At 66.8% G+C, this 209839-nt stretch carries 196 protein-coding genes and 1 tRNA gene (1 of these 197 cut by a window edge); 92 read left to right on the forward strand and 105 right to left on the reverse strand.

Annotated elements, in window-relative coordinates:
• A protein-coding gene (gene chrA, locus KTJ87_RS07890) for a chromate efflux transporter (protein WP_267138548.1) crosses the window boundary here: on the forward strand, positions 1-28 show its final stretch. It extends 1220 nt beyond the left edge of the window; only the last 28 of its 1248 coding nucleotides appear in the window; its start codon lies beyond the left edge, outside the window; it ends in the stop codon at positions 26-28.
• 97 nt (positions 29-125) lie between these two features.
• Positions 126-578 (forward strand): SspB family protein, encoded by a 453-nt coding sequence (locus tag KTJ87_RS07895; protein WP_267138549.1) that lies wholly within the window; start codon positions 126-128, stop codon positions 576-578.
• A 4-nt stretch (positions 579-582) separates the two neighbouring features.
• Here KTJ87_RS07895 and KTJ87_RS07900 read toward each other — a convergent pair whose 3' ends face one another.
• Complete coding sequence (locus tag KTJ87_RS07900) at positions 583-759, reverse strand: hypothetical protein (RefSeq protein WP_267138550.1); 177 nt, start codon at positions 757-759, stop codon at positions 583-585.
• Between the two features lie 282 nt (positions 760-1041).
• Between KTJ87_RS07900 and fumC the strand changes: the two genes are divergently transcribed.
• The 3 genes from fumC (at position 1042) to KTJ87_RS07915 (ending at position 2944) form a co-directional block, all read left to right on the forward strand.
• Positions 1042-2436, forward strand: coding sequence for a class II fumarate hydratase (gene fumC, locus KTJ87_RS07905; protein WP_267138551.1), 1395 nt, complete (start codon positions 1042-1044; stop codon positions 2434-2436).
• A 68-nt stretch (positions 2437-2504) separates the two neighbouring features.
• Positions 2505-2696 carry a DUF4169 family protein gene (locus KTJ87_RS07910; protein WP_267138552.1) on the forward strand — a complete coding sequence of 64 codons (192 nt, stop codon included), beginning with the start codon at positions 2505-2507 and terminating at the stop codon, positions 2694-2696.
• On the forward strand, positions 2693-2944 hold the full coding sequence (locus tag KTJ87_RS07915) for a ribbon-helix-helix domain-containing protein (RefSeq protein WP_267138553.1): 252 nt from the start codon (positions 2693-2695) through the stop codon (positions 2942-2944). Before KTJ87_RS07910 ends, KTJ87_RS07915 begins: the two co-directional genes overlap by 4 nt.
• Here KTJ87_RS07915 and KTJ87_RS07920 read toward each other — a convergent pair.
• Positions 2910-4832 (reverse strand): 3-hydroxyacyl-CoA dehydrogenase family protein, encoded by a 1923-nt coding sequence (locus tag KTJ87_RS07920; protein ID WP_267138554.1) that lies wholly within the window; start codon positions 4830-4832, stop codon positions 2910-2912. The genes KTJ87_RS07915 and KTJ87_RS07920 overlap by 35 nt on opposite strands.
• A 251-nt stretch (positions 4833-5083) precedes the next feature.
• Here KTJ87_RS07920 and KTJ87_RS07925 point away from each other — a divergent pair, with 251 nt between their 5' ends.
• The 3 genes from KTJ87_RS07925 (at position 5084) to KTJ87_RS07935 (ending at position 6436) form a co-directional block, all read left to right on the forward strand.
• Complete coding sequence (locus KTJ87_RS07925) at positions 5084-5509, forward strand: YeeE/YedE family protein (protein WP_267138555.1); 426 nt, start codon at positions 5084-5086, stop codon at positions 5507-5509.
• Positions 5510-5514: 5 nt separating this feature from the next.
• Entirely contained in the window at positions 5515-5946 is a 432-nt protein-coding gene (locus KTJ87_RS07930) for a DUF6691 family protein (protein ID WP_267138757.1), read from the forward strand.
• 64 nt (positions 5947-6010) lie between these two features.
• A complete protein-coding gene (locus KTJ87_RS07935; protein ID WP_267138556.1) occupies positions 6011-6436 on the forward strand; it encodes a TIGR01244 family sulfur transferase in 426 nt (141 codons plus the stop codon).
• Here KTJ87_RS07935 and KTJ87_RS07940 read toward each other — a convergent pair.
• The 5 genes from KTJ87_RS07940 to KTJ87_RS07960 all read right to left on the reverse strand — a co-directional run bounded on the left by KTJ87_RS07940 (position 6433) and on the right by KTJ87_RS07960 (position 12086).
• Positions 6433-7335 (reverse strand): FliM/FliN family flagellar motor switch protein, encoded by a 903-nt coding sequence (locus tag KTJ87_RS07940; protein ID WP_267138557.1) that lies wholly within the window; start codon positions 7333-7335, stop codon positions 6433-6435. The two genes, KTJ87_RS07935 and KTJ87_RS07940, sit on opposite strands and share 4 nt — an antisense overlap.
• Positions 7336-7394: 59 nt before the next feature.
• The gene (locus tag KTJ87_RS07945; protein WP_267138558.1) at positions 7395-10073 is read right to left on the reverse strand and encodes a sensor histidine kinase; all 2679 of its coding nucleotides are present in this window, start codon (positions 10071-10073) and stop codon (positions 7395-7397) included.
• Positions 10070-10369, reverse strand: coding sequence for a hypothetical protein (locus KTJ87_RS07950; RefSeq protein ID WP_267138559.1), 300 nt, complete (start codon positions 10367-10369; stop codon positions 10070-10072). The genes KTJ87_RS07945 and KTJ87_RS07950 overlap by 4 nt, the downstream gene beginning before the upstream one ends.
• Positions 10366-10737 (reverse strand): response regulator transcription factor, encoded by a 372-nt coding sequence (locus KTJ87_RS07955; protein ID WP_267138560.1) that lies wholly within the window; start codon positions 10735-10737, stop codon positions 10366-10368. Before KTJ87_RS07955 ends, KTJ87_RS07950 begins: the two co-directional genes overlap by 4 nt.
• A gap of 74 nt (positions 10738-10811) precedes the next feature.
• Entirely contained in the window at positions 10812-12086 is a 1275-nt protein-coding gene (locus KTJ87_RS07960; RefSeq protein ID WP_267138561.1) for a helix-turn-helix domain-containing protein, read from the reverse strand.
• Positions 12087-12324: 238 nt separating this feature from the next.
• Here KTJ87_RS07960 and KTJ87_RS07965 point away from each other — a divergent pair, with 238 nt between their 5' ends.
• From KTJ87_RS07965 to acs, 6 genes are all read left to right on the forward strand, one after another.
• The gene (locus tag KTJ87_RS07965) at positions 12325-13671 is read left to right on the forward strand and encodes a substrate-binding protein (protein ID WP_267138562.1); all 1347 of its coding nucleotides are present in this window, start codon (positions 12325-12327) and stop codon (positions 13669-13671) included.
• A 106-nt stretch (positions 13672-13777) separates the two neighbouring features.
• Entirely contained in the window at positions 13778-14809 is a 1032-nt protein-coding gene (locus tag KTJ87_RS07970) for a branched-chain amino acid ABC transporter permease (protein WP_267138563.1), read from the forward strand.
• Between the two features lie 3 nt (positions 14810-14812).
• Complete coding sequence (locus KTJ87_RS07975) at positions 14813-16024, forward strand: branched-chain amino acid ABC transporter permease (RefSeq protein ID WP_267138564.1); 1212 nt, start codon at positions 14813-14815, stop codon at positions 16022-16024.
• Between the two features lie 12 nt (positions 16025-16036).
• Complete coding sequence (locus KTJ87_RS07980) at positions 16037-16795, forward strand: ABC transporter ATP-binding protein (protein ID WP_267138565.1); 759 nt, start codon at positions 16037-16039, stop codon at positions 16793-16795.
• Positions 16795-17568 carry an ABC transporter ATP-binding protein gene (locus KTJ87_RS07985; protein ID WP_267138566.1) on the forward strand — a complete coding sequence of 258 codons (774 nt, stop codon included), beginning with the start codon at positions 16795-16797 and terminating at the stop codon, positions 17566-17568. The genes KTJ87_RS07980 and KTJ87_RS07985 overlap by 1 nt, the downstream gene beginning before the upstream one ends.
• A gap of 91 nt (positions 17569-17659) precedes the next feature.
• Entirely contained in the window at positions 17660-19618 is a 1959-nt protein-coding gene (acs, locus tag KTJ87_RS07990) for an acetate--CoA ligase (RefSeq protein WP_267138567.1), read from the forward strand.
• Positions 19619-20017: 399 nt separating this feature from the next.
• Here acs and KTJ87_RS07995 read toward each other — a convergent pair whose 3' ends face one another.
• The 9 genes from KTJ87_RS07995 to KTJ87_RS08035 all read right to left on the reverse strand — a co-directional run bounded on the left by KTJ87_RS07995 (position 20018) and on the right by KTJ87_RS08035 (position 28549).
• Positions 20018-21013, reverse strand: coding sequence for an ABC transporter substrate-binding protein (locus KTJ87_RS07995; protein WP_267138568.1), 996 nt, complete (start codon positions 21011-21013; stop codon positions 20018-20020).
• 30 nt (positions 21014-21043) lie between these two features.
• Positions 21044-21892: an ABC transporter permease gene (locus tag KTJ87_RS08000; RefSeq protein WP_267138569.1), complete on the reverse strand. Its 849-nt coding sequence runs from the start codon at positions 21890-21892 to the stop codon at positions 21044-21046.
• Positions 21889-22821: an ABC transporter permease gene (locus KTJ87_RS08005; protein WP_267138570.1), complete on the reverse strand. Its 933-nt coding sequence runs from the start codon at positions 22819-22821 to the stop codon at positions 21889-21891. The genes KTJ87_RS08000 and KTJ87_RS08005 overlap by 4 nt, the downstream gene beginning before the upstream one ends.
• Positions 22814-23152: an EamA family transporter gene (locus KTJ87_RS08010; RefSeq protein ID WP_267138571.1), complete on the reverse strand. Its 339-nt coding sequence runs from the start codon at positions 23150-23152 to the stop codon at positions 22814-22816. The genes KTJ87_RS08005 and KTJ87_RS08010 overlap by 8 nt, the downstream gene beginning before the upstream one ends.
• Positions 23153-23164: 12 nt before the next feature.
• Positions 23165-23950, reverse strand: coding sequence for an ABC transporter ATP-binding protein (locus KTJ87_RS08015; RefSeq protein ID WP_267138572.1), 786 nt, complete (start codon positions 23948-23950; stop codon positions 23165-23167).
• Complete coding sequence (locus tag KTJ87_RS08020; protein ID WP_267138573.1) at positions 23947-24369, reverse strand: VOC family protein; 423 nt, start codon at positions 24367-24369, stop codon at positions 23947-23949. Before KTJ87_RS08020 ends, KTJ87_RS08015 begins: the two co-directional genes overlap by 4 nt.
• A complete protein-coding gene (gene hydA, locus KTJ87_RS08025) occupies positions 24369-25823 on the reverse strand; it encodes a dihydropyrimidinase (protein WP_267138574.1) in 1455 nt (484 codons plus the stop codon). The genes KTJ87_RS08020 and hydA overlap by 1 nt, the downstream gene beginning before the upstream one ends.
• A gap of 97 nt (positions 25824-25920) precedes the next feature.
• Positions 25921-27171, reverse strand: coding sequence for a Zn-dependent hydrolase (locus KTJ87_RS08030; RefSeq protein ID WP_267138575.1), 1251 nt, complete (start codon positions 27169-27171; stop codon positions 25921-25923).
• Between the two features lie 49 nt (positions 27172-27220).
• A complete protein-coding gene (locus tag KTJ87_RS08035) occupies positions 27221-28549 on the reverse strand; it encodes an aspartate aminotransferase family protein (RefSeq protein WP_267138576.1) in 1329 nt (442 codons plus the stop codon).
• A gap of 182 nt (positions 28550-28731) precedes the next feature.
• Here KTJ87_RS08035 and KTJ87_RS08040 point away from each other — a divergent pair, with 182 nt between their 5' ends.
• The 3 genes from KTJ87_RS08040 to KTJ87_RS08050 all read left to right on the forward strand — a co-directional run bounded on the left by KTJ87_RS08040 (position 28732) and on the right by KTJ87_RS08050 (position 30444).
• On the forward strand, positions 28732-29361 hold the full coding sequence (locus KTJ87_RS08040) for a TetR family transcriptional regulator C-terminal domain-containing protein (RefSeq protein WP_267138577.1): 630 nt from the start codon (positions 28732-28734) through the stop codon (positions 29359-29361).
• Positions 29362-29492: 131 nt separating this feature from the next.
• Positions 29493-29819 carry a hypothetical protein gene (locus tag KTJ87_RS08045; RefSeq protein WP_267138578.1) on the forward strand — a complete coding sequence of 109 codons (327 nt, stop codon included), beginning with the start codon at positions 29493-29495 and terminating at the stop codon, positions 29817-29819.
• A 10-nt stretch (positions 29820-29829) separates the two neighbouring features.
• Positions 29830-30444 (forward strand): zeta toxin family protein, encoded by a 615-nt coding sequence (locus KTJ87_RS08050; RefSeq protein ID WP_267138579.1) that lies wholly within the window; start codon positions 29830-29832, stop codon positions 30442-30444.
• Between the two features lie 80 nt (positions 30445-30524).
• On the opposite strand, the gene preA is transcribed toward KTJ87_RS08050, so the two are convergent.
• Together preA and KTJ87_RS08060 are read right to left on the reverse strand one after the other, a co-directional pair.
• Entirely contained in the window at positions 30525-31832 is a 1308-nt protein-coding gene (preA, locus tag KTJ87_RS08055) for an NAD-dependent dihydropyrimidine dehydrogenase subunit PreA (protein ID WP_267138580.1), read from the reverse strand.
• 11 nt (positions 31833-31843) lie between these two features.
• The gene (locus KTJ87_RS08060; protein WP_267138581.1) at positions 31844-33160 is read right to left on the reverse strand and encodes an NAD(P)-dependent oxidoreductase; all 1317 of its coding nucleotides are present in this window, start codon (positions 33158-33160) and stop codon (positions 31844-31846) included.
• A gap of 222 nt (positions 33161-33382) precedes the next feature.
• Here KTJ87_RS08060 and accB point away from each other — a divergent pair, with 222 nt between their 5' ends.
• The 3 genes from accB to aat are packed head-to-tail and all read left to right on the forward strand — an operon-like array spanning position 33383 to position 35905.
• Entirely contained in the window at positions 33383-33883 is a 501-nt protein-coding gene (gene accB, locus KTJ87_RS08065; protein ID WP_267138582.1) for an acetyl-CoA carboxylase biotin carboxyl carrier protein, read from the forward strand.
• Between the two features lie 10 nt (positions 33884-33893).
• A complete protein-coding gene (gene accC, locus KTJ87_RS08070) occupies positions 33894-35240 on the forward strand; it encodes an acetyl-CoA carboxylase biotin carboxylase subunit (RefSeq protein ID WP_267138583.1) in 1347 nt (448 codons plus the stop codon).
• Positions 35241-35278: 38 nt separating this feature from the next.
• The gene (gene aat / locus KTJ87_RS08075) at positions 35279-35905 is read left to right on the forward strand and encodes a leucyl/phenylalanyl-tRNA--protein transferase (RefSeq protein ID WP_267138758.1); all 627 of its coding nucleotides are present in this window, start codon (positions 35279-35281) and stop codon (positions 35903-35905) included.
• Here aat and KTJ87_RS08080 read toward each other — a convergent pair.
• The 6 genes from KTJ87_RS08080 to KTJ87_RS08105 all read right to left on the reverse strand — a co-directional run bounded on the left by KTJ87_RS08080 (position 35824) and on the right by KTJ87_RS08105 (position 39838).
• Entirely contained in the window at positions 35824-36441 is a 618-nt protein-coding gene (locus KTJ87_RS08080; protein WP_267138584.1) for a DUF2155 domain-containing protein, read from the reverse strand. The genes aat and KTJ87_RS08080 overlap by 82 nt on opposite strands.
• On the reverse strand, positions 36438-36893 hold the full coding sequence (gene mlaD, locus KTJ87_RS08085; RefSeq protein ID WP_267138585.1) for an outer membrane lipid asymmetry maintenance protein MlaD: 456 nt from the start codon (positions 36891-36893) through the stop codon (positions 36438-36440). The genes KTJ87_RS08080 and mlaD overlap by 4 nt, the downstream gene beginning before the upstream one ends.
• A complete protein-coding gene (locus KTJ87_RS08090) occupies positions 36893-37276 on the reverse strand; it encodes an NADH:ubiquinone oxidoreductase subunit NDUFA12 (protein WP_267138586.1) in 384 nt (127 codons plus the stop codon). Before KTJ87_RS08090 ends, mlaD begins: the two co-directional genes overlap by 1 nt.
• A 90-nt stretch (positions 37277-37366) precedes the next feature.
• The gene (locus KTJ87_RS08095) at positions 37367-37729 is read right to left on the reverse strand and encodes a RidA family protein (RefSeq protein WP_267138587.1); all 363 of its coding nucleotides are present in this window, start codon (positions 37727-37729) and stop codon (positions 37367-37369) included.
• Positions 37730-37796: 67 nt separating this feature from the next.
• Positions 37797-39062, reverse strand: coding sequence for an ATP-dependent Clp protease ATP-binding subunit ClpX (gene clpX / locus KTJ87_RS08100; protein ID WP_267138588.1), 1266 nt, complete (start codon positions 39060-39062; stop codon positions 37797-37799).
• Between the two features lie 149 nt (positions 39063-39211).
• On the reverse strand, positions 39212-39838 hold the full coding sequence (locus KTJ87_RS08105) for an ATP-dependent Clp protease proteolytic subunit (protein WP_267138589.1): 627 nt from the start codon (positions 39836-39838) through the stop codon (positions 39212-39214).
• 171 nt (positions 39839-40009) lie between these two features.
• On the opposite strand from KTJ87_RS08105, the gene KTJ87_RS08110 reads away from it, so the two are divergent.
• On the forward strand, positions 40010-41260 hold the full coding sequence (locus tag KTJ87_RS08110) for an FAD-binding domain-containing protein (RefSeq protein WP_267138590.1): 1251 nt from the start codon (positions 40010-40012) through the stop codon (positions 41258-41260).
• Positions 41261-41267: 7 nt separating this feature from the next.
• Here the strand turns inward: KTJ87_RS08110 and KTJ87_RS08115 are convergent, their stop codons facing one another.
• The 7 genes from KTJ87_RS08115 to KTJ87_RS08145 all read right to left on the reverse strand — a co-directional run bounded on the left by KTJ87_RS08115 (position 41268) and on the right by KTJ87_RS08145 (position 48924).
• Positions 41268-42842, reverse strand: coding sequence for an ABC transporter ATP-binding protein (locus KTJ87_RS08115; protein WP_267138591.1), 1575 nt, complete (start codon positions 42840-42842; stop codon positions 41268-41270).
• A complete protein-coding gene (locus KTJ87_RS08120; protein WP_267138592.1) occupies positions 42839-43657 on the reverse strand; it encodes an ABC transporter permease in 819 nt (272 codons plus the stop codon). Before KTJ87_RS08120 ends, KTJ87_RS08115 begins: the two co-directional genes overlap by 4 nt.
• Positions 43654-44598 carry an ABC transporter permease gene (locus KTJ87_RS08125; protein ID WP_267138593.1) on the reverse strand — a complete coding sequence of 315 codons (945 nt, stop codon included), beginning with the start codon at positions 44596-44598 and terminating at the stop codon, positions 43654-43656. Before KTJ87_RS08125 ends, KTJ87_RS08120 begins: the two co-directional genes overlap by 4 nt.
• 27 nt (positions 44599-44625) lie before the next feature.
• Positions 44626-45153 (reverse strand): cytochrome b, encoded by a 528-nt coding sequence (locus tag KTJ87_RS08130; RefSeq protein ID WP_267138594.1) that lies wholly within the window; start codon positions 45151-45153, stop codon positions 44626-44628.
• Positions 45154-45403: 250 nt separating this feature from the next.
• Positions 45404-46876 (reverse strand): ABC transporter substrate-binding protein, encoded by a 1473-nt coding sequence (locus KTJ87_RS08135; RefSeq protein WP_267138595.1) that lies wholly within the window; start codon positions 46874-46876, stop codon positions 45404-45406.
• A gap of 79 nt (positions 46877-46955) precedes the next feature.
• Entirely contained in the window at positions 46956-47573 is a 618-nt protein-coding gene (locus KTJ87_RS08140; RefSeq protein ID WP_267138596.1) for a hypothetical protein, read from the reverse strand.
• Positions 47574-47628: 55 nt separating this feature from the next.
• Positions 47629-48924 carry an acetylornithine deacetylase/succinyl-diaminopimelate desuccinylase family protein gene (locus tag KTJ87_RS08145; RefSeq protein WP_267138597.1) on the reverse strand — a complete coding sequence of 432 codons (1296 nt, stop codon included), beginning with the start codon at positions 48922-48924 and terminating at the stop codon, positions 47629-47631.
• A 108-nt stretch (positions 48925-49032) separates the two neighbouring features.
• Between KTJ87_RS08145 and KTJ87_RS08150 the strand changes: the two genes are divergently transcribed.
• A complete protein-coding gene (locus KTJ87_RS08150) occupies positions 49033-49506 on the forward strand; it encodes an RrF2 family transcriptional regulator (RefSeq protein WP_267138598.1) in 474 nt (157 codons plus the stop codon).
• A gap of 158 nt (positions 49507-49664) precedes the next feature.
• Positions 49665-50930, forward strand: coding sequence for an SAM-dependent methyltransferase (locus KTJ87_RS08155; RefSeq protein ID WP_267138599.1), 1266 nt, complete (start codon positions 49665-49667; stop codon positions 50928-50930).
• 10 nt (positions 50931-50940) lie between these two features.
• On the opposite strand, the gene KTJ87_RS08160 is transcribed toward KTJ87_RS08155, so the two are convergent.
• The 7 genes from KTJ87_RS08160 to KTJ87_RS08190 all read right to left on the reverse strand — a co-directional run bounded on the left by KTJ87_RS08160 (position 50941) and on the right by KTJ87_RS08190 (position 58134).
• Positions 50941-52152, reverse strand: coding sequence for a glycosyltransferase family protein (locus KTJ87_RS08160; RefSeq protein WP_267138600.1), 1212 nt, complete (start codon positions 52150-52152; stop codon positions 50941-50943).
• 2 nt (positions 52153-52154) lie between these two features.
• On the reverse strand, positions 52155-52898 hold the full coding sequence (locus KTJ87_RS08165; RefSeq protein WP_267138601.1) for a hypothetical protein: 744 nt from the start codon (positions 52896-52898) through the stop codon (positions 52155-52157).
• Positions 52888-53871: a glycosyltransferase gene (locus KTJ87_RS08170; protein WP_267138602.1), complete on the reverse strand. Its 984-nt coding sequence runs from the start codon at positions 53869-53871 to the stop codon at positions 52888-52890. The genes KTJ87_RS08165 and KTJ87_RS08170 overlap by 11 nt, the downstream gene beginning before the upstream one ends.
• Positions 53868-55031 (reverse strand): lipid-A-disaccharide synthase-related protein, encoded by a 1164-nt coding sequence (locus KTJ87_RS08175; protein ID WP_267138603.1) that lies wholly within the window; start codon positions 55029-55031, stop codon positions 53868-53870. The genes KTJ87_RS08170 and KTJ87_RS08175 overlap by 4 nt, the downstream gene beginning before the upstream one ends.
• Positions 55028-55810 (reverse strand): DUF2334 domain-containing protein, encoded by a 783-nt coding sequence (locus KTJ87_RS08180; protein WP_267138604.1) that lies wholly within the window; start codon positions 55808-55810, stop codon positions 55028-55030. The genes KTJ87_RS08175 and KTJ87_RS08180 overlap by 4 nt, the downstream gene beginning before the upstream one ends.
• A gap of 63 nt (positions 55811-55873) precedes the next feature.
• On the reverse strand, positions 55874-57022 hold the full coding sequence (locus tag KTJ87_RS08185; RefSeq protein WP_267138605.1) for an LptF/LptG family permease: 1149 nt from the start codon (positions 57020-57022) through the stop codon (positions 55874-55876).
• Positions 57019-58134, reverse strand: coding sequence for an LptF/LptG family permease (locus KTJ87_RS08190; RefSeq protein WP_267138606.1), 1116 nt, complete (start codon positions 58132-58134; stop codon positions 57019-57021). Before KTJ87_RS08190 ends, KTJ87_RS08185 begins: the two co-directional genes overlap by 4 nt.
• A gap of 251 nt (positions 58135-58385) precedes the next feature.
• On the opposite strand from KTJ87_RS08190, the gene KTJ87_RS08195 reads away from it, so the two are divergent.
• The 3 genes from KTJ87_RS08195 (at position 58386) to KTJ87_RS08205 (ending at position 61495) form a co-directional block, all read left to right on the forward strand.
• Complete coding sequence (locus KTJ87_RS08195; RefSeq protein ID WP_267138607.1) at positions 58386-59411, forward strand: Gfo/Idh/MocA family protein; 1026 nt, start codon at positions 58386-58388, stop codon at positions 59409-59411.
• A 90-nt stretch (positions 59412-59501) separates the two neighbouring features.
• Positions 59502-60617, forward strand: a complete 1116-nt coding sequence (locus tag KTJ87_RS08200) for a DegT/DnrJ/EryC1/StrS family aminotransferase (protein WP_267138608.1) — start codon at positions 59502-59504, stop codon at positions 60615-60617.
• Positions 60617-61495, forward strand: a complete 879-nt coding sequence (locus tag KTJ87_RS08205; RefSeq protein ID WP_267138609.1) for a glycosyltransferase family 2 protein — start codon at positions 60617-60619, stop codon at positions 61493-61495. The genes KTJ87_RS08200 and KTJ87_RS08205 overlap by 1 nt, the downstream gene beginning before the upstream one ends.
• Before the next feature lie 79 nt (positions 61496-61574).
• Here the strand turns inward: KTJ87_RS08205 and KTJ87_RS08210 are convergent, their stop codons facing one another.
• The 4 genes from KTJ87_RS08210 to KTJ87_RS08225 all read right to left on the reverse strand — a co-directional run bounded on the left by KTJ87_RS08210 (position 61575) and on the right by KTJ87_RS08225 (position 65897).
• The gene (locus tag KTJ87_RS08210; RefSeq protein ID WP_267138610.1) at positions 61575-62525 is read right to left on the reverse strand and encodes an NAD-dependent epimerase/dehydratase family protein; all 951 of its coding nucleotides are present in this window, start codon (positions 62523-62525) and stop codon (positions 61575-61577) included.
• Positions 62526-62529: 4 nt separating this feature from the next.
• Positions 62530-63588, reverse strand: coding sequence for a UDP-3-O-(3-hydroxymyristoyl)glucosamine N-acyltransferase (gene lpxD / locus KTJ87_RS08215; protein ID WP_267138611.1), 1059 nt, complete (start codon positions 63586-63588; stop codon positions 62530-62532).
• Positions 63589-63592: 4 nt separating this feature from the next.
• Positions 63593-64405: an acyl-ACP--UDP-N-acetylglucosamine O-acyltransferase gene (gene lpxA / locus KTJ87_RS08220; RefSeq protein ID WP_267138612.1), complete on the reverse strand. Its 813-nt coding sequence runs from the start codon at positions 64403-64405 to the stop codon at positions 63593-63595.
• A 211-nt stretch (positions 64406-64616) separates the two neighbouring features.
• Entirely contained in the window at positions 64617-65897 is a 1281-nt protein-coding gene (locus KTJ87_RS08225; RefSeq protein ID WP_267138613.1) for a hypothetical protein, read from the reverse strand.
• A 142-nt stretch (positions 65898-66039) separates the two neighbouring features.
• On the opposite strand from KTJ87_RS08225, the gene KTJ87_RS08230 reads away from it, so the two are divergent.
• The 3 genes from KTJ87_RS08230 to KTJ87_RS08240 are packed head-to-tail and all read left to right on the forward strand — an operon-like array spanning position 66040 to position 70796.
• Positions 66040-67836, forward strand: coding sequence for an aminopeptidase P family protein (locus KTJ87_RS08230; RefSeq protein ID WP_267138614.1), 1797 nt, complete (start codon positions 66040-66042; stop codon positions 67834-67836).
• 54 nt (positions 67837-67890) lie between these two features.
• Complete coding sequence (locus KTJ87_RS08235; RefSeq protein ID WP_267138615.1) at positions 67891-69573, forward strand: type I secretion system permease/ATPase; 1683 nt, start codon at positions 67891-67893, stop codon at positions 69571-69573.
• A complete protein-coding gene (locus tag KTJ87_RS08240; protein WP_267138616.1) occupies positions 69570-70796 on the forward strand; it encodes an HlyD family secretion protein in 1227 nt (408 codons plus the stop codon). The genes KTJ87_RS08235 and KTJ87_RS08240 overlap by 4 nt, the downstream gene beginning before the upstream one ends.
• On the opposite strand, the gene KTJ87_RS08245 is transcribed toward KTJ87_RS08240, so the two are convergent.
• The 6 genes from KTJ87_RS08245 to KTJ87_RS08270 are packed head-to-tail and all read right to left on the reverse strand — an operon-like array spanning position 70793 to position 76222.
• Entirely contained in the window at positions 70793-71563 is a 771-nt protein-coding gene (locus tag KTJ87_RS08245; protein WP_267138617.1) for a LamB/YcsF family protein, read from the reverse strand. The two genes, KTJ87_RS08240 and KTJ87_RS08245, sit on opposite strands and share 4 nt — an antisense overlap.
• Entirely contained in the window at positions 71560-72579 is a 1020-nt protein-coding gene (locus KTJ87_RS08250; RefSeq protein ID WP_267138618.1) for a 5-oxoprolinase subunit C family protein, read from the reverse strand. Before KTJ87_RS08250 ends, KTJ87_RS08245 begins: the two co-directional genes overlap by 4 nt.
• On the reverse strand, positions 72576-73310 hold the full coding sequence (locus KTJ87_RS08255) for a 5-oxoprolinase subunit B family protein (RefSeq protein WP_267138619.1): 735 nt from the start codon (positions 73308-73310) through the stop codon (positions 72576-72578). The genes KTJ87_RS08250 and KTJ87_RS08255 overlap by 4 nt, the downstream gene beginning before the upstream one ends.
• A 37-nt stretch (positions 73311-73347) precedes the next feature.
• Positions 73348-74205 (reverse strand): NAD-dependent epimerase/dehydratase family protein, encoded by an 858-nt coding sequence (locus tag KTJ87_RS08260; protein ID WP_267138620.1) that lies wholly within the window; start codon positions 74203-74205, stop codon positions 73348-73350.
• Positions 74202-75008 carry a glycosyltransferase gene (locus KTJ87_RS08265; protein ID WP_267138621.1) on the reverse strand — a complete coding sequence of 269 codons (807 nt, stop codon included), beginning with the start codon at positions 75006-75008 and terminating at the stop codon, positions 74202-74204. The genes KTJ87_RS08260 and KTJ87_RS08265 overlap by 4 nt, the downstream gene beginning before the upstream one ends.
• Positions 75005-76222, reverse strand: a complete 1218-nt coding sequence (locus KTJ87_RS08270) for an NAD-dependent epimerase/dehydratase family protein (protein ID WP_267138622.1) — start codon at positions 76220-76222, stop codon at positions 75005-75007. Before KTJ87_RS08270 ends, KTJ87_RS08265 begins: the two co-directional genes overlap by 4 nt.
• 298 nt (positions 76223-76520) lie before the next feature.
• Here KTJ87_RS08270 and KTJ87_RS08275 point away from each other — a divergent pair, with 298 nt between their 5' ends.
• A complete protein-coding gene (locus tag KTJ87_RS08275; protein WP_267138623.1) occupies positions 76521-78140 on the forward strand; it encodes an alpha-glucosidase family protein in 1620 nt (539 codons plus the stop codon).
• Here the strand turns inward: KTJ87_RS08275 and KTJ87_RS08280 are convergent.
• Positions 78137-79150 (reverse strand): phosphotransferase family protein, encoded by a 1014-nt coding sequence (locus KTJ87_RS08280; protein ID WP_407650477.1) that lies wholly within the window; start codon positions 79148-79150, stop codon positions 78137-78139. The two genes, KTJ87_RS08275 and KTJ87_RS08280, sit on opposite strands and share 4 nt — an antisense overlap.
• A gap of 124 nt (positions 79151-79274) precedes the next feature.
• Positions 79275-80519: a lytic murein transglycosylase gene (locus KTJ87_RS08285; protein ID WP_267138625.1), complete on the reverse strand. Its 1245-nt coding sequence runs from the start codon at positions 80517-80519 to the stop codon at positions 79275-79277.
• Between the two features lie 117 nt (positions 80520-80636).
• On the opposite strand from KTJ87_RS08285, the gene KTJ87_RS08290 reads away from it, so the two are divergent.
• Positions 80637-80870 carry a sulfurtransferase TusA family protein gene (locus KTJ87_RS08290; protein WP_267138626.1) on the forward strand — a complete coding sequence of 78 codons (234 nt, stop codon included), beginning with the start codon at positions 80637-80639 and terminating at the stop codon, positions 80868-80870.
• On the opposite strand, the gene mobA is transcribed toward KTJ87_RS08290, so the two are convergent.
• Positions 80867-81436 (reverse strand): molybdenum cofactor guanylyltransferase MobA, encoded by a 570-nt coding sequence (gene mobA, locus KTJ87_RS08295; protein ID WP_267138627.1) that lies wholly within the window; start codon positions 81434-81436, stop codon positions 80867-80869. The two genes, KTJ87_RS08290 and mobA, sit on opposite strands and share 4 nt — an antisense overlap.
• A gap of 74 nt (positions 81437-81510) precedes the next feature.
• On the opposite strand from mobA, the gene KTJ87_RS08300 reads away from it, so the two are divergent.
• Both KTJ87_RS08300 and KTJ87_RS08305 read left to right on the forward strand, forming a co-directional pair.
• On the forward strand, positions 81511-82020 hold the full coding sequence (locus KTJ87_RS08300; protein WP_267138628.1) for a DUF2478 domain-containing protein: 510 nt from the start codon (positions 81511-81513) through the stop codon (positions 82018-82020).
• Between the two features lie 60 nt (positions 82021-82080).
• Positions 82081-83148, forward strand: coding sequence for an Mrp/NBP35 family ATP-binding protein (locus KTJ87_RS08305; protein WP_267138629.1), 1068 nt, complete (start codon positions 82081-82083; stop codon positions 83146-83148).
• Between the two features lie 111 nt (positions 83149-83259).
• Here KTJ87_RS08305 and KTJ87_RS08310 read toward each other — a convergent pair whose 3' ends face one another.
• The 3 genes from KTJ87_RS08310 to KTJ87_RS08320 form a co-directional block, all read right to left on the reverse strand.
• Positions 83260-85683, reverse strand: a complete 2424-nt coding sequence (locus tag KTJ87_RS08310) for a GcvT family protein (protein ID WP_267138630.1) — start codon at positions 85681-85683, stop codon at positions 83260-83262.
• A gap of 152 nt (positions 85684-85835) precedes the next feature.
• Positions 85836-86927, reverse strand: a complete 1092-nt coding sequence (locus tag KTJ87_RS08315) for a Gfo/Idh/MocA family protein (protein WP_267138631.1) — start codon at positions 86925-86927, stop codon at positions 85836-85838.
• A gap of 14 nt (positions 86928-86941) precedes the next feature.
• Positions 86942-87640 carry a GntR family transcriptional regulator gene (locus tag KTJ87_RS08320; protein ID WP_267138632.1) on the reverse strand — a complete coding sequence of 233 codons (699 nt, stop codon included), beginning with the start codon at positions 87638-87640 and terminating at the stop codon, positions 86942-86944.
• A 90-nt stretch (positions 87641-87730) separates the two neighbouring features.
• Between KTJ87_RS08320 and KTJ87_RS08325 the strand changes: the two genes are divergently transcribed.
• The 10 genes from KTJ87_RS08325 to selD all read left to right on the forward strand — a co-directional run bounded on the left by KTJ87_RS08325 (position 87731) and on the right by selD (position 98884).
• The gene (locus KTJ87_RS08325; RefSeq protein WP_267138633.1) at positions 87731-88888 is read left to right on the forward strand and encodes an LLM class flavin-dependent oxidoreductase; all 1158 of its coding nucleotides are present in this window, start codon (positions 87731-87733) and stop codon (positions 88886-88888) included.
• Positions 88888-89787, forward strand: coding sequence for an aldo/keto reductase (locus tag KTJ87_RS08330; RefSeq protein WP_267138634.1), 900 nt, complete (start codon positions 88888-88890; stop codon positions 89785-89787). Before KTJ87_RS08325 ends, KTJ87_RS08330 begins: the two co-directional genes overlap by 1 nt.
• Entirely contained in the window at positions 89784-90308 is a 525-nt protein-coding gene (locus KTJ87_RS08335) for a flavin reductase family protein (protein ID WP_267138635.1), read from the forward strand. The genes KTJ87_RS08330 and KTJ87_RS08335 overlap by 4 nt, the downstream gene beginning before the upstream one ends.
• Positions 90309-90401: 93 nt before the next feature.
• Positions 90402-91754, forward strand: a complete 1353-nt coding sequence (locus tag KTJ87_RS08340) for a cytochrome-c peroxidase (RefSeq protein ID WP_267138636.1) — start codon at positions 90402-90404, stop codon at positions 91752-91754.
• An 82-nt stretch (positions 91755-91836) separates the two neighbouring features.
• Entirely contained in the window at positions 91837-92493 is a 657-nt protein-coding gene (locus KTJ87_RS08345) for an ABC transporter ATP-binding protein (RefSeq protein ID WP_267138637.1), read from the forward strand.
• On the forward strand, positions 92490-94886 hold the full coding sequence (locus KTJ87_RS08350) for an ABC transporter permease (RefSeq protein WP_267138638.1): 2397 nt from the start codon (positions 92490-92492) through the stop codon (positions 94884-94886). The genes KTJ87_RS08345 and KTJ87_RS08350 overlap by 4 nt, the downstream gene beginning before the upstream one ends.
• A complete protein-coding gene (locus KTJ87_RS08355) occupies positions 94876-95919 on the forward strand; it encodes a lipocalin-like domain-containing protein (protein WP_267138639.1) in 1044 nt (347 codons plus the stop codon). Before KTJ87_RS08350 ends, KTJ87_RS08355 begins: the two co-directional genes overlap by 11 nt.
• Entirely contained in the window at positions 95912-96472 is a 561-nt protein-coding gene (locus KTJ87_RS08360; protein ID WP_267138640.1) for a pyridoxamine 5'-phosphate oxidase family protein, read from the forward strand. The genes KTJ87_RS08355 and KTJ87_RS08360 overlap by 8 nt, the downstream gene beginning before the upstream one ends.
• Before the next feature lie 32 nt (positions 96473-96504).
• Positions 96505-96714 carry a hypothetical protein gene (locus KTJ87_RS08365; protein ID WP_267138641.1) on the forward strand — a complete coding sequence of 70 codons (210 nt, stop codon included), beginning with the start codon at positions 96505-96507 and terminating at the stop codon, positions 96712-96714.
• Positions 96707-98884: a selenide, water dikinase SelD gene (gene selD / locus KTJ87_RS08370; protein ID WP_267138642.1), complete on the forward strand. Its 2178-nt coding sequence runs from the start codon at positions 96707-96709 to the stop codon at positions 98882-98884. Before KTJ87_RS08365 ends, selD begins: the two co-directional genes overlap by 8 nt.
• Before the next feature lie 3 nt (positions 98885-98887).
• Here the strand turns inward: selD and mnmH are convergent, their stop codons facing one another.
• Together mnmH and KTJ87_RS08380 are read right to left on the reverse strand one after the other, a co-directional pair.
• Positions 98888-99955 carry a tRNA 2-selenouridine(34) synthase MnmH gene (gene mnmH / locus KTJ87_RS08375; protein ID WP_267138643.1) on the reverse strand — a complete coding sequence of 356 codons (1068 nt, stop codon included), beginning with the start codon at positions 99953-99955 and terminating at the stop codon, positions 98888-98890.
• A 9-nt stretch (positions 99956-99964) separates the two neighbouring features.
• On the reverse strand, positions 99965-100897 hold the full coding sequence (locus KTJ87_RS08380; RefSeq protein ID WP_267138644.1) for an NAD(P)/FAD-dependent oxidoreductase: 933 nt from the start codon (positions 100895-100897) through the stop codon (positions 99965-99967).
• A gap of 371 nt (positions 100898-101268) precedes the next feature.
• Between KTJ87_RS08380 and KTJ87_RS08385 the strand changes: the two genes are divergently transcribed.
• Entirely contained in the window at positions 101269-102057 is a 789-nt protein-coding gene (locus tag KTJ87_RS08385; RefSeq protein WP_267138645.1) for an HAD-IIB family hydrolase, read from the forward strand.
• Between the two features lies 1 nt (position 102058).
• Positions 102059-103279, forward strand: a complete 1221-nt coding sequence (locus KTJ87_RS08390; RefSeq protein WP_267138646.1) for a glycosyltransferase family protein — start codon at positions 102059-102061, stop codon at positions 103277-103279.
• 232 nt (positions 103280-103511) lie between these two features.
• On the opposite strand, the gene KTJ87_RS08395 is transcribed toward KTJ87_RS08390, so the two are convergent.
• The 4 genes from KTJ87_RS08395 to choX all read right to left on the reverse strand — a co-directional run bounded on the left by KTJ87_RS08395 (position 103512) and on the right by choX (position 108268).
• Complete coding sequence (locus tag KTJ87_RS08395) at positions 103512-105230, reverse strand: sugar phosphorylase (protein ID WP_267138759.1); 1719 nt, start codon at positions 105228-105230, stop codon at positions 103512-103514.
• A 176-nt stretch (positions 105231-105406) separates the two neighbouring features.
• Positions 105407-106432: a choline ABC transporter ATP-binding protein gene (choV, locus tag KTJ87_RS08400; protein ID WP_267138647.1), complete on the reverse strand. Its 1026-nt coding sequence runs from the start codon at positions 106430-106432 to the stop codon at positions 105407-105409.
• Entirely contained in the window at positions 106429-107265 is an 837-nt protein-coding gene (gene choW, locus KTJ87_RS08405) for a choline ABC transporter permease subunit (protein ID WP_267138648.1), read from the reverse strand. Before choW ends, choV begins: the two co-directional genes overlap by 4 nt.
• A gap of 79 nt (positions 107266-107344) precedes the next feature.
• On the reverse strand, positions 107345-108268 hold the full coding sequence (gene choX, locus KTJ87_RS08410) for a choline ABC transporter substrate-binding protein (protein WP_267138649.1): 924 nt from the start codon (positions 108266-108268) through the stop codon (positions 107345-107347).
• Between the two features lie 113 nt (positions 108269-108381).
• Here choX and betI point away from each other — a divergent pair, with 113 nt between their 5' ends.
• Genes betI through betA form a run of 4 tightly spaced genes read left to right on the forward strand, consistent with a single transcriptional unit; the run spans position 108382 to position 113589 of the window.
• On the forward strand, positions 108382-108954 hold the full coding sequence (gene betI / locus KTJ87_RS08415) for a choline-binding transcriptional repressor BetI (protein WP_267138650.1): 573 nt from the start codon (positions 108382-108384) through the stop codon (positions 108952-108954).
• Entirely contained in the window at positions 108951-110459 is a 1509-nt protein-coding gene (gene betC / locus KTJ87_RS08420) for a choline-sulfatase (RefSeq protein WP_267138651.1), read from the forward strand. The genes betI and betC overlap by 4 nt, the downstream gene beginning before the upstream one ends.
• 14 nt (positions 110460-110473) lie before the next feature.
• A complete protein-coding gene (gene betB, locus KTJ87_RS08425; RefSeq protein WP_267138652.1) occupies positions 110474-111931 on the forward strand; it encodes a betaine-aldehyde dehydrogenase in 1458 nt (485 codons plus the stop codon).
• Positions 111931-113589 (forward strand): choline dehydrogenase, encoded by a 1659-nt coding sequence (gene betA / locus KTJ87_RS08430; protein WP_267138653.1) that lies wholly within the window; start codon positions 111931-111933, stop codon positions 113587-113589. Before betB ends, betA begins: the two co-directional genes overlap by 1 nt.
• Here betA and KTJ87_RS08435 read toward each other — a convergent pair.
• Together KTJ87_RS08435 and KTJ87_RS08440 are read right to left on the reverse strand one after the other, a co-directional pair.
• Positions 113586-114809, reverse strand: a complete 1224-nt coding sequence (locus KTJ87_RS08435; protein WP_267138654.1) for a permease — start codon at positions 114807-114809, stop codon at positions 113586-113588. The two genes, betA and KTJ87_RS08435, sit on opposite strands and share 4 nt — an antisense overlap.
• Before the next feature lie 80 nt (positions 114810-114889).
• A complete protein-coding gene (locus KTJ87_RS08440; RefSeq protein ID WP_267138655.1) occupies positions 114890-115543 on the reverse strand; it encodes a GntR family transcriptional regulator in 654 nt (217 codons plus the stop codon).
• Positions 115544-115685: 142 nt separating this feature from the next.
• Here KTJ87_RS08440 and dctP point away from each other — a divergent pair, with 142 nt between their 5' ends.
• The 5 genes from dctP to KTJ87_RS08465 all read left to right on the forward strand — a co-directional run bounded on the left by dctP (position 115686) and on the right by KTJ87_RS08465 (position 121378).
• Positions 115686-116666 carry a TRAP transporter substrate-binding protein DctP gene (gene dctP, locus KTJ87_RS08445; protein ID WP_267138656.1) on the forward strand — a complete coding sequence of 327 codons (981 nt, stop codon included), beginning with the start codon at positions 115686-115688 and terminating at the stop codon, positions 116664-116666.
• Between the two features lie 93 nt (positions 116667-116759).
• Positions 116760-117281 carry a TRAP transporter small permease gene (locus tag KTJ87_RS08450; protein WP_267138760.1) on the forward strand — a complete coding sequence of 174 codons (522 nt, stop codon included), beginning with the start codon at positions 116760-116762 and terminating at the stop codon, positions 117279-117281.
• Positions 117281-118600: a TRAP transporter large permease gene (locus KTJ87_RS08455; RefSeq protein ID WP_267138657.1), complete on the forward strand. Its 1320-nt coding sequence runs from the start codon at positions 117281-117283 to the stop codon at positions 118598-118600. The genes KTJ87_RS08450 and KTJ87_RS08455 overlap by 1 nt, the downstream gene beginning before the upstream one ends.
• Positions 118597-119844, forward strand: a complete 1248-nt coding sequence (locus KTJ87_RS08460; protein ID WP_267138658.1) for a malonyl-CoA decarboxylase domain-containing protein — start codon at positions 118597-118599, stop codon at positions 119842-119844. Before KTJ87_RS08455 ends, KTJ87_RS08460 begins: the two co-directional genes overlap by 4 nt.
• Positions 119845-119860: 16 nt before the next feature.
• Complete coding sequence (locus KTJ87_RS08465; RefSeq protein ID WP_267138659.1) at positions 119861-121378, forward strand: malonate--CoA ligase; 1518 nt, start codon at positions 119861-119863, stop codon at positions 121376-121378.
• Here KTJ87_RS08465 and KTJ87_RS08470 read toward each other — a convergent pair.
• From KTJ87_RS08470 to KTJ87_RS08490, 5 genes are all read right to left on the reverse strand, one after another.
• Entirely contained in the window at positions 121365-121652 is a 288-nt protein-coding gene (locus KTJ87_RS08470; RefSeq protein WP_267138660.1) for a hypothetical protein, read from the reverse strand. The two genes, KTJ87_RS08465 and KTJ87_RS08470, sit on opposite strands and share 14 nt — an antisense overlap.
• Before the next feature lie 97 nt (positions 121653-121749).
• A complete protein-coding gene (locus tag KTJ87_RS08475; protein ID WP_267138661.1) occupies positions 121750-123024 on the reverse strand; it encodes a DUF5996 family protein in 1275 nt (424 codons plus the stop codon).
• Positions 123025-123044: 20 nt separating this feature from the next.
• Positions 123045-123980, reverse strand: coding sequence for a pirin family protein (locus tag KTJ87_RS08480; RefSeq protein WP_267138662.1), 936 nt, complete (start codon positions 123978-123980; stop codon positions 123045-123047).
• Positions 123981-124241: 261 nt separating this feature from the next.
• On the reverse strand, positions 124242-125135 hold the full coding sequence (locus KTJ87_RS08485; protein WP_267138663.1) for a LysR family transcriptional regulator: 894 nt from the start codon (positions 125133-125135) through the stop codon (positions 124242-124244).
• A gap of 80 nt (positions 125136-125215) precedes the next feature.
• The gene (locus tag KTJ87_RS08490; protein WP_267138664.1) at positions 125216-126118 is read right to left on the reverse strand and encodes a LysR family transcriptional regulator; all 903 of its coding nucleotides are present in this window, start codon (positions 126116-126118) and stop codon (positions 125216-125218) included.
• Positions 126119-126244: 126 nt separating this feature from the next.
• Here KTJ87_RS08490 and KTJ87_RS08495 point away from each other — a divergent pair, with 126 nt between their 5' ends.
• The 5 genes from KTJ87_RS08495 to atzF are packed head-to-tail and all read left to right on the forward strand — an operon-like array spanning position 126245 to position 133269.
• Positions 126245-127852: an ABC transporter substrate-binding protein gene (locus tag KTJ87_RS08495; RefSeq protein ID WP_267138665.1), complete on the forward strand. Its 1608-nt coding sequence runs from the start codon at positions 126245-126247 to the stop codon at positions 127850-127852.
• A 3-nt stretch (positions 127853-127855) separates the two neighbouring features.
• A complete protein-coding gene (locus KTJ87_RS08500) occupies positions 127856-128881 on the forward strand; it encodes an ABC transporter permease (protein ID WP_267138666.1) in 1026 nt (341 codons plus the stop codon).
• On the forward strand, positions 128878-129756 hold the full coding sequence (locus KTJ87_RS08505) for an ABC transporter permease (protein ID WP_267138667.1): 879 nt from the start codon (positions 128878-128880) through the stop codon (positions 129754-129756). The genes KTJ87_RS08500 and KTJ87_RS08505 overlap by 4 nt, the downstream gene beginning before the upstream one ends.
• A 3-nt stretch (positions 129757-129759) precedes the next feature.
• The gene (locus tag KTJ87_RS08510; protein ID WP_267138668.1) at positions 129760-131421 is read left to right on the forward strand and encodes a dipeptide ABC transporter ATP-binding protein; all 1662 of its coding nucleotides are present in this window, start codon (positions 129760-129762) and stop codon (positions 131419-131421) included.
• A gap of 12 nt (positions 131422-131433) precedes the next feature.
• Positions 131434-133269, forward strand: a complete 1836-nt coding sequence (gene atzF / locus KTJ87_RS08515) for an allophanate hydrolase (protein WP_267138669.1) — start codon at positions 131434-131436, stop codon at positions 133267-133269.
• Positions 133270-133534: 265 nt separating this feature from the next.
• Here the strand turns inward: atzF and KTJ87_RS08520 are convergent, their stop codons facing one another.
• Positions 133535-134425 (reverse strand): AraC family transcriptional regulator, encoded by an 891-nt coding sequence (locus KTJ87_RS08520; RefSeq protein WP_267138670.1) that lies wholly within the window; start codon positions 134423-134425, stop codon positions 133535-133537.
• Between the two features lie 156 nt (positions 134426-134581).
• Between KTJ87_RS08520 and KTJ87_RS08525 the strand changes: the two genes are divergently transcribed.
• Together KTJ87_RS08525 and KTJ87_RS08530 are read left to right on the forward strand one after the other, a co-directional pair.
• A complete protein-coding gene (locus KTJ87_RS08525; RefSeq protein WP_267138671.1) occupies positions 134582-135451 on the forward strand; it encodes an SDR family oxidoreductase in 870 nt (289 codons plus the stop codon).
• A gap of 11 nt (positions 135452-135462) precedes the next feature.
• Positions 135463-136275: an SDR family oxidoreductase gene (locus KTJ87_RS08530; protein WP_267138672.1), complete on the forward strand. Its 813-nt coding sequence runs from the start codon at positions 135463-135465 to the stop codon at positions 136273-136275.
• A 45-nt stretch (positions 136276-136320) separates the two neighbouring features.
• Here the strand turns inward: KTJ87_RS08530 and KTJ87_RS08535 are convergent, their stop codons facing one another.
• Together KTJ87_RS08535 and KTJ87_RS08540 are read right to left on the reverse strand one after the other, a co-directional pair.
• Positions 136321-137343: a BamA/TamA family outer membrane protein gene (locus KTJ87_RS08535; protein WP_267138673.1), complete on the reverse strand. Its 1023-nt coding sequence runs from the start codon at positions 137341-137343 to the stop codon at positions 136321-136323.
• Positions 137303-137392 (reverse strand) — tRNA-Ser (locus KTJ87_RS08540). The genes KTJ87_RS08535 and KTJ87_RS08540 overlap by 41 nt, the downstream gene beginning before the upstream one ends.
• Positions 137393-137583: 191 nt before the next feature.
• Between KTJ87_RS08540 and KTJ87_RS08545 the strand changes: the two genes are divergently transcribed.
• From KTJ87_RS08545 to KTJ87_RS08575, 7 genes are read left to right on the forward strand one after another with little or no spacing between them, the layout of a single operon-like run.
• The gene (locus KTJ87_RS08545; protein WP_267138674.1) at positions 137584-138492 is read left to right on the forward strand and encodes an SPOR domain-containing protein; all 909 of its coding nucleotides are present in this window, start codon (positions 137584-137586) and stop codon (positions 138490-138492) included.
• Between the two features lie 28 nt (positions 138493-138520).
• Complete coding sequence (locus KTJ87_RS08550; RefSeq protein ID WP_267138675.1) at positions 138521-139684, forward strand: D-alanyl-D-alanine carboxypeptidase family protein; 1164 nt, start codon at positions 138521-138523, stop codon at positions 139682-139684.
• Positions 139681-140328, forward strand: coding sequence for a dTMP kinase (tmk, locus tag KTJ87_RS08555; RefSeq protein ID WP_267138676.1), 648 nt, complete (start codon positions 139681-139683; stop codon positions 140326-140328). The genes KTJ87_RS08550 and tmk overlap by 4 nt, the downstream gene beginning before the upstream one ends.
• On the forward strand, positions 140325-141455 hold the full coding sequence (locus KTJ87_RS08560; protein WP_267138677.1) for a DNA polymerase III subunit delta': 1131 nt from the start codon (positions 140325-140327) through the stop codon (positions 141453-141455). Before tmk ends, KTJ87_RS08560 begins: the two co-directional genes overlap by 4 nt.
• An 8-nt stretch (positions 141456-141463) precedes the next feature.
• The gene (locus KTJ87_RS08565) at positions 141464-142270 is read left to right on the forward strand and encodes a TatD family hydrolase (RefSeq protein ID WP_267138678.1); all 807 of its coding nucleotides are present in this window, start codon (positions 141464-141466) and stop codon (positions 142268-142270) included.
• The gene (locus KTJ87_RS08570) at positions 142270-143070 is read left to right on the forward strand and encodes an MBL fold metallo-hydrolase (protein WP_267138679.1); all 801 of its coding nucleotides are present in this window, start codon (positions 142270-142272) and stop codon (positions 143068-143070) included. Before KTJ87_RS08565 ends, KTJ87_RS08570 begins: the two co-directional genes overlap by 1 nt.
• Before the next feature lie 39 nt (positions 143071-143109).
• Positions 143110-144039: an AEC family transporter gene (locus KTJ87_RS08575; RefSeq protein WP_267138680.1), complete on the forward strand. Its 930-nt coding sequence runs from the start codon at positions 143110-143112 to the stop codon at positions 144037-144039.
• A gap of 9 nt (positions 144040-144048) precedes the next feature.
• Here KTJ87_RS08575 and KTJ87_RS08580 read toward each other — a convergent pair whose 3' ends face one another.
• From KTJ87_RS08580 to KTJ87_RS08615, 8 genes are all read right to left on the reverse strand, one after another.
• Complete coding sequence (locus tag KTJ87_RS08580) at positions 144049-145065, reverse strand: Hint domain-containing protein (protein ID WP_267138681.1); 1017 nt, start codon at positions 145063-145065, stop codon at positions 144049-144051.
• Positions 145066-145164: 99 nt separating this feature from the next.
• Positions 145165-146361, reverse strand: a complete 1197-nt coding sequence (locus KTJ87_RS08585; protein WP_267138682.1) for an ABC transporter permease — start codon at positions 146359-146361, stop codon at positions 145165-145167.
• 6 nt (positions 146362-146367) lie between these two features.
• Positions 146368-148083 (reverse strand): ABC transporter permease, encoded by a 1716-nt coding sequence (locus KTJ87_RS08590; RefSeq protein ID WP_267138683.1) that lies wholly within the window; start codon positions 148081-148083, stop codon positions 146368-146370.
• Positions 148084-148086: 3 nt separating this feature from the next.
• On the reverse strand, positions 148087-148374 hold the full coding sequence (locus KTJ87_RS08595; RefSeq protein WP_267138684.1) for a DUF1330 domain-containing protein: 288 nt from the start codon (positions 148372-148374) through the stop codon (positions 148087-148089).
• A 90-nt stretch (positions 148375-148464) separates the two neighbouring features.
• Positions 148465-149583, reverse strand: coding sequence for an extracellular solute-binding protein (locus tag KTJ87_RS08600; protein ID WP_267138685.1), 1119 nt, complete (start codon positions 149581-149583; stop codon positions 148465-148467).
• A gap of 82 nt (positions 149584-149665) precedes the next feature.
• Positions 149666-150766 carry an ABC transporter ATP-binding protein gene (locus KTJ87_RS08605; RefSeq protein WP_267138686.1) on the reverse strand — a complete coding sequence of 367 codons (1101 nt, stop codon included), beginning with the start codon at positions 150764-150766 and terminating at the stop codon, positions 149666-149668.
• A gap of 220 nt (positions 150767-150986) precedes the next feature.
• Positions 150987-154745: a translocation/assembly module TamB domain-containing protein gene (locus KTJ87_RS08610; protein ID WP_267138687.1), complete on the reverse strand. Its 3759-nt coding sequence runs from the start codon at positions 154743-154745 to the stop codon at positions 150987-150989.
• Positions 154745-156547, reverse strand: a complete 1803-nt coding sequence (locus tag KTJ87_RS08615; protein ID WP_267138688.1) for an autotransporter assembly complex protein TamA — start codon at positions 156545-156547, stop codon at positions 154745-154747. Before KTJ87_RS08615 ends, KTJ87_RS08610 begins: the two co-directional genes overlap by 1 nt.
• 249 nt (positions 156548-156796) lie before the next feature.
• Here KTJ87_RS08615 and KTJ87_RS08620 point away from each other — a divergent pair, with 249 nt between their 5' ends.
• Positions 156797-158500, forward strand: a complete 1704-nt coding sequence (locus tag KTJ87_RS08620) for an asparagine synthase-related protein (RefSeq protein WP_267138689.1) — start codon at positions 156797-156799, stop codon at positions 158498-158500.
• Here KTJ87_RS08620 and KTJ87_RS08625 read toward each other — a convergent pair.
• The 5 genes from KTJ87_RS08625 to KTJ87_RS08645 are packed head-to-tail and all read right to left on the reverse strand — an operon-like array spanning position 158497 to position 164825.
• Positions 158497-160074 (reverse strand): FAD-dependent monooxygenase, encoded by a 1578-nt coding sequence (locus tag KTJ87_RS08625; protein WP_267138690.1) that lies wholly within the window; start codon positions 160072-160074, stop codon positions 158497-158499. The genes KTJ87_RS08620 and KTJ87_RS08625 overlap by 4 nt on opposite strands.
• A gap of 26 nt (positions 160075-160100) precedes the next feature.
• Complete coding sequence (locus tag KTJ87_RS08630) at positions 160101-161117, reverse strand: amidohydrolase family protein (RefSeq protein ID WP_267138691.1); 1017 nt, start codon at positions 161115-161117, stop codon at positions 160101-160103.
• A 24-nt stretch (positions 161118-161141) separates the two neighbouring features.
• Positions 161142-161927, reverse strand: a complete 786-nt coding sequence (locus KTJ87_RS08635) for an IclR family transcriptional regulator (protein ID WP_267138692.1) — start codon at positions 161925-161927, stop codon at positions 161142-161144.
• On the reverse strand, positions 161924-163852 hold the full coding sequence (locus tag KTJ87_RS08640; RefSeq protein WP_267138693.1) for a TRAP transporter permease: 1929 nt from the start codon (positions 163850-163852) through the stop codon (positions 161924-161926). The genes KTJ87_RS08635 and KTJ87_RS08640 overlap by 4 nt, the downstream gene beginning before the upstream one ends.
• Positions 163853-163871: 19 nt before the next feature.
• Positions 163872-164825 (reverse strand): TAXI family TRAP transporter solute-binding subunit, encoded by a 954-nt coding sequence (locus KTJ87_RS08645; protein WP_267138694.1) that lies wholly within the window; start codon positions 164823-164825, stop codon positions 163872-163874.
• A 148-nt stretch (positions 164826-164973) separates the two neighbouring features.
• Here KTJ87_RS08645 and KTJ87_RS08650 point away from each other — a divergent pair, with 148 nt between their 5' ends.
• Positions 164974-166683 (forward strand): thiamine pyrophosphate-requiring protein, encoded by a 1710-nt coding sequence (locus KTJ87_RS08650; RefSeq protein WP_267138695.1) that lies wholly within the window; start codon positions 164974-164976, stop codon positions 166681-166683.
• Complete coding sequence (locus KTJ87_RS08655) at positions 166683-167435, forward strand: sulfite exporter TauE/SafE family protein (RefSeq protein ID WP_267138696.1); 753 nt, start codon at positions 166683-166685, stop codon at positions 167433-167435. The genes KTJ87_RS08650 and KTJ87_RS08655 overlap by 1 nt, the downstream gene beginning before the upstream one ends.
• Positions 167436-167441: 6 nt before the next feature.
• Here KTJ87_RS08655 and KTJ87_RS08660 read toward each other — a convergent pair whose 3' ends face one another.
• From KTJ87_RS08660 to KTJ87_RS08680, 5 genes are all read right to left on the reverse strand, one after another.
• Positions 167442-168407 carry an amidohydrolase family protein gene (locus KTJ87_RS08660; protein WP_267138697.1) on the reverse strand — a complete coding sequence of 322 codons (966 nt, stop codon included), beginning with the start codon at positions 168405-168407 and terminating at the stop codon, positions 167442-167444.
• Positions 168404-170053: an FAD-dependent oxidoreductase gene (locus KTJ87_RS08665; protein ID WP_267138698.1), complete on the reverse strand. Its 1650-nt coding sequence runs from the start codon at positions 170051-170053 to the stop codon at positions 168404-168406. The genes KTJ87_RS08660 and KTJ87_RS08665 overlap by 4 nt, the downstream gene beginning before the upstream one ends.
• Positions 170050-171096 (reverse strand): amidohydrolase family protein, encoded by a 1047-nt coding sequence (locus KTJ87_RS08670; protein ID WP_267138699.1) that lies wholly within the window; start codon positions 171094-171096, stop codon positions 170050-170052. Before KTJ87_RS08670 ends, KTJ87_RS08665 begins: the two co-directional genes overlap by 4 nt.
• On the reverse strand, positions 171083-172990 hold the full coding sequence (locus KTJ87_RS08675) for a TRAP transporter permease (protein ID WP_267138700.1): 1908 nt from the start codon (positions 172988-172990) through the stop codon (positions 171083-171085). The genes KTJ87_RS08670 and KTJ87_RS08675 overlap by 14 nt, the downstream gene beginning before the upstream one ends.
• A gap of 134 nt (positions 172991-173124) precedes the next feature.
• Positions 173125-174132, reverse strand: a complete 1008-nt coding sequence (locus tag KTJ87_RS08680) for a TAXI family TRAP transporter solute-binding subunit (protein ID WP_267138701.1) — start codon at positions 174130-174132, stop codon at positions 173125-173127.
• Positions 174133-174249: 117 nt separating this feature from the next.
• On the opposite strand from KTJ87_RS08680, the gene KTJ87_RS08685 reads away from it, so the two are divergent.
• Positions 174250-175161, forward strand: coding sequence for a LysR family transcriptional regulator (locus KTJ87_RS08685; RefSeq protein WP_267138702.1), 912 nt, complete (start codon positions 174250-174252; stop codon positions 175159-175161).
• Positions 175162-175176: 15 nt separating this feature from the next.
• Here the strand turns inward: KTJ87_RS08685 and KTJ87_RS08690 are convergent, their stop codons facing one another.
• The 10 genes from KTJ87_RS08690 to KTJ87_RS08735 all read right to left on the reverse strand — a co-directional run bounded on the left by KTJ87_RS08690 (position 175177) and on the right by KTJ87_RS08735 (position 185278).
• Entirely contained in the window at positions 175177-176058 is an 882-nt protein-coding gene (locus KTJ87_RS08690) for an intradiol ring-cleavage dioxygenase (protein WP_267138703.1), read from the reverse strand.
• A 10-nt stretch (positions 176059-176068) separates the two neighbouring features.
• Positions 176069-177856 carry an FAD-dependent oxidoreductase gene (locus KTJ87_RS08695; protein ID WP_267138704.1) on the reverse strand — a complete coding sequence of 596 codons (1788 nt, stop codon included), beginning with the start codon at positions 177854-177856 and terminating at the stop codon, positions 176069-176071.
• Between the two features lie 13 nt (positions 177857-177869).
• Positions 177870-178940, reverse strand: coding sequence for a branched-chain amino acid ABC transporter permease (locus KTJ87_RS08700; RefSeq protein WP_267138705.1), 1071 nt, complete (start codon positions 178938-178940; stop codon positions 177870-177872).
• On the reverse strand, positions 178940-179803 hold the full coding sequence (locus KTJ87_RS08705) for a branched-chain amino acid ABC transporter permease (protein WP_267138706.1): 864 nt from the start codon (positions 179801-179803) through the stop codon (positions 178940-178942). Before KTJ87_RS08705 ends, KTJ87_RS08700 begins: the two co-directional genes overlap by 1 nt.
• Positions 179800-180507: an ABC transporter ATP-binding protein gene (locus KTJ87_RS08710; RefSeq protein WP_267138707.1), complete on the reverse strand. Its 708-nt coding sequence runs from the start codon at positions 180505-180507 to the stop codon at positions 179800-179802. The genes KTJ87_RS08705 and KTJ87_RS08710 overlap by 4 nt, the downstream gene beginning before the upstream one ends.
• Entirely contained in the window at positions 180507-181229 is a 723-nt protein-coding gene (locus KTJ87_RS08715; RefSeq protein WP_267138708.1) for an ABC transporter ATP-binding protein, read from the reverse strand. Before KTJ87_RS08715 ends, KTJ87_RS08710 begins: the two co-directional genes overlap by 1 nt.
• Before the next feature lie 61 nt (positions 181230-181290).
• The gene (locus KTJ87_RS08720) at positions 181291-182571 is read right to left on the reverse strand and encodes an ABC transporter substrate-binding protein (protein WP_267138709.1); all 1281 of its coding nucleotides are present in this window, start codon (positions 182569-182571) and stop codon (positions 181291-181293) included.
• Between the two features lie 28 nt (positions 182572-182599).
• Positions 182600-183667 (reverse strand): maleylacetate reductase, encoded by a 1068-nt coding sequence (locus tag KTJ87_RS08725; protein ID WP_267138710.1) that lies wholly within the window; start codon positions 183665-183667, stop codon positions 182600-182602.
• A complete protein-coding gene (locus KTJ87_RS08730) occupies positions 183664-184320 on the reverse strand; it encodes an alpha/beta hydrolase (RefSeq protein ID WP_267138711.1) in 657 nt (218 codons plus the stop codon). Before KTJ87_RS08730 ends, KTJ87_RS08725 begins: the two co-directional genes overlap by 4 nt.
• On the reverse strand, positions 184313-185278 hold the full coding sequence (locus KTJ87_RS08735) for a VOC family protein (protein WP_267138712.1): 966 nt from the start codon (positions 185276-185278) through the stop codon (positions 184313-184315). The genes KTJ87_RS08730 and KTJ87_RS08735 overlap by 8 nt, the downstream gene beginning before the upstream one ends.
• A gap of 151 nt (positions 185279-185429) precedes the next feature.
• On the opposite strand from KTJ87_RS08735, the gene KTJ87_RS08740 reads away from it, so the two are divergent.
• The gene (locus KTJ87_RS08740) at positions 185430-186380 is read left to right on the forward strand and encodes a LysR family transcriptional regulator (RefSeq protein ID WP_267138713.1); all 951 of its coding nucleotides are present in this window, start codon (positions 185430-185432) and stop codon (positions 186378-186380) included.
• Positions 186381-186407: 27 nt separating this feature from the next.
• On the opposite strand, the gene KTJ87_RS08745 is transcribed toward KTJ87_RS08740, so the two are convergent.
• Entirely contained in the window at positions 186408-188453 is a 2046-nt protein-coding gene (locus tag KTJ87_RS08745) for a TonB-dependent receptor domain-containing protein (protein ID WP_267138714.1), read from the reverse strand.
• Between the two features lie 212 nt (positions 188454-188665).
• On the opposite strand from KTJ87_RS08745, the gene KTJ87_RS08750 reads away from it, so the two are divergent.
• The 13 genes from KTJ87_RS08750 (at position 188666) to KTJ87_RS08810 (ending at position 198945) form a co-directional block, all read left to right on the forward strand.
• Complete coding sequence (locus KTJ87_RS08750) at positions 188666-189718, forward strand: hemin-degrading factor (protein WP_267138715.1); 1053 nt, start codon at positions 188666-188668, stop codon at positions 189716-189718.
• Positions 189718-190614: a heme/hemin ABC transporter substrate-binding protein gene (locus KTJ87_RS08755; RefSeq protein ID WP_267138716.1), complete on the forward strand. Its 897-nt coding sequence runs from the start codon at positions 189718-189720 to the stop codon at positions 190612-190614. Before KTJ87_RS08750 ends, KTJ87_RS08755 begins: the two co-directional genes overlap by 1 nt.
• 4 nt (positions 190615-190618) lie before the next feature.
• Positions 190619-191698: a FecCD family ABC transporter permease gene (locus tag KTJ87_RS08760; protein WP_407650478.1), complete on the forward strand. Its 1080-nt coding sequence runs from the start codon at positions 190619-190621 to the stop codon at positions 191696-191698.
• Between the two features lies 1 nt (position 191699).
• Positions 191700-192506, forward strand: a complete 807-nt coding sequence (locus KTJ87_RS08765) for a heme ABC transporter ATP-binding protein (RefSeq protein WP_267138717.1) — start codon at positions 191700-191702, stop codon at positions 192504-192506.
• Positions 192507-192553: 47 nt separating this feature from the next.
• Positions 192554-192994 carry a hypothetical protein gene (locus KTJ87_RS08770; RefSeq protein ID WP_267138718.1) on the forward strand — a complete coding sequence of 147 codons (441 nt, stop codon included), beginning with the start codon at positions 192554-192556 and terminating at the stop codon, positions 192992-192994.
• Positions 192991-193647, forward strand: a complete 657-nt coding sequence (locus KTJ87_RS08775) for a MotA/TolQ/ExbB proton channel family protein (RefSeq protein ID WP_267138719.1) — start codon at positions 192991-192993, stop codon at positions 193645-193647. Before KTJ87_RS08770 ends, KTJ87_RS08775 begins: the two co-directional genes overlap by 4 nt.
• Entirely contained in the window at positions 193634-194011 is a 378-nt protein-coding gene (locus tag KTJ87_RS08780; RefSeq protein WP_407650479.1) for a biopolymer transporter ExbD, read from the forward strand. The genes KTJ87_RS08775 and KTJ87_RS08780 overlap by 14 nt, the downstream gene beginning before the upstream one ends.
• Complete coding sequence (locus KTJ87_RS08785; protein WP_267138720.1) at positions 194008-194394, forward strand: ExbD/TolR family protein; 387 nt, start codon at positions 194008-194010, stop codon at positions 194392-194394. The genes KTJ87_RS08780 and KTJ87_RS08785 overlap by 4 nt, the downstream gene beginning before the upstream one ends.
• Positions 194391-195395, forward strand: a complete 1005-nt coding sequence (locus KTJ87_RS08790) for a TonB family protein (RefSeq protein WP_267138721.1) — start codon at positions 194391-194393, stop codon at positions 195393-195395. The genes KTJ87_RS08785 and KTJ87_RS08790 overlap by 4 nt, the downstream gene beginning before the upstream one ends.
• Positions 195396-195550: 155 nt before the next feature.
• Positions 195551-195733: a hemin uptake protein HemP gene (gene hemP, locus KTJ87_RS08795; protein ID WP_267138722.1), complete on the forward strand. Its 183-nt coding sequence runs from the start codon at positions 195551-195553 to the stop codon at positions 195731-195733.
• 164 nt (positions 195734-195897) lie between these two features.
• Entirely contained in the window at positions 195898-197586 is a 1689-nt protein-coding gene (gene ctaD / locus KTJ87_RS08800; protein WP_267138723.1) for a cytochrome c oxidase subunit I, read from the forward strand.
• A 154-nt stretch (positions 197587-197740) separates the two neighbouring features.
• Positions 197741-198229, forward strand: a complete 489-nt coding sequence (locus tag KTJ87_RS08805; protein WP_267138724.1) for a GNAT family N-acetyltransferase — start codon at positions 197741-197743, stop codon at positions 198227-198229.
• 212 nt (positions 198230-198441) lie between these two features.
• Complete coding sequence (locus tag KTJ87_RS08810) at positions 198442-198945, forward strand: DUF2244 domain-containing protein (RefSeq protein WP_267138725.1); 504 nt, start codon at positions 198442-198444, stop codon at positions 198943-198945.
• Between the two features lie 28 nt (positions 198946-198973).
• Here the strand turns inward: KTJ87_RS08810 and KTJ87_RS08815 are convergent, their stop codons facing one another.
• Positions 198974-199435 carry a GatB/YqeY domain-containing protein gene (locus KTJ87_RS08815; protein ID WP_267138726.1) on the reverse strand — a complete coding sequence of 154 codons (462 nt, stop codon included), beginning with the start codon at positions 199433-199435 and terminating at the stop codon, positions 198974-198976.
• Between the two features lie 157 nt (positions 199436-199592).
• Here KTJ87_RS08815 and carA point away from each other — a divergent pair, with 157 nt between their 5' ends.
• The gene (carA, locus tag KTJ87_RS08820) at positions 199593-200765 is read left to right on the forward strand and encodes a glutamine-hydrolyzing carbamoyl-phosphate synthase small subunit (protein ID WP_267138727.1); all 1173 of its coding nucleotides are present in this window, start codon (positions 199593-199595) and stop codon (positions 200763-200765) included.
• 62 nt (positions 200766-200827) lie between these two features.
• Positions 200828-202477, forward strand: coding sequence for a glycosyltransferase family 2 protein (locus KTJ87_RS08825; RefSeq protein ID WP_267138728.1), 1650 nt, complete (start codon positions 200828-200830; stop codon positions 202475-202477).
• 3 nt (positions 202478-202480) lie between these two features.
• Here KTJ87_RS08825 and KTJ87_RS08830 read toward each other — a convergent pair whose 3' ends face one another.
• Positions 202481-203134, reverse strand: coding sequence for a GntR family transcriptional regulator (locus KTJ87_RS08830; RefSeq protein ID WP_267138729.1), 654 nt, complete (start codon positions 203132-203134; stop codon positions 202481-202483).
• A gap of 100 nt (positions 203135-203234) precedes the next feature.
• On the opposite strand from KTJ87_RS08830, the gene KTJ87_RS08835 reads away from it, so the two are divergent.
• Both KTJ87_RS08835 and KTJ87_RS08840 read left to right on the forward strand, forming a co-directional pair.
• Entirely contained in the window at positions 203235-203915 is a 681-nt protein-coding gene (locus tag KTJ87_RS08835) for a pyrimidine 5'-nucleotidase (RefSeq protein WP_267138730.1), read from the forward strand.
• A gap of 5 nt (positions 203916-203920) precedes the next feature.
• Positions 203921-205114, forward strand: a complete 1194-nt coding sequence (locus KTJ87_RS08840) for an FAD-dependent monooxygenase (protein ID WP_267138731.1) — start codon at positions 203921-203923, stop codon at positions 205112-205114.
• Here KTJ87_RS08840 and KTJ87_RS08845 read toward each other — a convergent pair.
• From KTJ87_RS08845 to KTJ87_RS08855, 3 genes are all read right to left on the reverse strand, one after another.
• On the reverse strand, positions 205111-206238 hold the full coding sequence (locus KTJ87_RS08845) for an aminotransferase class V-fold PLP-dependent enzyme (RefSeq protein WP_267138732.1): 1128 nt from the start codon (positions 206236-206238) through the stop codon (positions 205111-205113). The two genes, KTJ87_RS08840 and KTJ87_RS08845, sit on opposite strands and share 4 nt — an antisense overlap.
• 76 nt (positions 206239-206314) lie before the next feature.
• Complete coding sequence (locus tag KTJ87_RS08850) at positions 206315-206773, reverse strand: Lrp/AsnC family transcriptional regulator (protein ID WP_267138733.1); 459 nt, start codon at positions 206771-206773, stop codon at positions 206315-206317.
• Positions 206770-207225 carry an Lrp/AsnC family transcriptional regulator gene (locus tag KTJ87_RS08855; protein WP_267138734.1) on the reverse strand — a complete coding sequence of 152 codons (456 nt, stop codon included), beginning with the start codon at positions 207223-207225 and terminating at the stop codon, positions 206770-206772. Before KTJ87_RS08855 ends, KTJ87_RS08850 begins: the two co-directional genes overlap by 4 nt.
• 134 nt (positions 207226-207359) lie before the next feature.
• Here KTJ87_RS08855 and ilvC point away from each other — a divergent pair, with 134 nt between their 5' ends.
• Positions 207360-208382, forward strand: coding sequence for a ketol-acid reductoisomerase (ilvC, locus tag KTJ87_RS08860; protein ID WP_267138735.1), 1023 nt, complete (start codon positions 207360-207362; stop codon positions 208380-208382).
• 48 nt (positions 208383-208430) lie between these two features.
• On the opposite strand, the gene KTJ87_RS08865 is transcribed toward ilvC, so the two are convergent.
• Positions 208431-208586, reverse strand: coding sequence for a hypothetical protein (locus KTJ87_RS08865; protein ID WP_267138736.1), 156 nt, complete (start codon positions 208584-208586; stop codon positions 208431-208433).
• 102 nt (positions 208587-208688) lie between these two features.
• On the opposite strand from KTJ87_RS08865, the gene KTJ87_RS08870 reads away from it, so the two are divergent.
• Entirely contained in the window at positions 208689-209600 is a 912-nt protein-coding gene (locus KTJ87_RS08870) for a DMT family transporter (RefSeq protein ID WP_267138737.1), read from the forward strand.
• Positions 209601-209839: the final 239 nt, after the last annotated feature.

A 209839-nucleotide genomic window follows, 5' to 3' on the forward strand; every position in this document is an offset into this window, starting at 1 on the left:
TGCGGGCGTCCTTGTCGCCCAGATTTGAGGCATTTCCCCGGCCCCGCCACCACATCCTGAGGCCCCCTTTCCTTCGGGCGCGAATCTCGTATGGTGAGGGCCATTCGGAACCAGAAGGACGGCCCATGTCGCGCGACATCGACTACGGAAACCTCATGCACCGGGCCATGCGCGGCCTGATCCGCGAGGTTCTGGAGACGGTCGCAAGGATCGGCCTGCCGGGCGATCACCACTTCTTCATCACCTTCGACACGCTGCACCCGGACGTCGAGATGGCCGACTGGCTGTCAGACCGGTACCCCGAGGACATGACGGTCGTGATGCAGCACTGGTTCGACAATCTCGATGTCGGCGAAGAAGGCTTCGCGATCACGCTGAACTTCGGCGACGCGCCCGAGCCGCTGTATATTCCCTATGACGCGATCCGCACCTTCGTGGACCCGTCTGTCGAGTTCGGCCTGCGTTTCGAGACGCAGGAAACCGAGGCGGCGGACACAGACGAGGACGACGAGGAACAGGACGACGACGCGCCGCGCAAGGACGCCGACGTGGTCAGCCTCGACAGCTTTCGCAAGTAGCGCCCTAAAGCCGCGCCGCGGCCTCGTCCTGGGGCGCTTTGGTGCACCACAGGTCTTCCTGTTTTTCCCAGACGGCGGTGCCTTCGGTCGCGTGAACCAGCACCTGTCCGGGGCGGGTCTCGATGATCTCGGGCGACAAGAGGTTCAGGAACAGCGCGAGGGCTTCGGCGGTGATGCACATGGTGTGTCTCCTTTTGCGATCAGCTCAAGGCGCCTCCCCCCACCTTTGATGGCGTGACGCAAGTGTAGCACGGCAGCGCAGGACGCGGCGGCGCGGATGCCGCCCCCGCCCGCCCGGAACCCGCCGATGCGCCCAAGGACCGGGCAAGTTGGACAAGCCTGCCTCAAGACGCGGCACCCGCAAAGCCCGAACAGCCGCGATCCGTTTGCGATAGCAGAATTGTCATCGGCCGTGCGCGGGCCTATCAGGGCGTCGATACCGCTACCCCCCGGAGGATTGCCGATGACCGCCACCCGCACCGAAACCGACAGCTTTGGCCCGCTCGAGGTGCCCGCCGACAAGTATTGGGGCGCACAGACCCAACGCTCGATCATCAACTTCCCCATCGGGTGGGAGCGTCAGCCGGTTCCGATCATCCGCGCGCTTGGCGTCGTCAAGAAAGCCTGCGCGCAGGCAAACCTGACGCTGGGAACGATCGACAGGACGATCGGCGACGCCATCGTCGCGGCAGCAGGCGAAGTGATCGACGGCAAGTTCGACGACAACTTTCCGCTGGTGGTCTGGCAGACCGGATCGGGCACGCAGTCGAACATGAACGCGAACGAGGTGATCTCGAACCGCGCCATCGAGATGCTGGGCGGCGAGATGGGGTCGAAAAAGCCCGTTCACCCCAATGACCACTGCAACATGGGCCAGTCGTCGAACGACACCTTCCCCACGGCGATGCATGTGGGCATCGCGATGCATGCCCGCGACGTGCTGCTCCCGGGGCTGGAAAAGCTGGCCGCCGCGCTGGAGGCCAAACGCGACGCCTTTGCGCATATCATCAAGATCGGCCGCACCCACACCCAGGACGCAACGCCGCTGACGCTGGGCCAGGAATTTTCGGGCTACGCGCACCAGGTCCGCAAGGGGATCGAGCGGGTCAACGCCTGCCTGCCCGACATCTACGAGCTGGCGCAGGGCGGCACCGCCGTGGGCACCGGGCTGAACACGAAAAAGGGCTGGGCCGAGATGGTCGCCGCCAACATGGCCGAGATCACCGGCCTGCCCTTCGTCACCGCTCCCAACAAGTTCGAGGCGCTGGCGGCGCACGACGCGATGGTGATGTTCTCGGGCGCGCTGAAGACCGTGGCGGCGTCGCTGTTCAAGATCGCCAACGACATCCGGCTTCTGGGCTCTGGCCCGCGCTCTGGCCTTGGCGAGCTGATCCTGCCCGAGAACGAGCCCGGCTCGTCGATCATGCCCGGCAAGGTGAACCCGACGCAGGCAGAGGCGCTGACGATGGTCTGCGCGCATGTCATGGGCAACGATGCCGCCGTCGGCTTTGCCGGATCGCAGGGCCATTTCGAGCTGAACGTCTACAACCCGATGATGTCGTACAACGTGCTGCAATCCATGCAGCTTCTGGGCGATGCCGCGTCGGCCTTCACCGACAACATGGTCGTCGGGATCGAGGCGAACGAGGCGCGGATCGAGAAGCTGATGAAGGAATCGCTGATGCTGGTCACGGCGCTGGCGCCCACGATCGGCTATGACAACGCCACCAAGGTCGCCAAGACCGCGCACAAGAACGGCACCACGCTTCGCGAGGAAGCGGTGGCGCTGGGCTTCGTGGACGCGGAGACCTTTGACCGCGTGGTGCGGCCCGAGGACATGATCGGGCCGAAGGACTGACGGCAAGGCTGGGGGGACGCTGTCCCCCCAGACCCCCCTGGAGGTATTTGGAGACCAAAGATGACGGGGTGCGGGCAGTGACGGAAAAGGTGATCCGTCTTGGCAAGATCCGGAAAGCGCGGGCGCGGCAGACGGACAGGCGCACGGCTGACGCCAACGCGGTCGCCTTCGGGCGGACCAAGGCTGAAAAGGCGCGGGACAAGGCCGAGACCGGGCGCGCCGCGCGGGACCTTGACGGCAAGCGGCGGAACGAGCCGTGAGCGGCCGCCCCGTAAAGCGCTCGCTCACCTTGCGGGGGCACCGCACCAGCGTGTCGCTAGAGGACGCGTTCTGGGACGGGTTCCGCGAGATGGCGGCGGCACGCGGCATCGGATTGAACGCGCTGGCGACCGAGATCGACGCGGCGCGGGGCCTGGAGACCGGGCTGGCTTCGGCGATCCGGGTGCAGGTGCTTGACCATTACCGCACGGCGGTCAGGAGCGGCGGCAAAAGCGGCGACCATACTTGATCGCGTCCGACCACAGCGGATGCGGCGCCCAGAGGCGCGGCACCGTCTGGGCAAGGGGCGCGAGGGCGCGGCGCAGCGGGATCAGACCGCGCGCATCGGCGGCCATGAGTGGACCGCCGCCCGGCGCGGGCGCACCGGCGGCGCGCACGGCGACAAGGTCAGCGGTGGCAGGGCTATAGCCCTCGGCCACTAGCTCGAGGGCGGCGTTCACCAGCGCACCGTGCAACGCGTCGAGGATCTCGGCCTCGTTCAGCGCGCGCGGTGCGATACCCCGCTTGTCCCTGATCTGCGCCAGAACATGATCGAGCGCCGGGTCGGCCTCGGGGCCGTCCGGGCCGTGCAGGTAATAGCCGTGCCCTGCCGCCTGCCCGTTTCGCCCGGCGGCGCGCAGGATGGCGGGCAGTGCCGCGCCGCGCGCGTCGCGGCCGGGGCCGAGTTGTTCGTGCAGAAGACTGCGCGGGGCGTCCAGGCCGTCGGCGTCCAGCGTCTCGAACACCGGACGGGCATAGCGCGCCGCCCGCATCGCGGCATCCACCTGTGCGACCTGCGCGCCCTCTTCCAGAAGCGCCTGCGCCGCCCAGCGAAGCCGCGCGATCAGCCTTTCGCCGACAGGACCGTCCGTTCGCCGCAACACCGGCACGATCCCGGCCTGCCGCATCAGCGCGGCAATGGCGGCGCGGTCGGGCGCGGGCCCAGCACCAAGTTCGGCGATGGACGTGCCCGCCGCGATCTGCACGGGAACGCCACGCGGAAATGCCCTTAGCGCCTCGCGGCTGGCGGGCAGCGGCAGGTCAGACACCAGCGCCGCGGGCAGATCGACCGGGCCAGTCTCGGCCAGCCTGCGCAGCGGTTCAGGGCCAAGTGGCAGCGGAACGATCACCGCCTCTGCCCGGCGAAGAGCCGCGGGGTCGACACCTGCCGAGATTCGGTCAATCACCGCATCGCCGCAGCGCGCGACCAGATCGTCGGCAGCCGCGTCGGCGGCGTCCAGGGTCGGGCCGATCAGCGCCACCCGTCCCCCGGCGTTCAGAACGGCGGCCGCGGCGTCGAGGCAGACGCTGTCAAGCCCGGCGCAGGCGAGATTGTCGGGCGCTTGCGTGCCACGCGATTCGCACTCGGCTGAAGCCAGATGGAGGCGCGCCTGCGCAGCGGGGTGGCGGCGGGTTTCCGTGGCCAGCACCTCGGACACCTCGGCGGCGGCGCTTGCAGGCAGCAAAAGCGTCGCCTCGAGCACCTCGCCAAGCGCGGGCGCCCGCTGGCGCAGGCCAGTGAGGGCGCCAAGTTGCGCCGCCGCTCCGGCAAGGCCGCGCTCTTCGGTGCAGGTTGGGCGCGGGCCGAGGCCGCGTTCCAGCAACGCGCGCGCGAACACCTGCGCCGCAGGGACCACCGGGCCGGACGTCGTCTTGTCGAGAAGGCGCAGACCGCAGGCCGCGTCGGCAGGCACAGCCTCGCCCTCGGCAAGGATCGCGATTGCGGCGGCGAGACCTGAGAGCCGCATGAGGCGAGGCGCCGCTGCGCCCGCAGGCACAAGTCCCAGTGATGCCTCGGGCGAAAGAAGGATCGCCCCCGCGGCGGCGACGCGGTAATGCGCGGCCAGCGCAAGCGCGAGGCATGGCCCCGACACCCTGCCCGACAGCGCCGCGATGACCGGGGCGGGAAAACGCTCGATCCGGTGCGCAAGCTCGGACAGGGAGGGCGCGGCGAAAGGGTCGTCGAAAATCGCCGCATCGGCCGCCGTGAGATCAAGAACGATGGCCCGGGCGTCCTTGTGCGCCGCAAGGACATCGCACTGGTCTTGCCGGGCAGCCGCACCGCAGGCCGAGACGACAAGCGTCCGGATGCCGTGCTGGCCAAGTGTCGTGCGATCCTCGGGTCGTCGGTCCAACATGGGTCTGCACGCGCTACATGCGCCCGATCTGGCGCTTGGCCGCAGAATAGGCCGTATATGTAGCCAGTCCAAACCAAATATCGTGGAGCGCCCCGGATTTCTTGCCATATTCAGAGGGAAATGATGAGGTACCTGCCCCAATTCGGGGGCATCGAAGCCCTTGCAAGTTATATTCAACATATCATATATGTTTACAGCAACACAGGTTCGAACGCGTGCCCTTGCCCGCGCACCGCACAGGAGACGATGACATGCCGCTAGACTGGATCATGGGATTGATCGGGGGGCTGATGATCGGCTCGGCCGCCGCGATGTTCCTGCTTATCAACGGCCGCATCATGGGCGCCTCGGGCATCCTTGGCGGGCTTGTCGACGGAACCGGCCGGTCCAACCGCAGCGAGCGGCTGTTCTTCGTGGCCGGCCTGTTCCTCGTGCCGCTGGCTGTCGTGCAGGTCTACGAGCGAGTCGATACCAACCTGACGGGCAACCTGGCGGTGGTGGTCGCGGCGGGCCTGCTGGTCGGCATCGGCACGCGGATCGCCAATGGCTGCACCTCGGGGCACGGGGTGTGCGGGATCTCGCGCCTGTCGCTGCGCGGGATGGTGGCGACGGTGTTCTACATTCTTGCGGGCGGCGTGACCGTCGTGGTGTTCAAACACCTTCTGGGGATCATCTGATGAACATGCGCAACATTTTCGCCTTGCTGTCTGGCGGGCTTTTCGGCGCGGGGCTGACCGTCTCGGGCATGGTCGACACCGCCAAGGTGCAGGGCTGGCTCGACGTGTTCGGCACTTGGGACCCGACGCTGGCCTTCGTGATGGGGGGCGCGATCCTGCCGATGGCAATCGCGTGGTACATCGCGCGCGGACGGCAGCCCGCGCTTGGCGGCAGTTTTCCCGCGCCAAGCGATCCGCGTCTCGGGCGCAACCTGATCGTCGGCTCGACCCTGTTCGGGATGGGCTGGGGGCTGGCCGGGCTGTGTCCCGGTCCGGCGGTGGCGTCGCTCAGCTATGGCGGGGTCGGCGGGCTGGTGTTCATGGCAGCGATGCTGGCGGGCATGTGGGCCGCTCCGCCCCTGCGTGCCAGGCTCGATGCGATGGGCGCAGCCGCCTGAGCGGGGCGCGGTTCGCCGCGCCTCCCCTTGCATGGGGCCGGGGTCGAGGCGTATGAGGTATGGCATGGATCTACGTCAAATCACGCACGACTACGCGGTCGCCCCGCAGATCGACGCCAGCGACATGCAGGCGCTTGCCGATGCCGGGTACGTGCTTGTCATCGACAACCGCCCCGACAACGAGGTCGAGCCCGAGTTGCAATCGGACAGGATGCGCGAGGCCGCCGAGGCGGCGGGCCTGCAGTTCATCTACAACCCGGTCATCAACGGCGGCCTGACACTGGACATGGTGCGCGGCCAGGGCGAGGCGATCGGTCAGGCCGAGGGCAAGGTGTTCGCCTATTGCCGCTCCGGCACGCGGTCGACCATCGTCTGGGCGTTGAGCCTTGCCGGGCAGGCCCCGGCGGACGATCTGATCGGCAAGGCGGCCGCGGCGGGCTATGACCTGTCGGGGATGAAAGGCCAGATCGAGGCGCTGTCCAGGGACTAGGCGCCTGCGTCGATCACCTCTGGCTCTTGCACCGCCGGGCGCTGCGCCGCACCAAGTAGCGTGATCCGAACGGCGCGCAGCGGGCCGATGCGGCCCAGCCGCGCCTCGCCTACCCGCATCCGCCCTGCCCCGCGCAGCACGATCCTGTCGAGCGCGGCGCGAGGAAGGTCGAGCAGCTGACCGGGCGACAGCCGCGCCAGATCGGTCGCCGCAATCTCGATGCTGGCAAGTTCCGCGGTGATCCGCGCCTCTGATCCAAGCACCTGCGCCCGCCACTGGGTGTCCCAGCGCCCCGGCCCTGCACCCGGCAAGGCCGCCTGTTGCGGCACCGGCACGACCAGCGTGAGCCGCGCCCGGCGGTTCGCGTCGCCAATGTCGAGATCGGCCTGCCACACGACATGCGGGCCATCGACCAGCGCCAGAACGGCAGCCTGCGCCCCGCCAAGCGCCCCGGCGAAGGCGTAGCCGCCCAGTGACGGCGGATCATCAAGAAGCCCCAGACGCGGCGCGATCCCTGCCAGCAGCCTGTCGATCAGCCCCTGTGCCAGCGCTGCGTCGGTGGGCGTGCCGCGCCTGTCCGGGGCGGGCGCTGCGGTGACACGGCCCAGCGTCGCCGCCTCGATAACAGAGGCCATTCCCTGCGGGCAAAGCGCCGCCAGTCCGATGCGCCCCGCTGGACCCTCGAGGCGCATCACCAGCCCGGGATCGGGCAGAGCCGCGCCAATCTCCTCGGCCGCGCATAGGCTGATCCGAAGCCCCGATGCGATCACCGCACATCCAAGCGCCGCGTTCCCGGCCTGAGCGGCGGCAAGGCGCAGCGCCTTTTCCTCGGTCATGGCGGGGGGCGGCGCGGCGCGGCCCGCGATCTTGCGGCGTAGAACGGAATGTTCGGCGGTCATGGGCGGCCCTTTTCGGTTGTCGGTCCGCCACAGTCTCGCCGCAAGTCCTTGCCAATCCCTTACGCCGCGCGTGCCTCGGCGCGAGGAACTGTCACGCGGAACGCCGCGCCGCCCTGTCCCGGCAGATAAGTGATCGCGCCGCCCAGCTTGGCCATCACCTCGCGGCAGATCGCCAGCCCCAGCCCGGCGCCGCCCGCCCGCGCCTGATCGGTGAGGCGCGCGAACTTCTCGAAGATCATCGTCTGCCCGCTTGCGGGAATGCCGTGGCCGTTGTCGATGAAATCGACCGTCACCGCGCCGCCCTGATCGGACACCACGATCCGCAGCGACGGCTCGGGCGCGGCGCAGTATTTCCGGGCGTTCGAGATCAGGTTGATGAACACCTGCGCCAGCCGGTCGGGATCGGTGTCCACCTGCAGGCGCTCGGCCTCTGGTGTGCGGCGAATCTCGAACCCGCGTTCGGTGCCCGGCGGCACGGTCGAGGCGATGGCGCGGTCGATCACCTCGGACAGCGACACCACCGCGCGGTTCAGCGTCACCTGCCCGTTTTCCAGAACGCTGAGGTCCAGAAGATCGTCCAGAAGCCGGGTCAGGCGGATCGTCTCGTCGTGGATGATATGGGCAAAGCGGCGGCGCTCGGACTCGTTCGCGCCGCCCTCCATCAGGATCTCCGAGAAGGCTCGGATCGAGGTCATCGGCGTGCGCAGCTCGTGGCTGATCTGGCTGAGGAACGAATCCTTCTGGATCGACAGCTGTGTCAGCTTTTCGTTAACGTCGCGCAGCTGCCGCGCGGTGCGGCCAAGCTCGGCCGACTTGGCTTCCAGCTGGTTGGAGTATTCCATCATCTGCGCGGTCTCGTCCGCCACGGCCATCAGGTCTTCGACCGTCACCGCCGTCTCGCCGGTCATCTGGCCGACCATCGCGTGCGCCGTCGCCGCGCCGACCGAACCGGCAAGCTGGCGTTCCAGCCGTTCAAGGAACGCCGGTGTCGTATCGGGCAGATAGCCGCCCTTGCCCTGCTCGGCGGCTGCCCTCTGGAACATGGTCTGCGCCTCGGCGGGACCGATGATGCGCTGCGCCATCGCCAGAAGGTCCTCGGCCTCGGCGGCAGAGCGGCTCCAGCCCTGCGCGGCACTGCGGTGGGCGAAGATGTTGACGAACTCGGCGCCCTGCACCCGTTCCAGCGGCCCCGGAAAGCTGAGCAGCGACAGCACGACGAAGACGGTGGTGTTCAGCGTCATCGACCAGAACACGGCATGGACCAGCGGATCGACACCCGAAATGCCAAGCAGCGCCTGCGGGCGCAGCGCGGCGAGGCCGAAGGGACCGTTTGCCAGCATCTCGGCGGGCATCACCGCCGACACGCCAAAGCTGGGCAGGAACAGCGTGTAGGCCCAGACGGCAAAGCCGATCACCAGCCCGCCCGCCGCCCCGGTGCGCGTTGCGCCGCGCCAGAACAGCCCGCCCACAAGCGCAGGCAGAACCTGCACCACGCCCGCGAAAGAGATCAGCCCGATCGCCGCCAGCGCCGCGCCCGACCCCGACAGATGGAAATAGAGATACCCCAGCAGAAGCACCGCGCCGATCGACACGCGCCGCGCCATCAGAACCGTGTCGCGCACGTCGCCCGACATCATCGCGCCGTCCTTGCGCAGGGCCAGCCAGATCGGCATGACGATGTGGTTCGACACCATCGTCGAGACCGCGATGGCGGCGACGATCACCATCGACGTCGCCGACGAGAACCCGCCAAGGAAGGACAGAAGCGCAAGCCATTCCGCGTTCAGCCGCAGCGGCAGCGTCAGAACGTAAAGGTCCGGGTTCTCGCCCGGCAGCGTCGACATACCCACTACGGCGATGGGAATGACGAACAGGCTCATCAGGAACAGATACAGCGGAAACGCCCAGCTTGCGGTGGCAAGGTGCCGCTCGTCCGAGTTCTCGACCACCATGACCTGGAACATGCGCGGCAGGCAGATCAGCGCCGCGCCCGCCAGGAAGATCAGCGTGACCCAGCGGCCGGTATCGACGCGCCACTCCGCGATGGGCGACGCCTCGATCCGGTCGAAGATGTCCGCCGGACCATCCGCGACGCCCCAGACAACAAAGACCCCCACGGCAAGCAACGCCACCAGCTTGACCACCGCTTCAAGCGCGATGGCCATGACGACGCCGTGATGTTGCTCGTTGGCGTCCAGTCTGCGGGTGCCGAACAGGATCGTGAACACCGTCAGCCCCGCCGCCACGATCAGTGCCGTGCGGTCCAGCGCCGCCGGGGTGTCCGACGCGGCGGGCGCGAACACCGCAAAGGACAGCGCGACCGATTGCAGTTGCAGCGCGATATACGGCGTCGTCCCCACCACGGCGAGCAAGGTGACCAGCACCCCCAGAAGGTTCGACTTGCCATAGCGCGACGAGATCAGGTCGGCGATCGAGGTGATCTTTTGCGTGCGCCCGATGCTGACAAGCTTGCGCAGAAGCCACAGCCATCCGACCATCACCAGCGTCGGGCCAAGGTAGATCGTGGCGAACTCCAGTCCCGAGCGCGAGGCGTAGCCGACCGCGCCGTAGAACGTCCAGGCGGTGCAATAGATCGACAGGGACAGCGTGTAGACAACCGGCGAGCGCAGCCAGCCAAGGCGTCCGTTGGCCGCGCGCCGCTCTGCCAGTGCGGCGATCACGAACAGCAGCAGGACATAGGCCAGACACACCGCGATGATGAGATTGAGCGAGATCATCGGCGCGGTTCCTGCGGCGCCTCCGGCGGGCGGATGGCGGGCGGCGGGTCTTCGGGGCGCACCAGCGCGCGCGACAGAAGCGCGCCTCCGGCGATCAGGCCGAACCACACCGCGAACAGGTAGACCCCGGACGCAGCGGTGCCTGCCGGGCCGCCGGTCTCGGGCCGCCACAGCACCGGCACAAGGAACAGGAACAGCCCCGCCACCGGCAACAGCCGCCCGGCATCCGCGATCCGGCGCCGCCGATAGGACCGCCGTTCAAGGAACAGCGGATTGCGGGGCGGCGTGTCGGTCATGCCGCCCCGGCCAGCGCGTTCACCGACGCCAGAACCTCGGCGTTCGAGAACGGCTTGGTCATGAACAGCGTCGCGCCCAGCCGTTCCGCCATCTCGCGGTCGCGTTTCTGGCCGCGCGCGGTCAACATCAGCACCGGCAGCGCCTCGGTCTCGGCGTTGGCGCGCAGGTCGGTCAGGATGTCCAGCCCCGAGCGGTTCGGCAGCATCAGGTCAAGCACGACGACATCCGGCCGCTTGCGCGCCACGGCCTCGATCGCGGTCGCGCCATCGGCATGGCTGTCCACCGTCCAGCCATCCCGCGACAGGATGAAGCTTATCGCCTGTATGATGCTTGGCTCATCCTCGATGAGCAGCACTTTCTTGGTCATGCGCGGACCCCCTCCCCAAGGCGGCGCGGAATTGTTCCTGACTATCGCGCTACTGGCGCACGCTTGTCAAAAGGTCAGACGGTATCCGCGATCAGCGCAGGTTCCCGGCGGGCAGCGCATGACGTGCGCGGACAGATCCGGCAGCTGATCCCCACCGGATCGCCCTGCGGCTCTGGTCCTGCGGCGGCGGGCAGCAGCAGCATCACCGCCTCGAACACCGGCGTTGCGTCGAAACTGCGCGGCTGCGAGGCATCGCAGACGGCATAGGCGATGAATTCCAATCTCTGCCGTCCGGCCAGAGCGATCCGTGCCCGCAGCGGCGCCGAGGGGCGCCCGAGCACCCGGTAAAGAGGCCAGAGCGGACAGGCCGCCCCGAAACGCGGCAGCGCGAAGCCCGCCAGCGGCTTGCGGTGCGTCAATGTGCCCGACCCGTCGCAGATCACCAGCCCCGCGTCGTCGCCCAGGATTACCGCCATCCGGCGCAGCACCGCCGACAGCGGCATGTCGAACTGCCGGGCCAGCGCTGCGGGATCATTGCCCAGATCCTCGATCGCCGCACGAAACGCCGCTTCCGGCATCTGCCGCGCCTCGGCTGCGTAGCGGCGCAGATAGCTGGCGGCCAGCGTCCGCGCGCTTTGCGATCCGGGCGCGTCCGGCGCGTTCAACAGGTCTTCGGGCGTGGTCGATCCCTCCTCGAGCGGGGCGATCCAGTGGCCCCGCGCCGCAAGCCAGGCCTCAAGCTCTTCCTGCGGGGAATTCACGCTGGCATCCTCGGCGGCCCCGGCATCGAGATACCCGACCAGCGTGCGCGCGCCCTCGGCAAGTCGGGCGCTTTCCTCGAAGACGTTGCGCTGGAACCGGTCGCGCCATTCCGGCTCGATGTCGGGGGTTTCGACAAGGATCGACGCGGTCGAGCGGATCGCCGACACAGTGGACAGCACGTCGTGCAGGGATTCAGACAAGAACGGGTCATGCGTCAGGCGGTCCGAAAGCGTGGCGACCGTGCGTTCCAGCGCCTCGATGCGCCGGGCCTGTGCGACGACGGTGCGCGTCCAGCCGGGAAAACGGGTCGCCAGATCGTCGCTGCGGATGGCTTCGGCCGTCTCGCCGTCCGGTCCCGCCGCGACGGCGGCCAGTTGTTCCAGAAGCGCTTCTTCTGCGCCTTCGGTCAGCGCCGACGGGTCGACCCCCAGCGCCCGCGCCAGATCGTTCAGCACGCGGCCGCCGATTCTCCGGCGGTTGTGCTCGATCAGGTTAAGGTATGCAGGCGATATCCCTATGGCCTTGGCCAACGCGGCCTGTTTCAGCCCCAGAACCTCGCGCCTTTCGCGGATTCTGCTGCCGGTCATGGCGGCTTCCCTCACGGCAATTCCCCTTGCAATCCAGCACGTTGCTGCACTGCGAAGAAAATTTCTTTACAAATCTCGCAGCTGCACAGTCGAGATATTTACAAAAATATTCATTCAAAGCAAACACTTGCTTCCTTATTTTCTTGCGCTGCTCCATAGTCGCAACATCCTGTAAAAGGATACCGCGCACGGATGTTGAGGAGCATCCTTGCGACTTTTACCAAACGGGAGGATTTTCATGTCCAAATCGAACTTCACGCGCCGTGGGCTTCTGAAGACCAGCGCAATGGCGGGTGCCGCCCTTGCGATGCCGACCTACCTGCGCGCCGCCGCTCACAGCGGCTTTACCAATGCACCGGGCGAGTCGACTGTCACGCTCGGCTTCAACGTGCCCCAGACCGGCGCCTACGCGGATGAGGGCGCGGACGAGCTTCGCGCCTACCAGCTTGCTGTCGAGCACCTGAACGGCGAAGGCGACGGCGGCATGCTGAACACCTTCACGTCCAAGGTTCTGGACGGCACCGGCATCCTTGGCCGCAAGGTCGAGTATGTGACCGGCGACACGCAGACCAACTCGGACGCCGCGCGCGCCTCGGCACGCTCGATGATCGAGAAGGACGGCGCCATCATGATCACCGGCGGCTCGTCGTCGGGCGTCGCCATCGCGGTCCAGGGCCTGTGCCAGGACGCCGGTGTCATCTTCATGGCTGGCCTCACGCACTCGAACGACACCACCGGCAAGGACAAGCGGGCAAACGGCTTCCGCCACTTCTTCAACACCGAGATGTCCGGCCGCGCGCTCGCCCCGATCCTCGAGGCGAACTACGGATCGGACCGCAAGGCCTATCACCTGACCGCCGACTACACCTGGGGCTGGTCGCAAGAGAACTCGATGAAGACCTACACCGAGGATCTCGGCTGGGAGACGGTGAACACCGTTCTGACCCCGGTGGGCGCAGGCGACTTCTCGTCCTACATCGCGCCGGTGGCGCAGTCGGGCGCAGACGTGCTGATCCTGAACCACTATGGCGGAGACATGGTCAACTCGCTGACCCAGGCTGTCCAGTTCGGCCTGCGCAACCTTGAAGCCAACGGCAAGAACTTCGAGATCGTGGTTCCGCTGTTCTCGCGCCTGATGGCACGCGGCGCGGGCGACTCGATCAAGGGCATCTTCGGCTCCACCAACTGGCACTGGTCGCTGCAGGACGAGGCGTCACAAGCCTTCGTTCGCTCGTTCGGCACCAAGTACGGCTTCCCGCCGTCGCAGGCCGCACACACCTGCTATGTCCAGACGCTGCTTTACGCGGACGCAGTCACACGCGGCGGGTCGTTCAACCCCTGCGCCGTGGCCGAGGCCCTGGAAGGCTTCGAGTTCGACGGCATGGGCAATGGCCCGACGCTGTACCGCGCCGAAGATCACCAGTGCTTCAAGGACGTGCTTGTCGTGAAGGGCAAAGAGAACCCCACCTCGGAGTTCGACCTGCTCGAGATCGTCGAGATCACGCCGCGCGACGTGGTGACCTACCCGGTCGATCACCCGGACTTCCAGGGTGGTTCGCTCGGGTCGTGCAACCCCGGCGCCTAAGTCCCACGCGGACGATACGACACCAACGCCCCGCGCGCGCCCTCACAGGTGCGCGCGGACTTTCCCCTTGCCGCGTGCCGGGGGGTTTCTGAGGGGATAGAAGTCCATGGAATCTTTCATAATCCAGATCCTGAACGGGCTCGACAAGGGGTCGGCCTATGCGCTGATCGCCTTGGGGCTGACACTGATCTTCGGCACGCTCGGGGTGGTCAACTTCGCGCACGGCGCGCTGTTCATGATCGGGGCATTCTGTGCCGTGACACTGGGGCGGTTGCTGACGCTCAGCCATGAGGTGCTGGACCCCTCGCGCACCGACTTCCTGGGCAACCCGGCGATGGTCAAGGTGCCCTATATCTACGACATCTTCGGCCCCGAGTTGGGGGCCACGATCATCGACTGGACGGTTCCGCTGTCGATCCTCTTCGCGATCCCGGTAATGATCCTTGTCGGCGTGGTGATGGAACGCGGACTGATCCGGCATTTCTACAAGCGTCCCCACGCAGATCAGATCCTTGTGACCTTCGGCCTCGCGATCGTGCTGCAAGAGATCATCAAGGCGTTCTACGGGGCCAACCCGATCCCCACCCCGGCGCCCCAGGCGTTCACGGGATCGTTCGATTTCGGCGTCCTGCTGGGCTTTGATCCCTTCACGGTGATCTACCCCTACTGGCGCCTGATCTACTTCGTGTTCTCGGTCGTCATCATCGCCGCCGTCTTTGCCTTCCTGCAGTTCACAACCTTCGGCATGGTCGTGCGCGCCGGGATGGCCGACCGCGAGACGGTCGGGCTTCTGGGCATCAACATCGACCGCCGGTTCACGCTGATGTTCGGCCTTGCGGCCGCCGTCGCGGGCCTTGCGGGAGCGATGTATACGCCGATCAACTCGCCAAACTATCACATGGGGATGGATTTCCTCGTTCTCAGCTTCGTGGTGGTCGTCGTCGGCGGCATGGGCAGCCTGCCCGGCGCGGTGCTGGCCGGCTTCCTTCTGGGCATCCTGCAAAGCTTTGCCTCGATGTCGGCCGTGATCGAGACCATCCCCGGCATCAACCAGGTCGTCATCTACCTGGTCGCCATCATCATTCTGTTGACGCGTCCGCGTGGCCTGATGGGCCGCAAGGGCGTGATGGAGGACTGATCCATGCTTGGACTCAATCGCAAGGACGGCGTCCTTTTCCTGATCGTGGTGGTGATGGTGATCTTCGCCCCCTTCATCCTCAATCCCTTCCCGTCCGACTCGTCGCTGGCGCAGTTCAACGCCGGGTATCCGGACCTGATGCAGCGGTTCCTGATCTTCGGGATCTTCGCCGTCGGCTTCAACATCCTGTTCGGTCTGACGGGCTACCTGTCCTTCGGCCATGCCGCGTTCCTTGGCGCAGGCTCTTACGCCGGGGTCTGGATGTTCAAGCTGCTGGGGATGAACGTGCTTTACGCCATCACCGCCTCGGTGCTGGTCGCTGGCCTGTTCGCGCTGTTCATCGGGTTCATATCGCTGCGCCGGTCGGGTATCTATTTCTCGATCCTGACGCTGGCCTTCGCCCAGATGTCCTATGCGCTGGCCTATTCGGTGCTGACCCCCATCACCAACGGCGAGACCGGGCTGCAGCTGTCGCAGAACGATCCCCGCATCCTTGAAGGCGCAAGCGCGGCGGACGGATCGCTTCCGGTGCCGTCGCTGTTCGGACTGGAGACACGGGCGACCCACACGCTGGACCTCGGCGCCTGGTCGTTCGACTTCAACGCGGGCTATTACATCTGCGGCGTCATCATGATCTTGGCCTTCTACCTGTCGATCCGGATCTTCCGCTCGCCGTTCGGCATGATGCTGCGGGCGGTGAAGTCGAACCAGCAGCGGATGAACTACACGGGCCTCAACCCGCGTCCCTACACGCTGGCCGCTTTCGTGATCTCGGGCATGTTCGCGGGTCTTGCGGGCGGTCTGATGGTGTCGATGGACCCTCTGGCAGGGGCCGAGCGGATGCTCTGGACCCGGTCGGGCGAGGTCGTTCTGATGACGATCCTTGGCGGCGCGGGAACCCTGATCGGGCCGGTGCTGGGCGCGGGCTTCATCAAGTATTTCGAGAACATCTTTTCTCGGATCAACGACCAGGTGCTGCACCAGTGGTTTGCCTTCCTGCCTGACGGGTTCGAGAATGCGATGGTGTTCCTTGTGCACCCCTTCGTCGGCAAGGGCTGGCACCTGACGCTGGGCATCCTGTTCATGCTGGTGGTGATCTTCCTGCCGGGCGGTCTTGTCGAAGGCGGCCAGCGGATCGGGCGTCTGTTCCGCCGCAAGAAGAAGACCGACCAGGCCGCGGGCACCGCCCAGGGCCAGAACACCCCCGCCGAATAAGGAGACGGACAGATGGGAATTCTTGAAGTCAAAGGCGTGGGCAAGCGGTTCGGCGGCCTTCAGGCGCTTGGGGACGTGAACCTATCCGTGCAGGAAAATTCGGTCCACGCGATCATCGGGCCGAACGGCGCGGGCAAGTCGACCTTGCTGAACTGCCTCGTCGGCAAGCTGATCCCCGACACCGGAACGGTCATGTTCGATGGCCAGTCGGTGCTGGGGCGCAAGCCGCACGAGATCAACCAGATGGGCATCTCGCGCGTGTTCCAGACGCCGGAAATCTTCAGCGACCTGACGGTGCTGGAGAACGTGATGATCCCCTGCTTCGCACGGCGCGACGGGTCGTTCCGGATGCACGCCATCGAACAGGTGGCGCGCGAGGGGTCGATCATCGAGCAGGCCGAAACCATGCTGGCCGACGTCAACATGCTGGAAAAGCGCGATTTTCATGCCGGAAGCCTGTCGCGCGGCGACAAGCGGCGGCTGGAAATGGCGATGTGCCTCGTGCAGGAGCCTCGGCTTCTCTTGCTGGACGAACCGACCGCCGGCATGAGCCGCGCCGACACCAACAACACCATCGCGCTGCTCAAGGAAATCAACGAGAAGCGCAGCATCACGATGGCGATCATCGAGCATGACATGCACGTCGTGTTCTCGCTCGCCGACCGGATCACCGTGCTGGCGCAAGGCACGCCGCTGGTCGAGGATACGCCGGAAAAGATCAAGGGCCATCCCAAGGTCCGCGAAGCCTATCTCGGGGAGGCACAACACTGATGTCCGTCGCAGAAGACACCACCGGCCAGCACGACTGGTCAAAGCATTCCAACCAGGCCGCGACCGCGCCCGCCTTCTTCAGCGCGTGGGACATCCACGCCTACTACGGCGAAAGCTACATCGTGCAGGGCGTCAGCCTGACCGTGCACGAGGGCGAGATCCTCGCGCTTCTGGGCCGTAACGGCGCAGGCAAGACCTCGACCCTGCGGGCGCTGGCGCGGCTCGACAATCCGCGGCTCACCCACGGCGAGATCTGGCTGGACCACAAGAACCTGACCAAGATGAAAAGCCATGAGGCTGCCGTCGCCGGGATCGCCTTGGTGCCCGAGGATCGGCGCATCATCTCTGGCCTCACCGTCGAGGAGAACCTCAAGCTGGCGCAAATCACCGAACCCGTCGGCTGGTCGCTGGAACGCATTTACGAGCTGTTCCCCCGCCTCGGCGAGCGGCGCAAGCAAGAGGGCACGACGCTTTCGGGCGGCGAGCAGCAGATGCTGGCCATCGCCCGCGCACTGGCCCGTGACATCAAGGTTCTTCTGCTGGACGAACCCTATGAGGGTCTTGCGCCGGTGATCGTCGACGAGATCGAGAAGACGCTGAACATCATCAAGGAACAGGGCATCACCACGGTGATCGTGGAACAGAATGCCGTTCGGGCCTTGAAGCTTGCGGACCGTGCGGTGATCCTCGACACGGGACATGTCGTGTTCGATGGCAGCGCCAAGGAAGTGCTCGACGACGAGAAACTTCGCGCGGAATACCTCGCCATCTGAAACCTGCACCTGTGCTGCGTCCCGGGCGCCCTGCCCGGGGCCTTTCCCCGCCGCCCCGCGGCGGGCGCCGAGTATTGAAGGGAGGGACCCCATGGCCGAGGAAAGCCAGAAACTCTATGAGCCAAGCGCCGATTTCGCGGCCAAGGCCCACATCGACGCCGCCACCTATGACCAGATGTATGCCCGGTCGATCGACGATCCCGAAGGCTTCTGGTCCGAACACGCGCAGCGCATCGACTGGATCAAGCCCTTTACCAAGGTGAAGGACGTGAATTTCGACTACGGCGACGTGTCGATCAAGTGGTTCGAGGACGGCACGCTGAACGTCGCCGCCAACTGCATCGACCGCCATCTTGAGACACGCGGCGACCAGACCGCGATCATCTGGGAACCAGACGAGCCGGGCGACGACGCCCGCCACATAACCTACCGCGAGCTGCACGCCGAAACCTGCAAGATGGCCAACATCCTGCTGGACATGGGCGTGACCAAGGGCGACCGCGTCGTCCTTTACCTGCCGATGATCCCCGAGGCGGCCTATGCCATGCTGGCCTGCGCGCGCATCGGCGCGGTGCACTCCATCGTCTTCGCGGGCTTCTCGCCCGATGCGCTGGGGGCGCGGATCAACGGCTGCGACGCCAAGGTCGTCATCACGTCCGATTTCGCCCCGCGCGGCGGCAAGGCCACCAAGCTCAAGTCGAACACCGACACCGCACTCTTGCACTGCAAGGACAGCGTCAAGCTGCTGATGGTCCGGCGCACCGGCGATCAGACCACCTGGGTCGAGGGGCGCGATCATGACTACAACGCGCTGCGCGAAACCGCCTCGGATCAGAACACGCCCGCCGAAGTGAACGCCGAGGACCCGCTGTTCATCCTCTATACCAGCGGCTCCACCGGCCAGCCGAAGGGCGTTGTGCACACCTCGGGCGGCTATCTCGTCTACGCGGCGATGACCCACCAATACACGTTCGACTACCACGACGGCGACGTCTACTGGTGCACGGCGGACGTGGGCTGGGTCACCGGGCACAGCTATATCGTCTATGGCCCGCTCGCGAACGGCGCGACAACGCTGATGTTCGAGGGCGTGCCGACCTATCCCGACGCGGGCCGGTTCTGGGCGGTGTGCGAAAAGCACAAGGTCGCGCAGTTCTACACCGCGCCGACCGCGATCCGCGCGCTGATGGGCCAGGGCAAGCAGTACGTCGAGGGCTATGATCTGTCCTCGCTTAAGCTGCTGGGCACCGTGGGCGAGCCGATCAACCCCGAGGCGTGGAACTGGTACAACGATGTCGTCGGCAAGGGCCGCTGCCCCATCGTCGACACCTGGTGGCAGACCGAAACCGGCGGCCACCTTATCACCCCTCTGCCCGGCGCGATCCCCACCAAGCCCGGCTCGGCGACCAAGCCGTTCTTCGGCATCAAACCGGTGGTTCTGGATGCGACCACCGGCGAGGAGCAGAAAGAGACCAAGGCCGACGGCGTGCTGGCCATCGCCGACAGCTGGCCCGCGCAGATGCGCACCGTCTACGGCGACCACCAGCGGTTCATGGACACCTATTTCCAGCAATACAAAGGCTACTACTTCTCGGGCGACGGCTGCCGCCGCGACGAGGACGGCTATTACTGGATCACGGGCCGCGTCGATGACGTCATCAACGTCTCGGGGCACCGCATGGGCACCGCCGAGGTCGAAAGCGCGCTTGTCGCGCATGAGGACGTGGCCGAGGCCGCCGTCGTCGGTTATCCGCACGCCATCAAGGGACAGGGCATCTACGCCTATGTCACTCTGATGAACGGGGTCGAGCCGACCGACGCGTTGCGCAAGGAGCTTGAAAAATGGGTCCGCACCGAGATCGGCCCCATCGCCAAGCCCGACCTGATCCAGTGGGCGCCCGGCCTGCCTAAAACGCGGTCCGGCAAGATCATGCGCCGCATCCTGCGCAAGATCGCCGAGAACGACTATGGCGCGCTCGGCGACACCTCGACGCTGGCCGACCCCAGCGTCGTCGAGGACCTGATCGAGAACCGGATGAACCGGGACTGACCCCCACGCAGCGTCAGCATTCCGCACGGGCCGCGCATCGACGCGGCCCGTTTGATTTCCGGCCAACCCTAACAACCTGCCCGAAATGGCCGTCATTTTCATTGAATTGACGTCTTGCGATCCCGCGCGTGCCGCGATCGCGTGCCACACAGGAGCAGGAAGGGTGAAACATGCAGGTTCTGTTTCCCTCGGGGTCTTCCCCGAAATCAGGCGAGGGTATCATGGTGCGACGCTATATGATGGACGGTTCCGGACGCCTCGTTCCCGTGCCGGTTCAACCCCAGACAGCGCGGTCGCGGCGCGCGACGGTGCTGGCGGCCAAGCAGCGCTGACCCGCCAAGCACAAAGGCCCCGGACGCAGTGTCCGGGGCCTTCGTTGCTTCATCCGTCAGACGCGCCTCAGTTCAGCGCGGCATCCGTGATGACATGCGTCCAGGCCGCCTCACCCGGATCGGCGGTGATCACCGGGTCCGAGCCGCCCGCCAGCAGGGTATCCACCGTGCGCTGGAAATCGGCCGGGTCAAGCGCGCCCGCCGAACCTGCGGTCAGCTTGGCGACTTCGCTCATCATGCGCTTCTGGTGCTGTTCCGTCTGCGCGCCGGTCTCGTCGTATTCCAGCACGATCTCGGCCGCCTCGTCGGAATTCTCCTCGGCGTATTTCCAGCCCTTCATCGAGGCGCGCACGAAGCGGGTCAGCTTGTCGACCATTGCCTCGTCTTCCAGCGCGCTTTCCAGCACGTAAAGCCCGTCTTCCAGCGTGGCGACGCCCTGGTCCTCGTACTTGAAGGTCACCAGTTCCTCGGGCGTGATGCCGGCGTCGATCACCTGCCAGTATTCGTTGTAGGTCATCGTCGAGATGCAGTCGGCCTGCTTTTGCAAAAGCGGATCGACGTTGAAGCCCTGCTTGAGAACCTCGACGCCGTCCTCGCCGCCCTCCGTGGGGATGCCAAGCTGGCTCATCCATGACAGGAACGGGTATTCGTTGCCGAAGAACCAGACGCCCAGGGTGCGGCCGGGGAAATCCTCGGGCGCCTCGACGCCGGTTTCCGCAAGGCAGGTCAGCATCATGCCGGACGACTTGAACGGCTGCGCGATGTTGACCAGCGGCAGGCCTTTTTCGCGCGCCGCAAGCGCCGCAGGCAGCCAGTCGACCATCACGTCGGCGCCGCCGCCCGCGATCACCTGCGTCGGCGCGATGTCCGGCCCGCCCGGCTTGATCGTGACATCGAGGTTCTCTTCCTCGTAGAAGCCTTTTTCAAGCGCCACGTAATAGCCCGCGAACTGGGCCTGCGTGACCCATTTCAGTTGCAGTGTCAGGGCATCCTGCGCCTGTGCCGCGCCGCTTGCCAGGCCAAGGGCCCCAAGGGCGACAGCCGCTCCGATGATCTGTTTCATGGTATTACCTCTCCGGTTGGTCTTCTTTTTTCAGTGTTGGCGCTGTGACGGATGCCAGAAGGTCAACGCCTTCTCGGCCAGCGTCACCACGCCGTAGAACGCCGAGCCGGCAAGCGCCGCCACGGCGATTTCCGCCCAGACCATATCAAGCCCGAGCCGCCCCACCTCTGTCGAGATGCGGAACCCCATGCCGCGTGTGGGCGAGCCAAAGAATTCCGCCACGATCGCCCCGATAAGCGCCAGCGTTGTCGAAATTTTCAGCCCGTTGAAAATGAACGGCAGCGCCGCCGGAAGCCGCAGCTTGGCCAGCGTCTGCCAGTATCCGGCCGCGTAGGTCTTCATCAGGTCACGCTGCATGCCCTCGGTGGCGGCAAGCCCCGCGACGGTGTTCACCAGCACCGGGAAGAACACCATCACCACCACGACGGCCGCCTTCGACTGCCAGTCAAAGCCGAACCACATCACCAGGATCGGCGCGATGCCGATGATCGGCAGCGCCGACACGAAGTTGCCGATGGGCAGCAGGCCCTTCTGCAGAAAGGGCGAGCGGTCGATCAGCACGGCAACGATGACGGCGGCGGCGCAGCCCATGACATAGCCCGACAGCGCGCCTTTCACGAAGGTCTGGACGAAATCCCCCCACAGAACCGGCAGCGCGCCCGCGATGGTTGCCCCGATTGCCGAGGGCGCGGGCAGAATCACCGCCGACACGCCGAAACCGAACACCAGCGCTTCCCACAGGATCAGCACCGACAGCCCGAAGATCAGCGGGATCGCCATGCGCCCGGCGCGCGTGCCCGCCAGCGCCGAATGCGCGATGCGCACGTTGAGCGCCCAGGCCCCCAGCCAGATCAGCACGCCCGCCGCGACCCAGATCATCGCGCGCCTCCCTGCCCCGGTTGCCCCATCAGCCGCAGGGCAAGCCGTTCAAGCAGTCCCACCGCAATGACCAGAACCCCCGCAAGGATGGCGGCGGCGAACAGCGCCGCCCACATAATCAACGGCTCGCCGAACTGGCTGCCGATCAGCATTCGCGCGCCAAGCCCCTGGATCGCGCCCGTTGGCAACTCGCCCACGATGGCGCCGATCAGGCTGGCCGCAACCGCCACCTTCATCGCGGCAAAGAAATACGGCAAGGACGCAGGCAGCCGCAGCTTGAAGAACGTCTGCATCCCGCTGGCATTGTAGGTCTTCAGAAGGTCACGCTGCGCAGCGCCCGGGCTGCGCAGCCCCTTCACCATGCTCACAAGCACCGGGAAATAGCTCAGATAGGCCGAGATGATCGTCTTTGGCACCGTGCGCCCGTCGATGCCCACGGCGTTGGACAGCACGATAATCATCGGCGCCAGGGCCACGATGGGGATCGTCTGGCTGATGACCGCCCAAGGCATCACGCTCAGATCCATGGTGCGCGAATGGACGATGCCGACCGCCACCGCCACGCCCAGCACAGCGCCGGTGACAAAGCCCAGAATCGTCGCCTGCAGCGTGATCCAGCCGTGAAACACGAGGCTGCGCTTCGATGTCACCTTCTGCTCGATCGTCTGGTCCCACAGCGTCGCGGCCACCTGGTGCGGCGCGGGAAGCAAAGGCCGCTTCTGCACCATCGTGTCGGCGACGATCTCGGCAAACGTCGGCTCGGTCCCCGCCCGCGCGGCCTGATCCAGCGTCCATGTCGCGTTCATCCACACCGCCGCCGCGTACCAGATCACCACGATGGCGCAGAGCACGCTCAGCACCGGCAACATTTTTCCGCCCCGAACGCGCTGCCACGAGGTCCGGCGCGGCATGACGGCAGCATCAGTCATCGCGCGCCCCCTGAGGCAGCACGATCAACGCCACCGCCGCAACGCCAAGCGCGATCCCGGCAAGCTGGCGCGGGCTTGGATGCTCTTTGAACAGCACGATGGCGACGGCATTGGCCAGCAGCAGTTGCAGCACGGCGGACAGCGAGATCGCCACCGCCATCCCACTTTCCCGCATCAGGCGCACCATCATCAGGTTTCCCAGGGTATAGAGCACCAGCGCTGTCACCAAGAGGGCAAGCGCCGGGGTATCGACATAGCGCCGCAGCGCGATGCCAGCGGCCAGAAACACGGCCATCGCCCCGCCCAGCCACATGTGAAACCCCATTGTCATTCCCAGCGCCCCTCATGCCGCATCGCCATGCCCCGCGCGCAGCCCTTCACGCACCCGGTGCGCGGTCTCGATGAAGATCTGACTGTCACGGATATCCAGCGGACGCTCGGCGGGCAGCGGACTGTCGATGATGTCGGCGATCCGGCCCGGGCGCGGCGACATCACCACGATCTTGGTGGACAGATACACTGCCTCGGGGATCGAGTGGGTCACGAACAGGCAGGTCTTCTGCGTGCGCGCCCAAAGCTTCAGAAGCTCCTCGTTCAGGCTGTCGCGCACGATCTCGTCCAACGCGCCGAAGGGTTCGTCCATCAGAAGGATGTCGGCATCGAAGGCCAGCGCCCGCGCGATCGAGGCGCGCTGCTGCATCCCGCCCGAAAGCTGCCAGGGATACTTCTTTCCGAACCCGGAAAGCTCCACAAGCTCCAGCACTTTTCGAACACGGTCTTCCTGTTCCGCGCCTGAATACCCCATTATTTCGAGCGGCAGCTTCACATTTCCCGCAATGGTGCGCCACGGATACAGGCCCGCCGCCTGAAAGACATAGCCGTAGGCCCGGCTTTGCCGCGCCTTGTCGGGCGTCATGCCGTTCACCGTCAGCGTGCCCCCCGTCGGCGCCTCGAGCGCCGCCACGCAGCGCAGGAACGTGGTCTTGCCGCAGCCCGACGGCCCGATGAACGACACGAACTCGCCCCGCGCGATGCTCAGGTTGATGTCTGAAAGTGCCTGCACCGGCCCATCGCCGGTCTGAAAGGTCAGATCGAGGCTCTTCGCCTCGATGACGGGGGCATCTGTCACCTGGAAGGCTCCCACAGTTTCGGCTCCGCGAATTCGACGCTGTTGCCAGCGGGATCGCGCACATAGATGGATCGCGGACCATGCGGCCAGCGAAAATCGGCCTCTACCGGCACGCCCTCGACCGGCAGCGCCGTCGACATGCGCTCAAGTTCGTCCGCCTCGGCCGCGAAACAGACATGCCCGGGCCCGGACGCGCCATGCGGCGGCACCGGCAACTGGTCCGGCCCCGGCGGCACCCGGCTCGCCGCCGGATCAAAGGCCAGAAGGATCGCCTGGCCGCAGCGAAAGAAAACGTGGCGCCCCTCTTGCCGGATCACCGTCTCCAGCCCCAGAAGATCGCCGTAGAACGCTTCCGCCGCGTCCAGATCGTCGACGTAGATCGCGGCTTCCAGAACGCCGCCGAGGGTCGGCGCCCGCATCACACCCCGCTCGCCGGGATGCCCGAGCGTTCCACCTTGCGCGGCGCCGTCAGTTCCTTCCAGGTCGACAGCGCCTTGCCGACGGATTGCCCGGCGGGGCGTTTCACGAATTGTCCGTGGCCTTCCTGCCCGCGCACCTCGCCGTCCTGCACCGCCACGCGCCCCCGCGTCAGCGTGAAACGCGGAAGGCCCTTCACATGCTTGCCTTCAAAGACGTTGTAGTCGATCGCCGACTGCTGCGCGGCTGCGGTGATGGTCTTTTCCTTCGCCGGGTCCCAAACCACCAGATCGGCGTCCGCGCCCACCAGAATGGCGCCCTTGCGCGGATAAATGTTCAGGATTTTCGCTATATTGGTCGAGGTTACGGCGACGAATTCATTCATCGTCAGCCGCCCGGTCGCCACCCCGTAGGTCCAGAGCATCGGCATCCGGTCCTCCAGCCCCCCGGTGCCGTTGGGGATCTTGGTGAAGTCGCCCACGCCATAGCGTTTCTGGTCCGTGGTAAACGCGCAGTGGTCCGTCGCCACCACCGACAGCGACCCCGATTGCAGCCCGGCCCAAAGCGACTCCTGATGTGCCTTGTTGCGGAACGGCGGCGACATCACGCGCCGCGCGGCATGGTCCCAGTCCTTGTCGAAATACTCGCTCTCGTCCAGCGTCAGGTGCTGGATCAGCGGCTCACCCCAGACGCGCTTGCCCTGCATCCGCGCGCGGCGGATCGCCTCGTGACTGTCTTCGCAACTGGTGTGCACGACATAAAGCGGCACGCCGGCCATGTCGGCGATCATGATCGCGCGGTTCGTCGCCTCGCCCTCGACCTGCGGCGGGCGGGAATAGGCGTGCCCCTCGGGGCCAGAGTTGCCCTCGGCCAGAAGCCGCGCCGACAGATCCGCCACGACATCGCCGTTCTCGGCATGCACCATCGGGATCGCGCCCAGTTCGGCACAGCGCTGGAACGATGCGAACAGCTCGTCGTCGTTGACCATCAGCGCGCCCTTGTAGGCCATGAAGTGCTTGAAGGTGTTGATGCCGCGCTCGCGCACGACGGTCTCCATCTCGTTGAACACCTGCTCGCCCCACCAGGTGACCGCCATGTGGAAGGAATAGTCGCAATGCGCGCGCGTGGACTTGTTGTCCCACATCTGCAACCCGTCGAGCAGCCCCTGCCCAGGAGCCGGAAGGCAGAAATCCACCACCATCGTGGTGCCACCCGCCAGCGCCGCGCGCGTGCCGCTCTCGAAATCATCGCTCGAATAGGTGCCCATGAACGGCATCTCGAGGTGCACATGCGGATCCACCCCGCCCGGCATGACATAGCAGCCGGTCGCGTCCAGCACCTCGTCACCCGTCAGGTTCGGCCCGATGGCGGTGATCACGCCGTTCTCCACCAGTACATCCGCCGCATAGGTCAGATCCGCTGTCACGATGGTGCCGTTCTTGATGACTGTGCTCATGCCTCGCTCCTCCGTCCCGGCGCCGCGCGCCTGTTCATCTTTGGTCCACAAATACCTCCGGGGGGTCTGGGGGGCAGAGCCCCCCAGCCTTGCCGGTCTAGTCCACGATCCCCGCCGTCTCGACCACGGCATGCATCAGCACGTCCGCGCCCGCGACCGCCCAGTCCTTCGAAATCTCTTCCGCCTCGTTGTGCGACAGCCCGTCCACGCAGGGGCACATCACCATCGCGGTCGGTGCCACGTCGTTGATCCAGCAGGCGTCGTGGCCCGCACCAGACACGATATCCATGTGGGAATACCCCAGCCGCTCGGCAGCCCCGCGAATGGCGGCCACGCAGCCCTCGTCAAAGGCGGGCGGGTCGAACTGGCCGACGATCTGGCTGTCGAAACTCACGCCGATCTCTTCGCAAAGCTGCGGCGCACGCTCCTTGAACTCGGCGACCATCGCGTTCAGCTTGTCCAGCAGATGGGTGCGGAAATCGACGGTGAACACGACCTTGCCGGGGATGATGTTGCGCGAATTGGGGTAGACGTCGATGTGCCCGATGGCGCCCACGGCGTTCGGCTGGTTCGCCATCGCGATCTCGTGCACCAGTTCCATCACCAGTGCCAGCCCGCGCCCGGCGTTCCGGCGCATGTGCATCGGAGTCGATCCGGTGTGGCTTTCCTTGCCGGTGACGGTGCATTCGATCCAGCGCAGGCCCTGCCCGTGGGTGACCACGCCGATGTCCTTGCCCTCCGCTTCCAGGATCGGCCCCTGTTCGATATGCAACTCGAAGAACGCATGCATCTTGCGCGCGCCGACGGGTTCCTCGCCCCTCCAGCCGATCCGCTGCAATTCGTCGCCAAAGCGTTTGCCCTTGGCATCCACGCGGTCATACGCCCAGTCCTGGTCATGCACGCCCGCAAAGACGCCCGAGGCCAGCATGGCGGGCGCGAAGCGCGTGCCTTCCTCGTTGGTCCAGTTGGTCACGACGATGGGGTGGCGCGTCCTGATGCCCAGATCGTTGAGCGTGCGGATGATTTCCAGCCCGCCCAGAACACCCAGAACCCCGTCGTATTTTCCGCCCGTCGGCTGGGTATCAAGGTGGCTGCCCACATAGACCGGTAGCGCGTCCGGGTCGGTCCCGTCGCGGCGGGCGAACATGTTGCCCATTGTGTCGACGCCCATCGACAGCCCCGCCGCCTCGCACCAGGACTGGAACAGCGCGCGGCCCTCGGCGTCTTCATCCGTCAGGGTCTGGCGGTTGTTGCCGCCCGCGACGCCGGGACCGATCTTGGCCATCTCCATCAGGCTGTCCCAAAGCCGGTCGCCATTGATCTTGAGGTTCTCGCCCGGTGCGGCCATGTCGTCTCCCCGTTATGCGCGGCGTCGTCGTGGATGCGACGCCTTCGCCTTAGTCCAGTTTCTGAAGAATGTCGCGCAAGATACTGACAATGGTGTCAATATGTTCCTTCTCGATGATCAGCGGCGGCGACAGCGCGATGATGTCTCCGGTGGTGCGGATCAGCAGACCCTTCTCGTAGGCCTGGAGGAAGGCATTGAAGGCGCGGCGCGTCGGCTCGCCCGCAATCGGCTCCAGCTCGATCCCCGCGATCAGGCCCATGTTGCGGATATCGATGACGTGGCGGGCATCCTTCAGCGAATGCACCGCATCTTCCCAATAGGGCGCAAGTTCGGCGGCCCTCTCGAACAGCCCGTCCTCGCGGTAGGTGTCGAGCGTGGCGATCCCGGCCGCCGAGGCGATGGGATTGCCCGAATAGGTGTAGCCGTGGAACAGTTCGATCAGGTTCTCGGGGCCATGCATAAAGGCATCGTGAATCTCGGACGTCGCCAGCACCGCGCCCATCGGGATCACCCCGTTGGTCAGACCCTTGGCGCAGGTCATCATGTCGGGCTGAACGCCGAAATGATCGGCGGCGAAGGGCGATCCAAGGCGGCCGAACCCGGTGATGACCTCGTCGAATATGAGCAGAATGCCGTGTTTCGTGCAGATCTCGCGCAGGCGTTCGAGATAGCCCTTGGGCGGCATCAGCACGCCGGTGGACCCCGCCATCGGCTCGACGATCACGGCGGCGATGGTTTCCGGCCCGTGCAGCGCGGCAATGCGTTCCAGATCGTCCGCCAGATGCGCGCCATGCTCGGGCTGGCCCCGGGTAAAGGCGTTCTGCCCCGGCAGGTGTGTGTGCGGCAGGTGATCGACGCCGTTCAGAAGTGAGCCGAAGACCTTGCGGTTGTTGACGATGCCTCCAACCGAGATGCCGCCGAAGTTCACGCCGTGATAGCCGCGTTCGCGCCCAATCAGGCGGGTCCGCTCGCCGTGCCCTTTGGCGCGATGATAGGCGATGGCGATTTTCAGAGCCGTTTCAACACTTTCCGAGCCGGAGTTCGTGAAAAACACATGGTCCATGCTCTTGGGCGCCATGTCGCGCAGGCGGTTGGCCAACTCGAACGCCTTGGGGTGGCCCATCTGGAAGGCGGGCGCATAGTCCAGTTCCCCGGCCTGCTGGCGGATCGCCTCGACGATCTTGGGGCGGTTGTGGCCCGCGTTGCAGCACCACAGGCCCGCCGTGCCGTCCAGCACCTCGCGGCCATCGGATGTCTTGTAGTGCATCCGGTCCGCCGAGACGAACATGCGCGGCGCCTTCTTGAATTGCCGGTTCGCGGTGAACGGCATCCAGAAAGCCGAAAGATCGTTCGGTACGGAAGGGCGGTCGAGCGCCATGGCAGCCTCATGTGACAAGAGTTTGACCAAATGGTCAGGATCACGCTACCACGGGAACGGGCCGGGTCAAGGATTTCGCCGAACCGCCTTGGCCTGCCCCGTGTCCCACGCGTCGGCGCATTTCTGTTGCGCCCTGTGACGGGAAAAGCGGCATCGGTGAAACGCTTTGGGACGGATGGCAGATGGACAAGGCGGTCAGCAGAACACCCCGCACCCGCATCCAGGCGCGGAACCGCGAGGCGATCCTCGATGCGGCGCTGGACGTGTTCAGCCAGCACGGATTTCGCGGCGCGACACTGGACCAGATCGCAGAGGTCGCGGGGCTGTCGAAGCCGAACCTGCTATATTACTTTCCGTCGAAAGAAGCCATTCACGTCAGGCTGTTGTCCGGCCTAATGGACAGCTGGCTCGATCCCTTGCGTCACCTTGGCGACGCGGGCGAGCCGGTCGACGAGATCGTCGCCTATGCCCTGCGCAAGCTGGACATGGCGCGCACCCTGCCGCGCGAAAGCCGCCTGTTCGCCAACGAGATCGTGCAGGGCGCGCCGCGCGTTCTCGACATGATCGAGGGTCCGCTCAAGACGCTGGTGGACGACAAGGCGGCGCTGATCGGTGGCTGGGCGCAGGAGGGACGGATCGCACCTGTCGACCCCCATCACCTGATCTTCTCGATCTGGGCGACGACCCAGCACTACGCCGATTTCGACGTCCAGGTGCGCGGCATCCTGACCCCGGAGGGCGACGCGCATTTCGCCGAGGCGGCAGGGTTCCTCACGACGCTTTACACGAACCTGTTGACGATTCGTCCATGAAAGCAAAGTATCGAGCGCATATATTCTCGAGCAGAGGCCAGCGTCTCGGAACGTTTACGGAACATGCAGGGTATCGTTGACGTTCAACTTTCATGGCGAAAAAATATGCCTGAATGGGCAGGAGTATTCCGATGGGTCATAAGGACAATGTGCTGATGCGGGCCAACGATGGTGGGGCCGAACTTTCGGATCTTGTCGCGATCGCGGTAGAGGCGTCTCTGGCAACAGTGCAGGCGTCTTGCCCGCTACTGGTCGACGAAGACCTGCAGGCGCTGGAAGAACGCTGCCACGCGGCAGCGATGGAAAGGATCGGGCCCGAGAACCGCGACCGCTTCGCCCGTCGCCGGATCGACACCCTCGATTTCGGAACAATGCTGAAGGCTCTCAGGGGCGCAGGCGGTCTGGGGGCGGAAGATACGGCAAAGGCGGGGCGCACCCCGTCCGGACGCGCCGCCTGATCAGGCCCGGTTGGAGCAGCCCTCTTTCACCGTAATCGCGGGGCCGAACGGATCTGGAAAATCCAGCCTCGTCGACGTTCTGCACCTGATCGGTGTCGATATCCCGAACTATCACAACGCCGACGACATCGCCCGCACGCTGGGCGGAACGGCTGCAGACGCAGGTCAAGCCGCGCAATCGCAGGTCCGCAACGCGCGGGACACCGCGATCACCGACGGCATCTCCTTTACCTACGAAACCGTCATGTCGCATCCCAGCCATGTCGCCGCGATGACACGCGCCCGCGCGTGCGGGATGTTCGTTCGGTTGATCTTCATCACGCTTGACGATCCTGCGATCAACGTCGCCCGCGTGCAGGACCGTGTCGCCAAGGGCGGACACGATGTGCCCGCAGACCGGGTCCTGAGCCGCTGGCACAGGACCATGGCACAGCTTCCCCATGCGGTGATTGCGTCGGATGAGGCGATGATCTTCGACAACAGCATCGTGGGTGCAAACGCTCGACCGGTCGCGCATGTCATCGGGCAATTCGTGCGCCGCTACGGGGCGACGGACCTGACCTGGCCCGAACCCATGCTGTTCGCTCCGTTGCGCGACGCTGACTACCAATTCGAGCAGGACTGACGGCACGGCCCCGGACCGTTGAGGCGGGGCGCGCACCATATGGCGCGCGCCCCGAAAGGCACCGGGGGAGGTCCGTCGCCTTACTCTGCCGCCTCGCGCGAGGCGGGGTTGTTGGGATGCGTCGTCCAGTTGGCGTATTCCGGCTGAACCGGCTTGCCCGTCCGCTCGTCCAGCGCACCGGCGTCCAGTTCGACCATGGTGATGCAATCCTCGACCGGGCAGACGTTGACGCAGAGGTTGCAGGCGACGCATTCGTCGTCCTTGACGGTGAACACGCGCGCGTCGGACATCGCGATGGCCTGGTGGCTGGTGTCCTCGCAGGCGGCATAGCAGCGCCCGCACTGGATGCAGGCGTCCTGATCGATGCGCGCCTTGGTGACGTAGTTGAGGTTGAGGTATTGCCAGTCGGTGACGTTCGGCACCGCGCGGCCCACGACGTCCGCGACGCTGGCGTGCCCCTTCTCATCCATCCACTCTGACAGGCCCGAGATCATCTCCTGCACGATCTTGAAGCCATAGGTCATGGCCGCCGTGCAGACCTGCACGTTCCCTGCGCCAAGCGCGAGGAATTCGGCCGCATCGCGCCACGTCGTAACGCCGCCGATGCCGCTGATCGGCAGGCCGCGGGTTTCGGCGTCGCGAGCGATCTCGGCCACCATGTTCAGCGCGATGGGCTTGACCGCAGGGCCGCAATAGCCGCCGTGGCTGCCCTTGCCGTCGATCATCGGCTCGGGCGACATGCTGTCGAGATTGACGCCGGTGATCGACGAGATCGTGTTGATGAGGCTGACCGCATCCGCCCCGCCCGCCTTGGCCGCGCGGGCCGGAAAGCGGATGTCGGTGATGTTCGGCGTCAGCTTGACGATCACGGGCATCCGGGTGTTCGTCTTGCACCAGCGCGCGACCATCTCGATGTATTCGGGCACCTGCCCCACCGCCGAGCCCATGCCGCGTTCCGACATGCCATGCGGGCAGCCGAAGTTCAGCTCGATCCCGTCCGCGCCGGTTTCCTCGACCAGCGGCAGGATCGCCTTCCACGCCGCTTCCTCGCACGGCACCATGATCGACACCACGACGGCGCGATCCGGGTAGTCGCGCTTGACCGCCTTGATCTCGCGCAGGTTCACCTCGAGCGGGCGGTCGGTGATCAACTCGATGTTGTTGAGGCCCAGAAGCCTCCGGTCCGCGCCCCAGATCGCGCCGTAGCGCGGGCCGTTGACGTTGACGACAGGCGGCCCCGCCTCGCCCAGCGTCTTCCAGACGACGCCGCCCCATCCCGCCTCGAAGGCGCGTCGGACGTTGTATTCCTTGTCCGTGGGCGGCGCCGAGGCCAGCCAGAACGGATTGGGCGACTTGATGCCCACGAATTCGGATTGCAGGTTGGCCATATCGTCTCTCCTCAGCCCATCAGGCTGTGATGGATGTCTTCCGCCGCGTCGCGCCCTTCGGCGACTGCGGTCACGGTCAGGTCCTCGCCGCCGAGCGCGCAGTCGCCGCCGGCCCAGACCTTGGGATGGCTGGTGCGGTGGCCGTCACTAAGGGCCAGCTTGCTGCCGGTCAGCTCCAGCGCGCCGGGTGCGCCGTCAAGCCCCTGGCCGATGGCGACATGCACCTGGTCGGCGGGGATGCGGAACGTCTCGCCCGTGCCGGTGCCGTCTGCGGTGTATTCGAACTCCACCTCGGCGACGCTGCCGTTTCCGTGCACCGCGACGGGCTGCGCATTGTAGACGATGCGCACGCCCTTGGACGCTGCGAGGTCCTGTTCATAGACGCTGGCAGACATCCGGTCTTTGCCGCGCCGGTAGACCATTGTGACGTTTTCCGCCCCCAGAAGCTTTGACTGCACAGCGGCGTCCACAGCCGTCATGCCGCCGCCGATCACCACCACGTTGCGGCCAACGGGCAGCTGCGAAAGGTCCGGCGACTGGCGCAGAGCTGCGATGAAATCGACCGCCGGGCCGACATTTGCCTTGTCGAAGCCGTCGATGGCGTTGGCGCCAGACAGCCCGACGCCAAGGAACACCGCATCATGCTCGGCTGCCAGCGCATCGAGCGTCACATCGGACCCCAGCGCCGTACCATAGCGGATCTCGATGCCGCCAATCATCAAAAGCCAGTCCACCTCGGCCTGCGCATAGCCATTCACCGTCTTGTAGGACGCGATGCCGTATTCGTTCAGACCACCGGGCTTTTCGCGCTTTTCAAAGATCACCACGTCGTGCCCGTGCATCGCCAGACGGTGCGCGCAGGCAAGTCCTGCGGGACCTGCACCGACGACCGCGACCCGCTTGCCGGTCGCGGCGGCGCGCATGAAGGGGTGCACGTCTTTTGCCATCAACGTGTCGGTGGCAAAGCGCTGCAGCCGCCCGATCTCGACCGGCGCGCCTTCGGCGATCTCGCGCACACAGACCTCTTCGCACAGGGTTTCGGTCGGGCAGACGCGGGCGCACATGCCGCCAAGGATGTTCTGCGACAGGATCGTCTTCGCCGCCGCGTCGGGCGTGCCCGTCGCGATCTGGCGAATGAACAGCGGGATGTCGATCGTGGTCGGGCATGCCGTCATGCAGGGTGCATCGTGGCAGAAATAGCAGCGATCCGCCGCTACCTGCGCCTCGTGCCGCCCCAGCGGGGGATGCAGGTCACCGAAGTTCTGCTGCAGCACCTCGGCGGCAAGCCGTCCGGCCGCCACGCCCGGTGTCATTGTCGTATTGGCCATTCATGGCCCCCCTGTTGGTTCGTCTTTCGCAAAAGCCTGCCACAGGTTGAAATTTTATCAAACGGTAAATTTTTGGCAAAGGTGCCCGAGAGCGTGGCGCTGCGCGAACCGCACAGAAATCCGTCGCTGGCGCTTTTCTCCCCCGCTGCCGTCGCGTATAAGCCCCGCAATGACAGGCTCGCACCAGACGGGTCCGGGGACATCAGGCGGCTTGAGGACAGCATGACCAACAAGAACACCGATGCGGATGTGGATTTCATTCGCGCGCTTGCGGAACTTCTGACCGAGAATGACCTGACCGAGCTTGAGGTCCAGCGCGAAACCGGCAAGGACCAGAAGCTGAGCGTGCGGGTCAGCCGCGCCAAGCAGGTCGTCACCCAGATGCAGGCGCCCAGCTATGCGCCGCAAACCCAATCCGCACCCTCTGCGGCCCCGTCCGCGCCGGTGTCACCGGCCGCAGCGTCCGAAGGCGGCGATCCCGCGACACACCCCGGCGCAGTGACCTCGCCCATGGTCGGCACGATCTACATGCAGGCCGAGCCCGGGTCTGACGCCTTCGTCAAGGTTGGCGACAAGGTGTCCGAGGGCCAGACGCTTCTCATCGTCGAGGCGATGAAGACGATGAACCACATTCCCAGCCCGCGCGCCGGAACGGTCAAGCGCATCCTCGTCGAGGACGGCTCGCCGGTCGAGTATGGCGCCCCCCTGATGATCGTCGAGTGAGGCGAAGCTGATGTTCGACAAGATCCTGATCGCCAACCGGGGCGAGATCGCGCTGCGCGTGGTCCGCGCGGCCCGCGAGATGGGCATCCATTCGGTCGCCGTCCATTCCACCGCTGATGCCGACGCAATGCATGTGCGCATGGCGGACGAGGCGATCTGCATCGGACCGCCTCCGTCGTCACACTCCTACCTGTCGATGGCCGCGATCATCTCGGCCTGCGAGATCACCGGCGCCCAGGCGATCCATCCCGGCTACGGTTTTCTGTCCGAGAACGCGGCCTTCGTGCAGGCGGTCGAGGATCATGGGCTGACGTTCATCGGCCCCTCGGCCGAACACATCCGCATCATGGGCGACAAGATCACCGCCAAGGACACGATGAAGGCGCTTGGCGTGCCTTGCGTGCCCGGCTCTGACGGCGGCGTGGCCGACATGGAAACCGCGCGGACCGTCGCCGAAGAAGTCGGCTATCCGGTCATCATCAAGGCCACCGCCGGCGGTGGCGGGCGCGGCATGAAGCTGGCGCGCACTGCGGACGATCTGGAATCCGCGTTCCGCACCGCGCGGGCCGAGGGCAAGGCGGCCTTCGGCAACGACGAAGTCTATATCGAGAAATACCTTGGCCGCCCGCGTCACATCGAGATCCAGGTCTTCGGCGACGGCAAGGGCGGCGCGGTGCATCTGGGCGAGCGTGACTGTTCCCTCCAGCGCCGTCACCAGAAGGTGTTCGAAGAGGCGCCCGGCCCAGCCATCGACCAGCCCACGCGCGACCGGATCGGCAAGGTCTGCGCCGATGCCATCGCACGCATCGGTTACAGCGGCGCGGGCACCATTGAATTCCTGTACGAGGATGGAGAGTTCTTCTTCATCGAGATGAACACCCGCCTGCAGGTCGAACATCCCGTGACCGAGGCGATCTTTGGCATCGATCTGGTGCGCGAACAGATCCGCGTCGCCTCTGGCATGCCGATGTCGTTCACGCAAGACGACCTCAAGATCAACGGCCACGCCATCGAGGTCCGCATCAACGCCGAGAAACTGCCGAATTTCTCGCCCTCGCCGGGCCGGATCACGCAATACCACGCGCCGGGCGGTCTGGGCGTGCGGATGGACAGCGCCATCTACGACGGCTATCGCATCCCCCCCTATTACGACTCGCTTATTGGCAAGCTGATCGTGCACGGACGCGACCGGCCCGAGGCTCTGGCGCGCCTGCACCGCGCGCTTGGCGAGTTGATCGTGGACGGCATCGACACCACCGTGCCCCTGTTCAACGCGCTTCTGGCCGAACCGGACATCCAGTCGGGCGACTACTCGATCCACTGGCTCGAGGACTGGCTGGCCCGGAACATCGGCTGACTGGCGGGGTGTCCGACCCCACGCTCACGCCCGATCTGATGGTGCAGGCCTACCGTGCCGGCATCTTTCCCATGGCCGAAAGCCGCGACAGCGACGATCTTGCCTGGATTGACCCGCATTTCCGCGGCGTGCTTCCACTGGACGGGTTTCGCATCTCGCGCTCGCTGGCCCGGCGGCTGCGGCGCGGCGGATACCGCGTCACGCTCGACCGCGCCTTCGACGAGGTGGTGATCGCCTGCGGCGACCGCGACGAGACCTGGATCAACCCGATGCTGTTCTCGCTTTACCGGGCGCTGTTCGCGCAAGGGATCTGCCACTCGGTCGAGGTATGGGAGGGCGATGACCTGACCGGCGGCGTGTTTGGCCTGCATATCGGGGCTGCGTTCTTTGGCGAAAGCATGTTCTCGCGCCGCACGGATCATTCCAAGATCGCGCTGGCCTATCTGACGGCGATGCTGCGGCAGGCCGGGTTCGCGCTGTTCGACACCCAGTTCCTGACCCCGCACCTTGCCTCGTTGGGCGGGCGGGAAATCCCCCGGGCCGCCTACCGCGCCACGCTGGAACAGGCGCTTGCGCTCGACGCTCAGTTCCCGGACGAGTCGTCGCTGCCCGTCTCCTCGGTCTGGTCCTCGGGCACCACGCAGCGAAGCACCCAGACGTCATAGCGCGGATGATCCAGCGCGTTCAGCGCCGGGGACGACGCGGACATCCAGCCGGAAAACGTCGGGTTGGCATCGCCTTCGTCCAGCACGACGACATAGGCAAACGCGTCGCCATCGGGGTTCTCTGCGGGATAGCGGCATTCGGACATCTGGATCGTCAGCCGCCCGAAATCCACCAACTCGCCCGGCGGCACGGTCAGATCCGAGGTGCGCCCCGACATCGTGTCGAGCGCGCGCAGGACCGCACCTTCGGGCGCCACCTTGCCGCGCACCTGAGCGGGCGCCTGTTCGTCCATCTCAAGCCGGACGCCGTCGTCGAACCCCTGCTCAAGCCGGATACCCTCGTCATATTCGTCGAGATACCCTTCCTCGATTTCGGGGGTGTATTGCCCGGGCGGGGACGTGCCGGGCGTGAAGCTGCCGTTTGAATCAGCGGGGTCGTCCAGCGGCTGCACTTCGATCGCGTTGCGGTCGCTTTGCGCAAGCAGGGCCGCCGGCATCGCCATCAGGGCCAGACTCAGAACCAGCGCCCGCATCATTCGGCGCTGCTGTCGCCCGAGACGAACTTGAGCAACAGGCTGACCAGCGACACGGCGCCTTGCGTGTCGGTGATCGTCGCGCCGGGTTCGAGGTTGAACGGCGATCCGCCCGGCTGAACCTCGATGTAGTTGCCACCAAGAAGGCCCTCGGAGGCGACGATGACAGCGGTATCCTCGGGCAGGTTCAGTACACGGTCGACGGTAAAGCTTGCCACGGCGCGGAAATTCTCGGGGTTGAGATCAAGCGCGGTCACAGAGCCGACCTTGACCCCGCCAAGGCGCACGTCGGTTCCGACATTCACGCCCTGCACCGACCGGAACACTGCCTCGTAGCGGGACGCGTCGCTGGCGGTTTGCCCCAGCCCTGTCGCGCCAGCGGCGTAGACCAGAAAGCCCGCCGCCACCGCGACGACGCCAGCGCCAACCAGGATTTCAGTGACCCGCTGCGCCATTACTCAGGCGTCCATGCCTCGTAATCCTGGCGCTGCGCGGGCTGCGGGCGCCGGATCGAGCCAGCGGGCGCATAGGCCAGCGGCGTGCCTGTCAGGTTCTCTTGATGCGGCTTCTCCCAAGCCTGACGCGGCACCGGGCGTTCGGTCGGCGGCTCTTTCCAGGTGTGGTGCAGCCAGCCGTGCCAGTCGGGGCTGACGCGGCTTGCCTCGGCGTCGCCGTTGAAGATCACCCAGCGGCGCTTGGCGTCCTTGGTCTGGTAATAGATGTTGCCCTGATCGTCCTCGCCGACGCGGTGGCCATTGCGCCAGGTGTGGAACCGGGTGTTCAGCGTGGCGCCGTGCCACCATGTGACCGCGTTCAGAAGCGAGTTGAGAATGCCCATCAGAGCCTCCATTGCCGTTGCACCGGATATGCCCGAGCGGCGCGCAGAGGTCCAGTGCGCCGCGCGGGTTTCAGGCGCGCAAAGCCGCGATCAGCCGCGGTGAACCGCCGTCACCTCGATCTCGATGCGGTATTTCGCGTCGATCAGCCCGCATTCGATCATCGTGGCCGCAGGCGGGTTCGCGCCGAAGGCATCCGACAGGATCGGCCAGCATTGTTCGAACTCACCGCGGTCGGGAAGGTAATAGGTCACGCGCACGACATCGGCAAAGCTGGAGCCTGCCTCTTTCAGCGCGGCCTCGATGATGCCAAGCGCGGCGCGGCACTGGTCCTGAACCGTATCGCCCTGGCCCACGGTGCCCGCAACGAAGACAAAGCCGTTGGCGACGACCGCGCGGCAATAGCCGATCTTCGGCTCGAAGGCGCCGCCCGAAGAAATCCGTTTGATGTCCATGCAAGCGTCCCTCTTGACCGCAAAAGGCGGGACACCTGCCCCGCCTTTCAAACCCGTTGTGCGCAGATCACCCCGCGCTCGCGCTCGCGCTTTCCTTCTTGGATTCGGCGTAGATAATCAGCGGCGGCGCATCGCGCGACACGGCTTCCTCGTTTACCACGACCTCTTCCACCCCGGTCATCGACGGCAGGTCGAACATGGTATCCAGAAGGATGTCTTCCATGATCGAACGCAGACCGCGCGCGCCGGTCTTGCGGGCGATGGCGCGTTTCGCGATCGCCTTGAGCGCGTCGTCGGTGAAGGTCAGCGAGGTATCTTCCAGCTCGAACAGGCGCTGGTATTGCTTGACCAGTGCGTTCTTGGGCTGGGTCAGGATCGTGACAAGCGCGTCTTCGTCAAGATCCTGAAGCGTTGCGATGACCGGCAGTCGGCCAACGAATTCCGGGATCAGGCCGAATTTCAGCAGATCCTCCGGCTCCAACTCGCCAAACATCTCGCCGACGCCGCGGCTGTCGGGGTCCTTGACGTCAGCGCCAAAGCCCATGGCCGACCCCTTGCCGCGCTGCGCGATGATCTTTTCGAGGCCCGCAAACGCCCCGCCGCAGATGAACAGGATGTTCGTCGTGTCCACCTGCAGGAATTCCTGCTGCGGATGCTTTCGCCCGCCCTGCGGCGGCACGGAGGCGACAGTACCCTCCATGATCTTAAGAAGCGCCTGCTGCACGCCCTCGCCCGACACGTCGCGGGTGATCGAGGGGTTGTCGGACTTGCGGGTGATCTTGTCGACCTCGTCGATGTAGACGATGCCGCGCTGCGCACGTTCCACGTTGTATTCGGAGGCCTGCAGCAGCTTCAGAATAATGTTCTCGACATCCTCGCCGACATACCCGGCCTCGGTCAGCGTGGTGGCATCGGCCATCGTGAACGGAACGTCAAGGATGCGTGCCAGCGTCTGCGCCAGCAGCGTCTTGCCGCAGCCGGTGGGGCCGATCAGCATGATGTTCGACTTCGACAGCTCGATATCCGACTTGTCGGCATGGTTCAGGCGTTTGTAGTGATTGTGCACCGCCACAGACAGCACGCGCTTGGCGTGGAACTGGCCGATCACGTAATCGTCCAGAACGTCACAGATGTCCTTGGGAGCCGGAACGCCATCGGACGACTTGAGCCCGGCGCTCTTGGTTTCCTCGCGGATGATGTCCATGCACAGCTCGACGCATTCATCGCAGATGAACACCGTCGGGCCCGCGATCAGCTTTCGAACCTCATGCTGGCTCTTGCCGCAGAATGAGCAATACAGCGTGTTCTTGCTGTCGCTTGAATTGTTCGCCATGTCGCAACCTCTAAGGCTTTCGCCTTCTTCCGTCTGGCGCGCAGGCGCGCACCATAGCTAAGTCTTATGCCTGTCGCAGAAGCGTAGGTCAGCCGCCGGGGAGGCACAACGTGAAAATCGCCCTGCCCCGGCTCACACCCGCGCGAGCCTTAGGCTTCGGTCGGCGTGACGCGATTCTCGACGATTTCGTCGATATGACCCCACTCCTTGGCTTCTTCGGGGGTCATCCACTTGTCGCGGTCCAGCGCCTGCTGCACCGTCTCGTAGTCCTGTCCGGTGTGCCGCATGTAGAGCCGGTAAAACCGCTCGCGCGTCGCCTCGATGTGGCGCGACTGGATCAGGATGTCTTCTGCGGTGCCCTGGCTTCCGCCCGAGGGCTGGTGCACAAGGAATTCGGAGTTGGGCAGCGAGAACCGCATTCCCTTGGTCCCGCCAAGCGCGATCACCGATCCCATCGACGCCGCAAGTCCGCACACCAGCGTCGACACCGCCGGTTTGATGTACTGCATGGTGTCGTAGATGCTCATCCCCGCGATCACCGACCCGCCGGGCGAGTTGATGTACATCGAGATTTCCTTGGACGGGTTTTCCGCCTCGAGGTGCAGAAGCTGCGCCACGATCAGCGACGACATGCCGTCATGCACCGGGCCGGACACGAAGATGATCCGCTCCTTCAGGAGGCGCGAAAAGATGTCATATGCGCGCTCGCCGCGGCTGGTCTGTTCGACCACCATGGGCACGAGCGTGTTCATGTAGATTTCGTTGGGATCCTGCATCGCCTGCCTCGTGGTGCTTGGGAAATTCTGTCGCCTGTTGAGTCTTAGTTACCGCAGCAGGAGGCTGCAAGATTGGCCCGCCCAAATTCTGGCGCGAATTCTGGCGTGAACTGTGGCCCTCATTCGTTGCGATAGGGTTGATGCGCAAGCGCCGCGCCATATCCTTTCGGCATGACCGAAACCCCGTTCCCAGCGCCGCTGGATCTGTTTCCACCAACGCGCGCGGACGGGCTGGCCCGGCTGGCCGGGTTCGTTCCGAAAGGGGGGCGCGCCTATGCCGAGCGCCGCAATCACGACCTGCCCGGTCACGCGGATGTGTCGCGGCTGTCGCCCTACATCCGCCACCGCCTTGTGACCGAAGGAGACGTTGTCCGTTCGGTGTTGCAGCACCAGTCTCCGCAAGCCGCAGAAAAATTCCTGCAAGAGGTGTTCTGGCGCACCTACTGGAAAGGCTGGCTGGAGCAGCGTCCTTCGGTCTGGACGGCCTACCGCGAAGGGGTCCGGCGGGGCCTTGACCGGGTGCAGACCGAGGCGGGGCTGCGCGCCGGATGGCAGGCGGCCTGCACCGGCGACACCGGCATTGAGTGTTTCGACCACTGGGCGCGGGAACTGTCGGCGACGGGCTATCTGCACAACCACGCGCGGATGTGGTTCGCCTCGATCTGGATCTTCACGCTGCGCCTGCCGTGGGAGCTCGGCGCGGATTTCTTCCTGCGGCATCTGCTGGACGGCGATCCGGCGTCGAACACCCTTGGTTGGCGCTGGGTGGCGGGGCTGCAGACACCCGGCAAGACCTATCTGGCCACGGCCGGGAACATCGCGCGCTACACCGGAGGGCGGTTCGATCCGGCGGGGCAGCTTGCGGAGCATGCCGCGCCGGTTGACGGCCCCGCCAATCCGCCGCGCGGCCCGCCGCCGCAAAGCGAACCCTGGACGCAGGACGCTGCCACGGGCCTTGTGCTGACCGAGGACGACCTGTCGCCCGGGACGCTTCTGGACGCCGGGTTGTCGCCGGTCGCACACGCCGTCCTTCTGTCCGCAGGCGCCCGCAGCCCGCTGGCCGTGGCGCCCCATGTCCATGCCTTCACCCGCGCCGCCACCGAGGATGCGCTGGGCCGCATCGCTGGCCGTGCGGGACCCTGCGGCGGTGTGTTCGAGGGGACCGAGGCCGCGCAGCAGATCGCGGATTGGGCCGAGCGCGCCGGGCTGGCACAGGTGGTGATGCCCTACCCGCCGGTCGGTCCCTCCGCGGACCTCGCTGCCGGGCTGAAGACCGCTTTGGCCGAACAGGGCATCCGCCTTGTCCGGCCCATCCGGGCCGAGGATGCCCGCGCCTGGCCCCACGCCACGCACGGTTTTTTTCGTTTCAAGGATCGTATTCCCGACCTCACCGCCGCCTTGCACAAAGGCGCCGCGGCGTGACCGCAGCTCACGCGCTTTGCGGCGTGATCCAGCCCGCCGGGATCACCGGCACCGCTGCGACCAGCCGCCGGGTGTAGGGATGCTCGGGCGCGGCAAGCACGCGCTCGGTCGGCCCTGCCTCGACGATGCGGCCCGCCTGCATCACCAGCACCCGGTCGGTGATCGAGCGCACGACCGACAGATCATGGCTGATGAACAGGTAGCTCAGGCCGAATTCCCCCTGCAGGTCCGCCAGAAGATCCAGAATTTGCGCCCGCACCCGAACATCGAGCGCGCTGACAGCCTCGTCCAGGATCACGAGGTCTGGCCGGATCACGATGGCGCGGGCGATGGCGATGCGCTGCCTCTGCCCGCCGGAAAACTCGTGGATGTATTTCTCCATGTCGCGCGGTTTCAGCCCGACGGCCACCAGCGCATGAGCGACCTTGTCGCGCCAATCCTCGGGATACCCGGTCAGATGAAACGGCTCGGCCACCAGCCGGTCGACGCGCCAACGTGGATCAAAACTGCCGAACGGGTCCTGGAACACCACCTGCATCCTGCGCCGCACCTCGCCCGGAACGGGCGGCATGACCGCGTCCCCGCACAGCGCGACCTGGCCTGCGTCCAGCGCATCAAGGCCAAGGATCGCCCGCGTCAGAGTGGACTTTCCGCACCCCGATTCGCCCACCAGCCCGACGCTTTCGCCGCGCCCCACGCCCAGCGATACGCCGTCCACCGCCCGCACCGGCGCGCCGCGCCGCAAAAGCCCCTTGCGCGGCCCGGGATAATGCCGCCGCACGCCGTCCACCGTCAGGACCGGCACGCCGGACGGCGCCGCGATCCGTTTCGGCACATGGCTCGACGCCGCGAACAGCGCGCGGGTGTAGGGATGGCTGCGGGTGCGGAACACCGCCTCGGTCGCCCCCGCCTCGACGATGCGCCCCTCCTGCATCACGGCCACGCGGTCCGCGATCCCGGCCACGACCGCAAGATCATGGGTGATAAGCAACAGGCCCATCCCCTCGTCGCGCACCAGATCGCAAAGCAGATCGAGGATTTCCGCCTGAGACGTGACATCGAGCGCCGTCGTCGGCTCGTCCGCGACCAGCAGGCGCGGCGACAGCGCGATGGCGATGGCGATGGCCACCCGCTGGCGCTGCCCGCCCGACAACTCGTGCGGATAACGCCCGGGGCCGATGCGGTCCGGGTCGAGCCCGACCCGCGCCAGCAACTCGCCCGCGCCGCGCGCCCCGCCACCGTGGATCGCCAGCGCCTCTGCCACCTGCGCGCCGATGGTCTGAAGCGGGTTCAGCGCCGTCATCGGTTCCTGAAAGATCATCCCGATCTCACGCCCGCGCACCCGGCACATCGCCCGCTCGTCCAGCGACAGAAGGTCCGTCTTGCCAAGCACGGCGCGCCCGTCCACCTCGGCCCCGCGCGGCAACAGCCCCATCAGCGCCAGCGCCGTCATCGACTTGCCCGACCCGCTTTCTCCGACCAGCCCCAGGATCTCGCCCGGCGCCATCTTGAACGACACGTCCGTCAGCACCGCAGTGCCGTGGATCGTCACCGACAGCCCGCCTACATCCAGCCCGCTCATCGCGCCCGCCTCAGCCGGGGGTCCAGAAGATCGCGCAACCCGTCGCCCATCAGGTTCAGGCCCAGCACCGTCAGCACGATGGCCAGACCCGGAAACACCGCCAGATGCGGCGCGAAGGAAATCATCGTCTGGCTGTCGGCCAGCATCCGCCCCCAGCTTGGCAGCGGCGGCTGTGCGCCCAACCCCACATAGGACAGCGCCGCCTCGGCGAGGATGCCCAGCGAGAACTGGATGGTGCCCTGCACGATCAGAAGGTTCGCGATGTTGGGCAGGACATGCTCGGCCGAGATTCGCGCCCGGCCCTTGCCCGCCACCCGCGCCGCGCGCACATAGTCAAGCGTCCAGAGCGACAGCGCCGCCCCCCGCGTCACCCGCGCGAACACCGGCGTGTTGAAGATACCGATGGCAAGGATCGCGTTCACCGCAGATGGCCCGAACACGGCGGTAATCAGGATCGCGATCACCAGCGACGGAAAGGCAAAGATCAGGTCGTTGCCGCGCATCACCAGATCGTCCAGCCACGACCCCCGCACCGCCGCGGCAAGCAGCCCCAGCGGCACGCCAAGCACCATGCCGACGCCCACCGCCACGACGGCAACCGCAATCGAGGTGCGCGCGCCCACCATGATCATCGACAGGATGTCGCGGCCCAGGTGGTCGGTTCCCAGCCAATGCGACAGCGATGGCGTCTGCAGCCGCGAAGCGACCGAGATCCCCTCGACCGGCCAGGGCGTCCAGACAAACGACACCAGCGCTGCGGCGGCAAAGACGCCCGACAGCGCAAGCCCGACGATCAGCGACAGCGGCCACCTCATGCGCGGCGCAGCCTCGGGTCGACCAGCGCATAGGCGACGTCGACAAGGAAGGTCACAAGGATCACCGCAAAGACCAGCAGCATCACCACCGATTCCACGACGATCAGGTCGCGCTGGGTGATGCCCTGAAAGATCAGCCGCCCCAGCCCCGGCAGGAAGAACACGTTCTCGATGATGATCGCCCCCGCCAGCAGGAACGAGAATTGGAGCCCCAGGATCGTCATCACCGGGATCAGCGCGTTGCGAAGGGCGTGGCGCCGCACCGACTGGCCCTGGCTCAGCCCCTTGGCACGGGCGGTCCTGATGTAGTCTTGCCCCAAAGTCTCGATCAGGGCCGACCGCATCACCCGCGCCAGGATCGACGCTTGCGGCAAGGCCAGCGCCACGGCGGGCAGCGTCAGCGCCCGCAGTCCCGGCCACAGCCCGTCCTCCCAGCCCGGGAACCCGCCCGAGGGGAACACCCGCCAGGTGATCGCGAAGACCAGCACCAGCAGCATCGCGAACCAGAAATTCGGCACCGCGATGCCAAGCTGTGTCGCCCCCATCACCGCGAAATCCGCCGGCCTGCCGCGCCGCGAGGCCGCCAGCAGCCCCACCGGCACCGCGATCAGCGTCGACAGTGCCAGCGCATAGGCGGTCAGCGGCAGCGACACCCAAAGCCGCGCCGCCACCAGATCGGCCACCGGCACCTTGTAGGTATACGAGGTGCCGAAATCGCCGGTCAGCATGCCTCCGGTCCAGGTCAGGTACCGCGCCAGCGGCCCGTCCGTGAGGCCCATCTCGGCGCGCAGGGCGGCAATGGCCTCGGGCGTGGCGTTCAGCCCCAGCATGAACCCCGCTGGATCACCCGGCACCAGCTCGATCACCACGAAGATCGCCACGCTTGCGACAACAAGCGACAGGATCAGCGAGACAAGACGCGATGCGATGAAACGGGCCATGGGCCGGACGTTAGGACGTCTGCGGCCTCAGAGAAAGCGGTAGAAGGCACGCGGCACCATGATCCGCAGCGCGTTGTCCCGCAGACGGACATGGCGCCAGATGTGAAACGCGGCATGGCCCGCGACGATCACCGCAAGCCCGTAGAACTCCACCGAATGCACGATCCCCGCGATCTCGTTGGCGCGCGGCAGACCCAGCGGCGGCGCGATCGGCACGATGCCCCCCGCCATCAGCAGCCGGGCCGAGGTCAGCCCCAAGAGAAACCCCGTCAACGCCACCCCGAACAGCCCCCAGACGATGACCCGGTGCAGCCACCAGTGCACGCGCCGCGCCCAACCCGGCAGCTTGGGCCCCGGCCTGCCGACCAGCCCGCGCCACAGGTAATCGCCGGTCCAGACCAGCGCGAGCGTGACGAAGATCAGCCCGAACACCGAATGCATCCGCACCGCCCAGGCGCCAAGCGCGCTCACGTCCTCGGGCTGCACCAGCAGGAACCAGACGAAGAACGGCACGGTCGTCCAGTGCAGCGCCTTGAGATAGCTGCGCCGGGACATGCGAGGGATCAACTGGACCATGCCCCATATACGAAACGCGTGCGCGATCGGTTTCGCAGGCCTCCCCCCCGCATCATCTTTGGTCCCACAAATACTCACCCGCCGAAGGCGGCCCGAGCGCAGGGAGCGTCAGCGACCGAAGCGAGAAAAAAGTCTTGCGCGCGCCAGCGCGCTCCGCTGGATCACCCCCCGCACGAAGAACGCCGGACAGGCCGGGCCCGGCGTTCTCCTTCAAGCCGGGACCGCGACCTCACTCGGTCCAGCGCACCCCGGTCAGGTCGTTCGCCTGCGTCGGCGCGTTCTCCCACATCCCTTCGATCCTCGCGTTGGCAACGCCGGTCTTGGCCAGCTGGAACAGGTAGCCGTTCACGTAGTCGTCCGCGATGGTCCGCTGCGCTTGCCGGTACATCTCCGAGCGGGCGGCCGCGTCCGTCTCGGCCTCGATATCCGCCATCAGCGCCTGGAACTCGGGGTTGTCGTACTGGAAGTAATACTCAGGCCGCGCGTAGATGTTGATGTCCAGCGGTTCGGTGTGGCTGACGATGGTCAGGTCGAAGTCCTTGCCGCGAAACACGGTTTCCAGCCATTGCGCCCATTCGAGGTTCTCGATCTCGGTGTCGATGCCGACCTCGCGCAACTGCGCCGCGATGATCTCGCCGCCGCGCCGCGCGTAGGTGGGCGGCGGCAGTTTCAGCGACAGCGTCAGATCGCTCGCACCTGCCTCTTCCAGCAGTTGCACCGCCCTTTCGGGGTCATAGGCCGACTGCCCGGTCAGATCGACATAATCGGGATGGTGCGGCGCAAAATGGGTGCCGATGGGCGTGCCGAAGCCGAACATCGCGCCGTCGATGATGTCCTGCCGGTTGATCGCATGGGAAATGGCTTGCCGCACGCGGATGTCCGACAGCGTGTCGGTCTTGTTGTTCATCGACAGGATCGTCTCGCCCTCGGTCGAGCCGAGGATCAGCTTGAAGCGCGCGTCGGTCTCGAACTGCGCCATCGTCTCTGGCGCGGGGAAGTTCGGGAAAGCGTCGACGTCTTCTGCCATCATCGCCGCGAAGGCGGCGGTGGGGTCGGCGATGAACTTGAAGGTCGCCTCGGTCAGTGCGGCGGGCTCGCCCCAATAGTCGTCGTTGCGCACCAGCTCGACCCTGTCGCCCTGCACCCAGTCCGAGAACCGGAACGGCCCGGTGCCGACGGGGTTGGTGGCGTTCGTCTCGGCGCTTTCGGGCGCGACGATCACCGCGTCGCCCCAAGCCATCTTGACCGGAAACGCGCCGTCCGGCCCCGACAGCGTCACGCGGACGGTGCTGTCGTCCACTGCCTCGACGGTTTCGATCCCGGCGAACAGTGCCTTCTGGGCGTTGGTCGAATCCTCGGCGCGGGCGCGGTCGAGCGTGAACACCACGTCCTCGGCGGTCATCGCGCTGCCGTCATGAAAGCTTACCCCGTCCCGCAGCATGAAGGTATAGACCGTGCCGTCCTCGCTCACTTCCCAGCTTTGCGCCAGCGCGGGCGCGATCGAGCCGTCCTGGGTGTAGCGGGTCAATCCCTCGAACACATTGGCATAGACCACCTCGTCGATGGCCGCGGCGGCGCCGCCGGTGGGATCGAGGTTTGGCGGCTCCAGCACCATGCCGATGGTGATGTCGGTTTGCTGCGCCAGCGCAGAACCCGCCATCAGCGCAAGCACCGCGGCAGAAGTGGAAATACGGGTGAACATGGGCCTGACCCTCCCTGAGGCGTTGATCGCCTGCAGTAAGGCACACCAGGGCTACGGTTTCCAAGCCCTTCCGCACGGATCAGTAGCGGCGGCGCAGCGGCGCGCGGATCTTGCGGCGCGACCATTTCGTGCGCATCTGCGTTGCCGTCACGGTTTCCGGCAGCAACTCGCCCTCTCCCTCGACCTCGAACGATACCGAATAGGCCCGGTGCGCCGCGACGATGCCGCGCGACGAGGCGGCGGTGGCGATCACGCAGATGTCCACACAGTCGATGTCGCCGGGATCGACAACCGGGTCGAGCGACTGGTTGGCCCGGTCCAGAACCTCGCGGAAGCTGCCGATGTCCCTGAAGTCGCCGGAATTGAGCGGCCCCTGGTTGGTGGCCTCGGCCGGGGTGCGGAAATCCTCGGCGCGCTGCTCGCTGCGGTCGGTGATGAAGGTCTTGTGCTCGCTTCCGTCCGTCAGGTTCAGCGTCACCAGAAGGTCCAGCACATAGATCGGCTCGAACCCCAGGTTCGACACGAAACAGCGCGAGTTCAGCCCGACCCCGGCGCCGCGATTGATCAGGATCATCGTGCGGCGCTGGCGCCCGAAACTGCGCACCAGAAGCTGCAGGTAGGTCACCCACACAGCCGTCATCACAAGGCTGGAGCCCAGTTGCAGCGTCGCCGAATGGTCGCTGATCCACTCGAACATGGGGAAACCTCCTCGATCCGGAGGCTCAATGCCCTGTGCCGCGCGGCGGTTCCCCTCAGCGCCGGGGCAGCAGCGCCGCTAGCGACAGGGCCATGACCTTGGAGCTGTCCACCATGTCGTCGATGCCGACCCATTCGTCGGGCTGGTGCGCCAGGTCGAGGATGCCGGGGCCATAGGCGATGCAGTTCTTCAGCCGTCCGATCCGGTCGATATGCTTCTGGTCGTAGGTGCCGGGCGAGACGACGTAGTCCGGCCCGTGGCCCAGCACCCGGCCGATGGCATCAGCCACCGTCCGAACGATGGGCGCATCCCGGTCGGTCATCGACGGGATAACCTCGAACAGATCGCGGATCTCGTAGCTGAAACCTGCGCGCGTGTCCGCCAGCCCGTCGAGAATCGCGGCGACCTCGGCCTTCACTTCGGCCAGGTCTTCCTCGATCAGGTAGCGGCGGTCGATGATGATGCGGCAGCGGTCGGCGACACAAGGCGCGGGCAGGCCGTCGTATCCGTCCTCGGGTTCCCTCTCGCCGCCATGCACGGAATTGATGTTGAGTGTCGATTGACGCGCGCCCTCGGGCACCACCGGCATCTCGGTGCGTTTCAGCGCAAGACGGGGATACAGCACCTCCTCGATCTGGTGCAGCACCGCGCCCATGTGGCGGATCGCGCTGTCGCCGAGAAACGGCATCGAGCCATGCGCGATACGCCCGTGCGTCTCGATCTCGGCCCACCAGACGCCGCGATGGCCAAGGCATATGCGGTCCTTGTTCAGGGGTTCGGGGATGATGACGTGCTGCACGCGGGCGGGATCGAAATAGCCGTGCTCTGCCAGATGCGCGACACCGCCATAGCCGCCCGATTCCTCGTCCGCCGTGCCGCTGATCTCGATGGCGCCGCAAAAATCCGGGCAGACGGCAAGGAAGGCTTCCGCCGCAACGATGCTGGCGGCCAACCCGCCCTTCATGTCGCAGGCGCCGCGCCCGTAGACGCGGCCGTCCTTCGCCTCGCCGCCAAAGGGATCGACCGTCCAGCCATGCCCGACCTCGACCACGTCCGTATGGCTGTTGAAATGCACGCACTCGCCCGGCGCCGATCCCTCGCGCCGCGCCACCACGTTCCAGCGCGGATAGCGGTCGCTGTCGCCGGGGCTGCCGGCGGCGCGGACATACTCGATGGCGAATCCCGACCGCGCCAGACGCTCGCCCAGAAACTCGCAGATTTCGCGATATCCCTTGCCCGGCGGATTGAGCGTGGGAAAGCGGATCAGGTCTTGCGTCAGGCGCACCAGATCATCCCGGCGGGCGTCGATCTCGGCGGTCAGAAGGGTGTCGAGGGCGGAAGGCTCGGTCATGGACCCGAGCGTAGGGGCACGCCCCCGCCCCCGCAATCGCATCTTGATCAGGATCAAAGCGATGCGCGCCGTCTTTCTTTAGGGTCCGTCCAACACGAGGAGGATCAGATGCGCCTGACCACGCGAACCAACCTTGCGATGCGGACCCTGATGACCGCCGCGATGAACCCCGGGCGGCTGGTGCGAAAGACCGATGTCGCCCGCGTGTGCAACGTGTCCGAAAACCACCTGGCCATCGTCATCCAGCAGCTTGCCCGCAGCGGCCTTCTGTCCACGGTGCGCGGGCGTCGGGGCGGGTTCACGCTTGGCGCGCCGCCCGAAGAAATCCGCGTGGGCGCGGTGTTTCGCCAATTCGAAAGCGATGCGCCCTTTGCCGAATGCTTCGGCGACGCCAATTCCTGCCCGCTGGCCGGGTGCTGCATGCTGCGCGAGGCACTGTCGGACGCGCTGGATGCGTTCTACGCCCGCCTTCAGACGATCACGCTGGCCGACCTGATCGTCGACAACGCAGAGCTTGAATCGCTCTTGTGTCTTGCCGCGCGCAAGGGCGCCGCGCCCGTCTGCACCGGGGTTCCCGCCTGAGACGTCCCGAAGCCTGACACCTTCGTGACCGCGCAGCGTCCGCGCTTTCAAGGCGACGATGCAGCCTGTAACGTCTTCGCGACCATGATGATCCTGCGCCGCCGACCCGGCCCACCGGCCCCCGGGTGCAGGACCACCGCCGACAAGGAGGGCACCGCGTGTTTCCACTCGACCGGATGATGACCGCTTTCGTGAAAACGGGGCAACTGACCATCGTGGACGCGGACGGCAAGCCGCATGTCTTTGCGGGGTCCGGCACGACCTCCAACGACGGCGAGACGGTCAAGCCGGTGACGATCCGGCTGCACGACCGCAAGCTCTATCGCCAACTGGTCCTGAACCCCGAACTGCACGCGGGCGAGGCGTATATGGACGGGCGCATCACGATGGAGGACGGATCGACGATCCGCGATTTCCTCACGCTGTTCTCGGCGAATCGGTATTCGCTGGGCAAGATCAAGCTGCAAAAGGCGTTCTACGCCGTCAAGTTCCTGACGCGAAAGCTTCAACAGTCGAACCGCAAGGGCGAGGCGCAGCGCAACGTCGCGCATCACTACGATCTGGGCAACGCGTTCTACAAGCTCTTCCTTGATGCCAACATGCTGTATTCCTGCGCCTATTTCCGTGACCCGGGCGAAACGCTGGAACAGGCGCAACGCAACAAGCTGCGGCTTCTGGCCGCCAAGCTGGACCTGCGGCCGGGCATGAAGGTGCTCGACATCGGTTGCGGCTGGGGCGACCTCGCGCTCTATCTCGCGCAGCTTGAGGACGTGAACGTCACGGGCGTGACGCTCAGCACCGAACAGCAGGCCCACGCCAGCAAACGGGCGCAGGACATGGGGCTTGCCGACCGGGTGCGGTTCGAGCTGAAGGACTACCGCGACCTCGATGAACACTTCGACCGCATCGTTTCAGTGGGCATGTTCGAACACGTAGGCGTGCACCACTACGAAGAATTCTTCCAGAAGATCAACGCGCTGATGCCCGATGACGGGGTCGCGGTGATTCATTCCATCGGCCACATGAGCCCCCCCGGCACCGCCAGCCCGTGGTATCGCAAGTACATCTTCCCCGGTGCCTATTCCCCGGCCCTGTCCGAGGTGTTCGAGGTCACGGAACGCAACAACCTGTGGTGCACCGACCTTGAGGTCCTGCGCCTGCACTATGCGCTGACGCTGCGCCATTGGTGCGACCGGTTCGAGGCCAACCGCGAGACGGTCGTCGAAATGTACGACGAACGCTTCGCGCGGATGTGGGAATTCTACCTGATCAGCGCCGAATTGATGTTCCGCACCGGCAGCCAGATGGTGTTCCACATGCAGTTGTCCCGCAAGCGCGACGGTGCCCCGATCGTGCGCGACTACGTCACCGACAAGCAGCGCGAGTATATCGAGCGCGAAAAGTGTATCGACCTGGTGGTGTGATCCGCGCGCGTCAGCTCAGCGCTTTCCGGGCGGCCAGCTTTTCCAGCACCGCTCCGGCAATGCGGGACGCGGCGCCGCCCTGCCCCATGGCCGCGCGAACCTCGGCCCGCTTGGCTTCACGGTCGCCCGCCATCAACGCCTTGAGTTCGGCCGCGATCTCGCCTTGCGTGATCCGCCCGGCCAGTTCAGGCACGACGCGCCGTCCGGCCCGGCGGCTGGGAATCGCCAGCATCGGAAACCGCTTCACGAATTGCAGCGCCAGACGTTCCTTGATCGGGCGGCCGATCAGCGGGATGCGCCCGATATGCCCCGCCAGCCCCGGCAAAGGCGCGTCGGCGGCATTGTAGGTCGGCAGGACCACCACCATTGGCAGGCCGTTGGCGGCCATCTCGCCGGTGTTGGTGCCCGGCAGCGACACCGCGAAATCCGCGCGCGCCATCGCCTCGGCACTGGTCAGCACCTCGATCCGCGTGCCCGCCTCGGTCTCAAGCTGGCCCGCGTCACCCGGCACAAGGCGCACCGCGCTCGCGCGCCATTCAAGCGCCGGATCGGGTGGCGGCAGGTCGTGCAGGAACCCGTCCGAGATGAAGTCCGACCGCGCCATGACCCAGCGCAGCGACGGGTCGGCGGCGCTCATCTCGTCGGCCAGCCGGGCAAGGAAGGGCATGAACAGGCGGAACATGTATTCGCGCGATCCCGGGAACAGCGCGATGGTGGTCACACCGGCGTCGCGCGCAGCCGTCACGCGGCGCATGTCGGACGCATCGACCATCAATTCGCCCACGACTTCAGACCGCCGCGCGATCTCGGTGTCGGGCACGGGATAAAGCCCCGAATAGAACACCCTGTCGAAGAACCCGCGCCACTGCGGCACCGCCTCGGAATAGGCGTCGATCCGCGCGCCGAGGCGTTTGGCGATCAGGAGCGACAGCACGACCTCGCCGCCCAGATGCAGCACCCGCGTCGGCGCGGCGGGATCAAAGCCTTCGGGGCGGCGGTTGCGCAGGATGATGCCATAGCTTTCCTTCACCGAGCAGACGGCATCCACCGTGTCGAACCCCGCCAGAACCTCGGTCTCTGCCCCGCTCGAGAACACGCAAGGCAGCAGGCACACGCCGATCCAAAGGTCGGGCTGCGCCTGTTTCAGCGCGTGGGCGACGGGATAGAGCCAGGCGGAAATCTCGCCAGGGCCGTTCACGGTGATGACAAGCTGCGGGCGCAAGGTCACATTCCCTTAACATCGCGCAGCCAGAGCGCGAACTTGCGGAACTCGGGGATCGTTGCGCCCGCGACGTGATTCACCATCGGCCTGTCGTCGCCCAGCACGACCTTGAAAAGGTCGGTCGAGCGGAAATCCCATTCCTCGATCACGGCGTCCTGCTGCTCGCTGAAGCGCTGGTAGATGCCGGTGCCCTCGGGCTCGGTGATGAAGCCGTGGATTCCGGTGATCCCCCGCGCCTCCAGCCGGTCGAGGTAGTCGAGCAGCATCGTCGTGTAATACCTTCCGCCCGCCCCCTTGCGGGTGATGTTGCAATGATACGTCGCGGGAAATAGGGCGAAATCCACGCGCGGCGCTTCCTTGCCGCCGTTCAGCACCAGGTGCCGCAGGTATCGCATCGTCTGAGGCCGCTTGTAGCGCCCGCGCAGCCAGCGCCACAGCGCCGTCAGCACGATTCTCGGCACGATGCGCCGCATCGCGCGCAGGTGGGCCGCATGGTCCGGCGCGCCAAAGAAATAGCCGATGACCTCGCCGTCCTTCTCGACCACCCGGATCTCCTCGGGCGTCTGGTCGGTGTAGTAGAGCGTGCCGAAATCAGCGAACAGCTCTTCATCCTCGAACAGCTTTGCGGCGCCCATGTTGCGGAACGCCGTCTTGCAGCAGATGGCGCGCACGGCGGCGCGGTCCTCGGGGCGGTAGGGCCGGATGATCGCGTCTGCTGCGGCGGCGCGGGCGGGTCTAGCGGCCATAGCTCTGCCCTCCCCAGCCGACACGCGCCCCGCGCGCAAGGCTCCACAGCACGGCGACGCCAAGCACATACACAAGCGGCTCGTGGAGCGGGATGAACAGCATCAGGCGCGGGTCTTTCCTGTCTTTGACCGCGAAAAGCAGCAGCGCCATCCCCGCGACATACCGCAGGCCGGCCAGCCACCACAGCGGGGCAAGGACGAGGGACATAAGGACGAGAACCAGCAGCGACAATGTCCAGACGCTCAACACCGCAGCCAGGGTCGAGGCGGGTCCGGAAGATATCCGCAACGTCCGGCGCACCAGCGCGCCCGCCGACGGCACCGGGCGCACGTCGATCCGGCTGCCCGGCCCAGCATAGCCGATATCCGCGCCCGCCGCGTGCACCGCGTTGCCGAACGCCAGATCCTCGGTCAAGGCAAAGCCAAGGGCCTCGAACCCGCCGACGCGTGTGTACCAGTCGCGCCGGAAGGCGAAGTTGCCGAACAGGATGCCCCCGGCCGCGCCCATGCCGTTCACCGCCCGCGAGATCAGGTGATATTGCGCGGCGTCCAGCGTCTGCCAAAGCGCAAGCGGCCCCTTCAGCGGTGCAAAGCCGATGGGGCCAGCGACCGCGTCATGGCCGCCCTGCAGGATCGGCGCGACCATCCGCGCGGCCCAGTCCGGCGGGATGTCGCTGTCGGCATCCACGGTCAGCACGATCTCGCCGCGCGCCTTGCGGAACGCCAGATCAAGCGCCTGTTGCCGCGTCGTCAGGGGCGATCCGGCGTCGGGCGCGCTGCGGAACAGGCTTAACCGCGTGCTGCCAGCGGCCTCTGCCTCGGCGATGGTGCCGTCGGTCGAACGGTCGTCGACCATGACGATCTCGGCCTCGCCCGGCAGCCCCGTCTGCGCGTCGAGCGCAAGGATCGTGGCGCGGATCGCGGCGGCCTCGTTGTGGGTCGTGACCACGAAGGACAGAAGCGGTGCGGTCATGCGGCGTCCAGCCTCGACAGGATGTCCTGCGCGATCCGGGCCGAAGCTCCAGGCGGACCCATACGCTCGCGCCCCGCGCGCGCCATCGCCTCGCACCGCGCCGCATCGCCCAGAAGCGTCTGCATCGCCTTTGCCATGGCGTCCGCTTCGCGCGGAACGCTCAGCGCGGCCTCGCCGAAATAGCGCGACTTCATCCGCCAGAACGCTTCGCCCTGGTTGCCGCGCCCCGGCAGGTTCACCAGCGGCAGGCCCAGGCCCACCGCCTGCTCGTTCGCGGTGCCTGCCATTCCGGCCGCGATCTTGCAGGACGCCAGCACATCGGCGAAGCGGCCCTTGACGATCCGCGCCTTGGCGCCGCTGTCGTGGATCATCCGCCGCCCATCGGGCGACGCGCCGTCCACGTCGCGCCAGCCACCCGGCAAGGCGATGGCCTGCGCGTCCAGCGCCGCAGCCGCAGCGAACAGGAACCGAAGCGTCTGGGGACGGTCATGCCGCGCCGCCAGCGCACCGGCCCCGGCCAGCAGATCGCTCGCGTTCAGCGCGGCGTCGCGGCGCGATCCGGCCAGCATGGCGATCCCGGTCTCGTTCGCATCGGTCAGACGCGCCGCAGGCTCCAGCCCGTCCATCATCGGGTTGCCCGCGTCGGTCGCGTCGATCCCGTGGGCGCGCAGCCCTTCGGCGGTCAGAGCATCGCGCGGGAACACCGCGACGGCGCTTTGACGCATGAGCCAGCGGTCCAGCCGGTCATGGTCGGTTGCGGGGCCGTAATAGGCGGATTTGGCGCAAGAGACATAGACCATCGGCGTTGCGGCGGCCTTTGCCGCGAACAGCGGCACCACGTCGCCAACGCCGAGCATCAGATCATAACGGCCGCGCAGCCGCCGCGCGTGGATCAACTGCCGGGCGTAGGTGCCGATGAACCCGGCCCGCAGGTCGCGCAGGAAGGCGCGCAGGCTGACGGTTCCAAACCCTTCGGACGGCAGCGTGTTGGTCGGCCCCTCTACCGGTATGCCCCGGTCGAGATAGGTCTGCCCGAAACCGACCATCGGCCATGCGGTGATGTCGAGGCCGGGGCGCAAGCCCTGCAACGCGTCGATGATCCGGCAGGCGATGCCGTCCTCGCCATAGCCGTTCGAGGCCACCAGAAGCCGCCCGGTCATTGCGCGTCCCAGCGGGCCAGCGTGCTCTCCAGCGACAGGAATTCCCATCCCGCCGCGTCCAGGGCCGCAAGGCAGGCGGCCAGTTGCGCGCGGGTCGCAGAATGGAGCAGGTCATGCGGATGGATTACTAGCCGAAACGGCGCCTCGGACGCCAGAAGCCGCGCAATCGCGCGCCTGCGCCGCGTCATCGCCAGCGCGATGGGCAGGCTGCGCTCGCCCTCGTCGAAATTGAGCGTCGGCAGCGGAACATCGGGCGCGCCGAACCGGGTGATCCGCGTGCGCGACAGTGTGCCAGCGAAGCCAAGCGCCTTCAGGGCAGCCAGCGTGCCCGCACTTTCCTGCCAGCGCGGGGCGCAGAACCAGTCGGGGCGCGCGCCGAACGTCGTCTCGAACGCCGCAATCCCCTTGGTCAGCCGGTCATGTGCTTCAGTCTCGGACAGGGAACGGAACTCGGACCGGTTGTCATGGCCATAGACCAGCCAGTCGATCCAGGACGGCCCCAGCGAATGCGTCAGCCCGTGCAGCACGCGTGCGCCGCCCAAGGCGCCGATCTTCGCGGCAAAGCCCTGCGCGTCGGCGATCGGGGCACGTCCCTGCCAGTCCGGCACGATGCTGAGCGCGATCAGGCCTTGCGCGCGCTTCGGAAACATCGCCGCCAGATCCTCGGGCGTGGGCGTCATGCCGGGGTAGATATCATGCACCTCCGGCAGCACCAGCTTGCGCCAGCCGCCCCGCGCTCTGGCGGTCGTGATCGTCGGCTGGGACTGCATGGCGGTCATCGGGGTTCCGGCAAGGATCGAACGCCGCTTCGATAGAGCATCAAGCGGGGCGTGGCAAACCGGCTAAAGCGGCTGGTGCATCGCCTGCGCCCGCTTGCCGAACGGGCTGCGCAAAATGCGGTTGCCGCCCCGCTTGAGCCAGATCAGGACCGCCGACGTTACGGCTGCAATGCACGGCACCACGGACACCGCCGTCACCGGCCCGATCACGCCCCGGATCGCCAGCGCCTCCAGCACGGTGGACACGGTATAGACCGCAAACGCCGCCAGCAGCACGAGGCCCGCGTCGTATTTCCAGCCGCCGCGCTGGAGGGGGCGGATCACGATGGACCCCGACAGGTAGCCCAGGCTTCCCAGAAGCGCGGGCAACGCGATCAGCCAGGCCAGCCGGAACTGCGGCTCGTAGACTTGCGCGCCGACGATCCGCGACAACCGGATCCGGTCGGGCAACTCGTAGATCCCGATCTGGTCGCGGGTGTCGATGCGCCGGTCAAGCGCGCGCTCTTCAAAGTTGATCTGGAACCCCTCGGGCGGCGGCAGGTCTTCAAGCCCGGGCGCGCGGTACAATTCGACCGCGTCCTCAAGCTGCCAGGTATCCGTGCCGACGCGCACTGCCCGCTCGGCCTCGAGCGTGCGTTGCAGCACATGGACGCCGTCGACCGCATAATAGGTCACGCCGTCCAGCACCGCCGCAGAGTCCACCACATCGTCGATGAGGACATAGATCGCTCCGCCGTCCTCGCGGATGTAGACTTCGCGCGGGTTCTTGCGCAGCGACACCGCACCGCCGCCGGTCAGCGTGCGGATCGCCTGTTCCGACAGGTTGTGCCCGGCCACGGCCAGCGGATTGAACACCAGCGCCGCGAAAAGACCGATCGCCGCCGCCGACAGGATCGTCGGCAGGATAAGCTGCGTCGGCGCAAACCCGTTCTGCATCAGCACCGCGACCTCAAGACGGCGGCAGGCCATCGCTATGGTCAGCGCCGCCGACACAAGGATCGTGTGCGGCAGGATCGCCTGCAGCAGCAACGGCGTGCGCAGCACCGAGATCATCAGCGTCTGCGCGAAGCCCCAGCCCTCGATCTGGCTTTGGTATTGCGAGTAGTTCGAGAATTGCGACAGCAGCACGATCACGAACAGGCAGCCAAGCACCAGAAACGCCAGTCGCGTGTGCTGCCCGAACAGGTAGCGCCAGATCAGCCGTCCCCTCATGCCGCGCTCCGCCTGCTGCGCCGTGCCTGCGTCGCGTGGCGCAGGCCCGCGATCAGGAACACGATCGCCCCGAGGACCGGCAACAGGTAGGCGGCGGCGATGAAGGCGGCGCTGCCGGGCGCGCCGCCGATCACCGTCAGGCCGACCGCCTTGAAGGCAAAGCCGATCAGCACAGCCACCGGCAGCCTCCAGCGCATCGAGCCGCGCGAGAACCGGCTTCGCATCATCAGGAAGGCGCATATGCCGAAGAACAGCACCGGATACAGCCATTCGCTGGTCCGGCGCACCAGTTCCTTGACCAGCGTCGGCGGCGCCAGCCCCGTGGTTCCGGGGTTCAGCACGCCCTGCACCAAGGTCGAGGTCAGGGTTTGCCGCACCGAATAGGATGCCCCGCCCGTCCGCCCGAACATCTCGTCCGGGTCTGCCACGAAGCGGCCAAAGCGGATCTTGTTGGCATCGCGGGCGCCCGAGGCGCGGATCTGGATCGACCCGTTCTCAAGCCTCAGAAGCGTGCGCTCGTCTTCTTCGACAAACACGCCGCGTTCGGCGACATAGGTGGTTTCCTCGTTCGGGTTGCGCCGGTCGAGGATGAAGATGCCGTTGATATTGCCCTCGGGCGTAACGCCGCCGCCGCGCACGAACAGGCTGGGCATCACCTGTTGCAGCGTGCCGTCGCCCGCAATGATCTTGAGCGCGTCAAAGGTCAGTTCGTTGAACGTGGTCTGCAACGCGCGTTCGCTGCGCGGCTCGATGAACAGGCTCAGCGTCACGACCGCCGCCGACACGATCAGCGCCAGAAGGCCGGCGGGCACCAGAAGCAGCCGGGGCGGCGCGCCCGCCCCTGTCAGCACGATGCTTTCGCGGTCATCGTCGACCTGGTCGAACACGTTGATGCAGGCGATCAGGAACGCCAGCGGAAGCACCGTGACGGTGATCGTCGGCAGGAAATAAACGTAGATCTGGGCCGCCACCCAGATCGAGGACGATGCGTCGATCATACGGAACAGCTGGTTGAGAACCTGCGTCGTGGTCACGATGACACCAACGAAGGCGAAGACCAGAACGGTCTGCACCGCGATCTTGCGGAAAACGAGGCGCTGGATCAGGGTCATATGCGGTCCGGTCCGGGTTGATCCCGTCTATCGCAGGAGCCGGGGCAGTGCCAAGTCGCATGGCGTCACGGTTTGCGGCGCCCGTCCCGCGACATCCTGCCAAGGCATCTTGTGGCGGCGACCTGCCGCCCCCCCATATCTGGGTAAAAACTCCTTGTGCGACAATATTCACCGCTTGTAGGGTTTTCCTGCAGGAGCGGTTTCGCTAAGTCGCGCGGCAGACAGACAGCTCCGCTGAAAGGCGCAATACCATGGCAGACCCGATCCGACTCGACGAGCGCCTGACGCTGAAGGCGGGCGTGATCGGCTGCGGCGACTGGGGCAAGAACCATATCCGGACCCTCAAATCGCTAGGCGTGCTGGCCGCCGTCGCCGATGCCAACCCCGAGCGTGCGGCTGCCTTCGCGGCGGAATTCGGTGTCGCGGGCCTGACCCCCGAGGAGATGATCGCCTCACCGGACATTCAGGCCGTCGTTCTTGCCCTGCCCGCCGACCGCCATGTCGAGACCGCTCTCAAGGTGATGGACGCGGGCAAGCATGTGCTGGTCGAAAAGCCGATGGCGCTGGAAATCGACGGCGCCGAGGCCATCGTGGCCACCGCCGAACGCACCGGCGTCGTGGCGATGACGGGCCATGTATTGCGCTTTCACCCCGCCTTTGAAGCCCTGGAAAAGACGGTGGAAAGCGGCGCGCTGGGCCGAGTGAAGTACGTCTATTCGACGCGCATCGGGCTGGGTAAGTTCTTTTCGCAGACGGATGCGCTGTGGGATATCGCGCCGCATGATCTGTCGCTGCTGTTCGCAATCACCAAGGAATTGCCCGAGACGACGCATCTTGAAGGTGTCGCCATGATTACCGACGCGCCCGATTTCGCGCACCTGCACATGGCGTTTCCGTCCGGCGCGCGGTCGCACACCTTCATCTCGCGGCTGGCGCCGCACCGCGACCGCAAGTTCACCGTGATCGGCGACAAGGCGATGGCGGTGTTCGACGACCTGCAGGACCCGGGCAAGAAGCTGGCGATCTACAATCACCGCATCTGGCAGGAAGGCGAGGCGATCAAGTTCGAATCGGCTGAAGCCGAGTATGTCGAGACGTCCGAAAAGCTGCCGCTGACGTCCGAGCTGGAACATTTCCTGCACTGTGCCCAGCACGGGCTGGTTCCCAAGGCCAGCGTGCGGGAAGGGCTCGACGTGCTGCGCGTGCTGGCCGGGGTCGCGCCGCAGCGCGAGCGTCTTGCACCCTCGATCCGGTCCTTCGTGCAGGCCGGCGAATAGGCGCGCACCGCCGCGCCCCCGACCACTGGTGAAGCGCGCCGAAGGCGGATAGACAGCCTTGAGGCAGCAATTTTTCGACAGGTGTCGCAAGTGACAATCAAGATGCTGGATATCGAGCGTCAGCGCGCGGCGATGGAGCCGGGACTGACCGAATCCGTTCTGGCCGTGCTCGACCACGGGCGTTTCATCAACGGCCCCGAAGTCGCCGAACTGGAAGAGCAGCTGCGCGAGTATGTCGGCGTCGAGCATGTCATCGCCTGTGCCAACGGCACCGACGCGCTGCAGATCCTGATGCGCACCATCGGCGCGGGCGCCGGGGATGCCGTCTTTGTGCCCTCGCTCACATACTATGCCACCGCCGAGGCGGTGTCGCTGATCGGCGCCACGCCCGTCTTCGTGGACGTCGATCTTGAAACGGGGTGCATGTCGCCCGCCAGCCTGACCGCCGCCGTCGACGAGATCGTCGCCGAGGGCAAGCTGACGCCGCGCGCCGTCGCGCCGGTCGATCTGTTCTCGATCCCCGCCGACTACACCGCCCTGCGCGCCATTGCGGACAAGCACGGCATGAAGGTGCTGATCGACGCCGCGCAAAGCTTCGGCACCGAGACGCCTTCGGGCCGCGCGGGCCGCTTCGGGGATGCGGCAGGCACCAGCTTTTACCCGTCGAAGTCGCTGGGCGGCTACGGCGATGGCGGCGCGATGTTCACCAATGACCCCGAAATCGCAAAGGCGGCGCGGGCGATGGCGAACCACGGCGTCTATGCCGGGCAGCACCACTATATCGGCACCAATTCACGGCTCGATTCGCTGCAGGCGGCGATCCTGCTGTGCAAGCTGGCGGTGTTCGATGATGAGTTGGTCAAGCGCCGGTCCATCGCAGAGCGCTATGCCGCAGGCATGGACGGGCATGTGGCGGTGCCAGTGGCCCCCGAAGGCGTTGCGCCGTGCTGGGCCTACTACGTTATCCGCTCCGCCAACCGCGACGCGCTGGCGAGCCATCTTGAACTCAACGGCGTGCCGTCGGTTCCGTATTACAAGCAGGCGGTGCACGCGCAGCCCGCCTATGACGGCGCGCGGATCGCTCCGGGCGGATTGCCGAACACCGACATCTTCTCGGCGGAACTGCTGTGCCTGCCCTCGCATCCCTACATGACCGACGACGAGGTCGCGCAGGTGATCGAGGCGGTGCGCAGCTTCAACGGCTGATGTCAGGGCTCGCGGCCAGCTTCATCGTGCCCACCCACCAGCGGGCCGAGGTGCTGGACATCTCGATCCCGCTGTTTCTTTTGCAGGACTGTGACGCCGCGTTCGAGGTGATCGTGATCTCGGACGGGCCCGACGCGGACACCGATGCCGTCATGTCGTGCCACGAGGGCCCAAGCGTGCGCTACGAGGCGCTGCCCGAGAACCGCGGCCCCGGCGCGGCGCGCAACCGCGCGCTCGAGATGGCACGGGGCGAGATCATCGTCTTCGTCGACGATGACAGCCTGATCAAGCCCGACTACCTGTCCCTGCACCTCGCCCACCACGCAGCCGATCCCAAGGCGGTCGTGACTGGCCCGATCATCGACGTCGCGGCCCCGCCCGACATGACCGACCCGCCCGCCGTGAAACGCCATCACCGGCACCTCAACCCGTTTCCGGGTGGCAACTCGTCGATCGCGCGGGCGCATCTCGATGCCGTCGGCGGCTTTGACGAGGCTTTCCGTGTCTATGGCTGGGAAGACCCAGAGCTCTGGGCCCGCCTGTCGGTGCTGGGTCTGAAGCCCCGTTTCGAGCCGCGCGCGCCGATCTACCACTTCAAGCCGCAGGGCCGCGAGACGACATTTGCCTACAAGGTCCGCCGCGAGCGGATGCGCGGCGCGAACGGCGGGCTGTTCTATCGCAAGCATCCAGGCTTTGGCGTAGGGCTGCAGACCAAGCAGCTTGGCCTGTTCCGTGCGCTAGCGGGCGGGCTGGGCGCGGTTCTGGGGCTGCCCGACAAGGCGCGCCGCGCCGAGGCGGGGGAGTATGAACCCAAGAGCGGGTTGATGCGCGCGCTGGTGCTGCTGCACACCGAGATCACGGCGGGGCGCAGAGACTGACCAAGGCTGGGGGGCTCTGCCCCCCAGACCCCCCGGAGGTATTTGTAGACCAAAGATGGGAAGAGGGCCGCGAGGGTCCTCAGGGGCGGGCGATACCAAGCTCGCGCAACCCGTCGGTGATGCCGGGCATGTGGACCGGCAGGCCGTAGCTCGCCGGGTTAACGGCGCCTGCGTGGCTTTGGTCCGGGTGGCGGGCGCAGTAGGCGTCCCATTCGGCAAGCTGGATCGGCAGGATGCGCGCCAGCGCAGGCACCCAGCTTTGGCGCAGACGCAGCACCGGCAGCGCGCGGCGGCCCATCGCGCCGCAATAGGCGGCCACCATGGCGCGCACCGTTTTGGCAGGGTTGCCTAGAACCAGCCGCTCGGTCCCTGGCGTCGCGGGACGTTCGGCCAGATGCCGGGTGACGCGGGCGATGTCGGCGGCGTGGATGACGTGGAACAGGCCATCGGCGGACAGGAAGCGCAAGAGCCCCGTCCAGCGCTTCGCCTCGGCCAGAAGATTGGCGAAATGCGACCAGCGGATCGCGGGGTCCGCATCGCGCCCACCGAAGACGAGCGTCGGGTAGAGGCCGGTGATCCGGGCCTTTGCAGCGCGGGTTTCGATCGCCTGAACAAGCTGGAACTTGGCGCGGATGTAGTCGGTGCCGATCTCGCCCGCCTCCGCGAGCATGCCGCCCTTGCCGTCAAGAACGCTGGCCGTGCCGAAGAACATCACATGCCCGCAGCCCGCCGCGATCAGCGCATCCGCGAGGGCGAGGTTGGCATCGACGGTGACCTTGTAGGTGTCCTCGCCGCCCCAGGCGGTGGCGACGAGAATGCCGACATCGACACCGTCCATGTGCGGGGTCATGCGGTCAAGGTCGCGCAGGTCGCCCTCGATCAGCGTGACCCGGCCCGCATGTTCGGGCGCGACCGGCATCTTGCCCGCATCGCGCACCAGAAGCACCAGATCGTGCGCGGTCTCTGTCAGGAATTCCTCGACCAGATAGCGCCCGACGCAGCCGGACGCGCCGGTGATGAAGATCCGCATGGGTTCAGTCGTCCTGGCCGGGGTTCGATTTGTCGCCCGGACCACGGTTGCCGGTGCGAGACGCCTTGCGCAGGAACGCGACCTCGCGCTGCCAGTCGCGCACCGGGCGCGCGGGGCGCCCGCCCCAGGTCTCGCCATCGGGGATGTCGCGGATCACGCCGGTGCCCGCAGCCAACCGCACGCCGCGTCCGATGGTGACATGCTCGGACGCGCCGGACTTGCCGCCCATCATCGTGCCGTCGCCGACCGTGACGCTGCCAGACAGGCCGATCTGCGCCGCGAGGACGCAGTGACGGCCGATGCGGCAGTTGTGGCCAATCTGGACCTGGTTGTCGATCTTGGTGCCGTCGCCGATCACCGTGTCGTCGCCAGCCCCCCGGTCGATCGTGGTCAGTGCGCCGATGTCGACGTCGTCGCCGATCAGGACGCGGCCGATCTGCGGCATCGCGGTCAGCCCGGCGGGCCCCGGCACGTAGCCAAACCCGTCCTGGCCGATGGCGGCATTCGGCAGGATCGTGATACGCGCGCCGACAAGCGCATGGCTGATCGAGACGCCCGCCCCGATCCGCGCGCCAGCACCGATCCTGACGGCAGGGCCTATGACCACGTTGGCGGCAAGGATGCTGCCCTCGCCGATCTCGGCCTCGGCGCCGATCACGCAGCCCGGGCCGATCTCGACCCCGGTGCCGATCCGCGCTGCCGGATCGACGACGGCGGTGGCGGCGATCCCGGGACGCGGGCGCGGCGCGGGGTAGAGCCGCGCGGCAAGGCCCGCATAGGCGGCCTGCGGCGCCTCGTGGATCAGCAGGTTGCACGCCCCGGCATAACCGCTGGCGATGCTTTCGGTCACAAGGCAGGCGCCCGCGCGGGTGCCGTCCAGCATGGCGTAGTTCTTGCGCCCGGTCAGGAACCCGATCTCGGTCTCATTGGCGCGGTTCAGCGGCGCGCAGCCGGTGATCATCAGCGCGGGGTCCGCGCCGGTGACAAGCTGCGCCCCGGTCAGCACCGCGATATCGGACAGCGACAGCGGCGCAGGCACGGGAAAGAACCGCGGGTCGGCCATACCGTCAGCGTGCGCCCAGCACGGCGCGGTTGGCATCCGCGCGGATGAAATCGACGATCATCATCACCTGGGGCGAATGCGCATAGCGTTCCGCCACGCGCTCTACCCGCGCCTTGAAGCTGTCGTCCTCGTCGGTGAACAGATCGCGATAGGCCGAGCGGATGTCGTTGATCGTCTGGCGATTGAAGCCCGACCGCTTGAGACCCACAAGGTTCAGCCCGCCCAGCTTGGCACGGTTTCCCAGCGCAGAGCCGAAGGGGATCACGTCGATGTTGACCGCAGCGGCGCCGCCGACGAAGGCATGGCTGCCGATCCGGCAGAACTGGTGGATGCCCGCAAGGCCGCCGATGAAGACGTGATCGCCGACGACGACATGCCCGCCGAGCGTGGCGTTGGACGCGACGATCACATGCTCACCGAGGATGCAGTCATGTGCGACGTGGCTTGCGGCCATGACGTAGGAATGGTTGCCGATCACCGTCTTGCCGCCGCCCAGCGGCGTGCCGCGGTGGATCGAGGCCTGTTCGCGAACGATGACGTTCTCGCCGATAATCAGTTCGGTCGGCTCGCCCTGATAGCGCAGGTGCTGCGGCGCCGCGCCCAGCATGGTGAAGGGAAAGACGACCGAGTCCTTGCCGATGGTGGTGTGGCCGTCCAGCACGACGTGGCTTTTCAGTTCCACCCGGTCGGCGAGCTTCACGTTCGCCCCGACCACGCAGAAGGGCCCGACGAACACCCCCGCACCGATCTCGGCGCCGTCTTCGACAATGGCGGTGGGGTGGATGACCGCCTGTGCGGCTGTCTCGGTCACGGACATTCGGGATACTCGGGCTCGGTCGGTCGTTGCGGGTCCTGTCGCTCGAAAAGGCCTCCGGTGGCCTGTGAAGGGATCGAGCGCGGTCTCCGGTCGGACGCACGGTGTGTGCTGGTTTCACTTCTGGTTCAAAGGCGGACATAAAGCGTCGAGGCTTGCGGGTGCAACCAGAATCTCCCGCTACGCTGCGGCGAAAGCCGCGTCCTGCGGGCGTTCAGCGCCCGAAATGATCGGTTCCGGCCCACTGGACCTGTCCTGCGGTCAAGGCGAAACTGCGTGGATCGCTTTGGCGCTTTGGCCAATGCCCGCCGAAATACCGTGCCACCAGCGCCTGCCGCAGTGCGGCATAGGCAGGCTGCCCGGAATGCGCCCGCACCACGCCGCCGCCCGCGCCAAAGGCGCGCCGGTCAAGCACCGCGTCATGCGGGTTCAGGGGGGCCGGGAACAGCGGCACGAGGTTGACGTATTCGCGTTTGGCCATCCAGTCGTCGTAGGTGGCGATATGCGGCGGCAATCCGCCATCCTCGACCCAGCTGTCCAGCACCAGCGTGACCGGTCGCTGCGTCCCGACAAGGACCGGCGCGAAATGGTCGGTCAACTCATAGACATCGTTGATCCGGCGCAGCGCGGCGCCAAGCGCGCCGCCGTGGCGGGTCTGCGGTCGGCGCTGCGCGAATTGCGCGGGTGCCTTCAGCCGGAACCGGGTCAGAAGACCGTCCGCAAGGATCACCTGGCGCAGGAACCCCTCCTGGATCGCGGCCTCGTCGGTGCAGACCGTGCCTCCGACGATGCCCTGCGTATTGCCCGCGAAATCGCCCCGGTCGCGGTCGAGCATCTCGAAGTTCAGCTCGAACCGAAAGCTGGCCAGCCGCAGCGCCTGCACCTCGAACGCCTCTCGGTCGGACAGTCCCAGCGGCCAGCGGCGCCCGGCGAACTCGGCGCGGAAGCGGGCAAAGGCGGTGTCCGAGAACAGGCCCCGGATGCGCTGCAGTTCGGACGCCGGCAAGGGCGCGAAGAAGAGGTCGGGCTGCTTGTTGCCCCACTTGATCGTGACGCAGCGGCCCACCCCGTCCCGCGCCGCGCGAAGGGCATAGGCAGCGCGGGCCATCGCGGCCACATCGGCAAAGCGGTAGCCTTCGTTTGCGGCAAATCCCTTGTCCTGCATCAGCCGTTCAAGCCGCCGGTAGACGCGTTCCGCCTCGATCGACGAGGCGCCGGACCAGTGCAGCGGCAGGCTGTTGCGCAGGTGCAGCACGGGCGGGCGGTGCAAAGCGGCGTCCGCATAGGCGCGCAGCGACAGGCGGGTGACGATGGGCGGGCGCTCGGATCGGCCGCGCAGGCCCGGATAGCCGTCCTCGGTCAGGTGCAAGAGCGCGCAGGCGGGAAACGCATCGGCCAGATCGGCCACCGTCAGGCGCGCGGCATGTCCGGGAGCGGCGGCGTATATCAGCGCCAGCGCGGCCAGACCCCATAGCCTCGATCGTAGGTTCGCCATCACTCCTGCCCCCGCACACCTCGCGGACTGAAGAAGCAATACAACCAGTTGCCCCGCCCGCACAGCCCCGCCCGCCATCTTGTGAAGCACCTGTTGCGCCGCTAGCGTCCGGGGCACGCGCCAGCCTGAAAGGACGCCTGCCTTGCCCGATACCCCGCCCTCCGATCTGGCCGAACGCCTTGCCGCCTTGCGCCGCGCCATGACGCAGCACGGCGTCGATGCGCTCATCGTGCCGCGCGCGGACGAATACCAGAACGAATACGTCCCGCCGTCGGACGAGAGGGTGCGGTTCCTGTCGGGCTTTACCGGCAGCGCGGCCACCTGCGCGATCACCCAAGACAGCGCGGCGCTGTTCACCGACGGGCGCTACACCATTCAGGCCAAGCGGCAGCTGGACCTGTCGGTCTGGACACTGCGCCATTCCGTGACCGAGCCGCTGGCAGACTGGCTGACGGGCACCCTGCCCGCCGAGGCGCGCGTCGGCTTCGTGCCCGCCCTGCACCGCGCGGCGGACATTGCCGAGTTGTGGCGCAAGCTGGATGCGGCAGGGCTCGCGCTGGTGGCTCTGGAGGCGAACCCCGTCGATGCGATCTGGCCGGATCGCCCGGCCCAGCCGAATGCGCCCGCACGGCCGCACCCCGAGGCGCTGGCGGGCGAGACGGTGACGGACAAGCTGGCCCGCGTCGGCGCGGCGCTGCGCAAGGACCGTGCGGACGCGCTTCTGACCTCGGCGCCCGATGCGCTGTGCTGGCTGTTCAATCTGCGCGGCGACGATGTCGGCATGACACCGCTGGTGTTCGGCCGCGCGGTGACGCGGTCCGACGGGACAGCGACGCTGCTGCTGGCGGACGGCAAGCTGGCGCCAGAGGACCGGGCGGCGCTGGAACGGCAAGGGGTGACGATCCTGCCGCCGGACGCCCTCCCGCAGACGCTGTGCGGCCTGCACGGCAAGACGGTGCGTCTGGACAAGACCACCGCCACGGTCGCGCTGGAACGGCTGGTCGAGGGCGCGGGCGCGCAGCCGGACATCGGCAGTGATCCGGTGATGCTGATGAAGGCCTGCAAGAACGCGGCCGAACTGGACGGGATGCGCGCCGCGCACCTGCGGGACGGCGCGGCGCTGACCCGGTTCCTGCACTGGCTGCGCACAGCCGCACCCGGCGATCTTACCGAATGGGAGGCCGCAGAGAAACTGGCGCGCTTCCGGCAGGCCCTGCCCGAATACCGCTCTCTCAGCTTTCCGACGATCTCGGCCACCGCCGCCAATGCCGCCGAGGCGCATTACCAGATGACCGAGGCGACCGCCGCACCCCTGCGGGACGGCGATCTCTACCTCGTCGACAGCGGCGCGCAATACGCGGACGGCACCACCGATGTGACCCGCACGACGATCCTTGGCACCCCCACCGACGAGATGCGCCGCCGCTATACGCAAGTCCTGCGCGGGCATGTCGCGCTCTGCCGTCAGCGGTTCCCCAAAGGCGTCACCGGCGCGCAGCTCGATCCCGTAGCGCGGCAGTTCCTGTGGGATGACGGCGTCGATTTCGACCACGGCACCGGCCACGGCGTCGGCGCTTGCCTTGGCGTCCACGAAGGGCCGCAGTCGATCAGCGCGCGCGGCACCGGCACCCCGCTGGAACCCGGGATGATCGTCTCGATCGAGCCGGGGTTCTACAAGGCGGGCGGTTTCGGCATCCGCATCGAGAACCTCGGCATCGTGCGCGAGGTGGACGCGCCGCCGCTGGCCGACCGCACGCTGCACGGCTTCGAGATGCTCACCCTTGCGCCCTATGACCGCCGCCTGATTGACACCGCGCTTCTGGCACAGGACGACATCGGCTGGGTCGACGCCTATCACGCCGAGGTCGCCGCGCGGCTGGCGCCGCTGCTGGACGGTGACGCGCTGGATTTCCTGCAAGCGGAAACCGCCCCGCTTTAACCCCGTCTTGAGAGGTTCTGCGCCACCCTTGGCCCGATGACGACCGGGGGCGGCATGGACGACGGCACGGGATCACGCGGCGAGGTGTGGCAGGCGGTGCGCCCCGCGCTGCCGCTTCTGGTCGCGGCCGGCTGGCTGAGCGTCATCGGCAATCTTCTGATGCTGACCGGCCCGGTCTACATGATCGAGGTTTACGATCGCGCGCTTCCCGCAGGCTCGGTCGAGACGCTGGTCGCGCTGACCGGCCTGATGCTGTTTCTCTACATGGTCATGACCATCGCGGACATCGCGCGCGCCCAGCTTCTGGTGCGGGCGGGTGCGCGGGTCGAGGCCGGGCTTGCCGCGCGCTGCTTCGACGCGGGAATGACGCAGGCGCGGCTTGGTCTGGGCGCCGCGCCCGCTGCCCGCCCGCTTGACGATCTTGAGGCGCTGGCGGCGGTGTTCTCGGCCCCCGTGGCGACGGTGGTCTTCGATCTGCCGTTTACCCTTCTGTTCGCGCTCATGCTGTTCTGGATCGATCCGGCGCTGGGGATGCTGGCGACCTTTGGCGCCGCCCTGCTGATCGCGGTCACGGTGCAGCGCCGGGCGATGCTTGGGCGGGCCGAGATCGAGGCCGAAGCGCTGCGCTTGCGCGCCCGCGCTGGTCATGACGCGCTGGCCGCCGACCCGGACAGCGCGTGGGGTGCAGGTCTGATCGCGCCCGGGCGCGCCGAATGGTCCCGGGATCTGGCCCGGGCCCGCATCGCCCGCGCCCGCGTCGATGACGCGGCGGCGGTCTTTGGCAGCCTGTCGCGCACCCTTCGGCTTGGCCTGCAGGCGGCCGCGCTCGGGCTTGGGGCGTGGCTCGCGATCCGGTCCGAGATTTCGCCGGGCGTGATCTTTGCCATCGCCCTGTTCCTGGGCCGGAGCCTGGCACCGGTGGAAACGCTGGTGCAGGGCTGGCCCACCGCCGCGCGCGCCCTGCGGGGGTGGGAACGTCTGGGCCGCACGCTGGCGGCGACGCCGGACCTTGAGGGCGCCAGACCCGGTGTGCGTGATGCCCCGGCGAGCCTTGTCGCCGCCGATCTCTGGACCGGTCCGCCCGGCATGCCCCTGGTCCGCGGCGTCGACCTGCAGGTCGCCCCGGGCGAGGTGCTGGGCCTGATCGGCCCGTCCGGCAGCGGAAAGTCGGCGCTTCTGCGCGGGCTGGCCGGGGTCTGGCCGCCACAGCACGGCTCGGTGCGGCTGGGAAACGGACCCACGGGATCAGCGGGCTATCTGCCGCAAACCCTGCGCGCGCACCCCGTTTCCATCGCCCGCTTCATCGCGCGGCTGGCAGAGGAGCCGGAAATCGGCGCCGTGACCGAGGCGGCGCTGGCGGCGGGCCTGCACGATGCCATCCAGCGCTTACCGGGTGGTTATGACACGATCCTTGGTGCTGCGGGTGAGCCGCTGCCCGGGGGCCAGTTGCGCCGCCTGGGGCTGGCCCGCGCGCTTTGTGGCCAGCCTGCCGTTCTGCTTCTGGACGAGCCCGAGGCGCATGCCGACGGCGCGGGCATCTCCGCCATCCTCAGCGCGATCCAGACCGCCCGCTGGTGGGGCGCGGCCACCGTCGTCGCCGCCCACCGCCCCGAGATCATCGCGCTCTGCGACCGGCTGATCTGCCTTGAAGCGGGCCGCGTCCGCCTGGCCGGTCTCCGCGCCGAGGTGCTTGAGGCGCTCGCGCGCGCCCCCTCCGCCAGTGCCCGCAGCGCATGACCAGTGCCGAACCCGCCGCGCGTGGCCCGTTGCGGCTGGGGCTTCTGGCAACGGCGTTGCTGGTCCTGGGTGCCGCGTTGTTCGGCGCTCTGGTGCCGCTCTCGACCGCTGTGGTCCTGCCCGCGCGCGCCGAGACGGCGCGTCCGGCGGCAGAGCTTCTGCCAGATGCACCGGGCCGCATCGCGCGGGTGCTGGTGGCCAATGGCGACAGCGTCCGCGCCGGAGATGTGTTGATCCGGCTCGACGCAGGGGGGCTGACGGCAAGGCGCGCCTCTGCCCTCGCCGAGATCGACGCACTATCCGCCCGGCTGGCGCGCATCGCCGCCGAGGCACGGGGCACCGCCCCGCCCGATGTACCCGGCTCTGCTGCCGCAACGCACGAGGCGACGCTTTTGTCTGCCCGGATCACGGCGCGGGACACCATGCGTGCCGCCCTTGTCGCCCGCACCGAAACGCTGGAGCGTCAGCGCACCGCCCTTGCCGCCGAAGACCGCGCCCTTGCCGCCGAGCGAACGCTTCTGCGGGGCGAGCTTGCGCGGCAAGCGCGGCTTGCGGCGCAGGGGCTCGCCCTAGACGAGCGACGGGCGGGGCTTGAAGTCGCGCTGGCCCGCAGCGATGGCTCGGCGGCGGCCCTGCACGCCCGGCGCGCCGATCTGGCCGCGACCGAGAACGCCCTGCGCACAGAGCAGGCGCAGCTTGACGACCGCCTTGCCGAGGAGTTGGCCGAGCAGACCGCCGCGCTGACGCCTGCCCTTGCCGCCGCGCGCGCCGCCCTTGCCGAGATCGACCGTCAGCGCGCTGCCCTGATCCTGCGGGCACCCGTCAGCGGCACCATCGACGCGCTAAGCGCGGCGCCGGGCGATCTGGCGCATCCCGGCGCAGCGCTGTTGCGGATCGTGCCGAACGGGCCTGTCCTGATCGCCGCCGCCCTGCCCCCGCAGCAGCGTGAAGGGCTGGACGTCGGCGGCCCGGTGCGGATCAGGGTCGACGCCTCCGCCGGACCGGCCCCGACACTGACGGGCCGCATCCGCTGGATCTCGCCCGACGTGCAACCGATGGCAGCCGGTGCTCCGCCCGCCTACCGGATCGAGGCGCACGTCGATCAGGGGGCGCTGGCCCCCGGCCAGCCCGTCACGCTGGTCGCGCCCACCGGCCACGCCACCGCGCTGGCGCTGCTGCTGTCCCCCATCACGTCGGCACTGGCCCGTGCCGCGCCGGACTAGCGGCGCCCTTCCATCTGCGCGACGGTAATCCCCGCCTCGATCAACGCGGCGCGCAGACCCCTCGCCAGCCCCACCGCCTCGGGCGTGTCGCCATGCACGCAGACGGTGTCGATGGCGGCAGGAATGCGCCCGCCGCTCGCGGTATGGATCGCGCCGTCCCGCAACATCGCCGTGATGCGCCGCGCCGCATCGTCCGTGTCATGGATCACCGCGCCGGGCAGCCGCCGGTCCACCAGCGTCGCGTCATCGTTGTAGGCGCGGTCGGCAAAGATCTCTCCGGCCCAGCGACATCCCAGCGCGCGCACTGCGGTCTCTTGCGCGGTGCCCGCCAGCACCACCACGATCAGGTCCGGGTCCAGATCCAGCGCGGCGGAATAACAGCTGCGCGCCATCCCGGCATCCTCGGACGTCATGTTCGACAGCGCGCCGTGCAGCTTGAGATGGCGCACACGGCCGCCCGCCGCGCGGGCCATGCCCTGCGCCGCGCCAAGCTGATAACGCACAAGATTGCCAAGACTGTCGCCCGGAACGTCCATCCGCCGCCGCCCGAAGCCCTGCAGGTCCGCAAAGCCGGGATGCGCGCCGATGCCGACCCCGCGCGCGGCGGCCTCTGCCATCACCTGCGCCATCACGTCGGGATCGCCCGCGTGAAAACCGCAGGCGATGTTGGCAGAGGTGACTATATCCAGAAGCGTGCTGTCCTCGCCCATTTGCCAGGGGCCGAACGCCTCGCCCATATCGGAGTTGAGATCGATGGTCAGGGTCATGGTGCACCTTCAGGATCGGTCGCCGACACCACGCCGCCGACGAGGGAATAGGACAGAAGATCGGCCATCGCAGCCGGATCGCGGATCAATGGACGGGGCGCGCGGGGCAAAGCTGCCAGATGCCTGCACCAACTCGTCAGCGCGGTCAGCGTCTCGTCCCGGTCGATCCAGCGCAGGCGCAGCGGCGCATCCGGACCGGCCTGTGCCACGCGTGGCAGATCGGGCTCCAGCACGCGGGCGATACGGGGGTAGCCGCCCGTCGCCTGGCATTCGGCCAGCAGCACAAAGGGCGTGCCGTCGCCGGTGATCTGGATGTCGCCAGGCAACACGATTTCGGATGGCAGCGACAAGAGCCCGCCGGTATCGAGGTCGCCGCCCTCGCCCACCAGCCGCGCACCCTGCCGATTGGCGCGCACGTCGGTGCGAAAGATGGTTTCGGCGAAGCGGCGAAGCGCCACGTCCGGGAACAGCCCGGTCTGCGCAGTCTCGAACAGGCGCAGCGCGCCGCCCGTCAGGCGGTCTGCAATCTCCAGCGTCAGGCCGATCGCTCCACCGGGATCGGGACCGACCTGAAGGCTGTCGCCATCCTCCAGCACCCGCCCTATCCCGGCCGCCAGATGCACTGCACGGGCGCCCAGCACCGGCTCCGTGGCGATGCCGCCGCCGACATGAAGGTAGCCATATCGCCCTGCCCGCGCCGCGCCGATCCGCAACTCGGCCCCGTGCGGCATGGCGTGAGAGGCGTTCCATGTCAGCGCACGGCCATCCAGCGCCGCGTCCATCCGCGCGCCGGTCATGGCAATGCGCAGATCGCCGTCCGCGCGAAACGTGCCGCCCGCTCCGGCCATTTCAAGCGCGGCAAGGTCCGGCCCCTGCCCCAGCAGCGCCGCACCCTCGTGCAGTGCAAGTACATCCACCGCCCCGCCGCGCGACAGCCCCTTGGCGATCATGCCCGGACGTCCAAGGTCCTGCACGGTTGTCGCGGGGCCCGCGCGCTGGACGATGAGGGCCGTCACGCGATCTCCTCCACGCGGGCGCCGCCGTTGCCGGTGCTGTCGGCGCGCCGGATCTCGCCCAGTGCGTCCGGCGACACAGGGTCAAAGGCGATCTCGTCGCCAGCGGACAGCGGAAATGGGTCCTCCGCCTCGGGACGGAACACTCGGAACGCCGTCTGGCCGACATGGCGCCAGCCGGTCTGGCCGGGCCGTGCGAACAGGGTCAGTTGCCGCACCGCAAGCACCAGCGCCCCCTCGGGCACGCGGGGCGTCAGCCGGGTCTGGCGCGGCAGATCGAAGGCGGGCGGCAGCGTGCCGAGATAGGGCTGCCCCGGCGCGAAGCCGAGTGTCAGGACCCGCAGCCGCGCCTGTGACAGGGCCGCGGCGGCGTCTTCTTCGGACAAGCCCGCCGCTTCGGCCGCCTCTGCCAGCCCAGGCGCCAGATCGCCGCCCCAGACGACCGGAAGGCGCCACAGGCGGCGGCCCGGCGGCAAGTCTGCCGCGCTCCAGTCCCGGCTGGACAAGAGGTTCTGCAACCGATCCTCCAGCGTCTCGGCACCCCTGGCCAACGGATCGAAGCGAACGAAGGCAGAGACCAGCGACGAGGATGTCTCGGACACCTCGGGCCAGCCTTCGGCGTCGATCGCGGCGCGGAACGCAAGCGCCGCGCGGTTGGCGGCGTCTTCAAAGGCCGTCGCAAAGCTGACAAGCCAGCCGTCGGGGCCAAGGGGGCGAAGCGTGGCGGACCTCATGCTCGATTGGTGGCGCAACTGCCGGTCCGGGGCAAGCCTAGCACAGCATCCCCGGCAAGCTGGCGCGCAGACGGTCCCAGCCGCCCGGTGCCCAGCCGAGGGCGCGCAGGCGCGCGGTGTCCATCGCCGAGACCGCTGTTTCCGCGCGCGGCGGCAGCGGCGCCGGTGACCCGGTGATCGCGGCGACCTCGGCCAGAAGATCGCGGCGGTCGAGGATCAGGTCGGACACGTTCAGCACCGGTGGCAGCTCGTCCGCGGGCAATGCAAGGATCAGACGGCACGCAGCGGCCAGATCGGCGCCGTGAACTTCGGTTCCCGCGCGCGGGGCGACATCGCGCCCGGCCAGGAAATCCGCGAACAGGTCCGACCACTTGTGCCTTTGCCCTGGAACTGCGGCCCCGTAGACGCCAGTCACGCGCAGGGACACGCCCGGCACGGGCAGCGCCGCAAGTGCGGCCTCGCCCGCCGCCTTGACCTGCCCGTAAAGCGTATCGGGGCGCGGGGCCAAATCCTCGGACAACGCTGTGCCGGGCGGATAGTCGCCATAGACCGCGCGGGTAGACAGGAACACCACCCGGCCCACGCCGAAACGCGCGCAGGCATCCAGCAGGGCCTGCGTTCCGTGCTGATTGCGCGCGACAAAGCCCGCCGGGTCGTCCCCCTCGCCGCCGCGATAGCGCCCCGGCAGGTGATCGAAAGCGGCGTGGACCACCGCGTCGATGCCGTCGAGCGGCGGCGCCTGTCCCATCGACCACGCCCGGTGCTCGGCCCCGGCCAGATCGCCCCCCTGCGGCGCAGTGCGCGACAGGATCACCACCTCGTCGCCCGCGCCAAGCGCCTCATGCACGATGAACCGCCCGACCAGCCCCGTGCCACCGGTGACGGCGATCCTCATGGGTTCGGCAGGCTGGACAGTGGCGGCACCTCGCCCCCTTCCGCATAAGCGCGCCACAGGTCGATCAACGGGCGCAGGCGGTCGGCCTTGTCATGGTCCTGCCAAGGCTTTTCGTACTGGAAATGCAGGATGCGGATCGCGTCCCAACTCCACAATTCGGGCAGGTTGAACCAGACGTATTGCAGGGTGTTGAAGGGGATCGGCAGACCGTGCCAGTCGGGGAAATAGTCCTGCAGGAACGTCTGGTCGGTCCTCCGCCAGAACGCGCCGGGCACATCGAGCCGGGCCAGCATGGCCTCGAACGTCGCGGGATCGGGCCGCGCGGTGAACACGCCCGAATTCATCCGGTGGAAATCCGCCAGCCCCTCGTAGACATTCGGCGCGGCGCAGAACTCGGGGTAGTCGAACAGCGCGTCGCAAGGCTGCAGCATCAGCGCGTCGGCGTCGATGAACACCACCCGCGCATAATCGAGTTGCCACAGCCGCAGCTTGGCGAAGTTGTCGAGCGGCGTGTGGAACGCGGGCTTGCCGCCCTTGGTGAAAGGGGCCGCGCCGTGCAGGGCCTCGCGCTGATGGGCGGCGTTGAAGGCATCCGACGTCGGCAAAAGGTCCACCGGAACCAGTCGCGCGCCCAGCATGGCCAGCGGCGCCAGCGCCTCCGCCGTCACGCCGCCGGTGTGCATCACCACGATATCCGCGCCCGTCCCCGTCGCCCGGATCGAGCGCACCAGCGCCTTGGCCCCCAGCGCATAATCCGCGTTGGTGACAAGCGTGACATAGGCGCGGTCGCGCACTGGCGTCACGATGCGCTGCGGATCGCGCGGCCCTCGACATCATGGACGACGCGCTGGCCAAGGTCGCGGGTCCAGGCCGACACCGCTGGCACGCGGGCGCGGTCGATGCGGTGCGCGAACTTCTTCGCCACGTCCACCACTTCGGACAAAAGCCCGTCCTCCAGCGTCGTCGGCTCTAGCCCAAGCGCAAGGAACTGGTCGTTCTTCACGATCAGGTCGTTTTCTTCGGCTTCCTTGCGCGGGTTCGGCAGGTTGGCGATGCGCGCCCCGGTCTGCCGCGCCACCATCTCGGCCAGATCTCGCACGCGGTGGGTCTCTGTCATCTGGTTAAAGATCTTCACCCGCTCGCCCGCCTTCGGCGCATCGCCAAGCGCAAGCTCGATGCAGCGCACCGAATCGCGGATGTGGATGAAGGCGCGGGTCTGCCCGCCCGTGCCATGCACCGTCAGCGGATAGCCGATCGCCGCCTGTATGAGAAAGCGGTTGAGAACGGTGCCATAATCGCCGTCATAGTCGAACCGGTTGATCAGTTGCGGATGCCGCAACGTCTGGTCGGTGTGGGTGCCCCAGACGATGCCCTGATGCAGGTCGGTGATCCGCAGCCCGTCGTTCTGGGCGTAGAACTGGAACAGGATCTGATCGAGGGATTTGGTCATGTGATAGACTGACCCCGGCTTGGTCGGATACAGCACCTGCTGCGCGCGCTTGCCCGTCGGCGTGTCGATCTCGATGTCCAGATACCCCTCGGGGATGGGCGCGCCGACAGACGAATAGCCGTAGACCCCCATCGTGCCCAGATGCACGAGATGCGCGTCGATGCCGGTTTCCACCAGCGCCGCCAACAGGTTGTGCGTCGCGTTGGTGTTGTTGTTGACGGTATAGACCTTGTGGCGGTCGGATTTCATCGAATAGGGCGCAGCGCGCTGTTCGGCGAAATGGATCACCGCGTCAGGCTTTTCCTCGGCCAGCCAGCCCTTGAGCCGTTCATATTCCTTGGCAAGGTCGATCAGGTGGAACTGGATGCGGCGCCCCGTTTCCTGATGCCAGATGCGGCAGCGTTCCTGCACCGAATCCATCGGGGTCAGCGACTGCACCCCAAGCTCGGTGTCGATCCAGCGGCGCGACAGGTTGTCGACGATGTGCACCTCGTGGCCAAGATCGGACAGGTGCAGCGTGGTGGGCCAGCCGACAAAGCCGTCGCCCCCGAGAACCGCGATTTTCATGCCATGCCTCCTGTTTTGCCGAGCCCGGTTGGCCGAAACGCCTACGCCCGCGCCAGATTGATGTATAGTGAAGAATTTGCGACGGCGTGGCCGGATGGCAAGACACCGCCGAAATCAATTTAATATCAATCACCTTTACCATGCGTACTGAGAATCCCATGAGACAGTCATCTGAAATTGATACACTTGGCACTTCGGGCCAGCTGCAATCCACGCGCTTGCGTTAGCGCAATCATTATAGGTTTGCCTGCGGCATCCGCGTCTGTAGGGTCGGCGGGGACTCAGCCGGAGGCAGGCAATGAACGAATGGTGGCGCAGCGCGGTGATCTACCAGATCTATCCGCGCAGTTTTCAGGACACGACCGGCAACGGCATCGGCGATCTGCCCGGGATCACCCGGCGGCTCGATCATGTCGCCAGCCTTGGCGTCGATGCGATCTGGCTGTCGCCGTTCTTCACCTCGCCGCAAAAGGACATGGGATACGACATCTCGGACCATTGCGGCGTCGACCCGCTGTTCGGCACGCTCGAGGATTTCGACGCGCTGGTGACCCGCGCCCATGACCTGGGCCTGAAGGTGACGATCGATCAGGTGCCATCGCACACCTCGGACCAGCACGCCTGGTTCGAGGAAAGCCGCCAGTCAAAGGACAACCCGAAAGCCGACTGGTATGTCTGGGCCGACGCGCATCCGGACGGCACGCCGCCCAACAACTGGCTGTCCGTGTTCGGCGGCCCTGCCTGGACATGGGAGCCGCGGCGCAGGCAGTATTACCTGCACTCGTTCCTGTCCACGCAGCCGCAGATGAACTTTCACAACCCCGAAGTGCCGCAGGCGATCCTTGATGCCATGCGGTTTTGGCTGGACCGGGGCGTTGACGGTTTCCGCCTCGACAGCATCAACTATCCCTTCCATGACGTTGAACTCAGGGACAATCCGCCGCTGCCGGAAGCGAGCGAGGACGACTGGGCCAACCCCTACAACGTCCAGATCCACGTCTACGACAAGACCCGGCCCGAGACGGTGGGCTTTCTGCAACAGGTGCGTGCGCTGCTGGACGAATACGAGGGCCGCACCAGCGTCGGCGAGGTCGGCGAAGGGCGCGGCGCGGGCAAGATCATGGGCGAGTATACCAAGGGCGGCAACCGGCTGCACATGGCCTACTCGTTCGAGATGCTGGGCCCCGTGTTCACCGCCGAGCACTTTCGCCGCTGCGTCGAGGGGTTCTTTCGCGATGCCCCCGATGGCTGGCCGTGCTGGGCGTTCTCGAACCACGACGTGATCCGCCACGCCACGCGGTTCGCCGACCCGGGCGCGGACACCGACGCGCTTGCCCGCCAGTGCATCGCGCTGCTGTTGTCGTTCGAGGGTGCGGTCTGCATCTACCAGGGCGAGGAATGCGGCCAGACCGAGACCGAATTGACCTATGACGAGATCGTCGACCCGCCGGGCCTGAAATTCTGGCCCGATTACAAGGGCCGCGACGGGTGCCGCACCCCGATGGTCTGGGACAAGGACGCGGCGCATGGCGGCTTCACCACCGGCACGCCCTGGCTGCCGGTGAAGCCCGCGCAGGCCGCCCGCGCGGTCGAGTTGCAGGACGACGCCGAGGACAGCGTGCTGGACTACTACCGCGGGATTCTGGGCTGGCGCAAAGGCGCCGCGCCCCTCCTGCGCGGCACGACCGAATTCCACGACATCGACGAGCCGATCCTCGCCTTCACCCGCGCCGATGGCGACGATGCACTGACCTGCGTGTTCAACCTTTCGCCGGAGGATGTCGCGCTGAAGCTGGATTGCGAGACGTCGTTGACGGGTCCGGCACGCAACGCTGGGCTGGGCGAGGACCAGTTGGAGCTTGGGCCGAACGGGTTCGCCTGGCTGACCGGCCGGGTAGAGTGCGCGCGGCTGGATTAACCGGCCGCGTCCAGCCCCCGCCGGGCGAATTCCGGCACCATCGCGCCCATTCGCAGCCCCTGATCGGGGTTCGAGGCGTTGCCGTCGAGCGCGCGCTTCTTCACGCCCTGAAGGATTGCCGCCATCCGGAAGAACGCAAAGGCCAGCCGGAAATCGAACCGCTCGATTTCAGTCAATCCCATGCGTTCACAGTAGCTTGCGATGAATTCCTCATCTTCAGGGATGCCAAGCGCGCGGCGATCCACGCCTTCCAGCCCGCGCCCTTCCTTGCCGGGCGGCAGGCGCCATTGCATGATGACCCCGGCAAGATCGGCGTAAGGATGGCCAAGCGTCGAGAGTTCCCAATCCAGCACGGCGGCGACGCGAGGGGCACCCGGCGCAAACAGCAGGTTGTCGAGGCGGTAGTCGCCATGAACCAGCGCCACCTTGCCATCGTCAGGGGGCATGTTGGCGTGCAGCCAGTCGATGAGCGCGTCCATGTCGGCGACCGCTTCGGTCTCGGTGGCGCGATACTGCTTCGTCCAGCGGTCGAGTTGCCGGGCGTAGTAATCCCCCGGCTTGCCGAAATCAGACAGCCCGACAGCGCCCACATCGACCGAATGGATGGCCGCCAGCACCCGGTTCATCTGCTCGAACACCGCCGCGCGCCCTTCGGGATCAAGGCCCGGCAGGCGCGGATCGTCGAAATTGCGCCCGGCAACCGCCTCCATCACGTAGAACATCGATCCGGTAACGCTGTCGTCCTCGCACAGCACATGCATCTGCGGCACCGGCACGTCGGTATCCGCAAGCGCGCTCTGCACCAGGAACTCGCGGTCGACCGCATGGGCCGATTTCAAGAGCTGCCCCGGCGGCTTGCGCCGCAGGACATAGTCACGCGCGGGGGTCTTCAGCAAAAAGGTCGGGTTCGACTGACCCGAGGCGAACTTGTGCGCCTCGAGCGGGCCTTCAAACCCGTCCAGACGATCGGCAAGCCACCCCTCTACGGCGGCGACATCAAGCGGCAGCATCTCAGACATCCCGAGGCGCCGCATACATTGCAATTAGACAATCTTTCTGGATAAATTTCCTGGAAAAATCGTCAATAATGCAGGATATGTGCAATTCTTGATCCCCCCTACAGTCACTTGAAGGTCATCCCAGCCGCGACAGCAGTGCCTGCGACGGCTCGCCGGTCACGGCAAGGCCAGCTGCGCGCTGGTAAGCCTCGATCGCGGCTGTCGTCTTTGTTCCAAGCACCCCGTCCGGCGTTCCCGCATCGAACCCTGCAGCGGTCAGACCCGCCTGCAACCGTTTGCGGTCTTCCAGCGTCAGGCCGTAGCGATCCGGCCCGAACCCCGCCTGCAGCGGCCCTCCGCCCCGGATACGGTCCGACAGGTGACCAACGCCGATGACGTAGTTGATGGCGTTGTTGTAGCGCGAAATGGCGGTGAAGTTGCGGAACACCAGGAAAGCAGGGCCCGGCACGCCGTCCGGGATCAAGAGCGATGCGGCGCCATGATCGGGCACCGCGCCGCCGCCCGCCAGCCTCAGGCCTCTGTCGGCCCAGAACGCTACCGCGCGGTCCGATCCGCGCCCCGCCAGCCCGGTATCGAACCCGGCGGGCAACGACACCTCAAGCCCCCAGGGCCGCCCGCTTTGCCAGCCCGAACGGGCGAGATAGGCGGCGGTCGAGGCAAGCGCATCTGACGGGTCCTCGGACCAGATGTCGCGCCGTCCATCGCCGTCGAAATCCTGCGCATAGGCCTGATAGGACGTGGGAATGAACTGCGTGTGGCCCATCGCGCCCGCCCAGCTTCCGGTCATGCGGTCGGGGGTGATGTCGCCCTTCTGCAAGATACGCAGCGCCGCCATCAACTGGTCTTCGAAGAACGCGCCGCGCCGCCCGTCGAAGGCAAGCGTCGCGGTGGCCGAGATCACCGGAATGTCCCCGCGCCGCGCGCCAAAGCGCGACTCGACGCCCCAGATCGCCGCCACGACATGCGCCTCGACACCGTGGCGCGCCTCGATCGCCGCCAGCGTGTCGCGGAACTGTGCATATTTCGCCCGGCCCGTCTGCACGCGTTCGTCATTGGCGACGATGGCCAGGTAGTCCTCGAGCGTTCGGGTGAATTCGGTCTGGTTGCGGTCACGGTCGATCACGTCCGGCAGGAAGCCTGCGCCGCGAAATGCCTGCGCCAGCGTCGCCTCGGGGATACCGCGCGCAGCGGCGCGGCCCCGGAACGCGGCGACCCAGTCATCGAAGGCAGGGTTCGGCACGGGACGGAATTGTGTCTGCGCGGGTTGCTCGAAGCTTGCGATCGGCCCCGGCAGCCCGCCGCAGGCCGACAGCCCAGCCATTCCGATCCAGCCCAGCACGGCGCGCCTGTTCGCTTGCATCTGCCCGTTCCTTCCGCTCGTTTTGCGCCCATGGTGCCGGACCTGCCCGCGTGCCGCAATGGGAACCACACGCGCCGGTGTCTGGACAAGCCGATCGCCGCCGCCTACCTCGCGCGCATGGATTGGGATGATGATGTGGACGCGCGGGACATGCTGTGCCCGCTGCCGGTGCTGAAGGCGCGCAAGCGGCTTGCCGCGCTGGCCCCCGGCGCCGTGTTGCGCATCGTCACGACCGATCCGGTCGCGGTGATCGACCTGCCGCATTTTTGTTCCGAAGCCGGGCACGAGGTGCTGTCCTCTGACGCAGACGGCACGGCAACGGCCTGGCTGATCCGAAAGGCTCTGGCTTAGCCGCGCAAGAGCGTCTCTGCATCGGCCAGATCCTGTGGCGTGTTGATGTTCAGAAAGGCGCGCCCGGCGAAGTGCACCTGTGCCAGCCGCGCCGCGTCGGCAAAGCCCATCACCCGGCGGTTGCCAGCGCCCAGCCAGGCTTGAAGCTCGGCGCGCGAGGCGCTGTTCCATAAGGCGAATATCGGATGTGATCCTTCGTCATCCACGGCGAACGCTGCGGGCCCCGCTTGTGCAAGCCGCGTGGACAGATCGGCAGGAAACACCGGCGAGTCCCCCGAGACGGTCAACACCAGCGGGGCGCCCAGCGTCTCGGCCCACTCCAGCGCCGCCAGGACACCCGCCAGCGGCCCGGGCCGGTCCGGCACGGTGTCGGGCAGGACCGGCAGGCCGAACCCTGCAAACCGCGCGGGATCGCCGTTGGCGTTGATCGCAAGGGGGGCGGCCTGCGGCGCGAGACGGTCCAGCACATGGCTGAGGATCGTCCGCCCGGCGAGCGGCAGAAGCGTCTTGTCGCCGCCGCCCATGCGCCGCGCCGCGCCGCCTGCGATGATGACCGCCGGGATCATGCCGCCGCCCCTTTTCCTGTCGCTGCCGCCGCGCATGATGTAGGCAGGGACAAGGCGCCACAAGGACCGACACGATGCTGGGCCATTTCACCGCGACAGAAGACATCGACGCTGACACCGTTCTGGCCGAGGCGGCCGAGGCGCTGACGGACAGCGGCCTGCGCGTCGCGGGGGCGGTGCAGGTCGCGCAGACCGAAGCGGGGCGCCCGCGCATGACGCTTCGGCTGCTGGGCGGCGGCCCTTCCATCACGATCAGCCAGGACCTTGGACCCGAGGCGACAGGCTGCAGGCTCGACCCCGACGGGCTGGAGCGCGCGGTGGCGCTGGTCGACCGCGCTCTCGATGCCCGCCCCGATCTGCTGGTGATAAACCGCTTCGGCAAGCAAGAGGCCGCGGGGCGCGGCTTTCGCCCGCTGATCGGGCGCGCGCTGTCTGACGGCATTCCCGTGCTTCTGGTCGTCTCGCATCGGCATGGCGCCGCCTTTGACGCGTTCGCGGACGGGCTTGGCGAGGCGCTGCCGCCGCGGATGGACGCGCTGGTGGACTGGGCGCGGCGCAATGCCCTTCGGGAACCCGCCGCCTGACCCCTTGCCCTTGCCGTCCGGGACGCGCAGACAGGTGGCGCACCGAAGGGGAGCACTGACATGAGCCTTGACCGCCAAGCCATTCTGGACGCACTCGAAACGGTCAAGATACCCGGCTCGGACGAGTCGCTGGTGTCGGCCGACGTGATCCGCGCGCTGACCGTCGAGGACGGCATCGTGCGCTTCGTGATCGAGGTGCCGCCCGACATCGCGCCAAAGATGGAACCCGTCCGGCTGGCCGCGATCGAGGCCGTCGAGGCGCTTGCGGGCGCGGGCAAGGTCAGCGCCCTGTTGACCGCGCATTCCGAGAAACGTCCGCCGGATCTCAAGATCGGCCGCCATCCCACGGCGCAACCGCAGGGGCCACAGAAGGTGCCCGGCGTGGGCGCAGTCGTCGCCGTTGCGTCGGGCAAGGGCGGCGTGGGCAAATCCACCGTGGCCGCCAATCTCGCCTGCGCGCTGGCGCTGGACGGTCTGCGCGTCGGGCTGCTGGATGCGGACCTCTACGGCCCGTCGCAGCCGCGCATGATGGGGGTGTCGAAACGCCCCGCCTCGCCCGATGGCAAGACGATCATCCCGCTGACGGCGCACGGCGTCACGATGATGTCCCTCGGCCTGATGGTGGCCGAGGACGAGCCGGTGATCTGGCGCGGACCGATGCTGATGGGCGCGTTGCAGCAGATGCTGGGACAGGTGCAGTGGGGCGAGCTGGACATCCTTGTGATCGACCTGCCCCCCGGCACCGGCGACGTGCAGATGACGCTGGCACAGAAGACGGTCGTGGCGGGTGCGGTTATCGTGTCGACGCCGCAGGACATCTCGCTTCTCGATGTGCGCAAGGCGGTGAACATGTTCGCCAAGCTGAAGGTGCCGATGATCGGCATGGTCGAAAACATGTCGGCCTACATCTGCCCCGAATGCGGGCACGAGGCGCATATCTTCGGACATGGCGGCGCCAAGGCGGACGCCGAGCGGATGGGCCTGCCGTTCCTTGGCGAGGTGCCGCTGGATCTCAAGGTGCGCGAGGCGGGCGACAGCGGCGCGCCGGTGGTCGTGGCGCACCCCGAAAGCCGCGAGGCCGAAGCGTTCCGCGCCATTGCGCGGCGGGTGTCGGACGTCGTCGTGTAGGGCGGGATTTATCCCGCCGCCCGCCCGGCAACCCGCGCAATTCGCGGCGGGACAAGTCCCGCCCTACAGGTCAGGCGGTTCCGTAGGGCGGGATTGATCCCGCCTTCCCCCTCACGCCCGCATCCGGCTGCCGTTCGCATCGAACAGCGGCTGCGCCTGCAACGTCGCGGGCAGGCGTTGGCCAAGCACCTCGATCTCCCAGCCATCGTGGCGCTCGGCCATCTCCACCGGCACATAGCCCATCGCCACCGACACCTCCGAGGCATGGGCATAGCCGCCCGATGTGACCCAGCCGACGACCTCGCCCGCCTGATAGATCGGCTCGTCCCCGATCACGTCGGCGTCCGTGGCCGCTACCACGAAGGACCGCAGGCGCAGCTTGCCGCCATCCGCCTTGTCCGCCAGAGCCGCAGCCTTGCCGATGAACTCCGCCTCTTTCCCCAAGGCCACGAAGCGGCCGAGCCCGGCCTCCCACGGGGTGTAGACGGGGCGATATTCCCGCGCCCAGCCGCCGAAGTTCTTTTCCACCCGCAGCGCGTTCAGCGCGCGCAGGCCGAAATCAACGATGCCGAATTCCGCGCCCGCGGCTTTCAGCAGGCCGTAGACATAGCGCTGGTATTCCGGGACCATCCACAGCTCGTAGCCAAGGTCGCCGGTGAAGGTGACACGCCCCACCGTGCAGGGGGCCATGCCAAGGTCGATCTGGCGAATGTCCATGAAGCTGAAAGCGTCGTTCGACACGTCCGCATCTGTCACCCTGGCAAGCAGCTTGCGCGCGTTCGGCCCTGCGATGGACAGGCCGGTCATCCCAGCGCCCAGCGCCTCGACGGTGACGGAGCCATCCCCCGGCAGATGCTGCCAGAACCAGCGCATGTGGTAGTCTTCCGCGATACCGGACCCGACGATGAGGAAATCGTCGCCCCGGTTGGCCAGCGTGAAATCCCCGATCAGCTTGCCGTCTTCCTTGAGCATCGGGGCCAGCACCATCCGCCCCGGCGCAGGGACACGCGCGGCGAGCATCTGGTCGAGCCACGCCGACGCCCCCGGCCCGGCAACGCGGTATTTTGCGAAACCCGTCGTCTCGATGATGCCGACGCTGCCCCGCACCGCACGCGCCTCTGCGCCGACATGGTCGAAATCGTTGGACCTGCGCCACGAGAACGCATCCGACACGCCCGGGGGCGCGAACCACAGCGGCACCTCCAGCCCGTGGGACGCGCCGAATTGCGCGCCTTCGACCTTCAGCAGATCATAGATCGGCGAGGTCTTCAGGGGCCGCGCGGCGGGCAGTTCCTCGTTCGGGAACCGGATCGAGAAGCGGCGGGAATAGTTCTCCTGCACCTTGGCGTTGGTGTAGCGCAGCGTCGCGTAGTCGCCAAAACGCGCGACATCCATCGCGAAGACGTCGAACCCCGGATCGCCGTCGATCATCCAGTTCGCCAGCGCAAGGCCGACGCCGCCGCCCTGAGAAAACCCCGCCATCACGCCGCAGGCCGACCAGAAGCCGGGCAGCCCCCGGATCGGGCCGACCAGCGGGTTGCCGTCGGGGGCAAAGGTGAAGGGGCCGTTGATGATCTGCTTGATGCCCGCGTTCTCGAAGGCCGGGAAATGGCGGAACCCCACTTCCAGCGAGGGCGCGATACGGTCGAGATCCGGTTCCAACAGCTCGTGGCCGAAACTCCAGGGCGTCTCATGCGGCGACCAAGGCTTGCACGCCTTCTCGTAGGTGCCCATCAGCATGCCCTTGCGTTCCTGCCGCAGGTACAGCTCGCCGTCGAAATCGACCGCGTGCAGCATCTCCTTGCCGGTGGCCTCGTTGAAGGCGGCGACCTCGGGCATGTCCTCGGTCAGAAGATACATGTGTTCCATCGCCAGCACCGGCAGTTCCAGCCCGACCATCCGGCCCACTTCGCGCGCCCAGAGGCCACCGGCGTTCACCACATGCTCGGCGATGATGTCGCCCTTGTCGGTGGTCACGCGCCATGTTCCGTCGGAAAGCTGCGTCAGCGCCTCGACCTTGGTGTGCAACTCGATCTCGGCGCCGTTCTTCTTCGCCGATTTCGCATAAGCGTGGGTGGTGCCATAGGGATCAAGGTGCCCCTCGACCTCGTCATAAAGCGCGCCGACGAATTGCGACGGGTCCATCAGCGGGAACAGCTCTGCCGCTTCGCTGGGGGTGATAAGCTGGGCATCCAGCCCCATGTAGCGGCCCTTGGCCATGATCGACTTCAGCCAGTCAAAGCGGTCCTCGGTCGCGGCCAGCATCACGCCGCCGGTCATGTGCAGGCCGATGTCCTGCCCGGAATACTCCTGAATTTCCTTGTAAAGCTCGACGGTGTACTTCTGCAGCTTGGCGACGTTCGGATCGCCGTTGATCGTGTGCATCCCCCCCGCCGCGTGCCAGGTCGAGCCGCTGGTCAGCTCCGAGCGTTCCAGCAGAACCACATCAGTCCAACCGCCCCGGGTCAGGTGATAGAGCACCGAGCATCCGACGACACCGCCGCCGATCACAACGACACGGGCATGGGTCTTCATCCTCAGTCTCCCTGTTGGCCTTCCGGGGCCGCGCGCGGTTGGCCGGGCGCAGAACGGCGCCGAGCTGGTGCGTCACCTCACTGTCGGGCGGCGCTCTACCGGGGTCGGCACCGGGCGCGACATCGGACGGCCCATCCGCGACACCCTGCCCGTCAGAGCGTCACAGCCTCGCCGGTCAGCGCCGATTGCTGCGCGGCAAGCCCCATCGCCACGGCGCGGGCGCCATCCGCCAGTGTGACCTCGGGCGCCGCCTCACCGCGCACCACGGCCAGAAAGCGCTCGTGCTGGTAATAGGTCGAGCCGTTGTGATCGCCCGCAGCCAGAAGCGCGGGGTCCACCGGCATCGGGATGCGCCTTGGCCCCTTGGGGTCGCGCGGGCTGACGATGAGTTCGGGCACCGGCGGCGCGCCCAGATGATCCGGCCAGAACCGCGTCGGCCCCGGCACCCGCGCCTCGATCTTGCCGCGCGGGCCGACGGCAGAGATTTCCTCCTGATACTCCGACCCTTCGGCGAACATGCACAGTTCCAGCATCGCCCGCGACCCGTTGGCAAAATCCAGGAGCACATAGCCCGCGTCCCAGATATCCGGGCGCTCGCCGCCGTAATCCTCATCCATGTGGTTCGCGACCTGCCCCGCGCTGGCCATGACGCGCACCGGTTCGGAATGCAGGATCAGGCGCATCAGGTCGAAGAAATGGCAGCATTTCTCGACCAGCGTGCCGCCCGAGTAGCGGTTGAACCGGTTCCAGTTGCCGACCTTGGGCAGGAACGGAAAGCGGTGCTCGCGGATCGACAGCATCTTGACGCCGCCGGTGGTCAACTCGGCCTCGGCCACCAGCCGCGCGACAGGCGGCATGTAGCGGTATTCCATCGCCACCCAGATCGGCGCGGGATACGCGACCTCGAGCGCGGCCAGTCGGTCGGCGTCGGTGGGATCGGTGTAGATCGGCTTTTCCACCAGCAGGGGCAGCGGGTTCAGCTCGGCGATGCGGCGCAGCTGCGGCAGGTGCAGATGGTTCGGCGAGGCGATCAGCAGGCAATCGAGATCGCCGCGCGTCACCAGCCCCTCGAACGTCTCTTCCCGCGCGGCGCCGCCTGCCAAGGCCATCGCGGCAGTTGCCATCCCCGCATCCGGCTCATAGATCGCCGCGACTTCGGCGCCGTCCAGAAGGGCGATGTTGCGGATATGCTCCTGCCCCATCATGCCTGCGCCGATGATCCCGTAGCGGACCGTGTCTGCCATGTGCCTGCGTGTCCTTACTTGATGCGTGAAACGTATGTGGCGACGCCCGCGTCGAACCATGTGCGCGAGGCTTCGCAGCTTGCGCCGGTCTGGTCCCAGCTGACGCGCTCGATATGGCCGCACGGCGCGCCTGCGGTCAGCGCAAGGCCGGTGCCCCAGCCGGGCATCTCGCCCACGCCGATCCTGTCCTCGGCCCGCGCGATCCACAGGCCCAGCCGCGCCTTGTAAAAGGCGTAGAGCGATTCCGACAACTGGTCCTTGCGCAAGGTCGTGGCACGGGACCCATCGAGCCAGATTTCCTCGTAGGCGGCAGGCTTGCCGCCCAGCCGCCTAAGGCGCCGGATGCGGTGGCCTTCGGTGCTGGTCCCGAACGCGGGAAGATCCTCGGGCTTGGGCAGGCGATCGACGCTGAGAACCTCGGCGGTCGGAAGCCCGCCGCCGCCGATCAGCTCCAACCGAAAGAACGCATAGACGCCAACCGGTTCCGCGCCTGCGCGAATGTAATTCCCCGACCCGTGGCGCCGGTCCAGCAGCCCCTTGGCCGACAGATCGTCCAGCGCCTTGCGCAAGGTGCCGACCGAGATGCCAAGGCCCTGCGCCATGTCCCGCTCGGGCGGCAGACGCTCGCCGTCCAGCACCCGGCCAGCCTGAATGTCGCGGATCAGCATTTCGCTGATCTGGACATAGAGCGGCAGGGAGGTGGGGCTGGGCATGCGAGTCGCTCTGAAAATTGATACAGGATTGATGCATATTTCCGGCGGTGCTACGCAAGGGGAAATTCCATAGCGAAGGACAGGGAATCGATGACCGTCGTCCCCATCACCTCTCCCGATCTCGATGCCTCCGAGGTGTCGTGGTTTTCCGCCCTGTGTTCAGACGATTACCAGTTCCTCGGCGTACCCGACGACGACCTGCGATCCAGCTGGGAGCATTGTTCGGCCATCGTGAAACGGGCCGAAGCGCAGGGGTTCCGCAACATCCTGTGCCCGTCGTCCTATCAGGTCGGTCAGGACACGCTATCCTTTGTCGCGGGCTGTGCGCCGATCACAGACAGCATCAACTTTCTGGCTGCGGTGCGCTGCGGCGAGATGCAGCCGATCATGCTGGCCCGCACGCTGGCGACGCTGGATCACATGCTGAAGGGGCGGTTGACGGTCAACATCATCAGCAGCGATTTCCCCGGCGAGAAGGCCGACAGCGGCTTCCGCTACCAGCGCTCGCGCGAGGTGGTCGAGATCCTGAAGCAGGCGTGGACGCAGGACCGCATCAATTATTCCGGCCAAGTCTATGATTTCAAGGATGTCTGGACCGACCCGGCCAAGCCCTACCAGCAGAACGGCGGCCCGCTGATGTATTTTGGCGGCTACTCCCCCGACGCGCTGGAGCTGTGCGGGCAACATTGCGACGTCTACCTGATGTGGCCCGAAACCAAGGACATGCTGGCCGAACGGATGCAGGCGGTTCATGCTGTGGCCGAACGCTATGGGCGCACGCTCGACTACGGGCTGCGCGTCCACATGATCGTGCGCGACACCGAGGCCGAGGCGAAGGAATACGCCGAATTCATCGTGTCGAAGCTGGACGACGAATACGGCCAGTTGATCCGCGAGCGGGCGCATGATTCAGGCTCGCTCGGGGTGTCGCACCAGACGCGCGCGCGCGAATTGGCCGACCAGTTCGGCTATGTCGAGCCGGGGCTCTGGACAGGCATCGGGCGGGCACGGTCGGGCTGCGGGGCTGCGCTGGTCGGATCGACCGACCAGGTGCTGTCGAAGATCGAGGACTACCGGAAGATGGGCATCCGCGCCTTCATCTTCTCGGGCTACCCGCATCTGGACGAGGCAGAGCATTTCGGAAAACGCGTGATGCCAGAGTTGAAAACCTGCTCGTTGCCCCATGTCTACGGGCGGGTGCCGGACGGCACCCCGGCAACACCACTCGGGAACGGAGCAAGGGTCTGATGGAACGGGTCAGGATCGCGGACGGGCTGGATTTCAGCCGCATCGTCTATGGCATGTGGCGCCTTGGCGACGATGCCGACACTTCGCCCGCCCATGTGCAGGCCAAGATCGAGGCTTGCCTTGCGCAGGGCATCACCACGATGGATCAGGCCGACATCTACGGCGGGTATGAGGCCGAGGCGCTGCTGGGCGCCGCGCTGAAAGCCGCGCCGGGCCTGCGCGACAGGATCGAGATCGTCACCAAGTGCGACATCGTCGCCCCGGCGGGCCGCCACTCGGGCGCGCGGGTCAAGCACTACGACACCTCCGCCGACCACATCGCCACCTCCGTCGATGCCTCGCTGTCGCTGATGGCGATCGAGCGGATCGACCTTCTGCTGATCCACCGCCCCGACCCGCTGATGGATCATCATGAGACAGGCCGCGCGCTGGATGCAGCCGTCGCAAGCGGAAAGGTGCGCGCTGTCGGTGTGTCGAACTTCCGCCCGTGGGACTGGAAGCTGCTGCAGTCGGCAATGGAAACACCGCTGGTGACGAACCAGATCGAGCTGTCGCTGAAAGCGCATGACGGCTTCACCAACGGTGATGTCGCGTTCCACCAGCGCAAGGGCGTTCCGATGATGGCATGGTCGCCGCTGGGCGGCGGCGATCTGGTGCGCGGGGATGAGACCAACCCGGGCCTGCGCCGCGTCATCAGCACTGTGGCCAAGGCGCATGGCGTCGATGCGGCGGCGGTGGCTGTTGCATGGCTGCTCCGGCACCCGTCGATCATCCTGCCGGTCATGGGCACCAACAGCCTGTCCCGGATCGCGGCGCTCGGCGATGCCTTCAAGGTCGACCTTGACCGCCAGACATGGTTTGAGCTGTATCAGGCTGCCTTGGGTCACGAGGTGCCATGACCGACCAGAGCGGGACGCCCAGACCGATGCAGACGATCACGCCCTCGCCCGACGATCCACGCGCCCTGCGCGATGCGCTGGGGCGGTTCGCGACCGGCGTGACCGTCATCACCACAGCATCGGACATCGGCCCGCTGGGCATCACCGCCAACAGCTTTGCCAGCGTGTCGCTGGACCCGCCCTTGGTGCTGTGGTCGCCCGCCCGGGCGTCCAAACGCTTTGCCGCCTATGCCGAGGCCAAGCACTACGCGATCCATATCCTTGGGGCCGAACAGGAAGAGCTTTCGCGGCATTTCGCAACGCAAGGCTCTGATTTCAGTGGCATCGACTGGGCGCCGGGCGCACATGAGACCCCCCTGATCGAAGGCTGCCTAGCCCGGTTCGAATGCACGCCCGTTGCGGTGCATGACGGCGGCGATCACGTCATCGTCGTGGGCCGGGTCGACCGCGCAAGCTGGCGCGACGGTGCGCCCTTGCTGTTCCTGTCGGGCACGTTCGGGCGGTTTGCCCGCCCCGACTGACCTAACGGAAACGGACTGTTGCCCAGACGGCGCTTGCCTTTGGGTCAGGATGAGCGCGCAATCAACGTGGTTGGGTCTGTCCGGAGACAACTCATGGCTGTTTGGTTTGCCTCTTTGCGCGGGATGCCCCTGCGCGCCGCGGTTGCTGCGGCTGCGACGGTTTGCGCGATCGAGGTGGCGGCGGACAGTTTGCCCGCGCCGCTGACGGATACCGATTTCAATGCCTTCGATCCGGCGCAGGCCGATCTCGGGCAGCTTCTGTTCTACGACAAGATCCTGTCGGGCAACCGCAACATTTCCTGCGGGACGTGCCATCACCACACCTTTGGCGGCAGCGACGGCGTGTCGCTTGCCATCGGCGAGGGCGGTCAGGGGCTTGGCCCCGAGCGCCGTGTCTCGGCAGGGCCCGACCTGCCGGTAGAGCGTGTGCCGCGCAACGCGCCCGCGCTGTGGAACCTCGGCCACCGCGAGGTGTCGGTGCTGTTCCATGATGGCCGCCTGACCGTGAACCCGGACCTGCCCAGCGGGTTCGAGACGCCCGCCGGGGCGAAGACCCCGCTTGGCCTGTCCTCGATCCTCGCCGCACAGGCGCTGTTCCCTGTGACGTCGGCGACCGAGATGGCCGGGCAAGGCGCCGAGAACCCGATCGCCACCGTCACGTCACAGGATATCGCTGGCGTCTGGCCGATCCTGGAAGAGAGGGTGCGCGCGATCCCGGCCTATGCCGACCTGTTCGCCGCCGCGTTCGACGATGTGGCCGCGCCGGATGACATCACCATCGTCCACATCGTGAACGCCATCGCCGCCTTCATCGGCACCGAATGGAAGAACCACGACAGCCCCTTCGACCGCCATCTTGCCGGCAACACCGACGCACTGGGCGAAGACGCGCGCCGCGGGATGGACCTGTTCTTCGGTGAGGCCGCTTGCGCCACCTGCCATTCCGGCCCGCTGTTCACCGACCAGTCGTTCCACGCGCTTGCCCTGCCCGCATTTGGCCCCGGCAAGGTGCATGAACCGGGCAAGGCGCCTGTCGATCCGGGCCGCGCCTTCAAGACCGCGCAGCCCGACGACGCCTACCGCTTTCGCACGCCCATGCTGCGTAACGTCGCGCTGACCGCGCCCTACGGGCACAACGGCGCCTTCGAGACGCTGGAAGGGATCGTGCGCCACCATGCCAACCCCCTGGCCTCGCTTGCCCGGTGGGAACCGCAGGCCGCGCGCCTGCCGCAGGTCGAGGGGCTGCAGGAGGTCGATTTCGCTGTGCTTGAGGATCGCCCCGAACTGCTGCGCGAACGCTCGACGTTCGACATCGCCCCGGTCGCCCTCACCCGGCGCGACGTGGACGATCTGGTGGCCTTCTTGAACGCGCTGACCGGCGAGACGGCAGAGGCATTGCCGCGCGGCGTGCCAGAGCGGGTGCCCTCGGGTCTGCCTGTCGACTGACCCGGCGGCCCTGCGACGACTGGCGCGCTGTGCAGCGCCGCGCGATGGGCTAGGTGCGAGGGGAAGTAGCCCCGGAGCGCCCATGCTTCTTTCCGTCGAGACCCTGACCAAGACCTACCCCGCCGAGGGCGGCCGCCTGACCGTTCTCGACGGCATTTCGATGTCGCTGGACGCCGGGCGCACGTTGGCCCTGACCGGGGAAAGCGGATCGGGCAAATCGACGCTGTTGCACCTGATCGGCGGGCTTGATGTGCCCGACGCTGGCCGCGTGATGGTGGACGGCACCGATATCGCCGCGCTGGACGACAAGGGCCGCGCGGCGCTGCGGCGCGGGACGGTCGGCGTGGTGTTCCAGCAGTTCAACCTGATCCCCTCGCTCGACGTGTCGGCGAACATCGCCTTTCAGGCGCGGCTGGCCGGGCGGCATGACCCTGCTTGGGACGCGCGGCTGGCCCGTGCGCTGGGGCTTGAGGACCAACTTGGCAAGTATCCAGAGGAATTGTCGGGGGGTCAGCAGCAGCGCGTTGCCATCGGCCGCACGCTGGCCGCGCGCCCGCGCCTGATTCTCGCGGACGAGCCGACGGGCAACCTTGACGAGGCGACGGGGGACCGCGTGCTCGACCTGTTCCTGCAGCTTGTCGCGGAAACCGGCGCGGCGCTGCTGACAGTCACGCATTCGGGCCGGCTGGCGGCGCGCATGGACGCGCAACTGGTGCTGTCACAGGGCCGCGTGGCATGATCCGCGCGGGGCTGAGCGCACTTCTGTCGCATTGGCTGCGGCGGCCGTTCCAGTTGGTGACGCTGGTCACCGGGCTGGCGCTGGCGACCGCGCTCTGGTCTGGGGTGCAGGCGATCAATGCCGAGGCGCGCGCCAGCTACGATCAGGCCGCCGAAACGCTGGGCGAGGCACGCTATCCGCAGATCGTGCCGGACGGCGCCGATTTCCCGCAAGCGGACTATGTCGGGCTGCGCCGCGCGGGCTGGCCGGTGACGCCGGTGATCGAGGGCCGCCTGCGCGCGGGCGGGCAATCGGTGCGGCTGATCGGGATCGACCCGCTGACCGCCCCTGCAGACATCGCACCCGACACGGTCGAGGTCGAGACGGACCTTGCAGGCTTCATCACGCCGCCCGGCCTTCTTTATGCCAACCCCGAGACGGCGCCCGCCCTGTCCGGCCTCGGGCTGCGCGTCGTCCCTGCCGCCTCTGTGGCACCGGGAACGGCAATCGGCGACATCGGCATCGTGCAGGGGCTTCTGGGTCAGCCGGGCCGCCTGACGCGCCTGATCCTGACAGGCGACGCACCGGGCACGCCGCTGCAGGACATCGCGTCCGGTCTGACCCGCCGCGCCCAGGCCGAGAGCAACGACATCGCCCGGCTTACCGACAGCTTTCACCTCAACCTGACCGCCTTTGGCCTGTTATCCTTCGCGGTCGGGCTGTTCATCGTGCACGGTGCCATCGGTCTTGCCTTCGAGCAGCGCCGCCCGGTGTTCCGCACGCTGCGCGCGCTTGGGCTGCCGCTGCGCACGCTGATCGGGCTTCTGTCGCTGGAACTGGTGATCCTTGCGCTGGTGTCGGGCGGGATCGGCATGGCGCTGGGCTATCTGATCGCGGCGGCGCTGTTGCCGGACGTGGCCGCGACGCTGCGCGGGCTTTACGGTGCTGACGTGTCGGGGCAGTTGTCGCTGCGGCCCGCGTGGTGGGCGGCGGGGATGGTGATCGCGCTTCTGGGCACCGCAATCGCGGCGGCCGGAGCGTTCTGGCGGGTCGCGCGCCTGCCGCTTCTCGCCTCGGCGCAGCCCCGCGCCTGGTCGCGCGGGTCCGCAGCCGGGCGGCTGGCCCAAGGCGCGGCGGCGGCGGCGCTGGGACTGGTCGCGCTGGGGCTGGCCCTTGTCGGCAGCGGCCTTGTGGCCGGGTTTGTCCTCTTGGGCGTGCTTCTGATCGCGGCAGCGCTGGCCTTGCCGCTGGTGCTGCACGGGGTGCTGGTTCTGGCGGCAGGCGCGGCGCGGGGCGCGCTGCCGCAATGGTTCTGGGCCGACACGCGCCAGCAGCTTCCCGGCCTGTCGCTGGCGCTGATGGCGCTGCTTTTGGCACTGGCGGCCAATATCGGCGTCGGCACGATGGTGCAAAGTTTTCGCGCGACCTTCACCGGCTGGCTGGACCAGCGACTTGCGGCAGAACTCTACGTCCGCGCCAGCGATCCGGCCGAGGCCGAGCGCCTGTTGGCCTATCTGGACGGGCGTGTCGACGCGGTGCTCCCCATCGTGTCGGTCGATGCCGTCGTGATGGGCGCCCCGGCCGAGATTTTCGGCGTCGCAGATCATGCCACCTACCGGGACAACTGGCCGCTCTTGTCCGCGCTGCCCGATGTCTGGGACCGCGTGGCACGCGGCGAGGCGGTGCTGGTCAACGAACAACTCGCGCGGCGCGAAGCGCTGGCCCCCGGCGATCCGCTGCCCCTGCCCGGCGGCGACACCCGCACCATCGGCGGCGTCTACAGCGACTATGGCAACCCGCTGGCACAGGTGCTGATCGGGCTGGACGCGTTCCGCGCGCGTTATCCGGACGCGCCCGAATTGAACTTTGGCTTGCGCCTGCCCGCGCCGGACGCCCCCGCCCTGCAGCGCGCGCTGACGGACGAGGCCGGCATCGCCCCCGACCAGATCACCGACCAGCAAAGCCTCAAGCGGTTCTCGCTAGGCATCTTCGAGCGCACCTTTGCCGTCACCGGCGCGCTCAACGTGCTGACGCTTGCCGTCGCGGGCTTTGCGATCCTCACCTCGCTGCTGACCCTGTCCACGATGCGCCAGCCGCAGTTGGCGCCGGTCTGGGCGCTGGGGCTGACACGGGCCAGCCTTGCCCGGCTGGAGATCCTGCGCGCGCTGTTCCTTGCGCTTGTCACCTTCATCGCCGCGATCCCGGTGGGGCTTTTGCTGGCCTATGTGCTGCTGGCGGTCATCAACGTCGAGGCGTTCGGCTGGCGCCTGCCGATGCAGGTGTTTCCCGGCGACTGGCTCTGGCTAGGGGCGCTGTCGATGCTTGCAGCGCTGCTGGCCGCGCTTTGGCCCGCGCGGCGGCTGGCGCGGACGCCGCCTGCGGAACTTCTGAAGGTATTTGCGAATGAACGCTAAGGGTTACTCTATCGCCCTGATGTTCTGCGCGAGCTTTGCCGAGGCCCAAGGGTTTGCCGGTCTCGGCACCGACGCAGAAGGCTTCGCGATGCCGGATGCCGGGTATGAGTTCGAGTTTCCAACCGATCACGGCCCGCATCCCGCCTACCGGATCGAATGGTGGTATCTGACCGCAAACCTCGACGGCGCGGACGGGCAGACCTACGGGATGCAGTGGACGCTGTTCCGATCGGCACTCGCCCCCACGGAAGGCGATGGCTGGTCCAGCCCGCAGATCTGGTTCGGCCATGCGGCGCTGACGACCAAGACCGCGCATTTCGCCGCCGAACGCTTCGCGCGGGGCGGCATCGGTCAGGCAGGCGTGACGGCAGAGCCGTTCGAGGCGTGGATCGACGACTGGCGGCTTTCCGGCCCGTCGCTGTCGGATGTCTCGCTGCGCGCGGGCGGCGAGGAGTTCGGCTACGATCTGACTCTCAAGACGGACGCGCCCTTCGTGCCGCAGGGCGAGAACGGCTATTCGGTCAAGGCCGCCAGCGGGCAGGCCAGCCACTACTATTCGCAGCCCTTCTACGAGGTCTCGGGCACCCTGGCCTTGCCGGACGGACAGGTGGAGGTGACGGGGCAAGGCTGGCTCGACCGCGAATGGTCATCCGAGTTGCTGGCGCGCAGCCAGGAGGGTTGGGACTGGTTCTCGCTGCATTTGGGCGGCGGCGCCAGGCTGATGGGCTTCGTGTTGCGCGACGATGCGGCGGGCGACTACACCTCTGCCACGTGGATCGCGCCAGACGGAACGCCGACGCCCTACCCGGACGGGGCGTTCACGGCGGAACCTTTACGCGCGGCCGAGGTGGCGGGCCGCGACATCCCGGTTCGCTGGCGCCTTAAACTGCCGGGTCAGGCGCTGGACGTCGAGGTGACGGCAGTAAACGAACAGGCGTGGAACCCGCTGGCCTTTCCCTACTGGGAGGGGCCGGTGACAGTGACAGGCAGCCACGCCGGACGCGGCTATCTGGAGATGACGGGATATGAGTGAGTGGTTCGAGACGCTGGACGGCCTGCATGCGCGGCTCTGGCAAAGGCTGGCACGCGGCGCGGCCGATGCGAAGGCGCCCGAGCGCCATCTGGTGATGGCGACCGCCGGGCTGGACGGCGGCGCCGAGGCGCGCACCGTGGTCTTGCGCAGGGTCTCCGAAAGCGACGCCCTGATCGAGGTGCACACCGACGCCCTGTCGCGCAAGGTCGCGGAACTGGCCGCCGATCCCCTTGCCGCCTTCCACGTCTGGAACCCGCGCCAGCGCCTGCAGATCCGCCTGCGCGCGCAGGCCGAGGTCATCACGGGCACCGCGGTGGCCGAGACCTGGGCCAGGGTGCCCGACGCCTCGCGCGGGGCCTATGGCACGGTTCCCGCCCCCGGACAGCCGATCCCGCAGGGCGATGCTTTTATCCGCCAGCCGCAGATGGAGCGTTTCGCCATCCTGCGCGCCCATGTGCAGGACATCGACGTGGTGCATCTGGGCGAGGCGCAGCACCGCCGCGCCCGGTTCCAGCGCGAAGGCGGCTGGCAGGGCGAATGGCTTGCCCCGTGACGTTGCCGCGCCGCTGATCTAGGACAAGCGCCATGGAAACCGCCGCCATCCTCTTTACACTCCTCATGACCGCCCTCTGGGTCGCCGCGATCGGCGGCGCGCTGTGGATGGGCTGGATCCTGGCCGCCCTCATCATCGCGCTGCTGCCGCTCGGGCTATACTGGGTGTTCCGAGGGTCCGCCCCGCCGGGGCAGGCGGACAAGGACGACACCACGACACACAAGGCGCCCCGCGATGAATGATCCCCTGCCCCTGACCCGCGACGTGGTGTTCATCGGCGGCGGGCACACCCACGCCCTTGTCCTGATGCGCTGGGGAATGAAGCCCCTGCCCGGCGCGCGCCTGACGCTGATAAACCCCGGCCCGACCGCGCCTTATACCGGCATGCTGCCCGGCCATATCGCCGGGCACTACCCGCGCCCCGCGCTCGACATCGACATGGTGCCGCTGGCCCGGCACGCGGGGGCGCGGCTGATCCTTGGGTCCGCCTGCGGCATCGACCGCGACCGGCGGCGGGTGATCCTGACGTCCGGGCGCGAGGTGCCCTATGACATCGCGTCCATCGACATCGGCATCTCGTCCGATCTGCCGCCTGCCTTCGACGGGGTAGAGCATACCGTCCCCGCCAAGCCGCTTGGCGCTTATGCCGATGCCTGGGCCGCCTTTCGCGCGCGCGCCTTGGCGGGCGAGGCTGCGCCCGAGATCGCGGTGATCGGCGGCGGGGTCGGCGGGGTGGAGCTGTCGATGGCCATGGCGCATGCGCTGCGCCAGGATGGCCACGCGCCGCGCGTCACGGTGCTGGACCGCGGCGCCGCCCTGCCCGGCCTTGGCGCGCGGGCGCGGCGCAAGCTGGCGGCGGCGATGGACGGCCTTGGCGTCACGCTGCTTGAGGATACGCCCGTCGCGCGCGTCACCCCGGATGCCGTCGAGACTGCAGACGGCACGCGGATCGCCAGCGCCTTCACCGTTGCGGTGGCGGGCGCGCGGCCCCATGGCTGGCTGGGCAGCACTGGCCTGGACCTCGACGGCGGCTTTGTCTCAGTCGATCCGATGCTGCGCAGCTGCGATCCGGCGATCTACGCCGTGGGCGACTGCGCGCATCTGGCCCATGCGCCGGTGGTCAAGGCAGGCGTCTATGCGGTGCGGCAGGCGCCGGTCCTCCATCACAACCTGCTCGCAGACCTGACCGGGCGCCAGCGCAAGAGCTACCGGCCGCAAAAGGATTACCTCAAGCTGATCTCGATGGGCGGCAAGACGGCGCTGGCCGACAAGTGGGGGCTGGGGCTGTCGGGCGCGGTCCTGTGGCAGTGGAAGGACCGCATCGACCGCACCTTCATGGACAAGTTCGACGCGCTGGAGCCGATGGCGCCGCCGCCCCTGCCGCGCGATGTGGCCGCCGGGGTGCGCGCCGAGGTGCAGGGCGGCAAGCCGATGTGCGGCGGCTGCGGGGCCAAGGTCGGCGGCGGCGTGCTGCGCGCAGCGCTGGCCGATCTGCCGACCGCCGGGCGCGATGATGTCGAGACGCGCGTGGGCGACGATGCCGCCGTGTTGCGCGTCGGCGGCGCGCGGCAGGTGCTGACCACGGACCACCTGCGCGCCTTCACCGCCGATCCCTGGCTGATGACCCGCATCGCGGCGGTGCATGCGATGGGCGATGTCTGCGCGATGGGCGCCGCGCCGCAGGCTGTGCTGGCCACCGTGATCCTGCCGCGCATGACAGAGGCGATGCAGCGGGACTGGATGGCCGAGATCATGGCCGCGGCGGCAGAGGTGTTCGGCGCGGCGGGCGCCGAGATCGTCGGCGGCCACAGCTCGGTCGGGGGCGAATTGACCGTGGGCTTCACCGTCACCGGCCTGCTGGACGGCCCCGCGATCACACTTGGCGGTGCGCGTGCGGGCGACGCGCTGATCCTGACGAAACCCCTCGGCAGCGGCACGATCCTGGCCGCCGAGATGGCATTGTCCGCGCGCGGCGGCTGGGTCGCGGCGGCGTGGGACGCGATGCAGACCCCGCAGGGCGCGGCGGCAGCGATCCTGTCCGGCGCTCACGCGATGACCGATGTCACCGGCTTTGGCCTTGCAGGGCATCTGCGCGGCATCTGCGATGCCTCGGGTCTTGGCGCGCGGCTGCGGCTGGCGGACGTGACCCTGATGGACGGGGCCGAGACGCTGGCAGCACACGGCGTGCGCTCCACGCTCTATCCCGCCAACGTAACGGGCGCGGGCATGGTGACGGGCGCCGAAGGGGCGCGCGGGGCGCTGCTGTTCGATCCCCAGACAGCGGGCGGACTGCTGGCCGCCGTTGCGGCGGACACCGCAGAGACCCTCGTGCATCGCTTGAAGGATGCAGGGTATCCCGCTGCCATCATTGGCGAAATGACCGAAGGCGCGCCCGTTATCGACGTTGTCTGACTGTCACGCCAGCGCGGGATCATGCGGCGCAAGGCAGCGCAGCAGGTCCCCCGCAACCCGGTCGAGATCGTCCTCGTCCAGCGTCCTGGCCTCTGCCTCGCCCAGCAGCTTCAGCGACTTGCCCGACCGCCACGCCGCATAGCGCGGATCATAGTGTCGGGCCATCAGGTCGGCTGCCAGCGGCTCGAACCGCCCGTCCGCGACCATCGCCTGCCAGCCCTCGACCACCTCGCGTCCCTGGTGCGGGATCAACTGCGCCAGCGTGTCCGTCAGCGCCGCTCGGTCCTCGATGACATCGGCATAGGCGCGCGTCAGGTAGCGCGCCCGCGCGTCCAGAGGTGCCGCCACCCAAAGCCGGGGCGCATCCTTCATCGCGCCCCAGATGGCGGGCGGGACCAGGAGGTTGCCGACCTTGGCGCTTTCCGCCTCGACCACCACGGGGCGCGCAGGGTCCAGCACGTCAAAGGCATGGGCCAGCGTGCCCTCGAACCATTTCTGCGACGGCTGCCCGCCTGCGCGGTGCCCCAGTACCGACCCGCGATGATTGCCCGCGCCTTCCAGATCGACGACCTGCGCGCCGCGCGCGGCCAGCCGGTGCAACAGGTCGGTCTTGGCGGTGCCGGTGTTGCCATCCAGAAGGATCAGCCGGTGCGGCAGGTCGCGCCGGTGCAGCGCGTCGACGACAAGGCGGCGATAGGCCTTGTAGCCGCCCGCCACGGTCGCGCTGCGCCAGCCGACGGCGGCAAGGATCGTGGCGAACCCGCCCGACCGCTGCCCCCCGCGCCAGCAATAGACCAGAGGCCGCCAGCCGCCGTCCTTGTCCGCAAGCGCCGTTTCCAGATGGTGCGCGGTGTTGCGCGCCAGGATCGCCGCGCCGATCTTGCGCGCGACGAACGGGCTGTCCTGCACATAGATCGTGCCCACCTCTGCCCGCTCGGCGTCCGAGAACACCGGCAGGCTGATCGCGCCCGGAACATGATCCTCGGCGTATTCCGAAGGCGAGCGCACGTCGATCACCGTGTCGGCGTCCGGCTTGCGAAATTCGGCGAGGGTCTGGATCTGGCGCTGCATTGCCGGGGTCTAGCCCAGCGGCGCAGGCTCTGGAAGGGCCTCGATCACCGCGTTCGCCATCGCAAGGCCGGATTCGTAGGCGTGTTCTGCGTCGCGCCCCAAGGCCCAGTCCCCGCCCAGCAGGAACGTCGGAGCGACAGCGAGGAACGGCGCGCCCAGCGGCACCTCGCAGCGCGCATAGAGCCAGCGGTGCCCGTGCGCGCTGTCCGGGGGCGGCAGGTCCAGCCCCAAAGCGCCTTGCGCCTCGGCCAGCAGGCGCTGCGCCGCCTCGGGCCTCGTCAGGTCCAGATGCGCGCAGGTCCAGTCGGGCGTGGCATGCAGGACAACCGCACAAGGCGCGGCCGGGCGGCCCGGCTTCGACGCCATCACCTGCACCGTCTCGATGACGCCGCCGGGGTGCAGAAGATCGCCCTGCACCGGCGCACCCCCGTCCCATGCCAGCATGGCCGCCCATTGCGGTGCCATCCGCACGGCGTGCAAGCGCGCCGCCTGCGCGGGCACCAGGTCGGCGGCCTGTGCAGGCGGGACCGTGCAGATCACCGCGCGGAACGGGCCATGCCGGGCGCCGCCCTCATCTGTCAGGTGCCAGCCGCCGTCTTCTGTGACGGACATGATCCGCACCGATTGATGCAGGCGAACCACTGGCGGAAGATCCACGAAGGGCGCCTTCATCTCAGGCACGCCGACAAAGCTGTCCGATTGCACGGGCCAGCGCGCCGCCGTGCCCGCGCCAACCGCAAGCTTCAGCGCGGCGGCGAAGGCCGGGCGTTTGGCGGTCAGGCGGGCGGCGCCATGATCGAACATCACGTCGCCCCCGCGCCGCGTCGCCAGCCGCCCGCCCGGTCCGCGCCCCTTGTCGAAGACACAGGCAAGGTGCCCGGCAAAGGCCAGGTGCCGCGCCGCCGTCAGGCCCGCAAGGCCCGATCCGATGATTGCGATCATTCCTGCACCCCCGTTTGGATTGATGAAGTATTGCGTTCGGCCTAGCGCCGAACTGACGCATCGTCTGCACCGGAACATGGAGCGCGCCCAGAGACATACCAGGTGCATCCACACTTTGAAGTCCCTGCGCAAGCCGGCCCTCTCGACGCGAGTTTCCCGGACCCCGGCAGCCAGACGGGGCGCGTGACGGGGCGATTGTTCAACGCCGCCTGCTTGCACCTGCCGCAGCCCGGGTCGTCGGGCTGGCGATAGTGCCCGCCCTGCCCTTTTTCAGGAAACCTGCACAGACTTTTCCGCGTTAAGGTGCAAGCGGGCGTAGGCTCACCTTGGCGGGCGGCCCCCACAGCCCCGCGCAACACCCCGGAGATGCCATGGCGCGCGTTCCCCTGCTTGTCTTCAGCGACCTCGACGGCACGCTGCTGGACCACGACAGCTACAGCCATGACGCGGCGCTCCCCGCGCTTGCCGCGCTCTCGCGGATCGGCGCGCCGCTGGTGCTGGCCTCGTCCAAGACCGCGCCCGAGATCGCCGCGCTGCACCGCACGCTGGGTCTTGGCGACACCCCCGCCATCGTCGAGAATGGCGCCGCCGTGATGGTCCCCGGTCAGCCCGAACAGACGACAGCCTACGCCGCCCTGCGCGCGGTCCTCGACGATCTGCCGCCAGCCTTGCGCGCCGGGTTCCGCGGCTTCGGCGACATGACTGACGACGAGGTCGCGCGCGTGACCGGCCTGCCCGCGTCCGCTGCCGCCCTCGCCCGCAACCGCGCCCATAGCGAGCCGGGCCTCTGGACCGGCACCGACGCCGCGCGCGCCGATTTCCTGAGAGAGCTTGCACAGCGCGGTGTGACCGCCCGCGAAGGCGGCCGTTTCCTGACGCTGTCGCGCGGCGGCACCAAGGCGGACCGCATGGCCGGGATCACCGAACGATACGCCCCCGCGCTGACCCTAGCGCTTGGCGACGCGCCCAACGACGCCGAGATGATCGAGGCCGCGGACCGCGGCGTGATCGTGCGCAACCCGCACGGCCCCGGCGTGCCATCCCTGCCCGGCGAGACGACCGGCCGGATCATCCGGACCACGAAAACCGGCCCCGAAGGCTGGAATGACGCGGTCCTGTCGGTCATAGCTGACCTGAACGAAACGCGGAGCGGCACCTGACATGGCGGATTTTCACCAGAACGGCAGCATCGCCCAGTTTCACAACCTCCGGCAGCGCCCCCTCGACGAGCTGACGTACGAGCTGGAGACGTTTGCCCAGACCCGCAAGATCGCGCTGATCCTGCCCTGCCTCTACTCGGAGCTGGACGGCCCGGCGATCGGCACCATCGTGAACGAGCTGAAATCGGTGCGCTACCTGCACCGTATCGTCATCGGCCTCGACCGCGCCGACGAGGCGCAGTACCGCCACGCGCGGCGGTTCTTCTCGGCGCTGCCGCAGGACCATGTGGTGATCTGGAACGACAGCCCCCGGATGCTGGACCTGCAGCGCCGCCTCGACTCGATCGGCCTTGCGCCCGACGAGCCCGGAAAGGGCAAGAACGTCTGGTCCTGCATGGGTTACCTGATGGCCTGCGCCGATGCGGCGGTGATGGCGATCCACGACTGCGACATCGTCACTTACGAGGCCGGGATGCTCGCGCGCCTCGTCTATCCCGTCGCGAACCCGAATTTCCCCTACCAGCTGTCCAAGGGCTTCTACCCGCGCATCGGCGACGGCAAGCTGAACGGCCGTGTCACCCGGCTTCTGGTCAGCCCGCTGCTGATCGCGCTCAAGAAGGTGATCGGCGACCGCGATTACATCGACTACCTGCGCTCGTTCCGCTACCCGCTGTCGGGCGAATTCGCGCTGCGCACCAGCGTCCTGCCCGACCTGCGCATTCCCTCCGACTGGGGCCTCGAGATCGGCGTTCTGTCCGAGGCCTGGCGCAACCTGGCCCCCCGCGCCGTCTGCCAGGTGGAACTGTCCGACGCCTACGACCACAAGCACCAGGCGCTGTCGCCCGATGACGCGCAGGCGGGTCTCAACCGGATGTCGACGGACATCTGCAAGGCGATCTTTCGCAAGCTGGCCGCCGATGGCGCGGTGTTCACCCCCAACGTGTTCCGCACCCTCAAGGCGACCTATTACCGCTCGGCCCTCGACCTGCTGGAATTCTACTACCACGACGCACGGATGAACGGCCTCACCCTCGACCGCCATTCCGAAGAAGCCTCGATCGAGATGTTCGCCGAGAACATCGTGACCGCAGGCCAGATCTTCCTCGACAATCCGCGCGAGACGCCGTTCATCCCGACCTGGAACCGGGTACACGCCGCCGATCCGGCGCTGATGTCCGATTTCCGCGCCGCCGTCGCGGCCGACATCGCGGAGTTCGACTGAGACATCTGAGACATCGCCCGCTCCCGATCATCCGCGACCGCCCCCCTGCATCTTTGGTCCTACAAATACCTCCGGGGGGTGAATTGGCCGAAGGCCAAGAGGGGGGCAGAGCCCCCCTACCCCCCGCGACGCCGAAGGCGGCGCAATACTAAAGCTCGGACGCCAAAGGCGGCGCAAAATCATGGCGCCGACGCCAAAGGCTGCGCAAGACGGGTGACTTCCCGCGCCCCGCTCAATGCAGGTTGGTGATCCAGCGGCACTGGTAGGGCGCCATCTCGATCATGTCGCCGCCGATCCGCTCGCCGGTCAGCACATCGACCCAGTCCTCGTCCGCGATCAGGTTGATGTCGCTCACCGCGACCTTCACCGTTTCGGCGCTCACGTTGTGGAGCGCAAAGATCGACTGGTCGCGGTCCAGCGATTGCCGCCAAAGCCCAAAGATCCGGCGGTCCAGACCCAGCGTGAAGTTCGTCGCGTTGGGATGGAACGCAGGCTGGCGGGCGCGCAGGCGGATGCGGCGGGACAATTCTCCCAGCACCCGCGACTGGTCGCTGGCCGGATCGTCCAGCCGCTCAGCAAGCGCCGGATAGTCCCATTTGTGCCGGTTGATCGCCCGGTTCATCCCGCGCCGCGCGACCGCTTCCTGATCGTTCGGCGTGGCCAGAAGCGCATGGATGTAGAAGGCCGGGATGCCCTCCATCGCCATCACGATGGTCTGGGTGCACAGGAACCGCTCCAGATGATGCGCATCCTCGCCCTGATAGGTGCGCGCGGTGGCGGCGAAATAGCTGGTGTTGACCTCATAGGGCGCCTCGCCCCCGCCGGGCAGCGCGCGCATCGACACCAGGCCCCCGCTTTCGCGCACCGTGTCGATCATGCGGGCGATCTCGTCCTGCGGCAGCAGGCCCTCAGCGGGGCGCATCCCGATGCCGTCATGCGAGGCGGTGAAGTTGAGATAGGCGCAGCCCATCGGCGCGGGCGGCATCGCGCGTTGCCAATCCAGCAGATACCGCGCCGTGCCCGCCATCACCGCATGCAGGATCAGCGGCGGCAGCGGGAAGTTGTAGACGACATGCGCCTCGTTGCGATTGCCGAAATAGCTCAGGTTCTCGGCCTTGGGCACGTTCGTCTCGGTCAGCAGGATGACCGTCTCGGTCGCGTAATCCGCCAGCAGCCGCAAGAGTTGCACCACCGCATGGGTTTGCGGCAGGTGGATCGAGGGCGTGCCGATCACCTTCCACAGGAAGGCCACCGCATCCAGCCGGATGATCCGCACGCCCATGTCGACATGCAGGCGGATGATGCGCAGGATCTCCAGCAGCACCTCGGGGTTGCGGAAGTCGAGATCGACCTGGTCGTGGCTGAAGGTGCACCAGACATGGCGCGTGCCGGTCGCCGTCTCGACCTCGCGCAGCAGCGGCGAGGTGCGCGGGCGCACCACCGCCGACAGGTCGTCCTCGGGCGAGGCTTCGACGAAGAAGCGGTCGAACGGCGCCTGCCCCTGCAGGTAGGCGTTGAACCACGGCCCCTGGCTGGAGACGTGGTTCAGCACGAGGTCAGACATCAGGTGAAACCGCTCGCCGATGCGGCGGATGTCGGCCCAGTCGCCCAAAGCGGAATCGACCCGCCGGTAATCGGTGACGGCAAAGCCGTCGTCCGAGGTGAAGGGAAAGAACGGCAGGATATGCACGCCGTTGATAACGCCCTTGACCCGCGTGTTCAGGAAATGATGCAGCAGGTCCAGCGGCTTGTGGCTGCCATCGACGATGCTGTCGCCGTAGGTGATCAGCACCGCGTCACGCTCGGACCACAGCCTGTTGCCCGCAGTGCGCGGCCGCTTGCGGCGGTGGGTGCCTTCGGGCCAGAAGGCGTCGATCACCTGGCTGGCGAGGATCGAGGCGTCGAGATCGGGATAGATCCGCCCCAGAAGCGCGACAAGGCGGTGCGCCATGCCGTCCGGCCCCGAGCCGCCAGGCGCCCCTGATTTGTCTTTCACGGACTTGTCCATGCCTCGACCCTAGGATCAGGCCGCACGGATCGTCCAGCATAACGGGCAGGACCCGGCGGCAGAGGCCGTTGCGATCCGGCCCGGTGCCGAAACTTCAGGCAATGGGTGAACCGGCGCGGTCAGGCGCCGTTCGTGGACAAGCCCGCCAGAAGATCGTCCTTGCCCAGTTGGCCGATGAGCGCGCCGTTTTCCTCGACGCCCAATGGCAGCGTCGATCCGATCAGCCGGTCCATCCCGTCGCGGATCAGCATGTCGGCAGGCACCGTGCCGTCGGTCTTGCCCGCCACCGGCTTCATCAGGTCGCGCGCGCGCAGCACGCCCAGCGGGTTCATGTGCTGCACGAACTCGGCGACGTATTCGTTGCGCGGGTCGCGGAAAATCTCTTGCGGGGTGCCCGCCTGCACGATGCGCCCGCCTTCCATGATGGCGATCTTGTTGCCCAGCTTGAACGCCTCGTCCAGATCGTGGCTGACGAAGATCAGCGTGCGCCGCAACTGCTGCTGCAATTCCAACAACTCGTCCTGCAGCTTGGTGCGGATCAGCGGGTCGAGCGCCGAGAACGGCTCGTCCATCAGAAGGATCGGCGCCTCGGTGACGAAGGCGCGGGCAAGGCCGACGCGCTGCTGCATGCCGCCCGACAATTCGCCGACGCGGCGTTCGGCCCAGTCGGACAGCCCGACAAGGTCAAGCTGCTTGTCGATCCGCTCATTCGCCTCGGTCTTGGGCGTCCCGGCCAGTTCGAGGCCAAGCCCCACATTCTCGCGCACCGTGCGCCAGGGCAGCAGGCCGAACTGCTGGAACACCATGGCGATGTTGTGCATCCGAAGCCGCCTCAGCGTCGCGGGATCGGCGCGGGTGACGTTCACCATGCCGTCGCCGTCATGGACGCTGACCGAGCCGCGCACCACCGGGTTCAGCGCGTTCACCGCACGCAGAAGCGTCGACTTGCCAGAGCCGGACAGGCCCATCAGCACGAGGATTTCGCCCTCTTCCACGTCGATGCTGCAATCGTGCACGCCAAGGATCTGGCCCGTGGCGGACTGGATTTCCCCGCGTTCCTGCCCCTTGTCCATCAGCGGCAGCGCCACTTGCGGACGCTCGCCAAAGACGATCGAGACATTCTCTATCCTGACGGCGACGCTCATTTCCGGGCTCCCACATTCAGGATGCGGTCAAGCATGATCGCGACCACCACGATGACGAAGCCCGATTCAAAGCCAAGCGCGGTGTTGACCGAGTTCAGCGCCCGGACCACCGGCACACCCAGCCCGTCCGCACCGACAAGCGCGGCGACGACGACCATCGACAGCGACAGCATGATCGTCTGGTTCAGGCCCGCCATGATCTGCGGAAACGCGTAGGGCAGTTCGACCTTGAGAAGCGTCTGGCGCGGCGTGGCGCCAAAGGCACGCGCGGCTTCCAGCAAAGGCTGCGGCGTCGAGGCGACGCCAAGATAGGTGAGCCGGATCGGCGCAGGCAGCACGAAGATCACCGTGGCCAGCAGCCCCGGAACCATGCCGATACCAAAGAACACGATGGCCGGGATCAGGTAGACGAAGGTGGGCAGCGTCTGCATCAGGTCGAGCACGGGGCGCAGGTAGGTGTACATCCGCGGCCGGTGCGCGGCGGCGATGCCGATGGGCACCCCGATCGCCATGCACACGACGCAGGCCGACAGCACCAGCGTCAGACTTTCCGTCGTCTCCTCCCAGTAGCCCTGGTTGAGGATGAACAGGAAGCCCAGCAGCACGAAGAGGCAGGTCTTCCAGTTGCGCTGAAGAAACCATGTGATGCCGATGAAGATGGCGATCACGACCAGCGGGCTCGGCGTCTGAAGCACCCACAGGATGCCGTCGATCATCGAGGACATCACCGTAGAGATGCCGTCGAGGATGAATTCGCCGTTGTCACGGACCCAGTCGAAGATGGCCTTGGCCGTCTTGCCCACCGGGATCTTGTACTCCGTCAGCCACTCCAAACCGTGTATCCCCCGATGTCCCGTCGCCCGATATGGGTCCCGTCCCGCGCAGCCTTGCCGCGCGGGACGGGTTCGTCAATCAAAGCCCGAGATGGCCTTTGACAGCAGCCATCGCGTCGCCGCCGTCAACGGTGGTCACGCCCTCGAGCCAGGTATCCAGAACACCGGCATTCGCCTTGAGCCAGGCTTCGGTCGCCTCGTCCGGGTCCATGCCTTCGTCAAGGATCTGCCCCATGATGAGGTTTTCCATCTCGAGCGTGAAATCCATGTTCGAGAACAGCGTGCCGAGGTTCGGGCATTCCCCCGAGAACCCTTCGCGGGTGACGGTGTGCACGACACCCTCGCCGCCAAAGAAATCCTCGCCGCCGGTCAGGTACTTGAGCGAGAAGTTGGCGTTCATCGGGTGCGGCTCCCAGCCGAGGAACACGACAGGCTCCTCGTCGCTGTAGGCGCGCTCGACCTGCGCCAGCATCCCTTGCTCGGAGCTTTCGACGACATCGAAGCCTTCAAGACCGTGGGTGTTCTCTTCGGTCAGGCTAATGAGATAGGCGTTGCCCTCGTTGCCCGGCTCGATGCCGTAGATCTTGCCGTCCAGCGCGTCGCGGAAGTTGGCGATGTCGGCGTAGGACTGCAGGCCCGCCTCGTAGACGTAGGTCGGCACTGCGAGCGTGTATTTGGTGCCTTCGAGGTTCACGTTGATCTGCTCGATCTCGCCGCCTTCGAGGTAGGGCGTGATTGCGCCGGTCTGCGCGGGCATCCAGTTGCCGAGGAACACGTCGACATCGTCGCTTTCCAGCGAGGCGAAGGTGACGGGCACCGACAGGACCTTGACGTCGACGTCATAGCCCAGCCCTTCGAGGACATGCTTTGCGGTGCTGGTGGTGGTGGTGATGTCGGTCCAGCCGACATCGGACATCACGACAGTGTCACATTGCGCGGCGGCCGATCCGGCGGCGAGCAGCGTCAGCGCCGAGACGGTGGAGGCGAGAGAAGTGAGTTTCATGAGCAGCTCCCTGTTGGGTGGTGGTGTTGGTTTTGTTGATTGACTAATCAAACAATCCATGACTATCCCGATATTGCAACCGCTTTTTGTGCTTTTCGGGGGAGTGCCGCCAAATGAGCGTCGAGCCGCAGCGCCGTTCCCAGCTTGTCGAAGCCACGATCACCGAGATCGGGATGACCGGATCGCTCAATGTGACGGTCGGGCAGATCGCCAAGCGCGCCGGGGTCTCCGCCGCGCTGGCGTTCCACTACTTCGGCGACAAGGATCAGCTTTTCCTTGCGGCAATGCGCCATATCCTGACGATCTACGGGGCCGAAGTGCGCGGTGCGCTGGCCGCGGGCGCCAGCCCCCGCGACCGTCTGAACGGGCTGATCCGGGCCAGTTTCTCGCCCACGAATTTCCGCCGCGACGTGATTGCCGCCTGGCTGAATTTCTACGTTCTCGCGCGCCGTGCGGACGCTGCGAAACGGCTTCTGGCGATCTATCACAGCCGTCTTCAATCGAATCTCGTGCACGATTTGCGGCCCCTCGTTGGTGCGGATGCCGCCGATATCGCCCAGCGAATCGGTGGGCTGATCGACGGACTCTATCTGCGCAATGCCATCAATCCCGAGGTCATGACCGGCAAGAGCGCGGCGGCGCATGTGCTGGCAGCCCTAGAACGCGAAATCGGTGAATGCAAATGACACGTCCGAATATCCTTGTCCTGATGGTCGACCAGTTGAACGGCACGCTGTTCCCGGACGGACCTGCCGACTGGCTGCATGCCCCTAACCTCAAGAAGCTGGCCGAGCGGTCGGTGCGGTTCGAGAATTGCTATACCGCGTCGCCGCTGTGTGCGCCGGGGCGCGCCAGCTTCATGTCGGGCCAGTTGCCTTCCGTCACCGGCGTCTACGACAACGCCGCCGAGTTTCCGTCCGACCTGCCCACCTATGCGCACCATCTGCGGCGCGCAGGGTATCAGACCTGCCTGTCGGGCAAGATGCACTTCGTCGGCCCAGACCAGATGCACGGCTTCGAGGAACGCCTGACGACCGACATCTACCCCGCCGATTTCGGCTGGACGCCCGATTACCGCAAGCCGGGCGAGCGGATCGACTGGTGGTATCACAACATGGGATCGGTCACCGGCGCGGGTGTCGCCGAGATCAGCAACCAGATGGAATACGACGACGAGGTCGCCTTCAACGCCTGCCAGAAGATCTATGACCTGGCGCGCGGCAAGGACGACAGGCCCTGGTGCCTGACGGCCAGCTTCACCCATCCGCATGATCCCTACGTCGCGCGGCGCAAGTACTGGGATCTCTACGAGGAGTGCGACCATCTTCTGCCAGAGATCGGCGCGATCCCCTACGACGATCAGGACCCCCATTCGAAACGCATCTTCGACGCCAACGACTGGCGCAGCTTCGACATCTCCGAAGACGACATCCGCCGCTCGCGCCGCGCCTATTTCGCCAACATCAGCTATCTCGACGACAAGATCGGCGATATCCTCGATACGCTGGAACGCACCCGGCAAGAGGCGATCATCCTGTTCGTGTCGGATCACGGCGACATGCTGGGCGAGCGCGGCCTGTGGTTCAAGATGACCTTCTACGAGGGCTCGGCCCGGGTGCCGATGATGATCGCTGCACCCAGCCTCACCCCCGGGCATGTCCGCACGCCGGTGTCCAACATCGACGTGTGCCCGACGCTGTGCGATCTGGCGGGCGTGTCGATGGACGAGGTGATGCCGTGGACGGCGGGCGAGTCGCTCGTGCCGCTAGGCCGGGGCGGAACGCGCACCGCGCCGGTGGCGATGGAATACGCCGCCGAGGCGTCGCAGGCGCCGCTCGTCGCGCTGCGGTCGGGGCGCTACAAGTACACCCGCTGCGCGCTCGATCCCGAGCAACTGTTCGATCTGGACGCTGATCCGCATGAGTTGGAAGATCTTGCGGGCGATCCGGCCCATGCGGACGCGCTGGCCGAGTTGCGCGCCGAGGCGGATCGCCGCTGGGATCTATCCGCCTTCGACGCCGACGTCCGCAAGAGCCAGGCGCGGCGCTGGGTGGTCTACGAGGCGCTGCGCAACGGCGCCTACTATCCGTGGGACTACCAGCCCCTGCGCAATGCCAGCGAGCGGTTCATGCGAAACCACATGGACCTCAACACCGTCGAGGACAGCCAGCGCTTTCCGCGCGGCGAGTGACCGGAGACACACCCATGGCCTATGCCCCCCAGCCCACAGCAAGCCACTACATCGGCGGCGTCTATGTCGAGGACACCGGCGGCGACGCGATCCCGGTGATCTTTGCCGCTACTGGCGAGACGATTGCGACCGTCCATGCCGGCACGCCCGCCATCGTCGAGCGTGCGCTGGCCGCCGCCACTGACGCGCAGGCAGAGTGGGCCGCGATGACGGGCCGGATGCGCGGCCGCATCCTGACCCGCGCAGCGCAGATCATCCGCGAGCGCAACCGAGAGCTGTCCGAGCTTGAGACGCTCGACACCGGCAAGCCGTTGCAGGAAACGCTGGTGGCCGATGCCACGTCGGGCGCGGATGCGCTGGAATACTTCGGCGGGCTGGCGGCGACACTGACCGGCGAGCATATCCAGCTTGGCGAGGATTGGGTCTATACGCGGCGCGAGGCGCTTGGCGTCTGCGTCGGCATCGGCGCATGGAACTACCCCACCCAGATCGCCTGCTGGAAGGCCGCCCCCGCGCTGGCCTGCGGCAACACCATGGTGTTCAAGCCATCCGAAACAACGCCGCTTTGCGCGCTGAAGATCGCGGAAATCCTGACCGAGGCGGGCGCACCGCCGGGCGTGTTCAACGTGGTGCAGGGCATGGGCGCGGTCGGCGCGCAGCTTGTCACCGACCCGCGCGTCGCCAAGGTGTCGCTGACCGGCTCGGTCCCCACCGGCAAGCGCGTCTATGCCGCCGCCGCCGCCGAGATGAAGCACGTCACGATGGAGCTAGGCGGCAAATCCCCGATGCTGGTGTTCGAGGATGCCGATATCGAGAACGCCGTCGGCGGCGCGATCCTGGGGAACTTCTATTCCTCGGGTCAGGTCTGTTCCAACGGCACGCGGGTGTTCGTGCACCGCGCGATCAAAGAGGCGTTCCTCGACCGCCTTGCCGCCCGCCTGTCGGACGCCGTGATCGGCGATCCGCGCGACGAGGCGGTGAACTTTGGCCCGATGGTGTCTGAACGGCAGATGCAGACCGTGCTGGGCTATATTGAGAAAGGCCTCGCCGAAGGCGCGCGCCTTGTCACCGGCGGCACGCGGCTAGACCGCGACGGCTGGTTCGTCACGCCCACAGTCTTTGCCGATGTCACCGACGACATGACCATCGCCCGCGAGGAGATTTTCGGCCCGGTGATGGCCGTTCTCGATTTCGACGACGAGGCCGAGGCGATCGCCCGCGCCAACGACACGCCCTATGGCCTGTCGGCTGGCGTGTTCACCCGTGATCTGGCGCGCGCGCACCGGGTGATCGCGCAGCTTCGGGCAGGGACATGCTTTATCAACTCCTACAACGATGCGCCCGTCGAGGCGCCGTTCGGCGGCGTCAAGATGTCCGGCGTCGGGCGCGAGAACTCGCGCGCAGCGCTGGAACACTACAGCCAGGTGAAATCCGTCTATGTCCGCATGGGCGACCTCGAGGCGCCGTTCTGATGCAGGCCGACTATGTCATCGTCGGCGCGGGCAGCGCCGGATGCGCCATGGCGTACCGGCTGGCCGAGGCAGGGCGCAGCGTTCTGGTGATCGAACATGGCGGCACCGATGCGGGGCCGTTCATCCAGATGCCGGGCGCGCTGTCCTACCCGATGAACATGAAGCGCTACGACTGGGGCTACCGCACCGAACCCGAGCCACATCTGGGCGGGCGCGTTCTGGCGACGCCGCGCGGCAAGGTGATCGGCGGGTCATCCTCGATCAACGGGATGATCTACGTGCGCGGGCACGCGCGCGATTTCGATGCCTGGCGCGACGGCGGCGCGGCGGGCTGGGGCTATGCCGACGTTCTGCCCTACTTCAAGCGGCAGGAGACCTGGCACGACGGCGGGCACGGCGGCGATCCGTCCTGGCGCGGCACGGACGGCCCGCTGCACATCACGCGCGGCAAGCGCGACAATCCCCTGACCCGCGCCTTTGTCGAGGCAGGGCGGCAGGCGGGTTATCCGGTGACGGGCGACTACAACGGCCACCAGCAAGAAGGCTTCGGCCCCTTCGACATGACCGTCTGGCAGGGGCGCCGCTGGTCTGCCGCCAGCGCCTATCTCAAGCCCGCGCTGAAACGCCCGAACTGCACCCTGATAACCGCCCTCGCACGCCGCGTGGTGATCGAGGACGGGCGCGCTGTCGGTGTCGAGGTGTCACGCGGCGGCAGGACCGAGGTAATCCGCGCCGAGGTCGAGGTGATCCTTGCCGCCTCGTCGATCAACTCGCCCAAGCTATTGATGTTGTCGGGCATCGGCCCCGCCGCGCACCTGGCCGAGCATGGCATCGACGTTGTCGCCGACCGCGCGGGCGTCGGGCAGAACCTGCAGGACCATCTGGAGCTTTACGTTCAGGCCGCCGCGTCGAGGCCGGTCAGCCTGTTCCGCTACTGGAACCTTGTCGGCAAGGCCTATGTCGGCGCGCGCTGGCTGCTCAATCGCACCGGTCCCGGCGCGTCGAACCAGTTCGAGAGCGCCGCCTTCATCCGGTCCGAGGCGGGCGTCGAATACCCCGACATCCAGTATCATTTCCTGCCCATCGCGGTGCGCTACGATGGCAAGGTCGCCGCAGAAGGGCACGGATTTCAGGCCCATGTCGGCCCGATGCGCTCTCCCTCGCGGGGGGCGGTCACACTGCGCTCTGCCGATCCCGCCGACGCGCCGCGCATCAGGTTCAACTACATGGCGCACGAACAGGACTGGCAGGATTTCCGCCGCTGCATCCGCCTGACGCGCGAAATCTTTCGGCAAGATGCATTCAAGGACTATTACAAGCACGAGATCCAGCCGGGCGCCGCCGCGCAGTCCGATGACGAGCTGGACGATTTCATCCGCGAGCATGTCGAATCCGCCTATCACCCCTGCGGCACCGCGAAGATCGGGCGCCGCGATGACCCGATGGCTGTCGTCGATCCCGAATGCCGGGTGATCGGCGTGGATCGCCTGCGGCTTGCCGACAGCTCGATCTTTCCGGTCATCACCAACGGCAACCTCAACGCGCCCTCGATCATGGCGGGCGAGAAGGCCGCCGACCACATCCTTGGCCGCCCGCCCCTGCCGCCCGAGAATGCCGAGCCCTGGGTGCATCCCGATTGGCAGGGCTCGCAGCGCTAGCCGGTCAGCAGCGGTGCGACGACCACGCCGCCCGCCAGCCAGCAATACGCAAGCATCGCCAGCACGAAGAGCGTCCTGTCGGTCGCGCCGACGCCCCAGTCGATGGCGAAGCCCGAGGTGCGGATCTTCCAGCCTACGAACACAAGGGTGGCCGCGAGGAAGACGAGGTTGAGGAACAGTGTGTAATCGACCTGAAAGAAGTCGCGTTCCGTGACGCTTTTGGCGCTGGAGGCCTCTGGCAGGATCCCGGCAAGCTGGAACCCGTAGTGCATCGCGATCGTCGCCGCGACGAGCGCCACAAGGAACACGGCCAGCACATAGAGCGCAAAGCGCCAGCCGTAGTATTTCGCCTGGATGCGCAGCACCGGCAGGACCACGAGATCGCTGAAGATGAAGGCCATCACGCCGGCGAAACTGACCCCGTTCGAGAACAGCACCGCCGCAAGGGGAATGTTGCCCATCGATCCGATGAAGGTGAAGAACGCCGCCACCGGGCCGACCAGCGCATGTTGCAGCAGGTGAAGAAAGCCGAGATCGTCGCTGCCTGACCCGATGAACAGCCATTGGAAGAAACTGCGCGGCACGAAGGCGGCGACAAGCCCGGCGACCGTGAAACCGATGGTCACGTCCTTCCAGACCATACCCCATTCCATGAAGTAGCGCATCGACACCATGCGCCAGCCTTCGCGGCGCACGATCATCTTGCGCCAGTCGGGCACCTCGCCCTGCCCGTCCCCCTCTTGCCTGCGCGCCCGCTCGCGTGCCGCTTCGGTCAGCTTGGCAGGGCCGGTCAGCCGAACGATCAGCCACATGATGAGGATCAGCAGAAGGCCGCCGAGGTATTCGCCGACGACGAATTGCCAGGACAGGAACACCGCGATGATGATGCCCAGCTCCACGACCAGGTTGGTCGAGGCGAGCAGGAACGCCAGCGACGGCACCAGCCCTGCCCCCTTGGCGAACAGCGACCGCGAAGTTGCAAGCGCAGCGAAGGAGCATGAGCTTGAGACGAAGCCGAACAGGGTGGCCAGCGCGACGCTGCGCGGCCCTGCCTCGCCCATGCTGCGCTTCATCCGGGCCTCGGTGACGAAGACCTGGATCAGGCTGGACACCAGATAGCCAAGGCCGAAGGCCCAGAACGCCATCCAGAACAGACCCAGCGACGTGCGGGCGGCGTCATGCCAAAGGCTCGCGAATTCCTGCATCATGCCGATCAACACGGCAAACACCCGATTGTTTCAGCGTACGCACCGGCGCTTTGGGTGACAGCGCGGAAGGCCGGATTGGCGCGCGTCCGAAGTCAGCGTTTGGACTTCAGGTGGCTGAGCAGGTGATGGAACTTTTCGCCCTGCACGGCGACATGGCCGCGCAATTCGTCGGCTGTCCGCTTGCTGTCGCCATCGGCCAGCGCCCGAAGGATCGCTTCGTGCTCCGCCATGGATTGCTCCAGCCTGCCGCGCAGGTGAAGCTGGAGGCGCCGGTAGGGTTTCAGCCGCTTCTGCAGCCGAAGGGCCAGATCGCGCAGATAGCTGCTTTGCGCCGCCTCATAGATCAGGTGATGAAACTTCTCGTTGTGGGCATAGTACTTGTCCGCATCGGGCGCGGCGACGGCCCGCTTGCACAGCTCGTTGACGTCCTGAAGCGCTTGCAGGTTCGCCTCTGTGATCCGCTTTGCCGCAAGATAGCCGCAGGACGCTTCGAGTTCGGCCATCGCCTCGAACATCTCGACAAGCTCGACAGGCCCCGGCTCGATCACGAAGACGCCGCGTCGGGGGCGCTGTTCGACAAGTCCCGAGGCGACCAGCTTTTGCAGCGCTTCGCGGATCGGCGTCCGGGACACCCCGAACTGTTCCGACAAACGGATCTCATCCAGCCGCTCGCCATGCGCGAAGCTGCCCGTGACGATCATCTGTTCGAGATTGTCGAGAATATGATCCGCGCGCCGAACATCCATGAGAGCAGTCTCCATCAGCTTTGCGCAAAATGCAAAGGCGCTGCGCTTGTATACAAAAATGTTGACATAGGATGCAACATGACAGTCTGTGGTCGCACGAGCCGCCGGGAGAAGTTCAGGCTGGCGTCCTTGGGAGGATAACATGAAAATTTCACGCTACGCCGCAGCGGCGGCGATCACCGTCATGGCGGGCACAGTCTCTGCCGCAGAGCTGCGCCTGTCGCACCAGTGGTCCGAAGGCGATGTGCGCCATCAGGTCGCGCAGATGGTTGCTGAAGACGTCGCCGCCGCCGGAGTGGATCTGAGCATCCAGATCTTTCCGAACCAGACCCTGTTCAAGGCGCGCGAACAGTATACGCCGCTCAGCCGCGGTCAGCTTGACATGACCGTGCTGCCCCTGTCCTACGCCGGTGGCCAGCAGCCTGCCTACAACCTGACCCTGATGCCCGGCCTCGTGAAGAACCACGACCACGGCGACCGCCTGTCGCATTCGCCGTTCATGGCGGAAATCGAGAACATCATGGCCGGCGACGACGTCATGGTCCTGGTGCACGGGTATCTGGCGGGCGGCTTCGGCTCGAACAAGGGCTGCATCACCAAGCCCGAAGATGTGGCCGGGGTGTCGATTCGCGCGGCGGGCAAGGCCTTTGAGGAAATGCTCGCGGCTTCGGGCGCGTCGATCTCGTCGATGGCATCGTCCGAAATCTACCCGGCCCTGCAATCGGGCGTTCTGGACGCCACCAACACGTCCTCGGAAAGCTTCGTCAGCTTCCGGCTCTATGAGCAACTGGATTGCTATACCCCGGCCGGGGACTACGCGCTGTGGTTCATGTATCAGCCTCTGATCATGAACAAGACCACTTTCGACGGCCTGAGCGCCGACCAGCAGACCGCGCTTCGCACTGCCGGTGAAAAGGCGCAGGCCTTCTATCTGGAGCAGGCCAAGCTGGGTGATGCGGTCGCGGCCAAGGCGTTCTCGGACGCGGGCGTGGAGCTGGCCGAGATGACCGAGGCGGACTTCAACGCGTGGCGCGACATCGCCGCGACGTCGTCCTACCCGTCCTTCGTCGCCGAGACGCCGGACGGCCAGAAGCTGCTCGACATGGCGCTTTCCGTCGACTGAGGCGTGACGCTGCACCTGCCGGGGCGTCCGGCAGGTGCATTCCCATTCCATTCCAGCTTGAAGGTATGCCTTGTGGAACGCCCTGCTTCTTCGATGCCCTCCGCCGTGCGTCTGGTCGGCACCCTGTCGACCATCAGCGGTGTGATAGCGTCGTTCATGATCCTCGCGTCGGTGCTGATCACCTGCCAGATGATCTTTGTCCGCGCCGTGCTGGGCAAATCGACGATCTGGCAGACCGAAGCCGTGATTTACCTGATGATCGCCGCCACGATGATCGGTCTTGCCTATGTGCAAAAGCTAAAGGGGCATGTCGGCGTCGACCTGATACCGACGATGCTGGGGCCGAACGGGCGCCGGATCGTGGCGTTCTTCACGCTTGGCGTCACCGTGCTCATGATGGGCCTGATGCTGTATTACGCCTATGACATGTGGCATTTCGCCTGGAAGCGGGGGTGGAAATCCGAAACCGTCTGGGCCGTTCCGCTGTGGATCCCGTATCTGTCGGTCCCCTTGGGCTTTGGCCTGTTTCTGCTGCAACTTTTCGCTGATCTGTGGATGGTCGTTCGAGGCGAAGACATCGGCGCGCCCGTGCCTGCCGAAGACCGGAGGCACTGATGGATCCGCTTGCAGTTGGTGGGCTTGTAGCCCTGTGCACCGTTGTCGTGCTGTTTTCCGGGGTGTCCGTCGCCACGGGCCTGCTGATCGTCGCCACGGGGTTCCTGCTGGTGTTCGACGGCGCCCGGTCGCTCGTCGCCCTGCCCGAGTTGATGTATGGCGAGTTGAACAGCTTTGCCCTGCTGTCGATCCCGATGTTCATTATCATGGGAGCCGCGATTTCCTCGACCCGTGCGGGACCGGACCTTTATGAAGCGCTGGAGCGCTGGCTGACAAAGGTACCGGGCGGGCTGGTCGTCTCCAACCTCGGGGCCTGTGCGCTGTTCGCCGCGATGTCGGGGTCGAGCCCCGCCACCTGCGCCGCGATCGGCAAGATGGGCATCCCCGAGATGCGCAAGCGCGGCTATCCCGATGAAGTGGCGGCCGGGTCGATCGCCGCGGGCGGCACGCTTGGCATCCTGATCCCGCCCTCGGTGACGATGATCGTGTATGGCATCGCCACCGAGACCAGTATCGGCCGCCTGTTCCTTGCGGGGGTCATTCCCGGCGTGTTGCTGGTGTCGCTGTTCATCGCGTGGGCGATCTATGACACCTGGCGGCGCGGCGCGGCGGGCGTGGCCCTGTCCGGCATCAGCTACAGCTGGGCGCAGCGGTTCGAGGTCCTGCCGCGCGTCCTGCCGTTCCTCGCCATCATCGTCGGCGTGCTCTATGCGCTCTACGGCGGCATCGCGACACCGTCGGAGACCGCTGCTGTCGGCGCGATGCTGTGCATCATCGTCGCGGTGATCGTCTACCGGCTGTATCAGCCGATGGCGCTGTGGGCTGTCCTGCGCGATTCCACGAAGGAATCCGTGATGATCCTGTTCATCATCGGCGCGGCGGGCGTGTTCTCGTTCATGCTGTCGTCGTTGTTCGTCACCCAGTCCGTCGCGGGCTGGATTGCCGAGCTGGACGTGAACCGCTGGGTTCTGATGGGCATCATCAACGTGTTCCTGCTGGTGGCGGGCTTTTTCCTGCCCCCGGTCGCGGTGATCCTGATGTCCGCGCCGATCCTGTTGCCGATCATCACCAGCGCCGGTTTCGATCCCATCTGGTTCGCGGTGATCCTGACGATCAACATGGAAATCGGGCTGATTACGCCGCCGGTGGGGCTCAATCTCTATGTGATCAACGGCATCGCGCCCGACATATCGCTCAAGAAGATCCTTGTCGGGTCGCTGCCGTTCGTGGGCTGCATGGTGCTGGCTATCGTCATCCTGTGCGTCTTTCCGGGTCTTGCGACATGGTTGCCCGACTACCTGATGGGTCCGGCGCTATGAGCCTGCTTGCGGACCTGCTGTCGACGCTCATCGATCGCCGCCTAGCAGTGACGGGCGGCAGCAAGGCCGATGACCGGCCCATCGAAACGCTGTGCCGCGATCTGGTCGGGAACCTTGGCGAGGTGACCGGCTTTGCCATGGCGTGCCAGATCCTCGACCGCTTCCAGGCGATGGACCCGGACGCGCGGCACGCCTTCTTCACCTTTCTCAACGACGAGATGGATATCGACCCGGACGCCGTCGCCGCAGCGACCACGGCCTATGCGGCGGACCGGTCGGTCGCCAATTTCCGCCGCCTGATGCGCGCGGCCGAGGCTCCGCGCCAGGAACTCGCCCGCCGGCTCAACCAGGTGCCGGGCGCGACCGCTCGCATCGTGGCGATGCGTGAGGATCTGCTGCGGTTCATGAAGACCGACCCCGCGCTGGCCAAGCTGGACGCCGATCTGCGGCATCTGCTGTCCAGCTGGTTCAACCGTGGTTTTCTGGTGCTGCGTCCGATCAACTGGGAAAGCCCGGCGCATGTTCTGGAAAAGATCATCGCCTATGAAGCCGTGCACGCGATCGACAGCTGGGACGATCTCAGGCGGCGGTTGCAGCCGCGCGATCGGCGCTGTTTCGGCTTCTTTCATCCTGCGATGCCGGATGAGCCGTTGATCTTCGTCGAGGTCGCCCTGACCAAGGGCATTCCTGGATCGATCCAGTCCCTGCTGTCCGAGGGGCGCGATCCACTGCCCGAGACACAGGCGGATACGGCGGTCTTCTATTCGATCTCGAACTGTCAGGCCGGGCTTGCGGGGATCTCGTTCGGCAATTCGCTGATAAAGCAGGTGGCGCGCGATCTGAGCGGGGTCTTGCCGCAGATCAGCACCTTCGTGACGCTCTCGCCGATCCCGGGGCTGATGAAATGGCTGGCGGAAAAGGGACTGGACGACCGCATTGACGATCCCGAGGCGGTCCGCGCGCTTGCAACGCAGTATCTTCTCGGGGCCAAGCGTGAAGGCGGCTTGCCCCGCGATCCCGTTGCGCGGTTCCATCTGAACAACGGTGCCTCCGTCCACGAGGTCCACGCCCGGGCCGACCTGTCCGCGAACGGCCTCGCGCAATCCGCAGGCGCGATGGTGAACTACCTCTACGATCTGGACCGGATCACCGAGAACCACGAGGCGTTTGCGAAGAACCAAGTCATCACGGCATCCGCCCAACTGCGCGCACTTGCCCGCAAGGCAATGACGCCCGCCACCTGACTGTCTGGAGAGTTGCATGGCAAATCTGCTCTATGATGCCCTTTTCGGCTGCCATGCCGGACAGGATACGCCGTTTCTGCATTTGCCGGATGGCCGCACGCTAAGCCATGACGCGTTCCTGCGGATGGCGGCGCGCTATGCCCATGCCATGACCGCCGAAGGGCTGGCGCCCGGCGACCGGCTGGCGGCGCAGATCGACAAGTCACCCCAAGCGCTGGCCATCTATGCCGCCTGCGCCCAGATCGGCGTGGTCTTCCTGCCGCTCAACACCGGATACACGACCGCAGAGCTGGACTATTTCATCGGCAATTCAGGCGCAAAGCTGGTGCTGTCCTCTGACAGGGTGTCGGACGCACTGGCCCCGGTTGCGGCGGCCTACGGGGCGGCCTTGCGCACGCTTAACGCCGACGGCACCGGCTCTCTGACCGACCTTGCCAGGGACCTGCCCGAGGTCTTCGACACCGTAAGCCGCGCGCCCGACGATCTTGCCGCGTTCCTCTATACGTCCGGCACCACCGGCCGGTCCAAGGGCGCGATGCTGACGCAGGCCAATCTTGTGTCCAACGCGCAGACATTGGCCGAGTGCTGGCGGTTCACCAGCGGCGATGTGCTGCTGCATGCCCTGCCGATCTTTCACACCCACGGGCTGTTCGTCGCCAGCAATGTCACGCTTGTCGCGGGCGGGTCGATGATCTTCCTGCCGGGCTTCAACATTGACCAGGTGATTGCTGCGATACCGCGGGCCACGACGATGATGGGGGTGCCGACCTTCTACACCCGGCTGCTTGAGGACGATCGGCTTACCGCCGACCTCACGGCGCATATGCGGCTGTTCGTTTCGGGGTCAGCGCCCCTGCTGGCGGAAACCCACGAACAGTTCGAAACCCGCACCGGCCACCGCATCCTTGAACGCTACGGGATGACCGAGACCAACATGAACACCTCGAACCCCTATGATGGAGAACGGCGCGGCGGGACTGTCGGGTTTCTGCTGCCGGGCGTGGAGTTGAAGATCACCGACCCCGCCACAGGCGACACCGTCGAGACGGGCGAGATCGGCCAGATCGAGGTGCGCGGCCCCAACGTGTTCAAGGGATACTGGCAAATGCCGGAGAAGACCGCCGAAGAGCTGCGCGCGGATGGCTTCTTCATCACCGGGGATCTGGGGCGGATCGACGAAGACGGCTATGTCACCATCGTCGGGCGCAACAAGGACCTTATCATTTCGGGCGGCTACAACATCTATCCCAAGGAGATCGAGCTGATCCTCGACGACCAGCCCGGCGTGCTGGAAAGCGCGGTGATCGGCGTGCCGCACCCCGATTTCGGCGAGGCCGTAGTCGGCCTGCTTGTGGCACGTCCGGGCGAGACCGTATCGACCGATGCCATCATGGCGGCCCTTGGGGATCAGCTTGCGCGGTTCAAGCAGCCCAAGCGGCTGTTCGTGGTCACGGAATTCCCGCGCAACACGATGGGAAAACTGCAAAAGAACATCCTGCGCGAGCAGTTTGCAGGCACGTTCAGCCCGTCCTGACGGACCCACGGGCATAGCGCCCCTGCGCGATCATCTGGGCGGCCAGAACCGGCAGGTTCCGCCCCGTCATCCGCACGCGCCCTGCCGCGTCCGCGCCATCACTGGCAACGACGACTTGGTCGCGATCTAGGGAGAGTGAGGCCATTACCGCGGCCTGCAACGGCACAACCGGTAGATACTCGGGCAAAACGATCTGGTCAGAGTCCTGTCCGTCAGCGCTGGCGATCCCGCCACGCTCAAGCATGGTCGAGATGATCCGGGCCGTGAAGGGCAAAGCGCCCCCTGGCCCCCGCGATAACGCGTGACGCCTTCGGTGCCTCGCCCTGAAGCCCCGAATGACCCGCCTGGCAAAGAATGCAGGCTCGCGGCAGTCAGCTCTTCGGCTGGCGCAACACGTCCTGCCATTCCGGGTGGCGATCGAACTGTGCCTTCGCAAAAGGACAGAGCGGTATGAGGATGACGCTGTCCCTCCGCGCGTCCTCGACCGCCTGCCGCACGAGCATTTCGCCCACCTTTCGGCCCCGCAGGACGCCCGGAACCTCGGTGTGGTCGATGATGATCTGCCCCTTGCCGACCCGGCTGTAGGTCATTTCGGCCTCGTGGCCATCCATGACCAGACTGTAGCGCCCCTTCGATGCGCCGTCTTCGCGTGCCACCGGAACATCAGTCGGCGCAGGCGCACCCCTTGCAACGTCCGCGTTCGCCTGTCCCGCGCTGGGGCGGCGCACCTGGCGCGGCCGGCCCTCTGCGCACTCCAGCAACGCGCGGTCCCAGTGTCCAAGGTCGGCGGCGGCCTCGTAGGTCGAGACCAGGAACGCCATCAGGGCCTCGTCGGGATCGGCCGCAGCCTGCACGGCATCGTAGGGCAGCATGAATTCCGAAAGCCCCTCGTGCCAGAATGCCGCTTCGGGCCGAACCGGCGCGCCCCGATACCCGCCAGGCGCCGGGTAGGCGTAGGCATAGAAGGCGGGATAATCGATGCCGTTGCCGCCCGGCCAGAACCCTGCCGAGGACACCTCTCGGTCATAGGCTTCCTGTGCGACGTCATCCGGCAGCGAGGGGATCCCGGCAGGGTGGAGCGGCGCGCGCCGTCCCGAAAACCGGGTGACCGCAAGATCCATGGCCCCCCAGAACAGGTGAACGGGGCTGGACTTGCCAAGGAAGGACGTGCGGAACCTGCCCAGCACCCGGTCGATGGCGACCAATGCCTGATGATAGCGCTGCACCGCGTCCCGGTCGTAGGGACGGTCGCGGTGATCCTCGCTGAACGGGATGGGGTCCGGCACCTCGTTCGGCATGTCGCTGAACGTCGGCGTGCCGCCGAGATCGGCGATCATCTGCACGACCTTCGCGCGGAACGCTGCAACCGTGGACGGCTCCAGCGCGAACGTCTCCTTGCGGCCATTGCCACAGGTGCCGATGACCATGTGCTCGCGGAAATCGAAGCGGATCTCGATGCCGGGGCCGTCGGGGATCGGTGAGGATGTCAGGCCGGTCGGCGTGACATAGAACGTCGCGGTCCAGGAGTGGTTGAGCCACGGCGTGTGTGCCAGCCGGTATTTTCCGACGATCTGAAGATAGAGGTGCAGGGCGGCGCAGGTCTCGCGCCAGTCCAGGTAGTCCAGTCGGGGCCATTTCGTGCTCATCGCGCGTCCTTTCAATCCTCTCAATCCGGCAGGGGGATATGCTCGCCTCGGTCATCGACCGGAAGATCGAAGCGCCCGTTGCCCCAGTTTGCGGCGCGCCATTCGGCCTTGGCCTCTTCGATGCGCTCCCGCGACGACGCGACGAAGTTCCACCAGATATAGCGCGGGCCGTTGAACGTCGCACCGCCAAGGATCATGAGCCGCGCCCCCCGGTCGCCAGCGGCGACGGTGATCTTGTCGCCCGGGCGGAAGACCATCATCCGGCCCGCCTCGAACTCCTGCCCTGCAACCGAAATGGACCCTTCGACGATATAGATGCCCCGGTCTTCGTGATCGTCCGGCATCGGCAATCGGCTTCCCGGCTGAAGGGTCACATCGGCGTAGAAGGTTTCCGACAGCATCGTCGCGGGCGCCGTCGCGCCATAGGCGCTGCCGAGGATCAGCCGAACCGAGACGCCGCCATCCTCGATCATCGGCAACGTGTCCTTGCCATGATGTTCAAAGCTGGGCGCCACATCTTCATGACTGTCGGGCAAGGCCAGCCACGTCTGTATGCCGAACAGGCCGTTCGGGCCGCTGCGCGCCGCCGCCGATGTCCGTTCGGAGTGGGTGACGCCGCGCCCGGCGACCATCCAGTTCAGCGCGCCGGGGCTGATGATCTGGTCGGCGCCGGTGCTGTCGCGGTGGTGGAAGTCGCCGCGATAGAGATAGGTCACGGTGCCAAGCCCGATATGCGGATGCGGCCGCACATCGATGCCCTGGCCAGTCAGCAGTTCCGCCGGGCCGGCCTGGTCGAAAAAGATGAACGGCCCGACCATCTGCCGTTTCGGGGCGGGCAGTGCGCGCCGGACTTCGAAACCGCCAAGATCCCTGGCCCGCGGAATGATGAGAGTCTCGATCGCATCGACGCCCACCTCATCGGGGCAGCCGGGGTCGAGTGCGGGGTTCCAACTCATGCGCGTCATCCTCTCGTATGCTCGCAGTCGGGGGCGTACGTGCCGATGCGAATGCCTGGTCTCGACGCCTCCGGACGGCCCCAGCGTTCGGGTCATACCGGTGCGGTCTGATTACAGATTGGTGGCGAAGCGTCCCGGCGGCTAGCCCTGACGCGCAACTAGCTGTGTCGCGGAAAGCGGAACGCTTGTGCTGCGTCGGGGATCGGACAGGCGCGACAACGGAACGCCATTCGCCAGTCCGGGCTGTCCGCTTACCGGCCCTCAGCGGTCGTGGCCCAGGCTGTCCGGGTTGCGTTCGAAGTATTCGATCAGGGTCTCGGTGAGGACCCGGATCTTCCGCGCAGGATGCAGACCCGGCGGCCGGACAACATAGGTGCCCGCCGGAGGGACGGGAAAGTCCGTCATGATCGGGACAAGGGCACCGGACACCACATGCTCATGCAGGATGCAATCGGGAAGCCGGGCAATGCCGAGGCCCGCCGCAGAGGCCGCAGCAAGCGCTGCACCGCTGTCGGCCTTGAACCTGCCTTGCGGTTGAACCGTGACGATCCTGTCGCCGTCCAGAAATTGCCAGGCTTCGGTTCCCTGCATGAGCGCCTCATGGGTGACAAGCTCATCGGGCGTCCGGGGTGAGCCGTGCGCCTTGATGTATTCCGGGCTTGCGACGAGCGATCCGTGGACATCGCCGATGCGCCTGGCGACAAGGTTGGAATCCGGAAGGGCCCCTACCCGGATCGCACAATCGAAGCCCTCTGTGATGAGATCGACGAAGCGATCGCTGTAGGACGTATGGATGTGGAGCAGCGGGTGGCGACGCGCCATCTCGGCGAGTGCGGGCGAAAAGCGGGTCGGCCCAAAAGTAAGCGGGACCGCGACCCGCAGGCGGCCACGCAAACCACCAGTCGGAAGGATCGCTTCCCGCGCCGTGTCGATCTCGGCGCTGGCCCGCGCGGCATGATCCCGGAACGTCGTGCCCGCCTCGGTGAGCGCGGCGCCCCGGGTCGTCCGTGCAAGAAGTTGCGTGCCAAGTTCCGCTTCGATCCGGACGAGACGTCGACTGACGATCGACTTGGACACGCCCAGGCGGCGCGCAGCAGCCGAAACACCCCCGGCATCAGCCACGGCAACAAAGGTCTGCAGATCCTCGATGTTCATTCTGGCGTTCCCCGTTTCGCAACAAAGCTTGCCTGAATATGGCAGAATCGAATTGCAAATGGGAACGACAAGTTGCAGCGTCAGGCATCCGACATGTTCGCAAGTGCAAGCGCGACCTGATCGGAAAAGCGTGACGTGGCAACGGACAGCACTCGCCCGCGCATCTGTCCAAGAAGCAGGTTTCCCGGCGGCATGTCCCGCTGCGAAATCGGCCTGAACACCATCCCGGTATCCTGTTCAGTCGAAAGACCGATCGGGATCTGGAAGCCGACCGCACGTTCCTGCATCACGTAGTAGCGGATCAGCTCGAAGGATTCCGTCTCGACCACGGGCGTGACTGTCCGACCGACCCGCTTGGCCGCCATGTCGAGAAGGCCGCGCACGCCGTACTTCTGTGCGGGCGCGATGTGCGGATGATCGAGGCAGTCGCGCAACCGCAACTCCGATTGCCCGGCAAGCGGATGGTCCCGCGCAAACAATGCGCAGACCGGTTGCGGGATGGCGTGCAGCACCTCGAAATCCACAAGGACGCGCGGTTCGAACACCAGCGCCAGGTCGCTGCGAAAACTGACCAGCTCTGCTTCGGCCTGTTCGCGGTCGCGCACGTTGACGGCAAACGTCACGCCCGGATGCGCATTCCGATAGGCCGCGATCTGCTGCGGCAGGAAAAACGGCAAAAGCGCCTGGGAACATGCGATGGTGACATGGCCACGGCGCACCCCCGAAAGGTCTGCAACCTGGCTTTTCACACGCGCAAGGTCGGAGCGTTGTGCGCGGTAGTGCTGCAATACCAGCTCTCCCGCCGGGTTCAGACGCACACCGCGCGGCAGCCGCTCGAAGATTTGCGACCCGAATTCGCGCTCGAACCGTCCCAGACGGCGGTTGAGCGCGGACGCGGTGATGTTGGAATCCTCGGCCGCCTTGCGGATCGATCCGGCGCGGGCAATCGCCTCTATCAGGCGGAATGTGTCGAGGTGCTGCATCAGGGCGCTCCGATTGCGGTGCATGAAATGCACCGGATTGGTGAAATCATAGCATTTTTCGAACTGTTCGTAACCTGCCATGCTGCAAGGCAGAACCAAAGACAGACGCCAAGGGGGCTGCCACCGATGCACACCAATCGAAGAAATTTCCTGAAACTGACCGCCGCTGCGGGCGGTGCCGCGATGACGCCCTTCGCCTGGGCGACACGCGCCGATGCACAAGGGCTGGAAACGATGGTCGTGGCCTCGGGCCAGACGATCAACAGCCTCGACCTGCACCGGACGGGCACCAACCGCGCCAGCTATCAGGTTGCGATCAACTGCTATGACCGGCTTGTCGGCTTTGGATCGCGCCAGTTGCCAACCGGCGAGATGTCGTATGACTACGACACCATCGTCCCGGAGCTGGCTGAAAGCTGGACGATTTCCGACGACGGCCTTGTCTTCACCTTCACGCTCAAGCCCAGCGCCACGTTCACCGACGGCAGCCCTGTCACGGCGGCGGATGTGAAATGGTCGTTCGATCGGGCGGTTTCGGTCGGCGGGTTCCCGTCCACACAGATGCGCGCGGGCGGGTTCTTTCGCCCCGACCAGTTCGAGGCGGTGGACGATCGCACCTTCGTTCTGCGCCTCGATTACCCGTCGAAGCTGTCGCTGCCCAACCTCGCCGTACCGGTGCCCTTCATCATCAACTCAGCCGTGGCGATCGCCAACGCGACCGAGGCGGACCCTTGGGCGACGGAATACCTGCACACCACCACCGCCGGATCGGGCGCCTACACCGTCACGCGCTGGGATCAGGGCCAGCAGATCGTCTATGACCGCAACGATGCCTGGGTCGGCGGGCCGCTGCCCGAGGTCCGGCGCGTCATCATGCGCGAGGTTCCGAACAATTCGACCCGCCGCGCGCTGATCGAACGGGGCGACGTGCAGGTGTCCTTCGACATCCCCGACCGCGATGCGTCAGAGCTGGTCGGCACCGTCGATGTCTTCTCGACCCCGATCGAGAACTGCATTCACTGCGCCTGCCTCAACACCCGGTTCGAGCCGTTCCAGGACCCCGAGGTGCGCAAGGCCATCGCCCATGCGATCCCCTACGAGGCGATCTTTCAATCCGCCGCCTACGGGCGCGGGGCGCCGATGTGGGGCGGCTCGCCCGACATCACCGACACCGCGTGGCCGCGTCCCTTCCCCTATGCAACCGACATGGACAAGGCGCGCGAGCATCTTGAGAAATCCGCCTTCGCCAGCGGTTTCGAAGTGCCGATGTCGATCAGCCTTGACCTTGCAAGCTGGATGGAACCAACAGCTCTGCTGATCCAGGAAAGCCTTGGCCAGCTTGGGATCACCACCACGGTCGAACGCATCCCCGGTGCCAACTGGCGCACCGTGGCGCTGGTCGACAAGTCGCTTGATTTCCATCTGGAAAACTTCGGCGGCTGGCTGAACACGCCCGATTACTACTTCTTCTGGGCGTATCAGAAGGACCGGCTGTTCAACTCGTCCAACTACGCCAACGAAGAGGTGCACGCGCTGACCGAACAGACGCTGCACATGTCGATGGACGATCCGGAATGGGCACCGCTGGTCAAACGGATGTTCGAGATCGTCATCGACGAGCTGCCGCGCATTCCGCTGTACCAACCCGCGTTGAACGTCGCGGTGAACGGGGCGTCGGGCTACGAGTTCTGGTTCCATCGCCAGCTCGACCCGCGCCGCATGACGGGGGCTTAAGGCATGGCCGGGCGGACGCGCGCGATCGGGATGCGGCTGGCACAGACCGTGCCGGTGATCCTCGGGGTCATCGTCATCAGCTTTGTCCTGACCCGCGCGCTGCCCGGCGATCCGGCGGTCTATTTCGCCGGGGCCATGGCGGACGAGCAGTCGATCCAGCAGGTGCGCGAGGCGCTTGGCCTCGACAAGCCGCTGGTGACGCAGTTCTTCCTGTATGTCGGCGATCTGGCACAGGGCGATCTGGGCCGCTCGATCAGCACGGGGCAACCGGTGCTGACCGATCTGGCGGCGCGCTTGCCCGCGTCTCTTGAACTCACGCTGTCGGCGCTGGTGCTGTCCTGCGTGATCGCCATTCCCCTTGGCGTTCTGGCGGCGGTGCGGCAGGGGTCGTGGGTCGACCACCTGTGCCGGGTGCTGGTCACGGCGGGGGTATCCTTGCCTACCTTCTTCACCGGCATCCTGCTGGTCTACATCTTCTACTACCTGCTGGGATGGGCGCCGTCGCCGCTGGGACGACTGGATTTCATCTATTTCGAGCCGCCGCGCGTGACCGGCTTCTACCTGATCGACAGCCTGATCGCGGGCGATCTTGAAACCTTTGCCGCGACCTTGCGCCAACTCGCCCTGCCGACGATCACCTTGGCTCTGTTCACGCTGGCCCCCATCGCGCGGATGACCCGTGCGGCGATGTTGCAGGCCTTGTCCGCCGACTACATCCGCACCGCACGCGCCGCCGGATTGTCGCGGGGCAAGGTCCTGTTCGGCTACGGCTTGCGCAATGCGCTGCTGCCTGTCGTCACGACGCTTGGCATGGTGTTCTCGTTCGTGCTGGGCGCCAACGTGCTGGTGGAAAAGGTCTTTGCCTGGCCCGGCATCGGATCCTACGCGGTCGAGGCGCTGGTCGCGTCGGATTATGCCGCGGTGCAGGGCTTCGTGCTGGCCATGGCGTTCCTCTTCGTCACGCTCAACCTCATCATCGACCTCAGCTACGCGCTGATCGATCCGCGCATCGGGTTTGACACCAAATGACCGAAGCTACCGAGATACCGGGCCGCAAGCCCGATGGCGCCTTGGCGCATCTGCTGCATGTGCTGCGCGAGAACCCGGTGACGATGCTGTCCTTCGGCATGTTCGCCTTTTTCCTGCTGCAGGCGTTGTTTGGCGCGCTGCTGGTGCCGCACGACCCGCTGGCCACCAATGCCGCGATGGCGCTGCAACCGCCGAACTGGTCGCACTGGTTCGGCACCGACAGCCTGGGGCGCGACGTGTTTTCCCGTGTGGTGGTGGCGACACGGCTGGACCTGACGATCTCGGTCCTCGCCGTCGCGATCTCCTTCGTGATCGGCTCGGTGCTGGGGGCCGTCGCGGGCTACTGGGGCGGCTGGATCGACGCAGGATTGAACCGGGTGCTCGACACGATCATGGCGTTTCCGCTGTTCGTGCTGGCCATGGGGATCGTCGCGGCGCTTGGCAACACGATCGAGAACATCATCTACGCCACGGCGCTTATCAACATCCCGTTCTATGCCCGCCTCGTGCGGGCCGAGGTGAACATCCGCCGCGAGGCAGGCTTTGCGCTGGCCGCGCGCCTGTCGGGCAACTCGCATTTCCGCACGTTGGCCTTCCACATCTTCCCCAACGCGCTGCCGCCGATGATGGTGCAGGTGTCTCTCAACATGGGCTGGGCGATCCTGAATGCCGCCGGGCTGTCCTTCATCGGCCTCGGGGTGCGCCCGCCGACGCCCGAATGGGGGATCATGGTCGCCGAAGGGGCCAATTACATCATCTCGGGCCATTGGTGGGTCGCGCTGTTCCCGGGGCTGTGGCTGATGCTGGCGGTCTTCACCTTCAACCTGATGGGCGACGGTCTGCGCGACATCGTCGATCCCCGCAGAAGGACCTGAGCCATGCTGGCCATCAAGGATTTCGCCGTGTCCTTCCGCACACGGCGCGGCGAAGTGCAGGCGGTGCGCGGCATCTCTCTGGACCTGGCGGAAGGCGAGACGCTGGGCATCGTGGGCGAAAGCGGGTCCGGCAAATCCGTCACCTCCTACGCGCTGATGCGCATTCTGGATGCGGGCGGGCGCATCAAGGCGGGCAGCGCGGTGTTCGAGGGGCGTGACCTGGCGCAGGCGGCCGAGCGGGACATGCAGGGCATTCGGGGCCGCGAGATCAGCATGATCTTCCAGAACCCGCGCGCCGCGCTGAACCCCATCCGCAAGGTTGGCCACCAGCTTGAGGACGTGCTGCGCCGTCATGGACGCGCCACCCGCGCCAATGCGCGCGCCAAGGCCATCGAGGCGCTGGAGGCCGTGCGCATCCGCGACGCCGAGGCGCGCTATGACGCCTATCCGTTCGAATTGTCGGGGGGCATGTGCCAGCGCATCGTCTTTGCCATTGCCCTTGCCTGCGGGCCGCGTCTGCTGATCGCGGACGAGCCGACGACGGGTCTCGACATCACAACGCAAAAGGCGGTGATGGACCTTGTGCGCGACCTCACCCGCGAACGCGGCATGTCGTCGATCCTTATCACCCATGACCTTGGGCTGGCCGCCGAGTACTGCGACCGTCTGGCCGTGATGAAGGATGGGCAGATCGTCGAAACCGGCCCAGCCGCCCAACTGTTCGCCGATCCGCAGCACCCCTATACCCAGAAGCTGGTCGATGCCACGCCGCGCCCCGGTGCAGGCCTGCGTGACCTGCTGCCGATCGAGGCGCGCACGCCTCTGCCCGATCACGCGCCGGGCGACCGGGCGCTGGTGCAGGTGCGCGATCTGGTCAAGACCTATCCGGGGAAGTCCGGCCCGGTCCACGCGGTCAAGGGCATCTCGTTCACCATCCGCGAAGGACAAAGCGTCGGGCTGGTCGGCGAAAGCGGCTGCGGCAAGTCCACGACATCGTCGATGCTGGTGCGCCTGCTTGACCGGACATCGGGCGACATCCTGTTCGAGGGGCACGACATTGCCGACATAACCGCAGACCGCTTCGTGCGCGACAAGCGGCGCAGCCAGATCCAGATGGTGTTCCAGGACGCCACCGACAGCCTGAACCCGCGCCATTCCGCCCGCCAGACCATCGCCGACCCGATCCTGCGGATGAGCGACCTGCGCGGCCCGGCCCTGTCGGCCCGGATCGAGGAACTGGCGACGCTGTGCGGCTTGCCCCTGCCCTTGCTGGACCGCTTTCCGCACCAGCTTTCGGGCGGTCAGAAGGCGCGCGTCGGCATTGCGCGCGCCATCGCGCTTGATCCGAAGTTCCTGATCCTGGACGAGCCGACGGCGGCGCTCGATGTCTCCATCCAGGCGGTCGTGCTGAACCTGCTCGCGGACTTGCGCGCGCGGCTGGGGATGACCTACCTTTTTGTCAGCCACGATCTGAACGTGGTGCGCCTGCTGTGCGACCACGTCGTCGTCATGCAGGGCGGCGAAATCGTCGAACAAGGGCCCGCCGCGCAAGTCATGGATACCCCAAGCCATCCCTATACCCGAACCCTGCTGGCCGCCGCACCCAAACCTCCGACCACGAGAACGGGCACGGCCAAAACTGCTGCGAAATCCGCAGCCGAATAAGAGACAACGCCCATGACCACGCCGCTTTCCGACCTGCCCTTCACCCTCGACGCCCTGCGCGCCGCCTATGCTGCAGGCGTGACGCCCGCAGACGTCATGGCAGAGACCCTTGCCCGACTGGACTCCGTGGACGACCCGGCGATCTTCATTCACCTGGCCAGTGCCGAAGACCTTGCAGCCGAGGCCGCCGCCCTGGGGGCCTACGACCCGGACCGCCCGCTTTGGGGGGTGCCCTTTGCCGTGAAGGACAACATCGACGTGGCCGGTATGCCCACGACCGCCGCCTGCCCGGACTATGCCTACGACGCGGACAGGGACGCTTTCGTCGTCGCCCGCCTGCGCGCGGCAGGGGCCATTCCCATCGGCAAGACCAACCTTGACCAATTCGCCACCGGTCTTGTCGGCGTGCGGTCCCCCTACGGCGTGCCGCGCAATGCGCTCGATGCACAGATCGTGCCGGGCGGATCGTCCTCGGGGTCGGCCGTCGTCGTCGCCCATGGGATCGTGCCCTTTGCGCTTGGCACCGACACGGCGGGGTCGGGCCGCGTGCCTGCCGCGCTGAACGGGATCGTCGGGCTGAAGCCAAGCCTCGGCGCGTTGTCGGCCAGCGGTGTCGTGCCTGCCTGCCGGACCCTCGACACGATTTCGATCTTCGCGCTGACCGTCGCCGATGCGTACGATGTGTTTCGCGCCGCCGCCGGTTTCGATCCCGCAGATGCCTATTCGCGGCCTATGCCGACGGCCCCGATGCCGGCCCCCGCATCCGCGCCGCGCATCACCGCGCCGGATGCTGCCAGCCTGATCTTCTTTGGCGACGACATGCAGGCGGCAGATTTCGAGGCCTCCCTTAGGACGCTGGCCGAGGGCGGAGCTTTGATCGAACGGGTCGATTTCACGCCGTTCTACGACGTTGCTCGGATGCTCTATGACGGCGCGTGGATCGCCGAGCGCTATGCCGCCATCGAAGACATGATGACCACCCGGCCAGAGGCCGTGCACCCTGTGACCCGCGCCATCATCGCCAAGGCCGAAGGGTTGAGCGCGGTTGATGCCTTCAACGGCTTCTACCGGCTTGCGGAGTTGCGCCGCGCCTGCGCCCCGATCCTCGACGCCTCGGACATGCTGTGCGTCCCGACGATCCCGACCTTTGCGACCTGCGACGACCTGAAGGCCGACCCTGTCACGCCCAACTCCAACCTTGGAACCTACACGAACTTCGTCAACCTGCTGGACCTCTGTGCATTGGCAGTCCCGACCGGCCCCCGCAGCGACGGGCGACCCGGAAGCGTGACACTGATCGCGCCCGCAGGGGAAGATGGCACGCTCGCCGCGCAAGGGCAGCGCCTGACGCAGGCTCGTCGGCCCATGCTTGGCGCGACGGGGATCAAGACGCCAGGCTTGCAAAAGACGGGGCGCGCCCCCGTATCCGGGTCCGTATCCGCAAGCGAAATGACCATAGCTGTCTGCGGCGCGCATATGTCGGGCCTGCCGCTTAACCATGAACTGACATCGCGCGGGGCGCGGTTCCTGAAAGCCACCCAGACGGCGCCCAGCTATGCCCTCTATGCCTTGCCTGGCGGTCCTCCCGCCCGTCCCGGCCTTTGCCGGTGCGACGACGGACAAGGCACCTCCATCGCGCTGGAGGTCTGGGCCATCCCGAAAGACGCCGTGGGCGACTTTATCGCCGGTATTCCTGCGCCGCTCGGGATCGGCACCATCGAGATCGAGGACGGATCACAGGTGAAGGGCTTTCTTTGCGAAGCAAGCGGCAAGCGTCATGCCGAAGACATCAGCGCCCTCGGCAGCTGGCGCCGCTTTCTGGAAAGGGACACGAAGGTGATCGTGTGACACTGCCCCGTGTCTGCTTCAGAAACCGGAAGCAGGCGTAGAGCCAAACACGTTGTCGCCGGTTGAAATCGGTGTCTTGCACCACGCGGGATCGCGACGCGTGGCGCAAGCTGCGCAGGTCCACGACCTGCCCGGCGTCCCGCGAGACATAGGCCAACCCCATGTTCCCCTGGGCGAAATGATACCGTGCTGGCGCACCCTGCTTTGCGGGCGCCCGAAATTCACGAACGAAATCCCTGGCATTCGGATCACGGATGACGGAAAGCTACTCTGCCGCCTGGACCAAGCGGTCCTGCCGTGGCGGCACGCCGAACTTGCGGGCGTATTCCCGTGAGAACTGGGCCGAGCTTTCGTATCCGACCCCGAATGCGATCTCGGAGACCTTTTCATTCGTGCTGCGCAGCGCCTCGCGGGCGCGCAGCAGGCGCAGGTCCTTCTGGTATTGCAGCGGCGACGTGCCCGTAACGGACTTGAAGTGCTCGAAGAAGGCCGAACTGCTCATGCCCGCGCGGTCCGCAAGATGGCCAACGACGAGCGGGCGGGCAAGGTCCGACTGAATTTCGCGCGTGGCCTGGAAAATGCGGCTGGCCGTCGTCTCGTGCCAAAGGAGTTTGCGAAGCGGCTCGGCATGGGGCCCAAGCAAAAGCCGGGCGTGGACCTCGCGCGCCGTGATCGGGGCCAGCAGGCGCCGCGCTTCTTCGTGATCGCATTGCCGAAGGTAACGCAAGAGCGCGCCTTCCATCTCGAGGTCGGTCTGGCAGAGCGAAATCGAGAAAGGGTCATGCGGGCTGGCGGCACGGGCGGGCGCCACGTCTGCGGCCATCCCGCGCAAAAGGTCGAGGTCAATCGGGAAGACGAGCGCGACGTAGGGACGGTCCGGCGCGGCCTCGGTGATGCGCGAAACGACTGGCAAGGCATGGCTGACCACCAGCGATTGTCCATCGGCGACACGCAGGGTCTTGCTGCTTGTGCCGACCTCCTTGGCGCCTTGCAGGACAAGGCACAGAAGCGGGCGGTAGACCGTCGCATCCTGCCCGGTCGGAGCCGTGAACCGCAAGAAATGCAAGCCGCTTGGGGCGTGCGCAAGCGCGCCCTGCGCGCGTCCTTCCCGGTCGAGCAAGGCCGATACATGATCCAGAAGGGCTGGGTGTGTCATGCGTTCCTCCTTGCTCTGGTCTAGCACGGGAGCCTCACCGTCTTGTGCGAAAATTTCAAGGATCGGAGGATCAGGCAAGAAATCCGGTCAATCGGGAAAGAATGGACGCCCCCGCCGCATTAAGGTCGGTCTGACAAACATACGAGGAGGACGACCATGGCGAAGGTGTTTATCACAGGCATCGCGGGCGGCTTCGGCAAGCCCACGGCGCTGTCGTTGCTGGATCGCGGGCACGCGGTGGCGGGCAGCGTACGCAGCCGCGCAGGGCGGAACGCCGACACGGTGGCCGAGCTTGAGGCCAGCGGCGCGCGGATCGTCGAGATGGACGTGACGGACACGGCCAGCACCGAGGGTGGCGTGTCAGAGGCCATCGCTGCACTCGGCGGCCTGGACGTGCTGTTCAACAATGCGGGCATCGGATCCTACGGCATCCAGGAACTGATGTCGCCCGAGGACATGACCCGCGTCTTTGACGTGAACGTCACCGGCGTGCAACGGGTGATGCGCGCCGCCCTGCCCCACATGCGCGCGCAAGGGAGCGGCACGGTCCTCTATACCTCCAGCCTGATCGGCCGCATCGCTACGCCGTTCTACGGCACCTATTCGGCATCGAAATGGGCGCTGGAAGCCATCGTGGAATGCTACCGGACGGAGCTTTCGGGCTTCGGCATCGAATCCTGCCTCATCGAGCCGGGCGCGATGCCGACGGCATTCTTCGACGGGATGGTCGCGCCGAATGATCCTGACCGCGAGGCCGGGTACGGCGATTTCGCGCAGGTGCCCGCAATGTCGGCGGCCGGCCTTGCCCAGATGCTGGACGCAACGCCCGATCAGCGGCCCGACCGGATCGCCGAGGCGGTGGTGGCCCTGCTGGATATGCCATTCGGGCAGAAACCCTTTCGCACGGTTGTGGACCACACCGGCGTCGGTCCCCAGATCGAGCGCTACAATGACGCGCTGCACGATGTGACGCGCGCCGTTTTCACGAATTTCGGCATCGAACAGATGCTCGACCTGAACGCCTGAGGGGGGCATCCATGAAGACGATCCTGATCACCGGTGCCTCCTCTGGCATCGGCAAGGCCACGGCAATGCGGTTCCAGTCCGAGGGCTGGAACGTCATTGCAACCATGCGCGACCCTGCCGCAAGTGCTGACCTTGCCGCGCTGGACAACGTCCTTGTCGCCCGGCTGGACGTGACCGACGCGGGCTCCATCGCCGCCGCTGTGGCTGACGGCCTGTCCCGCTTCGGCCGGATCGACGCGCTGCTCAACAATGCCGGTTACGGCGCCTATGGCCCGCTCGAGGCCTTTTCGACCGAGCGCATCCGCCGCCAGTTCGACACCAACGTGATCGGCCTTCTGGACGTGACGAAGGCGGTGCTGCCGCACATGCGGGCGAACCGCGACGGCACCATCGTCAACATCTCCTCCATCGGCGGGCAGATCACCTTTCCGCTCGGGACGCTCTACCACGGCACCAAGTTCGCCGTCGAAGGCCTGTCAGAGGCGCTGCACTACGAGCTGGAGCCGCTGGGCATTCGCGTTCGGATCGTCCAGCCTGGCATGATCCGGACAGACTTCGGCGGTCGGTCCTTCGATTTCGCGATGGACGAGAGCCTTGCCGACTACGCCCAGACGACTGAGGCGATGGGTCGGCTGTTCGGCAAGCTGGCCGCGAACCCGTCGGCCCCCGAGGTCGTCGCGGATGTCATCTGGCACGCCGTCAACGACACCGGGGACCGCCTGCGCTTTCGCGCCGGGCCAGATGCCGAGGCTTTGCTCGAAGACCGAAAGGCCAAGGGCGACGAGGCGTTCATCGGCGGGATCAAGGAACTGATGCGAAGCTGATGTCAGCCCTTTGGGCCCTGCGACCAGAGTTGTCTTGCGGCCTGACTAGAACTTCGCGCCAAAGCTGACCTGGATCTGTTCGGTCCGGTCATTTGTCTGCTTCAGAACCGCCTGGCCGACATAGGCAGAGATCTCGCCAAAGCCGGTGTCATAGGACAACGACAACCCGATGGAGGCGCGAAGGTGCAAGCCGTCGTCGACGGCGTTCAGCCCGGCAGGATCGCCCGCGATGGTGTTCAGCCCAAAGACCGAGCCTGCATCGGCGAACAGGCCCGGCGTGAACTTTGCGGCCCCGGGGATTGCCCCGGGGAAACGGAAATCGAACTGGGCCCCGACATAGCTGTTCCCGCCCAGAGCGGGACTGCCGGCAACGCTCTGGTCCACCGGGCCAATCCCGCCGAACGCAAATCCGCGCACAAGGCTCTGGCCCAGAAAGAACCGGTCACCGACGTTGGAATTTCCGCGCAGCATCTGGACCGTTCCGCCGGTCAACGCGCCAGAGACACGCACCGCGCCCCCGGGATGTGTGGCCTGCATCGACAGGCTGCCCTGCGACACGAGGAAACTGGTGTCCCGCGAGGTCACCGCGATGTCTTGCGTCAATTCCGCCTGTCCGGTCACACCCCAGGACGCTTGCGGCATCGCAAAGCCGCGCGAGATCCCAAGGCGCAGCGCAAGGCGGTCGCGGTCGCCTGCATCTGGACGCAGGATCGCCGACCCACCCGCAGGCAGGTTGGATATCGTGTCGTGGGAATAGGCCACGCCCGCCATGACCTCGGTGCCGCCGCCCAGCGTCCAGCGCAGATACGGCACGGCGCCGCAGCTGACCGTATCGAAATTCAGGACAGCGCCTTTGTTGATCTGGTGGCGATACGCCCTGATACCGAAGACGGGGTTCTGGCCGATCAACTCGGGCGCCTCGTAGCCGATGCTCAAGAGATGGTCGGTCTCGCTGATCTCGCCGGAAAACCACAGGGATTGATTGCGCCCGAACAGGCGGTCGGTGCCGATCTCGGCCTCGCGCAAGTGGCGGAGGAGGTGGGATTCGAACCCACGGGACGCTTTCACGTCCGACGGTTTTCAAGACCGTTGCAATCGACCACTCTGCCACTCCTCCGGGTTCGTGAAGCAATATGGGCCTCGTGCCGATTCTGGAAGGTGCGGCATGCCGGGACCAGAAATCCGCCAACCTGTGCCTCGGGACTTCCCAAGATTCGCTGAAAACTGTATGATGCCTCAAAGGGCGGAACAGCCCGACCTGATCGAGCATGAGAACAAGCGGCGAAGCCGCGGCACAAGGGGCATGGTATGGCAAGTTTTCCCAAGGGGCGGTATGTCCTTTCCTTCGTCGCATTGACGGCACTGGCGGGCTGCAGCGACGGCGCGACGTTCCCCTTCTCCGGATCGAAGGACACCGGCACGCGGGCGGCGTCGTCTCCGACCTCGGTGACGCTGGTCGACCGCGACGTCGAGGCACCCGATGTGTTTCAGAAGACCACCGGCGGGCTGTGGGACGGGCGCCCGTCGCTGGGCGGGGTCTGGGTCGCGCATCCCGATGTCGGCGAGCCGGAGCGCGTGATCATCCGCAACGAGGCGAACGGGAAATTCGTGATCGGCGCGCTGTTCCGCAAGGAACGGGCGACGCCCGGCCCGGACTTCCAGGTGTCCTCGGACGCCGCCGCCGCGATCGGCATGCTGGCCGGATCGCCAACCGAGTTGAACGTCACCGCGCTGCGCCGTGAAGAAGTGCCCGTGGGCGGCGAGGTTGCCGCATCGGGCGCTCTGCCTGCCGCGCCTGCGGTCGAGACTGCATCGCTGGATGCGCCGGACACCGGCACGGGGATCAATGATGCGGAAAGCCGCGCACTTGCGGCAGAAGCGCTTGCGGCGGCGGGAAGCCCTGCGCCGCGCCCTGCACCGGCGGTTGCCACCGGCGCCGCGCCCGCACCGACCTTGGCGGCGGCGACGCGCGCTCCGTCGAGCCTGTCCAAGCCGTTCATCCAGATCGGCCTGTTCAGCATCGAGGACAACGCCACCCGCACCGGCGGAAACCTGCGCGCCAAGGGAATGACGGCCAATGTCATTCCCGACAGCTCGAACGGCAAGAAATACTGGCGGGTGACGGTCGGTCCGGCGGCGTCTGAAAGCGAACGAGCGGCGCTTCTCGGCAACGTGAAGGCGATGGGGTTCGAGGACGCGTATTTCGTGTCGAACTGACCCCGCAAGACAGGGTAGCACAAGGGCCATGACACGGATCACGATTCTTCTCTCCATCCTCCTCATGGCCCTTGCCGCCGCATTTCCGGCACGGGCCGCGTTCGACACGCGGGCCGGATCGGCGTTTCTCTATGACGTGACCACCGACACGGTGCTTCTGGCCAAGAACGCCGATGCCGCCTTGCCGCCCGCGTCGATGTCGAAGCTGATGACGCTGAACATGCTGTTCGAGGCGCTGCGCGACGGACGTGTCACGCTCGATACGGAATTCAGGGTATCGACGCGCGCCAAGGACATGGGCGGCTCGACCATGTTCCTCAACGAGACCGACCGTCCCACCGTCGAGCAATTGATCAAGGGCATCGTCGTGATGTCCGGCAACGACGCTTGCGTTGTCGTGGCCGAAGGTCTGGCCGGGACGGAAGAGGCCTTCGCGCGGCTGATGAACGACCGTGCGGCGGATCTTGGACTGACATCCTCGACCTTCGCCAATGCATCGGGGTGGCCGCATCCGAACCAGCGCATGTCGATGCGTGATCTGGGCAAGCTGGCGACACGGCTCATCACCGAGTTTCCCGAGTATTACGGTTATTTCAAGCTCACCGAGTTTGAATACGACGGCCGCGCGCCGCAAAACCGGTTCAACCGCAACCCGCTGCTGAAGCTGGGCATCGGCGCGGACGGGCTCAAGACCGGGCACACCACGGAAGCGGGCTACGGTCTTGTCGGGTCCGCCGTGCAGGGAGACCGCCGCATCGTGTTCGTCCTGTCCGGCATGGAGTCCGAGGCACAGCGCGCCGAGGAATCCGAGCGCATCGTCTCCTGGGCGTTCCGCCAGTTCGTGCAGCGCACCGTGGTCGAAGAAGGCACCGTGATTGCGACCGCAGATGTCTGGATGGGCGCGCGGGCCACGGTGGGGCTTGTCCCTGCGGGCGGCGTGACCATGCTTGTCCCTGCGAACGAGCGCGACGGCATCGAGGCGGAAGTGACCTATCGCGGCCCGATCGAGGCGCCGATTGCCGAGGGTCAGGAAATCGCCGATCTGACGATCCGGCTGGAAGGCATGCCCGAAGTGCGGGTGCCGCTGGTCGCAGATCGTCCGGTTGCGCGCGGCGGGTTCCTGCCGCGCCTGCGCACCGCCGCCGAGGTGCTGATGTCGCGTTACATCTCCGCCGAGGCCGCGCCGCTTTGAGCGGCGGCTCACCTGCCCCCGAACGGGGCCGCTTCATCACCTTCGAAGGCATCGACGGGTCGGGGAAATCCACGCAGGTCCAACGCCTTGCGGATGCCCTGCGCGCACGCGGATCGGCCGTGGTCCAGACCCGCGAGCCGGGCGGCGCCCCCGGCGCCGAGGAAATCCGCCGCCTCGTCCTGACCGGAGACGCGGGCCGTTGGTCGCCCGAGACCGAGATCCTGCTGTTCACCGCCGCGCGCCGCGATCATCTGGAAAAGACCATCCGTCCCGCGCTGGACCGGGGCGAAACGGTGATCTGCGACCGCTTTGCCGACTCCACGCGCATCTACCAGGGCGCCACGCGCGGCGATCTGCGCGCGCTGGTCGACCGCATCCACGACGCGGTGATCGGGCGGGAACCGGACCTGACCCTGATCCTCGACATGGACCCCGAAACCGCGCTGCGCCGGGGCCTTGCACGCGGCACCGACGAGGCGCGCTTTGAATCCATGGGGCTCGACCTGCAACGCACGGTGCGCGCCGGGTTCCTGGGCCTCGCCCGCGACTTTCCCGATCGCTGCCGTGTCGTCGATGCCGGCCGCAGCGCCGAGGAAATCGCGCGTGACGTTCTGGCCGTGGTGGACGACACTGCGCCGCGATGACCGACGACGTCCTTCCAGAACCCGACCGCGCCCCCGGCGCGCCGCACCCGCGTGAAACCGCTCGCCTGATCGGGCAGGACGCGGCAGAGCGTGACTTTCTCGGCGCCTACAATGGCGGGCGGATGCACCACGGCTGGCTCTTGACCGGGCCGCGCGGCGTGGGCAAGGCGACGCTGGCCTGGCGGATCGCGCGGTTCCTGTTGTCGGAACCTGTCGATGCGGGCGGCGGGCTGTTCGGCGACGCGCCCCCTGCCCCGACCTCGCTGGGGATCCCAGAGGACAGCGCCGTCTACCGCCAGACCCTCGCATTGTCAGAGCCGCGCCTGTTCCTGTTGCGGCGCGGGCCGAACGACAAGGGCGACCGCCTGCGCACCGAGATCGTCGTGGGCGACGTGCGGCGCCTCAAATCCTTCTTCACCCTGTCCGCGACGGACGGCGGGCGGCGCGTCGTGATCGTCGACGACGCCGACGAGATGAACCCGAACGCCGCGAACGCGCTGCTCAAGCTGCTGGAGGAACCGCCGCCGCGCACGGTGCTTCTGCTGATAAGCCATCGCCCCTCTGGCCTGCTGCCGACCATCCGCTCGCGTTGCCGCGTGCTGCGCTGCGCGCCGCTGGACCCTGCTGCGATGGCCGAGGCGCTGGCGCAGGCGGGGCATGATCCCGGCCCGGACGCCCCGGCGCTGGCAGAGCTGTCTGGCGGATCGGTGGGCGATGCGCTGCGCCTGGCCAACCTTGGCGGCCTGGCGATCTATGCCCAGCTTGTCGCCGCCTATGCCGGGGCACCCCGGTCCGACCGCGCGCAGATCCTGAAGCTGGCCGATGGCGTTGCCGGACGCGGCGCCGACGACCGTTTCGTCCTCACCATCGGGCTGATCGACACGCTGTTGTCGCGGCTGGCGCGCGCAGGGATCACCGGACCGCCGCTGATCGAGGCCGCCCCCGGCGAGGCGGCGCTGCTGGCCCGGCTGTCCCCGCATGACCGTGCCGCGCGCGGCTGGGCGGAGTTGCACCACGACATCGGCGCGCGGCTGCGCCACGGGCGGGCGGTCAACCTTGACGCCTCCGCGCTCATCCTCGATACCCTCCTCAAGATCAACGACATGGGCGGTCGTCTGGCCGCCTGAAAGGTTCGATGACACCGACCCCCGCGATCACCGACAGCCACTGTCACCTGGACTTTCCCGACTTCGATGGCGAGCGCGAGGCGATCATCGCGCGCGCGCAGGACGCTGGCGTCGCGCGCATGGTGACGATCTGCACGCGGCTGCGGCAAGAACCGCAAGTGCGCGCCATCGCCGAGGCGCATGACCCCGTCTTCTATGCCGCAGGCACCCACCCGATGAGCGCCGCCGCCGAGCCGCTGGTCACGGTCGAGGACCTGACCGCGCTGGCCGCGCACCCCAAATTCGTCGGCATCGGCGAGACGGGCCTCGATTACCACTACACCGCCGAAAGCGCCGAAATTCAGCAAACCTCACTGCGCATCCACATCGAGGCGGCGCGGCAGACTGGCCTGCCGCTCATCATCCATGCCCGCGACGCCGATGACGACATGGCCCGCATCCTGACCGAGGAACACCGCGCGGGCGCCTACCCTTGCGTGATGCACTGCTTTTCCTCGGGCGCCGGGCTGGCGCAGGCCGCGCTGGACCTGGGGTTCTACCTCTCGGTCTCGGGCATCGCGGCCTTTCCCAAGTCGCAGGCGCTGCGCGACATCTTCGCCGCCGCCCCGCGCGACCGGCTTCTGGTCGAGACCGACAGCCCCTACCTTGCGCCGCCCCCCCACCGTGGCAAGCGCAACGAGCCTGCCTATTCCGCCCACACCGCCCGCGCCGTCGCCGAGGCGATGGGCATGGACTATGCCGATTTCGCCGCGCAGACCGAAGCGAACTTTGACCGGCTGTTCTGGAAGGCCGCCCAGTGGCGCAAGGCCGCATGATGGCAGAGCTGCGGTTCACCATCCTTGGATGCGGGTCCTCGGGCGGCGTGCCGCGCTTGGGCGGGCATTGGGGCGACTGCGATCCGTCGAACCCGCGCAACACGCGCCGCCGCTGCTCCATGCTGGTCGAACGCGAGACTGCAGAGGGAACGACGCGCGTCCTGATCGACACCTCGCCCGACCTGCGCGCGCAGCTTCTGGATGCGGGCATCGGCACGCTGGATGCGGTGGTCTACACCCACAGCCACGCCGACCATGTCCACGGCATCGACGATCTGCGCATGATCGTCTTCAACACCCGGCGCCGTCTGCCCGTCTGGGCCGATGGCGACACGCAGGATGCCCTGTTCTCGCGGTTCGGCTATGCCTTTGTGCAACCCGGCGACAGCCCGTATCCGCCGATCCTCGACATGCACACGATCCACGGCCCGTTCGACATCGACGGCCCCGGCGGGGCGATCCCGTTCATCCCGTTCGAGGTCAACCACGGCTCGATCGAGGCGCTTGGCTTTCGCATGGGGCCGCTGGCCTACCTGCCCGACGTGGCCGAGATCCGCGACGACAGCGTCTATGACATCCTGTCGGACCTTGACTGCTGGGTCATCGACTGCCTGCGCCGCACGCCGCACCCGACGCATTTCCACCTTGCCACGTCGCTTGCCGCCATCGACCGGGTCAAGCCCGCCCGCGCGGTGCTGACCAACATGCACATCGATCTGGACTACGCCACGCTCGACGCCGAGACGCCGGACCACATCACCCCGGCCTTTGACGGCATGGTCCTCCGATATGAGGTCTGAAACGCGGCCGGGCGCCCGCGACACGATACCGGGGCGGTCATGCAGGCGCTGATCGAAGTCATCCTGCCGGTCTTTCTGGTGATGGGATTTGGCTATGCCGCGCGGTGGCGGGGGCTGTTCTCGGACGACGCGGTCGACGCGCTGATGAAGTTCACCCAGAACTTCGCCATCCCTTGCCTGCTGTTCCTCGCGATCTCGACGCTCGACTTGGGCGCAGACTTCGACCCAGCGCTTCTGGGCAGCTTCTACACCGGAGCAACCGCAGGCTTTCTGGCGGGCCTGTTCGGGGCGCGGCTGCTGTTCAAACGCCCGTGGGAGGACAGCGTCGCCATCGGGTTTTCTTGCCTGTTCTCGAACTCGGTCCTGCTGGGCCTGCCGATCACCGAACGGGCCTACGGCGCCGACGCGCTTGGCCCGAACTACGCCATTATCGCGGTGCACGCGCCGTTCTGCTACATCCTCGGCCTGTCGGTGATGGAGACGATCCGCGCGCGCGGCAAGGGCGCTGCGGCAACCGTGAAGGCCATCGGACGCGCCGTGTTCAACAACGCGCTGGTGATCGGCATCGCACTGGGCTTTGCCGTCAACCTGACCGGCGCGCCTGTACCGGGTGTTCTGACCGGCGCGCTTGAAATGATGCGCAGCGCCGCCCTGCCCGCCGCGCTGTTCGGCCTTGGCGGTGTGCTTTATCGCTATCGCCCTGAAGGCGACCTGCGCACGGTAGCATATGTCTGCGCGGTATCGCTGGTGCTACATCCGCTCGTGGTTCTGGGGATGGGCGGGATGACAGGCCTCGACCAGGGGCAGATGCGCTCTGCGGTGCTGACGGCTTCGATGGCGCCGGGGGTGAACACCTATATCTTCGCCAACCTCTACGGCGTGGCCAAACGTGTTGCAGCCTCGGCGGTGTTGATCGCGACGGCAAGCTCGGTCATCACGATCTGGCTGTGGCTGGCGGTGCTGGGCTAGGCAGGCGGGTCACGCCGCAAGCAGCACCCGCGCCTCGTGCGCCTTGAGACGCGGCGCGGCGACCGGCCCGAAGCCAAGGTGATCGACGATGCCGGGGAAGATTTCCAGCACCTCGCGCCGTGCATCCTCGGTCATGGCGTCGATGGCGAAAGGGCCGGGATACAGGCTTTCCGTCGGCACGCCTTCGGACAGCACGATCTGATGACTGTCGAACAGCAGATGCACGTAGGTCACGATATCGACCTCGTCCTGAACGACATCGACTCCGTTCACGAAATCCTTGGCCGCGATCAGCACGGCCTCTGTTCCGAACAGAAGCTCCGCGCGCCAGTCCTCGACGTAGATGCGGTGTTGCGGCGAGACCACCAGATCGCGCGGATTGCCAAGTGCGCCCGCGCGGAACCGGACTGGCCCCTCTCCCGGTGCGGGGCGGTGACGTCCGCGCCCGACCCAGCGCAGCGGCGCCGCGCCCCCGCCGTGGATCGTGACCATGTCGCACGGGCACAACCGCTCGACCCGGCGCGGGCCATGCGGCGTCTCGACCAGGGTTCCCGCTGCAAAGCAGATCGGCGTGACATAGTTCGCCGCCGGGATGTTTGGGCCTTCCTGTGTCGCGGTGATCGTCAGCGGAACGCCGGTCGGCGGCCAGCTTCCGGGCGGCCCGACAAAAGCCACGCCTTCGATGGTTCCGTAGGCCGGGCTGCCATTGTTCACGTTGAATCCGATCAGCGTGTAGCTGGTCGTTCCGTCCGAGACCGTGAATGAATACTCCGCCTCGACCACGGTGCCGTTCGCATAGAGCACACCGTTGATCGTCTGCGCACCGTTCAGCCGCTGAGAGCTGTCGCTGTCCTGAAAGCTGGTGTCGTTGTCGGTGACTGCGACCGGCGCCCAGTCACGGTTGTTCAGCGTGATCGTGCGCCCGGCAAGGTGCACACCGCTGCCCTGCGAGACGCCGTCAAGCTGCCCGCCGCCACTGATCGTGACGTTGGCTTCGCCCAGAACCCATATGTCGTAGTCTGCCATGCCCCAACCCGTCGAACGCGGTGTTGGGGTAGAGGCTAGGCATCATAAAGGGCTAAATTGCGGCGCATTGTCGGAATTCCGGAAACGGATGGGCCGCGATCAGCCCGGCGACAGCCCACGCATCTTTTCAGACCGGCGGCGCAGCAGCTCGATCGTCGTCAGCAGCGCGATGGACAGGCAGACCAGGATCGTCGCAACCGCAAGGATCGTCGGCGATATCTGTTCACGCAAGCCGGTGAACATCTGCCAAGGCAGCGTCTGCTGGTTGGCCGAGCCCACGAAGATCACCACGACCACCTCGTCGAACGACGTGATGAAGGCGAACAGCCCGCCCGAGATCACCCCCGGCAGGATCAAGGGCATCTGCACCTTGAAGAAGGTTGTCACGGGGTTGGCCCCCATGTTCGCCGCCGCGCGGGTCAGCGAGCGGTCAAAGCCCACCAGCGTCGCGGTGACGGTAATGATGACGAAGGGAATGCCAAGCGCGGCGTGGGCCAGAACGACGCCGACATAGGTGCCCTGCAGCCCGATGCGCGAATAGAAGAAATACATGCCCGCCGCCGAGATGATAAGCGGCACGATCATTGGTGAGATCATGATCGCCATGATCGCGCGGCGAAACGGAACGTGGCTCTGGCTCAGGCCGATCGCAGCGAGCGTGCCAAGCGACACCGCGATGAACGTCGCGGCGGGTGCAATCTTGACCGAGTTCCACAGCGCCTGCTGCCAGTCGGGGTTGGTGAAGAAGTCGTTGTAATGCTTGAGCGAATACCCCTCGGGATCGAGAGCGATCATCTCGGGCGTGAAGGTAAAGAAGTTCTCGGCGTTGAATGACAGCGGGATGATCGTCAGGATCGGCGCGATCAGGAAGAAGAACACCGCGCCGCAGATGAACAGGAAGGTGTTGTGCCAAAGCACCTGCGGTCCGGTCGCGTAGATCGGCACGTTGTCGCGGTAGGCTCCGGTGTGAAGCCACAGCGCGAACCAGCCGACCGCGATCCCGATGAGGGCCCCCGCCAGAAGGCCGGACACGCCCCCGACGATCAGGCCAAGCACGCCGAAGACAGCTGCGCCGATCCATTTGCCGTGGCCGCGCCGGATGGTCTTGTTACCGTGCAGCGTGCAAAGGCCAAACGCCAGCGCCGCGGCGATCACGGCCCCTGCCACAAGCCCGATCAGGACCGATCCGCTGGCCGACCCGGCGATCAGGCCGAAGAAGGCGCCGAATGCGGTGGTCAGCGGCAAGGTGAACCCGGTCAGGGACGGGCGCGGTGTGTCTACGGTCAGTTCGGACATGATGGCTTACCCCAGGCTCACGTTGTCGATGCCGACGATCTTGTCGTAGACCCAATACAGGACCAGCACGACCACCAGCAGGATCGTCCCCAGCGCGGCGGCAAGCCCCCAGTTGAGCGACGACGAGATGTGATAGGCGATCCGGTTCGAGATGAACGTGCCCGTCGTGCCGCCCACCAGTTCGGGCGTGATGTAGTAACCAATCGCAAGAATGAACACGAGGATCGACCCCGCGCCGATGCCCGGCACCGACTGCGGGAAATACACCCGCCAGAATGCTGTCCAGTTGGTCGCACCCAGCGACTTGGCGGCACGCACATAGGTCGGCGGGATCGTCTTCATCACCGAATAGAGCGGCAGGATCATGAACGGCAGCAGGATGTGCGTCATCGCCACGATGGTGCCGAACTGGTTGTTGATCATCACGAGGCGCTCGTTGTCGGCGACCAGGCCCAGCCAGACGAGAATGTCGTTGATGACGCCCTGTTGTTGCAGCAGCACCTTCCACGCCGACGTCCGCACCAGAAGCGAGGTCCAGAACGGCAGCAGCACAAGGATCAGCAGCACGTTCGAGACCCGCAGCGGCAGCGTCGAGAGAAGGTAGGCAATAGGATAGCCCAGAAGGATGCACGAGCCCATGATGACCAGCGACATGAACAGGGTGCGCTCGAACAAGAGGATATAGATGCTCTCGTTGTCCGGCTTGGCCTCGATCCCGGCAGGCGTCAGTTGCAGGTCGACGGACGCAAGGAAATACCCGGCGGTGTAGGGGTTCGAGAAGGCCTCGATGGTGCCCCAGACCTCAAGGTCGCCCCAACCCTCCTCGATGTCGAGGAATGTCTGGCGGATGTCCTGCGACTCGAAGCCGGGCGCGGCCTCTGCCGCGGCGCCCAGCACCTCGGCCATCTGGCCGCCGTAGGCGCCTGCCGCGTCCGGGTTGTCGATCAGGTCATGATAAAGTGCCATGTAGACCGGAAACCACGGCTCTTCCTCGGTCGGGCTGTCCTCGTCCTCGACCTGGGTGATCCGGGCGAATTCGGAATAGGCGCTGGCTGTCTGCGGCAGAACCTCGGCGACGCCGTCGCGCAGACGGAACCGCGGCTCGGCCCGGTCGAAATTTTCTTCATCGGCAGCGCGGGCGGCCCATTCCGCCTGATCCTCGATCCAGGTCTCGGACGCCATCAGGCCGACCCAGAATGCGGGCTCTTCCCAGGCTTCGTTCAGGGCGATGAACTGGTCGGCATAAACCTCGCCTACATCGTCGATGTCGCGGCCAGAACGACGGAACAGGGACGAGATGCCGGTGGTCTCGTAATTCAGGCGCGAGCCAAGGCGGGTGTGCCGCTTTTCGGCTTCGGCGGCGACAAGATCATAGGCAAGCGCGCGGTAGACCGCTTCGTCCGGCAACTCGCCGGATTCGTAATCCCAGTCGTCCAGGGCGATGACGGTGCGCGGCAGCGTTTCCGACACGATCTGGTTCTCGACCGACCGGAACAGCATGTCGATGATCGGCGCGATAAAGCTGACGAGGATGAAGATCAGCAGCGGCGCGATCAGCATCAGCGCGCGCATCTTCTCGCGCCGAAGGGCGCGCATCAGCGATTTCTTCAGGGGCGTGCCGTCTGCGGCCAGCATCGGGCCTTCGGCGCGGTCGGCATCGCGCAGCGCATTGTCGGGTGTCGCCCCGGTGAAGGCGTCGGGATCGGTGGCGCTGCTGGTCATGGCTCAGGTTCCCTCGACGACGATGATCGTGCTGGTGGCGGTGCGGCGCCGGATATCTGCGACCTCCTGGTAGGCGGGATCGTGATAGGCCTTCAGCGCCTGCTCGTAACTTTCGAATTCTATGACGACGTGGCGGTTCTCGGCGCGGCCTTCGGGCGTTTCCGATTGTCCACCGCGCACGACAAAGCGCCCCCCCAGCGCCTCAAGGATCGGCGTGTCCTTTTCGACGTACTCCTTGTACGCCTCGGGATCGTTCACCGTGATATGTCCGATTACATAGCCCTTGGGCATCGGGGATCGCTCCAGATTTTGCGGAAAGGCCCAGGCGGCATCCCGCCCGGGCCGGATCAAACGGCGCGCGTCAGGCGCGCGCCGAAAGACTTATTGTGCGAGCCATGCCTGGAACTTGGCGTCCAGATCGTCGCGATAGTCCGCCCACCACTCGTAGTTGTAGAGGAAGGTGTTCGTCGCGTTCGCCGGATCGGTCGGCATGTGCGGCGCCATCTCGATGCCAAGCTCGGCGTGCTGGCCGACCATCGGGGCCGACGAAGCACGGGCCGGACCGTACGAGATGTACTTGGACTGGTCCGCAAGGCGCTGGGTGTCGGTCGCGAAACGGACGAAGTCCATCACGCGGGCCAGACGATCCTCGGGCAGGCCGGCGGGAATGATCCAGCCGTCAAGGTCGAACACCTGCGCGTCCCAGAGCATCTCGACCGGCTGGTCCTGCTCGACGATGAGCGAGAACAGGCGGCCGTTGTAGGTGGAGCCCATCACGATCTCGCCGTCGGCAAGAAGCTGGGGCGTGTCGGCGCCTGCCGACCACCAGACGGTGTCGTCCTTGATGGTGTCGAGCTTGGCAAGGGCACGATCCTGGCCTTCCGAAGTCTCGAGCACGTCGTAGACGTCTTCCTTGGCGACGCCGTCACACAGCAGCGCCCATTCCATGTTGTTGATCGGGCGCTTCTCAAGCGCGCGCTGGCCCGGGAAGGTCTCGGTGTCGAACAACGCGCAGATGTCGGTCGGCGTGTTGCCGTTCCACGCCTCGACGTTCGTGCGATAGCCCACGGTGGTCGAGTAGACGATCTGCGGGATGTAGCAATCCGACACGATCAGGTCGCCGAAGTCTTCCGACGCCGGGGTGCCGTCCGGCGCGGGCGCCAGCATCTCGTCGTGGTCGATTTCCATCGCCAGGCCTTCGTCGCACAGGCGGATGGCATCCGATGCCACCACGTCGACGAGATCCCAGGTGACGTTGCCCGCTTCGTTCATCGCACGCAGCTTGGCGACGGCCTCGTTCGAGGACTCGTCCCAGGTCACACTGACGTCAGGATTCATCTCGAGGTAGGGGACGACATAGGCCATCTGCTGCGAGTTCTGATAGGCGCCGCCCCAGGACACGAGCGTCATGGAATCGGCCATTTCCCCGTGCGCCGCGGAGTGTGCCATGCCTGCGGCAATGATACCGCTGCTGGCTAGAAGGAGTGTCTTCAGTCTCATGATATTCCTCTCCGTTATGGTCCCGATACGTTCCTCCCCGCGGGTCCGGGCCGACCCTTGGCGCGGGGATATTGCTTTGTTCTTATGCGTCTAGGGCCCGGCAATCCTGCGGACGCCACCCGATGTCGATCATCTCGCCCGGCTTCAGCCGGCGCTGATCGGGGGCGTTGCGTGTCTTGATGATGAAATCGTCGCGTCCCGCCACCTTGAGGCGCGTGCGATAGATGTCACCCATGTAGATGAACTCCATGACTTCGGCCTTGAGCGTGTGCGCGTCGGGCGAAAGTCGCCCCTTGTCGATCTCGACACGTTCGGGCCGGATCGAGATCAGGGTGCGATCGCCGACGTTCTTGACGTTGACCGGCACGGTCTCGATGACCTCGCCGTTGTCGAGGCGGACCATCGCGGTGTCGCCCTTCATCTCTTCGACCTTGCCGTGCAGCGTGTTGTTCTCGCCGATGAACTGCGCGACGAAGCTGTTCTTTGGCTGCTCGTACAGTGTGTCCGGCGCGTCGAGCTGCTGGATGCGGCCATCGTCGAACACCGCCACGCGGTCGGACATTGTCAGCGCTTCGGTCTGGTCGTGCGTGACATAGACCGTGGTGATGCCCAACTGGTGCGCCAGGTTGGTGATCTCGAACTGCATGTGCTCGCGCAGTTGCTTGTCGAGCGCGCCCAGCGGCTCGTCCATCAGCACCAGCTCGGGTTCGAACACCAGAGCGCGCGACAGGGCGATGCGCTGCTGCTGACCGCCCGAAAGCTGCGCCGGGCGGCGGCCGCCGAAATCGCCCATCTGGACCATGTCGAGCGCGCGCTTGACCTTCTTCTCCCGCTCGGACTTGCCGATCTTGCGCACTTCCAGTGGGAAGGCGAGGTTTTCGGCCACCGTCATGTGCGGGAACAGGGCGTAGTTCTGGAACACCATGCCGATCCCGCGCTTGTGGGGCGGGATGTTGTTGATCGGCTTGCCATCCAGAAGGATGTCGCCGTGGGTCGCGGTCTCGAACCCGGCCAACATCATCAGGCAGGTCGTCTTGCCCGACCCGGACGGCCCGAGCATCGTCAGGAACTCGCCCTTTGAAATCGAGAGGTTCAGGTCTTTGACGACGAGAGTCTCGCCGTCATACGACTTCTGAACGCGATCAAACGCGACGAACGCGCCGCCGTTTTCGCTAGATGCCACGCGTGGCTCCCTGTTTTACCGCAGGCCTTTGGTGGCCTGTCTGAACTTCTTCTCTACCCAAACAAAACTTGGGATAGAGTGCAACCATGTCGAAGGCTATTCCAGCGAAAGCCGGACAAACGGGTCGAATACGGCGGGATGTGCGGGAAAAACGACGGCCATCCGCCTGAGCGGCGGTCGAAGTGGTTTTCCCGAATTGCCGCTTTGATCGCCGCGCAGGTCAATAATCGCGCTCGAAGAAGATCCCGAGGCCGGTGCTGCCGTCCGAACCGGCGGTGCCGCGCGCGGTGACGCTGGGCGACACTTCGAGGTTCAGGTTGATCCGGCTGCGGCCTTCGGCATCCACCGTCACATCCGAATAGATGTTCTCGGACAGGTAGCGCCCCGCGCGCAGACCCACGGTGCCGTCCTCGCCCTGCGCGATGTCCAGATCGTCGACCCCAAGCGCCTCGCGCAGGTTGCCGATAAGGCCCTCGCCGCCGCTGCCCGCCAACGTCCGAATCGCCGCCGCCAGTTGAAGCGCCTGCACCGCCGAGATTTCCTCGGGGTTGCGACCGAACAGGAACAGCGACAGCGCGGTCTCCTGCGGCAGGTCGGGCTGCGAGGTGATCGCGAGGTCCGGCGACGACGCAGGCCCCTCGATGACAAAGCGCACCAGGACGTCCTCGGTTCGGGATTCGGCGGCGATGCGCACGAAAGGATCGAAATCCCCCTGCAGCCGCACCAGCGCCTGCGTCAGCAGAAGGCGGCGGCCCAGGATGTCCAGCCGACCGCGCACGAGCGAGAATTCACCCTCGGTGATGACGTCCGCCGTGGTCCCGCGCAGCCGCAGCGATCCGCCAAGTTCCGCGTCAAGACCGCGCCCGCGCAAGAATATCCGGTTCGGCGCGTAGATGCGGATGTCGACAGGATAGGCCGCCCCTGCCCCGTTGCCGCCATTGCCGGCCATGTCGCTGACGATCAGCCCGGCGCGGCGGCGCGAGGCACGCACATCCGCAGGTTCATTGACATGGCGGATGTCCAGCCCCGCGACATCCGGCCCGCCGCCGCTGGGCACGCGCAGTTCGGTCTGGCCAAGGTTGATCTGACCGCTGATCGCCGCCCCGCCCGTCAGCGGCCCGTCGATCGACAAGCTGCCATCGGCGGTCGTCTCGTAAAGACCCGGCTCGGTCAGGACCAGCTGGTTCAGCGCAAGCGACAGATCGGCACTATAGCCGCCGCTCAGCGTGACAGGGCCCGTCAGGCGCAGCGTGCCGCCGGTCGACAGCCCGCCGGTGATATCGAGGTTGGCACGCCCGCGCCCCAGCGACACGTCGGCGCCGATGCCGGTCAGCGACAGCCCCAGCGACGGCAGCACCAGACCGGCGCCGTTGCTGGTGATCCGCCCTGACAGGAAATTCACGGCAAGTGGGCCATTCAGCCCCAGATCGAACCGCGCCGTCCCGCTCAGCAGGCGCGGCGCGATGAAGGTGTTGGCCAGCGCCAGAGGCGCGGTGCCCCGGAGGTTCAGGTCCGCAGTGCCGAAATCTGGCGCCAACGTGCCGCCGACGGTCGCGGTGACGCCGCCGGGGCCGGTGCCCTGAGCGGAAACCTCGAAGCTGCCGTTCGTGGCGCGGGTCACGGTGCCGTCCACCGACAAGGGGCCGTTGAACCCGGGCGCGACCAGTCCAAGGTTTGCCAGCCGCGTGTCGAAGCGCACCAGCGCGGTGTCCGCTGCCACCTCGCCCGAGACGGTGGCGGTCAGTTGCGGGGTCTGGATGCGGCTGTCTTCGATGCGCAGCGTTCCATCAGGGGCACGCTCGACGGTCAGGTTCAGGTCGGCGCGGCCCGCAAGGATACGGTCGGCCACGTCGATGCCGACGCCAAGGTCGCGGCCCGACCCCTGCGCCGCCAGTGCAAGCGCGCCGGTGTCCGGGTTGAACTTCGCGCTCGCCTCCAGCGACACGCGGCCCGCAAGGTCTTGCCCGGCCAGCTCTGCGTAGGCCGACAGGTCCTCTGCCGAAAACTGCCCCTTTGCGTCCACGACGCCAAGCCCGGTGTCGTAGTCGAATGGCGCCGCCGCCTCGAGGTCCAGCGCCAGCGCGCCCGGCCCCGATCCGGTGATCTGCGCCGCGATGCGCCCGTCGTCCAGCGCCAGATCGGTGCGCAGCTGCGCTTGCCCCGAAAGCTCGGGGCGGATGCGCGACAGGTCGGGCAGGATCAGCGTCAGGTCGGCCTGCCCGCTGTCGGTGCCAAAGGCGCCGTCACCGCGGATCGTCACGCCGCGTCCGTCCAGCGACAGCGTATCAAACCGCAGCCCGGTCTCGTCGCGCGCGACGTTCACCTCGATCTCGGTTTCGCCGCCGATCAGTCCATCAAGCTCGGGGATCGCCAACGTCAGATCGCGGGTCATTCCCTGGATGCCCAGATCGAACCCGCCCGCCAGCGGCGACACGGTCCCGTCAAGGCCAAGGTTCGCGCCGCCGCCAATCTCGCGCCCCGCCAACCCCGAGAACCGCGACAGATCATCGGCGGACAGCTGCAGATCGAGAGCCGAGGCAAACGGCGCATCCTCGTTCTCGCCGGTCAGTCGCAGATCGCCTTGCAGGCGGTAGTCGGAGCCGCTGATGTCAATGTCCTGAAGCCGCAGCGGCGCTGCATCCGACCACTGAACACGGGCCGAGCCGCCCAACGCATCCCCAAGCGCCCGCGCAAGCGCAGGGACCGCCGCATCAAGGCCGGTTCCGTCCAGCCGCACGGTGCCGCGCAGCGCGGACACCGCATCACCGCTGCGCTCGATCGTGCCCAGCCCAACGATGGAAAGCCGCTCGGCGGAAAACTCGGGGCGCATCAGCCGCCGCGCCGCGATCCGTGCCGCCCATCGGTCGCCCCGCGCCGCGTCATAGCTGATCGACAGGTCGGCCTCGCCGAGTTCGGTATCGCCGCCCGCCACCGGCAGGGTCACGCGGCCATCCGTCTCGATCCGCCCGCTGATGTCGACAAGGCTCGGCCAGCCGTCAGGTGCAAGCTCAAGCTGCCCTGTCAGCCGGGTCGCGCCGGTCTCCAGCTGCAGTTGGCGCAGGCCGGTGCTGCCGTCGCTGCCTTGCGTCACGATGGCCGACAGGGCCACCGCTTCGCCAAGAAACTCGTGGTATTGCGGGGCGGTCAGGGGCCGCAGATCACCGCGAATGTCGACCGAGGTTTCCGCCGCGCCCTCGCCCGCCGCGTCGCGCGTCACGGTTCCGGTCACGCGCGGCGTGCCTTCGGTCGCCAGCATGATCTCGGCGGTGAAATCGCTGACCGGATCGTCGCCCTCGATGGTCAGCGACAGCGGCGGCGCGCCGGGGATCTGCAACAGCCGCGCGGCGATGCCGCCTGCGCCCTCCTCCAGCGACAGATCAAGCGCCAGCCGCCCGGTCTCGTTGGCATAGCTGGCATCCAGGACGAACCGGCCTTCGGCGTCCCCGATGCGGTCGATGGACAGCGCGGCCTCGCCCTCGCCCCCGGCAAGCTGCGCCGATCCCTCGACGGCCAGTGCAACCGGCTCGCCAAGGAACGCCTCCCCCAGCTCGATCCTCGGAATGGAAAGCTGGTCGATATCCACGGACACGGGCAGTTCGGGCAGGGAAAAGCCGGGCGCAGCAGCGGACGGCACGGCGGCTTCCGTCACCGGCGGGCGCAGCACCTCGATCCGGTCGGCGGTCAACTCGCGCACCTCGATCCGGCCCGCCAGCACTGCCGAGCGGTTCCAGTCCAGCACCGCGTTCTCGACGGTCAGCCAGATGCCCTCGCCGTCCGAGATCGTCAGCCGCTCGACCGTCGCGCGCGAACTCAGCGCACCGCGGAACCCGATGATGTTCACATCGCGCCCGGCGCTCGACAGTGCATCCTCGAGGAAGCCCTCAAGCAGCCCGCGCCCGCCGTCGTCGCCGTCATCCTGCGCAAAGGACGGGCCGGTCGCCAGCACACCGGCAACGGCAAGAGCCGCGCACCACCGCATCAGAACGCCTGCCCGATGCCGATGTAGAACTGAAGCCCCTGCCCCGTGTTGCCCGAGATCGGCGTCGCCACGTCGAACCGGATCGGCCCCACGGGCGTGGTGTACCGGATGCCCAGCCCCGCGCCCGCGTGACTACCCGACGCGCCCGAGAACCCGCTGGAGGCGGTGAGGAACCCGTAATCGACAAAGCCGACGGCCTGGAAGTTGTCCGTCACCGACTGGCGCACTTCCAGCGACGCCGCCGCGAAACTTTGCCCGCCCCCGGTCTGGCCATTGGCATAGGTGGCGAACAGCGACTGGTAGGGCTGGCCACGCACGGTGCCGCCGCCGCCCGAATAGAACAGGTAGTCGGGATAGGTCGCCTGCGGCGCAGGGCCATAGACTGTGCCGAACTGCAACCGCCCCGCCACCACCGTGCTGCCGCCCAGCGCCCGGTAAGCCCGCGCATCGCCATAGGCGCGCACCCCGCTGGCGGACGCGCCCAGCCCGAGGAACGGTGTCACTTCCGCCTGCGCATAAAAGCCGCTCGTGGGATCAAGCGCATCGTCGCGGCTGTCATAGGTGATCGTCGCGGGCAGGTTCACCAGGTTGAAGGTCTGCGTGCCAGAGGGTGTGGTCGCCTGCGACCACAGGTAGGTCAGCGCCACCTCGGACGTCAGCCGGTCCGACAGGCGCCGGTTCACACCGAAGCCAAGCTCGACCCGGTCGGTCGAGAAGGTCGGCTCATTGCGGCGCTCGGCCTCGGCCATCACGAAACCGCCGGTGTCGGTGCCATAGATCGCCGGAATGTCCAGCCGCGTGGTCAGGCTGTAGTCGACACCGCTGCGTGCGCCGCCAAGATCGCCGACCTCGGCCTCGGCGCGGAACCGCTCTGCCCCGCCGAACAGGTTGCGGTGCAGCCAGAACGCCGACACCGTGACCCCCTCGGCAGAAGCGACCTCTGCCCCAAAGCCGAAGCGGCGCGGTTTCTCGTCGACCAGCCGCAGCACCGGATCCATGACGGCATCCTGGGGAGGTGCATCCGGCTCGGTGATCGTGACAGAGGCAAAGGCGCCGGTGCGGCGCAAACGGCGCTCTGCCTCGGCAATGATCTCGGGCGAATAGGTCAGCCCTTCGGGATTGCCCGCGATGCGGCGGATGGCGCTTTCGCGCACCATCGACGGCGTGGCGATCCGGTAGCGGCCAAAGGTGATGCGCGGCCCCGGATCGATGCCCACCGCCACGTCGAGCGTATCGCTGGCATGGTCGGCCACGATGTCCTGTCCGGCGGGCGCGGCATAGGCGTGACCGACCGTGCGCCACCCTGTCACGACCGCGTCGAGGCCGTCGCGCACATCGGTCGCGCGCGCAGGCGCGCCGCCCTGCGGCACGGCTTTGGTGGTGCCAGGGTGGATCGGCCCGATCCGCACGTCGCCAAAACGGTAGAGAGGGCCGGGATCGACGACGATCCGCACCCGCTGGATGGAGGCAGGCGTGTCGAGCAGCGGGATATCCGCAGCCTCACGCCCGTCGATCAGGATGTTGACCGTGCCGCCATAGCGCCCTTCGGCATAAAGAACCCGGGTCAGGGCGGCATAGTCCGACAACGCGGCGCCCAGAATTTCGTCTCCGCTGGCGTCCGGCGTGTCGCGGATCAGCGCCGCGACGCTCGATGTTGCGCCAAGCGCTTCACGCAGGTCCGGCACGGCAGAGGGCACGACAAACGTCACCCGGTCGGCCGCCACCGACGGCACGGCGACGGTCACGGCCATGACCCCGGCAAACAGGTATGACAGGTGGTGCGTGGTCAGTTTGAACATCATTGCCCTCTGCGCCTCCCTACCAGATCATGCGGGGGAAGGCACAAGCCAACACAATCACTTTTGTGACACGAAACGGGCAGGTCTCTGCCGTCCAGCCCTGCGGGGCGATGATGCATGAGGCGGAATTCCGTTCGCGCGGACGTGGCTGCTGGGGGAACGTCGCAAAGTGGCCGCCGGTTCCTGCCTCTTGCGCGAGACACAGCAACCGGCGACATCGGCACCGACGCCGCAACCACAGGACGTGCCGCCATGCGATTCGACCCGATCGACGGCCCGCCCGCCTTTTTGGTGCTGACCGGCGCCCTTGCGCTGGACGCGGCGGCGCGCGGCGGCGCGGCGCCCGACCTGTCAGCGCCGGGCCTTGCGGTATGGCTGGGCGCGAAGATGGCCGCGCGCGGGCATGTCTCGGCGGCGCACCTGCCGCGCGGCGAGGACGTTGTGGCAGGCGTCGTGCTGGGCCGGTTCTTCGACGGCGGCCTTTGGCCCGGCCCCGGAACGGCGGCGAAGCGCCTGTGCCGCCATTTCGACCCGGCACGGGGCGTGCCGCGCACCCTGTGCGGCGAGTTCGCCTTTGTCCACTGGGACAGCGCGCGCGGATCTCTGACCCTTGGCACGGATCAGGCGGGCACGCGCTGCGTGTTCTACACCGACACCGGCAAGGGCATCGCGGCGGCCAGCGACATCGAGAGCCTTCGGGCCTGGTGCCCGGACCCCGAGCGCATCGACCAGCTTGCGCTGGCGGACTACCTGACAGGATCGATGGAGCACGGCGAGCATCGCACGCTGGTCGCGGGCATCCGCCGCGTGCCCGCCGCCCATTGCGCCACCGTGCGGGGCGAGACGATCACCGTCTCGCGCTACTGGGACCCCAGGGATGCGCCGCAGATCACACTCGGCTCGGACGGCACCTGCATCGAGATGGGCCGCGCGCTGCTGGCGGACAGCATGCGCGACCGGATGGCGTCGCCCGGACCCTTCGGAGTGCACCTGTCGGGCGGCTACGATTCCTCGGTGGTCGCCGGTCTTCTGGCGCAGGATTGCCGCGCGCGCGGCCTGCCCCCGCCGCCCGCCTTCGCCTGGCACGCCGATCCGGGGACCGAGGCGGCGCTGCATCCCGACACTCTCAAGATCGACGCGGTGCGCCGCGCGACCGGGCTGGACCTGACGTTCTGCCCGGGCGGCCCGGCGTCCTTCGAGGCGTTCCTTGCCGTCGATCCGGCGCGCTTTCCGCTCTGCCTCGACTACGAGGCCGAACGGCCGGTGCTGGATGCGGCACGCGGCAAAGACATCGCGACGATCTTCTCAGGCTGGGGCGGCGATCAGGCCCTGTCGTTCTCGGGCCGGGCCTCGCCGCCGCCCTCGGCGCTGCGCCGGGGCGCCTCTCACGTCTTGCGCCACTGGCTGCGCGGGCAACCCGTAACCAACCCGTATTTCCGGCCCGCGCCGCCGCGACAGACACGCCTCGCCACCTTGAAGGACGCGCTGGGGCGCCGCACGACCCGGCAAGTTGTGATCGACAATCTCACCAACGGCTTCCTGCCCCGGCGGATGACGACATGGTGCGTCGCGGGCGCAGCAGCCGGGCTGCAATACAGCTATCCCCTGTGCGATCCCCGCCTTCTCGACTTCGCGATGGGCGTGCCGGACAGGCTGTACCGCGCGGGCGGAACGCCGCGCCAGTTGATGCGCGATCTCATCAAGGGCACCGTCCCGCCCGAGGTGCTGGACCATCCCGCCAAGGTCGAGGTGTCGCGCCTTGACCGGCACGGCGATCTGGTCACGGCGCGGTCGCGCCTGATCGCGGGGCACATCGACTCGGGTCGCATCGACCAGGCCCGCGCCCGTGACTTGGACATCGACCGCCTGCGCCATGATCTCGCCCGCGCCGAGGCGGGAGACAAGGTGCCCTGGGGCAAGATCATGAACGCGGCGGCCTACCTGCTGACGCCTTAGGCGCGCTTGCGCATCTCGTTCGGGGCATGGCCCGCTGCCAGCAAAAGCGCCTCGGCCGCATCGGCCGCGCGCGTTCCGGTCCAGGCAACGTAGTGATCGGGCCGAACCAGCACGAACGGTGCGCCATATGCTGTCTTGGCGGTATCGCGGACCACAGCAAGCGGAATGCCTGCCCGCGCCGCAGCGGCAGAGGCGGCATCGCCCGGATCGGCACCGCCAAGCGACAGAAGCGTGAAGCCGGGGCCCAGACGGTCAAAGACATTCGCGCCGTCCGACAGGGTCTGAGGGGCCAGGTGGTGTCCCGCCCGCGCCTCGAACCGGTGATCGCCGCGCGCGCTGGGGGTGCCACTCCCCGCCACGATGGGCGAGCCCTCGTAGTTCGGCTCGAACTTCGCCACCTCGGCGGCGCCCACGTTGCGCGCATACCATGCCGCCTCGAACGCCGCCTTGTCGCGGGAGGGATCATGGGCCTGAAGGAACCGGTTGTCGTCGTCGATGAAGTGCTCGATGAAATCGCGCGCGGTGGACTGGAAGACAGGCCGCCGCTCGGCGTCGTAGCTGTCCAGCAGCGCATCGCTGCCCCACCCCTTCAGCACCGCCGCCAGCTTCCATCCCAGATTGCGCGCATCCTCGAAGCCGGTGTTGATCCCGTAGCCGCCATAGGGCGGATGGCTGTGCGCCGCGTCCCCTGCCACGAACACCCGCCCCGCGCGGTAGCGTTCGGCAATGGACACGCGCAGGTCCCAGAAACCGACATAGGTGATGTCCAGATCGAACGGCTGGCCGACGACCTCGTGCAACATCGCGGTGAAATCGTCGTTCTCGGTGGTCCCGGCGGGCACCGGCGCGTGGAAGAAGAAGCTGCCGACATCGACCCGCCCGAAGAACCGCCAATAGCCTTCCATCTCGGGGTGCAGGACGTTGTAGAAGGCCTTGCCGGGATAGCGATTGAGCAGCTCGTGCAACTCCATCGAGTTGAACACCAACAGCACCATCAGCTTGTCATGGTCCGACCGCGCCTGCGGGATGCCGCCCGTTTCGCGCACCGCCGACTTGCTGCCGTCGCAGCCCACGACATACTTCGCCGTCAGTACCTCGCGCGCCTCGCCCCTGTGCTCGGCCGTGTGCACCTCGACATGGTCGCCCTTGTCGGCGACCCGCTCGACGCTCCAGCCATAGCGGATATCGATTGCGTCGATCTTTTCGGCGCGGGCGCGCAGCACCGCCTCGGTGGCGTATTGCGGCAGGCGTTCGTTCGTCGTGAGGTAGTAGTCGTTCACGCTGGCGCGGTTGAGCCAGTCGTAGTGGTAGTCCGACAGCAGGTGCTTGTAGACGGTCAGCCCACCAATCCCCACGTCTGCGGGGATCGAACGCGCGGCGCGCAGGTCCTTCTCGCAGCCCCAGAAATGCAGCGTCTCGGTGGTGCGCTGGGTCAGGTTCTGGCCCTTGGGGATCGGCTGCGGGTCGGGATACCGTTCGATGACCAGCACGCGAATACCGCGCTGGCCCAGTTCGATCGCCAGCCCCATGCCCACCGGGCCACCGCCCGCGATGATGACGTCATGGTCGGACATGCGCACCGTTTCCTTCCTGAACAGACCTAAAGCGACAGACCCAGCAACCTGGCTGCGTTGTCCTGATAGACCTTGCGGCGCGTTGTCTCGGAGATGTCCATCTCGTCAAGAATGCGGATCGTCTCGCGGATGTACATCGGCCCGGCTTCGGGATCGAACGGCGCGTCCGAGGCAAAGACGACATGATCCTCACCGAAGAAGTCGATGGCATGGGCTATGGCGCGCTCGGACCCGAAGGTCGCGGTGTCGGCGTAGAAATCCTTGAAGTACTCCAGATGCGGCTTCTTCAGCCCCTTGCGCACGGCGGCAAGGTCCTTGTCCGTCGTGCGCGCGCCCATCTGGTCCCAGCCGGGGCCGACGCGACCCTCGAAATAGGGGATCATGCCGCCCGCGTGATGGGTGATGACCTTGAGGCCGGGGTGGCGGTCGAACAGGCCCGAAAACACCATCCGCGCCATCGCGGCAGAGGTCTCGTAGGGCCAGCCGAAGGTCCACCAGATCTCGTATTCCGACTGGTTCTCGGTCAGGTAGTCGGGAAAGTTCGCACCGCGCGCGGGGTGCATCCAGACCGCCTTGCCGCTTGCGGCCATGTACTCGAAGAACGGCTCGAACTCGGGCAGGTCCAGCGGCTTGCCGGCGACGTTGGTGAAGATCTGCATGCCGCAGGCGCCCAGGTCCTCGATGTTGCGGCGCGCGTCCTCGACCATTTCCGCGGGGTTGTTCAGCACCGCCGTCCCGATGAAACCGGGAAAGCGATCGGGATATTTGCCGCACAACTCGGCCATGCCATCAGACGCGATCCGCGCGAGATCGAGCGACTTGGCGGGATCGGCATATTTCTCGAACGGCGGCGAGGCGAGCGACAGGATCTGGCAATAGTCCTCGCCGAACAGGTCCATCACCTCGAACCGGCGGTCGAGATTGGTCATCATCGGCACCGCTTCCGACCGGCGGGTGATGTCCGTCGTCTCGCCGACATGCGCGATCAGCGCGTCGTGGAAGGGTTTCGGCCAGATGTGGTTGAAAACATCGATCTTTTTCATGTCAGGTCCTGCCTCGTGTCGTGTTCATAGATCGCCAAGGACGACGTCCTCGATCCGCATGTCCGTCAGCACCGCGCTCAGCGTCTCGCCTGCCCGCCAGATCGCGCCGGACAGATCTGCAAGCTGCGCGTCGTCCAGCGTGTCGCGGTCGATGGTCATGCACAGCGCGGCGACCGGCGCGCGGGTGGCGTCGAACACCGGCGCCGCGATGCCCACCACGCCGTCTGTCACCTCTCCCCGCGCGATCAGCGCACCGCCCTTGCGCAAGCGGCGGAGCGTTTCGGCAATGTCCTCGACGGTGTCGCCCAGACCAAGCGCGCGCAGATCGTCCAGGTTTTCCTCGATCTTGGCGAGCATCTGGCGGCGCGGCAGATGGGCCAGGATCGCGCGGCTGATCGCACCGCGTGCAAGCGGCATGGGCCGACCGCGCGGATAGCTTGATTTCGGCTCGGGCGCGGACACTTCGGACGCAACGCACAAAAGCTTGTTGCCGTACCAGCGCACCAGAAGCACGGTCGAGGGATGCAGCGCCGACAGATCGCGCAGGATCGGGCCGCCCGCGCACAAGAGCGCATCGGACTTGCGCATCAGGAAATCAAGCTCCACCACGCGCGGCCCCAGCGTCAGGCCATGCGGGCCGACCTGGGCGAGAAATCCGGCATCCTTGAGCGCCTTGATGTAGCGGTAGACGGTGGGGCGGGTGTAGCCAAGCTCGGCCATCATCTCGTCCGCTGTCCACTCCAGCCGGTCCTCGCTGAACAGATCGAGAATGCCAAGGATACGCTCTGCGCTGCCGACACCGGTGCTCATGCCTGCACCTCGCCTGTCCGGCGCGGACGGCGGATTTCCAGCACCATGAGTGCCACGCCGCCCAGCACGCCGATCACATCGGAATAGACCGCGCCCTCGAACATTCCGGCGGGCACCAGCGCCAACAGGCCGAACAGCGCGAACAGCCCCCGCTTCACCGGCGACAGCCGCTGCGAGAAATAGCCCGCCAGCGCCGCCGACACGAGCCACACGCCGATGATGGCCGTCACGATGGCCAGCGCGATCTCGAACGGTGCGCCGATCAGGATCAGCGTCGGCGAGAACACGAACAGCACGGGGATCACATAGGCGGACCAGCCGAACCGCATCGCCGCCCAGCCGGTCGCCATCGCGGGCGCCTTGGCGATGGACGCCGCCGCGAAGGCCGCCAGCGCGATGGGCGGCGTTATCATCGACATCATGCCGAAATAAAGGACGTAGAGATGTGCTGCGATGGGCTCGATCCCGACCTGGATCAGCGCAGGCGCGACCAGCGCGGCCAGCAGCACGTAGACCCCCAGCGTCGGCAGGCCCATGCCAAGGATGATGCAGACGATGGCCGACAGGGCCAGCAGGACGATGGCACTGCCGCCGCCAACCTGCACCAGCGCATAGGTCAGGTTGAAGCTGAGCCCGGTGACGTTCAGAACGCCGATCACGATGCCCGAGGCCGCCGAGATCAGCAGGATTTCCACCACGCCGTGCCCCGTCTGCGCGAGAGAGGACAGGATGGTCCGCAGGCTGGGGCGCGTGCCCTTGTAGCCGATCAGGAACGACGTGCCGATCAGCACCACCGCCGACCAGAGCGCCGCGCGTTCGGGCTGATAGCTTTTCCAGAACAGAAGATAGATCAGCACGGCGAAGGCGAGGACGAAATGCGCGCCGACGGCGACGGTCCGGCGCGGCGGGATCTGGTCTTTCGGGATCGCGCGAATGCCCATCTTGGCGGCTTCCAGATCCGCCTGGATGAACAGCGCGACATAATACAGCAGCGCAGGCAGCAGCGCGGCCAGCACGATGGACGAATAGGGCACGGCCAGGAATTCGGCCATCAGGAACGCCGAGGCGCCCATGACGGGCGGCATCAGCTGCCCTCCTGTCGAGGCCACAGCCTCGATCGCGCCCGCCTTGTGCGCCGGATAGCCGTCGCGCTTTATCATCGGGATGGTCACGACGCCGGTGCCGACCACGTTGGCCACCGCCGATCCGCTGATCGACCCGAACAGGCCCGAGGCAAGGACCGCGATCTTCATCGACCCGCCCCGGTAGCGCCCCATGCCGATCATCGCGGCATCAGTGAAGAAATGCGATCCGCCGGTGAGGTTCAGAAGCACGCCGAACAGGATGAAGGCGACGACCACGGTGGACGCGACCGACATCGGCAGGCCGAGGATGCCGTTGGAATCAAACGCCATGTAGCCCGACAAAAGCTGCCAGTTCTGCGGCCTGCCCTGCAATCGGCCCGGAAACACATCGCCGAACAGCGCGTAGAGGATGAACACCGAGATGATGATGACCAGCGCCCAGCCCGTCGCACGCCGCAGCGCCTCGAGTGTCAGGACGATGGCGATCAGGCCCGGCAGCCAGACCTCCAGCGGCCGGGAAAAGATCATCAGCACAAGATCGGGATAGCGGACGGCGATGAAGCCGAAGGCGACCATGGACAGGACCGCAAGCACGACGTCGTGGAACGGCACGACCGTGCGCTCGGTCCCCGGACGGGCGGGCAGCGTCAGGTAGGCGACGGGCAGGACAAAAACCAGCATCATCGCGAAGAACTGCTGCGGGTAGAACCCCAGCCCGAAGTAGCGGTTGACCGACAACGCCCAGCAGATCGCCGTAAGCGTCATCAGCGCCGCCAGAACGTCGGAAACGGGCCGCCAGATCCGGGGCGAAAGGCCGTTTCCGGCCTTCCTTGTGTCCATGCTCGCCATCAGGGTCGCCTCAGTTCAGCCCGGCTTCTTCGAAGTAGCGCAAGGCGCCCGGGTGGAATTCCGAGATCCCGTTGTCGCCGCGCATCTCGTCCGTGCGAAAGGCGCGCATCGGCGGAAAGGTCTCGCCCATCACACCGGCCTGCTCGGCCATCGCCTTGGCCATCTGGTAGACCACGTCATCGGGGACATTCGCGTGGGTGAACACGACCTGCGGAAAGGCGATGTAGGTGCCATCCTCAAGAACGCCGGGCATCGCGCCCGCCTTCAGCTCGGTGAAGAACGCGGTCGGCCAATGCTCGCGCGCGGCGGCAAGGGCGGCGTCGTCAGAGGCATCGACGGTCAGCGCGCGCAGGCCCCCCACGGCGGCATCCGCCTCGCGCACCTTGCCCGCGCCATGGGCAAAGATGAAGCCGACCGTATCGCCCGCCATGAACGCATCCGCGCCCGCGACCACCGAGGCGACCGAAATCTGTTCGACGTCGTCGCGGGTCATGCCCGCCGTGGCGTAGATCGCCGACAACTGCGGCAGGATGGTATTCTGCGCGGTGTAGCCGTCCGTCATCGGCAGGCCCTTGAGATCGGCCACCGTCATGATGTCGCTGTCTGCGCGCACGAAGATCGCTTCGACCAGCGGCTGCAGGTGCGCGACGATGCGCAGGTTCTCGTTGGTGACGCCGTTCCACCATTCCTCGCCGGTGATGGCGTAGTTGACCTCTTGCAGGTTGGCGACGCCGAACTCGATCCCGCCTGCGTTCACGAACGGGATGAACTGGTTCGGGCTGGTCGCCGGCTGGATCGTGGTGTTCAGCCCGCCCGCATTGGCGGCATTCGCCACGGCCGTGCCGATGTTGTGGAACAGAGAGCCCGGGTTCGACGTGGCGATGCCGACGTTCTGGGCCAGCGCAGCACCGGCTCCGGCCACAAGGCCAGCCGCCATCGCTGCGGACGCGATCAATTTCCGCATTGTCTTTCCTCCCATGACTGGCCGCTCCCCTCCCGGAAGCGGTCCCAAATCTCATTTTGTGAGATTCGCGTTCAGTTTGGGGTTGCCTAAGAGATATGACAAGAACATTTTAGACAGGTCAGGCCCGGCCGGGCCGAGGGAGGACAGCATGACCGACGCGGCGACACCGACGCCCGAAACCGGGGCAGAGGCGCTGCTGTGCGCGCTGAAGGCCAGCGGCATCGACTATCTGTTCGCCAACGCGGGGACGGATTTTCCGCCGGTGATCGAGGCGCTCGCAAGCCTTGATGCAGGCGACATCCCTACCCCGGTGACGATCCCGCACGAGACCGCCGCCGTCGCCATGGCGCATGGCTATTACCTTGTCACCGGCAAGCCGCAGGCGGTCATGGTGCATGTGAACGTCGGCCTTGCAAACGCGGTGATGGGGGTCATCAACGCCGCCTCGGACAATGTGCCCTTGGTGATGATGTCGGGCCGCACACCGCTGACCGAAACGGGGCGCACCGGCAGCCGCGCCTCGCCGATCCAGTATGGGCAAGAGATGTACGACCAGTCGGCGATGGTCCGCGAGGCGGTGAAATTCGACTATGAGATGCGCTATCCCGAACAGGGCAGCGCGATGGTGTCGCGTGCGGTGTCGCTGGCCATGTCCGAGCCGCGCGGGCCGGTCTACCTGTCGCTGCCGCGAGAGCCGCTGTCGGACCGGATTACGCCCGAGGCACCCGCCGACATCACCCCGCGCGCCCCTGCCCGCCCTGCCATGCCCGACCCGGATGCCGTGGCCGAGGCCGCCGCGATCCTGGCTTCGGCAAAGCGTCCGCTCATCATCTGCCAGCGCGGCGACACCGAGGGGCGTCTGGCCGCCGCCCTGTCCATGCTGGGGCGGAACCACGGCATCGGCACGGTCGAGCCCTTCGTGGTGCGCAACCTGCTGGCCCATGACGATCCCGCCGCGCTTGGCTATGCGCCGATGCTGTCGAAAGACGCCGACGCCATCGTGGTCGTCGACTCTGGTGTGCCGTGGATCGAGGCCGCCCACGCCCCGCCCGAAGGTGCCCGGATCATCCATATCGGCGCGGACCCGTCCTTTGCCCGGATGCCGATGCGCGGCTACCGGTCGGACCTGTCGATCACCGGCGACCCGGCGGCGACGATCACGGCGCTGGACGCGGCGATGACCACCGACGATGCGGCGCTGACCGCCCGCCGCAACGCTCTGGACGACCGCGCCAAGGCACGCTCCGCCCGCCGCGCCACGATGCTGGAGGCGGCACAGGCCAGCGACCCGATGGGCGCCGAATGGCTGAGCCATTGCCTGTCCGAGATCATGGACGATGACACGGTGGTGTTCAGCGAGCTTGGCCTTGTGCCCGCAGCGATGCGGCTCAAGGGACCGAACCGGCTGTTCTCCAATCCGCATTCCGGCGGGCTTGGCTGGGCGCTGCCCGCCGCCCTTGGCGCGCAGATGGCGCGGCCCGGCAAGCTGACCGTCGCGGCTGTGGGCGACGGGTCCTACATCTTCGCCAACCCCGTGGCCTGCCACCAGATCGCCGAGGCGCTCGGCCTGCCGATCCTCATCCTGGTCAAGAACAACGCCATGTGGAACGCCGTGCGCCGGTCCGTCGTGGGGGCCTATCCGGGCGGGGCCGCCGTGCGCGCCAACGAGATGCCGCTGACCTCGCTGTCGCCGGTGCCCGATTTCGCGGGCATCGCCGCGTCCAGCCGCGCCTTTGCCGAACGCGTCGAACGGGCCGAGGACCTGCCCGACGCCCTCACCCGCGCGCTTGACGCGATCCGCTTTGAGGCGCGCGCGGCGCTTCTCGATGTGCGGGTGGCGGTGTCGGACAGCCATTGATGCTGATGACGATGCCCCCCGCCGCGCTGGCCCTGTCGGCGCTTGCCCTCGTTCTGGGGGGCGTCCTGAAGGGTGCGACCGGCGCCGGAGCGCCGGTGGTCGCCGTACCGGTGATCGCGCTGTTCTTCGACGTCGAGACGGCGATCATCACGATGATGCTGCCGAACCTTCTGTCGAACGTGGTGCAGGGCTGGCGTTACCGCGCGTACCTGCCGCGCGGCGGCTTTGGCGCGCTGTTCGCGGCCGGCGGGCTGGCGGGCGCTGTTCTTGGCACGGTGCTGCTGGCCAATGCGCCGCCCGAGGTGCTGCTGCTGATGGTGTCGGTCGTGGTGTTTCTCTACATCGCCTTCCGCATCGCCAAACCGGGCTGGGCGCTGCCGATGCCCCTTGCACGCCGGATCGTGCTGCCGGTCGGCCTTGCGGGCGGCATCCTGCAGGGCGCGACAGGGGTCAGCGCGCCGATCTCGGTAACCTTCCTGAACGCGGTGCGCCTGCCCCGCGACGCGTTTATCGGGACGATCTCGCTGTTCTTCACGGTCATGACCTTCGCGCAGCTCGTCGCTCTGGGAAGCTACGGATTGCTCAGCCCCGAGGGCCTTGGCCGCAGCGCCATCGCATTGGGGCTGATCCTTGCCGCCATGCCGCTGGGCGAGGCGCTGGCAAGGCGCATTCCGCCCGCCGTATTCGACAAGCTGATCCTCGCACTTCTCGCCGTGGTGGCGACCCGCATCCTGATCGGCGTGGTGCTGTAGGGGCCGCTACAGCCCGAACAGCGCGCCTGCGGTGCCGCGGTGGTCAACGCCCGACGCCTCCAGCCGGGCAAGGCATCCCGCCATGTCGCCGATGTTGTGCGGATAGTCCGAGCCGAACAGCATGTTGCCCTCGCCCACGGTCTCGATGCACAGCCGCAGAGCGCCGTCGGTGAAGACCACGCTGTCGAGATACAGGCGGTCCAGATACGCCGAGGGTGGTTTGTCGGTGCCCGTGGCGCAGGCCGGGATCTGCGCGTGGCAGGTGTCCAGCCGCCCGATGAGAAACGGCAAGGTGCCGCCGCCATGCGCCAGGATCATACGAATGTTCGGGTAGCGGTCGAAGAACCCGTCATAAAGCATCCTCGAGATCGCCAGCGTCGTGTCGAACACGAACCCGACGGGCGGAGACAGGTTGTATTCGGCCAGCCCCAGGTCGCGCTCGCCCGGCGGAACGGAGGGGTGCAGGAACACCGGCAACCGGGCGGCATCGATGGCCTGCCAGATCGGCGCAAAGCGCGCATCCGTCAGAGGCACGCCGTCGATGGTGGCGATCACGATGACGCCTGACGCGCCAAGCGCCGCCGCGCGTGCGACCTCGGCCACCGCTGCCTCGGCGTCCTGCCACGGCAGCGACGCGAACCAGCGCAGCCGGTCGGGATGGGCGGTGCGCGCCTCGGCGAAGGCGTCGTTCATCATCCGCGCCGCCTGCGCATTCGCCTCTGCGTCGCCCAGCATCGCGTTGGGTGAGGTCAGAGAGATCACCGCCATGTCCACGCCCGCTGCGTCCATGTCCCGGATGCGCCGGTCGAAATCCCACATCGGCGGCAAAAGGGTGAAGAACGGCACGCCGTCCTTGTCGATCACCTCGCCCCCGCGCGGCAGGCCGCGAAAGGTGTATTTCGGCGCACCGCGCTGGCGCAGAAGGTCCAGATAGGCCTCTGACACCATGTGCGTGTGGACATCGACGATCATGCTGCCACCTCGCGCACGCGGGCGCCGCGCACCAGATCGACCAGGGCGCCCGGATCAGGCGGCAACGCCTTGCCCCGCCACGCGATGTGGTTGTCGGGCCGCGACAGCACCAGCGCCTCGGCATAGGGCGGCGGGGCGCCCGGCAGATCGATCAGCCGCATCGGGACACCGGCCTTGCGCGCGGCTTCCAGCAGCGGCTCGGCGGCGACGGACGGATCGGTTCGGACCAGCAAGAATCCAGTGCCCTGCAGGTCGTGCAGCCAGCGGCCATCCGGCATCTCGACATTCGGCAACCGTGCGCCGGGCACGGTCGAGGCGGTGAAACTGCCCATGCCATAGGGCGGCGGCGTGCCATCGGCGGCGATCAGCGGCGAGTTTTCGTAGTAGTAGCCAAAGTTCAGGCCCGCGCAGCAGTATTGCTGGACGTTGAGGTCATACAGCACCTGCCCCATCCGTGCGCGCGCGGCCTCGCCCTCGGGCGTGTCGTCGTCGATCTCAGTCGGAACGGCCTTGCGGTTCTTCGCCATCTCGTGCGCGTGGTTCATCGCGAAATGCGACACCTGTTCGGTGATCGGCAGGCGTTCCGCCTCGTGCGCGTCCAGCGCGCTCTCGGGCGCCCAGCCGCCAAGGACCGCGCCCATCAGCCACGCCATGTTGTGCGCGTCGGCGATCCCGGCGTTCATGCCATACCCCGCGTAGGGCACCCACAGATGGGCGGCGTCACCGCAGATGAACACGTTGCCGCACCGCAGCCTGTCGGCGACAAGACGGCGCCCGAACCAGTCCTCGCGCGACAGCGCCTCGTACTTGAAATCGGGGCCGACCCCGAGAATCCGGCGGATCGCCCAATCGCGATCGACGCTGTCGAAATCCGCCTCGTCGTCTCGCAGGTAGTTGTGCACCAGCCAGGTCTCGCGCCCGTCGATGGAATACACGATGCCGGTGCGCACCGGATTGTAGGCGAACATGCCCCAGGCGGGCGGCACCTGCATCCGATCGATCAGGCCCGTCGCGCGGATGTAGGTCGATTGCACCCGCTGCACCACCGCGTCGCCCTGCAGCACCGCGCCGATGGCCTTGCGCACCTCGGAGCGTCCGCCGTCGCAGCCGACGAGATAACGGCCCGTGGCCTGCACCGTGCGCCCGTCGTTCAGCGCGATGTCGGCGCGCACGCCGCCGCCCGTGTCGGTGAAGCCTGTCACCTTCGCTTCGTTCACGATGGTGATGCCGGGGCGTTCAAGCGCGGCGGCGAACAGCACCGGTTCAAGGAAGATCTGGTTGATCCGGTGCGGCGGCTCCGGCGTGGGCCAGTCGGTGTCGGGACCGGGCTCGCCGCGCAGTCGGCCATTGCGCGACGGGATCGGGATATGGGTGATCTCGCGCCCGGTGATCGTGGTGCGGTAGCTGACGCCATGCGGGTAGTCGTCCGGCAGACCGGTATCGCGGATGCGGTCCGCGATACCGAGCCCCCGAAATATCTCCATCGAGCGCGCCGAGACATGGTTGCACTTCACGTTCGGCGGCTCACCGGCGGCGCGCATCTCGACGATCAGCGACGACACGCCCCAGCGGTCGAGTTCCATCGCCAGCGTCAGCCCCACGGGACCGGCGCCGACGATGATGACGTCTGCCTTCAGATCGCTCATGTGATCTGGAACACCTTGCGCGCGTTGTCCTCGTAGAAGGCTTTCAGCACCTCGGGCGAGACCGGCATGGCGTCGAGAAACGCGGTTTCCTCGGGGATGTACTGCCAGGGATAGTCCATCGCGTACATCATCCGGTCGGCGCCGATGACGTCCTGCACGTACATGATCGGCTTGGGATCACCGACACCCGACGAGGTGTAGTAGAAGTTCTCGCGCAGGTAATCTGACGCCTTGCGCTTGAGCGGCTTGACCCCCGGATAGCGGTTCGCGCCCGAGATGCGCGTGTGCATGAAGTCGATCCGGTACAGCCAGAATGGCAGCGCCTCGCCGGTGTGGCCCAGCACGATCTGCAGTTTGGGAAAGCGGTCGAACAGGCCCGAGACCAGCAGGCGCAGGGCGTGCAGGCCGGTCTCGCAGGAAAAGCCGTAGACGGCGGCATCCAGACCGCGCGACAGGAACGGCTCCAGCATCTGCGGCGACGGCGTGTTGGGGTGCAGGTAGATCGGCACGCCAAGCGCCTCGGCGGCCTCGAACACCGCCCAGTATTTCTCGTCGTCCATGTAGGTGCCAAGGGTGTGCGAGTTCAGGATACCGCCGCGCAGGCCCAGCTTGGTCACGCCGCGCTCCAGCTCCTTCGCGCCGCCTTCGGGGTCCAGCGGCGAGAACGCTGCCAGCCCGACATAGCGGTCGGGATGCTTGGCGATCCCTTCGGCCAACTCGTCGTTGGCGCGGATCGACAGGCTGGTCGCGGTCGCGGGATCGAACAGCTGCACCCCCGGCGAGGACAGCGACAGGACGGCAATGTCGATGCCCGCGCGGTCCATGTCGGCCAGACGCTCCTCGCCCAGATCGACGATGCGGCGATTGTGCGCTCGGGCGATGTCGTTGTCCGCACCGAAAAAGCCCCAGAGCGACTGGAAGCCCGGCTCGTTGATCGTCTTGTCGCGGATCTCGGCCCGGTAGAGATCAAGGATCTCCTGCGGCAGCCATGCCTCTTCGGTGGCGATGCGCTTGTACGGCGGGTTTGGGTTATGCTCTGGCATCGGGTGCTCCGTTTTCAAGGGTGTCTTGGGGTTTGGGGGACGCGGGCGCACCGCGCCGCATGAGGATCACGACAAGGACCACCGACAGCACCGCTGCCGCGATGGCGAGAGGCTGCTCGGGCGGAACGGCGGCGGTGAAGCCGAACAGGACCAGCCCTCCTGCCGCCGCAGCGATGCGCGCGGCGCCGCCGCCATAGGCCTTCTTGCGCGCCAGCACTTCGGCAAGGACGTAGCCGCCCGCGTATACGGTGGCGCAGGACACCGCGATCGCCAGCCACGAGCCATCCATCACCAGCGCCGGGTTGAAGGCAAAGACGAAGGGCAGAAGGTACGCGACAAAGGCCAGCCGCACGCCGGTCACGCCGGTCTGCCACATGTCGCTTTTCGCGATGGACGCGGCGGCATAACTGGCGATGGCGACAGGCGGCGTCAGCATCGACAGAAGGCCGAAATACAGGATGAACAGGTGCGCCGATGTGATGTTGATCCCCTGACGCACCAGCGCAGGCGCCAGCAGCACGGCGACCACGACATACACGCCCGACGTTGGCATCCCGACGCCCAGCGTGATCGCGATGACTGCCGTGGTCGCCAGCAGCGGCAGCACGCCGCCCAGTTCCGCGATCTTGCCAAGCGCGATGGTCAGCGCAAAGCCAAGCCCGGTGACGTTGATCGTGCCGATGATGATGCCCGCGACCGCGCAGACCAGAAGGATCGGCACCAGCGTCTCGCCCGCCTGCACCAACACGGCGGGAAGGCGCGACAGCGGCTCGCCCCGGCGGTTTGCGGTGACAAGGTGCAGCGCCAGCGCCGCGCCCGAGGCATAGAGCGCGGACTTGCCCGGCGAATACCCCAGCCAGAACAGGAAATACATCAGCACACCCAAGGGCAGCAGCAGGGGCCAGCTGCCCTTCAGCGCGGCGCCGATCTTTGGCAGGTTCTCGCGCGGCTCTCCGTCAAGACCGTTGGCGGCGGCGTAGGAATCCACCTGCCGATACAGAAGGATGTAGTAGAAGGCCGCCGGAAGCAGCGCCGCGATGACGACCTCGGTATAGGAGATCTGAAGGAACTCGGCGATGATGAAGGCGGTCGCGCCCATCACCGGCGGGGCGATCTGCCCGCCGTTCGACGCGACGGCCTCGATGGCGGCGGCGTGACGTGCGGGCCAGCCGCTTTTCTTCATCATCGGAATGGTGACGACGCCGGTGGACATGACGTTCGCCACTGTGGATCCCGACAGCGTGCCGAACAGCGATGAGGCCAGGATCGCGACCTTGGCCGGACCGCCCCGGCGATGCCCCATCATCGACATGGCAAGATCGGTCATTGCCGCCGACCCGCCCACCGCTGTCAGAACCGCGCCGAAGACGATGAAGCCCAGGATCTGGGTCGCGCCGACGCCCAGCACCAGACCCGGCACACCGTTGGAATCGTTGTAGATGTAGAGAAGGTAGCGCGGCGGCGACAGGTACGCGGCCTCGAAGATGCCGGGCGCGAAATGGCCGATGAACCCGTACACCATGAAGCCGATGCCCAAGAGGGCGAGCACGAGGCCGCAATGGCGGCGCGTCGCCTCGAACAGCCCCAGAAGCCCGGCGATGGCGGGCACCCATTTCTCGGGTCCGCGATTGACCGGGTCCAGCATCCAGTCCTGGAAGTTGACCGCCAGCCACCACCATCCCGCCAGCGACGCGAGCCCCAGCGCGATGTCCAGCACGCGCGGCACCCCAGCCTGCGGCTTGAGGAACAACCCCGCAAGCACGGTCAGGCCAAGGATGATGCCAAGATACTGTTCGGTCAGGTAGATCTGCCCAAGGCGGCTGGGGACATCAAAGATCCACAGGATGCCCAGAAGCGGAAGGCTCGCGGCGGTAAGGGCGGCTGCGGCACGCATGGACATGCTCCGTCAGTGGGATGCACCAAGGGGTCGGACCCTTGCGGGGGGCCGGGCCTTGGACGAATGGGGATCAGGGCGGGTCGATGGTCTGGCCGGTCCATGCCGGACCGGCCAGGATCGTCGGGTCGGCTCTACTCCGAGAACGACGCTTCGGTCGCGTCGTTGTCCTCGGTCCACAGGCCCTTGTCCTTGAAGAAGGCGGCGGCTGCGGGGTGGTAGGGCACGGTATTGCTCGAGAACGCCATGGCATCCTGCGCGCCGCCCCGCAGCGGGGGGTAATCCTCGCGCAGTTGCGGGAACGCGTCGTAGAGCGCGGTCAGGATCGTCGTCGCCTCTTCGTCGGACATCTCGGCGCTCGTGGTCAGAAAGATGTCATAGGCCGACACGACCACCGGCTCGGTGATCTCGGGCATCGCCGGGGTCGGCTGCACGGTCAGCGGGTAGACCCCCGGCAGCACCTCGTCGAAGTATTCCTTGGTCGCGTTCTCGCCGGTCAGGCTGAGATAACGGATGCCGCCCGGGATTGTCGCGTTCGCCTGCTGGGTCAACGGAATGCCGATTGCCGCAGCGGTCGCATCGACGCCGCCCTCGACCAGCGCATCAAGACCGGGTGCAAGGCCCGACACCTCGGTCGCGTCGACATCCTCGATGGCAAGTCCGCCTGCCATCAGCGTCGCGCGGTTCACCCGCGTCACGCCGGTCAGCGCGGTCATGTCGACGATGGTCTTCTTGCCCGCCAGGTCCTTGATTTCCGTCATGCCGGACTCGGCGCGCACGATATACGCCTGCCGCAGCGGCCAGAGCCGCGCCAGAACCCTCAGGTTCGACAACTCGGTTCCGGTTTCCGCGCCGGTGTACCAGCCCCCGGCGTCGATGGCCGAGTTCAGGCCGACGGTGACTTCACCCGCCGAGATCAGCGGCAAATAGACGGACGAGCCGGTGAACGGCTGCACCGTCACCGGACGCTCGAGCGCGTCCTGAAGCGCGGCTGCGATGCCGCCGCCGATGGTATAGTAGAGCGAGCCTTGCGGGTTCGTCCCGATGGTGATGCGGCCCTGTGCTGACGCATCGCCCGCGACAAAGCCCGATGCCGCGACAATGGCTGCGACGGCGGTGAATTCCTTGATCCGTGAAAGCATGTGGTCCTCCCTGTACGTTGCCCGCGCCTCCTCCGCGCGGCAGCGCCTTGGAAAAGGTTAGTCCGAGACGCTTGATAACAAAATTGAATTTTTATAAAAGACCCATGCAGTTAATGAATGAATGCGATGCATGTCTCCAGCCTGACCCTCAAACAGCTTCGCGCGATCCAGCAGGTGTACCGCACCGGGCAGGTGTCGGCGGCAGCCGATGCGCTGAACATCACGCAATCTGCGGTCAGCGTATTGATCCGGCAGGCTGAAACCACGCTCGGCACGACGCTGTTCGACCGCACGACGCGTTCGCTTTCGCCCTCTGCGGCCGGGGAAAGCGTGATCGGGCTGGTCGAGCGCATTCTTGGCGATCTGTCGACGCTGGAGGAAACCATTCGCGGGCTGCGCGACCTGGAGCGGGGGCAGATCCGGCTGACGGCGACACCCGCCACCGGCTTGACCCTGTTGCCCGACACCGTGCGACGGTTCCGCGCCGCCTATCCGGCGGTGAACCTGATCCTTGATGATTGCGCGCCCGACCAGTTCTATTCCAACATCCTCGAACAACGCGCCGATTTCGGCATCGGGACAGAGCCCGAAGACACGTCGGCGCTGGAATGGCACAGCCTGATCGCGGACCCGTTGTGCATCATCTGCGCCACCGACCACCGCTTTGCAGAGCGCGATGGCATCCCGTGGCGCGAATTGCAGGACGAGCCGCTGATCCTGTCGCGCCGCGACTACGGCGTGCGCGGCCTGGTCGAGCAGACGCTTGCCATGCTGGGTATCCGCCCGCGCATCGTCGCCGAAGTCGGCTTCCTTGGCAGCGCTGCATGGATGTCGGCCTGCGGCATCGGCCTTGCGCTGTTGCCGGGGCGGCTGGCGCGGGCGCAGCCTGCACCGGGGATCGTGACGCTTCCCTTGCTCGATCCGGTCGTCACGCGGCCCGCTGGCGTGGTCAAGCGCCGCCGCCACACCCTTGCGCCCAGCGCCGAGCGGTTCATCGAGATGCTGGCGGAGGATCTTCGGGACGATTGATCGCTTCGGCCCTGCCTATTGCGCCGCCAGAACGAAATCCTGCCGGACCTCGAAGAACGGACCATCGAACCCGGCCTCCTTTATCCGCGCGGGATCGTCCACCGGCTCGAACCGCGCCATCAGGCTTTCCTTCACGCCGAACACCGCGTCCGAGTGGATGTAGGGGTCATCCGGGTCGAAGACGTGGGTGACCAGCGTCTCGAAACCGCTCGCCTCGATGATGTAATGCAGATGCGCGGGACGGAACGGATGCCGCCCAAGCGCACCCAGCAGCTTGCCAACCGGACCATCGTCGGGGATCGGGTAGAACCGGGGCTTCACGCCCCTGAACCAGTATTCTCCCGCCTCGTTCGCGCGGAACACGCCGCGCAGGTTGAAATCGGGCTGCAGGCCCTTTTGCTGGACATCGTAGAAGCCTTCGTCATTGGCCTGCCAGACGTCGATCTTGGCGCCGGGGATCGGGTTGCCCGCGATGTCGAGGATGCGGCCCCTGACCAGCATCGGCTCGCCCTTCTGGTCAAGGCAGATGTCGTCGCCAAGTGCCCGTTCAGGCGCGTCCTCGATATGGAACGGGCCAAGCACGGTGGATTCCGTCGCACCCGTAGGCTTTCGGTTGTTGATCGCGTCCACCAGCATCGACACGCCGGTGATGTCCGACAACAGGATGTATTCCTGCCGCCACTCGCTGCACATCTGCCCGGTGCCGGTGAGGAACATGATCGCCTTCATCCATTCCTCTTGTGTCGGCTCGATCTCTTTCACCGCGGCGTGCAGATGGCGGACGATCACCTCCATCACTTCTTTCAGGCGTGGATCCTCGGCCCCGGAGTTGCGCGAGATGACGGCCTCGGCCGAGTTTTCCTCGGTGAAGTAGCCCTGTTCTGCGGCATCGGTCATCGGATGCTCCTCATTCGGCGGCGACGTGGGCGGTGCCCGCGCCGCTTGGTTGCAGGATGGCGTCCAGAACGCGGCGCAGCTCGGCGGCGGGATCGTCCACCACCTTCGCGGCGCGGTAGCAGACGTGCTGGTCGGGCCGCGTCATCACGGCGCCGGTGTCGGACACCTCGCGCAGGCGCGCCCAGTCGCCCAGATGATCCTCGATCTCTCTGCGCGGGCCGATGACGTGGACGTCGATGGTCACGCCCGTCTCGGCGCCGACCGCCTGCGCGGCCTCGGCCCAGGCCTCGCCGCCGATGCCCGTTAGGATCGTCCAGCGCCCCTTGCCGCACAGATCGAGCGTCGAGACCTTTTCGCCGTCGCGGCGGAACAGCCAGGCGTGCGGCAGACGTGCGCCGGGCCATGTGGTCGGCTGATAGTGCAGTTCGGCGTCCTTCGCGAAGCCAGGGTCGGGCTGGCCATCGGGGACCACGGCGGCGCTGTCATAGCGTTGGTTCATCTCGACGCCGTGGCAGTCGAATTCGTATTTCTTGAAGGCAATGGCCTGCCGCAACGCCTCGCGCTGCGCCTCGGCGGCGGCGCCGGTCTCGCCGCGCTTTTCCATGTTCTGCTGCATCACCTCGGGATCGGTGCTACCCGTAAGGCCCAGCGCCTCGAAGATGGGGCCGAATTCGCCGATGGACTGGTTGGCGCGGGTGACGATCTGCCGGGCGATAGGCGCGCGTTCGACCGAGTAGCTGTCCAGCAGCGCAGGCCCCGCCGCGCCCTTCAGCACATGCGCCAACTTCCACGACAGGTTGTAGGCGTCCTGTATCGAGGTGTTCGAGCCAAGGCCGTTCGACGGCGGATGGCGGTGCGCGGCATCGCCCATGATGAACACGCGGTCGGTCTGCATGTGGGTGGCGAACATGTTGTTCACCGTCCAAGTGCTGGCCGACAGAAGCTCGATCTCTAGGTCCGGGTCGCCGACCAACTGGCGCGCGACCTCGGTTGCCAGCGCCTCGTCGACTTCGGGCGCGGGCTCGTTGATGTCGTAGCCCCAGACGATCAGCCACTCGTTCCAGGGCCGCACCATCCGCACCAGACCCATGCCGATGCCGCCGACGTTCGCGCCGGGCTGCATCACCCAGTAGAGCACGCTGGGACGGTGCGCGACAAAGCGCGACAGATCGGCTCGGAACAGGATGTTCATCGACCCGCCGACGCCCATCTGCCCCTCGAACGGCAGCCCGCAGGTCTCCGCCACCCGCGAATTGCCGCCATCCGCCCCGACAAGGTATTTCGAGCGGATTTCAAATTCACGTCCCGTCAGCCGGTCGCGGCAAGTGGCGGTCACGCCGTCTGCATCCTCGACATGGGACAAGTATTCGGTCTGCATCCGCGCCTGGGTTCCGCGCGAACAGGCGGTCTTGAACAACAGCGGTTCCATGAAGGTCTGCGGCAGGTCGTTCATCTGGCAGGGCGACGAACGCAAGTGCTCGGCCCGGCTCTCGGGGTTGTTGCCCCAGGACAGCATCCGGCCCAGTTCCTCGCCCGCAAGGCTTTCGCAGAACACGTTGTTGCCCATCAGATCGCCCTCGGTGGCGAAGAGATAGGCCTCGTTCTCGACATCGCGGCCAAGGTCGCGCAGCACTTCCATCGTGCGCTGGTTGGTGATGTGCGCGCGCGGCGTGTTCGCCAGCCAGCGGTAGCGGTTGATCGCGACGTTCTCGATGCCGTAGCTCGACAAGAGCGCTGCCGTCGCGCTGCCCGCCGGGCCGGTTCCGATGATGAGAACGTCCGTTTCGATCTCTGCCATGTGGTGGTCTCCCCTATTCGATCTCGTCCGGCGATCCGTCGCCGCGCCGTTCCAGCCGCCGCTGGATAGGAAAAAGTCTGAGCCCCGTCTTGTCCGAGACAAGCCCCCACAGCCCGCCCGGCGCGAACAGCATCACAGCGATGCCAAGGCCGCCCAGCACCATCAGATACCACGAACCGAAATCGGCCAGCAGCGTTTGCAGGGCAAAGAACACGAGCACGCCGATGATCGGCCCCTCGATCGTGCCGATGCCGCCGATCACCACGATGAAGATGACGAAGGCCGTCCAGTCGATGACCGAGAAGGCGCTGTCCGGGCTGATCCGTCCGTTCTGCAGAAAGATCAGTCCGCCCGCGATGCCGGTCCCGAAGGCCGCGACCAGGAACACGATCCAGCGCATCCGGTCGGAATCGACGCCGACCGACCGCGCCGCCTGCACGTTGTCGCGCAACGCCGCCAGCGCCAGACCGCGCTTGGTGCGCAGGAACCAGTAGATACCGCCGATGGTGGCGACGGCCAGCGCCAGCGCAAGCCAGTAGGCCAGAACGTCCCGCGCCGCCGAGGCGCGCAGGTCCAGTGTGCGCTCGATCCATTGCACGCCCCACATCAAATCGCGCGCGTCACGCGGCAGCGACGTGCCGGTGCCGCCGCCGACCGCTTTCCATTGCGCAACGGATAGCCGGACGACCTCGGCCACGACCCAGGTGCCGATGGCGAAATACGGCCCCTGCAGGCGGAACGCGAAGAACGCCGTCGGCACCGCCAGCACCAGCGCGAACACCCCTGCCAGCAAAAGCCCCGCCACCGGGTCCACGCCCCATAGGATCGCGCTGCCGAACAGCATGTAGGCCCCGAAGCCCACGAAGGCCTGTTGCCCGACGCTGACCAGCCCGCCGTATCCCGCCAGCAGGTTCCAGAACTGCGCCAGCGTCAGCATCGTCAGGATGAAGAACATATCCTGGATCAGCGACCGCGACGCGAAGGTCGGCAGCGCGATGGCGACGATCAGAAGGATCGCCGCAACAAGGGCCGCGATCTGCGAGGCGCGGGTGCGGGTGGTGACGGTGTAGCTTGCCCCGGCCATCAGTCGAACGCCCTTGGAAACAGCCCGCGCGGGCGGATCAGCAGCACCGCGAGGAACGCGATATGTCCCGCGAGGATCTGCCATTCGGGATTGATCTGCGCACCCACGGTCTGCGCCACCCCTATGATGATGCCCCCCGCCAGCGTCCCCCAAAGCGACCCCAGCCCGCCGATAATGACCGCCTCGAAGGCGTAGATCAGGCGTGCGGGGCCGGTGGTCGGATCGAAGTTGGCGCGCGTTCCGAGGTAAAGCGCCGCTATGGTTACGACGATCATCGCGATGCCCGTCGCCTTGGCGAAGATCGCGTCGGGCTTGACCCCCATCAGGCTCGCCGTGGCCGGATCGTCCGAGGTGGCGCGGAAGGCGCGGCCAAGCGCGGTGCGGTAGAACAGCCATTGCAGCGCCAGCGTCACAAGGATCGCCGAGGCGAAGGTCAAAAGCGGCATCACCCCCAGCGAGATCGGCCCGATGGGCACCGACGCGGTTTCCAGCCAGCCCGCCGGAATGCGGCGGCTGTCGGCCGAGAACCCCTCTTGCAGCGCGTTCTGCAGCACCACCGACAGCCCGAACGTGACCAGCAGAGGCGGCAGGATGTCGGTGCCCAGCACCCGGTTGAGTACCAGTCTCTGCAAGGTCCAGCCGACCGCGAACATCACCGGCAGCGCCACCAGCGCAGCCATGAACGGGCCAAGATCCAGAAGCGTCGTCAGCACGAGGATCAGGTAGGCTGCCAGAACGATCAGGTCGCCATGCGCCAGGTTCACCAGCCGCATGATCCCGAACACTAGGCTGAGGCCAAGCGCGAACAGCGCGTACAGCCCGCCCAGAAGAACCCCCTGTAGCACGGTATCGACCCAGATCATGCGTTCGCTCCGAAATAGGCGTCGTGGATCGCTTCGCGGCTCAGGTCGCCCGGGCGGCCGGACAGGGTCACGCGGCCCTCCATCATGCAATACACCCGGTCCGCGATCTTCATCGCCTGCCCGATGTCCTGTTCCACCACGATGACGCTGGCGCCCGAGGCGCGGATCTGCGGAAAGGCGGCATAGACGTCGCGGATCACCACCGGCGCCAGCCCAAGGCTGATCTCGTCGCACAAAAGGACGCGCGGGTTCGACATCAGCGCGCGCCCGATGGACACCATCTGCTGCTGCCCGCCCGACAAAGCCGTGCCGGGTGCGTGGCGCCGTTCCTTCAGGATCGGGAACAGGGCATAGACGCTGTCCAGCGACCACGGCCCCTTCACCTTGCGCCGATGGCAGCCCATCAGAAGGTTTTCCTCGACCGACAGCGACGGGAACAGCTTGCGCCCCTCGGGCACCATGGCGATGCCCGCCTCCATGATGTCGTCCGCAGCCATCGCGCCGATCTGGCGGCCATCGTAGTGCACCATCTCGGGTGCCTGCCGCAGCAGCCCCGAGATGGACCGCATCAGCGTCGTCTTGCCCGCACCGTTGGCGCCGATAACGGCGACGGTCTCGCCTTCGGCAAGCTCCATATCGACGCCGAACAGCGCCTGGAAGTCGCCGTAGCGCGCGGTCAGGCCACGGGTCTGCAACAGCGCCATCAGATCTCGATCCCCAGGTAGATTTCGCGGACCTCCTTCGAGGCCATGATCGCGTCCGGCTCGCCGATGCCGATGACCTTGCCGAAATCGAGCACCAGCAGACGCTCGACCACGCGCGTGAGGGCGTGAATGACGTGCTCGATCCAGATGATCGTGACGCCCTCGCGGTGGATCGCGCGGATCGTGTCCACCAGCGCGACGCATTCGCCTTCGGTCAGCCCGCCCGCGATCTCGTCCAAGAGCAGCAGCTTGGGCCGCGTCGCCATCGCGCGGGCCAGTTCCAGCCGCTTGCGTTGCAGCAGCGACAGGGTTCCGGCGGGGCGGTTGGCGGCGGCGATCAACTCGGTGCGCTCCAGAATGGCCGCGCAATCCTCTTCGACCGCACGTTCCGGCAACCCGCGCCCGTGGGTTGCGGCGACCAGCAGGTTCTCGAACACCGTCAAGCGGTCGAAGGGCTGCGGGATCTGGAACGAACGACCGATCCCCGACAGGCAACGCTGCATCGGCGGCGTGCGCGTCACGTCGCGCCCCAGGTATTCGATCCTTCCTGCGTCGGCGGCAAGGTTGCCGGTGATGAGGTTGAACAGCGTCGACTTGCCCGCGCCGTTCGGCCCGATGATGCCCAGCGCCTGCCCCTCTGGCACGTCGAAGGTCACGCTGTCCGTGACGGTCAACGCACCAAAGCTCTTGCTGACATCGTGAAGCGACAGGATCGCGGACATGGGCGCCTTTCAGGCAGAGGGCGCCCGCCGCAACGGACGGACGCCCCGGGTTCGGTTCGGATCAGGACAGCGGCTGCATCTCGCCCTGGGTCGGGATGTCGGGCGCAGTCTGGTTGTCGACGACGACCAGATCGAAGGTGCCGTCGTCCTTGCGCCGCCACTGGCCGCCGACCAGCGGCGTCTTGCACACGTTCTGCGCCGCGAAGGGCGGCAGGCCCTCGCCGTTCCACGCGATCCGTCCGACGATGGTTTCCAGATCGGTGGCGGCGATGGTCTCGGCCACCAGATCGGGGTCGGTCGGATCGTCCGCGCGCTTGATGACATCCGCCGCCATCTCGAACAGCGAATGGATAAAGCCGATGGGCTGCGTCCAGGGACGGCCCGTCGCCTCGGTGAAGGCGGCGGCAAGCTCCCCCGAGCCCTGCCCGGTCAGCGACGACGTGAAGGGATGGTTCGCCGACCACCAGACCTCGGACGACAGGTTGTGACCCGCCTCGCCCAGCGTTTCCACCGACTGCGGGAACAGGATCGCCTTGGCGACCGTGATGGCCTTGGGGTTGAAGCCCTGCTGGCTGGCCTGGTTGCGGAAGGTGGTGAAATCGGGCGGGATCACCACGCCGGTGACGATGTCGGCGTTGGCCTGCTTGAACGCGTTGATCTGGGCCGAGAAATCGTCGGTCAGGTTCTGGTAGCGCCCCGGATCGACGGTCTGGTAGCCGGCGGCCGCGAAACCGGGGGCGACGCCAACGTTGGGATCGCCCCAGGCGTTGCCATCCGCATCATTCGGGAACAGCCCCGCGACGACCTTGTTGGTGTCCAGCTGGTTCCACATGTTGGTGAAGACGGCGATGACGTCTTCCAGACCCCAGAAATAGTGGAACGCATAGTCGAATGGCCGCCAGCCCGACGGATCGCCCGGATTGCCCTGCTGGCCGATGAACCACGGCTGCCACGGCGCCATGGTCGAGATCGTCGGAATACCCTCGGCTTCGGCCACGGTGGACACCGGGTTCGTCGTCTCGGGCGTCGAGGCGACCAGCATCAGGTGGATGCCGTCGTCGATGATGAGTTCCTGCGCCACGTCGGCGGCACGGTTGGGGTTCGACTGGCTGTCCTTGACGATCACCTCGATGTTCAGCCCCTCGGCCGCGGCGATCCGGTTGAAGGCGTCGATGGTGAAGCTGTCAGCCTCGGCGAACCCGGCAAGCGGGCCGGTCTGCGGGCTGACATAGCCGATGCGGACAGTGGTGTTCTGCGCGATGGCCGGTGCGGCAAGACCGCTCGCGCCGGTGACAAGACCGGTGGCGGCGGCGGATTTCAGCAGGCGTCTTCTGGTCAGCATGGTCGTTCCTCCCAAGTGATGCGTGTGTTCAGGTTGCGGGCCGCGTTCCCTCCCACGCGGCCTGCAACAGGTTCCTTATATCGCCCTCGTCGAAACTGCGGGGGTTTTGATACTTGTTCTTCAGCGCGATCTGCGCGGCACGGTCCAGATCGGCCTCGGACAGCCCAAGATCCGCCAGCCGCAGCGGCGCACCGCTGCGCTTGGCCAGATCCCACAGCCCCCCGCCGACCGAGCCGCCGAACAGATCGGCGACCGGCTGCAACAGGTCGGTTCCGGCGGCGTTGAAACCCGCCGTGTGCGGCAAAAGGATCGCGTGGGTGTCGGCGTGCGGCATGTCGAACGAGCCGCCGATCACATGCGCCAGCTTGTGATGCAGCGACATCGCCACATAGCCCAGCGCGGTCGAGCACAGCCAGGCGCCGTATTGCAGGCGCGCGCGGGCGTCCACGTCGCGGGGCGCGTCCACCAGCACCGGCAGGGCATCGCGGATGACCTTGAGCGCCTCGACGGACATCAGGCTGGTGATCGGGTTGGCATCGGGTGCATAGAGCGCCTCGACCGCATGTGCGGCGGCGTTCAGCGCCGATTTCACCGACATCTCGACCGGCAGGCCCAGCGTCAGCTCCACGTCATAGATCACCGTCTGCGGGCGGATCGACGGATCGCGGCGCGTCGTCTTCTCGCCGTTCTCGGTCTCGCCCAGAATGTCGGTCATCTCGGACCCGGCATAGGTCGTCGGCACAGCGACATGCGGGATGCCCCGGCGCGTGGCGATCGCCTTGCCAAGCCCGACGGTCGATCCGCCGCCCAGCGACACGACGCAATCGGCCCCCGCCGCGTCAAAGGCGGCAAGCGCACGCGCAGTCACATCGACGGGCGTGTGCATCGCCGCCTCGGAAAAGGTGCCCGCCGCGACATCGCCAAGCCGTGCCGCCAGCGCAGCGCCATCCTCGGCCTGCGGCGGGGTGGTCAGGACCAGCGCGCGCGATGCCCCAAGGCGCGCGACCTCTTCGCCGGTCTGCGCCAGCGTTCCCGGGCCGAACACGACACGCGGCGTGATCCCGGGGAAGGTGAATGTCGGCAGATATTGCGTCATGCCGCGCCGCCGAAGGCCGTCTGCCCCGCCGCCACGTCTGCCAGCAACCCGTCGAGCGCCGCGATCTCGGGCGCCGAGACCTCATGCGCCCGGCCCGGGAACACGTCGCAGCGCAGCCGCGCGCCCGCGCCCGTCAGATCGGATATCGCCGACAGAAAGGCCCATGTGGGAATCCACGGATCATCGTCGCCGTTCGAGCAATAGACGGGGATGCCCGGCAGATCGGCCCTTGGCAGGCCGTCGGTCCCTGCGCCGACACGGCAGCCGGTCAGCATGGCGGCGGCATCGGCCTGCCCGCCGCGCATCAGGTGCTCGATCACGAGGCAGGCACCCTGCGAGAAGCCGATCAGCACCAGCGGGACGCCCGGGCACGCCGCGCGCGCCGCCGCCTCGGCCTCTGCCACGATCGACAGCGCCGCGCGAAGCTGCGTCTCGGTGCGGTCGGTCATCGGCTCTACCGCCTTGGCGTCATACCAGCCCGCGCCGCCCGGTGACGGCAGGACAAAGCGCACGCCCCTGGTGGCCAGCCGGTCGCAGATCGCGCCGGTCATGTCCTTGGGCGTCTGGCCCCGGCCATGCAGCACGACCGCGACCGCGCGGGCCGCATCCGCTGCGGCCCCCGCCCAGACCATACGGGTGGCTGTCTCAGGCATCCTGAAAGCTGGCCGGTTCCAGACCCTCGATCAGCTCGTCCTTGCGATCCTGGAACCACGGCGGGAACACCAGCGTCTGACCGATGGCATCGGCAGGCTCGTCGCGCGCCCAGCCCTCTGGCACGGTCCAGGCCAGTTCGAACAGCGCGCCGCCGGGGCTGCGCACATAGCAGGACTTGAAATACATCCGGTCCTTCTGTTCCGAGATGTCAGTGAACCCCAGCCCCTCGATATGGGCGCGCAGGTTCATCTGGTTCTCCTCGTCGCCGGTGTTCAGCGCGAAATGGTGGATCGTGCCGCCCGACAGTGTCCAGGTGCCTTGCGCCTCGTCCTTGATCTCGACCACCTCGACAACGCTGGTCGGCCCGTTCGCGTTCGGCACCTGATAGGCCATGCCGTTGTCATCGTCGGCCATCTTCTTGAGCGGCAGCGCGATGGTCAGGAAATCGTCCATCGCGGTGCGGTCGGTGACGGCCACGACGCCGCCGTAGATGCCCTTGATCGCATGCTCGGCGCCAATCCCGGCGTCTTCGTTGACGATGGGCGCGCGCCCGTCACCGGGGTTCTCGACAAGCTGCAATTCGATGCCGCAGGGATGGCGGAAATCGACGCGGTCGATGCCGAAGCGGTTCGAAGTCTTCGCTTCGATGCCATGCTCGCCCAGCCGGTTCACCCAGAACTCGGACGCGCCAACCGGGATCGCCTGTTGCACGATCTTGGACTGGTTGGTGCCGCGCCGCCCGTAGACGCCCGGCTTGCGGAAAGGGAAGGTGGTGATGATCGTCGACTCGTCGCCGTTCTGCGATCCGTAATACAGATGGTAGACCGGGATCGTGCCGTCGAACAGCACCGTGCGCTTGACGGAATAAAGGCCAAGCGTTCCGGTGAAGAAATCGAAATCCTCCTGCGCACCGTCGGTGCTCATCGTGAGGTGGTGGTAGCCCTTGACCTGGTCCATGCTGTCGTCCTCCCCTTGATCGCCATATCGCGGGGGACAGACGGCACCCGGCGGCAGCCGGGCGGCCCATGACCTTCCCCCTCTGCAGATAGAATAGGCCGGTGAACCGATTAGGATATTATTTCTTTCCGCTATAGCATAACATTTTGGTATGAAACTCGACGAAAAGCACCTTATTCAGCTTGCGGCGGTCGTGGATGCGGGCGGCGTGACTCCCGCCGCCGTGCGCCTTGGCCTGTCGCAACCTGCCGTTTCGCGCACGCTGTCGGCGCTTGAAAAGCGCGTGGGAGAGCCGCTGTTCAAGTCCGGACGACGCCCGCTGGAGCCGACGATCATCGGCGCGCAGCTTGCCCGCCACGGCCGCGTCATCATGGAAGCCTCGCGCAGGGCGTCCGAGACGGTGACGGGCTTTCGCTCTGGCTCTGTCGGCACGGTGCGGATCGCGGGCGTGCCGTTCTTCATGGACGCCTTCATCAGCCGGATGATCGGCGAGTTCCAGATGCTTGAACCGGACGTGCGGGTGGAACAGGGCTATGGCAACCTCGAGGATCTCGAGAAGGGCATCGCGTCGAACCAACTTGATCTTGCGATCTGCCCGCTTGGGCTGGTCGAAGCGGCGCGGGGATTGCAGTTCACGCCGATCCTCAAGGCGCGCAACATCGTCGCTTGCCGCACCGGGCACCCCTTGTTGCGGCGCACGCGGCTGGGGACCAACGATCTGGTGGATTTCCCCTGGATCGCGCCCCTGCCCGGCTCGCCGCTGCTGGCAGACCTGCACGCGATCCTTCTGTCGATCGGGTTGCCGGAAATCGGCATCCGCTATTCCGGCGGATCGCTGCTGTCGGTGTTCAACTATCTCGAGGAAACCGACGCATTGACGATTCTGCCGCACTCGGTGGTCTTTGCGCACCGCAAGGATCGCCAGATCACCGTGTTGCCGGTCGAGATCCCGCAGCCGCCCCGGTCGCTGGGCATCCTGCGCGTCGCGGGCGACACCGACCTGCCCAGTGCCGCCAAGCTGGCCAAGCACATCGTCCGGCAATTCGACGTGCTGCGCGCCTTGATCGAACGGCACCAGACATCCGTGGTGTGGGGCCCCTGACACCCAGGGGCCCCGATCTGCGAAGGGTCAGAAGGTCCGCGCCAACGTCACCTTGAAGTTCCGCCCCAACGCGGGACGCGTCGACAGGTAGGGCGTGTAGGCGGTGTCAAACACGTTCTCGACCCCGAACCGCATCTCGGTCCCGGCAAGGACGCCGTTCTGCGGTGTCCATGTGGCGCGCAGGTTGTGGATGCCGTAGCCCGGCGCCGATGCTCCGTTCGTGACCTTGGCAAAGGCGGCGTCCACCTCCCAGCTCAGGTCGAGCGTCTCGCCAAAGCGGCGGCCAAGCGTGAGCTGCACGTTGTTCGCCGGAACCCCGCGCCAGTCGACGATCGTGCCCGACGGCTGGAACTCGGCCCCCGACGCGATGTTGGCGTTCAGGTCCGCGTAGTAGCCGGTCTCCAGCGCATAGGACGCTTCCAACTCGACGCCCTTGGTCTGCACGCTGTTCGGGCGCTGCGTGGTCGATCCCGCGACGGTGTAGGACGTGATGTCCCAAAGCGTCGCGTGGTAGAGGTTCGCCTTGATCGCAAAGCGGTCACCGCCGGTGAACAGGCTGTCCCGGGCAAAGGACGCGCCAATCTCGTAGGTCTCGGCCTTCTCGCTCTGCTGCATCAGCGCGGCGCTGTTCAGATCGTCGATGATCGGCAGCCCCTCGGTATAGGCGTAGCTGCCGAACACCGCAAAGCCGTTGCCGAAGGCATAGCGCGCCGACAGCCCGCCCATCAGCGCGTCATTGGTGAAGGTGCCGTTGTTCGGCGCGGTGGAACCAACGACGGTCGAGGTCTCGTAGCGCAGCGCCGGGGTCAGGGTGAGCGACGGCGTGATCTGCATCTCGTCGATGGCGAAGACGGCAAAGCGGTTGTCGTAACCGCCGGGCGCAGAGTTCGCATCCAGCCGGTCACGGTGGATCAACTCGATCCCGGCGCGCAAGGAATGCTCGACCCCGCCGGTGGCGAAGCGCGCGGTGTTCTTGAACGTCAGCTTGGTGGTCTGGAACCGCTGGTCGGCATTCACGACGGCGAAGCCGCCCGCCGGGAACGGAAAGCCGCAGGGGAATGGCGGGCCACCTTCGCAGGACGAACTGCCGGGGATGTAATGCTGCTCGATCTCCTGGTTGGCGAAGGACAGGTTCACCTCCAGGTCGACCAGCGGGTTGCCGACGGGCGTGAATTCATAGGTCAGCGCGGCGGTGTCCGACTTGGTGAAGCGGTCGACGTTGCCAAAGGTCGCGTCGGTGGTCAGGAAGGTGTCATAGGGCACGTCGCGGTCGCTGGCGGTGGTGCTGGTGTAGCTGAAGCCTACCGCGTGCTCGGCGTTGGTGCCAAAGCTGTAGCGCGCTTTCAGCAGGTAGGACGGCAGTTGGAACGCGCTGTTGCCGATCACGGCGCCGGTGCCGTCGGTCTGGTTGGACTGGCTGCGGTAGGTGTAGTTGGCGAGGAACTCCATCCGCTGGGTCGGTTGCCAGGCCAGCGTCGCACCACCGACAAAGCCCGCCCCGTTCGAGGAATAGCCCAGCGTCGGGCGAACCGCGAAACCCGGCACGCCCCCTGTCAGGTCCGAGGCGTCGATGGTTTCCAGCCGCACCACGCCGCCGATGATCCCCGAGCCGTATTCGAAACTGCCGACGGTGCCGCGGATCACCTCGATCTCGCGGTAAAGCGTGGGATCGGTGAACAGTTGCGTGCCGATCCGGTAGAGTTCTTCCGACCCGACCGACGCGCCGTCGACCTGCACCGCGACCTTCTGGTCGGTGCCGAAGGTGGAGTTGGCGCCGAAGCCGCGGATGTTGATGCCCGACCCTTGCGGAGTCGAGCCGTTCACCAGGTTCACGCCCGGCACCGAATCGACCAACTCGGCGATGGTGCTGCCCTGCCGGTCGTCGATCTCGCGCTGGTCGATTTCCGTGACCGGCGTTGCGGTCTGCGTCTGCACGTCCCGCTTGCTTTGGCCGATCACCACGGTTCCGAGAAAGCCGTCGCCGGCGTCTTGCGACAGTGCCGGGACAGCAAGAAGAACTGCCGTCACGGCGGTGCCGCCGCACAAGGCGGCGCGACTGGAGAATCTTTGCATGTCATACCCTTCGAGGAGTGTCCGTCACCTCTGCTCGCTCGGGCTGGCTGGGTGAATTTCCGTGATTTTTCCGCTCGATTTCAGCGGAGCACTTGCACCCCTATCGAATCCTGATTAAAAAAGTCAAGAATACATCGAGACCCGAGCTCGTCAGCCAAACGCGCCCTGCCGCGTCAGCCAGCCGGCCTGAATCAAACGACAGGATTGACCTTATGGCGACGACCCAATCGCTTGCTCCCGCGGACATCCGCGGGGCGCGCACCGACTTTCCGAAACTCCGCGACCGCGACCTTGCCGAGAAGATCGGAGTGTCCGAGGCGCAGCTTCTGGCGGCCTTCACCGGCACCGATGTCACCCGCATCGCCGCGCATCCCGATGTGCTGATGCCTGCCATCGAGACCCTGGGCGAGGTGATGGCGCTGACCCGCACGGCGTCCTGCGTGCACGAAAAGGTCGGGCGTTATGCCAATTACCATTCAGGCGATCACGCCGCGATGGTGCTGACCGAGGACATCGACCTGCGGATTTTCCCGTCGCACTGGCAGCACGCCTTTCTGGTCGAGCGCGACTCGGATGCCGGGGTGCGCCGCAGCCTGCAGGTGTTCGACGCCGCCGGGGATGCCGTCCACAAGGTGCACCTGCGGGAAGGTTCCGACATCGCGGCCTTCGCGGCGATCCGCGACGGGCTGGCGATCGACGACCAGTCCCAGACGCTGGAGGTCGCACCGCGCAAGCCGGTCGAGGCGCCAAGGTCCGACGCCTCGAAGCTGGACATCCTGCGCAAGGAATGGACGCGGATGACCGACACGCACCAGTTCCTGCGGCTTGTCTCAAAGCTGAAAATGAACCGCCTCGGCGCCTACCGCATCGCCGGCGCGCCGCATGTGCGCCCGCTTGCCCCCACGGCGGCGGACGCGATGCTGCAGGCTGTGAGGGAGGCCGGGATCGAGGTGATGATCTTTGTCGGCAACCTCGGCTGCATCCAGATCCACACCGGGCCCATCGAGACGCTGAAATCCATGGGGCCGTGGCAGAACGTCATGGACCCGCGCTTCAACCTGCATCTGCGGCTCGATCATGTGGCCGAGGTCTGGGCGGTCGAGAAACCCACCCAGCGCGGCCCCGCCGTGTCGGTCGAAGCGTTCGACGCAGACGGCGGCCTGACCTTCCAGGTGTTCGGCGTCGGCAAGGAGGGGCGGGATTCGCGGCCTGCGTGGCGCGCCATCGTCGAGACCCTGCAAACTGCCGAAACGGAGGCCGTCTGATGCCCCGTCTGTTCTTGCTGCCGCTGAAATCGCTGGCCGCCAGCGTGTCCGTCCTTGCCTTTGGCCTTGCCCTTGCCGTCCTTCCCGGAGGCGCGCGCGATGCCGAGGCCGTCGAGGATGACCTGCGCGTGCTGTCCATCGGCGGGTCTGTGACGGAAATCGTTTATGCGTTGGGACAGGGCGACCGGCTTGTCGCCCGCGACACCACGTCAAGCTTTCCGCCCGAGGCGGTCGCCCTGCCCGATGTCGGCTATATCCGTGCGCTGTCGCCAGAGGGCGTGCTGTCGGTGAACCCCGACCTCATCATCTCGGAAGAAGGCGCAGGTCCGCCCGAGGCGCTGGACGTGCTGCACGCCGCCGCAATCGACTGGGTGACGGTGCCCGAGGACCCTACGGCGGAAGGCGTGGCGCAGAAGATCCGCGCCGTCGGCGCCGCACTTGGGGCCAGGGACCGCGCCGAGGCGCTTGCCGCCACCGTCGAGGCCGATCTGAAGGCCGCCGCCGCCAAGGCAGCCGCCCATGACGGGGCGCCGAAGCGCGTCCTGTTCATCCTCTCGACCCAAGGCGGGCGGATCATGGCGTCGGGCACCGGCACCGCAGCCGCCGCGATCATCGGGCTTGCGGGCGGGCAGAACGCAATCACCGAGTTCGAGGGCTACAAGCCCCTGACCGACGAAGCCGTCAGCCAGGCCGCACCGGACGTGATCCTGATGATGGACCGGGGCGGCGATCACGGCGCGGCGGATGACGAGTTGTTCGCCATGCCCGCCCTTGTGACGACGCCCGCCGCCGAAACCCGCTCGGTCATCCGGATGGACGGGCTGTATCTTCTGGGGTTCGGGCCGCGCACCGCGCAGGCGGTCAGCGATCTCAGCGCGCATCTCTACGGGGGCTGAACCGATGGCGGTGATGGACTTTGCAGGCGGCAGCGCGCCCGCCGCGCCCCGCGACCGGCTGCACGGGGCGCGCAGGATGCACCTTGTCCTCGGCCTCGTGCTGGCGGCGGCGAGCCTTGCCAGCCTTGGCGTCGGGGCAACGGACGTCTCGCTCTGGGACGTCGCGGGCAAGCTGCTGCGCGCCGAACCGCTGAGCCAGCTTGAACGGGTCGTGCTGGTCGACATCCGCCTGCCGCGCCTTGCCATGGGCATCGCGGTCGGCGGCGCGCTGGCGGTGTCGGGTGCAGTGATGCAGGGGTTGTTCCGCAATCCGCTGGCCGATCCCGGCCTTGTCGGCGTCGGCGCGGGCGCGGGGCTGGGCGCGATCACGATGATCGTTCTGGGCGCGATGCTGCCCGCCGCGATCATCGACAGCGTCGGAAATCATCTTGTCCCGCTTGGCGCTTTCTTCGGCGGCTGGGGGTCGACGCTGGTGCTCTACCGCGTGTCCACCCGCCATGGGCGCACCTCGGTCGCCACGATGCTGCTGGCAGGGATCGCGCTGGGCGCGCTCGCGGGGGCGGTGTCGGGCATCCTTGTCTACATGGCCGACGACCAGCAATTGCGCGATCTGACCTTCTGGGGCCTCGGCTCGCTCGCAGGGGCAAGCTGGGCCAAGGTCGCCGCCGCCCTGCCGCTGATCGCCGCCGCCCTGGCCGCAAGCCTGTTCATGGGGCGCGGGCTGAACGGGTTGGCGCTGGGCGAGGCGACGGCGGCGCATATCGGCATCCCTGTGCAGCGCCTGAAATCCGCCGCGATCCTTGCAGTCGCGGGCGCGACCGGCGCGGCGGTGGCGGTGTCGGGCGGCATCGGCTTTATCGGCATCGTCGTGCCGCACCTACTGCGCCTTGGCACCGGTCCCGATCACCGCGCGCTTCTGCCCAACGCCGCGCTGCTGGGGGCAACGCTGCTGATCCTCGCCGACATCGTCAGCCGCACGATCATCGCGCCTGCGGAACTGCCCATCGGCATCGTGACGGCGGTGATGGGCGCGCCGGTGTTCCTGTGGATCCTGTTGCGCCGCCGCGGTTTAGTGGATCTCTGACATGCTGGAGGCACGCAATATCACCGTCTCGCTGGGCGGGCGCCGGGTGCTGGACGGGATCGACCTTGTCGCGCGTCCGGGGCGGATCACCGCCATCGTCGGGCCGAACGGATCGGGCAAGACCACGCTGCTGCGCGCTCTGACCGCCGACGTGCCGCATTCCGGCACGGTCAGCCTGAACGGGCGCGACACCGCCACCGCCCGCCCGTGGGAGCTTGCGGCGATCCGCGCCGTGCTGCCGCAGGCCTCGGCGCTGGCGTTCCCCTTCACCGTGATCGAGGTCGTCCGCATGGGCCTGCGCAGTGGCACCTCTGGCGGGCGCGAGGACATCGCCGCTGCCGCGCTGGCGCGTGTCGGTCTCGCAGAACACGCCCACCGCTTCTTTCAGGAGCTGTCCGGCGGCGAGCAGCAGCGCGCCCAACTGGCGCGCGTTCTGGCGCAGGTCTGGCACCCGCGTGCCCACGGAGCGCCCTGCTGGCTGTTCCTCGACGAGCCGGTGTCGAGCCTCGACATCGGCCACCAGATCGAGGTGATGTCCATCGCCCGCGACTACGCGGCGGCGGGCGGCGGGGTGGTGGCCGTGATGCACGACCTGAACCTGACCGCGCTCTTCGCCGAAAAGATCGCCGTGCTGTCCGAAGGCCGGATGCTGGCCTTTGGATCGCCGTCCGAGGTGATGACCGACGCGGTCCTGTCGCACGCCTATGGCTGCCGGTTGCGCGTGAACACCCGGCCCGACAAGGGCGTGCCGTTCCTGTTGCCCCACGCCGCCGCAGGCGCAGGCAGCATCCCCGAGGCCGCCGAATGACCCGGCCCGCCATCCTTCAAAGCCCCATCCCCAAGAGGCGCCCCATAATGACACCCAGACCGATCCTTGCAGCCCTGACGATGGTTCTCGCCGCCCTGCCCGGCACCGCGCTTGCGCAGGAGGCCGACACCGAGATCGGCGCGCACCTGTCGATCGAGTTGAACAGCGCGGCCACCGATGCGGGCGGCTGCGTTCTCAGCTTCGTCGCGATCAACGGTCATCCTGCGGACATCGGCAGCGCGGTGCTGGAGACGGTGCTGTTCGATGCCAGCGGACAGGTCGAGCGGCTGACGCTGTTCGACTTCGGCGCGCTGCCCTCGGCGCGTCCGCGCGTGCGCCAGTTCGCCGTCGCCGGGACCACCTGCAATGCGCTGTCGGCCCTGCTGATAAATGGCGCCGAGGAATGCGTGTCTGCCGATCTGGGCGAAGACGCCTGCACCGCCGGGATTGAGCTTCGCAGCCGCACCGACATCGAGGTGATGGGATGATGATGCACCTTGTCACCGCCCTGCGCGATATCGCCAATCTGGGCGGTCCCGTCGTTCTGCTGCTGATCGCCATCTCGGTCGTGACGCTGGCGCTGATCCTCTACAAGCTGTGGCAGTTCCGCGCCGCCGGGGTGGGCCGTCACATGGAACTGGCCAAGGCCGTCACCGCATGGGACGCTGGCGACAGGGCGGGCGCGCGGGACGCGCTCGGCCGCTCGCTCAGCTACCTTGCGCCGGTCATTGACATGGCCATGCAGGGCACCGTCGACCGCGCGCGACTCGAGGCCGAGGCGGAAGCGCGGTTCGAACGGCTGGAACGCGGCTTTCCGTTCCTCGACATGGTCGCGCAACTGTCGCCGCTGCTGGGACTGTTCGGCACAGTTCTGGGCATGATCTCGGCCTTTCAGGCGTTGCAGGACGCCGGATCGCAGGTCGATCCGTCGATCCTTGCGGGCGGGATCTGGGTGGCGCTGCTGACAACTGCAGTCGGGCTAGTCGTGGCGATGCCCACGTCCGCCGTCCTGTCGTGGATGCAGGCGCGGATGGACCGAGAGAGGGTGCTGGCGCTTGCCTCGCTGTCGGCGGTGCTGGCGCCGGTCGGACGCCCGCTGCGCAACGAACAGACGATGGAGACCGCGTTTGTCCCTGCTTAGACCGCCCCGCCGCCGCAGGCTGTCGCTCACGCCGCTGATCGACGTGATCGTCCTGCTGCTGCTGTTCTTCATGCTGTCCTCGACCTTCTCGCGCTTCGGCGAGGTCGATCTGGCCGGGGCGGGCAGCGCGAAAGCGGGTGCCGGGGCACCGCCCCTGTTCCTCAAGCTGTCGTCCGAGGCGGCATCGCTCAACGGCGCGGCGGTCACGCTGGATGCCCTTGCGGGCCGCCTTGGCGCCAAGGGCGAAGAACGCACGCTTCTGGTCTCGCCCTCGGGCGATGTCACCGCGCAGCGGCTGACCGATGCGCTGGTCGCGGTGGCCGGGGTTCCCGCCCTGCGCGTCGTCGTGCTGGGCGGATCATGAGGCGCGCCCGCCCCCGCAGCGACCGCGAGCCGACCATCGCGCTGATCAACATCGTGTTCCTGATGCTGATCTTCTTTCTGGTGGCCGGAACACTGGCGCCGCCGCTCGACGGCGCGCTGCGGCTGGTGAACACCGCCGAGTGGGACGCCGCGCCGCCCCCGGATGCGCTGGTCCTGCACGCGGACGGCAGCCTTGCCTATCGCGGGGCACCGATTGCCTCTGCCGCCGCGTTCGCCGCGTCCTTGCCCGAGGAAGACCGCGACACCCTGCGCATCGTGCCCGACCGCGCCGCGCCTGCGCAGCGGCTGGTGGCCGTGGGCGCCCAATTGCGCGCCGCCGGGGCGGGCCGCATCGTCATCGTCACCGAAAGGGCCTTGCCATGATCGCCTCGTCCCGCCTGATGGCAACTGCCGCGGTGCTGGCGGCCGTGGCGGTCCATGCGCTGGCGCTTGGCGCGACCCGAAGCGCCGAGGCGCCCGAGATCGAGGGCCGCAGCGGGGGCGCGGACGTGGCACTTGGGTCCGGGTTCGCCGACCTGGTCGCGGGGGCCACGCCGTCTGCGCAGGTCAGCGGCCGTGTCGCCCCGGAGCGTCCGGTCGAGACAACGGCGCAAGAGGCCGCCGCCCCGGCGGACAGGCCCGAGATCACCATGACTGATGCACCGGGCGCCGCCCCCGTGCAGCCCCCAGTGCAGCCCGAGCGCGCGGCACCGGTTCCGCAGCAGGCCCGCGCCCCAACGTCTGCGCCGTCCGCGACCGATGCCGTTGTCCCGGACCCTGCCGCCTTGGCGGCTCTGTCTCCGACGGCCAGTGCCGCGCCGCCTGCGGCGGAAACTCCTCCGGTCCACCCCTCGCGCCTCACGCCAGAGGCCGCCGCACCGTCCCTGCGCAGCGAGGTTACGTCGGATGCCGTCGCACGCTCTCCCCGCCCCCGCGCCCGGACTGCCGCCTTTGAGGCCGCACATGCTGACCCGTCACAACCGCGCTCCCCCGCGCCGCCGCCTTCCGCCGCATCCACCGCCGGAAACGCCGAGATCACGGCGCGGCGGGGCGAGGCACGCGGGCAAGAGAATGCCGTCGCCGCCTCCAGCGGCGCGGCGGGACGCGCGCAAACGACGGGCAACGCGGCGGCCAGCAACTACCGCGGCGAGATCATGCGCCGCATCCAGAGGGTGCCGCAGCCAAGCGGGAATTTCCGGGGACAGGCGCTGGTGTCCTTCAGCATCGCACCGGGCGGCGGGCTGGCCTCGGCTGGCATCACTCGCAGTTCGGGGTCCGCTGTGCTCGACCGCGCAGCCCTGCGCGTCGTGCACAGCGCCGCACCCTTCCCCGCGCCGCCCCCCGGCGCGCAGACCCGCTATTCGGTGCAGATCGCTGGACGATGAAGGCGCTACAGGCGGCCCTCTTTACATTCCCGAGTTATTTTGTCAGCTATAGCATTGACGGTCCAAGCCACCTGCCGGAAGCCCGGACGCCGCCCCATACTTCCCCGAAGTCAGGCGCCCGCGCGGCGCGCAAGGCAGATGACAAGAACATGAACATGGCAAATGATCCCGACAGCTTCGGACGCGGCCAACCGGCGCGGACAGACGACGGGCAGACCCCTCCCAGCTATGACGCGCGCGACCTTGTCGGCCCCGGCGCACAGGCAAGGATCATCCTTGACGGCAAGACCTACACCCTGCGCATCACCCGCACGGACAAGCTGATCCTGACGAAATAGGGGGCGGCGGGCTCCGCCCCCTGCGACACCCTGCCTTGATCTGCGTCAAACCGGTGCATTGCCCGCGCGCGCATAGGTGGGTATTCCTGCCGCAGGCCCGGAGGTGCGACTCGCATCACCGATAGGGAATACGTCGAAAGACACAACGCACGAGGAGGCACGGCATGGCAGACGCCGCCATCCATGGCCATGAACACCAAGACAACCGGGGCTTCTTTACCCGGTGGTTCATGTCCACGAACCACAAGGACATCGGGATCCTGTATCTCATCACCGCAGCGGTGGTGGGCTTCATCTCGGTGGCGATGACCGTCTACATGCGGATGGAGCTGATGGAACCGGGCGTGCAGTTCATGTGCGATCCGGCAGCCGAGGGCGCGCGGTTCTTCTCGGGCATCGGCGCGGCCGAATGCTCGACCCCGAACGGCCATCTGTGGAACGTGATGATCACCGCCCACGGCATCCTGATGATGTTCTTCGTGGTGATCCCCGCGCTGTTCGGCGGCTTCGGCAACTATTTCATGCCGCTGCAGCTTGGCGCGCCGGACATGGCGTTCCCGCGTCTCAACAACCTGTCCTACTGGCTGTATGTCGCGGGCACGTCGCTGGCCGTCGCGTCGGTCCTGTCGCCCGGCGGCAACGGGCAGCTTGGATCTGGCGTCGGCTGGGTGCTGTATCCGCCGCTGTCCACGTCGGAAGCAGGCTGGTCGATGGACCTTGCGATCTTCGCGGTCCACGTCTCGGGCGCCTCGTCGATCCTGGGCGCGATCAACATGATCACGACCTTCCTCAACATGCGCGCGCCGGGGATGACCCTGTTCAAGGTGCCGCTGTTCTCGTGGTCGATCTTCGTGACCGCGTGGCTGATCCTTCTGGCCCTGCCGGTTCTCGCAGGGGCGATCACGATGCTGCTGACCGACCGGAACTTCGGCACCACCTTCTTCCAGCCTGCGGGCGGCGGTGATCCGATCCTTTACCAGCACATCCTGTGGTTCTTCGGGCACCCCGAGGTCTACATCATCATTCTGCCCGGCTTCGGCATCATCAGCCACGTCATCTCGACCTTCGCGCGCAAGCCGATCTTCGGCTACCTGCCGATGGTCTGGGCGCTGATCGCAATCGGCGTGCTGGGCTTCGTCGTGTGGGCGCACCACATGTACACGGTGGGCATGTCGCTGACCCAGCAGAGCTACTTCATGCTGGCCACGATGGTCATCGCGGTGCCCACGGGCATCAAGGTGTTCTCGTGGATCGCGACGATGTGGGGCGGCTCGATCGAGTTCAAGACGCCGATGCTCTGGGCGTTCGGCTTCCTGTTCCTGTTCACCGTGGGCGGCGTAACCGGCATCGTCCTGAGCCAGGCAGGCATCGACCGGGCCTATCACGACACCTACTACGTCGTGGCGCACTTCCACTACGTGATGAGCCTTGGGGCCGTGTTCGCGATCTTTGCGGGGATTTACTTCTACTTCCCCAAGATGACCGGGCGGATGTATCCCGAATGGGCAGGCAAGCTGCACTTCTGGGCGATGTTCATCGGCGCGAACCTGACGTTCTTCCCGCAGCACTTTCTGGGCCGTCAGGGCATGCCGCGCCGCTACATCGACTATCCCGACGCCTTCGCGCTGTGGAACCAGGTGTCGAGCTGGGGCGCGTTCCTGTCCTTCGCGAGCTTCGTGTTCTTCATCGTCGTGATCGTGTGGTCGGTGTTTGCCGGCCGCCGCGAGACCCGTCCGAACCCGTGGAACGAGTACGCGGACACGCTGGAATGGACCCTGCCCTCGCCGCCGCCCGAACACACGTTCGAGACGCTGCCGAAGCAGAGCGAGTGGGACAAGAGCCACGCGCACTAGTCGCAGAGGTCATGTCCGAACATCGAAAAAGGCCCCGGTTCACGCCGGGGCCTTTTTGGTCTCTGCAGAGCGCTTTCCGAACAGGCGATTGGCGTTGTTGGTAGGTCTGCTCTGTGCCTATACCAACTGTCGAACGGTCTGGTAGAGTGATCGAATGACCGCGACCCGAAACTATCGCTTCCGCAGAGCTAACGTGGATGATCTCGCCTTGCTTAGGGTGTGGCAGTTGAATCCGCATGTTCGGGAATGGTGGGGCGCAGATGAGCCGTATACCGAAGCGGATCTGGCTGATCCTCGGGTGGCTCCTTGGATCGTTTCGTTCGGCAGGCGGCCGTTCGCGTTCATGCAAGACTACACGGTCCACGGCTGGGGAGACCACCATTTTGCCCATCTTCCCCAAGGGACGCGGGGCATTGATCAGTTTATCGGTGAGCCCGACATGGTCGGTGTTGGGCACGGATCGGCGTTTATTGGGACGAGAATGCAGGCGCTCTTCGATGAGGGGGCGCCTATCATTGCGACCGATCCGCACCCGGACAATGCGAGAGCGGTGGCAGTATACAAGAAGCTGGGTTTCAAGCCGTCAGGACCGCTTCAAGAGACGGAATGGGGCTTAGTCTTACCAATGACTGCGAGGCGGTAGGCGGAGCAACCCATACAACGGCTCCGTCCGCACGTCAGACATTCCCCACTCATATCCGCCACACTTTCGATGCCTTTGCTTCGGAGGTTGGGCATATCCCGCCCTCGGCACGGTTCTTGCCAAGGCGTTTCTCGTGAAGCCTTGATCCGGGCGCGGCAGTTTGCCCAGCAGGGATCCCTTCCCTTGTCGGGCCAGCGCGATAGAACGATGCCATGCCCTACGCCTGGACCGATCCCGCCCCCAAGGACAAGCTGGCCGAATTGCGGCTTTGGCCGCATCGGTCTCTGCCGCAGCGCGGCTTTGCTGGGGTCATCCTGATTACCTTCGGGCTGTTGATGTTGCCGCTCATATCGGTGCTCGGCACGCCGGTGATGTGGGGGCTGCTGCCCTTCGTTCTCGGGGTGCTCTGGCTGCTTTGGTATGCGCTGCGGCGCAGCTACCGCGACGGTGCACTCACAGAAGAATTGTCGCTGTGGCCGGGCAAGGTCGTGCTGACGCGCGAGAACCCGCGCGGGCCATCCCAAAGCTGGGACGGCAACCCCTATTGGGTCAGCGTGGAGTTGCATGAAAAGGGCGGCCCGGTCGAGCAATACCTGACGCTCAAGGGCTCGGGCCGCGTGGTCGAAATCGGTGCGTTCCTCAGCCCCGAGGAACGCACGGGGCTGAGGGACGAGATCGAGCGCGCCCTTGCACGGGCGGCAGGCTATTCGGGCTGACGCACAGGGCGCCCGCCCGACCCGCCGATCAGCCCGCGAGGCGCTCTTTCACCATCGGGCCGACCTTGCCGAAATCCATCTGGCCGGTGTACTTGCCCTTGAGCACGCCCATGACCCGGCCGATGTCGCGGATCGACTCGGCTCCTGTCTCGGTCACGGCATCATCGACTGCCTTGGCGGTTTCGGCGTCGGACATCTGGCGCGGCAAGAAATCCTCGATCACCGTGATCTCGGCCCGCTCCCGCTCTGCAAGGTCCAGCCGCCCGCCTTCTTCGTAGGCGCGCGCGCTTTCCTGGCGCTGCTTGACCATCTTCGACAGGATCGACAGCACGTCGGCGTCGGTCACGCCGCCATCGTCGCCCTCGCCGCGCAGGGCGATGTCACGATCCTTGATCGCAGCGTTGATCAGGCGCAGCGTCGACAACCGCGCTGCGTCCTTTGACTTCATCGCCTCTTTCAAGGCGGTGGAAATCCGGGGTCTCATATCCATGAAAGGTGTCCGTCTACCATCGGCGGGAACAAGCGCGCTAGATAGACGCTTGGGACAGGCGTTTCAATGCCCGGCGGCACCCTGCCCCGGCAGCATCGTCTTGACCGCACCAGCCGTGCCCCATAGGTAACGCGGGCACCTGCCAGCGGAGAAGACCATGCCTGCCCGTCAAACCTCGACGACGCCGACCGCCTGCCTTGCCCTGGCCGACGGCACCCTGTTCTTCGGCAAGGGATTTGGCGCCGTGGGCGAGGCGCAGGCAGAGCTGTGCTTCAACACCGCGATGACCGGCTACCAAGAGATCATGACCGATCCGTCCTACGCCGGGCAGATCGTCACCTTCACCTTCCCGCATGTCGGCAATGTCGGCGTGAACCCCGAGGATGACGAGACGGCGGACCCGGTCGCCGCCGGCATGGTGGTGAAATGGGACCCGACCGAGCCGTCGTCCTGGCGCGCCGCCGAGCGGCTGCAGGACTGGCTGGCGAAACGCGGGCGCATCGGCATCGGCGGCATCGACACCCGGCGGCTGACCCGCGCGATCCGCCACCAGGGCGCACCGCATGTGGCGCTGGCCCATGATCCGAACGGCAACTTCGACATCGAGGCGCTGGTGGCCAAGGCACGGGCCTTCCCGGGGCTGGTCGGCGTCGATCTTGCCAAGGACGTGACCTGCGTTCAGTCCTACCGCTGGGACGAGATGCGCTGGGCCTGGCCCGACGGCTACACCCGGCGCGAGGGCGCGGGCCCCAAGGTCGTCGCCATCGACTACGGCGCCAAGCGCAACATCCTGCGCTGTCTTGCGTCGGCGGGATGCGATGTCACCGTTCTTCCTGCAAGCGCCACGTCCGAGGATGTGCTGGCGCTGAACCCCGATGGCCTGTTCCTGTCGAACGGCCCCGGCGATCCTGCGGCGACCGGCGCCTATGCCGTGCCGATGATCCGCGAGGTGATGGACCGCTCGGACATGCCGGTCTTCGGCATCTGCCTTGGCCACCAGATGCTTGCGCTCGCGCTGGGGGCGCGGACAGTCAAGATGAACCACGGCCACCACGGCGCCAATCATCCGGTGAAGGACCTCGAAACCGGCAAGGTCGAGATCACGTCGATGAACCACGGCTTCACCGTCGACAGCCAGACCCTGCCCGGCAATGTCGTCGAGACGCATGTCTCGCTGTTCGACGGATCGAACTGCGGCATCCGGATGAAGGACCGCCCGGTGTTCTCGGTGCAATACCACCCCGAGGCCAGCCCCGGCCCGCAGGACAGCTATTACCTGTTCGAGCGTTTTGCGGCGGCGATCCGGGCGCGGCAGACCAGCGCGGCTTAACCCTGCATTAACCTTGCCTGGCCAACAGTAACCCCCGGGGACGACACCTTGGGGCACGCATCATGCCGGACGGGTCACTTCAGGCCTTCGAGCTTTTCGACCAAGCGGCAGAGGAACGGATCGTTCCCGATCCCGTCCTTGTCGCCCGCCTCGGCTTTGATGTCTGCCTGCGCGAGGGGCTTGCCCCCTTGCGGTCTCTTGGCGGCGCCGTCCTTGTCGCCTCGGGTCGGCCCGCGCTGCCGGACGCGCTGCGCGCGGCCGTAAAGGATCGCTTGGGCGCATTCTGCCTTGTGGAGGTGTCGCCGCAGACGGTGCAGACCGCCCTTGTCGACACCCAGCGCGGCGCGCTGCTTCACCGTGCGCAGACGCGGGTGCGCGACAGTGAAAGCTGCCGAACGCTGATGCGCACCCCCGCGTCCCGGCTTTGTCTTGGCGGCGGGGCTGCGGCGCTGACGATCTGCGCGGCGGCCTATCCGGGGGGCATGTTCGTCGCGCTCACCGCAATCGCTGTGATCTTGCTGCTGCTGTTGTCCGTCTTGCGCGCGGGCGCGGCGCTGGCCTCGCTGCGCCGCTTGCCTGTGCAGACGCTGCCGGTGCAGTTCCTGCACCTGCCGCGGATTTCCCTGCTGGTGCCGCTGTTTCGCGAAGCCGAGATCGCGGAGCATCTGACGCAACACCTCTCGCGGCTCGACTATCCAAGGGACCGGCTCGATATCTGCCTCGTGATCGAGGAGAACGACAGCGTGACACGGGCCGCCCTGGATCGCACCAGCCTGCCCCCCTCGGCGCGCATCATCCTTGTCCCCGATGCACCACTCAAGACCAAGCCGCGTGCGCTGAACTACGCGCTCGACTTTGCGCTTGGCGACATCATCGGCGTCTATGATGCCGAGGATGCGCCCGCCCCGGACCAGCTGCGCCGGATCGCGCAGCGCTTCGCCTCGGCGCCGCGCGACGTGGGATGCCTTCAGGGCGTGCTCGATTTCTACAACCCGCGGCGCAACTGGCTATCGCGTTGTTTTACCATCGAATACGCCGCGTGGTTCCGGGTGATCCTGCCGGGCCTGACGCGGATGGGACTGATCGTGCCGCTGGGCGGAACGACGCTGTTCTTTCGCCGCGAGGTGCTGGAAGAGGTCGGCGGCTGGGACGCCCACAACGTGACCGAAGATGCCGACCTTGGCGTGCGCCTCGCGCGCTACGGCTATCGCACCGAGATCGTGCCGACCGTCACGCTGGAAGAGGCGAACGCCGCCATTTGGCCCTGGGTGCGGCAGAGGTCGCGCTGGCTCAAGGGGTACGCGATGACCTGGGCGGTGCACAGCCGCGCACCGCTGGCGACGATCCGACAGGTCGGGCTATTGCGCTACGCCGCGATCCAGGTCCTGCTGCTGGGCACGCTGGGGCAGTTCGCGCTGGCGCCGTTCCTGTGGTCGTTCTGGCTGCTGCCGCTGGGCCTGCCGCATCCGATGGCGGGCATGCTGGACGGCTGGATCGGCTGGACGCTGGCGGCGTCTTTCGTGGCAAGCGAGGCGATCACCGTGGTGGTCAGCGTGGCGGCGCTGCGCGGCACCGGCCATCGTTTCCTGATCCCCTACGTTCCGCTTCTGCACCTCTATTATCCGCTGGCGACGGTGGCGCTGGCCAAGGCGCTGGCGGAACTGGTGGTGCGCCCGTTCTACTGGGACAAGACCGCGCATGGCCGGTTCTGAAGGCTATTCCGCCGCCTCGATGGCCTGCGCATCCAGCTTGAGCCGGGTCTCGAACGCCTTGGAGATGTGATCGCGCAGCGCCGTGTAGGCGGCCTCGCCGTCGCGCCGTTCCAGCGCGGCGACGATGGTGTCGTGTTCGTCAAGCGCCGTCGCGCCTCGCCCTTCGGCCGCAAGCGATGTCGTCGCCAGAAGCGCCATCGACCGGTGCACGAGGTCAAGCTGCTGCACCAGATAGCGGTTGTGCGAGGCCAGGTGGATCTGCTTGTGAAAGCGCCGGTTGGCATGGGCCAGCGCGGCCGGATCGTTGACCAGCCGCCGGTCCGCTTCGACCATGTCGCGCAGCACGCGGATTTCCTCGGGCGCGGCGTGGCGGGCGGCAAGGCGCGCCGCCAGCCCCTCAAGCTCGGTGCGCACGACGTAGAGTTCTGCCATCTGGTTGTGATCGAGCGACGCGACGATCAGTGACCGCCCGTCACGGGTCAGCATCGACTGCGTCTCAAGTCGTTGCAGCGCCTCGCGGATCGGGGTGCGCGACACGCCGAAACGATCGGCAAGCTCGCTTTCCACCAGCCGGTCACCGGGCCGGTAGACCCCGCTGTCGATCGCTTCGAGGATCAGCCTGTACGCGTCCTTCTGGGGGGTCTTCAACTCTGACATCGCTCATCCTCGTTCCACCCCGGCAGAGTAGGCGGCGGCGGCGGTGCGAATCAAGCACCGGACGTTGCGGCGCAGCGCGCGACGGTCTAGCGTCCGCGTCATGGTTGCCGATCGCTTCACGCATGTCCGACACTGGGTCTTCGACCTCGACAATACGCTCTATCCCCCCGAGATGCGGCTGTTCGACCAGATCGAGGTGCGGATGACCGCCTGGGTCATGCGCGAACTTGGGGTGGACGAGGCCGAGGCGAACCGCTTGCGCACCGACTACTGGCGCCGGTTCGGGACCACGCTTGCGGGCCTGATGGACCTGCACGGCATCGATCCCGAGGGCTATCTGACCGAGGTGCACGAGATCGACTTTACCGTCCTGTCCCCCGCGCCGGACCTTGCCGCCCGGATCGCGGACCTGCCCGGCAAGCGGATCGTCTATACCAACGGCTCTGCCCCTTATGCGCAGCAGGTGCTTGCGGCGCGCGGGCTGGCGGGGCTGTTCGACGGTGTCTACGGGGTCGAACATGCCGGGTTCCGTCCCAAGCCCGAGCGGGGCGCCTTCGAGACGGTGTTCGCGGCGGCGGGCATCGACAGCACGGTGGCGGCGATGTTCGAAGACGACCCCCGCAACCTCGCCGCACCGCACGCGATGGGAATGCGGACGGTGCACGTTGCCCCCTTGGCCGCGCCCGCGGACCACATCCACCATCACACGGTCGATCTGACGGGCTTTCTGTCGCAGGTGCTGATCGCCCCCTCCCCGACCGCGACGCCCGCGCTAGACTGACGGGCATGGCGGAAGACACGGACATCCTGATCTCGGGCGGCGGATTGGCCGGGCTAATCACCGCGGCGGTGTTCGGCCACGCCGGGTTCACCGTGCGCCTTGTCGATCCCGCGCCCCCCGTGACCGACGCGGAGGCAGACGGCTCTGATCTGCGCTCGACCGCGTTCCTGCGCCCGGCACGCGACTTGTTCGAGAGGATCGGCCTGTGGGACGTGCTCGGCCCCCATGCGACCCCGCTCGAGGTGCTGGAGGCGGTCGATACCCACGGCTGGCCGCCCGAAGTGGTCGAGCGCCGGGCGTTCCGGTCGGGCGATCTGGGCGAGACGCCGTTCGGCTGGAACCTGATGAACTGGCTCACCCGGCGCGAGGTGCTGGGCTTTCTGGCCGGGCAACCCAACGTCACGCTGTCCCACGGCGTCGGCTTTGCCGGGATGCTGCAGCGCACATCGGGCGCGCTGGTGCGGCTCTCGGACGGTACGCGCGTGCAGGCCCGGCTGGTCATCGGCGCGGACGGGCGCGCATCGCCCGTGCGGCAGGCAGCGGGCATCGGGGCCTCCGTCACCCGTTATGGGCAAAAGGCGCTTGCCTTCACGGTCACGCATCCGGTGCCGCATGGCAACGTCTCGACCGAAATCTACAATCAGGGCGGGGCCTTCACGCTGGTTCCCCTGCCCGATCTGGGCGGCGTTCCCTGTTCTGCGGTGGTCTGGATGAACGACGGGCCGCGTGCGGTGGCCCTGGCCGCGATGGCGCCCGGCGCGCTTGGCAAAGAGGCCAGCCTGCGATCCTGCCACCTGTTCGGCGCGCTCACACCCGCGTCCGAGGTCCGCGTCTGGCCGGTCGTCACGCAAGTGGCAGATGCGCTGGTGGCCGAGCGTGTCGCGCTTGTCGCTGAGGCGGCGCATGTCCTGCCGCCGATCGGCGCGCAGGGTCTCAACACGTCGCTGCATGATGTCGCCGCGCTGCTGGCGCTGGCCGAAGCGCACCGGGGCGATCCCGGCAGCGCGTCGGTGCTGGCGTCTTACGCGCGCGAACGCAGGCGCGACATCGTCGTGCGCGCCCGCGTGATCGACGCCTTCAACCGCATCTGCCGGTCGGGCGAGGCGCCGATCCAGGCGCTGCGCGCGCTGGGCCTGCGCGGCGTGCACGACGTCGCGCCGGTGCGGCGCGCGGTGATGCGCGCCGGTCTGGGCAGCTAGGCGACCGCGTCCAGCGCCTTCTGGAACCGCGCCACGCTGGCATCCACGTCATACAGCTTGTCGAGGCCGAACAGGCCTATGCGGAACGACCGGTAGTCCGGCCCCTCGTCGCACATCAGCGGCACGCCCGCCGCGATCTGCATGCCTTGGGCCATGAACTTGCGCCCCGTCTGGATCTCGGGATCGTCGGTGTAGCTGACCACCACGCCCGGCGCCTGGAACCCTTCGGCTGCGACAGACTGGAACCCCTTGTCCGTAAGCGCAGCGCGGATGCGGGTGCCTTGCTCCCATTGCGCATCTTTCAGGCGGTCAAAGCCATATTCCTGCGTCTCCAGCATTGTGTCGCGGAAGGCGCGCAAGGCGTCCGTCGGCATCGTGGCATGATAGGCGTGACCGCCGCTTTCATACGCCTCCATGATCGACAGCCATTTCCCAAGATCGACGGCGAAGCTGTTGGATGTGCTGGCCTTCACGGCGGCCAGACCACGCTCGGACAGCATCACCAGACCGGCGGAGGGTTGCGCTGACCAGCCCTTTTGCGGCGCCGAGATCAGCACGTCGACGCCGGTGGCCTTCATGTCGACCCAGACGCAGCCCGACGCGATGCAATCGAGAACGAACAGCCCGCCCGCGTCATGCACCGCATCCGCCACGGCGCGCAGGTAGTCGTCGGGCAGGATCATCCCTGCAGAGGTTTCCACATGCGGGGCGAACACCACGTCGGGCCGCAGCTCGGCGATCCTCGCGGTGACTTCCTCGATCGGCGCGGGCGCAAAAGGCGACGTGACCGCGTTGCCGCTGCGCCGGGCCTTCAGGACATGTTCCTCGCCGGGCAAACCGCCCGCCTCGAAGATCTGCGTCCAGCGATAGGAAAACCAGCCGTTGCGGATCACCATGGCGGTCTTGCCGGGAACAAGCTGGCGCGCGACCGCCTCCATCGCATAGGTGCCGCCGCCCGGAACGACCGCAACCGCATCGGCCGCGTAGACCTCTTTCAGGATGCTCGAGATGTCGCGCATCACGCCCTGGAACGCCCCGCTCATGTGATTGAGCGAACGGTCGGTGAAGACCACCGAGTATTCCAGAAGCCCGTCCGGGTCGATGGTCTCAAGCAGTGCGGCCATGATGTCTCTCCCTGTCAGCGTTTGCGTTTGATTAAGGGCGCAGGCGGCGCGTGGCAAAGCCTATCTCGGTATAATGTCACCCCAGCGGGCCGGGGCGGCGTTCCTCGGACAACAGCACGTTGGCCTCGAAATCCCCGACCCCCGGCAGCGTCATGATCCGCCGCCGCAGCACCCTCTCGAAATCGGTCAGATCGCGCGCGACAACGCGCAGGCGGTAGTCATACAGGCCAAGGACGTGCTGCACCGTCTGCACCTCGGGGATCGCTGTCACCGCGCGCTCGAAATCCTCAAGGCTCACGCGCCCCTTGGTGGCCAGCTTGACGCCAAGGAACACGGTGACGCCAAAGCCCAGCTTTTCAAGATCGAGATCGACGCGCCGCCCGGTCAGAACACCCGCCTCCTCCAGCCGCCGGATCCGCCGCCACGCCGCCGGTTGCGACAGCCCGAACCGGCGCCCCAGCGCCCCCGCCGATTGCGCCGCATCCTCGGCCAGCGCCGCGACCAGCCGCCGGTCGATGTCGTCCAGATCGGTCACAGCGGCACCGTGTCGGCGGATTTGATGGTGGCGACATGCATCAGCGCCTCGATGTCGGCGATATGCGGCAGGGTCAGGATGCGGCTGCGGTAGATGTCCTGATAATGCCGCATGTCGCGGGCGATCACCGACAGGCGCACGTCAACCTTGCCAAGGAACGTCTGGATTTCCGTCACCTCGGGCACCTCACGCGCGGCGGCGAGGAAATCGTCGAACGCCCCGCGCGCGGTCTTGTCGAGGGTAAAGCGCAAACTGACTTCGACCGCGTAGCCAAGCGCCGCCCAGTCGATCCGGGCGCGCACGCCACGATAGACACCCGCCTCGCGCAACCTCTCCAGCCGCCGCCATAGCGTGCCGGTGGTGACACCCGCGCGCTCTGCCAGAACGGCATTGGGCACGTCGGGGTCCGCCTGCAACTGGCGAAGAATGCGCCTGTCGGTGTCATCGAGCATGAATTGCACGCTATTCGGAGTACTTAAGAATGATATTTCGCAGAATGATCCCGATTTGGCAAACAATGAAACGCACATGGCACGCTAGCCAGTATGGTGCCCGCCAGAGAAAGCCAACGAAAAGGGACAACGCCATGCGCGTCTATTACGATCGCGACTGCGACATCAATCTCATCAAGGACAAGAAGGTCGCCATCCTCGGTTACGGCAGCCAGGGCCACGCCCACGCGCTGAACCTGCGCGACAGCGGCGCCAAGAACCTCGTCGTCGCCCTGCGCGAAGGCTCGCCCTCGGCCAAGAAGGCCGAAGGCGAAGGCCTCAAGGTCATGGGCATCGCCGAAGCGGCCGCCTGGTGCGACCTCATCATGTTCACCATGCCCGACGAATTGCAGGCCGAGACCTACCGCAAGTATGTCCACGACAACCTGCGCGAAGGCGCGGCCATCGCATTCGCGCACGGTCTCAACGTCCACTTCGGCCTGATCGAGCCGAAGCCCGGCGTCGACGTCATCATGATGGCGCCCAAGGGCCCCGGCCACACCGTGCGCGGCGAATACGTCAAGGGCGGCGGCGTGCCCTGCCTTGTGGCGGTCCACAACGACGCAAGCGGCAAGGCGATGGAAATCGGCCTGTCCTATTGCTCGGCCATCGGCGGCGGGCGCTCGGGCATCATCGAGACCAACTTCCGCCAGGAATGCGAAACCGATCTGTTCGGCGAACAGGCAGTCCTCTGCGGCGGCCTTGTGGAACTGATCCGCATGGGCTTCGAGACGCTGGTCGAGGCCGGTTACGAGCCCGAAATGGCCTACTTCGAGTGCTTGCACGAGGTGAAGCTGATCGTCGACCTGATCTACGAGGGCGGCATCGCGAACATGAACTACTCGATCTCGAACACGGCCGAGTACGGCGAATACGTCTCGGGCCCGCGCATCCTGCCCTACGCCGAGACCAAGGCGCGAATGAAAGAGGTCCTGACCGACATCCAGACCGGCAAGTTCGTGCGTGATTTCATGCAGGAGAACGCCGTCGGCCAGCCGATGTTCAAGGCCACACGCCGCCTCAACGACGAGCACCAGATCGAACAGGTCGGGGAAAAGCTGCGCGGCATGATGCCGTGGATCTCGGCCGGCCGCATGGTCGACAAAGCAAGGAACTGAGCCTTGGACCGGCCCGGAGGCGCAATGCCCCCGGGCCGGATGGCCGCCCTAGTGGCGGTTCGGCGCGTCTTGCGCCAATGTCGATTTCTCGGCATCAGGATCGTGCCGGCGTGCTTCGGTCTTGCGCTTGCTGGACAGCGCCAGCACAAGCACCGCACCCAGCGTGAACAATGCCAGAAACAGGATGATGATCTCTGCGGACATGGTGCCTCCTGACAAGGGGTGCTTTCCGGTCCAACGTCCCGCGCGCGCGGCAGTTTCATCGCATCACCCCGGCGTGACCGGCCCCAGGACCACCGGAGGCACATGATACGCCCCACACCTGCCAACTGGCTGTCGATCTTCGCCCTCGGCATCATCTGGGGCGGCACGTTCATGGTCGTGTCGATCGCACTGCGCGGCTATGGCCCCGTCACCGTGGCCTGCGCGCGCACGACCCTCGGGGCCGCCGCGCTTCTGGGTCTGGCGCTGGTGACGGGCCGCCGCTTGCCGCCCCTCGCCAATGCCGCGCTCTGGGCCTACATGGTCCCCATCGGCCTTCTGAACTCCGCGCTGCCATTCTTTCTTCTCGGCTGGGGCCAGCAATACGTCCCCTCGGCCTTTGCCGGGCTGTCGATGGCGGCGCTGCCACTCTTCGTGCTGCCGCTTGCGCATTTCTTCGCGGACGAAAGGATGCGCTGGAAGCGGACCGCAGGCTTCGCACTCGGCTTCATCGGGGCGCTTGTGCTGCTCGGTCCCGCCGCCCTCACCACAGGCGAGGACGGAACCCTGGGCGCCGCACGCCTTGCCTGCCTCGCCGCCGCCTTCTCTTATGCCGTCGCCAGCGTCCTGACGCGCCGCTGCCCGCCGGTCGATCCGCTGGTGCTGTCGGGGCTTGGCCTCGCCATCGGCGCGGTGGTGCTGGTTCCCGCGATGCTGCTGATCGAGGGGCCGCCCGTCTGGCAGGGCCCTGCCTTAGGCGGCGCGATCCTGTTCCTTGGGCTGGTGCCGACCGCGCTGGCCTCGCTCCTGCGCACGGTGGTGATCCGCAGCGCAGGCTCCGCGTTCATGACGCTGACCAACTACCAGGTGCCCTGCTGGTCGATGGCCTTCGGCGCGCTCATCCTCGGCGAAGACCTGCCCGGCCACTTCTTCGTCGCGCTGGCGCTGATCCTCGCCGGCCTGCTGCTCGGACAATGGAGAGCGCTCGCCGCGCTGTTTCAGCGCACGCCCTCCTGATCGTCCCGCCCCCGGCATCTTTGGTCTTCAAATACCTCCGGGGGTGAATGCGCCGCAGGCGCAGAGGGGGCAGAGCCCCCTGCCCCCCCGCGACGCCGCAGGCGGCGCAAAACCTCAGGCGGGACGCCGCAGGCGGCGCAATACCTCAGGCCGGACGCCGCAGGCGGCGCAATACCTCAGGCCGGACGCCGCAGGCGGCGCAATACCTCAGGCCGGACGCCGCAGGCGGCGCAAGGCGG

The organism is Anianabacter salinae (genome assembly GCF_019061145.1).
GTDB lineage: Bacteria > Pseudomonadota > Alphaproteobacteria > Rhodobacterales > Rhodobacteraceae > Anianibacter > Anianibacter salinarum.

Bases quoted from the DNA above. Each gene is read 5' to 3' on its own strand.
- KTJ87_RS07895 (WP_267138549.1), top strand. From the start codon at position 126: ATGTCGCGCGACATCGACTACGGAAACCTCATGCACCGGGCCATGCGC.
- KTJ87_RS07900 (WP_267138550.1), bottom strand. From the start codon at position 759: ATGTGCATCACCGCCGAAGCCCTCGCGCTGTTCCTGAACCTCTTGTCG.
- fumC (WP_267138551.1), top strand. From the start codon at position 1,042: ATGACCGCCACCCGCACCGAAACCGACAGCTTTGGCCCGCTCGAGGTG.
- KTJ87_RS07920 (WP_267138554.1), bottom strand. From the start codon at position 4,832: ATGTTGGACCGACGACCCGAGGATCGCACGACACTTGGCCAGCACGGC.
- KTJ87_RS07925 (WP_267138555.1), top strand. From the start codon at position 5,084: ATGCCGCTAGACTGGATCATGGGATTGATCGGGGGGCTGATGATCGGC.
- KTJ87_RS07930 (WP_267138757.1), top strand. From the start codon at position 5,515: ATGCGCAACATTTTCGCCTTGCTGTCTGGCGGGCTTTTCGGCGCGGGG.
- KTJ87_RS07935 (WP_267138556.1), top strand. From the start codon at position 6,011: ATGGATCTACGTCAAATCACGCACGACTACGCGGTCGCCCCGCAGATC.
- KTJ87_RS07940 (WP_267138557.1), bottom strand. From the start codon at position 7,335: ATGACCGCCGAACATTCCGTTCTACGCCGCAAGATCGCGGGCCGCGCC.
- KTJ87_RS07945 (WP_267138558.1), bottom strand. From the start codon at position 10,073: ATGATCTCGCTCAATCTCATCATCGCGGTGTGTCTGGCCTATGTCCTG.
- KTJ87_RS07950 (WP_267138559.1), bottom strand. From the start codon at position 10,369: ATGACCGACACGCCGCCCCGCAATCCGCTGTTCCTTGAACGGCGGTCC.
- KTJ87_RS07955 (WP_267138560.1), bottom strand. From the start codon at position 10,737: ATGACCAAGAAAGTGCTGCTCATCGAGGATGAGCCAAGCATCATACAG.
- KTJ87_RS07960 (WP_267138561.1), bottom strand. From the start codon at position 12,086: ATGACCGGCAGCAGAATCCGCGAAAGGCGCGAGGTTCTGGGGCTGAAA.
- KTJ87_RS07965 (WP_267138562.1), top strand. From the start codon at position 12,325: ATGTCCAAATCGAACTTCACGCGCCGTGGGCTTCTGAAGACCAGCGCA.
- KTJ87_RS07970 (WP_267138563.1), top strand. From the start codon at position 13,778: ATGGAATCTTTCATAATCCAGATCCTGAACGGGCTCGACAAGGGGTCG.
- KTJ87_RS07975 (WP_267138564.1), top strand. From the start codon at position 14,813: ATGCTTGGACTCAATCGCAAGGACGGCGTCCTTTTCCTGATCGTGGTG.
- KTJ87_RS07980 (WP_267138565.1), top strand. From the start codon at position 16,037: ATGGGAATTCTTGAAGTCAAAGGCGTGGGCAAGCGGTTCGGCGGCCTT.
- KTJ87_RS07985 (WP_267138566.1), top strand. From the start codon at position 16,795: ATGTCCGTCGCAGAAGACACCACCGGCCAGCACGACTGGTCAAAGCAT.
- acs (WP_267138567.1), top strand. From the start codon at position 17,660: ATGGCCGAGGAAAGCCAGAAACTCTATGAGCCAAGCGCCGATTTCGCG.
- KTJ87_RS07995 (WP_267138568.1), bottom strand. From the start codon at position 21,013: ATGAAACAGATCATCGGAGCGGCTGTCGCCCTTGGGGCCCTTGGCCTG.
- KTJ87_RS08000 (WP_267138569.1), bottom strand. From the start codon at position 21,892: ATGATCTGGGTCGCGGCGGGCGTGCTGATCTGGCTGGGGGCCTGGGCG.
- KTJ87_RS08005 (WP_267138570.1), bottom strand. From the start codon at position 22,821: ATGACTGATGCTGCCGTCATGCCGCGCCGGACCTCGTGGCAGCGCGTT.
- KTJ87_RS08010 (WP_267138571.1), bottom strand. From the start codon at position 23,152: ATGACAATGGGGTTTCACATGTGGCTGGGCGGGGCGATGGCCGTGTTT.
- KTJ87_RS08020 (WP_267138573.1), bottom strand. From the start codon at position 24,369: ATGCGGGCGCCGACCCTCGGCGGCGTTCTGGAAGCCGCGATCTACGTC.
- hydA (WP_267138574.1), bottom strand. From the start codon at position 25,823: ATGAGCACAGTCATCAAGAACGGCACCATCGTGACAGCGGATCTGACC.
- KTJ87_RS08030 (WP_267138575.1), bottom strand. From the start codon at position 27,171: ATGGCCGCACCGGGCGAGAACCTCAAGATCAATGGCGACCGGCTTTGG.
- KTJ87_RS08035 (WP_267138576.1), bottom strand. From the start codon at position 28,549: ATGGCGCTCGACCGCCCTTCCGTACCGAACGATCTTTCGGCTTTCTGG.
- KTJ87_RS08040 (WP_267138577.1), top strand. From the start codon at position 28,732: ATGGACAAGGCGGTCAGCAGAACACCCCGCACCCGCATCCAGGCGCGG.
- KTJ87_RS08045 (WP_267138578.1), top strand. From the start codon at position 29,493: ATGGGTCATAAGGACAATGTGCTGATGCGGGCCAACGATGGTGGGGCC.
- preA (WP_267138580.1), bottom strand. From the start codon at position 31,832: ATGGCCAACCTGCAATCCGAATTCGTGGGCATCAAGTCGCCCAATCCG.
- KTJ87_RS08060 (WP_267138581.1), bottom strand. From the start codon at position 33,160: ATGGCCAATACGACAATGACACCGGGCGTGGCGGCCGGACGGCTTGCC.
- accB (WP_267138582.1), top strand. From the start codon at position 33,383: ATGACCAACAAGAACACCGATGCGGATGTGGATTTCATTCGCGCGCTT.
- accC (WP_267138583.1), top strand. From the start codon at position 33,894: ATGTTCGACAAGATCCTGATCGCCAACCGGGGCGAGATCGCGCTGCGC.
- aat (WP_267138758.1), top strand. From the start codon at position 35,279: ATGGTGCAGGCCTACCGTGCCGGCATCTTTCCCATGGCCGAAAGCCGC.
- KTJ87_RS08080 (WP_267138584.1), bottom strand. From the start codon at position 36,441: ATGATGCGGGCGCTGGTTCTGAGTCTGGCCCTGATGGCGATGCCGGCG.
- mlaD (WP_267138585.1), bottom strand. From the start codon at position 36,893: ATGGCGCAGCGGGTCACTGAAATCCTGGTTGGCGCTGGCGTCGTCGCG.
- KTJ87_RS08090 (WP_267138586.1), bottom strand. From the start codon at position 37,276: ATGGGCATTCTCAACTCGCTTCTGAACGCGGTCACATGGTGGCACGGC.
- KTJ87_RS08095 (WP_267138587.1), bottom strand. From the start codon at position 37,729: ATGGACATCAAACGGATTTCTTCGGGCGGCGCCTTCGAGCCGAAGATC.
- clpX (WP_267138588.1), bottom strand. From the start codon at position 39,062: ATGGCGAACAATTCAAGCGACAGCAAGAACACGCTGTATTGCTCATTC.
- KTJ87_RS08105 (WP_267138589.1), bottom strand. From the start codon at position 39,838: ATGCAGGATCCCAACGAAATCTACATGAACACGCTCGTGCCCATGGTG.
- KTJ87_RS08110 (WP_267138590.1), top strand. From the start codon at position 40,010: ATGACCGAAACCCCGTTCCCAGCGCCGCTGGATCTGTTTCCACCAACG.
- KTJ87_RS08115 (WP_267138591.1), bottom strand. From the start codon at position 42,842: ATGAGCGGGCTGGATGTAGGCGGGCTGTCGGTGACGATCCACGGCACT.
- KTJ87_RS08120 (WP_267138592.1), bottom strand. From the start codon at position 43,657: ATGAGGTGGCCGCTGTCGCTGATCGTCGGGCTTGCGCTGTCGGGCGTC.
- KTJ87_RS08125 (WP_267138593.1), bottom strand. From the start codon at position 44,598: ATGGCCCGTTTCATCGCATCGCGTCTTGTCTCGCTGATCCTGTCGCTT.
- KTJ87_RS08130 (WP_267138594.1), bottom strand. From the start codon at position 45,153: ATGTCCCGGCGCAGCTATCTCAAGGCGCTGCACTGGACGACCGTGCCG.
- KTJ87_RS08135 (WP_267138595.1), bottom strand. From the start codon at position 46,876: ATGTTCACCCGTATTTCCACTTCTGCCGCGGTGCTTGCGCTGATGGCG.
- KTJ87_RS08140 (WP_267138596.1), bottom strand. From the start codon at position 47,573: ATGTTCGAGTGGATCAGCGACCATTCGGCGACGCTGCAACTGGGCTCC.
- KTJ87_RS08145 (WP_267138597.1), bottom strand. From the start codon at position 48,924: ATGACCGAGCCTTCCGCCCTCGACACCCTTCTGACCGCCGAGATCGAC.
- KTJ87_RS08150 (WP_267138598.1), top strand. From the start codon at position 49,033: ATGCGCCTGACCACGCGAACCAACCTTGCGATGCGGACCCTGATGACC.
- KTJ87_RS08165 (WP_267138601.1), bottom strand. From the start codon at position 52,898: ATGGCCGCTAGACCCGCCCGCGCCGCCGCAGCAGACGCGATCATCCGG.
- KTJ87_RS08170 (WP_267138602.1), bottom strand. From the start codon at position 53,871: ATGACCGCACCGCTTCTGTCCTTCGTGGTCACGACCCACAACGAGGCC.
- KTJ87_RS08175 (WP_267138603.1), bottom strand. From the start codon at position 55,031: ATGACCGGGCGGCTTCTGGTGGCCTCGAACGGCTATGGCGAGGACGGC.
- KTJ87_RS08180 (WP_267138604.1), bottom strand. From the start codon at position 55,810: ATGACCGCCATGCAGTCCCAGCCGACGATCACGACCGCCAGAGCGCGG.
- KTJ87_RS08185 (WP_267138605.1), bottom strand. From the start codon at position 57,022: ATGAGGGGACGGCTGATCTGGCGCTACCTGTTCGGGCAGCACACGCGA.
- KTJ87_RS08190 (WP_267138606.1), bottom strand. From the start codon at position 58,134: ATGACCCTGATCCAGCGCCTCGTTTTCCGCAAGATCGCGGTGCAGACC.
- KTJ87_RS08195 (WP_267138607.1), top strand. From the start codon at position 58,386: ATGGCAGACCCGATCCGACTCGACGAGCGCCTGACGCTGAAGGCGGGC.
- KTJ87_RS08205 (WP_267138609.1), top strand. From the start codon at position 60,617: ATGTCAGGGCTCGCGGCCAGCTTCATCGTGCCCACCCACCAGCGGGCC.
- KTJ87_RS08210 (WP_267138610.1), bottom strand. From the start codon at position 62,525: ATGCGGATCTTCATCACCGGCGCGTCCGGCTGCGTCGGGCGCTATCTG.
- lpxD (WP_267138611.1), bottom strand. From the start codon at position 63,588: ATGGCCGACCCGCGGTTCTTTCCCGTGCCTGCGCCGCTGTCGCTGTCC.
- lpxA (WP_267138612.1), bottom strand. From the start codon at position 64,405: ATGTCCGTGACCGAGACAGCCGCACAGGCGGTCATCCACCCCACCGCC.
- KTJ87_RS08225 (WP_267138613.1), bottom strand. From the start codon at position 65,897: ATGGCGAACCTACGATCGAGGCTATGGGGTCTGGCCGCGCTGGCGCTG.
- KTJ87_RS08235 (WP_267138615.1), top strand. From the start codon at position 67,891: ATGGACGACGGCACGGGATCACGCGGCGAGGTGTGGCAGGCGGTGCGC.
- KTJ87_RS08240 (WP_267138616.1), top strand. From the start codon at position 69,570: ATGACCAGTGCCGAACCCGCCGCGCGTGGCCCGTTGCGGCTGGGGCTT.
- KTJ87_RS08245 (WP_267138617.1), bottom strand. From the start codon at position 71,563: ATGACCCTGACCATCGATCTCAACTCCGATATGGGCGAGGCGTTCGGC.
- KTJ87_RS08255 (WP_267138619.1), bottom strand. From the start codon at position 73,310: ATGAGGTCCGCCACGCTTCGCCCCCTTGGCCCCGACGGCTGGCTTGTC.
- KTJ87_RS08260 (WP_267138620.1), bottom strand. From the start codon at position 74,205: ATGAGGATCGCCGTCACCGGTGGCACGGGGCTGGTCGGGCGGTTCATC.
- KTJ87_RS08270 (WP_267138622.1), bottom strand. From the start codon at position 76,222: ATGAAAATCGCGGTTCTCGGGGGCGACGGCTTTGTCGGCTGGCCCACC.
- KTJ87_RS08275 (WP_267138623.1), top strand. From the start codon at position 76,521: ATGAACGAATGGTGGCGCAGCGCGGTGATCTACCAGATCTATCCGCGC.
- KTJ87_RS08280 (WP_407650477.1), bottom strand. From the start codon at position 79,150: ATGCTGCCGCTTGATGTCGCCGCCGTAGAGGGGTGGCTTGCCGATCGT.
- KTJ87_RS08285 (WP_267138625.1), bottom strand. From the start codon at position 80,519: ATGCAAGCGAACAGGCGCGCCGTGCTGGGCTGGATCGGAATGGCTGGG.
- KTJ87_RS08290 (WP_267138626.1), top strand. From the start codon at position 80,637: ATGGATTGGGATGATGATGTGGACGCGCGGGACATGCTGTGCCCGCTG.
- mobA (WP_267138627.1), bottom strand. From the start codon at position 81,436: ATGATCCCGGCGGTCATCATCGCAGGCGGCGCGGCGCGGCGCATGGGC.
- KTJ87_RS08300 (WP_267138628.1), top strand. From the start codon at position 81,511: ATGCTGGGCCATTTCACCGCGACAGAAGACATCGACGCTGACACCGTT.
- KTJ87_RS08305 (WP_267138629.1), top strand. From the start codon at position 82,081: ATGAGCCTTGACCGCCAAGCCATTCTGGACGCACTCGAAACGGTCAAG.
- KTJ87_RS08310 (WP_267138630.1), bottom strand. From the start codon at position 85,683: ATGAAGACCCATGCCCGTGTCGTTGTGATCGGCGGCGGTGTCGTCGGA.
- KTJ87_RS08315 (WP_267138631.1), bottom strand. From the start codon at position 86,927: ATGGCAGACACGGTCCGCTACGGGATCATCGGCGCAGGCATGATGGGG.
- KTJ87_RS08320 (WP_267138632.1), bottom strand. From the start codon at position 87,640: ATGCCCAGCCCCACCTCCCTGCCGCTCTATGTCCAGATCAGCGAAATG.
- KTJ87_RS08325 (WP_267138633.1), top strand. From the start codon at position 87,731: ATGACCGTCGTCCCCATCACCTCTCCCGATCTCGATGCCTCCGAGGTG.
- KTJ87_RS08330 (WP_267138634.1), top strand. From the start codon at position 88,888: ATGGAACGGGTCAGGATCGCGGACGGGCTGGATTTCAGCCGCATCGTC.
- KTJ87_RS08335 (WP_267138635.1), top strand. From the start codon at position 89,784: ATGACCGACCAGAGCGGGACGCCCAGACCGATGCAGACGATCACGCCC.
- KTJ87_RS08340 (WP_267138636.1), top strand. From the start codon at position 90,402: ATGGCTGTTTGGTTTGCCTCTTTGCGCGGGATGCCCCTGCGCGCCGCG.
- KTJ87_RS08345 (WP_267138637.1), top strand. From the start codon at position 91,837: ATGCTTCTTTCCGTCGAGACCCTGACCAAGACCTACCCCGCCGAGGGC.
- KTJ87_RS08350 (WP_267138638.1), top strand. From the start codon at position 92,490: ATGATCCGCGCGGGGCTGAGCGCACTTCTGTCGCATTGGCTGCGGCGG.
- KTJ87_RS08355 (WP_267138639.1), top strand. From the start codon at position 94,876: ATGAACGCTAAGGGTTACTCTATCGCCCTGATGTTCTGCGCGAGCTTT.
- KTJ87_RS08360 (WP_267138640.1), top strand. From the start codon at position 95,912: ATGAGTGAGTGGTTCGAGACGCTGGACGGCCTGCATGCGCGGCTCTGG.
- KTJ87_RS08365 (WP_267138641.1), top strand. From the start codon at position 96,505: ATGGAAACCGCCGCCATCCTCTTTACACTCCTCATGACCGCCCTCTGG.
- selD (WP_267138642.1), top strand. From the start codon at position 96,707: ATGAATGATCCCCTGCCCCTGACCCGCGACGTGGTGTTCATCGGCGGC.
- mnmH (WP_267138643.1), bottom strand. From the start codon at position 99,955: ATGCAGCGCCAGATCCAGACCCTCGCCGAATTTCGCAAGCCGGACGCC.
- KTJ87_RS08380 (WP_267138644.1), bottom strand. From the start codon at position 100,897: ATGATCGCAATCATCGGATCGGGCCTTGCGGGCCTGACGGCGGCGCGG.
- KTJ87_RS08385 (WP_267138645.1), top strand. From the start codon at position 101,269: ATGGCGCGCGTTCCCCTGCTTGTCTTCAGCGACCTCGACGGCACGCTG.
- KTJ87_RS08390 (WP_267138646.1), top strand. From the start codon at position 102,059: ATGGCGGATTTTCACCAGAACGGCAGCATCGCCCAGTTTCACAACCTC.
- KTJ87_RS08395 (WP_267138759.1), bottom strand. From the start codon at position 105,230: ATGGCGCACCGCCTTGTCGCGCTTCTGGGGCGGATCTATCCCGATCTC.
- choV (WP_267138647.1), bottom strand. From the start codon at position 106,432: ATGAGCGTCGCCGTCAGGATAGAGAATGTCTCGATCGTCTTTGGCGAG.
- choX (WP_267138649.1), bottom strand. From the start codon at position 108,268: ATGAAACTCACTTCTCTCGCCTCCACCGTCTCGGCGCTGACGCTGCTC.
- betI (WP_267138650.1), top strand. From the start codon at position 108,382: ATGAGCGTCGAGCCGCAGCGCCGTTCCCAGCTTGTCGAAGCCACGATC.
- betC (WP_267138651.1), top strand. From the start codon at position 108,951: ATGACACGTCCGAATATCCTTGTCCTGATGGTCGACCAGTTGAACGGC.
- betB (WP_267138652.1), top strand. From the start codon at position 110,474: ATGGCCTATGCCCCCCAGCCCACAGCAAGCCACTACATCGGCGGCGTC.
- betA (WP_267138653.1), top strand. From the start codon at position 111,931: ATGCAGGCCGACTATGTCATCGTCGGCGCGGGCAGCGCCGGATGCGCC.
- KTJ87_RS08440 (WP_267138655.1), bottom strand. From the start codon at position 115,543: ATGGATGTTCGGCGCGCGGATCATATTCTCGACAATCTCGAACAGATG.
- dctP (WP_267138656.1), top strand. From the start codon at position 115,686: ATGAAAATTTCACGCTACGCCGCAGCGGCGGCGATCACCGTCATGGCG.
- KTJ87_RS08450 (WP_267138760.1), top strand. From the start codon at position 116,760: ATGCCCTCCGCCGTGCGTCTGGTCGGCACCCTGTCGACCATCAGCGGT.
- KTJ87_RS08455 (WP_267138657.1), top strand. From the start codon at position 117,281: ATGGATCCGCTTGCAGTTGGTGGGCTTGTAGCCCTGTGCACCGTTGTC.
- KTJ87_RS08460 (WP_267138658.1), top strand. From the start codon at position 118,597: ATGAGCCTGCTTGCGGACCTGCTGTCGACGCTCATCGATCGCCGCCTA.
- KTJ87_RS08465 (WP_267138659.1), top strand. From the start codon at position 119,861: ATGGCAAATCTGCTCTATGATGCCCTTTTCGGCTGCCATGCCGGACAG.
- KTJ87_RS08475 (WP_267138661.1), bottom strand. From the start codon at position 123,024: ATGAGCACGAAATGGCCCCGACTGGACTACCTGGACTGGCGCGAGACC.
- KTJ87_RS08480 (WP_267138662.1), bottom strand. From the start codon at position 123,980: ATGAGTTGGAACCCCGCACTCGACCCCGGCTGCCCCGATGAGGTGGGC.
- KTJ87_RS08485 (WP_267138663.1), bottom strand. From the start codon at position 125,135: ATGAACATCGAGGATCTGCAGACCTTTGTTGCCGTGGCTGATGCCGGG.
- KTJ87_RS08490 (WP_267138664.1), bottom strand. From the start codon at position 126,118: ATGCAGCACCTCGACACATTCCGCCTGATAGAGGCGATTGCCCGCGCC.
- KTJ87_RS08495 (WP_267138665.1), top strand. From the start codon at position 126,245: ATGCACACCAATCGAAGAAATTTCCTGAAACTGACCGCCGCTGCGGGC.
- KTJ87_RS08500 (WP_267138666.1), top strand. From the start codon at position 127,856: ATGGCCGGGCGGACGCGCGCGATCGGGATGCGGCTGGCACAGACCGTG.
- KTJ87_RS08505 (WP_267138667.1), top strand. From the start codon at position 128,878: ATGACCGAAGCTACCGAGATACCGGGCCGCAAGCCCGATGGCGCCTTG.
- KTJ87_RS08510 (WP_267138668.1), top strand. From the start codon at position 129,760: ATGCTGGCCATCAAGGATTTCGCCGTGTCCTTCCGCACACGGCGCGGC.
- atzF (WP_267138669.1), top strand. From the start codon at position 131,434: ATGACCACGCCGCTTTCCGACCTGCCCTTCACCCTCGACGCCCTGCGC.
- KTJ87_RS08520 (WP_267138670.1), bottom strand. From the start codon at position 134,425: ATGACACACCCAGCCCTTCTGGATCATGTATCGGCCTTGCTCGACCGG.
- KTJ87_RS08525 (WP_267138671.1), top strand. From the start codon at position 134,582: ATGGCGAAGGTGTTTATCACAGGCATCGCGGGCGGCTTCGGCAAGCCC.
- KTJ87_RS08530 (WP_267138672.1), top strand. From the start codon at position 135,463: ATGAAGACGATCCTGATCACCGGTGCCTCCTCTGGCATCGGCAAGGCC.
- KTJ87_RS08545 (WP_267138674.1), top strand. From the start codon at position 137,584: ATGGCAAGTTTTCCCAAGGGGCGGTATGTCCTTTCCTTCGTCGCATTG.
- KTJ87_RS08550 (WP_267138675.1), top strand. From the start codon at position 138,521: ATGACACGGATCACGATTCTTCTCTCCATCCTCCTCATGGCCCTTGCC.
- KTJ87_RS08560 (WP_267138677.1), top strand. From the start codon at position 140,325: ATGACCGACGACGTCCTTCCAGAACCCGACCGCGCCCCCGGCGCGCCG.
- KTJ87_RS08565 (WP_267138678.1), top strand. From the start codon at position 141,464: ATGACACCGACCCCCGCGATCACCGACAGCCACTGTCACCTGGACTTT.
- KTJ87_RS08570 (WP_267138679.1), top strand. From the start codon at position 142,270: ATGGCAGAGCTGCGGTTCACCATCCTTGGATGCGGGTCCTCGGGCGGC.
- KTJ87_RS08575 (WP_267138680.1), top strand. From the start codon at position 143,110: ATGCAGGCGCTGATCGAAGTCATCCTGCCGGTCTTTCTGGTGATGGGA.
- KTJ87_RS08580 (WP_267138681.1), bottom strand. From the start codon at position 145,065: ATGGCAGACTACGACATATGGGTTCTGGGCGAAGCCAACGTCACGATC.
- KTJ87_RS08585 (WP_267138682.1), bottom strand. From the start codon at position 146,361: ATGTCCGAACTGACCGTAGACACACCGCGCCCGTCCCTGACCGGGTTC.
- KTJ87_RS08590 (WP_267138683.1), bottom strand. From the start codon at position 148,083: ATGACCAGCAGCGCCACCGATCCCGACGCCTTCACCGGGGCGACACCC.
- KTJ87_RS08595 (WP_267138684.1), bottom strand. From the start codon at position 148,374: ATGCCCAAGGGCTATGTAATCGGACATATCACGGTGAACGATCCCGAG.
- KTJ87_RS08600 (WP_267138685.1), bottom strand. From the start codon at position 149,583: ATGAGACTGAAGACACTCCTTCTAGCCAGCAGCGGTATCATTGCCGCA.
- KTJ87_RS08610 (WP_267138687.1), bottom strand. From the start codon at position 154,745: ATGCGGTGGTGCGCGGCTCTTGCCGTTGCCGGTGTGCTGGCGACCGGC.
- KTJ87_RS08615 (WP_267138688.1), bottom strand. From the start codon at position 156,547: ATGATGTTCAAACTGACCACGCACCACCTGTCATACCTGTTTGCCGGG.
- KTJ87_RS08620 (WP_267138689.1), top strand. From the start codon at position 156,797: ATGCGATTCGACCCGATCGACGGCCCGCCCGCCTTTTTGGTGCTGACC.
- KTJ87_RS08625 (WP_267138690.1), bottom strand. From the start codon at position 160,074: ATGTCCGACCATGACGTCATCATCGCGGGCGGTGGCCCGGTGGGCATG.
- KTJ87_RS08630 (WP_267138691.1), bottom strand. From the start codon at position 161,117: ATGAAAAAGATCGATGTTTTCAACCACATCTGGCCGAAACCCTTCCAC.
- KTJ87_RS08635 (WP_267138692.1), bottom strand. From the start codon at position 161,927: ATGAGCACCGGTGTCGGCAGCGCAGAGCGTATCCTTGGCATTCTCGAT.
- KTJ87_RS08640 (WP_267138693.1), bottom strand. From the start codon at position 163,852: ATGGACACAAGGAAGGCCGGAAACGGCCTTTCGCCCCGGATCTGGCGG.
- KTJ87_RS08645 (WP_267138694.1), bottom strand. From the start codon at position 164,825: ATGCGGAAATTGATCGCGTCCGCAGCGATGGCGGCTGGCCTTGTGGCC.
- KTJ87_RS08650 (WP_267138695.1), top strand. From the start codon at position 164,974: ATGACCGACGCGGCGACACCGACGCCCGAAACCGGGGCAGAGGCGCTG.
- KTJ87_RS08655 (WP_267138696.1), top strand. From the start codon at position 166,683: ATGCTGATGACGATGCCCCCCGCCGCGCTGGCCCTGTCGGCGCTTGCC.
- KTJ87_RS08660 (WP_267138697.1), bottom strand. From the start codon at position 168,407: ATGATCGTCGATGTCCACACGCACATGGTGTCAGAGGCCTATCTGGAC.
- KTJ87_RS08665 (WP_267138698.1), bottom strand. From the start codon at position 170,053: ATGAGCGATCTGAAGGCAGACGTCATCATCGTCGGCGCCGGTCCCGTG.
- KTJ87_RS08670 (WP_267138699.1), bottom strand. From the start codon at position 171,096: ATGCCAGAGCATAACCCAAACCCGCCGTACAAGCGCATCGCCACCGAA.
- KTJ87_RS08675 (WP_267138700.1), bottom strand. From the start codon at position 172,990: ATGCGTGCCGCAGCCGCCCTTACCGCCGCGAGCCTTCCGCTTCTGGGC.
- KTJ87_RS08680 (WP_267138701.1), bottom strand. From the start codon at position 174,132: ATGCTTTCACGGATCAAGGAATTCACCGCCGTCGCAGCCATTGTCGCG.
- KTJ87_RS08685 (WP_267138702.1), top strand. From the start codon at position 174,250: ATGAATGCGATGCATGTCTCCAGCCTGACCCTCAAACAGCTTCGCGCG.
- KTJ87_RS08690 (WP_267138703.1), bottom strand. From the start codon at position 176,058: ATGACCGATGCCGCAGAACAGGGCTACTTCACCGAGGAAAACTCGGCC.
- KTJ87_RS08695 (WP_267138704.1), bottom strand. From the start codon at position 177,856: ATGGCAGAGATCGAAACGGACGTTCTCATCATCGGAACCGGCCCGGCG.
- KTJ87_RS08700 (WP_267138705.1), bottom strand. From the start codon at position 178,940: ATGGCCGGGGCAAGCTACACCGTCACCACCCGCACCCGCGCCTCGCAG.
- KTJ87_RS08705 (WP_267138706.1), bottom strand. From the start codon at position 179,803: ATGATCTGGGTCGATACCGTGCTACAGGGGGTTCTTCTGGGCGGGCTG.
- KTJ87_RS08710 (WP_267138707.1), bottom strand. From the start codon at position 180,507: ATGGCGCTGTTGCAGACCCGTGGCCTGACCGCGCGCTACGGCGACTTC.
- KTJ87_RS08715 (WP_267138708.1), bottom strand. From the start codon at position 181,229: ATGTCCGCGATCCTGTCGCTTCACGATGTCAGCAAGAGCTTTGGTGCG.
- KTJ87_RS08720 (WP_267138709.1), bottom strand. From the start codon at position 182,571: ATGCTGACCAGAAGACGCCTGCTGAAATCCGCCGCCGCCACCGGTCTT.
- KTJ87_RS08725 (WP_267138710.1), bottom strand. From the start codon at position 183,667: ATGACGCAATATCTGCCGACATTCACCTTCCCCGGGATCACGCCGCGT.
- KTJ87_RS08730 (WP_267138711.1), bottom strand. From the start codon at position 184,320: ATGCCTGAGACAGCCACCCGTATGGTCTGGGCGGGGGCCGCAGCGGAT.
- KTJ87_RS08735 (WP_267138712.1), bottom strand. From the start codon at position 185,278: ATGGACCAGGTCAAGGGCTACCACCACCTCACGATGAGCACCGACGGT.
- KTJ87_RS08740 (WP_267138713.1), top strand. From the start codon at position 185,430: ATGAAACTCGACGAAAAGCACCTTATTCAGCTTGCGGCGGTCGTGGAT.
- KTJ87_RS08745 (WP_267138714.1), bottom strand. From the start codon at position 188,453: ATGCAAAGATTCTCCAGTCGCGCCGCCTTGTGCGGCGGCACCGCCGTG.
- KTJ87_RS08750 (WP_267138715.1), top strand. From the start codon at position 188,666: ATGGCGACGACCCAATCGCTTGCTCCCGCGGACATCCGCGGGGCGCGC.
- KTJ87_RS08755 (WP_267138716.1), top strand. From the start codon at position 189,718: ATGCCCCGTCTGTTCTTGCTGCCGCTGAAATCGCTGGCCGCCAGCGTG.
- KTJ87_RS08760 (WP_407650478.1), top strand. From the start codon at position 190,619: ATGGCGGTGATGGACTTTGCAGGCGGCAGCGCGCCCGCCGCGCCCCGC.
- KTJ87_RS08765 (WP_267138717.1), top strand. From the start codon at position 191,700: ATGCTGGAGGCACGCAATATCACCGTCTCGCTGGGCGGGCGCCGGGTG.
- KTJ87_RS08770 (WP_267138718.1), top strand. From the start codon at position 192,554: ATGACACCCAGACCGATCCTTGCAGCCCTGACGATGGTTCTCGCCGCC.
- KTJ87_RS08775 (WP_267138719.1), top strand. From the start codon at position 192,991: ATGATGATGCACCTTGTCACCGCCCTGCGCGATATCGCCAATCTGGGC.
- KTJ87_RS08785 (WP_267138720.1), top strand. From the start codon at position 194,008: ATGAGGCGCGCCCGCCCCCGCAGCGACCGCGAGCCGACCATCGCGCTG.
- KTJ87_RS08790 (WP_267138721.1), top strand. From the start codon at position 194,391: ATGATCGCCTCGTCCCGCCTGATGGCAACTGCCGCGGTGCTGGCGGCC.
- hemP (WP_267138722.1), top strand. From the start codon at position 195,551: ATGGCAAATGATCCCGACAGCTTCGGACGCGGCCAACCGGCGCGGACA.
- ctaD (WP_267138723.1), top strand. From the start codon at position 195,898: ATGGCAGACGCCGCCATCCATGGCCATGAACACCAAGACAACCGGGGC.
- KTJ87_RS08805 (WP_267138724.1), top strand. From the start codon at position 197,741: ATGACCGCGACCCGAAACTATCGCTTCCGCAGAGCTAACGTGGATGAT.
- KTJ87_RS08810 (WP_267138725.1), top strand. From the start codon at position 198,442: ATGCCCTACGCCTGGACCGATCCCGCCCCCAAGGACAAGCTGGCCGAA.
- KTJ87_RS08815 (WP_267138726.1), bottom strand. From the start codon at position 199,435: ATGGATATGAGACCCCGGATTTCCACCGCCTTGAAAGAGGCGATGAAG.
- carA (WP_267138727.1), top strand. From the start codon at position 199,593: ATGCCTGCCCGTCAAACCTCGACGACGCCGACCGCCTGCCTTGCCCTG.
- KTJ87_RS08825 (WP_267138728.1), top strand. From the start codon at position 200,828: ATGCCGGACGGGTCACTTCAGGCCTTCGAGCTTTTCGACCAAGCGGCA.
- KTJ87_RS08830 (WP_267138729.1), bottom strand. From the start codon at position 203,134: ATGTCAGAGTTGAAGACCCCCCAGAAGGACGCGTACAGGCTGATCCTC.
- KTJ87_RS08835 (WP_267138730.1), top strand. From the start codon at position 203,235: ATGGTTGCCGATCGCTTCACGCATGTCCGACACTGGGTCTTCGACCTC.
- KTJ87_RS08840 (WP_267138731.1), top strand. From the start codon at position 203,921: ATGGCGGAAGACACGGACATCCTGATCTCGGGCGGCGGATTGGCCGGG.
- KTJ87_RS08845 (WP_267138732.1), bottom strand. From the start codon at position 206,238: ATGGCCGCACTGCTTGAGACCATCGACCCGGACGGGCTTCTGGAATAC.
- KTJ87_RS08855 (WP_267138734.1), bottom strand. From the start codon at position 207,225: ATGCTCGATGACACCGACAGGCGCATTCTTCGCCAGTTGCAGGCGGAC.
- ilvC (WP_267138735.1), top strand. From the start codon at position 207,360: ATGCGCGTCTATTACGATCGCGACTGCGACATCAATCTCATCAAGGAC.
- KTJ87_RS08865 (WP_267138736.1), bottom strand. From the start codon at position 208,586: ATGTCCGCAGAGATCATCATCCTGTTTCTGGCATTGTTCACGCTGGGT.
- KTJ87_RS08870 (WP_267138737.1), top strand. From the start codon at position 208,689: ATGATACGCCCCACACCTGCCAACTGGCTGTCGATCTTCGCCCTCGGC.